General features: G+C 72.8%; 179 protein-coding genes, 5 pseudogenes and 1 riboswitch. Of the genes and pseudogenes, 77 read left to right on the top strand and 107 right to left on the bottom strand.

The features are described 5' to 3' along the window. Positions 1–323 precede the first annotated feature (323 nt). Entirely contained in the window at positions 324–2,852 is a 2,529-nt protein-coding gene (locus PV682_RS18310) for a DEAD/DEAH box helicase (protein WP_319731040.1), read from the top strand. Positions 2,853–2,971: 119 nt separating this feature from the next. Then, the gene (locus PV682_RS18305; RefSeq protein ID WP_319731038.1) at positions 2,972–4,342 is read left to right on the top strand and encodes an AlbA family DNA-binding domain-containing protein; all 1,371 of its coding nucleotides are present in this window, start codon (positions 2,972–2,974) and stop codon (positions 4,340–4,342) included. A gap of 317 nt (positions 4,343–4,659) precedes the next feature. Here PV682_RS18305 and PV682_RS18300 read toward each other — a convergent pair whose 3' ends face one another. Next, positions 4,660–5,241 carry a hypothetical protein gene (locus PV682_RS18300; RefSeq protein WP_319731036.1) on the bottom strand — a complete coding sequence of 194 codons (582 nt, stop codon included), beginning with the start codon at positions 5,239–5,241 and terminating at the stop codon, positions 4,660–4,662. A gap of 389 nt (positions 5,242–5,630) precedes the next feature. Between PV682_RS18300 and tpg (PV682_RS18295) the strand changes: the two genes are divergently transcribed. Then, positions 5,631–6,188: a telomere-protecting terminal protein Tpg gene (gene tpg, locus PV682_RS18295; protein ID WP_319731034.1), complete on the top strand. Its 558-nt coding sequence runs from the start codon at positions 5,631–5,633 to the stop codon at positions 6,186–6,188. 34 nt (positions 6,189–6,222) lie between these two features. Here the strand turns inward: tpg (PV682_RS18295) and PV682_RS18290 are convergent, their stop codons facing one another. The 4 genes from PV682_RS18290 to PV682_RS18275 form a co-directional block, all read right to left on the bottom strand. Continuing rightward, complete coding sequence (locus tag PV682_RS18290) at positions 6,223–7,335, bottom strand: hypothetical protein (RefSeq protein ID WP_319731032.1); 1,113 nt, start codon at positions 7,333–7,335, stop codon at positions 6,223–6,225. A gap of 11 nt (positions 7,336–7,346) precedes the next feature. Beyond that, on the bottom strand, positions 7,347–8,090 hold the full coding sequence (locus PV682_RS18285) for an ATP-binding protein (RefSeq protein ID WP_141583245.1): 744 nt from the start codon (positions 8,088–8,090) through the stop codon (positions 7,347–7,349). Then, positions 8,087–9,700, bottom strand: coding sequence for a Mu transposase C-terminal domain-containing protein (locus PV682_RS18280; protein WP_407705703.1), 1,614 nt, complete (start codon positions 9,698–9,700; stop codon positions 8,087–8,089). Before PV682_RS18280 ends, PV682_RS18285 begins: the two co-directional genes overlap by 4 nt. Before the next feature lie 166 nt (positions 9,701–9,866). Next, positions 9,867–11,093 (bottom strand): AAA family ATPase, encoded by a 1,227-nt coding sequence (locus tag PV682_RS18275; protein WP_319731028.1) that lies wholly within the window; start codon positions 11,091–11,093, stop codon positions 9,867–9,869. Positions 11,094–11,400: 307 nt separating this feature from the next. Between PV682_RS18275 and PV682_RS18270 the strand changes: the two are divergent. Beyond that, positions 11,401–11,652: pseudogene (locus PV682_RS18270) on the top strand (lytic polysaccharide monooxygenase); the annotation flags it as partial. 114 nt (positions 11,653–11,766) lie between these two features. On the opposite strand, the gene tpg (PV682_RS18265) reads toward PV682_RS18270, so the two are convergent. The 6 genes from tpg (PV682_RS18265) to PV682_RS18240 all read right to left on the bottom strand — a co-directional run bounded on the left by tpg (PV682_RS18265) (position 11,767) and on the right by PV682_RS18240 (position 20,371). Then, positions 11,767–12,324 carry a telomere-protecting terminal protein Tpg gene (tpg, locus tag PV682_RS18265; RefSeq protein WP_112475354.1) on the bottom strand — a complete coding sequence of 186 codons (558 nt, stop codon included), beginning with the start codon at positions 12,322–12,324 and terminating at the stop codon, positions 11,767–11,769. A gap of 6 nt (positions 12,325–12,330) precedes the next feature. Beyond that, positions 12,331–14,541, bottom strand: coding sequence for a telomere-associated protein Tap (gene tap / locus PV682_RS18260; protein WP_319731024.1), 2,211 nt, complete (start codon positions 14,539–14,541; stop codon positions 12,331–12,333). A gap of 86 nt (positions 14,542–14,627) precedes the next feature. Then, positions 14,628–15,611 carry a methylmalonyl Co-A mutase-associated GTPase MeaB gene (gene meaB, locus PV682_RS18255; protein WP_319731022.1) on the bottom strand — a complete coding sequence of 328 codons (984 nt, stop codon included), beginning with the start codon at positions 15,609–15,611 and terminating at the stop codon, positions 14,628–14,630. Beyond that, a complete protein-coding gene (scpA, locus tag PV682_RS18250) occupies positions 15,608–17,782 on the bottom strand; it encodes a methylmalonyl-CoA mutase (protein ID WP_319731021.1) in 2,175 nt (724 codons plus the stop codon). The genes meaB and scpA overlap by 4 nt, the downstream gene beginning before the upstream one ends. Next, the gene (locus PV682_RS18245) at positions 17,782–19,566 is read right to left on the bottom strand and encodes a methylmalonyl-CoA mutase subunit beta (protein WP_319731018.1); all 1,785 of its coding nucleotides are present in this window, start codon (positions 19,564–19,566) and stop codon (positions 17,782–17,784) included. Before PV682_RS18245 ends, scpA begins: the two co-directional genes overlap by 1 nt. 112 nt (positions 19,567–19,678) lie before the next feature. Beyond that, entirely contained in the window at positions 19,679–20,371 is a 693-nt protein-coding gene (locus tag PV682_RS18240) for an alpha/beta fold hydrolase (RefSeq protein ID WP_319731016.1), read from the bottom strand. Between the two features lie 99 nt (positions 20,372–20,470). Here PV682_RS18240 and PV682_RS18235 point away from each other — a divergent pair, with 99 nt between their 5' ends. Further along, entirely contained in the window at positions 20,471–21,991 is a 1,521-nt protein-coding gene (locus PV682_RS18235) for a hypothetical protein (RefSeq protein WP_319731014.1), read from the top strand. On the opposite strand, the gene PV682_RS18230 is transcribed toward PV682_RS18235, so the two are convergent. Further along, positions 21,974–22,384, bottom strand: coding sequence for a VOC family protein (locus tag PV682_RS18230; protein WP_319731012.1), 411 nt, complete (start codon positions 22,382–22,384; stop codon positions 21,974–21,976). The genes PV682_RS18235 and PV682_RS18230 overlap by 18 nt on opposite strands. Before the next feature lie 212 nt (positions 22,385–22,596). On the opposite strand from PV682_RS18230, the gene PV682_RS18225 reads away from it, so the two are divergent. Beyond that, positions 22,597–25,122: a glycoside hydrolase family 127 protein gene (locus tag PV682_RS18225; protein ID WP_319731010.1), complete on the top strand. Its 2,526-nt coding sequence runs from the start codon at positions 22,597–22,599 to the stop codon at positions 25,120–25,122. Here PV682_RS18225 and PV682_RS18220 read toward each other — a convergent pair. Beyond that, positions 25,119–26,237, bottom strand: coding sequence for an erythromycin esterase family protein (locus PV682_RS18220; RefSeq protein ID WP_319731007.1), 1,119 nt, complete (start codon positions 26,235–26,237; stop codon positions 25,119–25,121). The genes PV682_RS18225 and PV682_RS18220 overlap by 4 nt on opposite strands. Positions 26,238–26,295: 58 nt before the next feature. On the opposite strand from PV682_RS18220, the gene PV682_RS18215 reads away from it, so the two are divergent. Then, on the top strand, positions 26,296–27,018 hold the full coding sequence (locus PV682_RS18215; protein ID WP_319731005.1) for a TioE family transcriptional regulator: 723 nt from the start codon (positions 26,296–26,298) through the stop codon (positions 27,016–27,018). A 147-nt stretch (positions 27,019–27,165) separates the two neighbouring features. On the opposite strand, the gene PV682_RS18210 is transcribed toward PV682_RS18215, so the two are convergent. Beyond that, positions 27,166–28,044 carry an NADP-dependent oxidoreductase gene (locus tag PV682_RS18210; RefSeq protein ID WP_319731003.1) on the bottom strand — a complete coding sequence of 293 codons (879 nt, stop codon included), beginning with the start codon at positions 28,042–28,044 and terminating at the stop codon, positions 27,166–27,168. Between the two features lie 93 nt (positions 28,045–28,137). Here PV682_RS18210 and PV682_RS18205 point away from each other — a divergent pair, with 93 nt between their 5' ends. Beyond that, a complete protein-coding gene (locus PV682_RS18205; RefSeq protein ID WP_319731001.1) occupies positions 28,138–28,527 on the top strand; it encodes a MerR family transcriptional regulator in 390 nt (129 codons plus the stop codon). Positions 28,528–28,608: 81 nt separating this feature from the next. On the opposite strand, the gene PV682_RS18200 is transcribed toward PV682_RS18205, so the two are convergent. Further along, positions 28,609–29,949 carry a M20/M25/M40 family metallo-hydrolase gene (locus PV682_RS18200; RefSeq protein WP_319730999.1) on the bottom strand — a complete coding sequence of 447 codons (1,341 nt, stop codon included), beginning with the start codon at positions 29,947–29,949 and terminating at the stop codon, positions 28,609–28,611. 208 nt (positions 29,950–30,157) lie between these two features. On the opposite strand from PV682_RS18200, the gene PV682_RS18195 reads away from it, so the two are divergent. Then, positions 30,158–32,383 carry a zinc-dependent metalloprotease gene (locus PV682_RS18195; RefSeq protein WP_319730997.1) on the top strand — a complete coding sequence of 742 codons (2,226 nt, stop codon included), beginning with the start codon at positions 30,158–30,160 and terminating at the stop codon, positions 32,381–32,383. Here the strand turns inward: PV682_RS18195 and PV682_RS18190 are convergent. From PV682_RS18190 to PV682_RS18180, 3 genes are all read right to left on the bottom strand, one after another. Then, positions 32,380–34,068, bottom strand: a complete 1,689-nt coding sequence (locus PV682_RS18190) for a sugar-binding protein (protein WP_319730995.1) — start codon at positions 34,066–34,068, stop codon at positions 32,380–32,382. The two genes, PV682_RS18195 and PV682_RS18190, sit on opposite strands and share 4 nt — an antisense overlap. Positions 34,069–34,183: 115 nt before the next feature. Beyond that, the gene (locus tag PV682_RS18185; protein ID WP_319730993.1) at positions 34,184–34,927 is read right to left on the bottom strand and encodes an ABC transporter permease; all 744 of its coding nucleotides are present in this window, start codon (positions 34,925–34,927) and stop codon (positions 34,184–34,186) included. Next, positions 34,924–35,757, bottom strand: coding sequence for an ABC transporter ATP-binding protein (locus PV682_RS18180; protein ID WP_319730991.1), 834 nt, complete (start codon positions 35,755–35,757; stop codon positions 34,924–34,926). Before PV682_RS18180 ends, PV682_RS18185 begins: the two co-directional genes overlap by 4 nt. A gap of 48 nt (positions 35,758–35,805) precedes the next feature. Between PV682_RS18180 and PV682_RS18175 the strand changes: the two genes are divergently transcribed. Then, positions 35,806–36,429, top strand: a complete 624-nt coding sequence (locus PV682_RS18175; RefSeq protein WP_319730989.1) for a TetR/AcrR family transcriptional regulator — start codon at positions 35,806–35,808, stop codon at positions 36,427–36,429. Between the two features lie 56 nt (positions 36,430–36,485). Here the strand turns inward: PV682_RS18175 and PV682_RS18170 are convergent, their stop codons facing one another. The 4 genes from PV682_RS18170 to PV682_RS18155 form a co-directional block, all read right to left on the bottom strand. Next, positions 36,486–37,199 (bottom strand): alpha/beta fold hydrolase, encoded by a 714-nt coding sequence (locus PV682_RS18170; RefSeq protein ID WP_319730987.1) that lies wholly within the window; start codon positions 37,197–37,199, stop codon positions 36,486–36,488. A 13-nt stretch (positions 37,200–37,212) separates the two neighbouring features. Then, positions 37,213–38,172: an alpha/beta hydrolase gene (locus PV682_RS18165; RefSeq protein WP_319730984.1), complete on the bottom strand. Its 960-nt coding sequence runs from the start codon at positions 38,170–38,172 to the stop codon at positions 37,213–37,215. Between the two features lie 86 nt (positions 38,173–38,258). Further along, positions 38,259–39,218, bottom strand: a complete 960-nt coding sequence (locus tag PV682_RS18160; RefSeq protein ID WP_319730982.1) for an alpha/beta hydrolase — start codon at positions 39,216–39,218, stop codon at positions 38,259–38,261. A gap of 127 nt (positions 39,219–39,345) precedes the next feature. After that, positions 39,346–42,144 carry an AAA family ATPase gene (locus PV682_RS18155; RefSeq protein WP_319730980.1) on the bottom strand — a complete coding sequence of 933 codons (2,799 nt, stop codon included), beginning with the start codon at positions 42,142–42,144 and terminating at the stop codon, positions 39,346–39,348. A 680-nt stretch (positions 42,145–42,824) separates the two neighbouring features. Here PV682_RS18155 and PV682_RS18150 point away from each other — a divergent pair. Continuing rightward, entirely contained in the window at positions 42,825–43,820 is a 996-nt protein-coding gene (locus tag PV682_RS18150; protein ID WP_319731066.1) for an NAD-dependent epimerase/dehydratase family protein, read from the top strand. Positions 43,821–44,337: 517 nt separating this feature from the next. On the opposite strand, the gene PV682_RS18145 is transcribed toward PV682_RS18150, so the two are convergent. Both PV682_RS18145 and PV682_RS18140 read right to left on the bottom strand, forming a co-directional pair. Continuing rightward, positions 44,338–45,087, bottom strand: coding sequence for a thioesterase II family protein (locus PV682_RS18145; protein WP_319730978.1), 750 nt, complete (start codon positions 45,085–45,087; stop codon positions 44,338–44,340). A 234-nt stretch (positions 45,088–45,321) separates the two neighbouring features. Next, complete coding sequence (locus PV682_RS18140) at positions 45,322–47,565, bottom strand: ATP-binding protein (RefSeq protein WP_319731064.1); 2,244 nt, start codon at positions 47,563–47,565, stop codon at positions 45,322–45,324. 171 nt (positions 47,566–47,736) lie between these two features. Between PV682_RS18140 and PV682_RS18135 the strand changes: the two genes are divergently transcribed. The 5 genes from PV682_RS18135 to PV682_RS18115 all read left to right on the top strand — a co-directional run bounded on the left by PV682_RS18135 (position 47,737) and on the right by PV682_RS18115 (position 55,163). Beyond that, positions 47,737–48,108, top strand: coding sequence for an SH3 domain-containing protein (locus PV682_RS18135; RefSeq protein WP_319730976.1), 372 nt, complete (start codon positions 47,737–47,739; stop codon positions 48,106–48,108). 502 nt (positions 48,109–48,610) lie between these two features. Beyond that, positions 48,611–49,324: a PAS and helix-turn-helix domain-containing protein gene (locus tag PV682_RS18130; RefSeq protein WP_319730974.1), complete on the top strand. Its 714-nt coding sequence runs from the start codon at positions 48,611–48,613 to the stop codon at positions 49,322–49,324. Positions 49,325–49,568: 244 nt separating this feature from the next. Further along, positions 49,569–52,775, top strand: a complete 3,207-nt coding sequence (locus PV682_RS18125) for a S8 family peptidase (RefSeq protein ID WP_319730972.1) — start codon at positions 49,569–49,571, stop codon at positions 52,773–52,775. Between the two features lie 312 nt (positions 52,776–53,087). Continuing rightward, positions 53,088–53,999 (top strand): LysR family transcriptional regulator, encoded by a 912-nt coding sequence (locus PV682_RS18120; protein WP_319731062.1) that lies wholly within the window; start codon positions 53,088–53,090, stop codon positions 53,997–53,999. Between the two features lie 108 nt (positions 54,000–54,107). Beyond that, the gene (locus tag PV682_RS18115; protein ID WP_319730970.1) at positions 54,108–55,163 is read left to right on the top strand and encodes a tartrate dehydrogenase; all 1,056 of its coding nucleotides are present in this window, start codon (positions 54,108–54,110) and stop codon (positions 55,161–55,163) included. A 19-nt stretch (positions 55,164–55,182) separates the two neighbouring features. Here PV682_RS18115 and PV682_RS18110 read toward each other — a convergent pair whose 3' ends face one another. Next, positions 55,183–56,046: a GNAT family N-acetyltransferase gene (locus tag PV682_RS18110; RefSeq protein WP_319731060.1), complete on the bottom strand. Its 864-nt coding sequence runs from the start codon at positions 56,044–56,046 to the stop codon at positions 55,183–55,185. Between the two features lie 234 nt (positions 56,047–56,280). Here PV682_RS18110 and PV682_RS18105 point away from each other — a divergent pair, with 234 nt between their 5' ends. After that, positions 56,281–57,618 (top strand): jacalin-like lectin, encoded by a 1,338-nt coding sequence (locus PV682_RS18105; RefSeq protein WP_319730968.1) that lies wholly within the window; start codon positions 56,281–56,283, stop codon positions 57,616–57,618. Here the strand turns inward: PV682_RS18105 and PV682_RS18100 are convergent. Continuing rightward, entirely contained in the window at positions 57,599–58,591 is a 993-nt protein-coding gene (locus PV682_RS18100; protein WP_319730966.1) for an ArsR/SmtB family transcription factor, read from the bottom strand. The two genes, PV682_RS18105 and PV682_RS18100, sit on opposite strands and share 20 nt — an antisense overlap. A gap of 233 nt (positions 58,592–58,824) precedes the next feature. Between PV682_RS18100 and PV682_RS18095 the strand changes: the two genes are divergently transcribed. After that, the gene (locus tag PV682_RS18095; RefSeq protein ID WP_319730964.1) at positions 58,825–59,328 is read left to right on the top strand and encodes a hypothetical protein; all 504 of its coding nucleotides are present in this window, start codon (positions 58,825–58,827) and stop codon (positions 59,326–59,328) included. Positions 59,329–59,340: 12 nt separating this feature from the next. Here the strand turns inward: PV682_RS18095 and rox are convergent, their stop codons facing one another. From rox to PV682_RS18070, 5 genes are all read right to left on the bottom strand, one after another. Then, the gene (rox, locus tag PV682_RS18090) at positions 59,341–60,783 is read right to left on the bottom strand and encodes a rifampin monooxygenase (RefSeq protein WP_319730962.1); all 1,443 of its coding nucleotides are present in this window, start codon (positions 60,781–60,783) and stop codon (positions 59,341–59,343) included. Beyond that, positions 60,780–62,261 (bottom strand): tripartite tricarboxylate transporter permease, encoded by a 1,482-nt coding sequence (locus PV682_RS18085; protein ID WP_319730960.1) that lies wholly within the window; start codon positions 62,259–62,261, stop codon positions 60,780–60,782. Before PV682_RS18085 ends, rox begins: the two co-directional genes overlap by 4 nt. Position 62,262: 1 nt before the next feature. Beyond that, on the bottom strand, positions 62,263–62,763 hold the full coding sequence (locus PV682_RS18080; RefSeq protein WP_319730958.1) for a tripartite tricarboxylate transporter TctB family protein: 501 nt from the start codon (positions 62,761–62,763) through the stop codon (positions 62,263–62,265). Then, positions 62,760–63,743 carry a Bug family tripartite tricarboxylate transporter substrate binding protein gene (locus tag PV682_RS18075; RefSeq protein WP_319731058.1) on the bottom strand — a complete coding sequence of 328 codons (984 nt, stop codon included), beginning with the start codon at positions 63,741–63,743 and terminating at the stop codon, positions 62,760–62,762. The genes PV682_RS18080 and PV682_RS18075 overlap by 4 nt, the downstream gene beginning before the upstream one ends. A 125-nt stretch (positions 63,744–63,868) precedes the next feature. Beyond that, positions 63,869–64,825 (bottom strand): Bug family tripartite tricarboxylate transporter substrate binding protein, encoded by a 957-nt coding sequence (locus PV682_RS18070; protein WP_319730956.1) that lies wholly within the window; start codon positions 64,823–64,825, stop codon positions 63,869–63,871. A 75-nt stretch (positions 64,826–64,900) separates the two neighbouring features. Here PV682_RS18070 and PV682_RS18065 point away from each other — a divergent pair, with 75 nt between their 5' ends. From PV682_RS18065 to PV682_RS44350, 3 genes are all read left to right on the top strand, one after another. After that, entirely contained in the window at positions 64,901–66,493 is a 1,593-nt protein-coding gene (locus PV682_RS18065) for a sensor histidine kinase (protein WP_319730954.1), read from the top strand. After that, a complete protein-coding gene (locus PV682_RS18060; RefSeq protein WP_319730952.1) occupies positions 66,490–67,158 on the top strand; it encodes a response regulator in 669 nt (222 codons plus the stop codon). The genes PV682_RS18065 and PV682_RS18060 overlap by 4 nt, the downstream gene beginning before the upstream one ends. Before the next feature lie 150 nt (positions 67,159–67,308). Beyond that, a complete protein-coding gene (locus PV682_RS44350) occupies positions 67,309–67,536 on the top strand; it encodes an alpha-L-rhamnosidase C-terminal domain-containing protein (RefSeq protein ID WP_407705702.1) in 228 nt (75 codons plus the stop codon). Positions 67,537–67,643: 107 nt separating this feature from the next. Here the strand turns inward: PV682_RS44350 and PV682_RS18055 are convergent, their stop codons facing one another. The 14 genes from PV682_RS18055 to PV682_RS17990 all read right to left on the bottom strand — a co-directional run bounded on the left by PV682_RS18055 (position 67,644) and on the right by PV682_RS17990 (position 82,216). Next, a complete protein-coding gene (locus tag PV682_RS18055) occupies positions 67,644–68,297 on the bottom strand; it encodes a response regulator transcription factor (RefSeq protein WP_319730950.1) in 654 nt (217 codons plus the stop codon). Between the two features lie 97 nt (positions 68,298–68,394). After that, positions 68,395–69,762 (bottom strand): sensor histidine kinase, encoded by a 1,368-nt coding sequence (locus PV682_RS18050; RefSeq protein ID WP_319730948.1) that lies wholly within the window; start codon positions 69,760–69,762, stop codon positions 68,395–68,397. 50 nt (positions 69,763–69,812) lie between these two features. Continuing rightward, positions 69,813–70,922, bottom strand: a complete 1,110-nt coding sequence (locus PV682_RS18045; RefSeq protein ID WP_319730946.1) for a hypothetical protein — start codon at positions 70,920–70,922, stop codon at positions 69,813–69,815. Positions 70,923–71,088: 166 nt separating this feature from the next. Then, the gene (locus PV682_RS18040) at positions 71,089–71,265 is read right to left on the bottom strand and encodes a hypothetical protein (RefSeq protein ID WP_319730944.1); all 177 of its coding nucleotides are present in this window, start codon (positions 71,263–71,265) and stop codon (positions 71,089–71,091) included. A gap of 11 nt (positions 71,266–71,276) precedes the next feature. Further along, positions 71,277–72,626 (bottom strand): aldehyde dehydrogenase family protein, encoded by a 1,350-nt coding sequence (locus PV682_RS18035; RefSeq protein ID WP_319730942.1) that lies wholly within the window; start codon positions 72,624–72,626, stop codon positions 71,277–71,279. A 43-nt stretch (positions 72,627–72,669) separates the two neighbouring features. Next, complete coding sequence (locus tag PV682_RS18030; RefSeq protein ID WP_319730940.1) at positions 72,670–74,367, bottom strand: asparagine synthetase B family protein; 1,698 nt, start codon at positions 74,365–74,367, stop codon at positions 72,670–72,672. A gap of 39 nt (positions 74,368–74,406) precedes the next feature. Then, positions 74,407–74,916: a hypothetical protein gene (locus tag PV682_RS18025; protein WP_319730938.1), complete on the bottom strand. Its 510-nt coding sequence runs from the start codon at positions 74,914–74,916 to the stop codon at positions 74,407–74,409. 28 nt (positions 74,917–74,944) lie between these two features. After that, complete coding sequence (locus PV682_RS18020; RefSeq protein WP_319730936.1) at positions 74,945–75,766, bottom strand: hypothetical protein; 822 nt, start codon at positions 75,764–75,766, stop codon at positions 74,945–74,947. A gap of 33 nt (positions 75,767–75,799) precedes the next feature. Beyond that, on the bottom strand, positions 75,800–76,798 hold the full coding sequence (locus tag PV682_RS18015) for a hypothetical protein (protein ID WP_319730934.1): 999 nt from the start codon (positions 76,796–76,798) through the stop codon (positions 75,800–75,802). After that, a complete protein-coding gene (locus PV682_RS18010) occupies positions 76,795–77,454 on the bottom strand; it encodes a cupin domain-containing protein (protein ID WP_319730932.1) in 660 nt (219 codons plus the stop codon). The genes PV682_RS18015 and PV682_RS18010 overlap by 4 nt, the downstream gene beginning before the upstream one ends. Positions 77,455–77,599: 145 nt before the next feature. Further along, complete coding sequence (locus PV682_RS18005; protein ID WP_319730930.1) at positions 77,600–79,006, bottom strand: carboxylesterase/lipase family protein; 1,407 nt, start codon at positions 79,004–79,006, stop codon at positions 77,600–77,602. A 29-nt stretch (positions 79,007–79,035) separates the two neighbouring features. Next, positions 79,036–80,262 carry an enoyl-[acyl-carrier-protein] reductase FabV gene (gene fabV, locus PV682_RS18000; protein WP_319730928.1) on the bottom strand — a complete coding sequence of 409 codons (1,227 nt, stop codon included), beginning with the start codon at positions 80,260–80,262 and terminating at the stop codon, positions 79,036–79,038. Positions 80,263–80,519: 257 nt separating this feature from the next. Further along, positions 80,520–81,389: an alpha/beta fold hydrolase gene (locus PV682_RS17995; RefSeq protein ID WP_319730925.1), complete on the bottom strand. Its 870-nt coding sequence runs from the start codon at positions 81,387–81,389 to the stop codon at positions 80,520–80,522. Between the two features lie 50 nt (positions 81,390–81,439). Then, positions 81,440–82,216, bottom strand: a complete 777-nt coding sequence (locus PV682_RS17990) for an aminoglycoside phosphotransferase family protein (RefSeq protein WP_407705701.1) — start codon at positions 82,214–82,216, stop codon at positions 81,440–81,442. A 73-nt stretch (positions 82,217–82,289) separates the two neighbouring features. On the opposite strand from PV682_RS17990, the gene PV682_RS17985 reads away from it, so the two are divergent. After that, positions 82,290–82,733, top strand: a complete 444-nt coding sequence (locus PV682_RS17985) for an RrF2 family transcriptional regulator (RefSeq protein WP_319730923.1) — start codon at positions 82,290–82,292, stop codon at positions 82,731–82,733. Positions 82,734–82,811: 78 nt separating this feature from the next. Beyond that, on the top strand, positions 82,812–83,942 hold the full coding sequence (locus tag PV682_RS17980) for a globin domain-containing protein (RefSeq protein ID WP_319731056.1): 1,131 nt from the start codon (positions 82,812–82,814) through the stop codon (positions 83,940–83,942). On the opposite strand, the gene PV682_RS17975 is transcribed toward PV682_RS17980, so the two are convergent. The 9 genes from PV682_RS17975 to bla all read right to left on the bottom strand — a co-directional run bounded on the left by PV682_RS17975 (position 83,900) and on the right by bla (position 92,124). Beyond that, positions 83,900–84,811, bottom strand: a complete 912-nt coding sequence (locus tag PV682_RS17975; protein ID WP_319730921.1) for a phosphotransferase family protein — start codon at positions 84,809–84,811, stop codon at positions 83,900–83,902. The two genes, PV682_RS17980 and PV682_RS17975, sit on opposite strands and share 43 nt — an antisense overlap. An 80-nt stretch (positions 84,812–84,891) precedes the next feature. Continuing rightward, on the bottom strand, positions 84,892–85,461 hold the full coding sequence (locus tag PV682_RS17970) for a maleylpyruvate isomerase N-terminal domain-containing protein (RefSeq protein ID WP_319730919.1): 570 nt from the start codon (positions 85,459–85,461) through the stop codon (positions 84,892–84,894). A gap of 106 nt (positions 85,462–85,567) precedes the next feature. Next, positions 85,568–86,809, bottom strand: coding sequence for an MFS transporter (locus tag PV682_RS17965; RefSeq protein WP_319730917.1), 1,242 nt, complete (start codon positions 86,807–86,809; stop codon positions 85,568–85,570). Positions 86,810–86,839: 30 nt separating this feature from the next. Continuing rightward, positions 86,840–87,124 carry a hypothetical protein gene (locus PV682_RS17960; protein WP_319730915.1) on the bottom strand — a complete coding sequence of 95 codons (285 nt, stop codon included), beginning with the start codon at positions 87,122–87,124 and terminating at the stop codon, positions 86,840–86,842. Between the two features lie 156 nt (positions 87,125–87,280). Then, positions 87,281–88,027 (bottom strand): CbtA family protein, encoded by a 747-nt coding sequence (locus PV682_RS17955; RefSeq protein ID WP_319730913.1) that lies wholly within the window; start codon positions 88,025–88,027, stop codon positions 87,281–87,283. Between the two features lie 21 nt (positions 88,028–88,048). After that, entirely contained in the window at positions 88,049–88,264 is a 216-nt protein-coding gene (locus tag PV682_RS17950) for a CbtB domain-containing protein (RefSeq protein WP_055721275.1), read from the bottom strand. Between the two features lie 36 nt (positions 88,265–88,300). Continuing rightward, a riboswitch (cobalamin riboswitch) is annotated at positions 88,301–88,449 on the bottom strand. Positions 88,450–88,520: 71 nt separating this feature from the next. After that, a complete protein-coding gene (locus PV682_RS17945; protein WP_319730909.1) occupies positions 88,521–89,528 on the bottom strand; it encodes a LacI family DNA-binding transcriptional regulator in 1,008 nt (335 codons plus the stop codon). A gap of 3 nt (positions 89,529–89,531) precedes the next feature. Further along, positions 89,532–91,049: an alpha-N-arabinofuranosidase gene (locus PV682_RS17940; RefSeq protein ID WP_319730906.1), complete on the bottom strand. Its 1,518-nt coding sequence runs from the start codon at positions 91,047–91,049 to the stop codon at positions 89,532–89,534. A gap of 199 nt (positions 91,050–91,248) precedes the next feature. Then, a complete protein-coding gene (gene bla / locus PV682_RS17935; protein WP_319730905.1) occupies positions 91,249–92,124 on the bottom strand; it encodes a class A beta-lactamase in 876 nt (291 codons plus the stop codon). A gap of 104 nt (positions 92,125–92,228) precedes the next feature. Here bla and PV682_RS17930 point away from each other — a divergent pair, with 104 nt between their 5' ends. Further along, positions 92,229–92,870 (top strand): maltokinase N-terminal cap-like domain-containing protein, encoded by a 642-nt coding sequence (locus tag PV682_RS17930; protein ID WP_319730903.1) that lies wholly within the window; start codon positions 92,229–92,231, stop codon positions 92,868–92,870. A gap of 35 nt (positions 92,871–92,905) precedes the next feature. Here PV682_RS17930 and PV682_RS17925 read toward each other — a convergent pair whose 3' ends face one another. From PV682_RS17925 to PV682_RS17915, 3 genes are all read right to left on the bottom strand, one after another. Further along, a complete protein-coding gene (locus tag PV682_RS17925) occupies positions 92,906–93,529 on the bottom strand; it encodes a TetR/AcrR family transcriptional regulator (protein WP_319730901.1) in 624 nt (207 codons plus the stop codon). A gap of 202 nt (positions 93,530–93,731) precedes the next feature. Next, positions 93,732–93,932 (bottom strand): ferredoxin, encoded by a 201-nt coding sequence (locus PV682_RS17920; protein ID WP_407705700.1) that lies wholly within the window; start codon positions 93,930–93,932, stop codon positions 93,732–93,734. Continuing rightward, on the bottom strand, positions 93,926–95,119 hold the full coding sequence (locus tag PV682_RS17915) for a cytochrome P450 (protein ID WP_319730900.1): 1,194 nt from the start codon (positions 95,117–95,119) through the stop codon (positions 93,926–93,928). The genes PV682_RS17920 and PV682_RS17915 overlap by 7 nt, the downstream gene beginning before the upstream one ends. A 122-nt stretch (positions 95,120–95,241) precedes the next feature. Here PV682_RS17915 and PV682_RS17910 point away from each other — a divergent pair, with 122 nt between their 5' ends. The 7 genes from PV682_RS17910 (at position 95,242) to PV682_RS17880 (ending at position 101,551) form a co-directional block, all read left to right on the top strand. Next, positions 95,242–95,997 carry a GntR family transcriptional regulator gene (locus PV682_RS17910; RefSeq protein ID WP_319730898.1) on the top strand — a complete coding sequence of 252 codons (756 nt, stop codon included), beginning with the start codon at positions 95,242–95,244 and terminating at the stop codon, positions 95,995–95,997. A 131-nt stretch (positions 95,998–96,128) separates the two neighbouring features. After that, positions 96,129–97,253 (top strand): TIGR03364 family FAD-dependent oxidoreductase, encoded by a 1,125-nt coding sequence (locus tag PV682_RS17905; protein WP_319730896.1) that lies wholly within the window; start codon positions 96,129–96,131, stop codon positions 97,251–97,253. A gap of 5 nt (positions 97,254–97,258) precedes the next feature. Further along, the gene (locus tag PV682_RS17900; protein ID WP_319730894.1) at positions 97,259–97,912 is read left to right on the top strand and encodes an HAD family hydrolase; all 654 of its coding nucleotides are present in this window, start codon (positions 97,259–97,261) and stop codon (positions 97,910–97,912) included. Further along, positions 97,909–98,931: an ABC transporter ATP-binding protein gene (locus tag PV682_RS17895; RefSeq protein WP_319730892.1), complete on the top strand. Its 1,023-nt coding sequence runs from the start codon at positions 97,909–97,911 to the stop codon at positions 98,929–98,931. Before PV682_RS17900 ends, PV682_RS17895 begins: the two co-directional genes overlap by 4 nt. Further along, positions 98,924–99,706: a 2-aminoethylphosphonate ABC transporter permease subunit gene (locus tag PV682_RS17890; protein WP_319730890.1), complete on the top strand. Its 783-nt coding sequence runs from the start codon at positions 98,924–98,926 to the stop codon at positions 99,704–99,706. Before PV682_RS17895 ends, PV682_RS17890 begins: the two co-directional genes overlap by 8 nt. Further along, positions 99,693–100,490, top strand: coding sequence for an ABC transporter permease (locus tag PV682_RS17885; RefSeq protein WP_319730888.1), 798 nt, complete (start codon positions 99,693–99,695; stop codon positions 100,488–100,490). Before PV682_RS17890 ends, PV682_RS17885 begins: the two co-directional genes overlap by 14 nt. Before the next feature lie 20 nt (positions 100,491–100,510). Continuing rightward, entirely contained in the window at positions 100,511–101,551 is a 1,041-nt protein-coding gene (locus PV682_RS17880) for a 2-aminoethylphosphonate ABC transporter substrate-binding protein (RefSeq protein ID WP_319730886.1), read from the top strand. Here PV682_RS17880 and PV682_RS17875 read toward each other — a convergent pair. Beyond that, the gene (locus tag PV682_RS17875; RefSeq protein WP_319730884.1) at positions 101,548–104,646 is read right to left on the bottom strand and encodes an amidohydrolase family protein; all 3,099 of its coding nucleotides are present in this window, start codon (positions 104,644–104,646) and stop codon (positions 101,548–101,550) included. The genes PV682_RS17880 and PV682_RS17875 overlap by 4 nt on opposite strands. 291 nt (positions 104,647–104,937) lie before the next feature. Between PV682_RS17875 and PV682_RS17870 the strand changes: the two genes are divergently transcribed. Together PV682_RS17870 and PV682_RS17865 are read left to right on the top strand one after the other, a co-directional pair. Further along, positions 104,938–105,690, top strand: coding sequence for a GAF and ANTAR domain-containing protein (locus PV682_RS17870; RefSeq protein WP_407705699.1), 753 nt, complete (start codon positions 104,938–104,940; stop codon positions 105,688–105,690). Beyond that, positions 105,683–106,450, top strand: coding sequence for a GAF and ANTAR domain-containing protein (locus PV682_RS17865; RefSeq protein WP_319730881.1), 768 nt, complete (start codon positions 105,683–105,685; stop codon positions 106,448–106,450). The genes PV682_RS17870 and PV682_RS17865 overlap by 8 nt, the downstream gene beginning before the upstream one ends. A gap of 30 nt (positions 106,451–106,480) precedes the next feature. Here the strand turns inward: PV682_RS17865 and PV682_RS17860 are convergent, their stop codons facing one another. Continuing rightward, positions 106,481–106,915, bottom strand: a complete 435-nt coding sequence (locus PV682_RS17860) for an SseB family protein (RefSeq protein WP_319730879.1) — start codon at positions 106,913–106,915, stop codon at positions 106,481–106,483. A gap of 570 nt (positions 106,916–107,485) precedes the next feature. Between PV682_RS17860 and PV682_RS17855 the strand changes: the two genes are divergently transcribed. Beyond that, positions 107,486–108,412: an SCO2400 family protein gene (locus tag PV682_RS17855; RefSeq protein ID WP_319730877.1), complete on the top strand. Its 927-nt coding sequence runs from the start codon at positions 107,486–107,488 to the stop codon at positions 108,410–108,412. A 195-nt stretch (positions 108,413–108,607) separates the two neighbouring features. Here the strand turns inward: PV682_RS17855 and PV682_RS17850 are convergent, their stop codons facing one another. Together PV682_RS17850 and PV682_RS17845 are read right to left on the bottom strand one after the other, a co-directional pair. Then, the gene (locus tag PV682_RS17850) at positions 108,608–110,380 is read right to left on the bottom strand and encodes an ABC transporter ATP-binding protein (protein ID WP_319730875.1); all 1,773 of its coding nucleotides are present in this window, start codon (positions 110,378–110,380) and stop codon (positions 108,608–108,610) included. Positions 110,381–110,488: 108 nt separating this feature from the next. Further along, a complete protein-coding gene (locus PV682_RS17845; protein ID WP_319730873.1) occupies positions 110,489–112,687 on the bottom strand; it encodes an alpha-L-fucosidase in 2,199 nt (732 codons plus the stop codon). Positions 112,688–112,893: 206 nt separating this feature from the next. On the opposite strand from PV682_RS17845, the gene PV682_RS17840 reads away from it, so the two are divergent. The 9 genes from PV682_RS17840 (at position 112,894) to PV682_RS17800 (ending at position 121,645) form a co-directional block, all read left to right on the top strand. Next, entirely contained in the window at positions 112,894–113,586 is a 693-nt protein-coding gene (locus tag PV682_RS17840) for a FadR/GntR family transcriptional regulator (RefSeq protein ID WP_319730871.1), read from the top strand. Positions 113,587–113,757: 171 nt separating this feature from the next. Further along, positions 113,758–114,873: a GH12 family glycosyl hydrolase domain-containing protein gene (locus PV682_RS17835; protein WP_319730869.1), complete on the top strand. Its 1,116-nt coding sequence runs from the start codon at positions 113,758–113,760 to the stop codon at positions 114,871–114,873. 127 nt (positions 114,874–115,000) lie between these two features. After that, positions 115,001–116,194, top strand: a complete 1,194-nt coding sequence (locus PV682_RS17830) for a serine hydrolase domain-containing protein (protein ID WP_319730867.1) — start codon at positions 115,001–115,003, stop codon at positions 116,192–116,194. Positions 116,195–116,266: 72 nt separating this feature from the next. Beyond that, a complete protein-coding gene (locus tag PV682_RS17825; protein WP_319730865.1) occupies positions 116,267–116,923 on the top strand; it encodes a bifunctional 4-hydroxy-2-oxoglutarate aldolase/2-dehydro-3-deoxy-phosphogluconate aldolase in 657 nt (218 codons plus the stop codon). Then, positions 116,920–117,843, top strand: a complete 924-nt coding sequence (locus tag PV682_RS17820) for a sugar kinase (RefSeq protein WP_319730862.1) — start codon at positions 116,920–116,922, stop codon at positions 117,841–117,843. The genes PV682_RS17825 and PV682_RS17820 overlap by 4 nt, the downstream gene beginning before the upstream one ends. A 14-nt stretch (positions 117,844–117,857) precedes the next feature. Further along, positions 117,858–118,565 (top strand): FadR/GntR family transcriptional regulator, encoded by a 708-nt coding sequence (locus PV682_RS17815; protein ID WP_319730860.1) that lies wholly within the window; start codon positions 117,858–117,860, stop codon positions 118,563–118,565. A 189-nt stretch (positions 118,566–118,754) separates the two neighbouring features. Continuing rightward, the gene (locus tag PV682_RS17810) at positions 118,755–119,570 is read left to right on the top strand and encodes an MBL fold metallo-hydrolase (RefSeq protein WP_319730859.1); all 816 of its coding nucleotides are present in this window, start codon (positions 118,755–118,757) and stop codon (positions 119,568–119,570) included. Positions 119,571–119,716: 146 nt separating this feature from the next. Beyond that, a complete protein-coding gene (locus PV682_RS17805; RefSeq protein ID WP_319730857.1) occupies positions 119,717–120,628 on the top strand; it encodes a TIGR03619 family F420-dependent LLM class oxidoreductase in 912 nt (303 codons plus the stop codon). A gap of 72 nt (positions 120,629–120,700) precedes the next feature. After that, positions 120,701–121,645, top strand: coding sequence for a glycoside hydrolase family 43 protein (locus PV682_RS17800; protein ID WP_319731052.1), 945 nt, complete (start codon positions 120,701–120,703; stop codon positions 121,643–121,645). Between the two features lie 6 nt (positions 121,646–121,651). Here PV682_RS17800 and PV682_RS17795 read toward each other — a convergent pair whose 3' ends face one another. From PV682_RS17795 to PV682_RS17785, 3 genes are all read right to left on the bottom strand, one after another. Then, positions 121,652–121,945 carry a DUF6479 family protein gene (locus PV682_RS17795; RefSeq protein ID WP_112472952.1) on the bottom strand — a complete coding sequence of 98 codons (294 nt, stop codon included), beginning with the start codon at positions 121,943–121,945 and terminating at the stop codon, positions 121,652–121,654. Between the two features lie 42 nt (positions 121,946–121,987). Beyond that, complete coding sequence (locus PV682_RS17790; protein ID WP_319730855.1) at positions 121,988–124,147, bottom strand: MMPL family transporter; 2,160 nt, start codon at positions 124,145–124,147, stop codon at positions 121,988–121,990. A 940-nt stretch (positions 124,148–125,087) separates the two neighbouring features. Further along, entirely contained in the window at positions 125,088–125,645 is a 558-nt protein-coding gene (locus tag PV682_RS17785) for a DinB family protein (protein ID WP_319730854.1), read from the bottom strand. Between the two features lie 118 nt (positions 125,646–125,763). Between PV682_RS17785 and PV682_RS17780 the strand changes: the two genes are divergently transcribed. Next, on the top strand, positions 125,764–126,315 hold the full coding sequence (locus PV682_RS17780; protein WP_319730853.1) for an AMIN-like domain-containing (lipo)protein: 552 nt from the start codon (positions 125,764–125,766) through the stop codon (positions 126,313–126,315). Between the two features lie 43 nt (positions 126,316–126,358). Here PV682_RS17780 and PV682_RS17775 read toward each other — a convergent pair whose 3' ends face one another. Together PV682_RS17775 and PV682_RS17770 are read right to left on the bottom strand one after the other, a co-directional pair. Further along, on the bottom strand, positions 126,359–128,236 hold the full coding sequence (locus PV682_RS17775) for an ABC transporter ATP-binding protein (RefSeq protein ID WP_319730852.1): 1,878 nt from the start codon (positions 128,234–128,236) through the stop codon (positions 126,359–126,361). Beyond that, positions 128,233–129,096, bottom strand: coding sequence for a phosphotransferase enzyme family protein (locus PV682_RS17770; RefSeq protein ID WP_319730851.1), 864 nt, complete (start codon positions 129,094–129,096; stop codon positions 128,233–128,235). Before PV682_RS17770 ends, PV682_RS17775 begins: the two co-directional genes overlap by 4 nt. Positions 129,097–129,590: 494 nt before the next feature. Here PV682_RS17770 and PV682_RS17765 point away from each other — a divergent pair, with 494 nt between their 5' ends. From PV682_RS17765 to PV682_RS17750, 4 genes and pseudogenes are all read left to right on the top strand, one after another. Then, complete coding sequence (locus PV682_RS17765; protein ID WP_319730849.1) at positions 129,591–131,252, top strand: BCCT family transporter; 1,662 nt, start codon at positions 129,591–129,593, stop codon at positions 131,250–131,252. A 90-nt stretch (positions 131,253–131,342) separates the two neighbouring features. Then, entirely contained in the window at positions 131,343–131,819 is a 477-nt protein-coding gene (locus tag PV682_RS17760; protein WP_319730847.1) for a MarR family winged helix-turn-helix transcriptional regulator, read from the top strand. A gap of 105 nt (positions 131,820–131,924) precedes the next feature. Beyond that, positions 131,925–133,481 (top strand): annotated as a pseudogene (locus PV682_RS17755) (MFS transporter); the annotation flags it as partial. Continuing rightward, a complete protein-coding gene (locus tag PV682_RS17750) occupies positions 133,467–134,480 on the top strand; it encodes an MSCRAMM family protein (protein WP_319731051.1) in 1,014 nt (337 codons plus the stop codon). The pseudogene PV682_RS17755 and the gene PV682_RS17750, both read left to right, overlap by 15 nt. Before the next feature lie 58 nt (positions 134,481–134,538). On the opposite strand, the gene PV682_RS17745 is transcribed toward PV682_RS17750, so the two are convergent. Continuing rightward, a complete protein-coding gene (locus PV682_RS17745; RefSeq protein ID WP_319730845.1) occupies positions 134,539–135,045 on the bottom strand; it encodes a GNAT family N-acetyltransferase in 507 nt (168 codons plus the stop codon). A 32-nt stretch (positions 135,046–135,077) separates the two neighbouring features. Next, positions 135,078–135,839 (bottom strand): NADPH-dependent F420 reductase, encoded by a 762-nt coding sequence (locus PV682_RS17740; RefSeq protein WP_319730843.1) that lies wholly within the window; start codon positions 135,837–135,839, stop codon positions 135,078–135,080. Between the two features lie 134 nt (positions 135,840–135,973). Between PV682_RS17740 and PV682_RS17735 the strand changes: the two genes are divergently transcribed. After that, positions 135,974–136,549, top strand: a complete 576-nt coding sequence (locus PV682_RS17735) for a TetR/AcrR family transcriptional regulator (RefSeq protein ID WP_319730841.1) — start codon at positions 135,974–135,976, stop codon at positions 136,547–136,549. Position 136,550: 1 nt separating this feature from the next. Here the strand turns inward: PV682_RS17735 and PV682_RS17730 are convergent, their stop codons facing one another. Then, on the bottom strand, positions 136,551–136,919 hold the full coding sequence (locus tag PV682_RS17730) for a cytidine deaminase family protein (RefSeq protein ID WP_319730839.1): 369 nt from the start codon (positions 136,917–136,919) through the stop codon (positions 136,551–136,553). A 201-nt stretch (positions 136,920–137,120) separates the two neighbouring features. Between PV682_RS17730 and PV682_RS17725 the strand changes: the two genes are divergently transcribed. Further along, the gene (locus tag PV682_RS17725; protein ID WP_319730837.1) at positions 137,121–138,356 is read left to right on the top strand and encodes an MFS transporter; all 1,236 of its coding nucleotides are present in this window, start codon (positions 137,121–137,123) and stop codon (positions 138,354–138,356) included. A 98-nt stretch (positions 138,357–138,454) separates the two neighbouring features. Here the strand turns inward: PV682_RS17725 and PV682_RS17720 are convergent, their stop codons facing one another. The 3 genes from PV682_RS17720 to PV682_RS17710 form a co-directional block, all read right to left on the bottom strand. Further along, the gene (locus PV682_RS17720; protein ID WP_319730835.1) at positions 138,455–138,997 is read right to left on the bottom strand and encodes a YciI family protein; all 543 of its coding nucleotides are present in this window, start codon (positions 138,995–138,997) and stop codon (positions 138,455–138,457) included. Positions 138,998–139,030: 33 nt separating this feature from the next. Continuing rightward, complete coding sequence (locus PV682_RS17715; RefSeq protein WP_319730833.1) at positions 139,031–140,224, bottom strand: PTS fructose transporter subunit IIC; 1,194 nt, start codon at positions 140,222–140,224, stop codon at positions 139,031–139,033. Between the two features lie 82 nt (positions 140,225–140,306). Further along, entirely contained in the window at positions 140,307–141,527 is a 1,221-nt protein-coding gene (locus tag PV682_RS17710; RefSeq protein WP_319730831.1) for a chymotrypsin family serine protease, read from the bottom strand. A gap of 286 nt (positions 141,528–141,813) precedes the next feature. Between PV682_RS17710 and PV682_RS17705 the strand changes: the two genes are divergently transcribed. The 10 genes from PV682_RS17705 to PV682_RS17660 all read left to right on the top strand — a co-directional run bounded on the left by PV682_RS17705 (position 141,814) and on the right by PV682_RS17660 (position 149,317). After that, positions 141,814–143,337 (top strand): pyridoxal phosphate-dependent decarboxylase family protein, encoded by a 1,524-nt coding sequence (locus PV682_RS17705; RefSeq protein WP_319730829.1) that lies wholly within the window; start codon positions 141,814–141,816, stop codon positions 143,335–143,337. Then, positions 143,334–144,893, top strand: coding sequence for a phenylacetate--CoA ligase family protein (locus PV682_RS17700; RefSeq protein ID WP_319730827.1), 1,560 nt, complete (start codon positions 143,334–143,336; stop codon positions 144,891–144,893). The genes PV682_RS17705 and PV682_RS17700 overlap by 4 nt, the downstream gene beginning before the upstream one ends. 56 nt (positions 144,894–144,949) lie before the next feature. Beyond that, positions 144,950–145,378 carry a hypothetical protein gene (locus tag PV682_RS17695; RefSeq protein ID WP_319730824.1) on the top strand — a complete coding sequence of 143 codons (429 nt, stop codon included), beginning with the start codon at positions 144,950–144,952 and terminating at the stop codon, positions 145,376–145,378. A gap of 61 nt (positions 145,379–145,439) precedes the next feature. After that, positions 145,440–146,216 (top strand): hypothetical protein, encoded by a 777-nt coding sequence (locus PV682_RS17690; protein WP_319730823.1) that lies wholly within the window; start codon positions 145,440–145,442, stop codon positions 146,214–146,216. A 10-nt stretch (positions 146,217–146,226) separates the two neighbouring features. After that, entirely contained in the window at positions 146,227–146,661 is a 435-nt protein-coding gene (locus PV682_RS17685) for a hypothetical protein (RefSeq protein ID WP_319730822.1), read from the top strand. Between the two features lie 21 nt (positions 146,662–146,682). Further along, on the top strand, positions 146,683–147,234 hold the full coding sequence (locus tag PV682_RS17680; protein ID WP_319730820.1) for a hypothetical protein: 552 nt from the start codon (positions 146,683–146,685) through the stop codon (positions 147,232–147,234). 95 nt (positions 147,235–147,329) lie between these two features. Next, positions 147,330–147,707: a VOC family protein gene (locus tag PV682_RS17675; RefSeq protein ID WP_319730818.1), complete on the top strand. Its 378-nt coding sequence runs from the start codon at positions 147,330–147,332 to the stop codon at positions 147,705–147,707. A gap of 9 nt (positions 147,708–147,716) precedes the next feature. Next, positions 147,717–148,067 carry a hypothetical protein gene (locus PV682_RS17670; protein WP_319730816.1) on the top strand — a complete coding sequence of 117 codons (351 nt, stop codon included), beginning with the start codon at positions 147,717–147,719 and terminating at the stop codon, positions 148,065–148,067. A gap of 3 nt (positions 148,068–148,070) precedes the next feature. Beyond that, positions 148,071–148,703 carry a hypothetical protein gene (locus tag PV682_RS17665; protein ID WP_319730815.1) on the top strand — a complete coding sequence of 211 codons (633 nt, stop codon included), beginning with the start codon at positions 148,071–148,073 and terminating at the stop codon, positions 148,701–148,703. 98 nt (positions 148,704–148,801) lie between these two features. Further along, entirely contained in the window at positions 148,802–149,317 is a 516-nt protein-coding gene (locus PV682_RS17660; protein ID WP_319730813.1) for a VOC family protein, read from the top strand. Here the strand turns inward: PV682_RS17660 and PV682_RS17655 are convergent. Beyond that, positions 149,307–149,876 carry a helix-turn-helix domain-containing protein gene (locus PV682_RS17655; protein WP_319731049.1) on the bottom strand — a complete coding sequence of 190 codons (570 nt, stop codon included), beginning with the start codon at positions 149,874–149,876 and terminating at the stop codon, positions 149,307–149,309. The two genes, PV682_RS17660 and PV682_RS17655, sit on opposite strands and share 11 nt — an antisense overlap. Positions 149,877–150,021: 145 nt before the next feature. On the opposite strand from PV682_RS17655, the gene PV682_RS17650 reads away from it, so the two are divergent. The 4 genes from PV682_RS17650 (at position 150,022) to PV682_RS17635 (ending at position 155,989) form a co-directional block, all read left to right on the top strand. Beyond that, positions 150,022–150,900 carry an NAD(P)-dependent oxidoreductase gene (locus PV682_RS17650; RefSeq protein WP_319731047.1) on the top strand — a complete coding sequence of 293 codons (879 nt, stop codon included), beginning with the start codon at positions 150,022–150,024 and terminating at the stop codon, positions 150,898–150,900. 212 nt (positions 150,901–151,112) lie between these two features. Next, entirely contained in the window at positions 151,113–152,738 is a 1,626-nt protein-coding gene (locus PV682_RS17645; protein ID WP_319730811.1) for a glycosyltransferase family 87 protein, read from the top strand. Positions 152,739–152,788: 50 nt separating this feature from the next. Beyond that, complete coding sequence (locus PV682_RS17640; protein WP_319730808.1) at positions 152,789–154,558, top strand: ABC-ATPase domain-containing protein; 1,770 nt, start codon at positions 152,789–152,791, stop codon at positions 154,556–154,558. A 141-nt stretch (positions 154,559–154,699) separates the two neighbouring features. Then, positions 154,700–155,989 carry a glycoside hydrolase family 27 protein gene (locus PV682_RS17635; RefSeq protein WP_319730806.1) on the top strand — a complete coding sequence of 430 codons (1,290 nt, stop codon included), beginning with the start codon at positions 154,700–154,702 and terminating at the stop codon, positions 155,987–155,989. A gap of 65 nt (positions 155,990–156,054) precedes the next feature. Here the strand turns inward: PV682_RS17635 and PV682_RS17630 are convergent, their stop codons facing one another. From PV682_RS17630 to PV682_RS17620, 3 genes are all read right to left on the bottom strand, one after another. Next, the gene (locus PV682_RS17630) at positions 156,055–156,675 is read right to left on the bottom strand and encodes a DUF1349 domain-containing protein (RefSeq protein WP_319730804.1); all 621 of its coding nucleotides are present in this window, start codon (positions 156,673–156,675) and stop codon (positions 156,055–156,057) included. 85 nt (positions 156,676–156,760) lie between these two features. Further along, the gene (locus tag PV682_RS17625; protein WP_319730802.1) at positions 156,761–157,477 is read right to left on the bottom strand and encodes a TetR/AcrR family transcriptional regulator; all 717 of its coding nucleotides are present in this window, start codon (positions 157,475–157,477) and stop codon (positions 156,761–156,763) included. 49 nt (positions 157,478–157,526) lie between these two features. Further along, entirely contained in the window at positions 157,527–158,471 is a 945-nt protein-coding gene (locus PV682_RS17620) for a zinc-binding dehydrogenase (RefSeq protein ID WP_319731045.1), read from the bottom strand. A 132-nt stretch (positions 158,472–158,603) separates the two neighbouring features. On the opposite strand from PV682_RS17620, the gene PV682_RS17615 reads away from it, so the two are divergent. Together PV682_RS17615 and PV682_RS17610 are read left to right on the top strand one after the other, a co-directional pair. Then, positions 158,604–159,695: an NAD(P)/FAD-dependent oxidoreductase gene (locus tag PV682_RS17615; RefSeq protein WP_319730800.1), complete on the top strand. Its 1,092-nt coding sequence runs from the start codon at positions 158,604–158,606 to the stop codon at positions 159,693–159,695. A gap of 65 nt (positions 159,696–159,760) precedes the next feature. After that, entirely contained in the window at positions 159,761–160,564 is an 804-nt protein-coding gene (locus tag PV682_RS17610) for an SDR family NAD(P)-dependent oxidoreductase (protein ID WP_319730799.1), read from the top strand. Positions 160,565–160,569: 5 nt separating this feature from the next. Here PV682_RS17610 and PV682_RS17605 read toward each other — a convergent pair. The 3 genes and pseudogenes from PV682_RS17605 to PV682_RS17595 all read right to left on the bottom strand — a co-directional run bounded on the left by PV682_RS17605 (position 160,570) and on the right by PV682_RS17595 (position 163,476). Beyond that, positions 160,570–162,025 (bottom strand): annotated as a pseudogene (locus tag PV682_RS17605) (FAD-dependent monooxygenase). A gap of 122 nt (positions 162,026–162,147) precedes the next feature. Then, positions 162,148–162,867 (bottom strand): response regulator transcription factor, encoded by a 720-nt coding sequence (locus PV682_RS17600; protein WP_319730797.1) that lies wholly within the window; start codon positions 162,865–162,867, stop codon positions 162,148–162,150. 120 nt (positions 162,868–162,987) lie between these two features. Beyond that, positions 162,988–163,476 carry a MarR family winged helix-turn-helix transcriptional regulator gene (locus PV682_RS17595; RefSeq protein WP_109362478.1) on the bottom strand — a complete coding sequence of 163 codons (489 nt, stop codon included), beginning with the start codon at positions 163,474–163,476 and terminating at the stop codon, positions 162,988–162,990. A 136-nt stretch (positions 163,477–163,612) separates the two neighbouring features. Between PV682_RS17595 and PV682_RS17590 the strand changes: the two genes are divergently transcribed. Then, positions 163,613–165,052 (top strand): MFS transporter, encoded by a 1,440-nt coding sequence (locus PV682_RS17590; protein WP_319730794.1) that lies wholly within the window; start codon positions 163,613–163,615, stop codon positions 165,050–165,052. A gap of 409 nt (positions 165,053–165,461) precedes the next feature. Then, on the top strand, positions 165,462–167,081 hold the full coding sequence (locus PV682_RS17585) for an LLM class flavin-dependent oxidoreductase (protein WP_319730792.1): 1,620 nt from the start codon (positions 165,462–165,464) through the stop codon (positions 167,079–167,081). Positions 167,082–167,168: 87 nt separating this feature from the next. Here PV682_RS17585 and PV682_RS17580 read toward each other — a convergent pair whose 3' ends face one another. The 19 genes from PV682_RS17580 to PV682_RS17490 form a co-directional block, all read right to left on the bottom strand. Continuing rightward, positions 167,169–168,215 carry an LLM class flavin-dependent oxidoreductase gene (locus PV682_RS17580; protein WP_319730790.1) on the bottom strand — a complete coding sequence of 349 codons (1,047 nt, stop codon included), beginning with the start codon at positions 168,213–168,215 and terminating at the stop codon, positions 167,169–167,171. Beyond that, on the bottom strand, positions 168,206–169,957 hold the full coding sequence (locus PV682_RS17575; RefSeq protein WP_319730788.1) for an ABC transporter ATP-binding protein: 1,752 nt from the start codon (positions 169,955–169,957) through the stop codon (positions 168,206–168,208). Before PV682_RS17575 ends, PV682_RS17580 begins: the two co-directional genes overlap by 10 nt. Then, positions 169,954–170,823 (bottom strand): ABC transporter permease, encoded by an 870-nt coding sequence (locus PV682_RS17570; RefSeq protein WP_319730786.1) that lies wholly within the window; start codon positions 170,821–170,823, stop codon positions 169,954–169,956. Before PV682_RS17570 ends, PV682_RS17575 begins: the two co-directional genes overlap by 4 nt. Then, on the bottom strand, positions 170,820–171,779 hold the full coding sequence (locus PV682_RS17565) for an ABC transporter permease (protein WP_319730784.1): 960 nt from the start codon (positions 171,777–171,779) through the stop codon (positions 170,820–170,822). Before PV682_RS17565 ends, PV682_RS17570 begins: the two co-directional genes overlap by 4 nt. A 12-nt stretch (positions 171,780–171,791) precedes the next feature. After that, entirely contained in the window at positions 171,792–173,399 is a 1,608-nt protein-coding gene (locus PV682_RS17560; protein ID WP_319730782.1) for an ABC transporter substrate-binding protein, read from the bottom strand. A 586-nt stretch (positions 173,400–173,985) separates the two neighbouring features. Beyond that, positions 173,986–174,903 carry an LLM class flavin-dependent oxidoreductase gene (locus tag PV682_RS17555; RefSeq protein ID WP_319730780.1) on the bottom strand — a complete coding sequence of 306 codons (918 nt, stop codon included), beginning with the start codon at positions 174,901–174,903 and terminating at the stop codon, positions 173,986–173,988. 72 nt (positions 174,904–174,975) lie between these two features. Continuing rightward, on the bottom strand, positions 174,976–175,998 hold the full coding sequence (locus tag PV682_RS17550) for a methyltransferase (RefSeq protein WP_319730778.1): 1,023 nt from the start codon (positions 175,996–175,998) through the stop codon (positions 174,976–174,978). A gap of 157 nt (positions 175,999–176,155) precedes the next feature. Next, a complete protein-coding gene (locus PV682_RS17545; protein ID WP_319730776.1) occupies positions 176,156–176,581 on the bottom strand; it encodes a nuclear transport factor 2 family protein in 426 nt (141 codons plus the stop codon). Next, entirely contained in the window at positions 176,578–178,068 is a 1,491-nt protein-coding gene (locus PV682_RS17540) for an FAD-dependent monooxygenase (RefSeq protein ID WP_319730774.1), read from the bottom strand. Before PV682_RS17540 ends, PV682_RS17545 begins: the two co-directional genes overlap by 4 nt. Beyond that, positions 178,065–178,763, bottom strand: coding sequence for an antibiotic biosynthesis monooxygenase family protein (locus PV682_RS17535; protein ID WP_319730772.1), 699 nt, complete (start codon positions 178,761–178,763; stop codon positions 178,065–178,067). The genes PV682_RS17540 and PV682_RS17535 overlap by 4 nt, the downstream gene beginning before the upstream one ends. Positions 178,764–178,765: 2 nt before the next feature. Next, the gene (locus PV682_RS17530) at positions 178,766–180,082 is read right to left on the bottom strand and encodes an FAD-dependent monooxygenase (RefSeq protein ID WP_319730770.1); all 1,317 of its coding nucleotides are present in this window, start codon (positions 180,080–180,082) and stop codon (positions 178,766–178,768) included. Next, positions 180,079–181,014 carry an aromatase/cyclase gene (locus tag PV682_RS17525; RefSeq protein ID WP_319730768.1) on the bottom strand — a complete coding sequence of 312 codons (936 nt, stop codon included), beginning with the start codon at positions 181,012–181,014 and terminating at the stop codon, positions 180,079–180,081. Before PV682_RS17525 ends, PV682_RS17530 begins: the two co-directional genes overlap by 4 nt. Positions 181,015–181,040: 26 nt before the next feature. Next, entirely contained in the window at positions 181,041–181,817 is a 777-nt protein-coding gene (gene fabG, locus PV682_RS17520) for a 3-oxoacyl-ACP reductase FabG (RefSeq protein ID WP_319730766.1), read from the bottom strand. After that, complete coding sequence (locus tag PV682_RS17515) at positions 181,814–182,089, bottom strand: acyl carrier protein (RefSeq protein ID WP_319730764.1); 276 nt, start codon at positions 182,087–182,089, stop codon at positions 181,814–181,816. Before PV682_RS17515 ends, fabG begins: the two co-directional genes overlap by 4 nt. 56 nt (positions 182,090–182,145) lie before the next feature. Continuing rightward, entirely contained in the window at positions 182,146–183,357 is a 1,212-nt protein-coding gene (locus PV682_RS17510; protein ID WP_319730762.1) for a ketosynthase chain-length factor, read from the bottom strand. Beyond that, the gene (locus PV682_RS17505; RefSeq protein ID WP_319730760.1) at positions 183,354–184,625 is read right to left on the bottom strand and encodes a beta-ketoacyl-[acyl-carrier-protein] synthase family protein; all 1,272 of its coding nucleotides are present in this window, start codon (positions 184,623–184,625) and stop codon (positions 183,354–183,356) included. Before PV682_RS17505 ends, PV682_RS17510 begins: the two co-directional genes overlap by 4 nt. After that, entirely contained in the window at positions 184,622–184,951 is a 330-nt protein-coding gene (locus PV682_RS17500) for a TcmI family type II polyketide cyclase (RefSeq protein ID WP_055720946.1), read from the bottom strand. Before PV682_RS17500 ends, PV682_RS17505 begins: the two co-directional genes overlap by 4 nt. 365 nt (positions 184,952–185,316) lie before the next feature. Next, positions 185,317–185,931 (bottom strand): SRPBCC family protein, encoded by a 615-nt coding sequence (locus PV682_RS17495; protein WP_319730755.1) that lies wholly within the window; start codon positions 185,929–185,931, stop codon positions 185,317–185,319. A 108-nt stretch (positions 185,932–186,039) separates the two neighbouring features. Beyond that, entirely contained in the window at positions 186,040–187,071 is a 1,032-nt protein-coding gene (locus PV682_RS17490; protein ID WP_319730754.1) for a medium chain dehydrogenase/reductase family protein, read from the bottom strand. Positions 187,072–187,167: 96 nt separating this feature from the next. Between PV682_RS17490 and PV682_RS17485 the strand changes: the two genes are divergently transcribed. Continuing rightward, complete coding sequence (locus tag PV682_RS17485; protein ID WP_319730752.1) at positions 187,168–187,857, top strand: TetR/AcrR family transcriptional regulator; 690 nt, start codon at positions 187,168–187,170, stop codon at positions 187,855–187,857. A gap of 103 nt (positions 187,858–187,960) precedes the next feature. Here PV682_RS17485 and PV682_RS17480 read toward each other — a convergent pair whose 3' ends face one another. The 3 genes from PV682_RS17480 to PV682_RS17470 form a co-directional block, all read right to left on the bottom strand. Further along, entirely contained in the window at positions 187,961–188,749 is a 789-nt protein-coding gene (locus PV682_RS17480; protein ID WP_319730750.1) for a serine/threonine protein kinase, read from the bottom strand. A 511-nt stretch (positions 188,750–189,260) separates the two neighbouring features. Beyond that, positions 189,261–190,091: a DUF4344 domain-containing metallopeptidase gene (locus tag PV682_RS17475; protein ID WP_319730748.1), complete on the bottom strand. Its 831-nt coding sequence runs from the start codon at positions 190,089–190,091 to the stop codon at positions 189,261–189,263. A gap of 134 nt (positions 190,092–190,225) precedes the next feature. Further along, positions 190,226–190,984 carry an SDR family oxidoreductase gene (locus PV682_RS17470; protein WP_319730746.1) on the bottom strand — a complete coding sequence of 253 codons (759 nt, stop codon included), beginning with the start codon at positions 190,982–190,984 and terminating at the stop codon, positions 190,226–190,228. Between the two features lie 158 nt (positions 190,985–191,142). On the opposite strand from PV682_RS17470, the gene PV682_RS17465 reads away from it, so the two are divergent. Then, positions 191,143–192,027 (top strand): AraC family transcriptional regulator, encoded by an 885-nt coding sequence (locus tag PV682_RS17465; protein WP_319730744.1) that lies wholly within the window; start codon positions 191,143–191,145, stop codon positions 192,025–192,027. A 133-nt stretch (positions 192,028–192,160) separates the two neighbouring features. After that, a complete protein-coding gene (locus PV682_RS17460; RefSeq protein WP_319730742.1) occupies positions 192,161–192,745 on the top strand; it encodes a hypothetical protein in 585 nt (194 codons plus the stop codon). 51 nt (positions 192,746–192,796) lie between these two features. On the opposite strand, the gene PV682_RS17455 is transcribed toward PV682_RS17460, so the two are convergent. Both PV682_RS17455 and PV682_RS17450 read right to left on the bottom strand, forming a co-directional pair. Next, complete coding sequence (locus PV682_RS17455) at positions 192,797–194,530, bottom strand: hypothetical protein (protein WP_319730740.1); 1,734 nt, start codon at positions 194,528–194,530, stop codon at positions 192,797–192,799. A 21-nt stretch (positions 194,531–194,551) separates the two neighbouring features. Continuing rightward, positions 194,552–197,305, bottom strand: a complete 2,754-nt coding sequence (locus tag PV682_RS17450; protein WP_319730738.1) for a protein kinase family protein — start codon at positions 197,303–197,305, stop codon at positions 194,552–194,554. A 235-nt stretch (positions 197,306–197,540) separates the two neighbouring features. On the opposite strand from PV682_RS17450, the gene PV682_RS17445 reads away from it, so the two are divergent. From PV682_RS17445 to PV682_RS17435, 3 genes are all read left to right on the top strand, one after another. Then, positions 197,541–198,164 carry a TetR/AcrR family transcriptional regulator gene (locus tag PV682_RS17445; RefSeq protein ID WP_319730736.1) on the top strand — a complete coding sequence of 208 codons (624 nt, stop codon included), beginning with the start codon at positions 197,541–197,543 and terminating at the stop codon, positions 198,162–198,164. Between the two features lie 412 nt (positions 198,165–198,576). Beyond that, positions 198,577–198,879 carry an epoxide hydrolase N-terminal domain-containing protein gene (locus tag PV682_RS17440; RefSeq protein WP_319730734.1) on the top strand — a complete coding sequence of 101 codons (303 nt, stop codon included), beginning with the start codon at positions 198,577–198,579 and terminating at the stop codon, positions 198,877–198,879. Continuing rightward, the gene (locus PV682_RS17435) at positions 198,870–199,385 is read left to right on the top strand and encodes an alpha/beta fold hydrolase (RefSeq protein ID WP_319730732.1); all 516 of its coding nucleotides are present in this window, start codon (positions 198,870–198,872) and stop codon (positions 199,383–199,385) included. The genes PV682_RS17440 and PV682_RS17435 overlap by 10 nt, the downstream gene beginning before the upstream one ends. 119 nt (positions 199,386–199,504) lie before the next feature. On the opposite strand, the gene PV682_RS17430 is transcribed toward PV682_RS17435, so the two are convergent. Then, complete coding sequence (locus PV682_RS17430) at positions 199,505–199,942, bottom strand: hypothetical protein (RefSeq protein WP_319730730.1); 438 nt, start codon at positions 199,940–199,942, stop codon at positions 199,505–199,507. A 173-nt stretch (positions 199,943–200,115) separates the two neighbouring features. Between PV682_RS17430 and PV682_RS17425 the strand changes: the two are divergent. Next, positions 200,116–200,352, top strand: a pseudogene (locus tag PV682_RS17425) (cyclophilin-like fold protein); the annotation flags it as partial. A gap of 252 nt (positions 200,353–200,604) precedes the next feature. Here PV682_RS17425 and PV682_RS17420 read toward each other — a convergent pair. Continuing rightward, positions 200,605–201,054, bottom strand: a complete 450-nt coding sequence (locus PV682_RS17420) for a hypothetical protein (protein WP_319731072.1) — start codon at positions 201,052–201,054, stop codon at positions 200,605–200,607. A 285-nt stretch (positions 201,055–201,339) separates the two neighbouring features. On the opposite strand from PV682_RS17420, the gene PV682_RS17415 reads away from it, so the two are divergent. Beyond that, complete coding sequence (locus PV682_RS17415) at positions 201,340–202,257, top strand: helix-turn-helix domain-containing protein (protein WP_319730728.1); 918 nt, start codon at positions 201,340–201,342, stop codon at positions 202,255–202,257. 338 nt (positions 202,258–202,595) lie between these two features. Beyond that, the gene (locus PV682_RS17410) at positions 202,596–203,141 is read left to right on the top strand and encodes a GNAT family N-acetyltransferase (RefSeq protein ID WP_319730726.1); all 546 of its coding nucleotides are present in this window, start codon (positions 202,596–202,598) and stop codon (positions 203,139–203,141) included. A 237-nt stretch (positions 203,142–203,378) separates the two neighbouring features. On the opposite strand, the gene PV682_RS17405 is transcribed toward PV682_RS17410, so the two are convergent. Continuing rightward, a complete protein-coding gene (locus PV682_RS17405; RefSeq protein ID WP_319730724.1) occupies positions 203,379–204,566 on the bottom strand; it encodes a S1 family peptidase in 1,188 nt (395 codons plus the stop codon). Between the two features lie 34 nt (positions 204,567–204,600). Beyond that, a pseudogene (locus PV682_RS17400) lies at positions 204,601–205,429 on the bottom strand (ATP-binding cassette domain-containing protein). Positions 205,430–205,609: the final 180 nt, after the last annotated feature.

Raw genomic sequence — 205,609 nt, 5'->3', positions numbered from 1 at the left:
GGCCGAACCGGTCTCCAGGGGAGCAAGTTGACCAGCCATCAAGTCGCTTTCGGGGGTGGCCATAAGGCAACAGTAACAGAATTCAGCCACGTTCGAGCGAACTTAAGGGTTCTGAGTGCTTCACTTTGAAGCAAAAGCTAGACTCTGGACTCAGATAGCAGCACCACTAAGGGAGCTTGACCGGGTTTTGATCACGCTTCCCCGCTACTGGCCCGAGGCTGTGCCCCGGTTCCGGTTAGGTTCACCGTAACCGGCTATGAGCCTTCTACGTGCAGGTTTCCTGTTTCCTGCCCAGGTAAGAGCCCAGGAGAAGGCAGACGGATATGTCGACCACAAGCCGAACCGATCAGCGTGAGGCGGCCCAACAGGAAGCGGTGGATGCGGTTGTCCGCGCCCTCGAATTGCCTGCAAGATCACTTGCATCCGAGAGGGGTCTCAGGACTCAGGTGATCATGGCGACCGGGTCTGGGAAGACCCGGGTCGCGGCCCGCAGTGCGGAGAAGCTCCGTGCGGGCCGGGTGCTGGTGCTCGTGCCCTCGCTGGACCTGCTCACCCAGACCGAGGCCGCGTGGCGCGAGGGAGGCCGTACGGGCCCGATGATCGGGGTCTCGTCCCTGCGGGGCGAGGACGTGACCTTCCCCAACACTACAGACGTGGAGGAACTGGTCGACTGGGTGCGGCCGTTCGACAAGGTCACCGTGTTCGCCACGTACGCCTCCCTCGGGCTCGGCACGCTGGAGCGCGCCCACAAGGCCGGCCTTCCGGGGTGGGACCTGATCGTGGTCGATGAGGCGCACCGGACGTCGGGTCGGCTGGGCAAGCCCTGGGCGGTCGTCCACGACCACACCCGCATCCCGTCCCTGCGCCGTCTCTACATGACGGCCACGCCCCGGCTGTGGCAGCTCGGGGACGATGACGAGGCCGGCGCGCCCGGCGAGCTGGTAGCGAGCATGGAAGACGACCCCGAGAGCCCCTTCGGCAGCCGCTGCTTCACTCTGACCCTCTCGGAGGCCATCGATAGGGGAATCTGTGCCCCCTACCAGGTCGTGTGCGTGGACGTCACCGACACCGCGCTCCAGGCCGTGCAGCTCCTGGGCGCGGAGAGCCGCTCGGCAGAGGTCCGTGGGGCCCGGCTCGCCGCGCTGCAGACCGCCCTGGTGAAGTCGTCCGCGGAGGAGAACTTCCGGCGCACGCTCGTCTTCCACCACCTCGTGAGGGAGGCCGAAGCGTTCGCGGCCGGCCTCCCTGACGTCGCCGCGCATCTGCACGCATCCGACCCCGAGCTGTACCCGAAGACGATCTGGGCGGACTGGCTGTGCGGGGAGCACAAGCCGCTCCACCGCCGCCGCCTGCTCGGGGAGTTCGCGGCCGGGATCGCCACGGACGGCACCGTGGTGGAGAAGTGCTTCCTGTGCTCGGTGAAGGTGTTGGGCGAGGGCGTAGATACCAAAAAATGTGACTCCGTGTACTGGGCGGACGTACGCGGCTCGATGCCCGACCTCGTCCAAGCCGTCGGGCGGGCGCTGCGGATGCAGCCCGGCGAGGGCAAGACGGCCTCGCTCGTGGTGCCCGTGCTGCTCGGGCCGGGCGAGACAGCGGACAACATGCTCACCTCCCGTGCCTTCGGCGGGCTGGCCAAGCTGCTGGAGGCGCTGCGGGCGCACGACGCGCGGATCGTGGAGAGCCTCGCGGAGCAGCAGGCACCGAGCCGCTACAAGCCCGTCAGCAAGGACGACGGCGGGAAGAGCATGGGCGGCGGCGAGGGCTCCGGAGACGTCAGCGTCCCCGCCAAGGCCCTGCTGAAGTTCAGTACTCCCCGCGACCCGGCCGCGCTCGCCGCGTTCATCAACCTGCGGGTGATCAACCCGGAGCGCGAGCACTGGCGGCGCGGGGTTGAGGCCGCCGTCATCTACACCCGCGAGCACGGCGACCTCAAGGTCCCGTTCACGTACCGAGTGCCCGGCGGCGAGGACCAGGCGGTGGAGGCCGAGGGGTGGCCGGCCTCGCTCGCCGGGTTCCCGCTCGGGCAGTGGATCGCCGACAACCGGCGCTTCTACGCCCGCGGCGACATGGACGAGGACCGCGTCGCCCAGCTGGAGAAGCTCGGCATGGTGTGGAGCCACTACGACGTCGCATGGGAGGAGGGCCTGTCCGCCGCGCGCGGGTGGGCGGCCGAGGCGGGCCACCTCCTGGCCCCGCTGGACGCCACCTTCCAGGGCTACCGGGTGGGCATCTGGCTGAAGAACGCGCGGGCCGCCGCCCGCAAGGCGCAGGAGATCGAGCAGCGGCGTGCCGAGGGACTGCCGGTCCAGTCGTCGGCCGGGACGCTGTCGGACGAGCGGCGCGAGCAGCTGGAGGACATCGACCCGTCGTGGTGCCCGGCCTGGCCGGTGGAGTGGCAGCGCGCCTTCCACCTCGTCCGGCTCCACCTGGAGGCCGGCCGCCCGCTGCCCACCGAGCCCGGCGAAGTCGTGCACCAGGGCGAGGACCTCGGCCGGTGGGTGCGCTCGGTCCGGCTCGGCTGGGACAACCTCACCACGGTGCAGCAGTGGATGTGCGAGCAGGTCCTCGGGATCACACCCGCAGCCGAGGACGAGAAGCCGCAGCCGCGCCGTACCCAGGCCGACAAGTGGGCACTCAACTTTCTCGCCGCCAAGCAGTACTTCGAGCGCGAGGGGCATCTCCGGGTACCCAGGAAGCACGTGGAGACGATCGTGCTCGGCACCGGCGAGGACCAGGAGGAACGAGGGCTCCGACTCGGCGCATGGATCGGGAACCAACGCAGCCGGGCCGCGACGCTGTCCCCGGAGCGGATCGAGCAGCTGTCCGCGATCGGGATGCGGTGGGCATAGCCATACGCGTCGCGGATGAAAGGCATTTGGCCTGGCAACGCCGAAGCTCGACTGGCCTGTTGTCCGCACTCGATATCGACCTGCGTGTTGCGGGTTCTGAGCAACAGTAGGGTCTGGCCATGGTGACGCGACTGGGCAGGATCGAAGGCCTTCTGGGTAAGCGGCTCGACAACGTGACCTACAGCGAGATCGCTAACCTCGTCGGCAACGCCGAGGCGGCTGAGAACGAGGATCTCGACTACAAACAGGCGCACTACGCCACTGACGACCGTGGGAAGGAGGAACTGGCCAAGGACATCGCCGCCTTCGCCAACCATACCGGCGGCCTTCTTGTACTCGGCATGGCGGAAGCCAGGGGGGTGCCGAGCAAAGTCTTCGACGTAGATCTGAACGACGCTCACCTGAGGCACATCCGACAGGTCATCGCCGCCTGCACAGCGCCGCCTGTCCCCTACGACGCCATTCCTATCCCCAAGCCCGGCTCCTCGGGCACCGGATTCCTGCTGCTCGCTGTTCCACGAAGTCCCTATGGTCCGCACGCTGTAACCGCCCGACCAACCAGGTTGACCACGGATGCCCTGCGCTACCCCCGGCGCGGCGGTAGCAAGACCGAGTGGCTTACTGAGACAGATGTGGCCACCGCGTACCGTGCGCGCTTCACGGCAGCTGCCGAGCGCGACCAGCGCATGGCTTACGTCGAAGAGGAGATCGTCGACGCGCTGGTATCGCGTACCACCCCGCACCTGATCACAACACTTGTCCCTGAGCAGGCCGGCGACATGGTCATCGATTCCGATCGTTTCGCTCGCTACGAGCGAGAGCTTTTGGCTACGCAGCTTTTCCCCGGCCAGGGGTCTCACAACTTCGGCCGGGTCAGTGTCGGTCCCCGACGACTCATCGTGAGCGAAGGCAGTGGACGACGTTCCGCCCGTGCCGAACTGCACCGTGACGGCAGTGCCAGCATCGCCATCGCTCTACATGCGCGTGTGCTTCTGGATGAGGACGAAGAAGAACAGATGCTCACCGCAGAACCCGGCGAAGTTGTGTATCCGCTGCTGGCTGCACTGCCCTTCCTGGCAGCCCATGCGCGTGACCGGGCAGCCGCCAGCGGTCCTGCACACGCTCGCGTCGCCCTGGTAGCGGATATGGCTGAGCACCCAACCCAAGCCAGATACTTGGATCTGAATCGGCCTGACCCTGTGCCCTTCCGCGTCGACCGGGTCGATCCGGGATCTGGGCTGCGACTTCCCCTCGCGCCCGAGCCGTGCAACTACGCCACCGCACACGCCGGCGTTCTCCTGGACGACCTCGCAGACCTCGGCCGTGGTCTCCTCCAGGCCACCGCAGCACTCGCGGACGAGCTTCTCCAGGCATATGGCTATCCCGAGACCGGGCTCATCACGCGCTCCGGGGAACTTCGTCCCCACCTGTTCTCACAGCGGAACTCCGGTGCCGTCAGCCAATGGGCGCGCCAGCGCGGCCTGCTCTAGCGTCAAGATCAACCGAATGCAGCCGTGGCTGTGGTCGGACGGCTTGCCTGAGGACCAAGAGGGTTCATCGGCGCGTAGGTGCGCGGGGCGGCGCGGTCCGCCAAGCCGTCGTCGTCCTGGTCCACGTCGTCACCGCGCCGCGCACCATCTGGCGCATCATGCGCGCCCCGGCCACCGAGACCCGGGCGCCGGCACTCGTACGCAGCACGACGGCCACGCGTACGGCCGAGCCCGCGCCACCACCAGCACGAGGCCACCGAGGCAGGGTCCGTCGTGTTGCAGGCTCGCGGGCCGTATAGATCAGTGCCCAGTGCAAGTTACTGTGCGTCGATGCAAGGCCCTTGGGTGCGGAAGCGCGCGCGGGTTTGCGGCCAAGGCGTTGCGCTGTCGTGGCCGAAGCAGCCGACGCCTCCGCAAAGAGGTCGTGAGTCACGCGTCGGCCTGCCGTTGATCAGCGCCACCCGCCCGTACGCCTCATAGCGCTCGCGGCTGTCCTCGCCGTCTACCAGATCGCTGGCGAGCTCCTGCTTGGTGCAGCGTGCGAGATCCGCGGGCGAAACGCGCCGTCTCCTGATGATCATGGCCATGATCTCCGCCTTGGAATGGTCGCGCATCAGCGCGTTCCTCCGCTGGAGGAGCTCCTTGGCGAGCTCGGCTTCGGCCGCGGGAGTCGGCGTGATCGACTTACGGATGTACTCGGGGTCCTCGTCCGCGCCGAAGATCATGATGCAGTGCGCGTGCGGTACGCAGACGGCGATCTTGCCCGGATTCTCAGCCTGCGCCTCGGCGGTGGCCCGTACCCAGTTGAGGGCTTCGTGGTAGCTGAGGTTTGTGCCCTGCTCGCGTGAGGTGCGCTGGAGTTCGCGGGCGCGCTGCTGCTCGGTAGTGCGTTTGGTCATGGACGGGTCCTCTCGGCACCGGGTTCTCGCCCCCACACGGCAACCCCGGCTCGATGGATCGTCAAAGTGTTCGTCGAGCGGTCCGTTGATCCCGGAAGACCTTCCACCGATGTTCCGGACGGTGTGGGTATCCGGGTGCGGTGTGGGCGTCGGCGAAGCCCAGGGCGTCGGCCCTGCGGGCAGGATACCGGCTCGGCCGCCGGCTCTTCCCTTCGTCGGCGACGACGAGGCGGTGGTGTTCTCCGCGTATGGGACGGGCTTGTAGCTTGCCTCAGCCAGCGCTGTCCCGAGAATGCAGAAACTGGCAGGCGGTGGCAGAGGACGTGGGAGAACTGAGGCGACGGACTGCAGGTGTCGGCTCTGCCGGCTGGCCGCTGGGAAAGGCGGACGTGGGACAGATCGAGCAGGCACTGGAGCGCGCGTTGCGCACCCGCCCCGTTCCTTCAAGCACCGAGGCCCGCCTGCGGTTTTTGCTGGCAGCACACCGTGGTTCCACCCGGCGGGTGGCCACCGTGCTGGGGGTGTCGCAGCGCACCGTACAGCGGTGGGTGACGAAGAAACCAGGAGCGCGTCGTCCTCCAGGCCCGACGCAGATCCGGGCGATCGAGGAAGCAGTCCTGGCCCGATGGCAGCCCCGGGTACGGGCACGCCTGCGTACCCAGGCCGAGGCGGAGGGGTTCGTCTTCCATACCCGGGCGCGATTCGGGTTCGCTGCTGCGGCCGGCTCCTCGGACGACCCGCGGGTGCGATGGATCACCCAGGACCTACCGGGAGAGGTAGCGCGGGAGCTGTTCGCCGCCCGGGACGCCGACGCAGGCGAGCAGCAGCAGACGGCGATCCTCGCCCGCGCGCTGGGACACGCCTACTTCCGTGACGGGGGCCGCCGGGCCCACGGTCTGCACATCGCCTTCAGCGACGTCGAGTTCGCCGACTTCTCCATCGGATGAGCCTGCCTCTTCGAGGCGAAACGCGTCAGGGTGTTCAGCATCCCGAGGGCCTGACGCGAGTGGTCGGGAGGGCTTCGTACCTCTCGGCTTCCTGCCGCTCTCGCCAGTCCCACTCCACAAGGCCGGCCGGGCCTTTGCGGCGGGCCGCGGGCGGCTGGGGCGGGCGCAGTCTGGCCGTCTCCGCCACACGCAGCAGGTGCCCACGGTCACCTGGCGCGGCAAGCAGTTCCTGATCCTCGCCGGAGAAGAGCCGGGTGAAACAGGCCGCGGCCCGCAGGAAAATGCCCGCCCAGGGTGGCACGGGGTGGGCGGCGCAGCCGTCGGTGTAGCGGGCGCGGTCGTGCAGGGCGAGCGTGGCAGCAGCGTCGTCGTAGTCGCAAGGGCGAGCGGTGGCGAGTTGCTGGAGGGAGGCGCCGGTGAGCAGTGCGGCGACGACGGCCGCGGCCAGGCGCGGATGTGCGGTCGCCGCGTGCAGCCGGTGGGCGACTCGCTGGGCGGTGTGCGCGGTGAGAGGAGCGGGCGGTGGGCGGTGCCGCCAGGCGATCAGCGGTGGCATGCATGGGTTGGCGCAGGGGCGAGGGCTGTCGTAGGAGACGAGACGGTCCAGTGCGGGCAGGGTGAGCCACCGGCTGGCCGACTCGGCGGGTTCCTCTGCGGGCGGGGGTTCGGTGACAGGCGTGCCGTAGTAGTGGCGGCGGGCAGCCTCGAAGTCGGCGGTGACGGAGTAGTCGACCGTCCGCAGGGCCTGGTGCAGGGCGGCGGGAAGGTGGGGGCGGTGGCAGACCAGGGTCAGGTGGATACCGGTTCGGGCCTGTAGCTGCAGGAGGCGCATCGTACGGCGGGCGGTGAGGCGGTGGGCGCGCAGGACGGTCAGCCGGGTGACGGGCAGGGCGGTCATCCAGGCGGTGGTGGCTTCCCAGGCGGGCTGGCGGCCGCCGGGAAAGCGGCCCGGGAGCAGGGGCGGTTTGCCCAGGGCGACGAGAAGGTCGTGGGCAAGGCCGGTTTCACTGGTGGTGCCCGGGCCGGGGTGCAGGGTGATCCGGCCGGACGGCGGATGATGGGCGGCCAGAGCGGTGTGCGTGTGCAGCACGTCGTCGTGACGGTCGAGAACCACGGTGACGGACGGCAGCGGCGGGGCGGGAGGCATGGACGGTGTGGTCAGGCGAGGCGGCTGAAGGCCCAGCGCAGCAGCTCCTGGTCGACGCGGGGGCGGCCGGTGCGTGCCAGGGCGGTGCGGGTGTGTGCGGTCAGCTGGGCCCAGGCGCGGAAGTTGCCGTGTGCGGCGTGGCTGTCGGCGAAGGTGATGTCGTCGGGGTCGGCGTCGGCCCAGACCGGATGGAAGAGCGGGATCACCTCGAGGACCTCGTCGGGTGTGAGGCGTGTGAACTGCTGCCAGATGAAGACCCGGGAGGACAGCATCGGTTCGCGGCGCAGCACGGTATGGCAGCCCGCGCCGCCGACGAAGATGATGGCGAGCTGGGTGGAGGGTTCGTCCCAGAGGTAGCGGAAGTATTCGAAGGCCTCCCCGTTGAGCCACTGGGCCTCGTCGACGAGGAAGGTGCGGGGGCGTTCGGCCAGGGCCGTCTTCAGCAGGCGGTCGAACTCGCTGGGGTGGCGCGGTGGCTCGCCGGCCAGGTCGAGCGCGGTGAACAGTTCGTAGCGCACCGCGCGGGCCGTGGGCCGGGCCCGGAAGGTGATCTTGCGGACGTCCTCTCTGGGTTCGAGTGCGCGCAGGCAGGTGTTGACGGCGAGGGTCTTGCCGAAGCCAGCGCCGCCGTGGATGCACATCATGGCGCGGGCAGCGACGGTGTCGCTGATGTTCTCCCGGGCAGTGAGCAGGGCGCGGGTGGTGACGACGGAGGCGTCGGGCAGGTCGACGTACTGGTAGGTGGCCGCGGTCACGAGGCGTCTCCGTCTTCATCGGTGGTGGGAGGTGCGGCCCGCCCGCCCGGGCCGTCGGGGGCGGAAGCGCCGTCACGGCCGTACGGGTGCCGGGCGGGCGGGCCTGGCGTGGTCAGCGCGGCCAGGGAAGCCGGGGTGCGCCAGTCGGCCGGGGGCGCGGCGTGCGGGATGAGGTCTGGCATCGCGAGCTGCGCGAGGTCGGAGTCGGCAGTCTGGGCGAGTTCGGCCTCGGCCTGCGCACCGGTCAGCGCGCCGAGCCGTTGAGGTGCCTCGGGCTGGTTCACGGCGGCGTAGCGCTCGCGCTGCGAGGCCTCCAGGTCCTTCTTCAGGCGGCGTGCGCGAGCGGACCGCGCCCTTCGTACGGCGCTGATCTGTTCGTCGGTGGCCTGATCGGCCAGGTCCGCGGGGCCCAGGTAGCGGCCGGTGGCAGCGTGGTAGACCTCGATGCGGTGGTCGTGGTGGGGCATGAAGCGGATGCGGACCTGGATCCCGGCCTGGCCGGTCATCCACGGCCCCACGTAGTCGCGCTTTTTGAAGCGGATGCCGCGGGTGGTCAGCGTGCGGGTGCCGGCGTCCTCCAGGGTGAACGTCCACAGATCCGCGGCCGGCACGTCCCGCAGCGGGGTGGGATCGTCCTGCCACGCCTGAAGCGGAGTCCTGCCCCGCAAGGGCGCGGGGCGGTGCTCGGTGTTCCACCACATGGTCCAATCCAGCAGCCGAGCGGTGAAGTCCTCAAAGCCCAGCAGCACTTCGTCCTTCGGACGAGAAGCCCGTTTGCCGGGGCGCGGCTGGCAGGCGTAGCCGGGCAGCGCGGCCAGGAACATGCTCTCCACCGCCCGGTTCAGGCCCTCCACGGTGCCCTTGAGGTGAGGGGTGTAGGCGGGCAGGTCCTCCACCGTCACGTCCAGGAGATCGAACGCGGCCGTCACCGTCCTCGACAGGAAGTCCTTGCCACGGTCCACCCGCACTTTCTCGGGCACGCCGCCGAACGGGCCGTAGGGTTCCTCACGCAGGACCGCGGAGCGCAGCGCGGCCAGCACCGACTCCCGCGACGGATCCCCCGGCGTGACCGCGACGCCGGTGACCGCGTTCGTCGCGCAGTCGGTGAACCAGGTGATCCACGGCCTGCGGGCCTTGCCCTCGACGTCGACCAGCACCGGGGCCTGCATGTGGTCGGTCTCCCACGCCTGATTGCGCCAGCCCCGCGGCCGGGCCAGGAATACATCGTGCTTGCGCGCCGCCCGCTCCCCTCCCGCAAGTCCGGCCCGCTCCCCCGGCGTCAGATCACGGCGGATCGCCCGGTGCAGCGTCGTCAGCGACGGTGCGTCTGCAGGCGGAGACTGCCTGGCAGCACGCAGGACCAGTTCGCGGTGGACCGCCCGCACGTTCCCCTTCCACAGCGCCAACAGCCCACGGACCTCGGGCGTGACCGTGAACCTTGCATCGACCCGGGAGCGTGCGCCGGGGTTGGCGGCCGCGGTCTCATCGCTCTGAGCGGTGGCCAGCCAGCGCCACACCGTGCGCTCCGACACTCCAAGCGCATCCGCGGCCACCCGTACGTGTCCTGCTGTCAGCCTCTTCCTTGCCCGCAGTGCGAGCAGCCGCCGCACGGCCGGACCGCGCAGCGCCGTCCTCGACGCCGCAGGCAGTCCGCCGTCTGGGCGGATGGCATCGCCGTCCTTCATGTCAGCTCCCCTCACGCGGGTGGGACGTCGTGTGCTTGCCGGTGGCCGGGAGCATGCGATCGCCCTCCCGTCTCTTGCAGGAGCGCTCCGTTCACAGTGGCGGCGCGACCCGCTTAAACAGCCGCCTCAGCAAGGCCCGGTCGATGGATGCATCAGCGGTGGTGAGCAGCGCGTTCTGCAGGTGCGCAGTCAAAGCGGCCCACGTGCGGAACGTGCCGTGCGCGCACGACCGGTCGATCCACGTCAGATCCGGGGCCGGTACGGTACGCCACAGCGGATGGAAGCCGGTCACCACGGTCGCCACTTCCGCTCCGGTCAAGCGTGGAACCTCCTGCCATGCGCCGATACGCGATGCCAGCTGCGGCAGCCGGGACAGCGCCCGCTCGCTGCCCGCCCCGACCAGCACCAGCGTGATCCGCGTGTCGGGGTGGTCCCAGAGGCTCTGCAGGTACTCCAGGCACGGCACGGGCAGGCGCTGTGCCTCATCGACCACCAGCACCCGCGCCTCACCCAAGGCTTCCGTGACCGCGGCGTCGGCCAGCCCAGAGGTGTGCGGGAAGCGGCCCGGCAGCGCCAGCGCGTCGAATACCGCACGCCTTATGCCGGCCACCGACGGGCGCACCGGTACCGGCACCCACGTCACCTTCCAGCCCGGGGGCACTTCGCTGAGCGCCATCCGCACGGCGGCGGTCTTGCCCCGGCCCGGATTGCCGAAGACACACACCGCGCCCTGGGCCGCCATCGCCTGCCCGACCGCCTCGGTCACGGCCCGCACCAACGACGTCCTCACCAGCTGCGCGCCCGCCGGCAACGCCACACCTGCAAGCGCACCGTTCTTCCCCACCGGCAAGCTCCCGGTCGCCTCTGGTACGAGACGCGGCAGCCGGCGCGCAGCCACTTTCGCCGCGCCTGCCTCACTCGGTCCGGCCAGAGCGAGGTCAGCCAGTGCCTGCCGCGTTTGCTGTTCTTCCCGCTCCCGCCGCGCCATCGCGCGGTCCGGCAGGACCCTGCCGGCCTGAAGGTCCCGGCGCACCGCCCGGTGCAACGACGCCAGGGAGGGCACCTCGCCCCCGGCCGCCTTCAGGTGCCGGTACAGCGCCGCAACGTTCCCGCCCGCCTGAGCCAGTGCCTCCCACATCTGGTCGGACAACTCCAGCCGGGGCCGCGGCCTGCGCTCGACGCGGCCCTCCGTCCGCGCCGCATCCAGCCAGCGCCACACCGTGCGCACATTCACCCCGCCGACCTGGGCGCCCGCACGCACATGCGCCGTGGTCAACGCCCCGGCAGCCTCGAGCTCCAGCAGCCGCGCAACCAGCACCGGTCTGGACACCCTCAACCCCGCCGTGACCTCACCCCACGCACCCGGCTCCCCCACCTCGCCCCCTTCCGCCCGCGCAAAACCGACACAGACCACCGTGCCGCCGCGCAGACCTCGGAAAGATCAGAAGTGCCGTTCTCAAGACAGTGGAGCGGAGTGGGGTGTACCGCCCCATGACAGCCGCACCGCTACAGAAACCGCCCCACGACAGTGACCCCGCCCGTCCTCAGCACCCGACCATCGAAAACACCCACCTCTGATGTGCCGTCACTGACACCCACCCACTGACACCAAACCGGCACATCGCAACCAGGCGTCCCACGGCGCCGACTACTTCAAGGTCTACGTCAGCAAGCAGGGCTACAACCCCAAGACCCAGACCCTGGGCTGGGGCAACCTCGACTTCATCACGCAGACCGGCCGCTTCGCCCCGGCGAACGACATCACGTTCCCCGTCCAGACCTCCGGCTACACCGGACACCACATCCTGTTCGTGATCTGGCAGGCCTCACACCTCGACCAGGCCTACATGTGGTGCAGCGATGTGAACTTCGGCTGAGCACCGCACACCGCACCAGCCCCGGCCGGGCACCGGTAACCCGCTGCCCGGCCCACCCATCCCCGTCCGGCTCCTCTACCCCGGAGCAGAAACCGCCACAGTCCAGGCCGGCCCCTAGAGGTCGATGCGGATGTGTGTCACGTCCGTGAACTCCACGCCCAGGCCCGCGGCGCGCGTGTTGTTGTTGCGGAAGTACATCTCCGCCAGAGCGTCCGCCGCGATGGCGCGGAGCTGGTGTTCGTCGGCGCCGGCGTCGCGGGCGGTGAAGAGGCGTTGGGCCCAGTGCGGGGGGAGGGCCTGGGTGATGTCGCGGGTGCGGGCGTCGTCGGTGGTGCCGGGGGCGGCGGTGAAGCCGAAGCGGGCGCGGGTGGAGACGATGACGCCGTCGGTGGAGGTGGCTTTCTTCTTGGCGCGGGCGCGGACCTGGGGCTGCCAGCGCTTTCTGACCTCTTGTTCCATGCGCTCGCGCAGGTCACGGCGGGGGCGTTTGAGTTTGCCCGCCACGTAGCGTTCCACGGTGCGCTGGGAGATGCCGAGCGCCTCGGCTGCTGCCCTGGTGCCCTTGAGCTGTTTCACCAGGTACTTCATCTGTGCCTGGGCGCTTTGGGGGATGCGGCGGGTGAACGCCGACTCCAGTGCGGCGTCCAGGCCGTCCCCGACCGAGTCCGTCATCGTCGGCTACTCCCCTTCGTCCGTGCCGGGGCCCGCTTTGATGAGGTTGGCGAGGTTGAAGACCGTGCCCGCCTCCTCGAACTGCTCCTCCGCCCACAGGACCGTTCTCGTGCCCTGGTGCTTCACCATGCCTGGTGACACGCCCAGGCGGAAACCGCCCGGCAGCGGTTTCCCGTCCGTGGTGTGCGGCAGAACGTCCAGCGGTGACGGGCCCTCAGAGGGGTAGACGATCGCGTCCGTGCCGATCGCCACCGGGTACACGCCGGCCAGGGCGGCGGTCTTCATGAGCTTGCGGTGGATGCCGATGCGCTGGTTGGCGAGGACGGCCGCCCGAATGTCCGGGCGCCAGGTCTCCCGGGCCAGCGCGGGCCACGGTTCGTAGTAGGGCACCTGGCCCCGGTTGCGCTGGCGCAGTTTGCCGATGCCGCCCTTCGCCGTCGCCTTCACCGCACCCGCCAGCAGGCCCAGCACCGGGTCGGCATCCCCGGTGCGGGTCATCGCGTCCAGGAAGTCCTGGCCCGCGAGGTCGGTGGTGACGCCGAGGTCGGCCATCGTCGCCACGTACGCGTCCCGCAGCCGCTTGTACCAGGCGTCCAGGTAACGGCCGCTGTGCGTACGGACGTACGCCTCGATGGGGGCGACCTCGAAACCCAGCTCCACCGCGTACGCGACCGTCGGGGTGGCGTACCAGGCCGGGCCGTCGGGGTGCTCACCGGACGGGGTGAACGGGGACGGGAGGCGCTGGGCGTCGATGCCGTGGCCGTCGATCCGGGCACGGGAGAGGTCGGTGTGGGACAGGTCGACCAGCCACGAACCCGGGAGGGAGGCGTCGAACGGCGGGTTGTCCGTCAGGTGGGTCGGGCCGTTCAGGCCGACCGTGAGGCCGTTCGCCGCCGCCGCGAACGACATGTTCACGTCGATCGCGACCAGGAAGGGGTTCGCGCACTCCTCGTCGGTCAGCGGACGGCACCAGTCGTAGGGCTCCTCCATCAGCATCTCGGCCGGGCCGCGCAGGTGGTGGCGGGCGAATCTGCCCTTCAGGAGGGGGTGTTCGTCGGGGACCTCGCACTCCACCACGTCGTGCACGGCCGTCAGCGCGTCCGGGTTGAACGCCCGCTTCCACTCGCCGGTGGTCTCGTCCCGCTCCGCGCGGGTCGGCGGGCGCAGGGCGACCATGAGTTCGAGGCCGGTGACCGCTGTCGTGCCCCGCGGAGTCGTCACCCGCTGCGCGTACGTACCGAGGTAGCGGGCGAGGTCGGCCGGGTGCATCGTCGGCAGGAGCGGGGCGTCCTTGCGGTCCCATTCGCGGACGTCGAGGGCGTTCCAGGCGGGGATGCACACCTGGACGCAGTGGCGCCGGGAGCCTTCCGCGGGGCGGTAGATCCGTGCCCACGGGCCGAAGCCGCGCTGGGTCAGCTGCCAGCCCGCTTTGAGGAGTTGCTTGACCGTCTTGTGGCTGTCCGGGAGTCGTCCGGTGCGGCGTTCCTCCTCCGTCAGGGTGGTGGGCAGGCCGTAGCGTTCCAGGGCGGCCGGGGTGAGGACGAGGACCGGGTCGGCGTCTCGGCCGTGGCGGTGCAGGCGGGGCTGGCCGAGGCGGGCCTCCGTCAGGGTCCACTCGATGAGCGCGGGCAGGGAGCGGGCGGGGACGTCCAGGACGAGGCCGCCGACGCAGTACGCCGACGTCTGGCCGTCCTCGACGTCGACCACGGCCAGGGGGCCGTTCTCGAACCTCGGGTCGGCCGCGGGCTCCGCCGGGGTCGGCCTCCTCGCCGTTTTCTTCGCCGGCCGCCGCGAAGCCGGTGCAGGCGTGACCGGGGCCGGTGCAGGCGCGGGAGTGGGCGGGGTCCCGGCAGGGGCGGCGGGTGCTGTCTTGTCCTCCGCCGGTGCCGGGGCGCCGGTGGCGGTGGACGGGGCTGCGGGAGCCGTGACGGGGGCTGCCGGGTCCGGCTCGGGGCCGGGGGCCGCGGGAGGTGCGGGGTAGAGCTCCGCGAGTTGGCTGAGCAGCCGGGCGTATCCGTCCCGTTCCGGTGGTCTGGGTTCCGTCCTGCCGGACTCCCAGCCGCTGACCGTCGCCCGGCGTACGTCGAGTGCGGCGGCCACCTCGTCGAGGGTCAGACCGTGCGCGGTACGCAGGCGCTTGCGCTCCGACGGTGGTGGCAGCACGGACCTCGACGCGACCAGTGCGTCGATTCTGCCGAACAATCCGGATTCGGACACAGGGGCACCTCCCGCACCGACCCTAGCGTGAAGCGCACCTATCGCGTACGTATGGCGTACGTGTCGCGCACGGAAGGGGGGTGTGTTCAGGTGTCCGACGCGCCGAAGGCTTTCAGGATGCGGTCCGCCGCCAGTGCCGGGGGCAGGGTGCCGGTGCGGATCTCCGCCTCCACCTCGGGGGTCAGGGCCCGGACTGCGGGGTGTGTGTGCAGGCGCGTCAGGAGGGCGTCGTGGACCATCGACCACGCCCACGCGACCTGCTGCTCCTGGCGGCGGGCCGCGAGGCGGCCCGTGGAGTGCAGGAGGGTGCGGTGCTGCTCCAGGCGCTCCCACAGGGTGTCCAGGCCCGTTCCCTCGCGGGCGCTGCAACTGAGGACCGGCGGCCTCCAGGCCGCGTCGCGCGGGTGCATCAGGCGCAGGGCCGCCGACAGTTCACGGGCCGCGGTGCGGGCGTCGCGTTCGTGGGGGCCGTCCGCCTTGTTCACCGCGATCACGTCCGCGAGTTCCAGGACACCCTTCTTGATGCCCTGGAGCTGGTCGCCCGTGCGGGCCAGGGTGAGGAGGAGGAAGGAGTCCGTCATGTCGGCGACCGCCGTCTCCGACTGGCCGACACCCACCGTCTCCACCAGGACGACGTCGTACCCGGCCGCCTCCATCACCACCATCGACTCGCGGGTCGCGCGCGCCACCCCGCCGAGCGTGCCCGACGTCGGGGACGGGCGCACGAACGCCGCCGGGTCCACCGACAGGCGGTCCATCCGCGTCTTGTCGCCCAGGATGGAGCCGCCGGTACGGGCCGAGGACGGGTCGACGGCGAGGACCGCGACCCGGTGTCCCCTGCCGGTGAGCATCGAGCCGAACGCGTCGATGAACGTCGACTTGCCGACACCGGGGACGCCGCTGATGCCGATGCGGCGGGAGTGGCCGCTGTGCGGGAGCAGGGCCGTCAGGAGTTCCTGGGCGGGGGCGCGGTGGCGGGGGTGCACCGACTCGACCAGGGTGACCGCGCGCGCGATCATCGCGCGCTTGCCCTCCAGGACGCCCTTGACGTAGGCGGCGACGTCCGTCACAGGGCATGCCCGAGGCCGGACGCCAGGCGCTCCACGAGGTCGTGGGCCGCGTCGGGGACCACCGTCCCCGGCGGGAAGACCGCCGCCGCGCCCATCTCCAGGAGGGTCGGGACGTCCTGCGGGGGGATCACTCCGCCGACCACGATCATGATGTCGTCGCGGTCCTCCGCGGCGAGTTCCTCGCGCAGGGCGGGTACGAGGGTGAGGTGGCCGGCGGCGAGGGAGGACACGCCGACGATGTGGACGTCCGCCTCCACCGCCTGGCGGGCCACCTCCGCCGGGGTCTGGAAGAGGGGGCCGACGTCGACGTCGAAACCGAGGTCGGCGAAGGCCGTCGCGATGACCTTCTGGCCCCGGTCGTGCCCGTCCTGGCCCATCTTCGCGACCAGGATGCGGGGGCGCCGGCCCTCCGCCTCCGCGAAGGCGTCCACCAGGGCGCGGGTGCGTTCCACGTTCGCCGACTCGCCTGCCTCGTTGCGGTACACACCCGCGATCGTACGGACCCGGCCGGCGTGGCGGCCGAACACCTTCTCCAGGGCGTCGGAGATCTCCCCCACCGTCGCCTTCGCGCGGGCGGCCCGCACCGCGAGTTCCAGGAGGTTGCCCTCGCCGGACGCCGCGCGGGTCAGATCCTCCAGGGCGTCGCGGCACGCCTGCTCGTCGCGCTCGGCGCGCAGGCGGCGCAGTTTCTCGATCTGGCGGGTACGGACGGCGGAGTTGTCGACGCGCAGGACCTCGATCTCCTCGTCCGAGGCGACCCGGTACTTGTTGACGCCGATCACCGGCTGGCGGCCCGAGTCGATCCGCGCCTGTGTGCGGGCGGCGGCCTCCTCGACGCGGAGTTTCGGGATGCCCTCGTCGATCGCGCGGGCCATGCCGCCCGCCTGCTCGACCTCCTGGATGTGCTGCCACGCGCGGCGCGCGAGGTCGTAGGTCAGGCGCTCCACGTAGGCGCTGCCGCCCCACGGGTCGATCACGCGGGTCGTGCCCGACTCCTGCTGGATGAGCAGCTGCGTGTTGCGGGCGATGCGGGCCGAGAAGTCCGTGGGCAGGGCGAGGGCCTCGTCCAGGGCGTTGGTGTGCAGGGACTGGGTGTGCCCCTGGGTCGCGGCCATGGCCTCGACGCAGGTGCGGGTCACGTTGTTGAAGACGTCCTGCGCCGTCAGGGACCAGCCCGAGGTCTGTGAATGGGTGCGCAGGGACAGGGACTTGGCGTTCTGCGGGTCGAACTGCCGCACCAGTTTCGCCCACAGCAGGCGCGCGGCACGGAGTTTCGCGATCTCCATGAAGAAGTTCATGCCGATGCCCCAGAAGAACGACAGGCGGGGGGCGAACACGTCGACGTCCAGGCCGGCTTCGCGGCCCGCGCGGATGTACTCGACGCCGTCGGCGAGGGTGTAGGCGAGCTCCAGGTCGGCCGTCGCGCCCGCTTCCTGGATGTGGTAGCCGGAGATCGAGATCGAGTTGTAGCGCGGCATCCGCTGGGAGGTGAACGCGAAGATGTCCGAGATGATCCGCATCGACGGGCCCGGCGGATAGATGTACGTGTTGCGGACCATGAACTCCTTGAGGATGTCGTTCTGGATGGTCCCCGCGAGTTTCTCCGCCGGTACGCCCTGTTCCTCCGCCGCCACGATGTAGAGGGCCAGCACGGGCAGGACCGCGCCGTTCATCGTCATCGACACGCTCATGCGGTCCAGCGGGATGCCGTCGAAGAGCTGGCGCATGTCGTAGATCGAGTCGATCGCCACGCCCGCCATGCCGACGTCGCCGGTGACGCGCGGGTGGTCGCTGTCGTAGCCCCGGTGCGTGGGCAGGTCGAACGCCACCGACAGGCCCTTCTGGCCCGCCGCCAGGTTGCGGCGGTAGAACGCGTTCGACTCCTCCGCCGTGGAGAATCCCGCGTACTGGCGGACCGTCCAGGGCTGGTTGACGTACATCGTCGGGTAAGGGCCGCGCAGGAACGGTGCCGCGCCCGGGTACGTGGAGAGGAAGTCCAGGCCCTCCAGGTCGTGCGCCGTGTACAGCGGCTTCACCCCGATGCCCTCGGGGGTCTCCCACAGCGGGACGTCGCCGCCCGCCGCGTGTTTCACCGCCGCGTCCCAGTCGGCCGCGGTCGCCTCCGGCGACGGCACGCCCAGGCCGATCCCGGAGAAGTCGGGGATCCCCATCACGCCACTCCCAAACGGTCCAGGGCGGCGGTCAGCACGGCGACCGCGTCACAGCCCGCGAAAACGTACGTGTCCACACCCGGGTACGCGCCCCGGCCCGCCAGCGACACGTGGGCCGCGCCCTCGGACCTCAGTGTCTCGGCGGTCTCGGTCGCCTTCTCCTCGTACACCGCGTCGCTGGAGCACAGGCACGCCTCGCTCGTGCCGCTCTCCTGGAACGTGCCCTCGGTGACCGGTTCGATGCCGCCCGCCTGGAACAGGGACGCCGCGAAGGACACGCGGGCGGTGTGGACGGCTGCCGGGCCCAGCGCCGCGAGGTAGACGCGGGGGCGGGTGCCCGTCGCGGCGAGGTGCGCGTCCGAACGGGCGCGCAACGTCTCGTACGCGTCGTCCCGGCGTACGCGCGGCAGGCCGCCCGACAGCGGGTCGGGGGCGGGCGGGCGGGGCAGGGGCTTCTCCGTCAGGTGCGGGAACTCGCTCACCCCGGTGACCGGTTCGCGGCGCTTCGCGAGCTTCTTCGAGCGCTCGGCCCACGTCGTCGCGAGGTCGTCGGCCAGGCGGCCCGAGCGCAGGACCGCGGGGATGCCGCCGTCGCGCTCGATGCCCTGGAAGAACTCCCAGGCGGCGTGGGCGAGTTCGTCCGTCAGGCGCTCCACGTACCAGGAACCTCCCGCCGGGTCGATGACGCGGGACAGGTGGGATTCCTCGATCAGGATCGTGGAGGTGTTGCGGGCGATGCGGCGCGCGAACGCGTCCGGGAGGCCGAGGGGCTCGTCGAAGGGGAGGACGGTCACCGCGTCCGCGCCCCCCGTGCCCGCCGCCAGCGCCGCCACCGTCGTCCGCAGCATGTTCACCCACGGGTCACGACGCGCCATCATCACCGGAGACGTGACCGCGTGCTGGAGCTGGGGGGACGGGGCGCCGCAGACGTCCGTCACGCGGGACCACAGGCGGCGGGCCGCCCGCAGCTTCGCGATCGTCAGGAACTGGTCGGCCGTGGCCGCGTACCGGAACTCCAGCTGGGCACATGCCTGAACGACCGTCAGGCCGGAGTTCGTCAGGTCGCGGAGGTAGGCGACCGCCGTGGCCAGGGAGCACGCCAGCTCCTGGGCCGCCGAACCACCCGCCTCATGAAACGGCAGCGCGTCCACCGTCAGCGCTCGCAGGCCCGGGTACTCGTCGGTGCACAGGCGGGCCAGGTCCGCCGACGGGGTGTCAGCCCGCTCGCCCGTACGGGCTTCGAACCCCAGCGGGTCCGCGCCCAGGTTGCCCCGCACCGCTCCCCGCGCGACGCCCGCCGCGTCGCACAGGCGCAGCAACTCCCTTGCCGACTCGGCTGTTTCGGCGCCCGCGTCCAGCACGATCGGGGCCAGGTCCAGGTACACGCCCTCCAGCATCGGGGCGAGGTCCTGTGGCGGGAGGCCGGCCAGCCACAGGGACGTGGCGCCGTTCTCCAGGTCTGTCAGGACGGCCGCGTTGTCCGGCGACGTATGACGCTGACGTACGTCCCAGCCGCCGACGGTACTGCCCTGCGGCTTCGAACCCCTGGTGAACGGGGCGAAGCCGGGCAGGCCGGGGTCGGGGGCTGTGTCGTGCGCGGTGTAGAGGGGGCGGGTGCTCAGCCCGTCCTCCAGCGCGGTGGACAGGGCTTCCTCGGCCGCGGTTCCCTCGACGTCCTTGCCCGATCTGCGCAGGACATCCGCCACCAGGCGCTGCCACTGCTCATGGGGTACGTCAGGGAACTCGGCGGCCAGTTCGAGCCCGTCGTCAGGCAGGACCGTCATGCTCGGATGCTAGGACACGGGCACGAAGGAGCAGCAGAGGGCGTGGCTGTGACCTTTCCCTCGGTGTGGTTGTGATCGTGGTCTCTTCGGGGGCGGGGGGCCGGAGCGGGGGTCAGATCCAGCCGTCCAGGGAGTTCATGAAGGCGTCGTGGTCGTCGCGGTGGATGGTGTGGCCGGTGCCGGTGACGGGTCTGACCTCGAATCCCTGTTCTTTGAGGCGGGTTGCGAGTGCGGGGCTGACGAGGGGGCTGGGGTCGGCCGTCAGGACCAGGGAGGGGACGGCCGGGTGGGTGGGGGTGCGGTCGAGGGCGCCCGGGCCGAAGACCGCGCGGGTGGTGTCCGGGTCCCAGGAGGCGAGGGTGGCCAGTTCGATGTCCAGGTCGGTGGTGGTCCAGCCCGGGTTGAGGGCGGCGAGGGTCTCGCGGGTGGCGTGTTTGAGGTTCGTGTAGACGGCGGGGTCGACGGTTCTTCCGTGGTGCAGGGCCCAGGCGGGGTCGGCGTAGACGGCTCGTGCGGGCGTCAGGCGCTCTACGGCGAGGGCGAGGGCCATGGCGCCGAGGGAGTGGCCCAGCGCCAGGTCCAGGTCGGGCGGGAGGGTTTCGGTGAGGTCGTCGGCCCAGGATTCGGCGCTGTAGGGGCCTCGGGGGCTGGCGCCATGGCCTCGGAGGTCGACGGCGATCACGCGGTAGCCCTGGGCGGCGAGGGCTGGGCCGACGCGGTGCCAGGTGCGGTGGTCGGACATGATGCCGTGGATCAGGGCGGCGGTTCGGGGGCCTGTTCCCCATTCCTGGGTGTGCAGTTTCATCGGGGCCCTTCCCTTGTCCTCGCGTCGGGGTCGTGTGGTGAGCACATCATCCGGGGTGTGGGGAAAATTGCGGGGACTGTGGGGTGGGATTCGGGCACGATGCCTGCTGTGGATGATGTGTTATGCGGGCTCGCGGCGAATCCCGGGTTGCCGGGTGGGTTGGTCGATCGGTTGATCGGGCTCGCTGACGATGACGTCGTCGGGGTGCTTGCCGAGCGAGGGGATCTGAGTCGGGATCAGGTGGTCGCGCTGGCGGGGCGGGGGGAGGATGCCGTTCTGTCGCTGGCGTGGGCGGGGAGGTTGGCGGTCGGTGATGTCGATCCGGTGAGTCAGCCGCGGGCCGCGATCGCGATGCTCGATCAGGGGCTGGGTGATGTGGAGTGGGCTCGGGTCGTCGCCTGTGATCCGGTTGTCGAGCATCGGAGGAAGCTGGCGAGTTGTCCGGGGCTTCCGGACGATGTGGTCGAGCGGCTCGCCGGGGACGTCGATGTGTCGGTGGTCGCCGAGCTTGCGTGGTTCGCGTCGGCCGAGGTGGCGGCGGGGCTGGCCCGGCATCCGCACGCGGATGTGCGGATGGCGGTCGCGGACAATCCGCGGACTCCGCCCGAGGTGCTGGAGATGCTGGTCACGGGGGTGGGGTTGCCTCCGGTGCGGTGGTGTGTGGTCTGTGAGCGGGTGGACGTTCCTTTCGTCCATCCCGCCGACTGTCTGCGGCCCGACTGCGATCTGCCGTCCGGAGCCGCTTGTGACGGGTCGCATCAGTGGTTCGTCCACTGGACCCGTCACGCGGCCTTGGGGAATCCGGGTACGTCTGCCGGGGCTGCGGTCGGGTTCGCCGATCATCCGGACGGGCGGATGCGGTGGCGGGTGGCCGAGCGGGGTGGCATGCCGCAGGAGGTGTACGCGCGACTCGCGGTGGACGCGTGCCCTGGTGTGCGCGGTGCGGTCGCCGGGAATCCGGCGGTCGGGGAGGCGGTGGCGCGTCTGCTGGCCGGAGACGAGGACGTCTCCGTGGTGCGAAAGCTCGCGCGGAATCCTGCCGTACCGCTGGATGTGCTGGTGTCGGTCGCGGGGGTCTCCAAGGTCGGTGCGGAGTTGTTGCCGAGGGTGGCTGCTGCGAGTCGGGGCGAGGTGGAGGAGTTGGCGGCGTCGGGGAGTTCGTCGGTGCGGGCGTTGGTGGCTCATCGGTCGGATCTGCCGGAGGCGGTGCGGGATGCGTTGGCCGTCGATCCGGATGCGAAGGTGGTGAAGGCTGTCGCGCGGCATCCGGGGCTGTCCGAGGGGCGGTTGAGGGGGATGGTCGAGCGGCACGGGGTGCGGGTCGCGGCTCAGGTGGCGGTCAATCCGGATGTGCCGTGGGGGTTGTTGGAGGAGTTGGCGCTCCAGGTGGCGCCCGTGGGGAGGGTGTTGCGGGCGGTGGCGGGGCGGGCGGACGCGAGGGGAGCGGCTCTGGTGGCGTGTCTGGGGGAGGCGCGGGCGCGGCGGGTGGCCGCTGGGCATCCCGCTCTGCCGGTGGAGGTGATCGTGGAGTTGCTCGGGCATGAGGACGGGAAGGTGGCGGAGGCTGCCGCCGCCAATCCCTCGCTGCCGGTCGAGGTGATGCTACGGCTGCTGGCGTGAGGTGAGGATCTCCGTGTAGTGGCGGTTGCGCATGATGCCGAGGACGTTGCCGAAGGGGTCGGTGACCGAGGCGCCGGTGAAGCCGTCGCCGAACTCGCGGAGGGGTTCGTGGAGGGTGGCTCCGAGGGTGAGGAGGCGGGTGAGGGCGGCTTCGGCGTCGTCGACGTGCCAGTAGATCACCGCGCCGGTGGCCGGGGTGTGGGCGTGGGACCCGAGGGTGTGCGTGTACCGGGTGTCCAGGAGGCCGAGTTCGTGTTCGTAGTCGCCGATGCGGTACTCGGCGTAGCCGGGGCGGTCGAAGTAGGGCTCGATGCCGAGGAGTTGGGTGTACCAGCGTTTGGCGGCGTCGAGGTCGGTGGTGTGGAAGCGGACGGTGGTGACGCCGCGCAGCATGGGGTCTCCCTCGGTGGGTTCGTCGGTGGGGTGAGAGTGAAGGTAGAGGGCTTCTAGGACGGTTTCTGTCCTAGAAACGGCGCCCTGCGTTTTTCTGTGCCGGGGCGTGGGTGCCAACCGCCTTGATCCTGGAAGGAATTATCGGAATCATGCACTCCGCACAGTGTATTAAGTTTCAAGCTTATGCGGCTGCTGGCCGCGCGGAGGCAGTTGTGGACAGGTATCCCTTCGGCAGACGGCAGGTCCTGGCGCTGGGCGGCGCCACGGCGCTCGCCCTGGGAGCGGGCCCGACGGCGGCGCGGGCCGCGAGCGGCGAGGCCGGGGCCGGCAAGGTCGGGGGCAGCGGGCCCGTCCGGCCGTTCCCGCTCGATGCGGTCGCTCTGCTGGACAGTCCGTTCCGGGCGAACCAGCGGCGCAACACCGCCTATCTGCGCTTCGTCGACATCGACCGGCTGCTGCACACATTCCGGCTGAACGTCGGGCTGCACAGTGCCGCCGAGCCGTGCGGCGGCTGGGAGGCGCCGGACCGGGAGCTGCGAGGGCATTCGACGGGGCACCTGCTGTCGGGGCTGGCGCTGACCTACGCGAACACCGGGGACGAGGAGCTGCGGGCCAAGGGGCGGGCGCTGGTCGCGGCGCTGGCCGAGTGCCAGGCGGCGTCGCCGAAGGCGGGGTTCGGGAAGGGGTACCTGTCGGCGTTCCCCGAGGAGTTCTTCGACCGGCTGGAGGCGGCCGAGGAATGGGTGTGGGCGCCGTACTACACGCTCCACAAGATCATGGCGGGGCTGGTGGACCAGTACCGGCTGGCCGGGAACGGGCAGGCGCTGGACGTGGTGCTGGGGATGGCCGGGTGGCTGGACCGGCGTACCGGGCGGCTGTCGTACGAGGAGATGCAGCAGGCGCTGTGGGCCGAGTTCGGGGGCATCCAGGAGACGTTGGCGGATCTGCACGCCCTCACCGGTGACGGGCGGTGGCTCACGGTCGCCGAGCGGTTCGCGGACGCCGAGGTGTACGGGCCGCTGGCCAGGAACGAGGACCAGCTCGCGGGGCTGCACGCGAACACGCAGATCCCGAAGGCGACCGGCGCGCTGCGGATGTGGGAGGAGGGGCTCGACGAGCGGTACCGGGCGATAGCGGAGAACTTCTGGCGGATCGTCGTCGGGCACCACACGTACGTCATCGGCGGCAACAGCAGCAGGGAGTCCTTCGGGCCCCCGGACGCGATAGCGGGCCGGATCGGGGAGCTCACCTGCGAGAACTGCAACAGCTACAACATGCTGAAGCTGACCCGGCTGCTGCACTTCCACGCGCCGGAGCGCACGGAGCTGCTCGACCACTACGAGCGGACCCTGTTCAACCAGATGCTGGGTGAGCAGGACCCGGACTCCGCGCACGGTTTCAACATCTACTACACCGACCTCAACCCGATGGCGTTCAAGCAGCAGCCCTGGTTCATGGGCGAGGACGAGAACGCGTACTCGACGGACTACGGCAACTTCTCCTGCGACCACGGCACCGGCATGGAGACGCAGGCCAAGTTCGCCGACACCGTGTACGCGCACGACGAACAGCGGCTGCTGGTCAACCTGTTCATCCCGTCGGAGGTGACCTGGCGGGAGAAGGGGATCACGTGGCGGCAGACGACGCGGTTCCCCGACGAGTCCGCGACGACCCTCACCGTGACCTCGGGGCGTGCCGCGCACCGGCTCCAGATCCGGGTTCCCGCCTGGGCGTCCGGCGCGCGTGCCACCCTCAACGGGCGGCCCCTCCCCCACCGTCCGCGTCCCGGTGGCTGGCTCGTCCTGGACCGGCTGTGGTGCGCCGGCGACCGGGTCGAGCTGTCGCTGCCGATGCGGACGGTCGCCGAGCCCGCGCCCGACGACCCGGACGTCCGCGCCCTCGTGCACGGGCCGATCGTCCTCGCCGGCGCCTACGGCGACACCCTGAACTGGTGGCTGCCGCGTCTCGAACTCGGCTCCGTGCGGCAGGAGTCGGCCGATCCGCTGCGGTTCACCGCGCGGGCCGACGGCAAGGACGTGACGCTGCTGCCGGTCGCGCGGGTGCATCACCAGCGCTACAACGTGTACTGGATCACCGGTGAACTCCCCGCGCCTCCCCCGGCGTTCGCCGTGCACCACCGGTTCGACGAGACGTCGGGGACGGTCGCCGGGGACGCCACGGGGAACGGGAAGGCCGCCCGGCTCGCGGGCGGCGCCTCCTGGTCGCCGTCCGGGGTGGTGCTCGACGGGAAGGACGGGTACGTCCGTCTCGCGGACGACCTCCTCGCCGGGGCGTCCGCCTACACGGTCGCGGTGCGGGTGCGGCTCGATGCCCAACCCGAGCCGGGGGCGCGGGTGTTCGACATCGGGACCGGGGAGACCGCGTACCTGTTCCTCACGCCGCGCACCGACGACGGGAAGCTGCGGTTCGCGGTGAGCACGCTCGGCGCGTCCGGGGAGCAGCAGGTCGACGCCGATGCGCTGGCCGTGGGGCGGTGGGCGCATGTCGCGGTGACGTACGCCGGGCGTGCTCTGGTGCTGTACGTCGACGGGAAGGAGGTCGGGCGGGACGCCAAGGCGTACTCGGAGCCCCGGTACTTCGCGAACCATATCCGCGGCGCGTATCTGGGGCGGTCGCAGTACGGCACCGCCCCTTATCTGAAGGGGACGCTCGGGGACTTCCGGGTGTACGGGCGGGCCTTGAGCGCGCAGGAGGTCGCCGGGCTCGCGAAGTCCTAGACGTCCCTGACGTACACGAGGGCGTCGATGGCCGGCAGGTGGGCCGGGTCGAGGGGGGCGTAGCCGAACCAGGGGGACTCGCGGGGGCGGGCGCCCGGGAGGTGGGCGGGGTCGACGACGTACCGGTCGTGCGGGACCTCGTGCAGGTGGCCTTCCAGGGTGTCCGGGGGCGGGGTGTCGACGCCCCGGTGGTGGAGGGTGCCGAGGGCTGTCGCCGCGAAGGCGTAGTCCTCGCCGAGGCGGGCGTCCACGAGGGCGCCCGCGCTCCACCACTCGGCCCGGCCCTGCCACATCCGCATCGAGCTCTTCTCGCGCTGGAGGTGGGCGTTGTGGGCGTGGACGAAGGTGGGGCCCCGGTCGGCGAGGGCGAGGAGGTTGTGGGCCATCGTCGCGTCGCGCTGGGCGCACAGGCGGCTCATGCGGTCGGGGGTGGGGTCGGCCATCCAGTGGTGGTAGCGCAGGAGGGCGGTGGCGGTGCGGGCGTACAGGTCGGCCCGCGCCGAGTGGGGCCGGTGGTCGAGGAGGGCGGTCAAGTCGTCGGCCATCAGGCGTAGTTGGCGCGCCTCGCGGGAACGGCCCGGGGAGCGGGCGGGGTCGAGCATCGCGGCCTCGTCGGTCCAGCGGGTGTCGGGGCCGAGGAGGCGGTCGAGGTCGCCGGTGTCCAGGGCGAGGTGGGTGTGGAGGGCGGTGAGGGCCTCGCGGGGGCTTTGCGCGTGGGTGATTTCGAAGGGGCCGTCGAAACCGGCGAAGCGGACGTGTTCGGCGGCGGGGCGGGTCTCGTTGTGGGCGCGCATCCAGCGTACGAGGTCGCGGTTGGCGCGGTGGGCTCCCCAGTCGTGGCTGAAGCCGTGGGTCATGACGTCGTCGAGGGTGCCGGTGCCGGTGGTGACGTAGTCGTCGACGAGGAGGGCTTTCAGGCAGTCGCTCTCGATGGCGATGGTGCGGTAGCCCTCGTCTTCGGCGAGCTGGCGGAAGACGTCGTTGCGGAGGTCGAGGAGGGTGTTCTCGCCGTGGGTGGGTTCGCCGAGGGCGAGGAGTCTCGGGCGGGTGGGGAGGAGGCCGAGGATGGCTCGTGCCTCGACGGGACGGGCGGTGTCCTTGATGTCGGTGACCATGCCGTCAACGGTATCTTTGAACCTTCGGTGGAGACTTTTGCTGAATCTCGGCGGGGACATGGTACGTAACCTTCAAACGGGCGGGAAGCTGCGGCCGGTCGATCTGGCGCGGGGGCACGGGATCTCCCCGCAGGCCGTGCGCAATTACGAGGCGGACGGCATCCTTCCCGCCGCCGAGCGGACGGTTCACGGGTACCGGGTCTATACGGCCGTACACGCGAGGGCACTCAGGGCGTTTCTCGCGCTGGTGCCGGGGCACGGGCACGCGACGGCCTCGGCGATCATGCGGGCCGTGAACGCGGGGGACGTCGACGGGGCGCTGCGGATCGTCGACGGCAGTCATGCGCAGTTGCTCGACGACCGGCGCACGCTGGAGGCCGTGGAGGGGGCGCTCGGGGATCTCACGCCGGTGGACGAGGCGGGCGGGGTGTTCATCGGGCCGCTCGCCGCGCGGCTGGGGGTTCGGCCGGCGACGTTGCGCAAGTGGGAGCGCGCCGGGCTGGTGCGGCCCGTGCGGGATGCGGCGACCGGGTATCGGGTGTACGACGCGGGCGCGGTGCGGGATGCGCGGCTGGTGCATCAACTCCGGCGCGGGGGTTACCTGTTGGAGCGGATCGCGCCGGTGATGACGCAGGTGCGGGCGGCGGGCGGGGTGGAGCCGCTCGGGGGGTTGCTGCGGGAGTGGCGGGGGCGGCTGGCCGTGCGGGGGCGGGCGTTGCTGGGCGGGGCCGGTGAACTGGATAGGTATGTGCGGGAGTTGGAGGGGGTGGAGGACCCGTGAGGGAGCCCGACCTCCCGCGAGGGAGCGGGAACTCCCGCAAGGGAGCCGCAACTCCCGTGGCAGGGTGTGCCCTTCCCCCGTCGAGGCGCGGCACACGGCGGCGCGGGAGCCTGCGCGGGCGGCGGGCGGGGTCCTCCTGCGGCTTCCTCAGAACGTGAGGAGGATCTTCCCGAGGACTCCCCCGGCCTCGAACTCCTCGTGCGCGGCGCGGACTTGGTCGACCGGGTGGCGGGCGGCAATCCGCAGGCGCAGGTCACCCTTGTCGACCAGGGACACGAGGCGGGCGAGATGGGCCGCGTTCTCCTGGACGTAGCTCTTGGTCGCGCCGGGGACGTCCGGGAGGGGTTCGTCGGCGATCGAGACGTACCGGCCGCCGGGGGCCAGGAGGTGGCCCGCGTCCAGGCCCGCGGTGTCGAGGATCGCGTCGTACGTCGCCGGGCGCAGGTCGGTGAGGGTGTGGGTGACGTGTACGGCGCCGAGGGCGTGGGCCTCCTCCCGGTGGGCGGGGCGGGAGACCAGGGCGTCGACGTCGGCGCCGGTGTGGCGGGCGAGCTGGACGGCCAGGCCGCCGACGGCTCCGGCGGCGCCGATGACGAGGAGGCGGGCGCCTTCCGTCGGAGCCGCCTTGTCGAGGGCCTGTACGGCGGTGACGCCGGCCAGCGGGAGGGCGGCGGCGTCCGCGAGGGGGACCGTGGTGGGGGCGTGGGTGAGCAAGTGGGCGGGCAGGGCGACCAGTTCGGACCAGGTGCCGCGGGCCGTGGCGATCTGGGCGGACATCGCGACGACCTGGTCTCCGGGCTCGAAGGGGGCGTCGTGCGCGGTGACGACCGTGCCGGAGAGGTCCCAGCCGAGGGTGGCCGGGAGGGCGGGGCCGACGTCCTGCGCGCGGGTCTTCCAGTCGACCGGGTTGAGGCTGCTCGCGGCGGTCCGGACCAGGACCTCGCCGGGGGCCGGGACCGGGTCGGGGACCTCTCGGACGGTGAGGGCCTCGGGGCCGCCGTGGTGGTCGATCTGCACTGCTCGCATGGTGCGTACTCCTCCGGGAGGGCGTCGATCTCGTTCGCCCCCGACGCTAGACTCTGACATCGGTGTGAGAGTCAAGCGGAGGGGGAACCGCCGGTGCGTATCGGGGAGTTGTCTCGCAGGACCGGGGTGCACGAGCGGCTGCTGCGGTACTACGAGGAGCAGGGGTTGCTGTGTCCCGCGCGGCGGCCCAGCGGGTACCGGGAGTACGCGGCCGACGATGTCGACACCGTCCGGCGTATCCGCTCGCTGCTCGCCGCCGGGCTCAGTACCGCGACGATCGGCGCGATCCTGCCGTGCCTGCGCGATACGCCGGAGGGGTTGGTGCCGACGTGCCCGGACCTCGTCGCCGATCTGCACCGGGAGCGGGAGCGGATCGCGGGGTCGATCGCCGAACTCCAGGCGTCGCTGGGGGCGTTGGAGCGGGTCATCGCGGCGGCGCCGGAGGAGGTCACGCGACGGGCGCTGGCCGCGCTCAGCGGCTGAGCGGGGAGGTGCCCCGGGCACGACGCCGGGTCCGGTGCGGCCGTCGTCCGGGATCGAGGGCTGCGGGCCCGCCCATGCCGTTCAGCCCAGGAAGACGCGGACCACCTCGTCGAGTGCGCGGGTCGTGAGGTGGAGGCTCTCGACGTCGACGTGTTCGTCGTCGCCGTGGAAGAGCTTGCGGGTCTTGCCGACGTCCCAGCCGGGCGCATACACGCCGAAGCCGTACGCCACTCCCCCGGCGTCGCGGACGAAGCGGGCGTCGGTGCCGCCCGCGGTGAGGGTGGGGAGGATCTCGGCGCCGGGGAGCTGGTGGCGGATCGCGGTGCCCAGCACGTCGTACAGGCGGCCCGCGGGGGACGCGGAGGCGGTGCGGCGGGACAGGTGCTCGATCTCGACGCGGTCGGCCAGGTCGCCGAGGGCGGTGCGGAGTTCGGCGTCGATCTCGTCGTCGTCCTGGCCCGGCAGGGAGCGTACGTCGACCTCGACGACGGCCGTGGAGGGGATGACGTTGAGTTTGTCGCCGGACTTCAGGACGGTCGGCGCGAAGGTGAGGTGGGTGAGGGCGTGGGCGAAGCGGGCGCTGTCGCCGAGGTGGACGAGGTGGTCGTCCAGGGTGTCGGGGTCCAGGAGCCCGGCGGTGACGTCGGCGGGGAGGTGGGCGGCGTGGACGAAGTCGTGCCAGCGTTCGTCGGTGCGGGCCGGGGTGCGGTGGCGGGCCACTCTGAGGGCGGCCTCGGCGGCGAGGAGGGCGGCGTTGTCGCTGCCCCAGGGCATCGAGCCGTGCCCCGCGCTGCCCCGGACGTGCAGGCGGCGCGGGAAGGCGCCCTTCTCGCCGACGGTGACCGTGACCGCGCGGGGGCCGACGTGGGCGCCCGCGCTCTCGGTGAGGGCGTGGTCCCAGGGCAGCAGGGCGGGGGCGTGCTCGGCGATCCAGCCGACGCCGTAGCGGCTGCCGGCCTCCTCGTCGGCGACGGCCGCGAACACCAGGTCTCCGGCGAGCCGGTGCGGCGTACGGGAGACGGCCTTGGTGACGACGGCCATCGCGGAGGTGAGGTTGAGCATGTCGATCGCGCCTCTCCCCCACACGATGCCGTCGCGGACGTCGCCGCTGAACGGGTCCCGGGTCCAGGTGCGCGGGTCGGCCGGGACGACGTCGGTGTGGCCGAGGAGCGTCAGCGCGGGGGCCTTCGGGTCGTGTCCGGGGACGCGGAAGAGGGTGGTGACGCGGCCGGGGACGGGTTCGACGCGTTCGGTCTCGACGGCCGAGTCGGAGAAGTAGTCGGCGAGGGTGTCAGCGGTGCGTGCCTCGCCGCCGGACTCCGGGGCCGGGGTGCCGTCGTTGACGCAGGCGTTGCGGATCAGCGCCGACAGCAGGTCGACCGTTTCCTGGGGGTCCGGGAGGGATTGCCGGTGAGGGCTCATACACTTCATCGTGGGTGCGTGTGCCTGCGGATACAAGCGGATACCCGGGTGAACTGCGTGAACTCGGCCGGGGCATGCCGGGGCCGGCGGGCCGGCGCGGGACATCCTGGAGATCCACGAGGCGCGGCTCGCGCACCACCATCGCCTGCTCGCCGCGCCGGCCCGTACGCCGCTGTAGAGGCCTCCTCACCTGATGAAAGGTTCCACCATGCCCGGCTTCCTCGACCTCGTCCCGGACCCCGAAGGGCGCCCCCTGCTGGGCATCCGCCGGTTCGACGAGCCGTTCCTCCTGACCGTCTCCCTCTCGCAGGGCCTGGGCTCCAGCGACCTGTGGCTCGACCGGGGGCGGGCGGGCAAGGCGCGGCTGGCGGAGTTCCGGCGGGCCGGGGAGCGGGTGCTGTTCGCCGTGCGCAACAAGCATTTCCTCAGTACGGGGGATGCCGCCGCCGTGCGGGCCGGGGCGGAGTCGTTCGCGCTGTCCGTGGTGTGGAGCGGGCCGGTGCTGCGGGAGGAGGGCGGGCTGGTCGTCGTGGACGCGACGGGGCTCGCGCTGTACGACCACGACCGGGTCGCCGGGCATCTCGCCGAGCAGGGGCAGGGCGAGTACGTCCTCGACGAGCCGACCAGCGTCGCGCTGGCCGCGTCCGCGTCGCCGCGCGGTGTGCGGCTGCCGGCGCTGCTGACGTTCCGGGGGCCCGGCCGGGGTGCGGCCGTGCGCGCGGTCGCCGCCGATCCGCGTGCGCTCAGCGTCGTCCAGCAGCTCAACCTCGTCCCGCTGCCCGAGGCGCCGATGCCCGCGCGGAGCTACCACCCCGCGTCCGGCGGGTACGGCGTCGGGTACGTCGATCACGGGCTCGGTGGGCGGCAGGTGAAGGTCCAGCCCCGGTTCCGGGTCGGGGAGGGGGCCGCGGCGGTCGTGTTCCAGGTCGATCCCGCCGTGCCGGAGCCGCTGCGGTCGGCGGTCGTCGAGGGCGGGAACTGGTGGCGGGAGGGGTTCGCCGCGATCGGGCTGCCCGAGGCGTACCGGGTGGAGGCCGGCGGCGCGGACTTCGACCCGTACGAGCCCGGGGTGAACGGGGTGGTGTGGGTGCACCGGGCCGGGCGCGGGTGGTCGCTCGGGCAGGGGCTCACCGATCCGCGCACCGGGGAGGTGCTGCACGCGCGGGTGCGGCTCGGGTCGCAGCGGGTCGAGCAGGTGCGGGCCCTCGGCGAGGCGCTCCTCGCGCCGTACGGGCGCCCCGACGAGGCCGAACGGCTCGCCGCTGTCGAGGAGTTGGTGCTCGCGCGCATCCGGCAGCTCGCCGCGCACGAGATCGGGCACGCGCTCGGGTTCATGCACAACTACGCCAGCACGACGCACGTGCGTCCATCGGTGATGGACTATCCGCACGCCCGCATCGGCGTGAACGCGGACGGGACCCTGGACCTGGGTGACGCGTACGCGGTCGGTCTCGGGCCCTGGGACCACTTCCTCGTGCGGCACGCGTACGGCGACCTGTCGGACGCGCAGCTCGCCGGGCTGCGGGAGGAGTTCCGGCATCTCGCGTACGTCACCGACGAGGACGGGCACGGGCCCGGGGCCGCGCATGCCGACGGGGTGCCGTGGGTGACCGCCGGGGACGCGCTGCCCGCGCTGGAGCACATCCTGCGGGTGCGGCGGATCGCGCTCGCCGGGTTCTCGCGCGGTGTGCTGCCGCCCGACCGGCAGACCGGGGAGCTGGAGGAGCGGGCCGTGCTGCTGCATCTGCTGCACCGGCACGAGGTGACGGCTGTCGGGCGGCTGGTCGGCGGGGTGCGGTACGGGTACGGGGTCGCCGGGGACGGCGGGGTGGGGACGGTCGTCGTCGAGGCGGAGGTTCAGCGGGCGGCGCTGGGGCGGCTCGTCCGGTTGCTGCGGGCCGAGGAACTCGGCTTGCCCGAGAGCGTGTTGGGCGTGCTGACGCCGCCCGCCATCCGGTACGAGCGCAGCGGTCAGTACTACGACACGTCCGCCGGGCGGGTGTTCGATCCCTTCAGTGCCGTGCGGGTCGCGGTGACCCTGGTGAGCGAGGTCCTGTTGGATCCGGCCCGGTTGAACCGGGTGGCCTGGCAGCATGCGGTCGATGCCTCGGTGCCTGGGGTGGCGGACGTTCTCGACGCGATGCTGTCGGCCACCTGGGGGCGTACGGACGCGGTGTCGGCGGACGTGCCCGCGGGTACGGCCGTGCAGCACACCGCCGACTGGGCCGTCCTCCAGCATGTTCTGCATGTCCTTGCCGGGGACGGGCTGCATGCTCCTGTCCGGGCCGAGGTGCGGTCCGTCCTGCGGCGGTTCGCCGGGGAGTCGGGGGAACGCCGGCGGGATGCCGCCGAGTTGGTGACCTCGTTCCTCGCCGATCCCGCTTCGGTGCGGCTGGAGCCGTTGCCGCGGGTGCCGCCGGGGGCGCCCAACTAGCGTTGCGGGAGCGGGACTCCGGTGCGGCGGGACTGGGACCGGGACGCCGGGGAGTCGGTGCTGCGGGCCGCCTCCGTGGGGATGCGCGGGGGTGTCCGTGGCATCGAGGGCGGGGTGTAGCCGGTCAGGCGGGCCGTCCCCCAGACGTACGGGTCGGCCTGGGGGCTGCCGTACGGGGACCAGGCCAGGCGGGTCTGGCCGGTGCGGTCGTCCGTGTCGGAGTCGTAGACGAGGATGTTGAGGGCGAAGCGGTCGGGGTCGGGGGGTGCGGGGAGGTCCGTGAGGGGGATCTTCGCCTCGATCGTGTAGCCCTGGGGTGTGGTGTGGGCGGCCACGGTCGGCTGTGCCGGGCCCTGGTGGTTGTCGGCGTCGCGTTCGGCTGCCGGGTGTCCGTGGGGGGTGGTGCGGGGGACGATGCCGGTTTTGAAGGTGGTCGAGGTGTCGTCGGCGTCGCCTCGGGGGTCGATGGCGATCTCCACGGAGTCGGTGCGCCAGTGGCGTTTGACGTCGGTCTCGGCCAGGGGTGCGCCGCGCCTGTCGTCCCGGACCCGGACCAGGACGTACAGGTCGTCGGCGTGGCGGGTGAGCCGGGCGGTGGCCGAGCAGTCCTGTGCCGTGGGGGTGTCGCCCTGCCAGTGGGTGAGGGGCAGTTCAGGGCCGGGGTATTCGGCTTCTGTGCCGTTCAGGGTCGGGGGGCGGGTGGCCTCGGGGATCGTGGTCGTCGGGCGGGGCGGGTAGGCGGGTTGGGCGTTGTTCGCGAGCCAGGGGAGGCCGGTGCGGTGGGTCCAGTCGCGGAACTCGGCGTACAGGGGGCGCAGTTCGGGCTGGTCGTGGATCGGGGCCTCGATCGGGTGGGTGTCCTCGGCCAGTACGGTGAACCAGTCCGAGTCCAGGTGTGCCGGGTCGTGGGGGACCTCGGGCGGGAGGGCGGACCAGCCCTGGGTGCGGTAGGCGCGGGACGCGTGGCGTTCGGCCTGGGCCCAGGTCGTGCGGTGTTCACGGGAGGGCGTGCCGGACCAGACGCCGATCACGGGGAGGCCGGTGTCGGGGTCGGTGCGGCGGGTTCTCGGGGCGTCCGGGCCCAGGAGGTGCTGGAAGGCGGCGTTCTGGGCGAGGAGGCGGCGGGGGTGCCAGGGGGCGAGGTCCGGGGTGGGGAACGCCGTCGGGTCGGCGGCCTTCCAGAACGCCTCGATGGCCAGGCGGGCGGAGAGTTGGTGCGCGCCGTGCTGGCCGAAGGGGCGGGGGTCCATCGTGACGACCGTGTGGGGAGTCGTCCGGCGGATCAGGTGGACGATGCCGCGCAGGGTGTCGTGGGCGTTCCAGATCCTTGCGGTGAGGGGTGCCGAGAGGGTGTACCAGAAGTCGGGCTTGTCGAGGTAGTAGACGTTCTCGATGCCCGCGTACGCGGTCGCCGTGCGCTCCTCGGTCTCCCTGAGCAGGCCCAGCGCGGCGCCCTCCTCCGGGCCTGTCGCGTTTCCGCCGCCCTCTCCTCGGGTGACCGTGAGGACGGAGGTCGTCAGGCCGTGCTGTTCTCGCCAATGGCCGAACGTGGAGAGGTTCTGGGCCTCGTCGTCGGGGTGGGCGCCGATGAAGAGGATGTCGGTGCGGGCGGGGTTCGTGCGGGGGCTCGCGGCGAGGGCGCCTGCGGCTACCAGGGCCGTGGCGAGGAGGGTTCGGCGGCGCATGGGGGGTCCTGGGTGGGGGTGGGGGTGGGGGTGGACCCGCACGGTAGCGCTCTTACGGGGTGGAGGGCAGTATTTGACGTTGTTTCACGTGAAACGTGCTGATGTGGGCGTGCCCCTACAGCGCCACCAGGCGTCCGCTGCGGGTGCGGAGTCGGGTCGAGGCGAGGGTGGCGAAGAGGGTTGTCATGGTGAGGAGGACGGCGCAGGTCGTGAGGACGGCGGCGGGGTTGCCGGAGAGGGCGGCTCGCAGGCCGCGGGCTGCCCAGTAGCCGGGGGACGCGGGGGCGATCGTGGCGATCCAGGCGGGGAGGGAGGAGAGGGGGACGAAGGCGCCGCCCACGGTGCTGAGGAGCATGCCGCCGATGTCGTAGGCCGCGGAGAGTTCGCTCATGGTGCGGGCCAGGACGCCGAGGAGGGCTCCGAGGGAGAGGAGGGTGCAGCTCCAGGTGAAGAGGACGGTCAGGAGGAGGGCGGGGTGGGGGATGCGGAGGGCGAAGAACCAGACGCCCGCGGCGAGGATCAGGAGTTGTTGGGTGAGGAGGGCGGCCAGGACCGGGAGAGATTTGCCCGCGAGGAGTTCGGCGGGGCGCAGGGGGGTGGCGCGCAGGCGGTCCCAGGTGCGGGCGAGGCGTTCGGTGAGGATGGCGCTGCCGGAGATGCTGAGGGCGAGGAGGGAGAAGGTGACGAGGGTGCTGACGACGGCTTGTTCGGTGCCCGCGCGCGGGCCTTGCGCGGAGACGTAGAGCGGGCGCAGCAGGGTGAGGAAGACCAGGGGGAGGATCATGCGGCTGAGGAGGGGGCCGGGTTCGCGCAGCATGAGGAGGGTGTTGTGGCGGACGAGGACGGCGAGGCGGGTCATCGGGCGGTCGCTTCCAGGGAGTGGTAGAGGTCGTCGAGGCTCGGGCGGCGGACGTCGACGGTGACGGGGGTGCGGCCGGTGGCGAGGAGGGCGGCGAGGTCGGCGGCGGGGGTCTTGGTGGGGGCGCGGTGTTCGGGGCCGGTGGCGAAGGTGACGCGGAGTTCGCCGGGGAGGTCGCGGGTGAGGGCCTCCTGGGTGCCCCGGGCGATGACGCGGCCGTCGCGGGCGAGCGCCAACGTGGCGTCCAGGTCGACGAGTTCGGGAAGGTAGTGGGTGGTGTAGACGACGGCGGCACCGGCGGCGGCGCGGGCCTTGACGGCGTCGAGGAGTGCCGTACGGGTCTCCGGGTCGGCGCCCGCCGTCGGCTCGTCCAGCAGCAGGAGCGGGGGTGAGCCGACGAGGGCGCCGGCGGCCTGGACGCGGCGGCGCTGGCCGCCGGAGAGGGCGCCGGTGGGGCGGTCGGCGACGTCCGCGAGGTGGAGTTCCTCCAGGACGCGGGCGGTCTCGGCGTCCCGGTGCCGTCCGCGCAGGCCGGCGAGGCCCGCGAGGAGGCGGATGTTCTCGCGGGCGCTGACGGTGCCGTACAGGGCGAGTTCCTGGGGTGCGACGCCGAGGAGGTGGCGTGCGGCGCGCGGGGTGTCGTAGGGGCCGATGCGCAGGCGGCCCGCGTCGGGGTCGGTCAGGCCGGTGACGGTTTCGACGAAGGTCGTCTTGCCGGCGCCGTTGTGGCCGATCAGGCCGACGATCTCGCCGGGGGCGACCGTCAGGTCGAAGCCGTCGAGCGCGCGGCGCGGGCCGTAGGACTTCACCAGTCCTGTCGCGGTGAGCATGTCTGCCTCCCATGATGTGTACGGTGTACACGTCTACACTGTAGACCTATGAGCGGCAGGCGGGAAGAGATCCTGGACGCGGCGCTGGCGATCGCCGACGAGCGCGGGCTGGAAGCGGTGTCGATGCGGGCGCTGGCCGACCGGGTCGGGGTGACGCCGATGGCGTTGTACCGGCATGTCAGGGACAAGGCGGCGCTGCTGGACGGCATGCTCGGCCGGCTCCTGGTCGCGCTGGCGCCGGGCGCCGTCGAGGAGCGGCCCTGGGACGAGCGGCTCGCCGTCCTCGCGCACGCCGTCCGCGAGGTGACCCGGCGTCATCCGTGGGCCGCGCAGCTCCTCTTCTCCCGCCCCGCCGTCACCCCGGACGCCGTGCGCGCGGTGGACCTGATCTACGCGGCCCTCGTCGAGGCCGGGGTCCCGGAGCCTCAGGTACCGCGCCTGGAGCGGCTGATCAGCACGTTCGTCATCGGGTTCGCGGCGTCGGAGGCGTCCGGGCGCTTCTCCCCCGGCACCGTTGATCCGCGTGGACGGCGGGGACGGCTTCCGGAGGGGGATCTTCCCGCGCACAGCAGGCTCGCGTCCTGGCTGGATCTGCCGCTGGATCTGGATGCCGAGTTCGCGGCGGATCTGGCGGACATCAGGAGGCTGGTGGAAGCCGTCGCCGGGCGCTGAGGTTTCCGGGGCCGTACGGCAGGGGGTGGTAGGCGCCCCCTGCCGGTGGGGATCGTTCAGGCTGTGGCCCGCACCGCCTCGCGGATCACGTCCGCGACCTCCTTCGGCCGTGACACCGCGACCGCGTGGGAGGCGCCGGCGAGTTCGGTGACCTTCGCGCCAGCGCGTTCGGCGCCGAAGCGCTGGACGTCGGGGTTGATGGCCTGGTCGGCGGCGGCGACGATCGCCCAGGAGGGCTTCGTGTGCCAGGCGGCGGTGCTCGCCGTCTCCCCGAACACGGCGGCGGCCAGCGGGCGTTGGGACACGGCGAGGATGGACGTCGTCGCGGTGGGGACGTCGGCGGCGAAGATCTCCGGGAACGCCTCGGCCTCGATGGTGACCTCGGTCGCGGTGGTCCCGTCCCCGGTCGGGTACGACCTTTCGCGCAGGTTCCTCACCAGCGGCGACAGCGGGAAGCGGCCCTGGAGTCCGCCGAGGCTCTCGCCCTCCTCGGGGGTGTAGGCGGCGACGTAGACGAGGCCGACGACGTTCTCGGCGGCGCCCGCGACGGTGATGACCGCGCCGCCGTAGGAGTGGCCGACGAGGACGACGTGCCCTTCGGTCTGGGCGGCGACCGACGCGATGTACGCGGCGTCGGAGGCGAGGCCGCGCAGGGGGTTCGGCGGGGCGGTCACCGGGATTCCCCGGGCGGTGAGTTCGGCGACGACGCCGGACCAGCTGGCCGCGTCCGCGAAGGCGCCGTGGACGAGGACGACGGTGGGAGTGGACATACGGGTGTTCTCCTCAGGAGTGGAGGGCGGTGCGCAGGGTGTCCGTCGCCAGGGTGATGGCGGCCTCGGCGGCCTGGGTGCCGCGCAGGGCGTTCAGCATCACGAAGTCGTGGATGATGCCCTGGAACCGCACGGCGGTGACCGCGACCCCGGCCTCGCGCAGCTTCGCGGCGTACGCCTCGCCCTCGTCGCGCAGGACGTCGGCCTCGGCCGTGATGACGAGGGCGGGCGGCAGCCCGGTGAGCTGCTCGGTGGTGGCGCGCAGCGGGGACGCGGTGATCTGCGCGCGGTCGGCCTCGTCGGCGGTGTACTGGTCCCAGAACCACCGCATGCCGTCGCGGCGCAGGAAGTAGCCGGTGGCGAACTGGTGGTAGGAGGGGGTGTCGAAGGCGGCGTCGGTCACCGGGTAGAACAGCACCTGCTGGACGAGCGGGACGTCCCCGCGCTCCTTGGCGAGCAGCGTGAGCGCGGCGGTCATGTTGCCGCCGACGGAGTCCCCGGCGACGGCGATCCGCGCGGCGTCCAGGCCGTGCCCGGCGCCCTGTTCGACGACCCAGCGCGCGACGGCGTAGTTCTGCTCGACGGCGACCGGGTAGCGGGCCTCGGGCGAGAGGTCGTACTCGGGGAAGACGACGGCCGCGCCCGCGCCGACGGCGAGTTCGCGCACGAGCCGGTCGTGGGTGCGGGCGTTGCCGAAGACCCAGCCGGCGCCGTGGATGTACACGACGACCGGCAGGGTGCCCTCAGCGCCCGCGGGCTTGACGATGCGGGCGCGGACACTGCCGGTGGGGCCGCCGGGGACGGTCACCCACTCCTCGTCCACGGCGGGCTTGTCGATCTCGCCGGACTGGACGTCGTCGACGGCCTCGCGGCCCTCGGCCGGCGGCAGTTCGAAGAGGTACGGCGGGTTGGCGGTGGCCTCCGCGAAGGCGCGGGCGGCGGGCTCCAGTACCGGGTCCACGGCATCGGACATGAGGGTCTCCCTGGTGTTCGGGCGGGGTGGGCGGACGGTGGGGTGATCTGCTCCGTCAGCCTGGCAAGCGGCCCCGCCCCGGCGCATCAGTAAGTCGACTGTCCCAGCGCCGACGCGAGGAACCGGGCCCCTTGCCCGATCGCGGCCCGGGTGGGCGGGCTGTCGCGCAGGAAGTTCAGGGAGACGAAGTCGTGCACGGTCCCCAGGTAGCGCACGGCGGTCACGGGGACGCCCGCGCGGCGCAGCAGGCGCGCGTACTGCTCGCCCTCGTCGCGGACGACGTCGGCCTCGGCGGAGACGACGAGGGCGGGCGGGAGTCCGGCGAGGTCGCGCTCGGTGGCGCGCAGGGGGGCGGCGGTGGGTTCGGTGAGGTCGTGGGGGTCGTCGGCGTACTCCTGCCAGTACCAGGCGACCGCGTCGCGGGTGAGGACGTAGCCGGAGGCGAACCGCTGCGCGGACTCGGTGTCGCCGGCGGGGTCGGTCATCGGGCAGTACAGGAGCTGCGCGCGGATGCGGGGGCCGCCGCGCCGCTTGGCGGTCATGGTGAGGGCGGTCGCCAGGGTGGCGCCCGCGCAGTCCCCGGCGACCGCGAGCCGGCGGCCGTCGAGGCCCAGGGTGTCCGCCTGTCCGGCGATCCAGGTGAGGGTGGCGTACGCCTCCTCCAGGGCGACCGGGTAGCGGGCCTCGGGGGTGCGGGTGTACTCGGGGACGACGAGGGCGGCGCCGCTGAGGTCGGCGAGTTCGCCGGTGAGGCGGGCGTGGGTGCGGGCGTCGCCCAGCATCCACCGGCCGCCGTGCAGGTAGACGACGACCGGGTGGGGGCCGGGCGTGCGGCGGGGGCGGAAGAGCCAGAAGCCGACGAGCCCGGAGGGGCCGACGGGGGCGACGCGGAACTCGGCGTCGAGGTCGTCGTCCGGGTGCCCCTGCATCTCCAGCAGGGCCTGGCGGCCGTCGACGGGGCCGATGCGGTGCAGGTAGGGCGGGCCGGCCGAGGCGTCGACGAGCCGTCGGACGAGGGGGTCGAGGACTACACGGTCCGGGTTCACGCGCCTCCTTGCGGCGTGACGGGGCGGGTCTGTGCCGCGTCCCCGGCGGGGCGCCCTCCGCGCCGCCGGAGCGCTCGCGCCACCAGGCGGCGTGCGTGCCGGTCCGGCCGGGGCGCGACACAGGCTCTCACAGCTCCTCGACGAGGTCCCGGAGCTGGTTGCGGCTGCTCACCCCCAGTTTCGGATACACCTGGTACAGGTGGGAACTGACGGTGCGTGGCGAGACCATGAGCCGTTCCGCGATCTCCCGGTTGCGCAGCCCCTTCGCCGCGAGCCGGACGATCTCGCGCTGCTGGGCGGTGAGTGAGGCCAGCGGGTCGCTGCGGACCGGTGCCGTACCGACCCCGCTGGCCCGCAGCTCCACCCGCGCCTCCTCCGCGAGTCCGGCCGCGCCGAGCCGGGTGAACGTCTCCAGGGCCACCGCCAGCAGGGGGCGCGCGTCGAGGGGGCGGCGGCGTCGGCGCAGCCACTGCGCGTAGTGCAGCCTCGCCTGGGCGCGGGCCAGCGGCCACTGGTCGGCGGCCGGGTTGACGGTGGCGAGCCGGAAGTGGTGCTCGGCGTCCCGCGCGGGGCCGGTGAGGGCGGCGGCGTGGTGCAGGAGCAGCGTCGTGCGGGTCGTGGGGCGGGGGCCGAGGGCGATGCGGGCGGCGTCGACGACGGGCGCCGTCTCCTCCTGGCGGCCGGTGCGGTGGGCGGCTGCGGCGAGGTCGGCGATCGAACGCGGCGACAGGAAGTAGTGCAGCGGTGTGCCGTCCTCACCGAAGAGGGCGCGCAAGTGCCGGTACGCGGCCTCGTGGTCGCCTGCGGCCGTCGCGGCGGTGCCCTCCGCGCGCAGGAGGCGGGCGTGGGTGGCGCGGTTCTCGTCCAGGTCGACGGCCGTCCATGCCAGTCCGGTGCCGCCGGGGCCGCCGCGCAGAGCTTGGAGCGTCGCGCGCAGCGCCTCGACGTCGGTCCGCACGAACGTCAGGGCGTGGACGGCCGCGAGGGCGGTGACGCGTTCGAGGTGCTCGTCCGCCTCCGCCCAGCGGCCGGTGTCGATGAGGGCGCCCGCCATCGCGGTGAGCGTGGGGACGGCGGGACCCATCGCGCCGTACGCGCTGAGCCCTTCGTACACCTGGCGGAACGTCTCCACGCACAGGTCGGACTCGTCGGCGTACCAGGCGGCGCCGGCGATGCCGAGGGTCCAGGTCAGGTCGGCGACCCGGTCGGCCGGTTCGGGGCCCGGGGTGCCCCGGCGGATGTCGCGCAGGAGGCCGGGGGCGTGGGTGGGGTCGGCCGCGGCGAGGGTGGTGGCGCGGACGGCGGCCCAGCTGCCGTTGCTGGACAGTTCGGCGTACGGGGTGTCGCCGTGCCGGTCGCCGGCGCCCGCGAGGAGGGCGGTGATGGGGGCGCGGGGTTCGGGCAGGCCCGACTGGTAGGCGACCGCGCCCAGGACGCTGGCCAGCGCGAACACCGTCATGCCCGAGGTGGGCGGGGTGGGGGCCAGGGCCCCGGTGAGGACCTGGGTCGCCTGGCGCTGGTGGCCGTGCAGGGAGAGGGCCATCGCGACGCCGCAGGCCGCCATGGAGAGGACGTCGCGGTCGGTGGTGAGGGCGGTGACCTGGTCGTACAGCTCCCGTACCCAGGACGGGTCGGCGGCGTTGGTGGCGGCGTGCAGGGCCTTGGCGTAGCGGCGGGCCCGGTCGGCGGGGGCGGGGCTGCACTCGGCGGCGCGTTGCAGGGCGCGGGCCGCCGCGTGGAAGCCGCCGCAGCGTTCGGCGAGGCGGGCGGTGTCCTCCAGGGCTGCGGCCACGGTCTCGTCGCGGCCGGGGCAGGCCGCCGCCAGGTGCCAGGCCCGGCGGGAGGGGTCGTCGGTGAGGGCCGCCGCGAGGTCGCGGTGCGCCTGCCGGCGCTGGTGGGCGGGGGCGGCGTGGTAGCAGCCGGCGCGGGCCAGGGGGTGGCGGAAGAGGACGCGGCCGTCGGCGACCGTCACGAGGGCGGCTTCCTCCGCCGGGGCCCACGCCGTGAGGTCGTCTCCGGCGCCCGCCGCCTCCATGACCGTGACCAGGTCCTCGTACTGGGAGGCCGCCGCGTACAGGAGCAGGCGGCGGGTGGTGTCGGGGAGGGCGGGCAGCCGTGCGGCGTACAGGCGTTGGATGCGGTCCGTCCGGGGGAGGGTGCCGGTGGGGAGTAAGCCCTGCCGGGCCGCGCGGGAGAGCTCGATGAGGGCCAGGGGGTTGCCCTGGGCCTGGCCGAGGAGTTCGCTGCGGGCCCGGCCGGTGGGGGCGTGCGGCTGGGCGTCGAGGAGATCGGCCGCGGCCTCGTCGGACAGGGGGCCCAGGAGGATCGTGGGGAGGTCGGCGGGGACGCCGTCGGGGGGTGTCTGGCCTCTGGCGGCGAGGAGGGCGGGGAGGGTGGTGCGGCGCAGGACGAAGGCGAGGACGTCGAGGGAGTCGCGGTCGAAGTGCTGGATGTCGTCGGCGGTGAGGAGGAGGCGGCGGCTGGGGGTCTTGGTACCGGCTTCGGCTTCCGGCCGGGCTTCGGCTCCTGCCTCGGCCTCGGCCTCGGTCCCGGCCTCCGTGAGGAGGGTCAGGACGGCCAGGCGCAGGAGCATCGGGTCGGCCGGGGTGTCGGCGGGGGCTGTGCCGAGGGCGGTGTCCAGGGCGGTGCGCTGGTGGGTGGGGAGGGTGGCCGTGCGGGTGAGGAGGGGCAGCAGGAGCTGGTGCAGCGAGGCGAAGGAGTGGTGGGCCTCCGCTTCGCTGCCCCGCGCGGTCAGGACCAGGTGGCCGTGGTCGCGGGCCCGGTCCGTGACGGTCGTCAGGAGCCGGGTCTTGCCGGTGCCGGGGTCGCCCAGCAGGAGCAGGGTCCTGCCGTGCGCCACGGCGTCCTGGAGGGCGGCCAGCTCGGGGGCACGGCCCGTCGGCTGTCCTTCGGTGTTGTCGGCCACCTCCCCATCATCGCCTGTTCTTCGACGTCGGTTGAACTTCTTGGCGATCACCGCGTTGTGGGGACGGGCGGGGTGTTCATGTCGAACGGATCCGGAGAGAGCCGGCCGTGGCCGGTCGGCCGACCACCTGGACCGGAGCTTGACGATCGGTCAGAATCTGTTGATGTACGGCCTGTACCCGGATCTGTCGCCTACCGAGCGGCGGCGCCGGGCGGACGGTCTGCCGGGGGGAGAGGGGGCTCGCGGACCGGGCGGGGGCAGAGGTCGGTCAGCTGCCCGGCGGCCGGCAGCGGCGGGGGAACACCACTCGCGCGCTGCCGCACGAGCCGTCGGCGCTGTTCGTCGACGAACCGTCCACGGGACTCGACCCGCCGTCGAGGCTGTCCGGGTACGACCAGCTGACGGCGCTGCACGCACGGGGTGTGACGGTATTGATCACCACGCACGACAGGGAGGCGGCGGCACGCCTTCATGGCCACGGGGGGCTGCTCGCCGACGTCGGTGACGCGGGCCCGGAACGGGTTCCGTACGACGGGGTGCCGACCGGGATCACCGCGCCGGCCGTCGACGTCGTCGTCCTCGCCCTGTCCGTCCCGGGGTTCGGGGCGGCGGCCGTACGCGATTCCCGCCCGGCGCGCTCGAGTGACCCTCAGGTTTCCCACCGGACAAAGGAGTTGGCCATGAGCGACGTTGCTCGACCGACGGGCGGCACGCCCGGGACCGGACGGGTCGTGGTGACCGGCGGCGCCGGGTTCCTCGGCTCCCACCTGTGCCGTGTCCTGCTCGGCGCGGGCCGGGAGGTGGTGTGCGTCGACAACCTGTGCACCGGCCGCCCGGCGAACGTCGCCGACCTGGCCGGACACCCCCGGTTCCGGTTCGTCGAGGCGGACGTCACCGAGCCGCTGACGATCGACGGGCCGGTGTCGGCCGTGGCACATCTGGCGTGCGCGGCGTCCCCCGTCGACTACTTCGACCTGCCCGTGGCCACGCTGCGCGCGGGCGGCCACGGCACGTACAACATGCTGGAGCTGGCCCGGGCGAAGGGCGCGCGTTTCCTGCTGGCGTCCACGTCCGAGGTGTACGGCGATCCCCTGGTCCATCCGCAGACCGAGGAGTACTGGGGGAACGTGAACCCGGTCGGGCCGCGTGCCGTGTACGACGAGTCGAAGCGGTTCTCCGAGGCGATGGCGGTCGCGTTCCGCAAGGAGTTCGGGGTCAGCACGGGCATCGCCCGCATCTTCAACTCCTACGGCCCGTTCATGCGCGCCGACGACGGCCGGGTCGTACCGGCCTTCATCACCCAGGCGTTGCGCGGGGAGCCGCTGTCGGTGATGAGCGACGGGCGCCAGACGCGGTCGCTGTGCTACGTGGACGACACGGTCGACGGGCTGGTGGCGCTGCTGGACAGCGCGGAGGCGGGCCCGGTGAACCTGGGCAACCCGAACGAGATCACCGTTCTCGAACTCGCCGGGCTGATCGTGGAGATCACCGGCAGCCGCTCCCCGCTGACGTACATCGCGCCGCATCCGGACGACCCCCGGCGCCGCAGACCGGACATCGCGCGGGCGCGCACGCTGCTCGGCTGGGAGCCGCGCGTCGCCCTGTCCGACGGGCTGAAGCGGACCGTCGAGTGGTTCACCCAGGCCGAGGCGGTCACCAGAGGCACGCCCCGGTGACCGCCGCCTGCGCCAGGGCCGGGTCGTGGCCCGGCCCGCTCCCATGCAGGTCAGGCCGAGGCTGGTCAGGCGGTCCCGGTCGAGGGCGTTGCGGCCGTCGGCGAGGAGGCGGGAGGCGATGACGGAGGAGGGGGCCTCGCGCATGTCGTCGGTGTCGGGCTTGAAGGTGAGGCCGAGCAGGGCGGTACGGCGTCCTTCGAGGCCGCCGAGTTCCTGTCTGATCCGCTGGACGGCGCGGCGGGGCTGGAGGCCGTTGACCTCGATGACGGCCGACAACGGCTGGAAGGGGTAGCCGCTGTTGGAGGCCATGGCGCGCTGGGCGCGGGAGTCCTTGGGGAAGCAGGAACCGCCGTAGTCGACGCAGATGTAGGCGACGTCGGCCCCGTCCAAGGCGTCGGCGGCGTCTCGGGGACGATGTCCCGTACGACGACCCGGTGCCCCAGCGCGGCCAGGCAGGCACCTCTTCCCGGCGTATGGGGTGTCCCCGTCCGTGAGTTGGGGGGCGGGCGTGTGTCCGTCAGGTGCGCAGGGCTCCGGTCATCTCGGTGACGAGGGTCTGGGCGTGGGGGGTGACGAAGAAGTGGCCGCCGTCGAAGATCCGCAGCCGGAACTCGGCCTCGGTCAGGCCGGACCAGGCGCGCAGTTCGTGTTCGTCGGCGCGTGGGTCGTGGGTGGCGCCGAAGACGGTGAGCGGGGTGGTGAGGGCGGCCTCGGGGACATGCCGGTAGGTCTCGTTGACCTCGAAGTCGGCGCGCAGGGTGGGCAGGAAGACGTCCAGCAGGTCGGGGTCGCCCAGGACGGATTCGGGGGTGCCGCCGATCTCCCGCAGGTGCGGGACGAGTTCGGGGGCCGGCAGGGCGTGCAGGTGGGGGCGGGTGTCGGGCAGGTGGGGGGCGGGGCGGCCGGAGACGAAGAGGTGGACGGGGCCGGGGGCGCCCTCGGCGCGCAGGCGGCGGGCGAGTTCGTGGACGACGAGGGCGCCGAGGCTGTGGCCGTACAGGGCGTAGGTGCCCGCGAAGTGGCCGTCCAGGCTCTCCATCAGGTCGTCGAGGAGGGGGTCCAGGTGGGTGTGGGGTCGGTGGCGGTAGCGCTCGGCGCGGCCCGGCGGCTGGAGGGGGCAGATGTCCACGCCGGGCAGGGCGAGGTCGCGCCAGGGGGCGAACGCGGCTGCTCCGGCGCCCGCGTTGGGGTAGCAGAACAGGCGGGGGCGGTCCGGGGCGGCCTCGCCGAAGGGGAGCCAGGCGCGGGTCGCGGCTGCCGTGGTCACAGCACCTCCACCGTGGGGTCGTCGGGCGGGAGCGGGCCCGTCCGTGGTCGGCTTCGAGGACGACATGATCGCCGTCGCGCTCGGCCCCGGTGAAGCCCGTGACGGCGGAGGTGACGTAGCTCATCCGGTTGCGGCCGGTTCTGCCGGACGCGGCGCGCGGGCTGCGTACGGCGTCGGCGCTGCCGACTGTCCGACGGTCTCGGCGTGTCCGCGTTGCCCCGTGCTGTGGGCGGGTCAGTGGCGTCCGGGGCCGGGCAGCGGGTCGGCGGTCTCGCGCAGCCGTGCGCGCAGGCGGCGGGCGTCGGGGTGGCCGAGGCGGTCGAGGAGTTCCAGGGCCTCGCGCCACAGGAGGACGGCGGCTGCGGGGTCGCCGGCGTCGCGGTGGGTGGCGGCGAGGTGGTCGAGGGACTCGGCGATCTCGGCGAGGTCGCCGCGTTCGCGGCGCAGGCGCAGGGCGTGCCGGAAGCCGGTGATCGCCTCCTGGTGGTCGCCGAGGTGGTGGTGGGCGTGGGCGAGGGTGTCCCAGGTGGCGCCCTCGCCGTCGCGGTCGCCGAGGTCCTGGAGGATGCGCAGGGACTCCCGGCCGTGTTCGACGGCGGCCCGGTGGTCGCCGAGGTGGGACAGCCACCAGGCGACCTGGTTGAGGGCGCGGCCCTCTCCCACGCGGTGTCCGGCCGCGCGGAACAGGGCGAGGGCCTGCCGGGCGTCGTCGAGCGCCTCGGGGTACCTGCCGCGGCGTCCCTCGATGCCGCCGAGGTTGCGCAGCGCCTGTGCCTGGCCGGCGAGGTCGCCGGCGTCGCGGCACAGGCTCAGTGAGCGGTGCAGCCGGGCCATGGCCTCCTCGTGGCGGCCCTGCCGGGAGCGGACGCGGCCGAGGTTGCGGCAGGTGCGGGCCTCGCCGACCGTGTCCGCGCTCGCGCGGGCCACCCTCAGCGCCGTCTCGTGGGTGTCGGCCCATTCGGCCCAGTGGCCGGCGAGGTCGAAGTAGCTGACCAGGGTCCAGGCGATCTGCCAGGCGTGGGTCTCGAAGCCGGTGCGGGCGGCGGTGTGCACGGCGGCGGTGAGGTTCGGCAGTTCGGCCGTGCACCAGTCGAGCGCCTGCCGGTGGCCGGCGGGGGTCTCGGGGGTGACGGCCGGGTCGGGGGCGGCGAGGGTGACGGGGTCGCGGTACCAGCTGAGCGCCTCGGAGGCGGCTGCCGCGCTGTGCAGGTGGTGGTCGAGCAGTCTGCGCAGTGCGGCGCGCCGGTCCGGGTCCGGGTCGTGGCGGCGGGTCAGTTCGGCGGCGTACGCGCGCAGCAGGTCGTGGGCGCTGTGGCGGCCGGGTGCGGGCTGGTCGAGGAGGTGGGCGCGGGTCAGTTCGGCGAGCAGGGCGCGGGCGGTGTCCCGGTCGGTGCCGGTGAGGCTCGCGGCGGCGGGGACGGTGAGGTCGGGGCCCGGGTGCAGGCCGAACAGCCGGAAGAGGCGGGCCGCCTGCGGGGTGAGCCCGCGGTACGACCACGAGAACACGGCCCGTACGTCCGTCAGGGGGTCGTCGCCGGCGAACGGGTCGAGGCGGGCGCCGGCGTCCCGCAGTTCGCGGGCGTACGTGGCGAGCGGGAACTGCGGTGTCATCGCGGCGCGGGCGGCCACGACGGAGAGGGCCAGCGGCAGGCGGGCGCACCGGGTGACGATCTCCCCGACGGCGTCCGGCGCGTCCAGCACGCGGGCGGGGCCGAGTCTGCGGGCGAGGAGGTGGCGGGCCTCGTCCTCGGCGAGCAGGTCGAGGACGACGGGCTGGGCGCCCTCCGTCGCGACGAGGCCGGTGAGGTGGTTGCGGCTGGTGACCAGGGCGAGGCAGCCGGGGGTGCCGGGCAGGAGGGGGCGGACCTGTTCGGCGTCGCGGGCGTTGTCCAGCAGGAGGAGGACGCGTTTGCCGGTCAGGAGGCTCCGGTAGAGGCCGACCTGGGCTTCGGGGTCGCGGTCGATGCGTTCGGCGGGGACGTCGAGGGCGGTGAGGAAGCCGCGTACGGCTTCCTCCGGGGTGACGGCGGCTGCGGTGGGGTGGAAGCCGCGCAGGTTCACGTAGAGGCTGCCGTCGGGGAAGCGGTCGGCGACCCGGTGGGCCCAGTGGACGGCGAGGGCGGTCTTGCCGACGCCGGCGGTGCCGATGATGGCCGAAATCGCCCGTTCGCCGTCCAGGGCCGCGTCCAGGCGGGCGAGGTGTTCGGTTCGGCCGGTGAACAGGAGGTGGGCGGGCGGGAGTTGGTTCGGTACGGGGGTGGGGTCGGCGCCGGTCGCGGCTTCCTGGAACGCGGCGCGCGGGGGGCCGGTCAGGTCCAGGGCGTCGGCGAGCTGCCGTACCGTCGTGAGGCGTGGCCTCGCGATGCGGCCCGTCTCCACGTGGCTGATCGTGCGGACGCTGACGCCGGACCGGTCGGCCAGTTCCTCCTGGGAGAGCCCCAGCCGGCGCCGGTGGCCGCGCAGCAACTCGCCGAGCATCGGCACCCCCAGCTCCCCGCGCCCGGGTCAACTGTGACACCGGGGTGCGCCCCGACCGTGAGGGGCTATCGCGTCAGTTGCGGGGAAGTTGCGTGCGGCTTGCCTGGGCGGGGTGGCGGGGGGCTGGGAGCGTTCGGGGTGTTCGGAACGCTCCCGACCAAGGAGGAGACAGTGATCAGGAACTCCGCATCCCGGCTCACAAGCGGTGGGCTCGCGTTCGCGGCACTGGCCGCGCTGGCCATACCGACGGCGGTGCTGGGAACGGCGACGCCCGCGTCCGCCGCATGCGGCACGAGCGGCCCCGACATCGACAACCGGGCCTATGTGAACCAGACGGCGGGTGTGGCCGCCAACATGCGCACCGGTCCCAGCACGGCCTGCGGCATCGTCGGCTGGGCCGACAACCGGGACCTTCTCGACTACCACTGCTACGTATGGACCGGCTCGACTTCCTGGACGTACCTCAGGAACGTCACCGACGGAACGTACGGGTGGGTGCACGACCCGCTGCTGCCCGGGTCCGGCTCCATCGTGCTCTGCTGACATACGTCCCGTGACGCCGCCCGCCGGGCGCGGGGGTCCCGGTGGGCGGTGTCGGAAGCGGTTCCCATGAGTTGTCGCCGATGAATTCAGTCGAAGAATTCAGCCGGGTAATCCGAGCGAACTGGGTCTTCCCGGGGAATCAATGATCCGGGTATCCGACCAGCCTCCGGAACGGTCAGCCGTCCGGCTTTGACGTCGATGGTGGCAAATCGCCTGAATAGGGTTAAATGCCCGCTGGTGAAACGTGTCGACCATTCCACTCAGTGAAAAAGCGCGCAAGAGATTCGTCGTCCGACTTTTTGGGCGCGCGTCGGCCGTGCGACCATACCGGCCGAACCGTTGCCGGACACAGCCGAGAGCCTTGGCGCACACGCGCCGACGGCGGCGTTGCCTTTCGGCCGACCGGCGCCTGTTCCGGCCAGATCTTGCCAGCGATCCGACTTCCCGGCAGCCCTCACCGCACCCCCACGCACCCCCCCACCACCGCGAAAGAGGTACCGCCTTGCCCGCCACTCCCGAAGGCAGGTACACCACCGATCACCCCGGCGGCGACGGGGCGTCGCCCCTCGGCCCCGGCTCCCCGCCGAGCGTCGTCCATGTCGACTCCCGGCTGCGCGTGGTCGCCGCGAACAAGCCGTTCACCGACCTGTTCCTGGCCGACTCCCCCGAGCCGGCGGGGCAGTCGTTCCCCCTGTTCTTCCACGAGGCGGCCCAGCCGCACCTGCGCGAGCACTTCGCCCAGTTGCTCGCCGGCACCCAGCCGCAGTTCAGCGCCCCGCTGCCGATGGTCACCGCGCGGGGCGAGGCCGTCGACTGCCTGGTCTCCTGCGTCGCGATCTCCGCGAGCGTCCATCTGTCCTGCACCGAGTGCGTCGCGCTCGCCTCGATCCGCCTCGACACCCCGGCCGGTCCGCCGATGCCGCTGCTGCCCGCGCCCCCGGCGCTCGCCGAGGTGCCCTCGCACGTCCTCGAAGGGCTCGCTGCCGGGCTCTCCACGCAGCAGCTCGCCTCCCGCCTGGGCCTGAGCAGCCACGGCGTCGAGTACCACGTCAGCTCCATGCTCCGGAAGCTCAAGGCGCCCAACCGGTCGGCGCTCGTCGCCCGTGCCTACGCCCTGGGCATCCTCGTCCCCAACTGCTGGCCGCCCCAGGTCCGCCCCCAGTACACGACCCGCTCGGCGGCCGTCGCCGGCCCCCGCCCGACCCGGGTCTCCTGACCGGCACGCCACCGCCGCCGCGAGCCTCCCCCTGAACGGCTCGCGGCGTGCCGTCCCGGCCTCCCCGAGAGCTCCGCGAAAACACCTCGCGAATTGTCCGCTGACATATCAGTCGGGGTGCCGGGAGGAAAGCTCTCGCCGCACCGCGCGGAGCACGGCCGCCCGTCTTCCTCCTGTCCATCTCTTTGTCAAAAACTGACGTTCTGATGGGGCTGAAGCGGACTTTCCGATCAACGATCGTCGGGTGAGCACGAAAAGAGCACTCGCCGCCGGCGCCGTCGTGGCCGCCGTCCTGTCCTGCCTCACGGCAGCCGGCGAGACACCCCCCACACCCCCCTCAGCCACCCCCACGCAGCGCGTCGTCGTCGTGCTGCGCGACCAGCACCCGAGCCTCCTCCCGCGCGCCAGGGCGACCCAGCGCGCGCACGCACTGGACCACGACCAGCTCCCCCTGGTCCACGCCCTCCGGGGCAGCGGCGCGACGCACCTCCAGCGTCTGACCACGGTCAACGCCGTCGCCGCGACCGTCTCCGCGGCCGAACGCTCCCGGCTCGCGGCCGACCCCGCGGTCGCCGCCGTCGTCCCGGACCGCTGGATACCCGCGCCCCGCCGCACCGCGAACGCCGCCTCCGCCTCCCCCACGGCCACCCCGGCGTCCGGGCTGTGCCCGGCGGATCCCGCCAATCCCCTCGTCGAGCCCGAGGCGCTGCACCTCACCAAGGCCGATACGGCGCAGCGCCGGGCGACCGGCAAGGGCGTGAAGGTCGCGTTCTTCAGCGAGGGCATCGATGTCACCAACCCCGAGTTCGTCCGGCCCGACGGCAGCCATGTCATCTCCGCCGTCCGGGACTTCACCGGCGACGGCACCGCCGACCACAGCGACGGCGGCGAGGCGTTCGGCGACGCCGGGGCCATCGCCGCGCAGGGCGCCCGCACCTACGACCTGGCGAAGGAACTCCCGCACTCCGGGCTCCCGAAGGGGTGCACGTTCCGCATCCGCGGGTTCGCCCCGGACGCCGACCTGGTCGCCCTGAAGGTGTGGGGCGAGCACTCGGGCGGCTGGCTCTCGCAGATGGCCCGCGCCATCGACGACGCCGTGTGGAACGAGAAGGCCGACGTCATCAACGTCTCCACCGACTACGGCGCGCTGCCCGACACCCCGGACGACCCGCTGCGCCTCGCGATCCGCGCGGCCGTCGCCGCCGGGGTGACCGTCGTGCACGGCAGCGGCGACTCCGGGACCTCCGGCACGATCGGCGCCCCCGCCAGCGACCCCGGCACGATCACCGTGGGCGGCACCAACGCCTTCCGGCTGGTCGCCCAGGCGTACGGCTATCCGAAGTACACGAGCGACGACATCGCCGCGCTGTCCTCCGGCGGCACCACCCAGGGCGGCAAGCTCGTCGACCTGGTCGCCCCCGCGCAGGCCGGCATGGCGCCGTGCACGGTCGACCCGCACTACACGGGCTGCACCAGCGACACCCTCGTCTGGGGCGGCACCAGCCAGGCGGCCCCGTTCGTCGCGGGCGCGGCGGCGCTGGTGATCGAGGCGTACGAGCACGCCCACGGCGGCGCGCGACCGGCGCCCGCGCTGGTCAAGGGCATCCTCACGGGCACCGCGACCGACCTGGACTCCCCCGCCGACGAACAGGGCGCCGGGCTCCTCGACACCGAGGCCGCCGTACGGGCCGCGCAGGGCGACGGCGGGCTCCTGCCCTCCGTGAGCCAGGTGAATGTCACCGGCGCGCCCGGCAGCGCCCACGACTCCACGCTCTCCCTCACCAACACCGGCAGCCTGCCCCGCCAGGTCACGATGACCTCGCGCGCGGTCGGCGCCGAGACGTTCCGCACCGACCGCACCACCACGGTCGGCGACCCCCAGGACACCGGCGCTCCCGAGGGCGCCCTGGCCGCGCCGGCGGTCACCTTCGACGTCCCGGCCGGGACCCCGCTGCTCGACGCCGAGATGGTCTGGCCCGGCACCGGCTCCTCCGGCACGCTCGCCCTGTTCCTGGTGGACCCCGAGGGCCGGCTCACGCAGATGTCGTACGACTACGACGGGTACGGCAGCTACACGGACTACCAGCACGTCGGCGTCCACCACCCCGTCGCCGGGACCTGGACGGCGAAGGTCGTCTGGAACAACGGGCGCGCCCATCTCGCCGACCCGCCGATCAAGCCCGGCTCCTACCGGGGGCCCGTGAAGCTCCGGTTCACCGGGCACGGGTTCGCCTCCGCCGGGGTTCCCGCGGTCACCCGGACCATCGCGCCGGGCGCCACCGCCGACTTCGGCGTCCACGTGCCGCTGCCGGCCCAGGCCGGGGACGCTCCCGCGTCCCTCCAGTTCGACGCGGCCGACGGCACCCACCTGTCCGTGCCCCTCGCCCGGCGCACCCTCCTGGGCGACACGTTCACGGCGACGGTCACCGGAGGCGTGGGGCGGGTCTTCGGGCAGGTCCTCGGCTACGACCTGGACGTCCCGGCCGGGCACCGGAACCTGAGCGTCGACCTCGCCGCGCAGGACCCGGACACCACGCTCGCCTACTACCTCGTCGACCCCGAGGGCCAGATCGCCGCCTCCGACACCAATCTGACCGGCGCGGACGGCACCACGCCCACGACCGCCGCGAGCCTCACCGCCGACGCGCCCGCCGCCGGACGCTGGCGGCTGCTCGTCGTCCTGCCGAACCCGGTCAGCGGCAAGGACTTCACCGACCGGGTCACCGGGCACGTCCGCTACGACACCGTCGGCGTCACGGCCACCGGTCTGCCGGGCGACCCGGCGCAGAAGCTTGCGCGCGGCGCGGCGCGGGAGGTGACGGTACGGGTGAAGAACACCGGGCCCGCCGGACGGTACCTGTTCCTCGACCCCCGGCTCGCCACGGACACCGACCTCGCGCTGACTCCGACGAGCGGCTCCGCCACCGCGCAGCTGCCGTTCCCCGACCCGGCGAACTGGCGCGTGCCCCGGCACACCAGCCGGCTCACCGCCGTCGGCACCGCCGACTCCCCCGTCGACCTGGAGACGGCCCACACCACGGTCTCCCCCGACCTCGTGGGCTTCGCGCGCTCCGGCAACACCGTGACCGCGTCGCTGTCCGCCGCCGGAGTCACGCCCGGTGACTGGTACACCGAGCTGACCCCGGCCGGCCCCTTCGGCGCCGCCCCGGCGCCCCAGGGCACCGGTCACGTCACGCTGACGGCCCGCACCAAGTCCTTCGACCCGGCGATCGAGTCGCCCACCGGCGACCTGTGGCTGCCCGGCTCCACGGTCACCCCCGTGTTCGTCGCGGCCGGTGACACCGTGACCGTCAAGGCCACGCTCAAGCCGTCCGCGCCGGCCGGAACGGTGGTCCACGGCACCCTGTACGTCGAGACGTACACCCCGGCCTTCGCCGAACGCACCGGCTCGGTCCTGACCGGCATCCCCTACGCCTACACCGTCGGCTGACATTCCCTCACCCCCCGGCCCGCCTCCGCCGAGGAGGCGGGCCCTTCGCTTCTTCCCCGGCCCGTCCCGCCCCGGACCGCCACGGCGAGGCTCCGGCCGCCCTGCACGTACGTGGCCAGCAGACACCCGGGCAGCGGGACCGGTCTCCGGAGAGCCCGCGTGCCCCGCGCCGAGCGGGAACAGCACCAGCCCCACCGGCAGGTACGGGTTCTCGTCACCGACCCCGACCGGGCGCTCGTCCATCCCCACGGGCTCCCCGTCCGGTGCTTCGATGGGGGTGTTCCGGGCGAGCGCCCGGTCGAAGGGGTGTGTGTGGACATCAGGCAGTTGGAGTACTTCCTCGCGATCGTCGACCACGGAGGCTTCCACCGCGCCGCGACGGCGTCGTACGTGTCGCAGCCGTCGCTGTCGCAGGCTGTGCGGGCGCTGGAGCGGGATCTCGGTGCGGACCTCTTCCAGCGGATCGGGCGCCGGGCCGTCCTCACGGAGGCGGGGCGGGCGCTCATCGGACCGGCCCGCGAGGCCGTACGGAGTCTGCGGACGGCGCGGTCGAGCGTCGAAGCCGTGCGCGAACTGCGTACGGGGCGGCTGGATGTGGCGTGTTCGCCGTCGCAGGCGGTGGAGCCGCTGACCACGCTGATCGCCGGGTTCGGCCGGCGTCACCCGGGGGTGTGCGTCGCGGTCAGGGCCGCCCTGACGCCCCGCGAGGTGATCGACATGGTGCGGACGGGCGCCGTCGAGCTGGGGCTGCTGGCGTCCGTCGGGCCGCCGGCCGGGAGCGAGGTCGCCGTGCACGCGCTGGGCCCGCAGCGGCTCCTGCTGATGGTCCCGCCGGACAGTCCGCTGGCCGGTCGTACGGCTGTGCGCTGCGAGGAGCTGGCCGGGCAGCGGCTGATCGTGGGGCAGCCCGGCACGGGGCTGCGCGCGTACGTCGACGGCCTGCGCGCGCGGGGCGTCGACTTCACCGTGGCCGTCGAGACCGAGCACCGGGTGGCGCTGCTGCCGTTGGTGCTCGCCGGGGTCGGGGCGGCCGTCGTCACCGAGTCGTGGCGGGCCATCGCCCGGCAGACGGGGGTGCACGTCATGGACATCGAGCCGCCGACGGTGCTGGACATCGCGCTGGTGAGCCGGCACGACGCGCTGTCACCTGCGGCTGCGGCGTTCCTGGAGGTCGCCGCCGGCACGGCCGTCGCCGACGCGGGCGCGGGCGGCGCGGATGTCTAGCGCCCGGCACCGGGCCACCCCGCTCACCCGCCTGATAAGCACCCCCTATCAGCCAGATCCGAACTCCGTCTTGGACGCCCCACCAGCCCCTTTGCTGGAATCGACGGCATGACCAACCACCACATCGCCCTCATCCCCGGCGACGGCATCGGCGCCGAAGTCCTGCCCCCGGCCCAGCAGGTGCTCGACCTCCTCGGGCGCCGGCACGGCTTCGGACTGACCTACACGTCGTACGACTGGTCCTGCGAGCGCTACCTGCGCGCGGGCGCGATGATGCCGGACGACGGGCTCGACCGACTCCGGGACAAGGACGCGATCCTGCTGGGGGCCGTGGGGTACCCGGGGGTGCCCGACCACGTCTCGCTGTGGGGGCTGCTGATCCCGATCCGGCGGGGGTTTCGGCAGTACGTCAACCTCCGGCCGATCCGGGTCTTCGAGGGCGTCAAGAGCCCGGTGCGCGGGGCCCGTGCGGGGGAGGTCGACTTCGTGGTGGTCCGGGAGAACAGCGAGGGCGAGTACAGCGAGGTCGGCGGCCGGATGAACGCCGGGTTCCCGGAGGAACTCGCCGTACAGGAAGCCGTGTTCACGCGCGCGGGTGTCACCCGGGTCCTCGACCACGCCTTCGGGCTCGCCGCGCGGCGGGGTGGCCGGCTCACGTCCGCGACGAAGTCGAACGGCATCGTGCACACCATGCCGTTCTGGGACCAGCTCGTCGCCGAGCGGGCCGAGCGCTTCCCCGAAGTGTCCTGGAACCAGGAGCACATCGACGCGCTGGCCGCCAAGTTCGTGCTCCAGCCGCAGCGTTACGACGTCGTCGTCGCCTCCAACCTCTTCGGTGACATCCTCAGCGACCTGGCCGCCGCCGTCGCCGGTTCCATCGGCATCGCGCCGTCCGCGAACCTCAACCCCGAGCGGGAGTACCCCTCGATGTTCGAGCCGGTCCACGGCTCGGCCCCCGACATCGCGGGCCAGGGTGTCGCCAACCCGCTGGGCGCGATCTGGTCGGCGGCGCTGATGCTGGACCACCTCGGCCATCCCGAGGCGGCGCAGGAGGTCACCGCGGCGATGGCGAGGATGCTGGCGGAGACGGACGTACGGACGCGGGACCTGGGCGGCACCGCGACCACCGCCGAGTTCACCGACCGGTTCCTCGCGTTCCTGTAGGCGCATCGCGCCCGGGCGCCTACGGTGTCACCGCGTGCTCCGTGAACCGGCCGCAGGTACGGAACCCCAGGCGCCGATAGACCGTTTCCCCTTCAGGGGATGCCTGGAGGACGGCGATGCGGTGGCCGTGGGCGCGGGCCGTGCGGAGGGCGGCGAGGGTGATGGCGCCGCCGTATCCGCGTCGGCGGTGGGCGGCGAGGGTGGCGATGTTGTAGATGCCGGCGACCCCGGCGTGGAGGAAGACCTCGGCGGTGCAGACGGGGGTGCCGTCGGTGTAGCCGACGAGGTAGTGGGCCGGGGAGTCGGGGGCGAGGGCGTCGGCCTGGGCGTAGAAGCGGCGGACCGTGTCCGAGGGCGGGGTCCAGTTGGCGGCGAGGATCCGGGCGTAGTGGGCGAGTTGGGCGGGGGTGGTGACGCGGCGGATGTCCAGGGCGGCGGCGGACGGGGTGGCGCTTCGCGCCCCGGCGTCGTCCAGGCCGGCCGAGTCGGCTGAGTCGTCCCGGTCGGCCGAGTCGACCGCCCCCGTCCGCCGATCGTCCGCCTCCGGCGCGCCCGCGCCCGGCCCGACCTCATCCAACTCCACCCACATCGCCGCCTCCTGCTCCGACGCCCCCCACCCCGCCGCCGTCAGCCGTGCGCTCAGGTCGTGCGGCGTGCACGTCGGGCCCACCCACCAGGAGAACGGCCGCGCCGGCAGTGACGCGGTCGTCTCGGCGATCCGCCGTGCCGCGTTCGTCTCGGTGAACCGGGCCGAGGTGACGATGTTGAAGGTGTCGTCGTCGAGGCCGCTGTCGGCGACGACGAGATCCCCGGTGTCGATGACCCGGGCACCCGGCATCGTCCGGTGCAGATGGCAGGCGCGTTCCGCGAGGTTGCGGGCCATGCGGTCGAGGAGGTCGGCGTCGGACAGGGCGGAGGGGTCCATGACGAAGGATCACAGCACGCCCCGACGGTAAAGCGCACGTCAATTGACGTGCCGTGCCACTTCCGCACCACCCGTCCATCAGGAAACCTGCGCTTCACAGACCTCGGACCCATTGGACACCCGATCTTGTCGCGCCGTTCTGGCATGACCTCGACACTGTGGTAGTTCGTCACCCCCAGGAGGCCCTTTTCCATGCGCAGACTCCTCGCCTGTCTCGCCACCGCCGCTGCCGCGGTGGGCGCGCTGACCGCGACCACCACCCCGGCGTCGGCGGCGACGTCCGGCAGCTTCAGCGTGCTCACGTACAACGTCGCCGGCCTGCCGGAGTCGCTGTCCAGCGCCTCGACGCCGCGTGACACGAGCACGGCCGAGATCGGCCGGCGTATCGCGCCGTACGACATCGTGAACGTGCAGGAGGACTTCAACTACCACGCGTACCTGTACTCGACCGACACGCACGCCAACCGCACGGCGACCAGCGGCGGCGCGGGGATCGGCAGTGGGCTCAACACCGTCTCGAACTACGCGTGGGACGGCGACGACTTCGAGCGGGTCCGGTGGACGTCCTGCCAGATCGACTCGGGCGACTGCCTGACCCCCAAGGGCTTCAGCTTCATGCGGGAGCGGCTCGCGGAGGGCGTGTACGTCGACTTCTACAACCTGCACACCAACGCGGGCACGAACGACGGTGACGAGGCGTCCCGCGCGAGCAACCTGAGCCAGCTGACCGCGTTCATCAACAGCCACTCGGCGGGCAACGCGGTCGTCGTGATGGGCGACACCAACACCCGGTACACGCGCGCCGCCGACACGATCGGCGAGTTCGCGGCGGCCAACGGCCTCACGGACGCGTGGGTGAAGCTGGTGCGCGGCGGTACCCCGCCCGCGAAGGGCAGCGACGCGCTGGTGTGCGACCAGACCGGCGCGACCGTGCCGAACACGTGCGAGGTCGTCGACAAGGTCCTGTACCGCGGCAGCAAGCTGGTGACGCTGAACGCGACGTCGTACGCCAACGAGCACGCCAAGTTCCTGACCCCGGACGGCAAGATGCTCTCCGACCACGACCCGATCAGCGTCGGCTTCACCTGGTCGCAGAACCCCGATTTCCAGCTCAGCGAGCAGTTCGGCGGCCCGCACGGCGACTACTTCCAGGACCTCCCGAAGGTCGCGGCGGGCGCCCGCGCCACGACGCTCTCCCTGCGCGCCGGCACCCGCGTGGACCAGGTCGGCCTGACCCTCTCGGACGGCACGGCGCTGACCCACGGCGGCACGGGCGGTACGGCCTCCTCCCTCACCCTGGCGTCCGGCGAGTACGTGACGTCGGCGTTCCTGTGCCAGGGCCAGAAGGACGACCACACCCGGGTCTTCTACGCCAAGTTCACCACCAGCCAGGGCCGTACCCTCGCCGGTGGCACCACCACCTCGGACTGCGTGACGCGCACCGCCCCCGCCGGCTGGCAGATCGCCGGCTTCCACGGCCGCGCCTCGGACGAGCTGGACAAGGTCGGCCTCATCTACACGAAGCGCTGACGCTCGGGTCGGGCGGGGCCACCGGCCTCGCCCCTCCCAGCAGGTCGGCGCCCAGGGGCGTCACCCGGTGCACCACCGCGTTCGCCTGGCGCCGGCTGGAGATCAGGCCCGCGCGCCGCAGGACCGCGAGGTGCTGACTGGCGGAGGAGATCAACACGTCGGCTTCGTCGGCGAGTTGGGTGGTGTTGCCGCCGTGCGCCGCGGCCTGGAGGACGGCGGCGCGGCTGCGGCCCAGGAGGTCCGTGAGGGGCTGGTTGTGGCCTGGGGCGGTGGGGTGGGTGCGCAGGGAGACGGGGTGGACGAGAACGGGAGTGGCGTCCTGCCGGACGAGGGTGATGGGGAGGCTGTGGCAGAAGTAGGAGGGAACGAGGAGCAGGCCCCGGCCGTCGAGGCGCAGTTCGCGGTCGGTGGGGTAGGCGACCTCCAGGACGGGGGGCCGCCAGCGCAGGTGCGGGGAGAGGGAGGACAGGAGGGTTTCCGTGCCGCCGTTCGTCATCAGGTCGGCCGCGCGGGCGTGTTCGCGGGCGACGCTGTCGTGCATGGCGGCGCGGAAGGGGTGGACGGCGACGCGGTGGTAACGGTGCACGGCGTGGGCGAGGTGATGGACGTCGCCGGTCGCGAGGGTCCTGACGCCGAACGAGGAACGCGAGCGGGCGGGGAGGAGGGCGAGGTCCTCCCGGATGCGGGTCGGTGGGGTGCGCAGGACGGGTTCGAGAGCGTCGGGCAGGTCGGCCGCGGCGCCGTAGGGGGTGAGGAAGTCCGGAAAGTAGCCGCGGGGCGGGATGAGGTGGCCCAACAGGCCGGTGGCGGACGGGAGCCGGGCCGCGACGGCGCCGAACCAGTGCGCGCCCGCCGGGCCGATCGGGCGCTCGGTCAGCCACTGGACGCTGAGGGCGGTCTCCCACATCAGCGCGGGCGCGCGGGCCAGTCTCACGCGTCCGAGGTCGGCGGCGGTCATGTGGATGCGCAGCATGTCGTTCCCCCTGGAGCGGTCCCCCGGCGCCCTGTTCATCGGACAGGGTCGAGGGGTGCCTTGCCACGCTTCTTTCCCCGCGGCAGGCGATTCATCACCTTTGCCGGTGCTCGGCTCCGTCGCGGTGAGCGAGTTTCAGACGGGGATGAAAGGGGTGCGAGCGACCCCGGCGCTTCGCCAGAGTTCCGGCGAACGGTCCGAACAGTCACGGGAGTTCGAGGAGGACTCGTACGATGCTCATCAAACGACTGCTGGTGTCCGCGATCGGCCTGCCGGCGCTGATCACGGGTGCGCTGCTCGCCACCACCCCCGCCCAGGCCACCACCCCCACCCGGGCCGCGGCCTCCGCGCAGGACACCGCGGGGGTGCGGTGGGTGCGGCTCCCGGCCGCGCCCGCCGCCTCGCCGGCCGGCCTGCGGGCCACGGCGCCGTCGGCCAACCCGGCCACCGGGTACACGGACTACGACCCGGGTTCCGTCGCCCCCTGTTCTCGCGGCGTCCTGTGCACGGCCGTGTGGAACCCGGTCAACAACAAGTGGCGCCAGTTCAACCTGGCCGCGTGCAACCTGTACCGGCTGGCCTACTGGCAGGGCGGTGGCAGCTACTTCGACAACCAGACCGGCGGCGTGACGTCGTACTTCTACGGCCAGACCGGCAACGAGCTGCTCCGTTTCACGCCTGACCGGACGCAGCACGGGTACAACTGGGACGACGTGTACTCGATCCGCAACTGCTGACCGCCAGCGGCGTCAGTCACGGGGGCCGCTCGGGACACCGAACCACCGCTCCAGGTGTCCGAGCAGGTCCCCTTGGTCGTCCCCGGCCCACGCCACGTGCCCGTCGGGCCGCAGCAGCACGGCGGGTACGTCGAGTTCCTCGCTGACGTCGACGACGTGGTCCACCCGGTCGGCCCAGCCCTGCGTCGAGAGCGTGCCGTTCTGGTCCAGCAGGACACCGCGTCCGGTGCGCGTCAGCTCGTACAGCCGCCCGCGTTTGAGCCCGATGTCCCGCAGCCGTTTCCCGGCCAACTCGTGCCCGCCGCCGAGGTCGTAGCGCACCCCGATCGCGGTGACCTTCTCGATGATGTGCCGGTTGACCTCCTCGAACTCCATCAGCTCCGCGATCAGCCGCCGCACGGCGCGCGCTCCGGGCTCGGAGGACAGCAGCTCGCTCTGGGCCCGCGTGTTGTCGAGGACGGCCGCCGCGACGGGGTGGCGTTCGGCGTGGTAGGTGTCCAGCAGCCCTTGCGGAGCCCACCCGCCCACCTCGGCGGCGAGTTTCCAGCCCAGGTTGAACGCGTCCTGGATGCCGAGGTTGAGCCCCTGGCCGCCGGTCGGCGGGTGGACGTGCGCGGCGTCCCCGGCGAGCAGCACCCGTCCCACCCGGTAGCGTTCGGCGAGCCGGATGCCGTCGCCGAAGCGGGAGATCCAGCGGGGTGAGTGGACGCCGAGGTCGGTTCCGGCGAAGTCGCGCAGCCGCTGCCTGAACTCCTCCAGGGTCGGCGGGGTCTTGCTGAACCCTTCGGCGGGGACGATCACCCGGTACACGCCGTCTCCCAGCGGCATCGTCCCGAACCGCTCGCTCTTGAGCCGGACTTCGGCGACGACGGCCGCCAACTCCTCGGACGGCACGCCGACTTCGAACTCGCCGAGCATCGTCTCGGACACGGCGGGTTCGCCGGGGAAGCCGACGCCGAGGAGCTTGCGGACGGTGCTGCGTCCGCCGTCGCAGCCCACCAGGTACCGGCCGCGCACCGAACCGCCGTCGGCGAGTTCGACGGTGACGCCGTCGACGTCCTGGGCGAGACCGGCCAGTTCGGCGCCGCGCCGGATCTCGGCGCCCGCCTCGGTGGCGTGTTCGGCCAGGAGGCGTTCGGTGGTGGTCTGCGGGACGGCGAAGATGTAGGGGTGGGCGGTGTCGAGCCGCTCGGGCCACGGGGTGCGGATGGCGGCGAAGATGCCGCCGACCGCGAACCGCCGGCCGTAGGGCTCGAAGCGGTCCAACAGGCCGCGCTGGTCGAGGACTTCGATACTGCGCACGTGCAGTCCGAGCGCACGGGACTGTCCGCTGGGTTCCTGGTCCTTCTCCAGCACGAGCACGCGTACGCCGTGCAGCCGCAGTTCGGCGGCGAGACGGGGGCCTTGTGGCAAGGCCCCCCAGCAGCTATATCTTGTGAAGGGCGGGAAGATCATCCGCGTTTCGCGAGCCGTTTCAGCGCCGGCCACAGCAGCACGACGAGGACGACCGCGTAGACGGTCACCGAGAACGGCGTGTCGACGAGCCCGGAGACGCTCCCGTCGCTGATCTGCAAGGCCCGGCGCAGCTGTTGCTCGGCGTTGGGCCCGAGGATGACCCCGATGACGGCGGGCAGCACCGGCAGCCCGTAGCGCCGCATCCCGAACCCGATCAGCCCGATGATCAGCAGGATGACGAGGTCGATGACCTCGCCGCCGACCGCGTACGCGCCGACGGCCGCGAAGAAGAGGATGCCCGCGTAGAGGTAGGGGCGGGGGATGCGCAGGAGTTTCGCCCAGACCGGCGCGAGCGGCAGGTTGAGGGCGAGCAGCAGGACCATCCCGACGAACAGGGACGCGATGAGGCCCCAGACGAGGTCGGGTTCGTTCTCGAAGAGGAGGGGCCCGGGCTGGATGCCGTACTGCTGGAACGCGGCCAGCATGACGGCGGCGACGGCGGTGGTCGGCAGGCCCAGGGTCAGCATGGACACGAGGGTTCCGGCGGCCGAGGCGGACGCCGCCGACTCGGGCCCGGCGACGCCCTCGATGGCGCCCTTGCCCCACTCGTCCTGGTGCTTGGAGAGGCGTTTCTCCGTGACGTACGACAGGAAGGTGGGGATCTCTGCGCCGCCCGCCGGGATCGCGCCGAAGGGGAACCCGATGAACGGGCCGCGCAGCCAGGACTTCCAGGTGCGTCTGACGTCGTCGCGGCCGAGCCAGGGCCGTCCGACGGGGATCGCCTTCCCTGTCGTACGGCGCAGGTGCGCGGCGACCCACAGGGCCTCGCCGATCGCGAAGAGGCCGACCGCGACGATCACCACGTCGATGCCGTCGGCGAGTTGGAGGGAGCCGAAGGTGAGGCGCTGCTGGCCGGTCATCTGGTCGAGGCCGACGAGGCCGAGGGTGAGGCCGATCAGCAGGGAGGCGAGGCCGCGCAGGCGGGAGGCGCCGAGGACGGAGGTCACGGCGATGAACGCGAGGACCATGATGGCGAAGTAGTCGGGCGCGCCGATGTCGACGGCGAGGTCGGCGACCGTGGGGGCGAGGACGACGAGGAGGATCGTGCCGATCATGCCGCCCGCGAAGTGGCCGACGGCTGCGGCGGCGAGGGCCTGCGCGCCGCGCCCCGACTTGGCCATGGGGTTGCCCTCCATGGCGGCGACCACGGCGGCGCTCTCGCCGGGGGTGTTGAGGAGGATCGAGGTCGTGGAGCCGCCGAACATGGCGCCGTAGTAGATCCCGGCGAACATGATGAACGCGCCGGTGGGTTCGAGGCCGTACGTCACCGGCAGGAGCAGGGCGACCGCCATCGCGGGGCCGATGCCGGGCAGGACGCCGATCGCGGTGCCGAGCAGGACACCGAGCGCGGCCCAGAGCAGGTTGACGGGTGTGAGGGCCGTACCGAAGCCGTCCACGAGGGAGTTGAGGGAATCCATGTCACAGCACTCCCATGAGGGGGCCGCCGGGCAGCGGCACGCCGAGCAGGTGGTCGAAGAGGATGTAGGTGACGAAGGAGAGGCTGGCTGCGATCAGCGGGTCGCGGTCGAAGCGGCGGCTGCCGAGGACGAACGCGGCGCCCCAGAAGAGCAGCGCGCCGGCGACGGGGAAACCGGCGGGTTCGATGAGGACGGCGGCGGCGAGGAACACCCCGGCCAGCCCCAGCACGGCACGCCAGTCGGCGGGTTCGCCGAGGTCGATGTCCTCGCCGGACTCCGCTTCGCCCCGGCCGCCGCGCAGGACGTCGACGGCGAGGAGGACGGCGATCAGCAGGAGCCCGGTGCCGACAACGACGGGTACGGTGCGGGGGCCGACGGGGCCGCGCTGGCCGATGTCGATGTCCATCGTGAGGGCATCGGTCAGGACGAGGACGCCGAGCGTCAGCAGGAGGGCGCAGACGCCGAGTTCGGAGCGTTCACGCCACCAGGCACGGTTGGTCACAGCCCCAGCTCCTTCAGTACGGACACGACGCGCGCGTCCTGCTCGCCGAGGAACGTCCCGAAGGCGTCGCCGCTGAGGAACGCGTCGTCCCAGCCGTTGCGTTTCAGGGACTCCTGCCACTCGCTCGACCCGTGCAACTCCTCGAAGAAATTGACGAGTTTCTCGCGCTGGGCGTCCGAGATGCCCGGAGGCGCCACGATGCCACGCCAGTTGGTGAACTCGACGTCGTACCCGGCCTCTTGGAGCGTCGGCGCGTCGAGCCCGGCGACGCGTTTCGTGCCGGTGACGGCGAGCAGGCGCAGTTCGCCGGACTTGATCTGGTCGAGGTACTCGCCGACGCCGGAGACCCCGAAGGCGACCTTGCTGCCGAGGATGGAGGCGAGGAGTTCGCCGCCGCCGTCGAAGGGGATGTAGTTGACGTCCTTCGGGGTGATGCCGGCGGCGCGCGCCATCAGCATGGGGGCGAGGTGGTCGGGTCCGCCGGGTGCGGAGCCGCCGCCGACGGGGAGTCTGCCGGGGTTCTTCCGCCAGGCGTCGACGAGGTCGCGGATCGTCCGGTACGGCGAGTCCGCCGCGACCACGACGACGTCCTGTTCCTCGGTGAGGCGCGCGATGGGCGTCGTGTCGGCGAGGGTCTTGGGCGCGTCGTTGGAGCGGGCGGCGCCGACCACGCCGAGGCCCATCGACATCGCGAGCCGTCCGTTGCCGTGTTCGCCGACCAGGCGGGCGAGGCCGACGGTGCCGCCGGCGCCGGGGAGGTTGAACACCTCGATGTTGTGGGTGAGTCCGGCGTCCTCGGCGTTGCGGGCGGCCGTGCGGGCGGTGATGTCGTAGCCGCCGCCGGGCGAGTTGGGGACCATGAAGCGCAGGCCGGGTATCCGGGTGCCGGTCTCGGCGCCGTCGCCGGTGGCCAGCAGCGGGGGTCCGAGCAGCAGCAGGATCGCGGCCGCGAGCAGGGCGAGCGGGGTGCGCAGGCGCACGGGTGCCACCACCTGTCGTCATACGGGAGTTCGGGTGCGGGGTTCCCCTAGGGTGCCCTCGCGGGGGAGGCCCGTCGCGCTTGCGCAAGCAATGGACGTTCTGGTCTTTGTGGTCGGAACGCCGGTCAGCCCAGACCCAGTCGGGTCACCAGCCGCGCCACGAACGCGTCCTGCTGCGCCAGGAACTGGCCGAACGCGTCCCCCGGCAAGAACGCGTCGGTCCACCCCCGCCGCTCCAACTCGGCGCTCCACTGCGGGGTTTCGTGCACCGCGCTCAGCGCCTGGACCCACTGCCGCCGGTCCCCGGCGCTGATCCCGGGCGGCGCGACGATCCCCCGCCAGTTGGTGAACTCCAGGTCGATCCCGGCGGACTTCAGCGTCGGCACCCCGGGAAGCGCGGCGACCGGCGAGGCCCCGGTCACCGCGAGGACCCGCAGCTGTCCGACCTCGATCTGGTACAGGAACTCCCCGAACCCGCTCGTCCCGAAGGCCACTTTCCCGTCGAGCAGCGCGGGCAGCAGCTCGCCGCCGCCCCCGTCGTAGGACACGTACCGCACGTCCCGGGGCGCGATCCCGACCGTCTTGGCGAGCCGCATCGGCAGCAGGTGATCCGGCCCGCCGGGAGACGACCCCCCGCCCACGGTCACCTTCGCGGGGTCGGCGCGCCACGCGTCGACGAGTTCGCCGACCGTCCGGTAGGGCGAGTTCCCGGGGACGACGACGGCGCTGGCCTCCTCGATGAGGCGGGCGAGCGGTGTCGTGTCGGCGACGGTCGCCTCGGGCCGTGCGAGGTGGGAGGCGCCGACGACGCCGAGGCCCATCTGGAGGGCGAGGCGCCCGTTGCCGCGTTCGTTGACGGTGCGGCGCAGGCCGACGGTGCCGCCCGCGCCGGGCAGGTTGAAGACCTGCACGTCGGCGGCGATGCCGGCCTTGTCCATGACGCGGGCCATGACGCGGGCGGTGGTGTCGTAGCCGCCGCCGGGTGTGTTGGGGACCATGATGCGCAGCCCGTCGCGGGTGCCGTCGCCGCACGCGCCGGTCAGCAGGAGCGCGGGCAGGGCCAGGCGCAGGCGATTCCTCATGACACCTCTCTTCCGCAACCCGCCGGGCGGGCGCCATGATTGTGCGCCACGGCAGCCGGTGAGATCGAGTGGACGGTGGGTACCACGTTTCGTCGCCAGACCCTCGCGGGCGAGATGCTGGTGCTCCAGATGGCGATCGTGGTGGTCGTCCTGGTGGCGGTCGCCGCGATCTCGCTGACCCAGTCGGAGGCGACGTTCCACCGGGTGGAGGGCCGCCGGGTCGGTGCGCTCGCCGAGCAGCTCGGCGCGAACCCCCTGGTCCGCAGCCGTCTTTCGCGCCCCGCGCCTCAGGAGGCGCTCGCTCCGCTGGTCCATTCGACGCAGGCGCAGTCGGGGGTGACGTCGGTGACGGTGGCCGACGCGGGCGGCAGGATCGTCGCCGCGACGGACCCGACGCTGGTCGGCAGGCCGCTGCCGAAGGCGCGGCCGGGCCGGGGCTGGTCCGGTTCGCTGGCCCTGGACGGCAGCCGTGAGCTGGTCGCGCAGGTCCCGGTGCTCGCGGAGACGCAGCGCGACGTCGGCGAGCATCTGGGGACGGTGATGGTGGGCGTGGCGTCCCCGACGGCGTGGCAGCGCCTGAGCGGCGCGTCCTCGTACCTGCTGGCCTACCTCGGGGTCGCCGGGGTCCTCGGTCTCGCCGGTTCCTGGCTGCTCGCGCGGCGGGTGAAGCGCCAGACGCTGGGCCTGGAGCCCCGGGAGATTGCCGGGCTGGCCGAGCACCGGGAGGCCATGCTGTACGGCATCGCCGAGGGCGTCGTCGCGCTGGACCCGCAGGGCCGGCTGACCCTCGTCAACGAGGTCGGCCGGCGCCTCCTCGACCTCCCCGAGGACTGCGTGGGCCAGAGCCTCGCCGAACTGGGTGTGGAGGGGCGCCTGCGGGACGTCCTCGCGGAGGGAGCCGACCGGCGGGACGAGGTCGTCGTACGGCGTGGCCGGGTGCTGGTGCTGAACCGGATGGCCGTGTCGAAGGACGGGCGGCTGCTGGGGTCGGTGACAACGCTCAGGGACCGTACGGAACTTGCCCGACTGGAGCGGGAGATCGGGGCGTTCCGCAGTACGTCGGAGCTGTTGCGGGCGCAGGCCCACGAGTTCGCGAACCAGTTGCACACGATCTCCGGGCTGATCCAGATCGGGGAGCAGGAGGAAGTCGTCCACTACATCCGGGCGTTGAACCAGCGCCGCCAGTCGCTGGACGTGACGCTCAGCCGTCGGGTGCGGGACACGGCCGTCGCGGCGCTGCTGACGGCGAAGGCGTCGCTGGCGGCCGAACGGCGGGTCACGCTGCGGGTGTCGGAGCGGACCTCGCTGGAGCGGCTGGCGCCCGAGGACTCCGCCGACGTCGCCACCGTCGTGGGGAACCTCGTCGACAACGCGGTCGACGCTGCGGCCTCGGGGGGCGACGATCCGTGGGTGGAGGTCGAGGTGCGGCAGGACGCGACCGGGGTGGAGATCGTGGTGCGCGACTCGGGGCCCGGGGTGGCGCCGGAGCTGGCGCGGGAGGTGTTCACGCACGGGTTCACCACGAAGGCCGCCGAGGGCGGTGAGCGTGGGATCGGGCTGGCGCTGACGCGGCTCGTGTGCGAGCGGCACGGCGGGGAGATCCAGGTCGACGGGTCGGTGTTCACGGCCCGGATGACGGTCAGAGCGGCGCAGGGAGCGGGCCGGTGATAGACGTCCTCGTGGTCGACGACGACTTCATGGTGGCGAAGGTGCACCGCACGTTCGTCGAACGGGTCGAGCCGTTCCGGGTGGTCGGCACGGTCGGTACCGGCGAGGAGGCGGTGCGCGCCGTCGAGGCGCTGTGCCCCGACCTGGTCCTGCTCGACCTGTACCTGCCGGACGTCTTCGGCCTCGACGTCGTCTCCCGGCTCCGCGCGGCCGGGCACGACTGCGACGTGATGGTCATCAGCGCGGCCCGCGAGGCGGACACGGTGCGCGGGGCGGTGCGGCAGGGGGTGGTCGACTATCTGCTGAAACCGTTCGAGTACGAGGACCTGCGCCCGCGTCTGGAGCGGTACGCGGCGCGGCGGTCCCGCCTCCTGACGACCGTCGTGCGCGGTCAGGCCGACGTCGACCGGGTGCTCGCCGGGTCCTCGGCGCCGGGCGGCACACTGCCCAAGGGGATGAGCGTGGAGACCGCCGAACTGGTCGAACGCGCGCTGCGGGACGCCGACGGAGTGCTGTCGGCGACCGAGTGCGCGGCGCTGACGGGGATCTCGCGGGTGAGCGCGCGGCGGTATCTGGAGTACTTCCACACGGTGGGCCGTGCGGACGTGTCGCTGCGGTACGGGGTGACGGGGCGGCCGGAGCGGCGGTACGGGTGGCGGGTGTGAGCGCTGCTTCCACAGCGGCCGGTCAGGGGTGGCGGGCCCGGTGGGCGCGCCGGCGGCAGGCGCCTCGTGCCCCGGACCGGGACCTCGCTCACCTGAGGTGGTCATGTGGGGTTGGCGCACGCCTGGAGCACGGCTGTTCCGGGTCTGTCGATGCGTGTACTGGGGGTGCGTCCGCTGTCCGACGGGTACCGGACGTGGACGGTCTCGCCAGTGCCGTCCGGTCTTCGGTGGGCTCAGGGGGCGTGCCGGTGCCGTCCGGGAAGATCTCCGTGCGGTGGCGGCACGGCGCCGGGTTCTCCCTCACCGTCCGGGCGCCGCAGGGGACTTGGGGCGGGGTGGCGGTGCCACTGCTGGGCCGGGACCGCACGGTCACTGTGAACGGGCGCGTCGCCTGGCCCTCGGGGGGCGGGGATGCGCGGCGGGTGGGTGACACGGTCGTGTTCACGGGGGTCCGGGGCGTCACCGCCTTCGCCTGGAGGCGAGGTTCAGGTCTCGTCGGCCAGTCCGGCGTCGTGGGCGAGGACGGCGGCCTGGACGCGGTTCGCGCAGTCGGTGCGGGTGAGGATGCGGCTGATGTGGGCCTTGACCGTGCCCGCGCTGAGGTAGAGCGCGTCGGCGATCTCGGCGTTGGAGAGTCCGGCGGCGAGGAGGCGCAGGACGTCGAGTTCGGCGGGGGTGAGGCCGGCCAGGCGGGCCTGGGCCGCCTCGGTGTCGCGGCCCGACCGGACGTGCCGGTCGAGGAGGCTGCGGGTGATGCGGGGCGCGAGGACCGGCTCACCGCGCGCCGCGAGCTGCACGGCGCGGATCAGGTCGGCGGGCCCGGTGTCCTTGAGGAGGAATCCGCTCGCGCCGGCCCGCAGTGCGCGGGTGACACTGGCCTCCTCGCCGAACGCGGTCAGCATCACGACGCATGTGCGCGGCGACAGCCGGGTGATGTCCTCGGCGGCTGCGATGCCGTCCCGGCCCGGCATCTGGATGTCGAGGAGGGCGACGTCGATCTCCTGCACCCGGCATGCCTCGGCGGCCTCCCGCCCGTCCCCCGCCTCGGCGACCACCTTGATGTCGTCGGCGTTCTCCAGGATCAGCCGGATCCCGGCCCGCATCAGCGCTTCGTCGTCGGCGACCAGGACTCGGATCATCGGCTCAGTCTATGAGATGCCGTCCGGTCCTCGGGGTGGCGGCCGGTCCATGGCGTACCGCTGGTGCCGCTCGGCTCGTGCGACCGCTTTCCCCCGCTCACCTGACGAACTCCGCGACCGCCAGGATCAGCAGGAACGCCACCGTCGGCAGCACGATCGTCACCGCGAGGCATCCCGATCCGAGCACGCGGGGCCAGGTCAGGATCTCGTCCGCCGCCGGGGTCCAGGCCGCTCGGCCGCCGGGGTCGGAAGGCGTCCCCGTCCCGTCCCCCGGCAACCGGGCCGCGATGCGGAAGCCGCCGTCGGCCAGGGGTCCCGCCTCGAACCCCCCGCCGAGCAGCGAGACCCGTTCCTCGCAGCCGACCAGGCCGCTGTTGTTCCCGCCCTGCGAGCGGACCCCGGTGCTCGGTGCCGCGTTCGTCACCGACACCTCGACCGCGCCGGCCGCGTCCCTGACGACCACTCTGGTCGGCGCCCCGGCCGCGTGTTTCAGCGCGTTGGTCAGGCCCTCCCGGACCACCCGGTGGATGGCCTGCCGGGTCCGGAATTGCGTCTCCGCCGAGTCCTTCACGGACCAGTCCAGTTCGACGCTGCTCCCCGCCCGCCGTGACTCCTCCACCAGCGCGGCGATGTCCTCGCGGGTGCCGCGTTCCTCTCCCGCGAGGTCCGTGTGGCGCAGGACGCCGAGGATCTCGCGGAGTTCCTGCATGGCCGTACCGGCGGTGGTGCGCAGGAGTTCGGCCTGGCCGGACAGTGCGGGTGCCTGGCGGGCCGCGGCGAGTTCGAGGGCTCCGGCGTGGACGGAGATGAGGCTGAGGCGGTGGCCGAGGAGGTCGTGCATCTCGCCGGCTATCCGGTTGCGCTCCTGCATGCGGGCCGCCTCGTCGGTGAGGACGCGGGCCTGTTCCAGGTAGGCGTTGCGTTCCTTGAGGAGCCTCACCAGGGGGCGGCGTCTGCCGAGCAGCGTGCCCGCGAGAGCGGGGAGCACGAGGAGGACCACCGCCGAGGCCGCGCCGCCGCCGAGGTTCAGCAGCAGGTCGCCGGACCAGATCAGCGACTTGGTGACGGTGAGCGCCAGGACGAGAGCGCAGGAGATCCCGACGGTCCGCCACGGCCGTACGACCCGGCGCGCGGCGGCCAGCACGACGAGGGGCGCGATCGCCATCGTCCACACGTTCTCGCCGACGACCAGCACCGAGGCGCCCAGGACGGCGGCGGTGGGCCTGATCCGCCGGGCGGGGACGAGCAGGACCGCCACCACCGCTTCGAGGACGGCCGACACCAGATGCACCGGGGGTGCGAGCAGCAAGGGAAGCAGGGAGAAGAGGGCGGCGAGCGTGCACAGGAACAGTTCGCGGCGGACCGTGCGCCGGTCGGCGCCGCGTACGGCCGTCCTGATCGCCTCGGCCTCGGCGCGCAGCCTCGGCAACCGTGACATCCGTGCGTCCGCGAGCAGGTGACGCATGTTCTCCCCTCCGTCGCCGTTCTCCCAGGGGGAACGGTAGCTGTCGGGTGTCACGCGCCCAGCAGGGGAGTCAGGTCGGCGCGCAGGGCGGCGACGTCCAGGTCCAGGAGTCCTGCGACGGTCTCGTCGTCGAGGAGGGCGGCCAGCATGTGGACCGTGCCGGTCGTGCGGGCGCCGTGTTCGGCGGCGGTCAGGCGGGCGACGTCGGTGACGCGCTGGGCTGCGGGGGTCATCTCCACGGCGGCGTCCTCGGGGGCGGCCGGCTCCTCGTCCTCGCCCGTGAGGGCGGAGGCGGTCAGGGTGTCCTGCCGTACGCCGTGCCGGCGCAGCAGGTCCGCGCCGGAGTTGACGGGCTTGAGGTCGTCGGGGAGTGCGAGGCCGGTGACGTGCAGGGCGCGGTCCAGGGCGAGGATGCCCAGCAGTTGGTCCGCCGGTCCCGCGACGCCTCGGCCGTGCCGGGCCGCCTGCCGCTGGGCCTCGGCGTTGACCGCGCCCATCACCGGTGAGCCGTTCACACCGCTGCCCGAGACCAGGGAACCCAGCACGCGCGTCACGGGGTTCCGCCGCCTGCCGAACGCCCCGCCCATCCGGAGCACGTGGATGCCGGCCGGCTCCGGGGCCTCGTCCTGCGTGAGGGCGGCGAGCCTCTCCAGCGCGGCGGCCGTGTCGACGCGCTCCAGCGTCATCGCCTCCCGCGCACGGGTGCCGGGCACCTCCAGCAGGGACCGGGCCACATCGCGCTGGCGTACCGCGAGTGCCCCTTCCGTGCGGGCCGACTCCAGGGCGCGCAGCAGGCAGGCACGCAACGCCCCGGTCATGCCGGGCAGTTCGGCGGGTTCGCGCTTCGCGAGGCGGTAGCGCCAGCACACCTCGCGCCAGACGGCGTCCACCTCGCGCTCCTCGACGTCCTCGGCGTCGTCCTCGCTCACCCACCTCCCGCTTCCGGCGAGCGCCCGGATGTGCCCGCCGAGCGAACCGGCCTTCCGCATCCCCGGGACGATCGCCTCTCCGGCGTCCGTCTCCCCCACCAGGGCCTCCAGCACCGTGTCCGTCCCGACCGCCGCCGGCTCGATCCGCACCGCCACCTTCAGCGCCCGCCCCAGCACCTCCACGACGTCCGTACCGAACTCCGTCGCCATGCCGTCGACCCGCCGCACCATCTTGCGTCTCCCGTCCCTCGCGTCCTCATCCACCTCGAACGCTACGGACCCCACCCCGGCCCCCGCATCGGCCGAACGTCCAGGCCCCCGAGCCGATCGGCCCGAACGGGCTAGTCCTTCCAGCCGAGCCGACCGACGCGGCGGGGGCGACGCCAGGGGGCGCGCGTCACTTCGGCTGCTCGCCTTGCCTACGGGAACGCAGCGCCCACAGGTCCCGGCCGCCGTCGACGAGCAGCCCCCCACCCACCATCGGCGCCAGGATCGAGTACGGCTCTTCCGTGATCGCCCCGGACAGGCTGAGGAGCACGACGGCCAGGCCGGAGACGGCCTGTACTCCGGCCACAATCAGCTTCCTCACCCCCGCACCAGCCTCGCCGTCACCGTCTTCGGCCGCTGGTACTCGTGCAGCGCCAGCACGCTCAGGTCCGTCCCGTGCCCCGACGCTCCGCGTCCGCCGTGCGGCAGTTCGGCCGTCTGGGCGAGGTGGCAGTTGAGCCAGGTCTCGCCCGCGTTCAGCAGACCGGCCAGTTCCAGGCCCGATGTCAGGTCCCGGGTCCACACGCTCGCGGCGAGGGCTTGGGGGACCCCGTTCGCGAGGGCGACCGCCGTGTCCAGGTCGGGCGCCTGCTGGACCGTCAGCAGGGGGCCGAACACTTCCTCCACGATCGCGGGGTCGTCGTCGGGGAGGTCGGCGAGGATTCGGACGGGGCGCCAGTAGCCGTTCTCCTCGCCCGCTCCCGGGGCGAGTTCACCCGTGAGGGAGCGCCCGGCCGCCGAGGACTTCACGATGCCGTCGTAACGGGCGGCCTGGTCAGCGTTGTTGAGGGGACCGAAGTCGCGGCCGGCGACGCATTGCCGGGCCGCTTCGGCGAGTTCGGCGACCGTCCGGTCGTAGTTCTCGGGGAGGGTGATGACCCGCGCGGGGGCGGCGCAGCTCTGGCCGGCGTTGTAGGCGCAGGCGGCGACGAGGCGGGTCCAGGTGTCGGAGGGGGCGTCGGGGAGGATCAACGCGGGTGCGTTGCCGCCGAGTTCGAGGCTGACGCGGCGTGCGCCGGCCTGGGCGGCGACGTCGGCGCCGGCGCGGGCGCTGCCGGTGAACGCGACCATGTCGACGTCGGCGGCGACGAGCAGCCGCCCCGTCTCGCGGTCTCCGGGAACCGCCGTCAGGACTCCCGGTCCCAGCGCTTCGGCGGCGTGCCGGGCGAGCAGTTCCAGTGTGTCCGGCGTGGTCTCGGCGGGCTTGGCGACGACGGTGTTCCCGGCGGCGAGGGCGGGTGCGCAGCGCCAAGCGGCCATCATGAGCGGGTAGTTCCAGGGGACGACGACGGCGACGACGCCGAGCGGCTCCCACCGCACCCAGCTCTCATGCCCGTCGATCAACTGCCCGGCGGCAGGCGCGGCTTGGGCGCGCACAGCGGAGGCGTAGAACCGGAACAGATCGGCGGCCTGCGCCACTTCACCGGCGGTCTCGCTCGACGGTTTCCCGGTCCCGGCGTTCTCGCGGGCGACGTACCGCGCCGCGTTCTCCTCCACGAGCGCGGCGAGCGCCTCCAGCCGGCGCGAGCGTTCCTTCGGGGTGAGGCCGCGCCAACCGGCCTGTGCCGTGCGGGCGTTGGCGACGGCTTCGCCGACCTCGGTCGCGCGCCCGATGGGCGAGGTGCCTCGGGCGCGGCCGGTGCGGGGGTCTGTCAGGGTGGTGTTCACGGTGCGCTGTTCTCCGATCGTCCGTTTCCCGGGTGGCGGGCGTTCACAGGTCGTATGCGCGAAGCCACAGCTCCAGCGTGAGGACGAGCCACAACTTGCCGCCCTGCCGGGGCAGTAGGGTGCCTTCGCCGCGCAGCCAGGTCCGTAGGGTGTCGGCGCGGAACAGTCCCCGCTGCCGGGCCGCGTGTCCGAGCAGCAGGTCGCCGCCGAGGTCGCGCAGGGGTCCGCTCAGCCACTGCTGCACGGGTACCCGCATGCCGCTCTTCGGCCGGTCCACGACCGTCTCGGGCAGCAGGTCCCGCACCGCCTCCTTGAGGACCCATTTCTCGGCCGTGCCCCGGAGTTTGAGGGTGGGCGGGACGGCGAAGGCGTGGTCGACGACGCGCCGGTCGAAGAGGGGGGCGCGGCCCTGGAGCCCTTGGGAGGCGGTGAGGCGTTCGACCTTGGTGAGGATGTGGTGGGCGCCCTTGGTGCGCAGGTTGCAGTGCAGGAGCTGGTTGAGGAGATGGGGCATGCGGTCGGGGCCGGTGAGGTAGGGCTCGACGAAGCGTTGCGGGGGCGGGGCGTCGTCGAGGGCGGCCAGCGTGTCGGCGGTGAGCAGGTCGGGGAGGTCGGTCCAGCACTTGCGGTAGGAGCGCAGGTAGGCGGTGGCGCGGTCCTCCGGCCAGGGCGTGCGCGCGTGCATCTCCTGGACCAGCATGGGGAGGTTCTTCGGCCCGCCGAAGACGGGGTCGCCGCCTTCCCCGTTGAGGACGACCGTGTGCCCGTCCCCGGCGACCGCCTCGGCGAGCAGCAGGTTCGGGACGGTGAGCGGGTCGCCGACCGGGCTGTCGAGGAGGGCGGCGGTCTCGGCGAGGCGGGCCGCCACGGCCCTGCCGGAGACCGTCAGCACCCGGTGCCGGGTGTGGCAGTGGGCGGCGACGAGGCCCGAGTAGCCGAGTTCGTTGGGGAGTTCGCCGCCGAAGCTGATCGAGTACGTGTGCACGGGGTGGCTGTGCAGCTTCGCGGCGAGCGCGGTGACGAGGGAGCTGTCGACGCCGCCCGACAGCAGGACGGCGACGGCCTCGGCCTCGGGCAGCCGCCGCGCGGTGGCCTCCTCCAGGAGCCTGCGCAGGGTGAGGACGGGGTCGCCGTCGCCGGCGATACGTTCCGCCGGCTCCCAGTACACCGTCTCCGTCGTCGCCCCGTCGGCCGCGAGCCGCAGCACCCGTCCGGGCAGCACCTCCCGTACGCCCTCCAGGAGCGTCTCGTCGCCCGGCAGGTAGGCGAAGGTGAGGAAGGAGCGTACGGCGGAGAGGTTCACGCGGGTGGAGAGCGCGGGCCAGCGGCGCAGGGCGCGCAGGGAGGTCGCGGCGGCCCAGGTCCCCGCCGCGCGGGCGTAGAAGAGGGTGCGGGCGCCGACGTGGTCGCGGATCAGGACGACGTCGTCGCCGTCGAGGACCGCCAGCGCGAACATGCCCTCGGCGAGCGCGACGCCCCGGGCGCCGAGGCGGGTCCAGCAGCGCAGGAGGAGTTCGCCGTCGCTGATGCCGGGCGGGACGGGGACGTCCAGGGCGGCCCGGAGTTCGGCGCGGTTGTGGAGGGTGACCTCTCCGACGGCGCGCCGGCCGTCGGCCTCGAACGGGCCGTCCGCGTGGCCCGGTTCGCCGGGTACGAGGCCGAGGCCCGGGGCGAGCGGGGTCACGCCCATCGCGGTGAGGTGCGCGGCGCCGGGTGCCGCGCAGACGCAGAAGCGCGCCATCAGGTGGATGTCCTTACGTCGTAGGTGGGTTGGTTCCGTTCACCCGAAGTCGTCGTCGCTCCAGCTCCCGTCGTCGTCCCCCCAGTCCCCGCCGTCCCACCCGGCGTCCCCGCCCCCGCCGTCCCCGCCGCCGGACGACGAACTCTGCGCCTGCTGCCGCAACTCCTCTTCCTCCTCCGGCGTCAGCGACACGGGCGGCAGGTGCGCGGCCGTCACGGCGAGCCCCGCGATGCCGATCCCGGCGAGCACCGCGCCCATCCGGCCGCCGAACGACGTGCGGTTGACGGTGAGCCGCTCGCCGCGTCCCCACAGGGTGCGGCCGTAGCCGATGTCCCGCCCGTAGATGACCGTCCCGTCGGCGCGGACCCGCTTGACGATCCTGTCGCCGAGGAGTTCGTCGGTGCCGCTGCCGCCCCGCTCGTCGCGCCACCGCACGACACCGTCCGGCGCGCGGCGACGCCACTCCTGGCCGCCGTCCTCGTAGGCGCGGTGGACGGTCCCGTCGGCCAGCAGTTCGTCCCGGTAGCCGGTCTCGCGTGGGCGGATCATGCGTGTGGGTCCTCGGTTCGGAGTCGGGTCAGGCATCGGGCCAGGTCATGAACCCGGCGGTCCGCAGGCCGCGCAGCTCGCTCCAGACGGAGGCGCGGGCGGGGCGGGGGCCACGGGTCAGGCGCAGCACCGCGCGTACGAGGCGGGCGGGCTGGACGGCGGCGACCTCCGCGAAGCGGCCCGCTGCCAGCCAGTCGACCTCCGCCGCTGTCAGGCCGGGCGGGAGCGGGCCTGTCGGGGGTACGCGGCCGGGCCTGCGGCCGGAGATCAGGTGCAGGGTCTGGGCGTGACGGGGGACGAGGCCGAGAGAGGCCACCCGCACGCCGGGGACCGGGCCGAGAAGGTCGCGGACCTTCGCGGGGAGGGTGATGCCGGTGGGGCTCGCGTCGTGCAGGACGTGCACGGTCGCCTCGCCCGCTCGGGCCAGGGCTCCCGCGAGGCGGGGGTCAAGGGGGAGGTCGTCGGGTGCGGCGAGGATCGGGCAGGCGGCTTCCAGGTGTACGTGGTTGGCCAGCAGCATGCCGGCGATCTCGCGGTTCTCGCAGATCAGGAGGCGGGGGACGCCGTAGTCGTACAGGTCGGGTTCCCGTGCGGGGGCGCCGGTCGCCGGGGCGGGTTCGGCTGCGGGGAGGAGGCCGGGGAGGTCCAGGGCGTGCAGGGCCTCGGTGAAGTGGGGCAGGCGCAGGGGTGGGGGCGGGCTGTGGGGGACGCGGCGGGGTGGGGCCAGGCGCGGGCGCAGTACCCGGCAGGTCTCGTAGTACAGCTGGCGTTCCGTGAAGCGCAGGTTCCCGGGGGCGGCGGCCCGGCGCGCGGCCACGGTGATCGCGCGGCTCAGCAGTGGCCTCGGCATGTCAGTTCCCGTCCTTTTCGGCGGCGGGGCGGCTCATCCGGGCCCTCCGGGTCCGGTTCGTGGAGTCTCGGGCCAGGTCAGGAAGCCGACGGCGGCGGCCTCCCGCCGCGCCTCGACCTGTTCGCGCGCCCGCACCACGGCGGCCAGCAGCTTCGCCGGCGGCACCCCCACGAGCGGGAACCCCCACCCCCGCGCCAGCCACTTGACCTGCCGGGCGGTCAACTCCCCGGTGGCGGCGAGGGACTTGACGGTGTCGGCGTCCGGCCGCTCCCCCCGGACGGGTACGGCCTTGCGCACCCCGTACACGGCGTCCACCGGCACTCCGACGTCGACGACGATCCGCCCGGGATAGGCGCTGCGGGCCCAGTGGGCGTACAGCACCCCGGCGGCGTCGGCGTCGTGGAGAACCAGGACGGGCACCCGGCCGGGCAGGGCGGACGGTTCGGTGACGACGTCCAGGCCCGCCGCATGCAGGAAGACGGCGATGGACCGGTCGGGGCACAGGACGACGGTCCTGCTCGCCGCCCCTTCGCGCGGCGGCGGGGCGCGGGTGTCATCGAGGATGCCGGGCGGCAGGGAGCCGTGGGCGACCCGCCAAGCAGCGAGCGAGACGGTACGGAACGACGCCCGTTCGAGCCGGGGTCTGCCCCGCCCGACCCCCATGACGTGGGCGACGCCGAACCCGGCCGCCACGAGGAGCGCGAGCAGGCCGACGACCTGGGCGGCGCCCGCACCGGCGCCGACGCCGACGATGCCGACGCCGCCTCCGAGGACGGCCAAGGGGATCGCGCATCCTGTCTCGACCCGGGGCCGGCGCAGGGAGCGGCGGGCGAGGGCGTACCACAACTGGCCGACGGTGCAGGGGAGTTGCCCGCCGCTCGTGAGGGCCGCCGCGATCCTGAGGACCCGGAGGTCGTTGAGTTCGAGGGGGTCGGTCTTGGGGTCGAAGGCGTACCGGCGCCCGCATTTGCCGCACCGGTTGCCGGGGCGTTCCTTGCGCAGGAGGGACTCGCGGCAGTGCGGGCAGATCATGTGCGGCCCTCCAGTCGCTGTGCGATGCGCCGCAGGCGTGCGGCGAGGCGTTCGCGGACGGTGGTGACGCCGGTGCCGTGGACGTCCTGGTGGCGTTCGATGTCCCGCAGGGCGGCGGCGAGCCGGCGGAACTCCGGGGCGCGACGCCGTTCGGCCTCGTCGGCGGTGATCGCGTAGTCCTCGTGGTCGATGCCGTAGCCGGTGTTCGCGGCGAGGATGGTGAGCGGGTCGGTGTTCCGGTTGGCGAAGGAGTGCGGCATCATCTCGGGGATGCGGATCAACTCGCCTGGGGCGAGGGGGACTTCGGTGACGCGGTGGCGTTCGGCGTCGTACAGGCCGCAGGAGGCGTAGCCGAGGCTGAGGACGTGGTGCTCGCCGCCGTGGGCGTGCGGGGTGAAGGCGCTGCGCGGGCCGACGACGCCGAGTTTGACGGTGGCGTTGGAGGGGCGTTCGGGCGAGGTCTTGGCGTCGCCGACGAGGTAGTGGGCGAACTGGCCGTCGTCGATGAACCTCAACAGGTCCTTGTCGGGGCCGAGTTCGCGGGCGCCGTCGCGGTCGGCGAGGACGACGGTGCCGTCCGCGCCGATCCGGTACAGCCGTACACCGGACGGCAGCCGCCCCGCATCCGCGAAACCTTCACGCATACCGCCGGACAAGCGCGCCTCCCCCGTGTGCCGCTCATGTAGGCGCATGGTAGGCAGCTGGTCCGGAACGCGACGAGGTTCGGGAGGGACCAACTTCCGACGCAGGGAAGAATGCTGGGTGAATGCCGAGGGCCTCCCCCGTTCAACGCCGAGGACCTCAGAACCCCTCCCCCACGGCGTACCAGGCCCCCGCCTGCCATTCCCGCCCTTCCCAGGCCGCGCGCCGGTCCGCGTCGGGGTCGTTCTCCAGTCGGCGCCCTTCGGCGGTGAACAGCATCGTGGCCCGCCCGGGCACCGTGTACGGCGTCCACCCCGCCGTCCCGGTCGTCACGAACTCCCCCCAGGCCGCGTGCAGTTCGCCCGCCGCGCCGGCTCCGCCCGCCCAGATCCCGGGGGCGTCGGAGCCGTGGAACGCGGGGAGTCCGCCGTACTCGGCGAGAGGGCCGTCGTAGCGGGAGCGCCAGACGGGGGCGTGGGCGCTCTGCGCGTCGGCGAGGCGGGTGGTGGGGACGACGTACCGCTCGTCGGTCATGACGGCGATCCGGTCGCCCCCGGGATGGGCTGTGAGGATCTCGTCGCGTCCGGCGGGGCCGAAGGCGTCCGTCAGGACCCGGTCGGCGTGGGCGGCGGAGCCGGGTGCGCCGAGTTCGAAGAGGAGGCATTCGCTCAGGCAGTGCTGGGCGAGGAGGGGGATGCCCGCTGCGGCGCCGTCGGCGATGGCGGCGGTGGGCCGGCGCGGAACGGCGAGCCCGTCGACGGCGGGGCGCCACACCCAGGTGGCCTCCAGTCCCTCGGCGATGGCGTTCTGCGCGTCGAGGACGGCCGCGGCGGGCGCCTGCCGGGGGTCGCCGGCGCCGAGTTCCTTGAGGAAGCGGGCGGCGAGGGCGCGGCTCTGCGCGGGGGTCGCCACGTGGTCGCCGCCGCTGCTGGTCGCGGCGCCGTGGATGAGGCCCCGGGTGAGCGGCGAGGCGATGAGGTTGGAGATGGACTTGGCCCCGGCGGACACGCCGTACACCGTCACCCGCCCGGGGTCGCCGCCGAACGCGGCGATGTTGGCGTGGATCCAGCGCAGGGCGGCGATCTGGTCGTGGGTGCCGTGGGCGCCGGTGTGCTCCTCGTCCGGCAGGGAGAGGAACCCGAGCGCGCCGAGCCGGTAGTTGAAGCTCACGACGACGGCGCCGAAGTCCCGGGCGAACGCGGCGCCGTCGCCCGCGATGTCGTGCCCGTTGCCGACGTGGTAGCCGCCGCCGTGCAGCCAGACGAGGACGGGCGCGCGCTCGGCGGCGGCGGGGGCGGTGACGTTGAGGTACAGGCAGTCCTCGGCGGGCGGCGGGACCTCCGGAGGGCCCGCGAGGGCGGGCATCAGGGGCGGCGGCTGGATCGCGGGGCTGCCGGGGAGCGAGCCGTCGCGTACGCCGGTCCAGGGCTCGGCGGGCCGGGGCGGGCGCCAGCGCAGCTCCCCGGTCGGCGGGGCGGCATAGGGGATGCCGCGCCAGGACAGGACGCCGTCGCCGGACTCGACGCCCCGGACCTTCCCGCCGCCGGTTTCGATGATCTTCGTCATGGGAGTCCTCGCCGTCCCTCGGACGGTCGTCAGTCCGACGCCGTCGGCAGCGCCTGGGGCCAGGCGACGTCCGTCTCCACCGGCACCGTGTAGTCGACGCCGGGCACGGCGAACCCGTACAGGCGCTGCACCTCCGCGTGGAACCAGTCGAGGTCGGCGAGAGCGGCGATGGTGTCGGTGGTCGCCGCCGCCCAGCGTTCGGCGACGGCGGCCTGTACGGCGTCGGTGAGTTCCCAGGCGTCGAGGCGCACCCGGCCCTCGTCGTCGAGGTCGAGCGGGGCGACGCCGGTCAACTGGTCCCAGAGGGAGGCGAGTTGGCCGATGGGCGAGACCATGCCGTCGGCGAGGACGCCGCGCAGCAGGCCGGTGTAGAGGGCGATGCCGGGGATGGCCGTCGAGGACTGGGTGACAGCGGCGCCGTTCACGGAGGTGACCGCCTTGCCGCCGACCGTCTTGGCGAGCCGCTCGTCCAGCGTGCGGGCGGTGGCCTCCAGGTGGGCCTTGGCCGCGCCGATCGTGCCCTGCCGGTAGATGGCCTCCGTGAGCGGCGAGCCGATGTACGACAGGGCGGCGGTGGAGAAGCCCTCGGCGAGCAGGTCGCGCGCGCCGAGGTGGTCGATCCAGCGCTCCCAGTCCGCGCCGCCCATCACGGCGATCGTCTGTTCGACGTCGTCGCCCTCGGCGGGCGCGGTCTCGACCTCGCGGACCTCGGGGACGCCCTGGTCGTCGAAGACGAGGGTCTTCGTACGGCTCGCCCGCCCGATGGGCTTGAGGACGGACGCGTACGTGGTCCCCGTGTCGGGGTCCGTGCGGCGGGGCGCGGCGACGGAGTAGATCAGGTGGTCGAGCGTGCCGCCGAAGCGGGTCTCGATCAGGTCGGCGACCTGGTCCTTCATGTCGTCGGAGAACGCGTCGCCGTTCAGGAAGACCAGGTCGCGTCCGGCGGTGCGCGCGAGGCGGGCGGTGGCGGCGGTGCGGTACCAGCCGGCGGTGGCGGTACGGCGTGGCGTGGGGGCCTTCTCGAAGCAGACGGCGATGCCCCTGATGCCGGCGCGCTTGAGTCCTGCGAGGGTCGCCGCGAGGCCGTATCCGGCGGAGGAGCCGATGACCAGGGCGACCGGGCCGGTTGCCTCCGGGGCGGTGGCGGGGTCGGGGCATGCCTGCCACATGTCGGCGACGAGGCGCTCACAGCCCGCCGGGTGGGAGTCGAGGAAGAGGAAGCCCCGGTTGCGGGGGATGAGTACGCGCTCGCTCACGGATGCGGTCCTTGGGTCGACGGGTAGGTGGTTCGTCACGCCCTGTCAGTCTGCTGCGGGGCGCACGTGCGCGGATCTCGTGCCGGGCACAAGGATCTTGAGCAGGTGTTGGAGTTTCTCCACTACGCCGGGCGGGCCGGGGGGCGCATGCGGAGGCTGGGGGCGGTGCGTCCGGGTCGGTGTCGGATCTGCTCGGAGAGGCCGCCGGGCAGAGCGCGTTGGCGGGTGGCGGGCTGCGGGCTGCGGGCTGCGGAGTTCTATGTGCTCGTCGCGCCTCGGACGAATCTGCGAAGGTGCGCCCGCACGGTGTCGGGCTGTTCCAGCCAGGGTTCGTGCCCGGCGTCCTCGATCCGCGTGAGCGGGAGGTCGAGGCGGGACGCGAGTGACGCGAGGGCCGCCAGCGGGCGGGGATCGTCGAGGCCGCCGAGGAGCTCCGTTCGCGCGGGCAGGTGTGCGCGCAGGTCGGTGATGTGGTCGTCCAGCGGGTCCGCGCGTCCGGCCTCGCCGAGTTCCCTGTTCATGGCCCAGTTGACGGGGCGCCGCCGGCGGGCACCCTGCGCGGCCCAGTGCCACCCGCGTTCGGGGTCGGCGTGGTCGGTGAACCAGGCAAGGGTGAGCAGTTCGACCTCCTGCTCCTCGGTGCGGTGCGCCATCGCCTCCAGTTCGCGCAGCCGCTCCCGCTGCGCCGTGGACATGCGGCGTTCGCGTTCCGCCCGGTCCCCGCTGCGCCAGTCTCCGACGAACGGTCCGCACATCAGCAGCAGCGCGGCGACCCGGTCGGCGTGCGCCAGACAGAACCGGCTCGCCAGGTCGGTGCCGTAGGAGTGCCCGATCAGTACGGCCCGGGGCGCCTCCCACGCGTCGAGCAGTCCGGCGAGGTCGTCGACATGCCGGGCGAGGGAATGGCGGCCCTCCCAGGGGGACCGGCCGGTGCCACGCTGGTCGTACCGGTACACGGGGGCGAGGTCGGCGATCATGGGGGCGACGTCGCCGAGGTAGTCCGGCAGGCCCGGGCCGCCGTGGAGCATGACCACGGGCGGCTGCCGGGTCGTGTCGCCCAGCGCCGTCCACCGCACCTGCGCCCCGTCGCTCATCGACGCGACGCCCTGGGTCTCGGTCAAGGTCACGGCGGAGAACCTACCGCGCCGACGGGGCACGGGGAGCGGGCCGCCGCCCTTCACGGCGTACCCCGGTACCCCTTCAACCCGTCCGCGAGTTCCCCTTCGTCCCCGTCGCGCCACGCGTGAAGCGCCTGCTGGAGGGCGAACGTCCCCCGGATCACCGCGATGCGCCGTACGACGTCCGGGCCGCCCCACCCTCCGAGCGCGAGCACCCGCCCCAGCAGTTCCTCCCCGTGGCTCGCGCCGATCGCCGCCAGGTCCTCCGCCGGGTCCCCGAGGCACGCCTCGTCCCAGTCCACGACACCGCTGAGGCGGGGTGCGCGGTCGACCGTCTCCCACAGGACGTTCTCGCGGCCGAGGTCGCCGTGGACGAGGGCGGAGGTGATCCGGGGCAGGGTCTCCAGCGCGGCGAGTTCCCTCGCGGCGCGCTCGCGTCCGGCGGCGGACATCAGCGGCAGCAGGTCCTGCCGTACGCCGGTCACGAACCCGTCCCACTCCCCCACCGGCACCACGCCGCGCGCCCGCCGCCCGGCTCGCGCGAGCGCGTTCAGCAGGTTCACGTACTGCCGGGCCACCTCGTCTCCGCCGCCGCCTTCGAGCGGTGCTCCGGGGATGCGGCTCAGCACCAGGTGGCCGTCGCCCTCGGCCAGCGGGATCGGCGTACGGATGCCGAGGCCGAGCCCGGCGATCGTGCGCAGGACGGCCGCCCGCGCGGGGAGCCGGCGGGCGGCGGCGTCCGTGCGGGCGTGGCAGACGACCTGGTCGGGGCCGATGACGACTCGGTGGAACTGGCCTTCGTGGACGGGGAATCGGTCTGCGCCGGAGAGGTTCATGTGCTCTGTCTATGACGTATCCCACCCCACCCGCAAATAGGTATCCGTGATGCGTATTTGCTACGGTCGGCTCATGCGGTTGACCAAGTTCACCGACCTGTCCCTGCGTGCCGTCATGCGGCTCGCGGTCGTCGAAGAGGGTGCCTCGCTGACCTCGCGGGAGGTCGCGGAGGCGATGGACGTGCCGTACAGCCACATGGCGAAGGCCATCAGCCGGCTCCAGCATCTCGGTGTGGTGGAGGCCAGGCGGGGGCGCAGCGGGGGGCTGGTGCTGACCGGGTTGGGGCGGCGGGCTTCTGTGGGGTGGCTCGTGCGGGAGTTGGAGGGGGAGGCGGAGGTGGTCGACTGCGAGGGCGATCCGCCGTGTCCGCTGCGTGCGGCGTGCCGGTTGCGCGGGGCGTTGCGGGACGCGCGGGAGGCGTTCTTCGCGGCGCTCGATCCCGTGGTGGTCGCCGATCTCGTGGCCTCGCCGACCGGCCCCGTGCTCGTCGGGCTGGCGGTGCGCCGCCCGGAGTGACACGGCCGTACGTACGGCCGGTCGTTGCCGCTTCCCGTCCGTTAATTGGAATCCATGACGCCAATTCAGGAGGTCCCGGTGCTCTCCCAGCGCTCCGTTCCCGTCGTCCGCCGGACGCTGCCCGTCGTGGGCGCCCACATCGAGAAGATCGCGGGCCGGTTCTACGAGGGCCTCTTCGCGGCCCACCCCGGCCTCCTGCGCGACCTGTTCAACCGGGGCAACCAGGCCAACGGCCAACAGCGCGCCGCCCTCGCGGGCTCGATCGTGGCCTACGCCGGCATGCTCCTCGACGGCACCCGTACGGACGCCATGCTGGCCCGCATCGCGCACAAACACGCGTCCCTCGGCATCGAGCCCTCGCAGTACAAGGTCGTCCACACGCACCTGTTCGCCGCAATAGCCGACGTCCTCGGCGACGCGGTCACGCCCGAGGTCGCCGCCGCCTGGGACGAGGTGTACTGGCTGATGGCCGACACGCTGATCGCCGCCGAGGCGGAACTCCGTGAGGAGAAGGGGGGTTGGCAGGAGCTGACGATCACCGAACGCCACGAGGAGACGCCGGACGCTGTGTCGTTCGTCCTGCGCGACCCTCACGGCACCTTCCTGCCGGGCCAGTTCGTCAGCGTCCAAGTGCACCTCCCGGACGGGGCACGCCAGATACGCCAGTACAGCCTCTCCCGCGGGCCCGCCCACCCCGACTGGCGCATCACCGTCAAGCGTGTCCACGACCCCCTCCGCCCCGACGGCGAGGTCTCCACCTGGCTGCACACGCACGCCCGTCCGGGCGACACGCTCACCGTCTCCGCCCCCTACGGCACGCTCACGCTCCCCGACGGCGACGGCCCGCTCCTCCTCGCCTCCGCCGGGATCGGTACGACGCCGATGCTGTCGATGCTGGACCACCTCTCATCGACGGACTCCGCCCGCCCGGTCACGGTCGTCCACGCGGACCGCTCCCCCGCCACCCACGCCCACCGCGCCGAACTCCTGCGTCTCGTCGAGGAGTTGCCGGACGCGACCCTCCACCTGTTCTACGGCCGCCACGCGACCCTGGACGCCCTCGACGTCCCCCCGGCAGCCACCGCGCTCCTCTGCGGCCCTCTGCCCTTCCTGCGCTCGGTCCGCACCGGCCTGCTGGACAAGGGGGTCGCTCCGGACGCCGTCCACTACGAACTCTTCAGCCCCGACCACTGGTCGGCCCGCTCCTGACCGCCCATCAGCCGCCCGACGTACGCGTCCAGCCGCTCCTCCACGACCCGCGCCGTCAGCTCCGCCCTCCCCGCCTCCCGCCACGCCCGCGCCACCGCCCGCACCTCCTCCGACAACGCCAACGCGTCCCGGACCAGCCAATACAAGCGCCGGCCCAGCCGGCCCCCCGCCTCCTCGTACGCCTCGACGAACCTCCGCCCCCACTCCGGGCCGTGCAGCAACGCCAGGTTGGTCGCACAGCGCGCGACATCGAGGCCCGCCGGTCCCCACGACGCGGTCGCCCAGTCGACGACGCCGGTGATCCTCAGCGGTACGCCGAACAGGACGTTGCCGGGGTGGAAGTCCCGGTGCAGGAACCGTCCTTCGTACGGTGGCGCGGGCTCGCGGATGACGTCGATCGCGGCGGCCCACGTCGCCGTGTCGGCGCCGGGCGGGATCACGACGCTCTCGGCGGTCGTCCGCGTCGTGTACGCCGGCGGTCGCTCGTCGGGTTCCAGTGCGTGGATCCCGACGAGCTGACGGGCCAGCAGGGGCACCCGCTCGGCGACCCCCTCGTCGTCGAGGCACGTCCGGCCCGGCAGGTACGTCATGAGCAGTGCTCCGGCGCCCGCGTCGGCCGCGACCAGCACGGGGGCCGGCACGCCGGTCCCCGCGAGCAGGGCCAGCGTCCCGGCCTCCCTGCGCACCTCGTCCTCATGCCGCACCCCGGTCCGCAGGACCAGCTCACGGGTCCCGCCGCCCCTCGTACGGATGGCCAGCCGCCGCGTCTGCGCGCTGATGCCCCCGTACAACACCTCGACACCGACGATCTCTTCGCCGGGTTCCAGGCACTGCTTCACCCAGGCCAGGCTCGACGAGCGGACACTCACCAGGTCACCAGCACCCTTCCGGTCACTCCTGCTCGAAGGAACACCGCCTCGCCGCCGGATCACGCCGTCGCTCGGGCCGGTCAGTCCGGGCGTGCCGCTTGCCACGTCCAGGAGGTCTGGCGGGGGAGGCCGGCGAGTTCTGCTCGGCCGGTGCACCAGAGGAGGACCCGGGTGGGGTCTCCGGGCGGGGCCGCGGGGAAGAGCCGGGTGAGGACCGCCGCGCTCAGCGGTGCCGGTGGCAGCCAGTCCACGGACAGGCCCTGTGTGATGTCGTGGGTGTGCAGCAGGATCTCGGCGACACCCATCGCGGCGAACCCCCCGGGGTCGCACGGGCCCCAGTGCCAGGCCCGCAGGGCCGGGTCGGCTGTGGCCAGCGCGCTGCCGAGCAGTCCGCCACAGGCGGTGACGGCCTGGAGCACTTCGGCCGGTGAGGCGGTGGGGCGGACGTTCAGGTCGATGGGGAGGTAAGCGTCGGCGGGCTGCGCCGCCACCTGCGCCGCGTAGGCCAGCAGGTCGTGTGCGATGTGGGCCGCTGTCTCCCGGCAGGTCCATTCGAGCGGCCCGGCCGCCACCGTCCAGTCCTCGGCGGTACGGGGGCCGAGCACCTCCAGCATCTCCGCCACGGCGGCGTCGACATCCTTGTGGTCCATGCGGAACTCCTCGTGACGGGGCCGGGGTGGTTGTCGTCGTCCGTGCGTCGTTCAGGCAGGGCTGGAGCATGGATGTGACCATGCCGAAGTCCCGGGCGACGGAGCTTCATGCGCCGCGTTGTGAGTATGCCGTGGCCGCGATCACCGGGAGGAGGGTCAGGGCGAGGGCGCTCGATGTGAGGGCGAGGGTCGGGTAGCTCGTCGATGTGACGATCAGGCCCGAGGAGATGCCGCCGGTGGCGCCCGCGAGGGAGATCGAGACGTCCACCAGGCCCTGGGTCCTGGCGCGGTTGGTGAGGGGGACGGAGTCGGTGAGGAGGGCGGTGCCGGAGACGACGCCGAGGTTCCAGCCCAGGCCGAGGAGGGCGAGGGCCAGGCTCAGGAGGGGGACGGAGTCTTCCGGGGCGGTGGCGGCGACCAGGCCGGCAGTCAGGAGGGTGAGCGCGGCGGACGTTGCCGTGCGGAGCGGTCCGTGGCGGTCGGTGAGGCGGCCGGTCAGCGGGGAGGGGAGGTACATCGCGGCGATGTGGACGGCGATGACCAGCCCGGACGCGCCGGTCCCGTGCCCGTGGTCGTGCATGTGGACCGGCGTCATCGTCATGACGGCGACCATGACGAGTTGGGTGACGACCATGACGAGCGCGCCCAGCGTGACGCCGCCGCCCTCGCGGGGGCTCAGCAGGCCGCTGACCGGCGTCCGCGCGGCCAGCGTCCGCGCCAGGACCAGCGGGTCGGGGCGCAGGCTCACCGTCAGCACCAGCGCGGCCAGCGCGTACGCGCCGCCGGACAGCAGGAAGGGCCCCGCCAGCTCGGGAATCCCCAGCGCCGCCCCCACCTCCCCCATCGGCGCCGTGAGGTTCGGCCCGGCCACACCGCCCAGCGTCGTCGCGACCAGCACCGTCGACACGGCCCGCGCCCGATGCCCCGGCGCCGCGAGGTCGGCTCCGGCGTACCGCGCCTGAAGGTTCGTCGCCGACCCGGCCCCGTACACGAACATCGCGGCGAAGAGCAGCACCGGACTGTCCACGACGGCGGCGACGATCACCCCCACCGCCCCGAGCACCCCCGCGAGATACCCGAGCACGAGCCCGGGGCGGCGCCCACGGCGGTGGGAGACGCGTCCGACGGCTACGGCGGTGAGCGCGGAACCCCCGGTCAGCAGGGCGCTGGGCAGCCCCGAGAGCCGCGTGGACCCCAGCATGTCCTGTGCCAGGAGGGCGCCGACGGTGACCCCGGCGGCCAGCCCCATGCCGCTGAGGACCTGGGAGGCGACCAGCACCCGCAGGACGCGCCGCTGGGCCCGCACGGGATCGGTCGAGGCAGTCGTCGCGGGGACGGTCACATCCATGCTTCCCACCTCATGTCCAGGCCCTCGGTCTCATGACCTCCGCCCCCGATACCTCCGCAGCGCCCCGGCGACCGCACACCGCACACAGTCGTCGACCGGCACCCGATGACACCGCACCGGCCCTCCGGCCAACGCCTCCAGTTCCGCCACCAGCCTCTCCGTACGCCTGGCCTGCTCCGCGAGCACCCGTACCCGCGCGCTCTGCCCGCCGACCTGCCGCCTGCTGGCGATCAACCGCTCGTACTCCGGGACAGTCAGCGCCACCACCTCACGCCCGCCGAGGGTGATCCGGCGCGGCCGGGGTGTGTTGGGCACGTGCTTCCTCCGCTCCTCGCCGAAGCCGGGGCTGAAATCTGGGCCGGGGCCGGGATCTCGGCCGGGGCTGGGGCCTGGCCTGCGCCTGCGCCTGCGCCTGCGCCTGCGCCTGCGCCAGCGAACACGTGAGGGCCCCGCAGTCGAGGCCCTCAGGTGTCAGACGGTGACGGTCTCCCGCCGGGTCACGGGATCGGGCCTCAGCAGCCGATGCGCCAACTCCCCGAAGGCGAGCCCGAATCCGGTCCACAACGTCGCCTGGATGGCGAGCGCGGAGAGCCGGAACCGCCACAGGACGGTCGCGGGGAAGTCGGCGGGCACCTCGTTCACGGACGGCAGGAACGCGTACGCCAGCCCGGTCGCGGCGACGAACGCGGCCACCGCGACGACCGTCGCCCACCAGTTGCCGAGGCCAGGCGCGAGCCGCTTGCCGAGGAGGGTCGCGGCGACGGCGAGCAGGACGCTGAGGACCAGCATCAGGAAGTACAGGGTGGTGCGCTTCCCGATGGTGTCGCCGTCGCCGACGGCGGGCGGGTTGGCCGGGTACTTGAGGAACGGGACGACGTAGACGGCGACCAGCGCGCAGCTGGCCAGGAGCAGCGCGGTGGCCCGGGGGCTGAAGCGTCCGACGCGGCCGAGGGCGAAGCAGTACGCGAGGGCCGCGATGCCGCCGAAGGCGACGCCGTAGACGAGGACGCCGGTCGCGAGTCCGGCGGTGGACTGGAGGGAGCGGGAGACGAGTTCGGCCTCGTGGCCGTGCTCGTGGGAGTGGGCCTCCTCGAAGCCGATCGCCTTGTCGACGGAGGGTTCACCGAGGACGTAGGCGACGATCAGGGCGAGCACGCCGGCCGCGAGACCGGCGAGCATGCCCCGCACGAGCAGGTTCCGTACGGTTGCGGAGTTCATGGGGTGTCGGCGTCCCTCGGGTCAGTGGCAGGGGAAGCCGAGCAGGTGGCGGGCGTCGTGCACCCACTCGTGGACCTCTTCGCCGGAGAGGAGTGCGGTGGCGCCCTGCTCGGCGCCGACGAAGTACAGCAGGATCAGCATGAGGACGCCGAAGAAGACGGCCCAGGGGGCGATGGCCTTCAACGGCAGTTTGAGCGGGGTGGTGGCGGTGGTCGGCTGGGCGACGTGCTGCGCCATGGCAGGGCCTCCTTCGGGAGTTCGCGTCCCGTCTCGGTGGTGCTCCGTACGACGGCTACGGGTCTGACTCACCCCTGCCTCGAAGAGGCCGCAGGGCACACAGTGGCGCGACCGTGCCGGGATCTCACCGGCTTCCGTCCTGCCGTCGTTGTCGGGGCGACGATACCGCGTGACGTGTACCCGACCAACCCCGCGTCACCAGGCACTTTCCTCCCGACGCCGCCGCTCAGGGCCCTTCGCCGCCCCGGGTCGCGCCTCACGGGCCGCCGCTCGACTCGCGGATCGCGAGCGTGAAGCCGCTGACGAACTCCTCGTACCGGGGCGGGGGTTCGTGCTGTTCGATGCGGGTGACGAGGAGGGTGACGGCGTGTTCGGCCATGCCGTCGTGGTCGGGGTCGACGCTGGACAGGGACGGGACGAGGTACGCGCTCTCGGCGATGTCGTCGAACCCGATGACCTTGACCTGGCCGGGGACGCGGACGCCGCTGTCGGCGAGTCCGCGCAGGACGCCCATCGCGAGGGTGTCGGTCACGCAGAACACGCCGTCGAAGTCCAGGCCCCCGGCGACCATGTCCCGCGCGCACCGGGCGCCCTCGGCGAGCCCGAACCGGCCGACCTCGCGGACCAGTCCGGGGTCGTACGGCACCCCCGCGTCGGTGAGGGCCTGCCGGTAGCCGGCGTGGCGGAGGCTGGAGGTGTCGATCTCGTCGATGTCTCCGCAGACCAGCGCTATCCGCCGGCACCCCCGCTCGACGAGGTGGGCGACGGCCGCCCGGGACGCCTCCAAGTTGGGCATGCCGACGTGGTCCACGGGTCCGCCGACGATGCGGTCGCCGAGCACGACCACGGGGTGCTCGACGGTGAGGCGTTCGGCGTCGGTCTGCGCCAGGCCGACGGCGCTGAGCAGGAGGCCGTCGTAGAGGCGGTTGCGGGAGAGGGAGAGGGCGTCGAGTTCGCTCTCCCGCGTGGCGCCGGTCTGTTCGATGCCGACGCGCAGGCCGTGGCGTCCGGCGGCGGCGATGACGCCGGCGGCGAGGCGGCTGTAGTACGGGCTGTCGACCTCGGGCACGGCGAGGCCGATCGTGCCGGTGCGGCCCTTGCGGAGGTTGCGGGCGGCGACGTTGACCCGGTAGTCGAGCCGGGCCATCGCCGCGAGGACCTTGTCGCGGGTCTCCCGCCGTACGTGGGGGTGGCCGTTGATGACGTTGGAGACGGTCATCGCGGACACCCCGGCCGCCTTCGCCACGTCCTGGATGGTCGCCACGGGTCAGGTCAGCGGGGCCTGGAGGGTGAGGAAGGAGTGCGGGGGCAGGGTGAGGGTCAGGCCGCCGTCCGTCGCCTTGACCCCGTCGAAGGGGCGTGGCGCGACCGTGTCCCGCTGCTCGGGCGTGTTGTGGTCCTGGACGCGGCCGGCCGTCAGGAGCCGGGCGACCGGGGCGCCGAGGGTGCCTCCCCGCAGGTCGAGGGTGACCTCCGCCGGTTCTTCGGCGTCGAGGTTGGAGAGGGAGACGAGGACCTTGCCGTTCTTGACGCTGGCGGAGACGGAGACGGTCGTGAGTTCCGCCCCGGCGACGGTGCGTCGGGCCTCGTCGGCCTTGAGGTGGACTGCGAGTGAGGTGGCGTCCTGGTGGTCCTTGTTCATCTCGAACACGTGGTACGTCGGAGTGAGGACCAGGCGGTCGCCGTCGGTGAGGATCATCGCCTGGAGGACGTTGACCGTCTGGGCGATGTTCGCCATGTGGAGGCGGGCCGCGTGCTTGTGGAAGATGTCAAAGTGCGTGCTGGCTACGAGCGCGTCGCGCATGGTGTTCTGCTGGAAGAGGAAGCCCGGGTTGGTGCCCGGCTCGACGTCCCACCAGGTGCCCCATTCGTCGAGGACCAGGCCGACCGTGCGGCCACGGTCGTAGATGTCCATCACGTTGGAGTGTCCGGTGAGGATGTCGTCGATGCGGCGGGCCGCGAGCATCGTGCGGTAGTAGTCGTCGGTGTCGAATGCGGTCGCGCTGCCTTTCGCCTCCCACGGTCCGGCCAGTGTGTAGTAGTGAACGGACACGCCCTGGAAGAAGTTCCTGGGCGTCGCGTCGCATCCGAAACAGCTGATCTGCTGCATCAGCGTCTCGGTCCACTTGTAGTCGGCGTCCGACGCGCCGGAGGCGATCCGGTACAGCTTGTTGTCGCCGTGGTCGCGGCAGTACGTGGCGTACTGGCGGGCCAGGTCGGCGGAGTACTCGGCGCGCATGTTGCCGCCGCAGCCCCAGGTCTCGTTCCCGATCCCCCAGTACTTCACCTTCCACGGCTCGTCGCGGCCGTTGTCCTTGCGCAGCCGCACCATCGGGCTGTCGCCGTCGCGGGTCAGGTACTCGACCCACTCGCTCATCTCCCGCACGGTCCCGGAGCCGACGTTCCCGCTGATGTACGGCTCGGCGCCGAGGAGTTCGCACAGGGCCATGAACTCATGGGTGCCGAAGTGGTTGTTCTCCTCGACGTTCCCCCAGTGCGTGTTGACCATCCGAGGCCGTTCCTCGCGCGGCCCAATCCCGTCCCGCCAGTGGTACTCGTCCGCGAAACACCCGCCGGGCCAGCGCAGGTTCGGGATGTTCAGCGCGCGCAGCGCCTCGACGACGTCGAGCCTGATCCCGCCCTCGTTGGGGGTCTCGGAGTCCTCCCCGACCCAGAACCCCCCGTAGATGCAGCGCCCGAGGTGCTCGGCGAAGTGACCGTAGAGGTGCCGGCTGATCGTCGGCCCTTCGATGTCCAGGTTGACGACCGCGGTGGCGTTGGGCACAGCTACTCCCGGGAGACATACGGTGACGTGTACGACGTCGAGGTGATCGTTTGTAGCGATAAACACCTCACACGCCCTCGTCGGGGCCGTCAAGGTCACCCGGCCCCACGGGAGTCACGGAAACTTTCGCTCCCCGACGGGCACCCGCGCCCGCGCGCAGGAAAGGGGTGGCCGGGCGCCCGGCCACCCCTCACCCGCCTCAGGTCAGCGTCGCCGCCACCCGCGCCGCCGCCTTGGCCACCAGCTCGTTCTTCGAGGGCCCCTCGGCCGCGTACGTCGTCGTCAGCACCGCGATCACCAGCGGCGCCCTGCCGGGCGGCCACACCACGCCGACGTCGTTGGCGACGCCGTAGGAGCTCGCGCCGCCCGTCTTGTCGGCGAGGATCCAGTCCGCGGGGAGTCCGGCGCGGAAGCGGGTGACGTTGGTGGAGTTGGCGACCATCCAGGAGGTGAGGCGGGTGCGGTCGGCGGGCCGCAGGACGTCGCCCAGGAGGAACTTCGCGTAGGTGCGGGCGATCGCGTGGGGCGTCGTCGTGTCCGTCGTGCGCCAGGGTTCGGCGGAGTTGAGGTCGGGCTCCCAGCGGTCGAGGCGGGTCACGGGGTCGCCGAGAAAGCGGGCGAAGCGGGTGATGGCGGTGGGGCCGCCGAGTTCGCGCAGGAGGAAGTTGGCGGCGGCGTTGTCGCTGTGGGAGACGGCGGCGGCGCAGAGTTCCTCGACGGTCATGCCGGTGTCGAGGTGCTTCTCGGTGACCGGCGCGTATCCGGAGTCCGTCAGCTCCTGCCGCGTGTAGTGGATGCGCTTGGCCGGGTCCAGGCCGTCGCGCAGGACGGCCGCCGCGGCCGGCGCCTTGAACACCGAGCACATCGGGAACCGTTCGTCCGCGCGGTGCGTCAGCGTCCTCCCGGTCGCGGTGTCGTGGGCGAAGACGCCCAGCCGGGCGGCGTACTCCTCCTCCAGGCCGGCGAAGACGTCCCTGCCGGCGGCGTGGGCCGGGGGCGCCACGGCCGCGGTCAGGGCCGCTCCGGCGCCCAGGGCGAGGAGTGTGCGGCGTCGCGGGGTGTTCGTTCGTGCCATGGTCGTCCGTCCTCACGGTCGTTGATCTTGGCTCAGTCGTTCAGGACGCGACCCTGGATGACACAGTTTCGATCATCGCGGACCCTGATGGAGAATCCCTGAACATGTCGATCATTCATCGCACCTGGCTCAAGCCGACCAAGCTCGAATTCCTCACCCCGTGGCTCCCCACGCGCGCGTGGTACCAGGGCGGTACGGCCGCTCCGCAGCTCGCCAAGGCCGGGGGCTTCCGGCTCGACGACCCGGAGGGTGAGGTCGGCATCGAGTTCTTCGTCGCCACCGACGCCGAGGGCCCGCACGCCTACCTGATCCCCCTGACCTACCGTTCCGCCCCGCTCCCCGGCGCGGACCACGCGCTCATCACCACGCTGGAGCACGGCGTCCTCGGAGAGCGCTGGGCCTACGACGGCGTCCACGACCCGGTGCTGACCGGCGCCCTGGCCGCGTTCCTCGAGGGTCGGCTCCCGGCGCAGGCCCAGAGCACGAGCGACGCCCTGGACGAGGAGGTCACCCACGCGTACGCGGGCGGGGCCCCGCTGCTGGCCGGCGAGGTGACGGTGACCGAGACGGCCGACGGCACGACGCTGACGACGCCGGACGGTCCCGCCGTCCGCTTCAACCGCCTCCTGACCGCCGTGCCCGACGTCCCTCCGGCGGACGCGCTCGGCCATGTGACCGGCGCGTGGAGCGACCTGGAGGGCAACCGGGTGCGCGGAGTGTTCGCGGTGGTCGAGGCGCGGGCCTGACACGCACCGCCGCCCGAAGTCCCGCCGGCCGGCCCTCACCCCCCGGCCGGCATCCCCTCCGCCATCGCGTACACCGTCCGCGCGTGCAGCTCGAACATCCCGACGAGATCGATGCCCCCGTCGATCTCCTGCTGGACGAACAGCCCGTCGGTACCGGCGATGGCGTAGGTGACGAGGACGTCCACGGCCTTCTCGTCCACGTCCGGGAACAGTGCCCGGACGACCTCGGTGATCCGCTGCCGCGCCGCCTTCCTGACGTCCAGGTAGACGCCCCGCCCCCGGGGTTCGACCGGCCGCCGCTCCAGCGCGAGCATCAGCCCGAGCCGCACGAAGTCGGGCGCGTCGAGCAGGGACCGGGCGACGTTCGCGGCCATGGTCGTGACCCGTTCCAGTGGGGTCCCCGCGTCCTCGCCGGGCAGTTCGACGGCCGTCAGCCAGGTCTCGAAGCTGCGCTCGATGACGGCGGCGATCAGGTCGTCCTTGTCCTTGAAGTGCCAGTAGATCGAGCTGGGGGGCAGTCCGCACTTGGCGCTGACGGCCGCGATCGACGTGCCCTCGTACCCCCGCTCCCCCGCGATCTCGACCGCCGCGTCGAGGATGCGCCGCCGCGACTCCACGCCGTTGGCCCGCTGCTTGCGCTCGGGTCTCCCCCGGGTCATTCCGTGATTCTCCGTCTCTCAGAGGCGTACACCTCGCTCTTCGGGGTACGCGTCGACGATCTCCGCACTCTAGTCCGCCCGTGCGCCGGCTGACGATTTCCGGCCGCGTACCCCCGATGGGCGAACTCCCCGGCGCCGACGGTGGCTTTCTCGGCGCTGGCCTTGCGGGAGGGGCCCCTCGCGGCCTCACCCTGAGGTCGGCTCACCCCTCACGCAACGTGATCGCGGAGGCGGGGCACATCGCCGCGGCCTCCCGCGCCCGGGTCTCGTCCGGCACAGCGGGCGTCTCCGTGAGCAGCACCACGACCCCGTCGTCCTCGTCCTGGTCGAACACCCCGGGTGCGACGAGGACGCAGTTCCCCGCGCCGCAGCACAGCGACCGGTCGACGGCGATCCTCACCACGTCACCGGCACTTCGCTCAGCCCGCCCACCAACAGGCCCTCCACGCGCCGCAGTTCACCGACCGGCACGGCGAGCCGCAGGGTGGGCAGCCGCCGCAGCAGCACCTCCAGGGCGACCTGGAGTTCGGTCCTGGCGAGGCTCTGCCCCAGGCAGGAGTGCGGGCCCGCGCCGAACGCGAGGTGCGGATTGGGGCTGCGGGAGAGCAGCATGCGGTCGGGGTCCTCGAAGGCCGCCGCGTCCCGGTTGGCGGCGGGCAGGGCGCAGACGACGGTGGCGCCGCGCGGCAGCACCGAGCCGCCGACCTCGACGTCCTCGGTGAGGTAACGCCGCAGTCCGAAGCCGAGGTTGACGTCCAGGCGCAGCGCCTCGTCGACGGTCGTGCGCACCAGCTCCGGTTCGGTCAGCAGTTGTTCCCAGCGTGCCCGGTCGGCCAGCAGCATCGCGGCGGTCTTGCCGATGGCGTTGGCGGTCGTCTCGTGCCCGGCGACGAGCAGTCCCATGCCGGTGCGCAGCAGCCAGGCGTCGGTGACGTCGGGCTGGTCGGCGATGAACATGCTGATCATGTCGTCGCCGGGGTGCTCGCGGACGTGCGCGATGTGCCGGGCCATGTACGCGTCGAACTCCGTGTACGCCGCCGCGCTCTCCTGTTTCGTCCAGCGGCTGACGTTGAGGAAGGCGTCGGACCAGTGCGAGAAGCGGTCGCTGTCCTCGGCGGGGACCCCGAGGATCGTACAGATCACGTACACGGGCAGCGGGAACCCGAACGCGCCCTTCAGGTCGGCGGGTCGGCCCCGCTCGGCCATCGCGTCCACGAGCGCCTCGGCGCGTTCGGTGATCGCGGGGCGCAGGGCGGTCATGCGTTTGGCGGTGAAGTACTTGCCGACCTGCCGGCGCCACCGCTGGTGGCCCTCGCCCCGGTCGGGTACGACGTCCTGGAGCTCGCCGTCGACGACGGGGCCGCCCGCGCCCTCGGGGGCGAGCCGGGCGGCGCCGTCCTCGGCGGTGGGGCGGGCGAAGCGGGGGTCGGAGAGCAGGGTGCGTACGTCGTCGTAGCGGGTCAGGAGCGTCGCCTCGTCGCCGCTGGGGAGGCGGACGGACGCGACCGGGCACGCGCGGCGCAGTTCCGCCCAGGCGGGCGGCGGCTCCAGCGGGCCGTCGGCGGGCAAGGGGAGTCGGAGCTCGGCCATCGCGCACCTCCGTGGGACCGGTACCGACGCTACGCAGCAGTGCATGATGCGGCAAGAAGCGGTTCGGCCGTCGCACGAAGACGCCCGACGGGGTCGCGGCGGGGTCCGTGTACGGTCCCCCCGTGGACTACCCGAACGATCAGCACCCCGGCGCCCCCGTCCGCGCCGGTGTCCCCGAGCACGGCCGCGTGCCCAAGTACTACGCGGTCAAGGCCCGGTTGGACGACCTCGTGAGCGAACTCGGCGAGGGCGCTGTCATCCCCACCGAGCGTGACCTCTCCGAGCGGTACGACGTGGCCCGCGAGACGGTGCGGCAGGCGCTGCGGGAGCTGCTGCTGGAGGGCAAGCTGCGCCGGCGGGGCCGGGGGACCGTCGTCGCGGGGCCGAAGCTGGAGCAGCCGCTCGCGCTGGCCAGCTACACGGAGGGTGTGCGCCGGCAGGGCCGGACGCCGGGCCGCAGTCTGGTCGCCCTCGACCGGTTCCCGTGCCCGGCGCCGCTGGCCGAGGAGACGGGGCTGACGCGCGGCGAGCCGGTGTGGCACCTGGAGCGGGTGCTGCTGGCCGACGACGAGCGGGTGGGCCTGGAGAGCACGTACGTGTCCGTGGCCCGGCTCCCGCGTCTGGACGCCGAGTTCGACCCGGACTCCTCGTTCTACGCCTACATGGGCGGCGAGGGCATCCGGCTCGGGCAGGCCGACGAGCGCATCGAGACGGTGCTCGCGACGCCGCGCGAGGCGCTGCTGATCGGGACGCCCCCGGCGCTGCCGATGCTGTTGATCCACCGGGTGTCGCGGGACGCGCAGGGGCGTCCGCTGGAGCGGGTGCGGAGCCTGTACCGGGGTGACCGGTTCTCGTTCTCGGCGCACCTCAGAAACTGACAGAAAGCGATGATGCGACCGCCTGAAAATCACGAACAGATAACGGGTCTAGCCCAAACGTGATGGCCGGTTCATGCTCCCGTCGTCAGCCGGACCCTTCCGGTTCCCGCACGGCGAGGAGCGTGGCGGTCGTGAGAGTGATAGTCGTCGGAGCCGGCGTGGTGGGCACCCTGCACGCCTGGCAAGCACTGGAACGCGGCCACGAGGTCGTACAGATCGAGCGCGAGGCGGAGGCCCGGGGCGCGTCGCTGCGCAACTTCGGGCTCGTCTGGGTCAGCGGGCGCGCGGACGGCGAGGAGCTGTCGGCCGCGCTGCGCGCGAGGGAGCTGTGGGAGGGGATCGGCGAGCGCGTCCCGGCGCTCGGCTTCCGCGCGAACGGGTCCCTCACCGTGGTACGCGGCGCCCTCGAACGCGCCGTCGCCGAGTACGCGGCGGCGCGGGGCGACGCGGACGTACGCGGGTACGAGCTGCTGACGCCCGGCGAGGCGCGGGCGCTGAACCCGGCGCTGCGCGGGGAGTTCGACGCGGCCCTGTACTGCGCGCGGGACGCGGCCGTCGAGCCGCGCACCGCCCAACGCGCCCTGCGCGCCGAGCTGTTGACGAACCCGCGTTACACGTTCCTCCCGGGCCGCGAGGTCCGTGAGGTGATCGGGGAGCGCGCGGTCCGCGACGACCACGGCGACCTGCACACGGGCGACGCCGTCGTCCTGTGCACCGGCGCCTGGCTGGGCGGCCTGGTGCGCGAGCTGGCCGGGCCCCACCTGCCCGTGCGCCGCGTCCGGTTGCAGATGATGCAGACCGCGCCGCTGGGCGAGCCGCTGACGACGTCGGTCGCGGACGCGGACAGCTTCCGCTACTACCCGGCGTACGCCTCCCCCGCCCTGGACGCCCTCAACTCCGGCCGGCCGCAGCCGGATACGGCGGCCGAGCACCGGATGCAGCTGCTCATGGTCCAGCGCGCGGACGGCGGCCTGACCGTCGGCGACACCCACGAGTACGAGCACCCCTTCTCCTTCGACACCGTCGAGGACCCCTACGAGCACCTGGCCGGCGTCGTCGAGTCCCTCCTCGGCCGCCCGCTCCCCGCGATCCGGCGCCGCTGGGCGGGCGTGTACGCGCAGTGCCTCGACACGAGCCGTGTCGTGCACCGCCAGCAGGTCCGCGACGGCGTCTGGCTGGTCACGGGCCCTGGCGGACGCGGCATGACCTGCGCGCCCGCGATCGCCGAGACCACCGCAGACCAGTTGGGCTGGTGAGCCAGATGCCGCACGACATCCGCCTAGTCGTCCTCGACATGGCCGGCACGACCGTCACCGACGGCGGCCTGGTCGAACGCGCCTTCACGACGGCCCTCGGTTCGGACCCCGATCAACTCGCCTACGTGCGGGCCACGATGGGCGAGTCCAAGATCTCTGTCTTCCGCCACCTCTTCAAGGACGAGGCCACCGCCCAGCGCGCCAACACCGCCTTCGAGCAGGCGTACGGCGACCTCGTCACCGACGGCCTGATCACCCCGATCCCCGGCGCCCGCGAGGCGATCGAGCAGCTCACCGCCGAGGGCCGGACCGTCGTCCTGACCACCGGCTTCGCCCGCGTCACCCAGGACGCGATCCTCGACGCGCTCGGCTGGCGCGGCCTCGCGGCGCTCACCCTGTGCCCGGCGGACGCGGGCGGCCGGGGACGGCCGTACCCCGACATGGTCCTGGAGGCGTTCGTGCGGACGAAGGCCGCCGACGACGTCCGGCAGGTCGCGGTCGTCGGGGACACCTCGTACGACGTGCTCAGCGGGGTGCGCGCCGGGGCCGGGCTCGTCGCGGGGGTGCTCACCGGGGCGCACGACGCGCAGGCGCTGCGGGCTGCCGGGGCCGGTCAAGTGCTCGGCTCCGTCGCTGAGTTGCCCGGGGTGCTGACGTGATCCGCTTCGACTCCGTGAGTGTCGCCTACGACGGGAACACCGTCCTCGACGCGCTCGACCTGACGGTCGCGCCGGGTGAGGTGATGGCGCTGCTGGGGCCGTCCGGGTCCGGGAAGACGACCGCGCTGCGGGCCGTCGCCGGGTTCGTGCGGCCGTCGGCGGGGCGGGTGTTCCTCGGTGAACGGGACGTGACCGACGTGCCGCCGTACCGGCGGGGCATCGGGATGGTCGTCCAGCAGTACGCGCTGTTCCCGCACCTGCGGGTCGAGGACAACGTGGCGTTCGGGCTGAAGGCGCGCCGCGTCGACCGGGGCGAGATCCGGCGACGGGTCGGTGAGGCGCTGGAGCTGACCGGGATGGGGGCGTACGCGCGGCGCCGTCCCCGGGAGTTGTCCGGCGGCCAGCAGCAACGCGTCGCCATCGCGCGGGCGTTGGCGATCCGCCCCGAGGTGCTCCTCCTCGACGAGCCGCTGTCGGCGCTCGACGCCCGGCTGCGGTCCGAGATGCTCACCGAACTCGCGCGGCTGCACCGGGAGTTGCCGGACGTGACGATCCTGTACGTCACGCACGACCAGGTCGAGGCGCTGACGCTGGCCGACCGGATCGCGGTCCTCGACCGGGCGCGCCTGACGGCGTGCGGGACGCCCCGGGAGCTGTACCGGGCGCCGGGGAACGCGTTCACGGCGTCGTTCGTGGGCGGGGCGAACCTGCTGCCGGTGCGTGTGGCCGGCGGGGTCGCGCAGTTCGCGGGGACGCCGCTGGCGGTCGACGCGCGGGGCGTGACCGGTCCGGCGACGCTGTGTGTCCGGCCGCATCTCGTCGGGCTGGGCGAGGGGCCGAACCGGCTCACCGGTGCCGTACGGGAGATCCAGTGGCGCGGCGCCACGCACCGGCTGTACGTCGAGGTCGCCGGGCACACCGTGATGGCCGACGTACGCGAGCTGCGAGACCCTCCGGTCCACGGCGCGCGCGTCGACCTGCACTTCTTCCCCGAGGACGCGGTGCTGCTCCATGACTAGACGCCTGTTGTGGACGCTGCCTCCCGTCGCCCTGCTCTCGGTCTTCTTCCTCTACCCGCTGGCCCTGGTCGTCCAGCAGTCCTTCCAGCCCGACTCGGGCGGCACGTCCCTTGAGCCGTACGCGGACGTCTTCGCCTCCGAGGCGTTCCGGCAGGCGCTGTGGACGACCGTGTGGCTGGCGCTCGCCTCGACCGCCGGGTGTCTGGTGCTGGGGTTCTTCCTGGCGCTGGTCATCGCGTTCGTCCCGTTCCCCGGGGCGCGGGCGGTCGCCCGGTTCGTGGACGTGTTCCTGTCCTTCCCGTCGTTCCTGATCACGCTCGCCCTGCTGTTCGTCTACGGCACGACCGGCATCGTCGGCTCGTTCCCGTTCCTGACGACGCCCTGGGGTGTGCTGCTCGCCGAGGTCACGTACTTCACGCCGTTCGTGATGCGGCCCCTGCTCGCGGCGTTCTCGCAGCTCGACACCGCGCAGATCGAGGCGGCGTCGAGTCTCGGGGCGCGGGCACCGAGGATCGTGCGGCGGGTGATCCTGCCGGAGGCGCTGCCCGCGCTCGCGGCCGGCGGGAGCCTCGTGCTGGTGCTGTGCCTCAACGAGTTCGGGATCGTGCTGTTCACCGGGGCGAAGGGCGTGACGACCCTGCCGCTGCTGATCTACAGCAAGGCGATCCTGGAGTCGGACTACGCGGGCGCCTGTGTGGTGGCGGTCGTCAACGTCGCGCTGTCCGTGGGGCTTTACGCGGTGTACCGGGTGGTGAGCCGTCGTGCTGGTGCATAGCCGTGGGGCCAAGCGGGCGGTGTGGGCGGTCTTCTTCGTGCTGTTCCTGCCGTTGTTCGCGCTGCCTCTGCTCGTCATCTTCGGCGCGTCGTTCGCGACGCACTGGTCCGGCGTCCTGCCCTCGGGTCCGACGAGCGCCAACTACCGTTCCGCGACCAGCGGCGACGCCCTCAAGGCGCTCACCACGAGCCTGTTCACGGCGACCGCCGCGAGCCTGCTGGCGCTGGCCGTCGGCACGTGGGCCGCGCTCGCCGGGTCCGCGCTCCGGAAGCGTGAACGGCGGGTCCTGGACGCCCTGTTCGTGCTCCCCGTCGCCGTGCCGTCGGTCGTGGTGGGGCTGTCGGTGCTGGTCGCCTTCTCGAAGCCGCCGCTGCTGCTGAACGGCACGCGGTGGATCGTGGTCCTCGCGCACACCGTGCTGGTGACGGCGTTCGCGTACCAGTCGGTGTCGGCGGCGCTGGCCCGGCTCGACCCGGCGTACGAGCAGGCGGCGGCCTCGCTGGGCGCGCGGCCATCGTACGTGCTGTGGCGGGTGCGGCTGCCGTTGCTGCTGCCGTCGCTCACCGCCGCCGTGGGCCTCTGTTTCGCCCTGTCCATGGGCGAGTTGAGCGCCACGGTGATGCTGTATCCGCCGGACTGGACCCCGCTGCCGGTCCTGATCCACTCCGCCACCGACCGGGGTGCCCTGTTCGCGGGGTCCGCGCTCGCGGTGGTGCTGATGGCAGCCACTCTGCTCGTCCTGTCCGCCGTGTCCCGGGTCCGCACCAGAGCGTCGTACCGCTGAACATCTGGAGTCCAACCGCCATGCCCCGTAACCCCGTCAAGCTCAGCATCGCCGTGTCCCTCCTCGTCCTCGCCTCCGCGTGCGGGACCTCCGCCGCCTCCTCCGACGCCGAGGTCGTCACCGTCTACAGCGCCGACGGCCTCAAGGGCGAGAACGGGGACGGCTGGTACGACAAGGTCTTCGCCGACTTCACGAAGCGGACCGGTATCAAGGTCGCGTACGTGGAGGGGGGTTCGGGCGAGATGGTGCAGCGTGTCGTCCGCGAGCGGAGCAACCCGCAGGCCGATGTCCTCGTCACGCTGCCGCCGTTCATCCAGCAGGCCGACGGCAAGGGCCTGTTGCAGAAGTACGCCCCTCAGGGGTCGGACACCGCGACCAGGGCGGCCGACGGGACCTGGACCTCTGTCGTCGACAACTACTTCGGGTTCGTCTACGACAAGAAGGAGTTGAGGCAGCCGCCCACGACGTGGCAGGAGCTTCTCGACGGCAAATACAAGAACAAGCTCCAGTACTCCACCCCTGGTGTCGCCGGTGACGGAACCGCCGTGCTGATCAAGGCGATGCACGACTTCGGCGGCGAGAAGCCCGCCCTGGACTACCTCGGCAGGCTCCAGGCCAACAACGTCGGCCCCTCCGCCTCCACCGGCAAGCTCGCGCCCAAGGTCGACAAGGGCGAACTCCTCGTCGCGAACGGGGATGTGCAGATGAACTACGCGCAGGCGAAGACGATGCCGAACCTGGGGATCTGGTTCCCGGCGCCGCGGGGCGCGAAGCCGACCACCTTCGCCCTCCCCTACGCGGCCGGCCTCGTCACCAAGGCCCCGCACTCCGCCAACGGCAGGAAGCTCCTCGACTTCCTGCTGAGCCGCGAGGCCCAGCAGGAGGTCAGCTCGGCCGGCGGCGGATTCAGCGCCCGCAAGGACGTGAAAGCCACGGACGCCGACGCCGCCGCGCTGGCGAAGCTGATGACCGGGGTCGAGGTCTTCACCCCGGACTGGGACGACGTCGCCGCGAACCTGTCGGCGTACGTGGAGAACTGGAAGTCGGCGACAGGCAGCTAACCGGCGCAGCACCCGTCCCGGTGCAGGATCTCCCCCACGGCGAGCCAGTCCGTCCCCGCGTGCGGGGTCGCCCGGTCCGTCTCGTCGAGCAGGTCCGCCGGGCGGTGGACGGTGCCGTCGCGCATCGTCCACGCCGTGCGGACCAGGTCGTCGAAGTCGGTGAACGGGTCGCCATCGACGGCCGTGAGGTCGGCGAGCTTGCCCGGCTCGACGGTCCCGAGGTCGTCGGCGACCCCGAACACGCGGGCCGGCACGGACGTCGCGCTGGTCAGCGCCTGGACCGGCGTGAAGCCGCCGTACCGGTGCAGGGCGCGCAGCGACAGGTGGACGTGCAGGCCGACCGGGTTGAGCGGGGCGTCCGTGCCGAGCGCGAGGGTGCCGCCCTCCTCCACGACCTCGCGGTAGATCCCCGTCTCGATGGCCAGGCCCCGGAGTTGGTCCGGCGTGGGCACGGTGCCGGCCGCGTTGCGGACGGTGGCGACGTCCCAGGGCGGCATCAGGTTCGTGACCCTCGGGTCCTGGGCGAGTCCGGGATCGACCCCCAGCATGTACAGCGCGGCGAACGGGGTGACGACCAGCGCGAACTCGCCGCTCCGGTACATCTCGTGGACGTCCTGGTAGGAGTGGCCGGTCGGGGACAGCGCCCGGCTGAACTCCTGGCGCTGGGTGGCGAGGAGGTGGGTCGTGAGGGTCTGGCCCACCTGGCGGCCGGGGGTGAGCAGGTGGCTGCCCGCCGGGACGCCCAGCTCCCGTGCCGTGCGGGCGGCTTCGGCCATCGTGGCGGCGGGGGCGCGGACGTACGTCTTCACGAAGTCGTAGTCGAGGGCCCCGGCGCGTTCGAGGCTGCGGCGCACCCCGTCCCGCGTGCCGTGGGCGCGGCCCATGCTGTACGCGACGCGGCTGCCGTCGATCAGCTCGCCGGTCGTCAGCAGGCGCGGGCCGGCCAGCGCGCCGGCGTCGACCGCCTCCTTCAACCGGGCCTGTTCGTAGGCGAATCCGCCGAGGGAGGCGGTGCTGGTGATGCCGTAGGCGAGGTTCAGGCGGGTCTGACGGCCGCCGTAGATGTTCTGGTAGGTGTGCGTGTGGGCGTCCCACAGGCCCGGCAGGACCGTCTGCCGGGACGCGTCGACGGGCCGTTCCCCGGGGCGGGCCGCGCGGTGGGGTTCGACGGAGGTGACACGGTTGCCCTCGATGACGATGTCGACGTCCTCGCGGACGCGTTCCCCGGTGCCGTCCCAGAGGCGTCCGGCGTGGACGCGGACGACGTCCGTGCGGGGCGGGAGGCGGCGGGCGGTGCGCAGCGGGACGGGGACGGTCCGGGTTCCGGTGCCGTCCACGGCGGTCAGCTTCAGTGCGGCGCCCGAGAGGTGGAGCAGCCGCCGGGAGTCGCCGGACCAGGAGGGGTGGTCGGCCGGGTCGTCGGTGAGGCGGCGCGGTTCGCCGTCGGGGGTGCCGTCCGGCCGTACCGGCAGCACCCACAGCGCGGACTCCGCGATGTACGCGAGGTGTGTGCCGTCGGGCGACCAGACGGGGCCGCTGTCGTAGCGGTCGGCGAGGGAGGCGTGCGGGCGCGGCAGGTAGGTGCGGGAGGTGCCGTCGCGGGTGTCGACGATCCGGATGACGTTGTAGCCCTCGCGGAAGCGCTGGTTGAGCCGGTTGCGGTCGCACAGCGCGAGATAGCGGCCGTCGGGCGACCAGCTCGGCCTGCCGGGCAGGCCGTTCGCGCCCAGCGGCGCGGCGAGCAGCTTCTCGGTGCCGTCGGCGAGGTCCACGACGATCAGGTTGCCGGTGATGTCGTGGCAGGCGAGCCGTGAACGGTCCGGGGCGAGCGCGGGGTTGACCCGGCCGCCCGAGGCGAGGACCGTGTCCGTGCCGTCGGCGAGGTCGAAGCGGTGGACGGCGGCGAGGCCGTCGCGGTCGTGGACGTAGACGAGGCTGCGGCCGTCGCGGCTCCACGACGGCATCTGGAGGTAGTGCGCGGGGTCGGACTCGACCAGTCTGCGCGGCTGTCCGCCGATCGGCAGGTGCCACAGGGCGCCCAGCGCGCAGAACGCGACCGAGCGGCCGTCGGGCGCGAGCACCGGGAAGTGCACGCCGCGTACGGCGCGGCGGCGGGTGGAGTCGAAGTCGCGCGGCTTGTGGGGGCGGGGTGTGCGGGTCACCCGGGTGCGCGCGGTGAACGGCACGACGGTCCTCGTGGCGCCCGTGCGGCGGACGAGCTTGCCGTCCGCGAAGTGGAGGAGCTGCCCGTCGGCCGTCCAGCTCGGCGGCTGCGGTGACACGTCCTCGTCCCCGGAGACGACCGTGCCGTCCACGACGAGCTGGGCGCTCGCCGAGTAGGCGGCGACGGTCGGCGCGCTCAGCCACACGTACGCGAGCCGTCCGTCCCGTGCGACGGCGGGCCCGAGGAGGCTGCCGCTGTCGACGGTCCGCACGACAGCGGCGGCGCCGCCCGTGGCCGGGACCGAGGCGATCGTGCGGGCGACGCCCTTCTCCGCGCGGACGAACAGGATGCGGTCGCCGTCGGGGTGCCACACCGGGTCGTAGTCCTCGGCGTCCGGTGTGGACGTCAGCCGGGTGAGGCGGCCGGTGGCGACCTCGGCCGTCCAGATGTCGTACGAGCCGCCGGTGACGTCGCTGCTGCCGCGCTCGGAGGAGAAGGCGAGGTGTCTGCCGTCCGGGGACCAGCCGGCACCCCGGTCGTCCCACGGTCCCGAGGTGAGCTGTCTGAGCCCGGAGCCGTCGGGGGCCATGGTCCACAGGTGGAAGCCGCCGCCCCGGTAGGCGCAGAAGGCGACCGTCGTGCCGTCCGGTGACCAGGCCGGGCGGGTGGGCTCCAGGGTCACGTCGGTCAGCGCCGTGGCCGTGCCGCCGGTGCCCGGGAGGGACCACAGGACGCCCTGGACCTCGATGATCAGGCGTGCGCCGTCGGGGGAGGCGGCCACGCCCGCGTTGGTGCCGGACGTGAACGACAGCGTTCTGGCGGAGGCGTCCGCCTCCGCGTCGGCGGGAGCGGCCAGGAGCAGCGCGGCCCCTGCTCCGGCGCCCGCTCCGAGGAAACCTCTGCGGCTGATGTCGTACGCGCGTCCGTCCATGCGGGTGTCCCCTTTGTGACCGTACCGGCGTCAAAGCCATGGGCATGTCAGCATTAGGCAGACAGTCATGAGATCAGACGGACAGCGCAAAGCGCACCCACGCGTGCGCCGTATGGCCGGAAAGCACCCCCCGAACAGCTCCCGGTCGAGGGCGACGTCCGCGCGGTTTCCCTCGCCTCCGAGGGGACACCCGGACCAGGTGGCGGGCCGGGCTGCGCCGGGCCGGTCCACAGGGGCTCCTGTGCCAAGATCGAGTGAGCGCGTCCGCCGCTGGACCGGGAGGTGATGGGGGTGGCCGAGGACGACGGGTACGCCGAGGAGGAACTCGACGTCGAGCGGGCCCGGGTCACGAGCGAACTCATCGCCGGGGTGCGGGGGTTGCCCGCGTCGGAGGTGCCGGAGGCGCTGTGCCGGGCGTGCGTGTCGCTGCTGCCGGTGGCCTCGGGGCTGTCGGTGTCGGTGCTCGGCGACAGCACGGACATGGGGGTCGTGCTGTGCGCGAGCGACTCGGTCGCGGCGCGGCTCGCGGAGATCCAGTACACGCTCGGCGAGGGCCCCGGCATGGAGGCGGTGCGGCTGCGGGCGCCCGTGTTCGCGACCGACCTGACGCGGCCCCCGGCCACCCGGCGCTGGCCGCTGTTCTCCGTGCAGGCCGCGAAGGCGGGCGCGGAGGCCGCGTTCTCGCTGCCGCTGGCCGGCGGGGCGGGCGCGCTCGGCACCCTCGACCTGTACCGGGAGACGTCCGGTTCGCTCAGCGACGACCACATCCGTACGGCCCTGCTGGTCGCCGACGCGGTCGCGCTCGCCGTCATCGCCCTGGACCACGCTTCTGCGCGCCGGGAAGGAGTCGTAACGTGGCTGGCGGCAGCGGAGGCGGACCGTGAGGAGGTGCACCAGGCGACCGGGATGATGATGGTACGGCTGGGCGTGAACGCCGAGGAGGCTCTCCTGCGCCTGCGGGCCCGGGCGTTCGCCGAGGGCCGCACCACCACCGAGATCGCCAGGGGCGTCATCGACGGCACGCTGGATCTCCGCGATGACTGAGACCGACCGCCCAGGAGGCGCGATGAACCGCGAGCGGCAGCTGGCGCAGGCTTTCGTGTCTCTCTCGGACACCTATGCCGCCGAGTTCGACCCCCTGCACCTCTTCCACCAGTTGGTGGACGTCTGCCGCGACCTGCTGGACGTGGACGCGGCGGCCGTCATGATCGCCGACGCGCGCGGCGGGCTGCGGACGATGGCGACGACGGACGACGCCGTCGCCTTCACCGACCTGCTGCATTTACAGAACGGCCACGGCCCGTGCGTGGAGTGCTACCGCACCGGTCGGCCGGTCGCCGTCCCGGACATCGCCGCCCTGCGGGAGCGCTGGCCGAGGGTCGCCGGGGCCATGGCCGACGCCGGGTACGCCTCCTTCCACGCGGTGCCGATGCGGCTGCACGAGCGGTCGCTGGGCGCCCTCACCCTCGTACGCGCCGCCCCGGGGCGCCTCCGCGAGGACGACGCGCTGGTCGCCCAGGCCCTCGCCGATCTCGCGACGCTGGCGCTCATGCACTGGTACGCCGAGCCGGGGCGCCCCGACGACGTCGTGACCCGGGTCCAGAGCGTCATCGCCGCGAAGGCCACGCTGGAGATCGCCAAGGGGATGGTCGCGGAGTACGCGGGCACGACGATCCGCGAGGCGGCCCGGCTCCTGGCCGCCTACGCCGACCGGCACCGGGTGCGCCTGACGGAGACGGCGCAGGCGCTGGTCGAGCGGAGCATGGAGCTGTCGACGGTGCTGGAGGGGCAGCCTCTGGGGTGAGGCGGCGGTGCCGGGGGCCGCCCGGCGGGGTCAGAGCGTCCCGCCGCCGTACCCGCTGTCGCCATACCCGTCGGGTCCGTCGTCCAGGAGGTCCCGGACTCCTCGGGGCGTCAGGGTCACCTCTTCCGGGGTGCCCGCGTCGATGACCAGCATGGGGCCCTCGGCGGGCCACTCGTGGGCGAGGGCGCCGAGGAGGATGCGGCGGTGCTGGGTGGCCTGGGGGAAGGCGTGGGTCAGGCGGTCCTGGGAGGTGAAGACCGGGACGAGTTCGGTGCCGTCGGGCTGTTCGTAGACGGGGACGGCGACCGTGACGGGCGGCTGTTCGCCGGGCGGGTCGCCGACGGGGACGAGGATCTCGCTCGCGGCGAGCGTGCGCAGTTCGGCCCGGTCCGCGTCGCCCGTGACGACCGCCCTCAGGGCGAGGCGGACGGCGGAGTCGGCGCCGTTGGGAAAGTGGTCGGTCACGGGGATCCACTCCGATTCGTGTCTGGGGGGTGCGTCGTCCCCGGGTGCCCTGGCCGGTGTCTCCCATGCCCGTGGCCGCCGCCGGGTTTGAAGGGCGCGCGGCGGGAGACCCGGCACGCGTACGCGCACCCTCCGGAGCAAGGACCATGACCATTCCCCGGCCGCCCGGCCAGCCCGACCCGACCCGCCCGGACCCGCTGCCGCCCCGCCCCGTCCCGGGGCCGGTCCCCTCTCCCCCGCCGCAGCCTCCGATGCCGGGCCCCGAGCCGCTCCCACGCCCCGGGCCGACACCGGAACCCGAGCCGGAACCCGCCCCTGCGGGGGGCTCGGCGGCTCAACTCCCTTACGGGGCAAGGGAGTACGGGTATCGCCCCATGTGAGAATCCGGTAAGTCCCTTCCTATGCCTGTGTTCCGACAATACCGACGGCATCTCCGCAACTGCTTCACACAGGCTGCGCACGGCCTGTCCAAAGGCTCGCTAGCGTTCTCGCCGTTCGGCCCCCCGTGCGAACGGAAACCTTGCCACGGCGCAACGAGCCGATGGCGCAGTCGAGTCAGGAAGGCCACGGATGGACTACTGCTCCACGTGCCGCCGTCATCTCAACGGTGCCCTGGTGTGCCCCGGGTGCGGTGCCTACGCCCCGGACATCGCCCCGCTCCCCGGCGGAGCGCCCGCACCGATCGCGTCGAGCACGGCGGCACAGGTCCAGCACGCCTTCCCCGCCGAGCCCCCGCACGACACCTCGTACGACGCCGGCCCCGCCGAGTCCGCCCACGACGCCGACACCCCGTACGACGCCGCCACCACCCCCGACGGGCGTGCCGCGCGCCGCCGTCAGCGGGAGCGGTGGCGCAAGACCCAGCGCAGGGCCCTGGTCGCCACGGCGGTCGCCCTGGTCGGCGGCGGTCTCACGGTCGCCTCGATGAACCGGCAGACCCCGGCCCGCACGCAGGCCGCGTCCGCGCCGGACCGGGAGACGATGGGGATCGCCGAGGAGGAGATCACCCCGTACACGCCGGGTACGACGGCGTCCGACGCGCAGCGGGCCACGCCCGGTACGGCGCCCGGCCGCTCCTCGGCGGCGCGCGGTACGGCCGAGGGCTCGGGGGCCACGGGCTCCGGGCACTCCGCGCCGGACGTACACACGCCGGACACGGTGCGCGGGCAGTCCGCCGCGCAGCCGCAGGGCGCCCCGGCGAACCGGCAGCAGGCCGCGCCCTCGTCGCCGGCGCCTTCCACCGGCTCGCAGGGCACCGCCACGACGCCGGGCACCTCGGGCGCGGCGACCGCGCCGACGCCCGCGCCGTCGCCGTCCGGGGGCGGCACGTCCGGGTCGGGCGCCTCGGGGTCGGGGGCTTCGACGGGTTCCGGGTCGTCGGGCTCGGGGACCTCCGGATCGGGGACCTCCGGCTCGGGAACGGCCGGATCGGGGACCTCCTCGGACGCCACCGACCCCGCCGGGCTCTGCCTGCTCGGGCTGGTCTGCATCAAGTGACCGCGGCCTGACGGTCACCAGGCCGACGATCACCCGTCGGCGGGCCCCGCACTCAGCAGGGCCCGCCGACATGTGCGCCTCCCGCATGACTCGTCGGCCGCCCTACGCGGCGCCCCCCCGTCCTCCCGGCCGGAGCCCGCCGAGCCGTGCGCGCGAGGCCGTCACTCCGTGCGGGCCCCACCGGCCCCGCACCCGTCAACTCGCCGGTGCCAGAAGCTGCGTGGCCGCCAGCCGCGCGTACAGCCGGTCCCCGGCGAGCAGTTCCTCGTGCGTCCCCACCGCCCGCACCCGCCCCGCCTCCATCACGACGATCCGGTCCGCGCGGATCACCGTCGACAGCCGATGGGCGACCACCAGGACCGTCGTCTCGCGAGCCGTCTCCTCCACCAGGTCGCGCAGGGCGAGTTCGTTGACGGCGTCGAGCTGGGACGTCGCCTCGTCCATGAGGAGCAGCCGGGGCCGGCGCAGCAGCGCCCGCGCGATGGCGACGCGTTGGCGCTCGCCGCCGGAGAGGGTCGAACCCCGGTGTCCCACGGGCGTGTCGAGGCCGTCCGGCAGCCGGTCGACGAGCCCGGTGAGCCGCGTGCGGACCAGGACGTCGCGCAGGTCGTCGTCGGTCGCGTCGGGCGCGGCGAACAGGAGGTTCTCCCGCAGGGTGCCGGCGAGGACGGGCGCGTCCTGTTCGACGTACCCGATGCTGGAGCGCAGGTGGGGCAGGGACCAGTCCCGTACGTCGGTGCCGTCGACGAGGACGCGGCCAGTGTCCGCCTCGTAGAACCGTTCCAGCAGCGCGAACACCGTCGACTTGCCGGCGCCGGAGGGTCCGACGAAGGCGGTGAGGCCGGTGGCCGGGACGTCGAAGGCGACCTTGTCGTGGACCGGCGGCAGGCCGGGCCCGTACCGGAAGGAGACGTCCTCGAAGCGGACCGGCGCGGCCGGCGTGACGGCGGGCGGGGTGTTCGCCGGGGGCTCACCGGGTTCGACGGCGAGGCGTTCGGCCTGCGTGATCCGGGAGATCGCGGCGGCCCCCTCCTGGTACTGGGTGACGGCGTCGACCAGCCGGGACACCGGGTCGATCAGGTAGAAGAGGTACAGCAGGAACGCCATCAGCGTCGACACGGGGATCGCCCCGGACGCGACCCGCAGCCCGCCGACGCCGAGCACCGCGAGGAACGACAGCTGCACGGCGAGCCCGACCGAGGCGTCGGCCGCGGACGACCACTTCGCGGTGCGGACGCCGTGCTGCCAGGCCCGCCGTACGGCCGTCTCCGCGCGGGCGGTCTCGCGCTCCTCGGCGCCGGACGCCTTGATGGTGCGGTAGGCGCCGAAGGCCCGCTCCAGGACGGTGGAGATCTCCCCCACCGACTCCTGGGCGCGTTCGGTGGCCCGCGCGATCCTCGGCATGACGAGGGCGACGGCGCCGCCGATCACCGCGAGCACGCCGAGGGTCACGCCCAGCAGGACGGCGTCGAGGGCCGCCATCAGGGCGAGCGCGGCGACGAACGCGACGGAGCCGGTGGCCGCCGAGACGACCGCGTGGGTGGTGACGGCCCGCAGCAGTGTCGTGTCGGAGGTGACCCGGGACATGAGGTCGCCCGGCGGGACGCGTTCCACCTCCACGAGCCGCAGCCGCAGCAGCCGTCCGACGAGGGAGCGGCGTGCCGCGAGGACGACCGACTCGGCCGTCCGCTCCAGGACGTACCCGCCGAGCGCCTCGGCCGCCGTGCCGAGCAGGACGAGCGCGGTCAGCGCGGCCAGGATCGCGGCGACGCTCTCGCCCGCCGACAGCCGGTCCAGGAGCGCCTTGGTGGCGAGGGGCTGCGCGAGCCCGCCCGCCGCGCCGAGCAGCGCGAGGAGCAGGCCGAGCGCGACGGCCCACCGGTGCGGGCGTACGTACGCGCGCAGCGCCTTGAAGGTCTCCCGTGCGGGCGGTCTCTCCGCCATGGCCTCGGGTCCGACGCCGCTCATCCGCCTGCTCCTCGCTCTTTCGGTCCGACCCTCCCATCTCAGCGTGTCGCGGGCCGTCGATCATCCCCCGGCCAGGGGGAACACCCCCGCCGACCGGTGGGGAGGCGGTCAAAGCGCGGTGAACGTCCAGAGCAGGTTGGTGCTGGTGCCGTACGTCCACTGCTTGGTGGCCGAGCCGGAGGGGACCGCGCCGCCGCCGTCGAGGACGAGGCCGGTGGCGCGGTTGGCGATGGAGTGACGGCCGTCGCCCCGGTGGACGATCTTCCACTGCTGGGTTGCGGAGCCGTTCCAGGCCGACTGCCGGGCGGCCGAGCCGTCGGCGGTGGCGCCCCCGCCGTCGACGACCATGCCGTTGGCGCGGTTGACCAGCTTGTACCAGCCGTCCTCGGCCTCGACGGCCTGCCACTGGAGGTTCGGGCTGCCGTCCCACGTCCACTGCTTGAGCCCGGAGCCGGGGGCGACGTCGCCGCCGCTGTCGAGGGCGAGTCCGCTGGTGACGTTGGTGATCCTGAGGTGGGCCGACGGGACGAACCGGACCTTCAGGGAGCCGGCGCGCAGGCCGGAGGTGTCGGTGGTGACGGTCTGCGCGGCTCCCGTGAAGTCGTCCCCGGCGTAGCCGGTCAGCTGGAAGCCGGGGGCCAGGCGTACGGAGGTGAGGTCGCGGGGGCGCAGCCCGGCCGCCGTCAGGGCCTGCGCCGGGTAGTCGCCGACGGGCAGGGCTGCGGCGGCCCGGCCCTGGTGGGCGACGGCGCCGGAGAGCGGGCGCAGGGCGGGGATCGGGCCGGAGAAGGTGAGCTTGAGGACGTAGGCGCCCGCGCTGTAGGGGGCGGTGGCGGGCAGGGTGACGCGCAGTCCGGTGGGGTCCTGCGTCGGGGCGGGCAGGTCGAGGTAGGTGCCGGCGTCGGTGCCGAGGAGCTGGGTGGAGGCCAGCGTCGAGAGGTCGATGCGGTCGGCGCCGAGTGTGGTGATCGTGAGGGAGTCGCCGGGCCAGCCGAGGACGGTCGCGTACAGGACGCGGCTCGCCTTGTCGCGGGTGAAGCGGATGTCCTGCGGGGTTCCGGCGTGCGGCCGGGTGAAGGAGCCGCCGCCCATCTTGGTGGGGCCCTCGCCGTACGCGGTCCACGCGCGGGTCGCGTACACGGACTCGCCGAAGCGGCGCAGGTGGTCGCCGATGCCGAGCAGGATGTCCCGCTGGGCCTGCGGGATCGTGCCGTCGGACAGGGGCGCGATGTTCAGCAGGACGTTGCCGTTCTTGCTGACCCGGTCGAGGAAGGAGTGGAGCATCTCCTGGACGGTGTAGTAGCCGATGCCTTCGGTGTAGCACCAGCTGCTGCTGGAGATGCTGTCGTCGGTGAGCCAGTAGGGGGCGGTGAGGTCGGCGGGGCCGCCGCGTTCGAAGTCGAAGACCTCGCCCTTGCCGTTCATGCCGTCCTTGTAGGTGGCGACGACCTCCTGGCCCCGCGCCTCGGCCTGGTTGTAGTAGTAGGCGAGGAAGTTGAGGCGCTGGGTCTCGTCGACGGCCGTCAGGTTGAAGTCCTGCCAGAGGATGTCCGGGTGGGCCCGGTCGACGACTTCCTTGAGCTTGTCGAACCAGAGCTGGTTCTCGGCGGCCGGTCCGAGCTGGCCGTAGAACTTGCGCAGACTCGCGTCGCTCTGCGGGGGGACGTTCTCGTAGTAGCCGGTGAAGTTGTAGGCGTGGTGCATCGCGACCAGGAGTTTGAGGCCCTGGGCGCGTACGGCGTCCGAGAAGATCCGCAGGAGGTCGAGGCCGGGGCCTTGGTCCACCGAGTTCCATTCGTTGACCTGGCTGTCCCACATGGAGAACCCGTCGTGGTGCTCGGCGACCGGCCCGGCGAAGCGGGCACCCGCTTCGGCGAAGAGCCGCGCCCACTCCGCGGGGTCGAACGTCCCGCCCGCCGAGGTGAGTCTCGGCGCGAACTGCACGGGCCGGCCCGCCGCGTCGTGGTCGCCGGTGACGAAGTGGTGGTAGGGCCAGGCCGCGGGTTCGCCGTAGGTGGCGACGTGGTGGCGGTTGGCGCGGCTGCCGGTCTCGTACATGTTGCGCGGGTACCACTCGTTGTCGTACGCGGGGACGCTGAAGGCGCCCCAGTGGAAGTAGATCCCGAACTTCGCGTCCCGGAACCACTCCGGGGCCGCCGGGTGGCGGTCGACCGAGTCCCAGTCGGGGGTGTACCGCCTCGGCGCGGCCTGCGCGGTGCCGGGAGCGAACACTCCGCCCGCCACCGCGGCGGCGGCCACGCAGGTGGAACCGGCCAGGAAGCGGCGCCTGTTGAACGAGTTCGACATGTGTACATCCCTGTTCCTGGGGTCTGTTACGCACGAAGGTCGGTCCTGGGGCGGGGGCGTGTCAACGGGTGTGAAGGGATGAATCAGCGTCGCCAGACGGCGAGTTGGGGGCTTTTCTCAGGTTTTCGGCCATCATGGAACGTGGCAGACATCGCATGTTTGACGGCACTATCATCGGGCGAGCGGATCAACGGGAGGGAAGCGGCATGTCGCTGACGGACAGGGCCATCGCGCAGATCCGCGAGCTGATCCGGACGGGCGCGCTGCCCCCCGGTTCGAAGCTCCCGCCGGAACCCGACCTCGCCGCCCAGCTCGGCCTCTCCCGCAACCTCGCCCGCGAGGCCGTCAAGGCGCTGGCCGTGGCCCGGGTCCTGGAGGTCCGCCGGGGCGACGGCACGTACGTCACCAGCCTCCAGCCGAGCCTCCTCCTGGAGGGTCTCGGCGGCGCGGTCGAGCTGCTCCAGGGCGACTCGGCGGCGCTGAAGGACTTCATGGAGGTGCGCCGCCTCCTGGAGCCGGCGGCGACCGCGCTCGCGGCGACCCGCATCTCGGACCCGCAGCTCGCCGAGGTGAAGCGGCACCTGGAGGCGATGCGGGAGGCCCGCGACGACGTCGAGCGCCTCAACGCGCACGACGCGGCCTTCCACCGCGCGGTCGTCACCGCCACCGGCAACGACACGCTCCTCACCCTCCTGGAGGGCATCTCCGGCCGCACCCTGCGGGCGCGCATCTGGCGCGGCCTGGTCGACGACCGGGCCTCGGGCCGCACCCTCGCCGAGCACGAGGCGATCTACGCCGCGCTGGCCACCCGCGACGCCGGGCTCAGCCAGGCCGCCGCGCTGCTGCACGTGAGCAACACCGAGCAGTGGCTGAGGGAGCATCTGCGCGCGCACGCCTGAGGCCCCGCGGGGCGAATTCCGTTCGACTTCCGTTCGACGGGGTGACAGGGGCGGCGGGGGCCCCTATAGTCCCGATCCATACGCCATGGGAGCGCTCCCACCAGGTGCGGAGGCGGGGGTTCCCAGGACCGGCGTCCTCGATTCCGGCCGTACCTCCGAAAGAGGCCCCGCATGCGACCGTCCCCGCACTTCCCCCGCTCCCTGCTCGGCGCGCTGGTGACCGCGCTGGCCACCGTCGCCGCGCTCTTCACCGTGACCCCTCCGGCGCAGGCCGACACCGTGCTGTGCGACCAGTTCGCGAGCACCACGATCCAGGGGCGCTACGTCGTCCAGAACAACCGGTGGGGCACGTCCCAGACGCAGTGCGTCACCTCCACCGACTCCGGGTTCCGGGTGACCCGGGCCGACGGCTCGGTGCCGACGAACGGGGCGCCGAAGTCGTACCCGTCCGTCTTCAACGGCTGCCACTACACGAACTGTTCGCCCGGGACCAACCTGCCCGCGCAGCTGTCCGGGATCTCCAGCGCGCCGAGCAGCATCTCGTACGGGTTCGTCTCCGACGCCGTCTACAACGCGTCGTACGACATCTGGCTCGACCCGACGCCGCGCAAGGACGGGGTGAACCGGACGGAGATCATGATCTGGTTCAACCGGGTCGGGCCGGTCCAGCCGATCGGGTCGCCGGTCGGCAACGTGACGGTGGGCGGCCGGAGCTGGCAGATGTGGCAGGGCGGCAACGGCACGAACGACGTGCTGTCGTTCGTCGCGCCGTCGGCCATCGGCAGCTGGAGCTTCGACGTCATGGACTTCGTACGGCAGACCGTCGCGCGCGGGCTGGCCCAGAACAACTGGTACCTGACGAGTGTCCAGGCCGGGTTCGAGCCGTGGCAGAACGGGACGGGTCTCGCCGTCAACTCCTTCTCCTCCAGCGTGAACACGGGCACCGGGCCGGGCAGTCCCGGTGGCGGGACGGCCTGTTCGGTGACGTACGCGACCAACGTGTGGGCGGGCGGGTTCACGGCCAACGTGACGGTGGGCAACACGGGTTCGGCGCCGGTCAGCGACTGGCGGCTGGCGTTCGCGCTGCCGTCGGGGCAGCAGATCACCAGCGCGTGGAACGCGTCCGTGTCGCCGTCCTCGGGGCAGGTGACGGCGGCGCCGGTCGCGCACAACGCGAGCATCGCGCCGGGCGGCACGCAGTCGTTCGGGTTCCAGGGCACCTACAGCGGGGCGTTCGCCGCGCCGTCGGGGTTCAGCCTGAACGGGACCGCCTGCGCGTCCGCGTGACCTGACGGGTGGCGTCGGGGTGATGTTGTGAGAAATCTGTGCGTCGCCGGAACCGAACGGTGGATCTTGTGCCTCTTGTGGGGTGTCTCCCCACCGCCGATCATCACCGACGAGACAAGGAACCACGTTGTCGCACGCACGACGGCTCATCACCGGCGCCACCCTGATCGCCGCTCTCACCACCGGGGTCCTGCCCGCCACCAGCGCGTACGCCGCGCCGGCCCCGACCGTTCCCACCGCCGACATGGAGGGCGTGGAGACCGCCCTCAAGGCGGCCATGGCCCAGGGCGCGCCCGGCGCGATGGCCCGCTACGTCGGCCCGTACGGCGCGCAGGTGCGCACCGTCGGCGTCCGTGACCGGGAGACCGGCGCGCCCATGGACATCCACGCGCGCTTCCGCATCGGCAGTGTCAGCAAGACGTTCTCCAGCGTGGTCCTGCTCCAGCTCGTCGAGGAGGGCAGGCTGACGCTGGACGCGCCGGTCGACCAGTACCTTCCCGGCCTGCTGCCGGACGACCGGATCACCGTGCGCCACCTGCTGACGCACCGCAGCGGTCTCGCGGACTACACGGACGACATGTTCGAGCACACCGTCCCGGGCTTCGAGTCGGTCCGCAACCGGGTGTTCAGCTACCAGGAGCTGCTGAACCTGTCGCTGGCCCTGCCCCGCACCACGGAGCCGGGGGTGGCCTACCGGTACTCCAACACCAACTTCGTGGTCGTCGGGATGCTCATCGAGAAGCTGACGGGGACGCCGGTCGCCGAGCAGTACGAGCGGCGGATCTTCAAGCCGCTGGGGCTGCGCGACACGCTGTACATCCACCCCGCGACGAAGATCCCCGGCTTCCACGTGCGCGGGTACCTGCACCCGGACGAGGCGGGCGCGCCGCTGGTCGACTCGACGGAGCAGACGGTGTCGTGGGCGCAGTCGGCCGGGGCGGTCATCTCCAGCCCGGCCGACCTGAACACGTTCACGACGGCGCTGATGCGGGGCCGGCTGCTGTCGCCCGCGATGCTGGAGGCGATGCGGACGGTCACGCCGACCGACACGACCAACACGCGCTTCTACGGGCTGGGGCTGCGGCGGTACGACCTGACCTGCGGGGTCCAGGTGTTCGGGCACACCGGGACCGTGCAGGGGTTCTACACGTACACGTTCGCGACGAAGGACGGGAAGCGGGCGCTGTCGGCGATGGCGAACACGTCGAACAAGGGGTCCGCGAACACGGCGCTGGGCGGGACGCTGGAGGCGGCGTTCTGCGGGAAGAAGACGCCGGCGAAGTTCAAGGCGGCTGATGTGGACATCGCAGAGCAGCGCTGAGTCCCGGCGGGGCCCCGCTTCCGGTCTTCGGGCCGGGGCGGGGCCTTCGCCGTTCCCGGGCGCCCCTTGGCCATGACCGTTAATTATTATTTAATACCGCGCGTGCCTCCCACCGACTTCACCGCCCGCCTGGCCCGCGACCGCCTCGCCGCGATCGTGCGCGGCCGTTCGGCGGACGCCGCGCTGCGTACCGTCCTCACCCTCGTCGAGGAGGGCATCGGCCTCGTCGAGGTCTCCCTCAACACCGCGGACGCGTACGAGGTGATCGCGCGGGCCGTCCGGACGGCGGGCGGCGACGCCCTGATCGGCGCGGGCACCGTCGTCACCCGGGAGCAGCTGCTGCGCGCCCGGGACGCGGGCGCCTCCTGGATCGTCACGCCGGTCCTGAGCGAGGGCGTGCACGCCGCCGTGGCGGAGGAACTCCCCGTCCTCGCGGGCGCGTCGACGCCGACGGAGGCGTACGCCGCGATGGCGGCCGGGGCCAGCGCGGTGAAGCTGTTCCCCGCCTCGCTGGGCGGCCCGGCCCAGCTGCGGGCCCTCAAGGACCCGTTCCCCGACATGCCGGTCGTCCCGGTCGGCGGCGTCGACGCCGATTCCGTACCGGAGTGGTTCGCGGCCGGGGCCCTCGCGGTCGGGGTCGGCTCGCCTCTCGTCGGGGACGCGGCGCACGGCGGCGACCTGGACCGACTCCGGGCGCGTGTACGGCGGTTCCGCGAGGTGACGTCATGAGCGCCGACGTCCTGACCTTCGGCGAGACGATGGTGTCGCTCCAGGCCGAGGGCGCGCTGACCGTGGGCGCCGCCGCCCGGACGTCGGTCGCCGGGGCCGAGTCGAACGTCGCCGTGGGGCTCGCCCGGCTCGGTCACCGCGTCTCCTGGGCGGGCCGGCTGGGCGCGGACGAACCGGCCCGGGTGATCCTGCGGGCGCTGCGCGGTGAGGGCGTCGACGTCCGGCACGCCACGACCGACCCCGAGGCGCCGACGGGGGCCATGCTGCGTGAGCGTCTCGTGGGCGACGTGAGCCGCGTGCACTACTGGCGCACCGGGTCCGCCGCCTCCCGGCAGCGGCCGGCGCACCTCGCCCCCGCCCTGGCGGACGGGGCGCGGCTGCTGCACGTCACCGGCATCACCTGCGCGATCGGGGCGGGCGACGCGGTGACGGCGGCCGTCGAGCACGCCCGCGCGTACGGCTGGACGGTCGTCCTGGACGTCAACCACCGTGCGCGGCTGTGGAGCCGGGACGCGGCGGCCCAGTGCCTGCGCCGGCTGCGCGGGCAGGTGGACGTCCTGGTCGCCTCGGACGACGAACTGCCCCTGGTCGCGGACGGCATCGGCGAGCTGCTGGCCGGCGGGGTGCGGGAGGTGGTCGTCAAGCGGGGCGGCGACGGGGCCGACCTGTACCCGGCCGCCGGTGGCCGCCTGCACCAGCCCGCGCTCGCCGTACCGGTGGCGGACACCGTCGGGGCCGGGGACGCGTTCTGCGCGGGGTATCTCTCCGGGCTGCTGGACGGGCTGGCTCCGGGTGCGCGGCTGCGTCGGGCGGCCGTCGTCGGGGCGTTCGCGGTGGCCTCGCGCGGGGACTGGGAAGGGCTGCCGCACCGGGACGAACTCGCCCTGCTGGACGCGCCGTCCGGCAGCGCGATCCGCTGAAGGGACGTGGGGAGATGGCGGCCTACTCGGGCCGGGGTGTGCACGGTCAGGTCGTCCACGCGCTGGGGGCGCGCATCGTGGGCGGCGGGATCGGGGTGGGCGAGACGCTCGACGTCGGCGCGCTCGGCGCCGAACTGGACGTGAGCCAGACCGTGATGCGGGAGGCGTTGAGGGTGCTCGCAGGGAAGGGGCTGACCGACGCCCGGCAGAAGCGGGGCACGTTCGTCCGGGAGCGGGCGCACTGGAACCTCCTCGACGCCGACGTGATCCGCTGGCGCATGGAAACCGGCGACGGCGACCGGCTGCTGCGCGACCTCACCGACGTCCGCGCGATCGTCGAGCCCGCCGCCGCACGCCGGGCGGCCCTGCACCGTACGGACGCCGACCTGGCCGCCCTCGACGCGGCGCTCGACGCGATGGGGCGTGCGCGGGGCGAGGCGTCCGCCGCGGCCGAGGCGGACGTGGCGTTCCACCGCGCGCTCCTGACCGCCACCGGCAACGAGCTGCTCGCCCGGATGGACCTCCTCCTCGAACCCGGCCTGCGGGAACGGGACCTCATAGTCCACGCCCACGCCGACGCCGACGACCCCGTCCCCAGCCACCGCGCGGTCCTCGACGCGATCCGCGAACAGTCCCCCACCCGCGCCGAGTCCGCGATGCTGGCCCTCCTCACGAAGGCCGCCGAGGACGCCAGGGCCGCCGCGGTCACGCCCGCTTCGTGAGGGACCGCCCCGCATACGATCCCGGCATGACGGTCACGTACGCCTGGCGGGGCGGCTTCGAGGAACCCCTCCGCGCGTTCTACGACGCCTGCGGCTTCCGTGGGACGGTCGCCGGGCTGCTCGCCCTCTGATGCCGGTGCCGGACTGACGTCGTACCTTTCGAGTCGTCACCTTGTGGAGGTCACCCCCATGACGAACCCCCCGACCGACCGGCTCCGGCGCCCCTCGGGCATCCGCTCCCTCACTCTCGGCGACACGAGGCTCAGTTACGTGCCGGACGGCCGGGCCCGGCTCGAAGCCACGTACTGGCTGGACACGACGGACGAGGACTGGGCGCCCTATGCCGGGCATCTCGACGACGGGCACCTCGTGGGCGGGGTCGGCGGGCTGCTCGTCGAGCGGGGCGGGCGGGCTCTCCTCATCGACGCCGGAGCCGGACCCCTGACGCTGGACACCGGGCACGGCGTCCTCACCGGCGGCGCTCTGCTGGAGAGTCTCGCCGTGCTCGGCCGCGGGCCGCAGGAGATCGAGGCGGTCGCCGTCACGCATCTGCACGTCGACCACATCGGCTGGGCCGCTCACCTCGCCTTCGCGCGGGCGCGCGTGCTGGTCGCCGCACCCGAGTGGACCCACCGTCAGGAGCCGCTGGAAGCCCTGGAGCCGCGCGTCCGTACCGTCGTCGACGGCGAGGAGGTCTTCCCCGGCGTCCGGGTGCTGTCCGCCCCCGGCCACACGGCGGGCCACACCGCGTATGTCGTCGACGCGGGCGGGCAGCGGGTGATCGCCTTCGGTGACGCCTTCCACTTCCCGGTCCAGATCAGCCGTCCGGAGTGGGAGGTGACGGCCGATCACGACCGGAAGCAGGCCGTCGCTCTGCGCCGCCGGCTCCTCGCCGAACTCGCCGGGCCCGGCACGACCGGGTTCGGCGTCCACTTCTCCGACGTGGTCTTCAGCCGCGTCACCGCCGACGGCGGCACGTATCTCTGGCATCCCGTGGACGCCTGATCGGATCCGGACGCCCAGCGACGGGAACAGGCCGTTTCGCGGCCCCCGTGCGGGCGGCCAACTGCTCGCGTGCGCACCGGAGTTACGCTGGACAGCGCTCAACAGGATGACACGTCACCTTTCGGTGCCGATCGCAGGAGGAGCACGTGCGCACAGGATTCTCACTCCCCCAGTTCGCCACGATGGACCGGCAGTTCGACCAGGTGGCCCGGTTCGCCCGGGAGGCCGAGGCGCTCGGCGCCGGGAGTCTGTGGGTCGGTGACCGGGTGCTCGCGGCGGTCGACCCGGTCGTCGGCTACGGCGGCACCGGCGACACGATCCCGCCGGAGATGAACTCCGCGCTGGACCCGTTCGTCGCCCTGTCCGTGGCCGCCGCGGTCACCGGGAGCGCGCTGCTCGGCACCTCCACCCTGATCGCCCCCTGGTACCCGCCCCTCCTGCTGGCCCGTTCGCTGAGCGGCATCGACGTGGTGAGCCGGGGCCGCCTGATCGCCGGGATCGGCACGGGCTGGTCCCCGGACGAGTACGAGGGCGTCGGCGTCCCCTGGAAGGAGCGGGGCGCGCGCCTGGACGAGTGCCTCGACGTCCTGGAGTCGGTGTGGACGACCGCCCCCGTCGCCCGGCACGACGGCCCGCACCACTCCATCCCGGCCGCCCACATCGGCCCGAAGCCGGTGCAGAGCCCCCGCCCGCCGGTCTACCTCTCCGCGTTCTCCCCCGCCTCGCAGCGCCGCGCCGCCCGCCGGGCGGACGGTGTCCTGCCGGTCGCGATGGTGGTGCCCGGCGGCGGCTACGACCCGCAGGCGACCGTCACCGCGCAACTGCGGCAGGTCCGCGCGCTGGCCGAGAAGCAGGGCCGCGACCCGGCGGAGGTGGACGCGATCCTGCGGATCAACGCGGCGGCCGGGACGACACCGCGGGACATCGCGGACGTCGTCCGCCGCACCGCCGACGAGACGGACGTCGAGCACGTCTTCGTGGACCTCGGCTACCTGGTCGACCAGAGCGTGGACCACGCCCTCGACCTGGCCGGACAGGTCCTCGAACTGTCCCGCTGACCCGCGTGGTCCGCGCGGCGGCGGCGAACGTATCCTCCGCCCGTGACCACCGAACCCCTGCGGCTGCCCGGCATGCCGCTGCACGATCCGTACGTCGTCGCCGACGCCACGTCCCGCACCTACCACCTGTACACGTCCAACGAGCCGTCCGTGTCGGGCGTGGAGGGCGCCGGGACGATGGTCTACCGCAGCACGGACCTGCGGGACTGGGCGCCGCCGGTCGTCGTCTACCGCGCCGCCGGGCAGGAGGGCGGCTGGGCGACCGACGGCGCGTGGGCGCCCGAGGTGCACGAACGGGCGGGCCGGTACTACCTGTTCACGACGCTGCACAACGAGGAGCGGCGGCTCGCGGAGGGGACGTACATGCGCGGCACGGTCGTCGCCGTGTCCGACTCCCTGCTGGGCCCGTTCACCGCCCTGGACCCGTCGCGGCCCACGACCCCCGAGCACCTGATGGCGCTCGACGGGACGCTGTACGTCGACCCGGCGGGGCAGCCGTGGCTGGTGTACGCGCACGAGTGGCTCCAGACCGTCGACGGCACGATGGAGGCGATCCGCCTCACCCCGGACCTCTCCGGCACGGTCGGCGACCCGGTCCACCTCTTCCGGGGCTCGGACGCGTTCTGGCTGAACGAGCAGATCCCCGCGGGCCTGCCGTACCGCCTGCCGCCGTACATCACCGACGGCCCCCAGCTGGTCCGCGCCCCCGACGGCGCCCTGCTCATGCTGTGGTCGACGTACGAGAAGAACGTCCCCGGCGAGGACGGCTCCCTCACCGGGGACTATGTCCAGACGTACGCCGTCTCGGAGTCCGGCGACCTCACGGGGCCGTGGACGCAGCAGCGCCCCTTGGTCCGCGAGGACAGCGGTCACGGGATGCTCTTCCGTACCTTCGAGGGCGAGCTGATGATGATCCTGCACCGGCCGTTCGAGAACGCGCGCGGCAAGCTGTACGAGATGCGGCTCGACGGCCACGAGCTGAGCGTCGTCCGCCAGCGCACGGACCTCGACGGCTGAGGCGTCTCACCAGCGGGAGCGGCCCCGGTGCCGGCCGGGCCGGTCGGGGGTGTTGCCGAGGTCGTGCGGGGTGGGGCGGGGTTCGTCGTCGGGGATGCGGGGCATCTCGTTCGGCTCCCGCGTCTGACGGTGCTCGGACTCGTCGACCGGCCGCCGGACCGGTTCCTGGGGCGGGAGCCGGCCCGGTGACTGTTCGCGTCTGCGCACCCGGGTGCCGAGCCGTACGGCCCACACCAGGGCGGCGGTCAGGAGCAGGCCGCACAGGACGACGGCCGCCGTGCCCAGGCTTGTCGTGTTCATCGGCCCCGGGTACCCAGCGACCCGGGGCCGAAGCATCCCGTTCTACTCGCGCCGCCCCGCCGTGTCGCGGACGGGGGTGCCGCCCGTGCGGCCGGGGTCCGGCGGCGGGGTGACCGCGCGGTCGGCGTGGCCCGGCCACCAGGCCGCGTGGCCGATGAGGGCGGTGAGGCTGGGCGTGAAGAACATCGCCATGACGAACGCGGCGATCGCGATGCCGAAGGAGACCGCGAAACCCATCTCCGTGAGGAGGGAGTTGCCCGCGAGCATCATCGTCGCGAAGGTCGCGGCGAGGATGAACCCGGCAGCGGCGACGGTCGGTCCGGCGTGGCGCAGGGCCATCCCGGCGGCCTCGCGGGGGCTGCGGCCCTCGCGGGCCTCCTCGCGGAGCCGGGCGATCATGAGGATGTTGTAGTCGGTGCCGATGGCGACGACGAACAGATACATGATCACCGGGAGCATGAACATCAGCCCCGAGTGCCCCTGCATGTCCTGGAAGATCCAGACCGTGGCGCCGAGGGTCGCGCCGAACCCGAGTCCCACCGAGGCGATCAGGTACCAGGGCGCGACGACGCTGCGCAGCAGGAACCCCAGGATGACCATGATCAGGATGGCGGCGACAGGGAACACCGTGCGGTAGTCGTGGTTGACGGCCGCCTGGATGTCCTTGTAGATGGACGACATGCCGCCCACCAGGGCCTTCGTGCCCTCGGGCGCCTCGTCGTGGGCGACCGAGCGCACCTTGCCGACCGCCTCCAGCGCCTTGTCCGTCGACGCCTCGTACTTGAGGGTGACGGTGAAGTCGGCGGTCGTGCCCTCCTTGTTCGTCTGCGTCATCTTGGCGCTGGCAACCCCGTCGACCGCGCCGAGCTTCTCGGCGTACGACGCGAACGCGGACCGGTCGAGCGGGCGGCCGTCGGTGCTGGAGAGGTAGACGTCGGTCGGCGCGGCGGCGCCCGCCGAGTACGCCTTGCCCATCTCGTCCTGGACGACCATCGACTCCTTGGTCTTCGGCATGGAACCCGAGGCGAGGTCGAAGGTCGCCTTGTAGCCGAGGGTGCCCAGCGACAGCACGAGCAGGACGATCCCGGAGACGGCCGCGGTCAGCGCGGGCCGGCGCTGCACGCCCCGGCCGAGGGCGGCGAAGCGGGCGTCGGAGGGTTCGTGACGCCAGGACTTGGAGGGCCAGAAGATCCGCGGCCCGATGAGGGAGACGACCGCCGGGATCAGGGTGAGGCCCGCGATGAGGGTGACGGTGACCGCGATGGCCAGCGCGGGGCCCATCTGCTTGAGGAAGCCCAGCGTGGACAGGGCCAGCGCGAGGAACGCGATGATGACGGCGCCGGCCGCCGACGCGATGGCCTCACCGACCCGGGCGACCGCGTTGACCATGGCCTGCTTGGGTTCGTCACCGGCGCGCAGGCGTTCCCGGTAGCGGAACATCAGGAACAGGAAGTAGTCGGTGCCCACGCCGAACAGCACGACGATGAGGATCGACGAGATCGAGCTGTTGGCCTGGAGGTCGAAGAGTTTCGTGGCGTACGCGATGAGCGCGTTGGCGATCGCGGCGACGATGCCGATCAGGATCAGCGGGAGGACCGCCAGGATCGGCGCCCGGAAGATGATCAGCAGCGTGACCAGGATGATCACGAACGTGCCGATCCCGATGAGCGCCTCGCCACGCTTGGAGGAGTCCTGCTGGTCGAGGGCCTGCGCGGCCGAGCCGCCCAGCTTGACCTGGAGGTCCGTGCCCCGGGCGAGCGCCTTGACGTCGTCGCGCAGGATCTTCGCCGCGTCCGCCTGTTTCGGCTGGCCGGCGTTCTTGCTGTCCATCTGGACCAGGGTCATCGTGTAGCGGCCGTCCTCGGAGGGCCGGCCCTCGACGACCTTCTGCACCTGGTCGATCTTCTTCGCGCCCAGTTCCCGGGTGATCCGGGTGACGTCCCGCTTGTCGGCGGCGGTCAGCTTCCCGCCGTCGTCGCGCTGGAACAGGGCGATCGCGGACGGGGTGAAGGCGCTGGGGAACGCCTTCTCCTGGAGGTCCGCGGCCTTGATGGACTCGTAACTCTTGGGCAAAAAGCTGGACTCGTCACTGCTGGACGGCAGACTCGGGGCCGTCGCGGCGATCGCCACCGCCGCGATCAGCCAGGCCACGATCGTCCAGACCGGATGCCGGACGACGGTGTCGCCCATACGTCGGAACATGCGGGACCCCTCCTGATCAGGAAGATCACCACACCTGGGGAGCGGTCCCTGGCATCGGCGACCCGGCCGGCTCCCCGTCGAACCGGCCGAACGGATGTCTCAGCTCTTCATCGTAGGGACGCGGGCCGTTCGGCGCCCCTGATATCACGACGGCACCGAAACTTTCGGTACCACTTCCGGAAGTCGGCCGGAAATGCCTGGCGCGACGCATTGCCGCCGCCCCGGCCTGTTCCCAGGGCGGGAGCGCTCCCACCCCTCGTCCCCGGAACCCCTTCAGGAGGTGTCCTGCGCTCCTTCCGCCTACGCCGCCACAGCCCCGCGCCGCTGGTGGCAACCGCTCTCGCCGGGGTCGCCGCCCTGGCCGGCGCGACGGTCCGGCAGGCCCATCCCGCGCGTGCCGTGCTCGCGGCCGGGGTGGAGGACGACGGGCTCGACCGCCCGGTGGGGCCGATCCCGACGGCGTCCCGGCCGCTGCTCCCCGACCCGTTCACCAGGCTCGACGGCACCCGGGCCGCCACCGCCTCCGGCTGGCGGTGCCGGCGCGCGGAGATCAGGGAACCGGCCGAGCGGACCGTGCACGGCCAGAGGCCGCCGAAACCCTCCTCCGTCACCGGGTCCGTCACGTCCGGCCGGATCTACTGTCGGCATCTCCGACCAGGCGAAGACCGCGAGCTTCTCGGCGGGCGTCGCCTTCGGCCCGTACGTCGGCAACCCCGACGGCCTGCCCGTCGACACCCACGAGATCGTCGGGATGGTCGCGCCCGGGGGGGCTGTTCGTCATGGACATCCCGCACATCGACGGGGACGGGGAGTCCGAGCGGCGTGTTCCGCGTCGCCGCGGACAGCAGTGGCGGGGCAGCTCCGGCGAGGCGGGGTCCGCCGGGGTGCTGCGGTCAGGAGGCCCCCGGTCGGACGCCTTCCGGCGACCCGCCCACCGCCCTCACTGCCCGACGCGCCCGTCGATCCGTTCCCGCAGCAGATCCGCGTGTCCGCAGTGCCGGGCGTACTCCTCGATCCGGTGGACCATCAGCTCCCGGATCGCGATCCCCCGCTCCCCCGCCCGCTGCCCGAGGTCCGTGAAGGCGGCCAACTCGGCGTCGAGGGCGGCCTGTTCGCGTTCGAGGTCGGCGTACGCGGCGTCCACGACGGCCTGGTCGGCGACGGCGCCGTCGAAGTCGGCGTCACGTGCGCCGTACAGCTTGGGCAGGGGTTCTCCGATCCAGCCGCGCCAGTCGCGCTCCACCTCGGCGAGATGGCGGACCAGGCCGAGCAGGGACATCGTCGACGGGGGGACCGAACGGTCCGCGAGCTGCTGCGGGGTCAGGCCCTCGCACTTCATGCGCAGGGTGTGGCGGTATCCCGAGAGGAAGTCCAGCAGGGTCGCCAGTTCGCCGTCCGGGCTGTCGCCCTCGCGGGGGTCGTCGTCCGGATCGACCCACATGTCGGGGTAGACGGTGGCCCGGGTCCATCGTTCGGGAGTGTCGCTCATGCGCGTCATGGTGGCGGGCGGCGAGCGGTCGCGCCAACGATTTTCACCGGCGCCCGCAGCACAACCTTCGGGCCGCTCCGGCTGTCTCACCCCGCACAGCAGGACACCTGAACACGTGGGGGAAAAAGTGTTACGACGCACTGCCATCACGATCACCGCGCTGACGACCGCAGCGCTCGGCGCCGCCGCCGTGCCCGCCGTCTCGGCGGAGCCGCCGGGGCGGGCGGCCGTCGCCTGTCCGACCGGTTGGGGCAGCCTCGCCAAGAACAACTGGTCCAGCACGTCGGGCGAGTTCATCACCGACGTCCGTATCGGGACCCACGACTGCTACGACCGTTTCGTGGTCGACGTCCCCGGCGCCACGGCGAGCCAGCTCGGTTACAGCGTCCGCTACGTCGACGCGCTCATCCAGGACCCCTCCGGCGAACCGGTCCCGGTGACCGGCGGGGCGATCCTCGAAGTCGTCGTGCGCGCACCGGCGTACGACCCGTGGACGGGGACGCCGACCTATCCGGGTCCGGCGCCGAAGCCGGTCGGGTATCCGACCTTCCGCGACGCCGTGTACGCGGGATCCTTCGAGGGACAGAGCCAGTTCGGGATCGGGACCCGCGCCCGGCTGCCCTTCCGGGTCCTCCAGCTGGACGGGCGGCTCGTGGTGGACGTGGCGCACTCCTGGTGAGCGCGGTGAGGCGTGCCCCGCGCTGCGGGGCACGCCTCGTCGGTCAGCGGTCCTGGGACAGTGCGTACAGCTCGGCCAGCAGGCTCCCTTCCATGGTCACGAGGTCGTCGAAGGTGCCCTGTTCGCGGATGCGCCCCTGGTCGAGGACGAGGATCCGGTCGGCCATGCGGACGTTGTCGAGGCGGTGGGTGACGACGACGGTGATGCGGCCGGGGGCGAGGGCGCGCAGCTCCCGGAACACGGTGTGTTCACCGCGCGCGTCCATCTCGCTGGTCGGCTCGTCGAGGACGAGGACGGCGGGTTCGCGGTAGAGGGCGCGGGCACAGGCCAGGCGCTGCCACTGGCCGCCGGAGAGTTCGTGCCCGCCCCAGACCGAGCGGGCGAGCAGCGTGCCGAGCTTCTCCGGCAAGGCGGTCAGCGCCTCGGCCATGCCGACGCGGCGGGCGGCGTCCCAGATCCGGTCGTCGCCGTGTTCGCGGGGCTGGCCGAGGGTGATGTTCTCGCGGGCGGCGAGCGGCCAGTGCCCGTTCTTCTGCGGGACGAGCCCGACGTGCCGCCACACGGACTCGGCGTCCGTGACGGCCACGTCGGTGTCGTCCCAGAGGACTTGGCCCTCGGTGGGGACGGTCAGGCCGGTCAGCATCCGGATCAGCGTCGACTTCCCGGCGCCGTTCTCCCCGACCAGCGCGACGACTTCACCCCGGTTGAGGGTGAGGGTGACCGGTCCGACGGCGGGCGTGTCCTTGCCGGGGTAGGTGTAGGCGGCGCCCTCCAGGCGGATGCTGCGGGGTGCGGGGGCCTGCGCCGTACCGCGTGCGGTCGTGGTGGCGCGGACCTCGTCGACGAAGTCGTGGTAGTCGGAGAGGTAGAGGCCGTGGTGGAACATCACGGTGCTGTACCGGATGATCGAGTTGAGGGCGCGCCCGGCGGTCTGCGAGGCGACAACGGCGGTCCCGGCCAAGGCCGTTGACATCGCCCCGGCGAGCACGAGGCCCGCCAGCGACACCCACATCCCGAGCGTGAACAGCCCGCCCAGCGCCGCGGCCAGCGCCGTCACCAGCAAGTACGGGCGTGCGCCCGCGAGTTCGCGGCCCTCGACGCGGTCGCACATCGCCCGGTACCAGGAGTGCAGGTACGGCCGCATGGTGTTGGCCCGCAGTTCGTCGGCGAGTTCGGCCGTGGTGAGCCACCAGCGCATCATGCCGCGTACGTTGCGCGCGGAGATCGTGCGGTCGTGGACGCGGTAGTCGATGCGCGCGGCGATCACGCCGCCGAGCCCGCGCGGTACGACGGACAGCAGCAGCACGCCGAGCAGCAGGGGATGCAGGGACGTCAGCACCGTGGCGGCGGACAGGAGTTGGACGAGGCCGTTGGTGAGGGTCTTGGCGTCGTCGGCGAGGTCGACGGCGCGCAGGGCGCCGATCTCGGCGGCCTGGCTGCGGTCCTGGAAGCCCTCGGTGTCGTAGGCGGCGAGTTCGGCGCGCATGTGGAGGTCGACGAGGGTGAGGTCGGCGGCGGAGGCGACCTGGGGGTTGAGGCGGCGGGTGGCCCAGTCGGCGAGGATCGCCAGGGCCGCGCCGGCCGCCATCGCCGCGACGGCGAGCGCGAGGGCGGGCCAGGCCCGGGTGAGGCTCTCGCGGGGGTCGCCGGTCATGAGGCGGGGCAGGGCCTCGGCGACCGCGCCGAGCATCACGGCCGTACCGATGCCGGACAGGAGCTGGCAGGCGGCGATCGTGGTGACCATGCGGCGGTCGACGCGCCAGGCGAGGCGGGCGGTCTGGAGGAGTGCCGTGGGGATGCGGCGGGCCATGTCCCGCAGGGTCGCGTCGTCCATGGCGTGCCGGTGCCTGCGGCCGTTGTAGTCGAGTTCGGGCGGCGCGGAGGGCTGCGGGACTTCCGTGCGGGCGGCGGGGAGCGTCATGCGAACACCCCCGCCATGAGCCGGTCCAGGGTGCGGCGGCCCCGTGCGGTGAGCGTGGGGTCGTCGTGGGCCAGGCAGCCCACCGCGTCGATGGCGGCGAGGCAGGTCAGGGCCTGTTTCTCCGTGGGGGTGAGGTCGCGGCCGTAGCCCTGGAGGAACGCGGCGCGCAGGTCGGGGCGGTCGGTCCAGGTCGTGCAGGCCAGGTGGACGAAGTCCTGTACGGCGGTGGCGAACCGGGAGCGCTCGAAGTCGATCCAGCCGGCCTGGGCGTGGCCTGGGGACCACAGGAGGTTGTGGTCGCGGGCGTCGCCGTGGGTGAAGGCGAGCGGGAGGGGCGGGAGGGTGCGCAGGCGGGCGGCGAGGGCGCGGACGAGTCCGTGTTCGGGTGGCGTGAGCCCGGCGCGGGGCAGGTGGTTGCCGGCTCCGTCGGCGGCGGCGCGCAGGGCCTGGGCGGCTTCCTTGCGGCGGGGTCCTGACAGGTCGCCGGCCCGGTGGAGGCGGGCGAGGAGGACTCCGCCGTGCCGGTGGGCGCGGGCCTCTTCGGCGGGGGTGAGTGCCTGCTGCTCGACGGGGCGGCCGGGGACCGCCGTCAGGAGCAGGGCGAGGTGGTGGGCGTCGGAGGCGCGCAGCATCGGCGCGTGGCCGGCGCCGAGGGCGGGGGCGGCGTGGCGCAGGGCGAGGGTCTCGCGCTCGTACGCCAGGGGGCGCGGGGAGATCTTGAGGTAGTAGCGGGCTCCGTCGGGGAGGGTCAGTTTCCAGACGCGGGAGTCGTGGTGGGGGCGGGAGGCGTCGGTGACGGCCGGGCGGGCGCCGAGGGTGGCGGCGGCCCAGGCGAGGACGGCGGGTGCGGGCGCGGTCATGCTCCCCACCTCGATGACGGTCGTGACGCGGACGAGAACAGGGCGCGGCGGACGTCGACGGGGCGGCGGAAGCCGGTGGCGCGGACGGCCCGGGCGGGGGGATTTTCGAACGCGGGCCGATGGGCGGTGAGCAGGCGGACGGGATGCATGGCTTCTCCTCGGTAGCGGGATCGGACGGATCACCCGCACAACTCCCCTGCTCACAGCGGCGATACGGGTGGGACCGGGCGATGCGTCGAGCGCAAGTTCGACCGCGCCCGGTTCGGCCAGGCGCCGCCAAAGCGGCGGGCCGTTCGATTCACCCGTGGAGGGGACGGGTCCGCGGAGGTCGCCCGAACGGGGGATTGCACGACGGCACCGGCCTCGGCGGGATGGTCTGCGCGAAGGGTTGACGGGGTGTCGAAGCGGCGGGAGTCTGTTCCGCATCGTGGTGTCTGTTTCGCGATGTGATGGCTTCGGATGGCCGGTGGCGTCCGGCCGGGAGAGGACGGCGCATGCCGGGAACGACGGCGGAGGAGCGTGCTCTGCGAAAACAGGACGGGGAGGCGAGCGGCACCGACCCGGTCGTGTTCGGGGTCGCGGCGGTCGTCACCCTCGCCTTCGTCCTGGTGGGGGCCGTGTCCACCGGGACGATGGAGCGGGTGTCGGGCGACCTGCTGACCGGGCTGATCGACAAAGCGGGCTGGGCGTTCGTCCTCACCGCCTCGGGGTTCGTGGTGTTCGCGCTGTGGCTGGCGGCGAGCCGGTACGGCCGGATCACGCTGGGCGCGGAGAACGAGACGCCGGAGTTCCGTACCGTCTCCTGGATCGCGATGATGTTCAGCGCCGGCATGGGCATCGGCCTGATGTTCTACGGCGTCAGCGAGCCCCTGTCCCACTTCGCGTCCCCGCCGCCGGGCACCTCCCCCACCAGCGACGCGCAGGCCGTCGAGACCGCGATGGCCACGACCCTGTTCCACTGGACGCTGCACCCCTGGGCGATCTACGCGGTCGTCGGGCTCGCCATCGCCTACAGCACGTTCCGGCGCGGGCGCCGGCAGCTCATCAGCGCCGTCTTCACCCCGCTGATCGGCAGGCGGCGCGCCGAGGGCTGGATCGGGAAGGTCATCGACGTCCTCGCCATCTTCGCGACGCTCTTCGGCTCGGCGGCCTCGCTGGGCCTGGGCGCGCTCCAGATCCGCAGCGGGATCACGGAGCTGGGCTGGATGGACGGCGTCGGCACCGGGGTCCTCGTCGGGGTGATCGCCGTGCTGACCGTGGCGTTCGTCGCGTCGGCGGTGTCGGGCATCGCGCGGGGCATCCAGTGGCTGTCGAACATCAACATGGTGCTGGCGCTGACCCTCGCGGTGTTCGTGTTCGTCGCCGGTCCGACCGTCTTCGTCCTGGACCTGCTGCCGACCTCGATCGGCTCCTACCTCGGGGATCTCCCGCAGATGGCGGGCCGTACGCAGGCGTCCAGCGGCGAGGGCGTCTCCGACTGGCTGTCCGGGTGGACGATCTTCTACTGGGCGTGGTGGATCTCGTGGGCGCCCTTCGTGGGCATGTTCATCGCCCGGATCAGCCGGGGCCGGACGATCCGTCAGTTCGTGGGCGGCGTCATCCTCGTCCCCAGCACGGTCAGCCTCCTGTGGTTCGCGGTCTTCGGCGGGTCGGCGATGCGGCTGCGCGAGCAGGGGCAGCTGGCCGACGCGACGACCCCGGAGAGCCGCCTGTTCGGCATGCTCCAGGAGTACCCGGCGGCGACCCTGTCCTGCGTCGTCGTCCTGGTCCTGGTCGGCATCTTCTTCGTCTCCGGCGCCGACGCCGCGTCCATCGTCATGGGCACGCTCTCCCAGCGCGGTTCGCTGGAGCCGACCCGCGCGGTGGTCGTCTTCTGGGGCGTGCTGACCGGCGCGGTCGCCGCCGTGATGCTGCTGGTCGGCGGGGGCGGCGGCGACGCGCTGACCGGCCTCCAGAACCTGACGATCCTCGCGGCGGCCCCCTTCACCCTCGTCATGGTCGGCCTGTGCGTCGCCCTCACCCGCGACCTGCGCCACGACCCGCTCATCGTCCGGGGCCGCCGGGGCGAGGAGGCCATCGACACCGCCGTCATCGCCGGCCACGAGAAGTACGACGGCGAGTTCGAGCTGCGCATCGGCCCGACGTCGCCGTCCTGAGGCCACGAGGGGGTGGGCGCGAGGCTTCCCGCCCACCCCCGCCCAATACCTATGTTGACATAGGTGTCTCGTCATACATAACCTGCCCGGGTGTCCGGAATCAGTGGGGCTCAGCCGAGCCCCAGCAGCGCCGACCGGGTGGCCGAGGGCCTCGCGGCGTGTCTGCCTGCGCTGAACCGGGCGGTGAAACGGCATCTCGACGGGTCGTTGCCGTATCCCAAGCCGCCGGAGCGGCAGTTGGCGCTGCTGCACTATGTCGCCGAGAACGATGGGGCGACCGTGCAGAGCGCGGCGGACGCGCTGCGGATGATGCCGAACAACGTCAGCGCCCTGGTCACCCGGCTCACCGCAGCGGGACTGCTGGAGCGGCGGCAGGACGACGGTGACAAGCGGGTGGCACGCCTGCGCGTGACCGCCGAGGCCCGGCGCCGCATCACCGAGGTCGACCATCTGGTCACCCGGCGGATCTCGGCCGCGCTGCGGACCCTCACCGAGGGCGATCTGGACGCGCTCGGTTCGGCGCTCAGCGCTCTGGTGACACTCACCGACGCCCTGCGCGACGACTGATCCCCCGCTTCTCCCTTTCTTCCGCACGCCCCGGCCGGCGTGCTTCTCCCGCATGTTCACGCGCGCCCCTCCAGCGCGCCGGTACGTCATGAGGACTTCTCACCCATGCCTGTCACCGCTGTCTCCACAGCGCCCGCACCCCCGTCCACCGCACCTGCCCGCGACCTGCGCGCCAACCCGTGGCTGACCCTGGTCGCCGTCGCGTTCGGCCTGTTCATGGTCGGCCTCGACGGGTCGGTCGTGTCGATCGCCAACGCGGAGATCGCCCGCGATCTGAAGGCGACGACCGCCGAGTTGCAGTGGGTCACCAACTCCTACCTCCTCGCCCTCGCCGCGACCCTCATCCTCGGCGGGAAGCTCGGTGACCGTCTCGGGCGCCGCACGCTCTACCTCGTCGGAGTCGCCGGGTTCACGGCGGCGTCCGTGGCGATCGGGCTCGCCGGGTCCATCGAGGGCGTCATCGCCTTCCGTGCCGTGCAGGGGCTGTTCGGGGCGATGCTGATGCCGAACACGCTCGCGTTGCTGCGGGCCGTGTTCCCGCCGCGGAAGTTCGGGATGGCCGTCGGGATCTGGGCGATGATCTCGTCCGTGTCGACCGCGCTCGGGCCGATCGTCGGCGGGCTGCTCGTCGAGCACGTGAACTGGGAGTCCGTGTTCTACATCAACGCGCCGATCGGTGTCGTCGCGCTCGTCTTCGGCCTGCTCGTGCTGCCGCAGTCCCGCAACGAGGCGGCGGCCGGTGAGACGTTCGACGTCCCCGGGGTCGCCCTGCTCGCGGGCGGGCTCCTCGCCGTGGTCTTCGGTGTCGTCAAGGGCGAGACGTGGGGCTGGACCTCGGGCGGGACGCTCGGCGCGATCGGCGGCGGGATCGCCGTACTCGTCCTGTTCGGCTGGTACGAGACGCGGGTCGCCCATCCCCTGCTGCCGATGCGGCTGTTCCGCAGCCCGGCGCTGACCGTCGGGGCGGTCGTCACCGCGCTCAACTTCTTCATCCTGCTCGGGGTGATCTTCTTCGTGATGCTGTATCTCCAGAACGTGCGCGGGTTCACGCCCGTCGAGTCGGGGGTGCGGACGCTGCCGCTGAGCCTCGCGTCGATGCTGGCGTCGCCGCTGGGCGCGAAGCTCACGGAGCGGTTCGGGGCGCGGGTCACGATGCCGCTCGGGATGGTCCTCCAGGGCGGGGCCGCGTTCACGATGCTCGCGTGGAGCGCGGACTCCTCGTACGCCACGATGTGGCCGCCGTTCGTCGCCCTCGGGCTCGGCGTCGGCATGGTGATGTCCGCGTCGTCGGACGCGATCGTGGGCAACGCGCCCGTGCGGGACGGCGGTGTCGCGGGCGGGTTGCAGGCGACGTCCTTGCAGGTCGGCGGGGCGCTCGGGACGTCCGTCCTGGTGTCGGTCATCAGCAGCAGGGTCGGTTCCACGCTGACGGGCGAGCTGACCGGCGCGGGCGTCCCGCGCCCTGTCGCCGAGGGGCTCGGGGAGGCGAAGGACGCGGTCTCGATGGGCGTGGCGCCGGTGTCGGAGTCGATGCCGGGGTCGCTGCGGAGCGCTGTCGTCGAGGGGAGTCATGGGGCGTTCATGGCGGGGGTCCATACGGCGGCCGTGGTGACCGGGGTGCTGGCGCTGGCCGGGGCGGCGCTGGCCGTGGCGGGGCTGCGGGGGCGGACGGCTGCGCGGGAGCCGGTGCTGGTCGCGTCGTCGGGCGCGGGGGACGCGGTGGCTGGAGGGGCCGACCCGGGTGCGGGCGGCTCGGACACGGCCGCCTTCGGCACCGCCGGCTCGGGCGTACGCGGCTCGGACACGGCCGCCTTCGGCACCGCCGGCTCGGGTGCGGGCGGCTCCGGCACGCCCGCTCCCGGCGCGGCGGCCTCCGGCGCGGCAACTCCCCCCACCGGCACCGGACTTGCCGTCTCCGGCCACGTCCACGGCACCGAGTCCGCTCCCGTCCCCCACGCCGCCGTCACCCTGATCTCGCTCGGCGGACGCCAGCTCGGCCGGGCCGTCTCCCGTGCCGACGGGTCGTACGCGGTGGACGCGCCCGGCGCCGGGAGCTACATCCTCGTCGTCTCCGCCGAGGGGTACCGGCCCCGGGCGGTGACCGTCACCGTCGGCGGGGAGCCGGTGGCCTGCGACGTACCGCTGGCCGGGGCGAGCGGGCTGGCCGGGACGGTTCGCGCGGTGGGTGGACGAGAGCCGGTGGCGGGCGCGCTGGTCGTGACCGCCGATGTGCGCGGGGAGGTGATCGCGACCGGCGTGACCGGCGCCGACGGCGGGTTCGGGTTCGGCGGTCTCGGGCCGGGGCCGGTGACCGTCGCGGTGAGCGCGGACGGGTTCCGGCCGGTCGCGCTGCCCGTCGAGGTCGCGGTGAGCGGGATGACGCGGGCCGAGGTCGAGCTGGCGCCCGGGGCGCGGGTGCGGGGCGCGGTGACCGCGTCGGGGCGGCCGGTGAACGCCGCTTCGGTGACCCTCGTCGACGCGGCCGGCAACGTCGTCGCGTCCGTCGTCACCGGGGCGGACGGCGGATACGCGTTCACGGACCTCGACGGCGGCGCCTACACGGTGACCGCGACCGGCTACCCGCCGCGGGCCGGCCAGGTCACCGTGGGCGGGGCCGGGGTCGACGGGTACGACATCGAGCTGTCGTATCCCGGGGAGTGAGGCGCACGCCGTGAACGCGGGGTGGGCGACGGTGTTCCGGCCGCCGCCCGCCCCGGTGTCACGTCGTCGGCGGTGCCGCGTAACAGTGCACGGTCACCGTCTGCTCCGCGCTCCACCGCTGCTCGACCGTCGCCAGCAGCTTCCAGCCCAGCCGTTCGTACAGCGCCGCCGCGGCCGTGTCGGTCGCCACGACGTCGAGCACCGGGTGCAGTCCGCGCCCCCGCGCCTCCGCGACCGCCCGTTCCATGAGCCGCGCGCCGATGCCGTGGCCGCGCGCCGAGGGGGCGACGAACAGGCGGCTGACGACGGCCGTCGTACCGGGGTCGCCCCACAGACCGGGAGCCACGTCCCCCTCGCCGCCGGGGTTGAGCGCGATGTGACCGACGGTGCGCCCGCCGAGCACGGCGACCCACGCGCCGAGCCCCGACGCCTGGCTCAGCCAATCCCCGGGGCGCTCGGGCCAGTTGACGGGATAGCCGTCCTGCCGGTGGACGTCGGCGAGGGCTTCGACGCAGGCGGCGACGTCGTCGTCCGTACGGGGCCTGACCGTGTTCTTCGTGTTCACCGCCGTATCGAAGCACAGGGCTCCGGGGCGTTCTACCGCCTTTCCGGGAAGGTGCCCTTGGGGACGACGCCGCCCGCCGGGCCACGTACGGCGGACTCGACGAGTTCGCGGACGCGGTCGGCGGGGACGGTGACGCCGGGGTTCTGCTGGGCCCAGCCGAACCACTCCAGCGGGGACAGTCCCTCCGGGGCCTCACCCGCGTACACCTTGACGTAGACCGGCGACTCCGGCTCGACGCGCCAGCTCTCCGCGAGGGAGCCGACGTCGACGGCGTCCCAGCCGAGCGCGTCGAGGAGGTCGGCGGTCTCCTTCTTGGCGCCCGGGTCGTCCCCGGCGATGGGCAGGGCGCTGCGGTCGGGGGCGCCGGCCGGGCGGGCGAGGGTGACGAGCTGGTGGGCGCCGATGTTGTTGAAGACCTTGACCACGCGGGAGCCCGGGAGCTGCCGTTGGACGAGGGCGCTGCTGGTGAGGTCGTTCGCGTCGAGCTCGGGCAGCTGCCCGTCGCGTGCCGGGTAGTAGTTGAGGGTGTCCAGGACGGTCTTGCCGTCGAGGGCGTCGACGGGGAGCTTGTCGTAGGCGTACAGGGGGACGGTGGCCACGACCAGGTCACCGGCGCGGGCGGCCTGCGCCGGGGTGGCGGCGCGGGCCTTCTCGCCGAGGTCGGCGACCAGGCCGGCGAGGGTCTCGGGGCCTCGGGAATTGCTGAGGACGACGTTCCAGCCGGCGGCGACCGCCAGACGGGCGACGGCCGTTCCGATGTTTCCGCTGCCGATGAGTCCGAGGGTGCGGGGCATGGCGTACTCCGTTCGACGAGGGCCCGGACAGATATCCGGAGGCACCTTCCACTTTCTATCACGCCAAACGGAGACAGCGTCCGTTTGGCGTGGTGGTTGACTGGTTCGAGCCGCTCGACAGGAACAGGAACACCATGGACACCACCCCGACGACGTGCCGCAAACCGCGCGCCGACGCCGCGCGCAACCGGGCCCGGATCCTCGACACGGCGCTGCGCCACTTCGCGCGGTACGGAGCCGGGACCTCGCTGGAGGCCATCGCGAGGGACGCCGGGGTCGGCCCGGCCACGCTCTACCGCCACTTCCCGACGAGGGAGGCGCTGCTCGCGGCGGCCCTGGAGGCCCCGGCGGCCGAACTCCTCGCCGGGCGTGAGGAGTTGCGGGCCGTGGACGATGCCGACGAGGCGCTGCGGCGGTGGCTGCTGACGCTGGAGAAGTACTTCAGCACCTTCACGGGGCTGCCCGCGCCGGTCCTCGCGGCCCTGGCCCACGGCGACTCGCCGCTGTCCGTCTCCTGCCAGGAACTCCTCGCCGTCACCGACGAGTTCCTCGCCGCCGCCCGGGAACGCGGCACGGCCCGCCCGGCCGTCCAGGGCCGCGACCTCTTCCTCGCCGCGCTGTTCCTCGCCTGGGCCGAGGGCGCGCCCGTCGACGGCGACGCGCTGCCGACCCTGCGGCAGCTCATCGAGACCGGTTACAGCACGCGGTGAGTCACTGGTGGTCGGCCCACACGTAGCTCTCGGGCAGCAGGTCTCCGATGGGCAGCGCCCGGTCCCCGACGATGACCTCGATGCCGGGGAAGTAGTCGAGGAGGACCTGGCGGCAGCGCCCGCACGGCGGGACGACGCCCCGGTCCCGGTCCCCGACGGCGACGATCGTCCTCAGGTCGTGGACGCCCTGGGCCGCGGCCGTCCCGATGAGGACGAGTTCGGCGCAGGGGCCGCCGGTGAAGTGGTAGGCGTTCAGGGCGGTGACGATCCGGCCGTCGGCCGCGCGGCCGGCCGCCGCCATCGTGTGGTTGTCGCCGTGGCAGCGGGTGCGGGCGAGGTGGGCGGCGGCTTCGACGAGTTCATGGTCCACGCGGGCCACGATCAGCGCCGGGGGTGGGCGGGCGCAAGCGGTTTGCGTCCACCGGCTGAGCCCGGCAGGCCCTCGACGCGGGGTCCCTGATGCCGACGGTGCGCGAACCGGGCGGCTGCGCGCCAGGGGCCGGGCGCCGCGAGCGGGTTCCGGGCGGTCCCTTAGTTTTGGCCGGTGACTCTCCTCTCGCCTCGTCGGCTCGTGCCCCGGACCTATCAACCCCTGTTCGCCCACGGCGGGTTCAGGCGGTTGCTGCCCGCGCTGGCCGTCTCCGATCTCGGGGACGGCATGAGTGTCGTCGCGGTGGCGTGGCTGGGGGTGCTGATCGCGCCCGAGGGGCAGGCCGGGTTCGTGGTGGGGGCGGCCGTCGCGGCGTACGCGCTGCCGGGGGCCGTGGGGGCGCTGGTGTTCGGGCGGTGGCTGCGGCATCTCGCGCCCAAGAGGCTGGTCGTGGTGGACAGTTGGCTGCGCGCCGTCATGCTCGGGTGCGTGCCGGCGGCCTGGGCGGCGGGGGTGCTGCATCCCGTGCTGTACGTCGCGCTGCTCGCGGGGTCGTCCGTGCTGCACGCGTGGGGCGGGGCCGGGAAGTACTCGCTCGTCCCTCAGCTGCTCCCGCCCGAACAGCGGCTCGCCGCCAACGCGTTGCTCAGCTCCAGCGCCTCCGCCTCCATCATCCTCGGGCCCGCGCTCGCCGGGCTCCTGGTGACGTGGGTGGGGCCCGCGTGGCTGATCGGGGTCGACGCGCTGTCGTTCGCCGTGCTCGCCGTCCAGGTGGGGCGGCTGCGTGAGGGGGGCGGGGTGACCGACGCTCCCGTCGACGCGGGGCGCACGGCGGACGGGCTGCGGCTGCTGCGGCGACAGCCCGAGCTGCTCGGCGTGCTGGCGCTGACCTGGCTGTTCAACTTCCTGTACGGGCCCGTCGAGGTCGCCCTCCCCCTCCATGTCACCGACGATCTCGGCGCCGGGGCCGGGCTGCTCGGCCTCTACTGGATGCTCTTCGGGGTGGGCGCCGTGCTGGGGGCGCTCGGAGCGGGGGCCCTGCGGCGGCTTCCGCTGTGGCCGGTGACCGTCGGGATCGTCGTGGGGTGGGGCGTGATGCTCGTCCCGTTCGGACTCGGGGCACCCGCCGTGGTGACGCTGGTCTGCTTCGGGGTGGGCGGTGTCGTCTACGGGCCGTTCACCGCGCTGTCGTTCACCCTGTTCCAGGAGCGGACGCCACCGGCTTGGCTGACGACCGTCCTGGCGGCGCGCATGGCGGTGCTGCTCACGGCGGCTCCGGTGGGGGCGGCGCTGGGCGGGCCGATGACGGCGGCGCTGGGGGCGCGGGGGGTGCTGGGGGTTTCCGGGGTGGTGACGGTGGGGCTCGGGGTGGCCGCGGCGGGGTTGTGGTGGTGGGGCGGGCGGTTGAAGGGGCGGGGGGTGACGGAGGCCGGGTGAGGGCGGGGTGTCCGGGTTGCGCGGACTTCCGGGAGGGCGCGTCCCCTGTTCGCCGCCCAGCCCTGCCCCGCGTAGCGCCCCTCGCCCTCCCCCTCGCCTCAGCGTCGGCCGCCGAACTCCCAGTCGTGCACCTCCGTCTGCGCGTGTCCCCCGAGCACCCCGCGTGCCGTCCGCGCGTCGGGGGCGCGCAGCAGGGCCGCCGTACCCAGCCAGGTCGTGCCGTCGTCCGACAGGAGGGGGCCGAAGGCGATCAGGTCGGCGGTGTCCTGCGGAACGGTGAGTTCCGTGCCCGGGTCGGGGGCGAGGCCGAGGGCGAGGTAGCGGTTGCCGCCGGTCCGGCCGCCGGGGAAGTCCCACATCGTCCGGCCGAGTAGGTTGCGCCAGCGCCGCAGGAGGACGTCCCGGTAGGCCCCGGCCTGGTAGTTGGGCTCGTCGAAGGCGAACGCCCGGGCCGCCGCCGGGTCGGGGAGGTCGACGATGTGGACGCTGCCGGTGGGGGTCTCACCGTCCTCGGCGAAGGTGGGGCCACGGGCGATGAGTTCGGCGGTGTAGCCGTCCATGTAGGACCAGTGGGCTTCGGTGAGCCGGCGGCGCAGCGGGAGGGAGCCGGAGCGGTCGCGGTGGTAGCAGAAGAACTCCATGAGCGGTGATCATCGCCGGGCGGGGGCGGTGGCTCAAACGGCTTTCGGGCCTCGGGCGGCGCCGGCCGTCTTGCGGCGGATCGTGGGCGCGGAGGTCACGGGGAGCGGGGCGGGGCGTGCGGCGAGGCCCTTGAGGACGACGGCGGTCGCGGCGGTGACGAGGGTTCCGGCAGTGACGGCGAACAGGAACAGCGGCAGCCTGCCGATGTCCGCGGCGGCGAGGACACCGCCGTAGGGGACGGTGATCGTGGCGTCGAAGGTCATGGTCAGGGCCCCGGCGACGGCCCCGCCGGCCATGCCCGCCGGAAGCACCCGCAGCGGGTCGGCGAGGGCGAAGGGGACGGCGCCCTCGGGGACGCAGGCCGCGCCGAAGAGCCAGGCGGCCTTGCCGTAGGCGCGTTCGGCCGGGGTGAAGAGCTTGCCGCGGACGAGGGTGGCGAGGCTCATGCCGAGCGCGGGCACCATGCCGGCCGCGACGACGGCGGCCATCATCGTCATGTCGGTCGGGTTGAACTTGGCGGGGTCGACGCCGCTCACGCCCGCGATGCCGAAGGCGACGGCCGCCTTGCCGATCGCGCCGCCGAGGTCGCAGCAGACCATCAGCCCCAGGAGCGCGCCGGTCAGCACGAGGTGGTTGAACTCCAGCCACACGAGCTTGCTGTGCAGCCATCCGGTGAGCGCGGTCAGTTGCTCCCCGACGAGCGCGATGACCAGCGCGGCGGTCACCAGGCTCGCCGCCAGCGGGACCAGTACGGCCGGGGCGGGGTCCCGCAGCGCCGGTGGCAGGGGGATCCGGGCGAGCGCCAGGGTGGCCCCGCCCGCGACCAGGCCCGCCAGCAGCCCGGTGAGGACGCCGCCCTGGACGCCCATGGCGGCCATGCCGCCCAGCAGGCCGGGCACCAGCGCGGGCCGCCCGGCGATGCCGTACGCGAGGTAGGCCGCCAGGCCCACCGGCAGGAAGCCCAGGCCACTGGCGCCCAGTCTGAGCAGGAGCGCGGCCCAGGTGTGGGGCCGGGTCCAGTCGGCTTCGGCGAGGATGCGGTCGGCGGTGTCGGTGAGGCCGGGGCCCGCCATGACGAGGGCGAGGACGCTCATGGTCGCCGCGATCCCGGTGAAGGGGGCGAACCAGGGGACGCCCGCGGCCCGCCAGCGGCCGGTTCTCAGGCCGACGGGCGGCGTCGGGGCGGCGTCCCGCTGGGGGCGGGCGGGCTTGCGGGGGCGGGACATGGTGGCTCCAGTAGGGGAAGTGAGGGGGGTGTCGCCGGCCGACGTGGGGGAAGCGGCCGGCGACGCTGGTGCTCCGGGGACGTCACCTGGTGACGACGTCGACCCCGAAGTCCTGGGTGATGGCCGCGATGTTCACGCCGACCATGTGTTCGCGCGAGCAGTGGCAGGGGCTCGACGCCTGCCAGACCACGCCCGAGTGGCCGCCGACGATCCACGCGCCGGACTCGGTGTCGTCCGTCGTGTAGATGGGGGCGCCGGAGTCGCCCGGCTGCGTCAGCTGCCCGTTGTCGTAGGCCGGCCAGTTCGTGCCGCCCTGGTCGTAGACGAAGCCCTTGCCGTCCCGGATGCAGTTGACGCCGCCCGAGTAGCAGATGCTGAACCTGCTGTTGGAGATCGGGTGGCCGCAGTGGTTGAACGACACGGAGCCGCTCACACACACCTTGGTGCCGTTGTCGGGCAGTTCCGTCCCGTGGACGAACATCGAGGCGCCGCTGCCGGCGAGGCCCCCGGTGAACATGAAGCTGTCGTAGGGCTTGGCCGTGTTGCCGGACAGCAGCTCGGTGTCGATGTTCTGGTTGCGGCGGGTGACCTGGCCGACCCAGTTGCCGAAGCCGTTGTTCTGGCCGCGGCTGTAGACGTGCGTCAGGTTGCCGTAGCAGTGCCCGGCGGTCGTCATGTAGAGGTGGCCGGTGGTGTGCTGCTTGACGGCGAAGCCGGCCGTGCACTTGTAGGCCTGGGTGCCCTCGGTCCCGATCAGGGCGGCTCCGGCCCAGAAGGGCTGGGCGTCGGCGAAGCGGCTCTGCTGGGGTTCGAGGCGGGCGTGCTGGATGTCGACGGCTCCCGGATAGGCGCTGGTCAGCGACTTCGTGACGGAGTCCGGGGCGTCCGTGTAGACCGTCACCCTGTCGGTGGCGGCGTCGTACGAGCTGGCCACGCCGTACTTGTCGGCGTCGGCGTTCCAGGTGCGGTCGGTGACCGTCGTCTGGATCTTGTCCAGGGTGTCCTTGCTGAACCGGCTGGCTTGGACGGTCGTCCGCGCGTTCGCCGGGAGCAGGTTCTCGACCTTGGCCCTGACCGCGTCCGGTGTGCCCGCGGCGAGCCTGAGCACCGTGCCGGAGTCCGCGACGCCGAGCACGGCGGGGGTGGCGGCGAGGTGGTCGAGCTGCTTCCACTGGCTCTCGCTGGGAGCGGCTGGTACGGCCGCCGGGGCGGTGGCCGACGCGAGGGCGACGGTCGGCGCGCCCACGGCGAGCACGCCCGCGGCAACCGCCGTCAGGACCAGCCGGATCGGACGGTGTCTCACTTGCACGGCTCCTCGATTCACTTGTCGGAGGGGGGATACGTGCGCAAAGGAACCGGAGGTTCGTGACGACGGCCCGACGGTCTGATCACAGCCGGCGATCAGTGGGCGCGCCCGTGGACACAGGTACGGGTCCATCGTTCGGGTGATACGGCTGGACGGGTGAATCCGCGAGGCGGAATGATTCTCCCGTTCCCGTGCTTCACCGGGGGCGCATCGACCACATGTTCGCACTTTTGAAGCGGATGCCTTGACGGACTCTCAGCATTCAGTCGCTCCTCTGCTTTCCGTGGACACCCCGGCCGTATTTCCCGTATCGCGGCGGCGCGCCGGTGATTTCACCGCCGCTTTCGACGCGGGCGTCTTCCGCGAGAGCTCCGAAACCGCCCTCGCCGTCCTGGAGGGGAATCTCACCGACCGCTCGGTGCGGGGGCTGGACCTCACCGACCCGGAGGTGCTGTCGCGGGCCGCCCGCGCCCTGATGACGAGCGAGTCGCGGCAGGTCCCGGCGTACGACGCGCGGCGGCTGAAGGCGATCCTCGACCTGTACGTGCGGACCGGGATCCCCGTGTACTCTCCGGGCTACATGGGGCGCCAGTTCTCCGGGGTCGTGCCCCTCGCCGCGGTCGTCGACTTCGTCAGCTCCGCCGTCAGCCAGCCGTCCTCCTTCTACGAGGCCGGTCAACTCCCCAACGTGGCCGAGCGGATCATGGCCGAGGAGCTCAACCGTTTCATCGGCTGGGAGCCCGGCACGTTCGCCATGGTGACCACGTCGGGCGGGTCGCTGGCCAATCTGACGGCCCTGCTCGCGGCGCGCAACCGGCACTTCCCGACGTACTGGGCCGAGGGCGGCGCCGCGCAGGGCGGGGCCGGGCGGCCCGCGATCGCGGTCGGCGCGGACGTGCACTACAGCGTGGAGCGCGCGGCCGGTGTGATGGGCATCGGCGCGGGGCAGATCGTCCGGCTCCCGCTCGACGGCCGGCAGCGGATCTGCGTGCAGGGGGCGCGCGCCGCCCTGGAGGGGGCCGGGGAGCGCGGCCTGAAGGTGTTCTGCCTGGTGGCCTCGGCGGGGACCACGGCGGTCGGCGCCTTCGACCCGCTGGCCGACCTCGCCGCGCTCGCCCGGGAACGGGACATGTGGCTGCACGTGGACGGGGCGCACGGGGCGAGCCTGCTGGTCTCCGAGCGGCTGCGGGACAGGCTGCGCGGGATCGAGGAGGCCGACTCCCTGACCTGGGACGCGCACAAGATGATGTACGTGCCCGCGCCGTGCACCCTGCTCTTCTACCGGGACGGTCCGCAGAGCCTGGGCGCGTTCCGCCAGCGGGCGAGCTACGTCTTCGACGAGCACCCCGAAGCGCACGGCGAACTCGACAGCGGGGACAAGAACTTCGAGTGCACCAAGCGCCCCATGATCATGACGCTGTGGACGCTGTGGGCCCTGTTCGGCCCGGCGCTCTTCGCACGGAAGACGGAGCGCTTGTGCCGGCTGGCCGGGGAGGCCCATCGCATCGTCGAGGGCGAGCCGGATTTCCGCACCCTGCACCTGCCGGAATCCAACATTCTCTGCTTCCGCCACCATCCGGACGGCCTCGAAGAAAAGGACGTCCACGGTTTTCAGGTGGCGATCCGGGACCGCGTGCGGCGGCGCGGGAAATTCTTCATCTCGAAGGTCGACATCGGCGGTGTCGCCGCGCTGCGCATCGTCGTGATGAACCACGACATCACGCCCGTACATTTCCGCATGCTGCTCGACGAGATCCGCCGGACCGGACGGGAACTGCTGCGGCGACGAACAGGGGACGCACCATGACCACCACCGCCTTCCCGCATCCGGCCCTGCCCGTGGAGGACCCCGCCGGGCTCGCGGCCCGGCTCATCCCCGACGACGAGTGGCGGCCCGCCTCCGTCGACGCCGTCGAGCAACTCCCGTCGTTCAGGAGCAAGATGCGCGCGTGCGCGCACGCCCTGGGGACGCCGTACAGCGAGGTCCCGTACGCGGTGCAGGACGCGCTGGTGCTGCGCCGGCTCCAGCAGATGGTGCACACCGTCCTGCTGAACCCCCTGTGGCGCGGCACGCTGCGCGGCGCCGGGATCACCGGGGCGCCGCGCGGTCTCGACGAGTGGCAGGCGGTGCCGCTCGCGGACAAGGAGGTCCAGCGGGACTTCTTCATGGACGGCCGCGAGGGCATGGTCGTGCCGCTGGAGCGCGGCGGGTTCGAGATCGTGGCGAGCGGCGGCACCTCCAGCGGGCGTCCGCTGGAGACGGTGTACTCGCTGCGGGAGCTGTGGGACACGTACCGGGTCGCGGGCGGTTTCCTGGGCGCCCACCAGCTCGCCCCGCGCCTGACCGGGGCCGGCCCGAAGTGGCTGTACACCACGCTGGCCGACTACCAGATGTGGAGCAGCGGCACGATGGTCGGCGGGGTCCTCCAGAACGTGCCGGGCGTCAACTACGTGGGCGCGGGCCCGGTCACCGCCCCGGTCCTGGAGCACATGTTCTCCTACCCGGGGCCGAAGGCCCTGATGGGGATCACCGCCGGGATCGCGATCCTCAGCGACCTCGGCGCGGGCATGAACCGGGCGGCGCGGGAGAGTTTCCGGCTCGCCCTGTACGGCAGCGGGGTGCTGCCGCAGCGCAAGCGGGCCGAGCTGCGCGCCGTCTACCCGAACGTGGAGATCCTCAGCTACTTCGCGGCGACGCAGGCGGAGACCATCGGCCTCCAGCTGGACCCCGCCGTGCCCGAGCTGTCGGCCGTACCGGGTCTGCATCTGGTCGAGATCGTCGACGAGCAGGGCCGCTGGGTCCCCGAGGGCGCCGAGGGCGAGCTGGTGGTCACGCGGCTGCACGCGCACGAGGCGCCGCTGCTGCGGCTCAAGCTGGGCGACCGGATGATCCGCAGGCCCCGGCCGCGGGGGCCCGGCGTGCAGGCTGAGCGGTTCGAGTTCGCGGGGCGTACCGGTGACGTCCTGCACCTCAACGACAGCCAGTACTCGGCGACGGCCGCGCTGGCCGGGCTCGGCGAGGAGCTGCGGGCGGCCGGCGCGGTGGATCTGGACGCGGTGGCCCACGAGGTGCAGTTCGTCAACCGGCGCGAGGCGAAGCTGCTCACGCTCCTCGTGTCGGTGGACAACGCGCGGGAGGCGGCGTACCGCACGGACGCGGTGCTCGGTCCGCAGGGGGTGCGGCGGGTCTTCCTGGACGTGCTGCCGCGGGCCCTGTCGCTGTTCAACCACGGCGAGGCGAATCCGGCGGCGATCGACCGGACCGGGTACGGCTTCCGCGTCCAGTTCGTGGTCAAGGGGTCGCCCGAGATCGAGCGGACCGACGTCGGCAAGGTGCCGCTGGTCCGGGACCGCGGACTGTAGCGGACCGTAAGCGCCCTCCCCTTCTCCCGGACGCTCACCTCCAGGCTGGAGCCAGTATGAAACCGCAGGTCAACGTCGTCGCCCTGGTCGACTGCATCGGGGCGCTCTCCGACCGCACCCTCCTCAACGGGAACCTGTCGCTCGTGGACGACGGCCCCTTCCACAGCACGGGGCAGGGGACGCCGGATCTGTGCACCGTCGTACGGCCGGGCCAGGTCGTCCGGTGGCAGGCCCTCGCCGTCGACCTCCAGACCCCCGTGGAGATCAGGAGCATCACGTTCCTCGGCGCGCCCGGCGCGGACGACGCCTACCGGCCGTCGCACTGGGACGAGGAGGGCGAGAAGCTCGACCTCGACATCTGGGCCGGGATCGTGCCCCCGTTCATGGGCGTCGGGGTGGCGCACAGGTACCGGCTGGAGCTCCAGATGTACGAGGGCAGGAACAGCGTCATGTACGTCGACTCGCCTGCGCTGATGTGCGTGTGACCGGGCCGGTCGCGAAGCCTTCGCCCCTCGGCCCTAGACCCTCGACGAGAAAGGCAGGTCCATGCCTCAACAGTTGGGCATCATCGTGCTCGTGGACACCGCCAACGCGCTGGCGGACAGGACGCTGAGCGGCAACACCTACTGGTTCGACAACCAGAAACTGCACGGCTCCGAGAACCAGGGCACCGAGAACCTGGTCTCCGCGATCAACGGGTCGCACTGGATGGACGGCTCCCAGGCGACCGAGCAGGTCCTCAACTGGCTGCCGTACAGCCTCGGTTCGCTCCCGCCGAGCGTTCCGCGCGGCTACCGGGCGGAGCGTTCCCGGTTCAGCGACGAGGAGGCGCTGGCCGATCTGGAGGCCGTCCTGAACAGCCCCGGCGTGCCCGACGCCGCCCGCCTGGAGCGTCTGCGCCAGACACTGGGCAAGCGGACCAGGGGCCGCGGGGACGGCCGCCCGGGCGAGAAGGTCCTCGACGTCACCGGGAATCTCGTCACCGACGTCGCCGGGCAGGCGCACACGTATCCGCCGCCGGTCATCACCGACATCTACGGCCAGGCCGTGGACGAGAAGATCATGTACCCGGCCGAGTACGGCTCCCCCGACCTGGTCACCGACGGCTGGTACTGGGCGGCCTCCGTCGACACCTCGCGGCCCGGCGTCTACCCGTACACGCTGCGCGTCCAGCTGCACGACCTGGTGGCGCGCGACGGGGACGTCGGCTGGGAGCCGGTGAACTTCACCTGCCGGTCCACTCTCAAGATCACCACCGAGGCGAAGCGCAACGGCTTCACCAGGGCGGGCCTGGGCTACCTCCCCGTCCCGCCCCAGAGCTGAGGAGCAGCAGATGGCCAAGGAGACCGAGCCGAAGCGCCCGGCGCCCGCCGCCCGGCCGATCACCATCACCGCGGTCGTCGACGCCGTCGGAGTCCTCGCGAGCGACAGCACCGAGGGCGAGGTCTACTTCTACGACACCAACAAGGCGGCGGGCTCGACGGGGTTCGGCACCGGCGAGCTGCGGACCAAGGTCAAGCAGGGCGACCAGTTGCTGTGGAGCACGATCGCCCTGGAGTGCGAGGCCCATGTCGCGATCGCCGCCATCGACATCGACAGCGACGTCTGCGAGCCGCGGCGCGAGGTGTACCCGGGCACCGACGTCTCGTTCTGGACGGCCGAGGTGAAGACGGACCTCGACGGCGCCGTCCCCTACCGGATCAGCTTCCAGGTGGGCACGAGGACCGAACCGATCACCGCCGTCCAGTCGCCGTCCCTGGTGGGGTAGGCGCACCCGAAGGAGGAGTCGATGAGCGCCACGCTCGAACCGGCCCGCAAGAAGCAGAACCCCGGCCAGCTGAACTCGGTCCAGCTCAACATCGTCACGCTCGTCGACATGGAGAAGGCGGTCGCGACCCGGACCCTGAGCGGTGCGATGTACATGATGGACAACAGCATCGGCGGCGTCGGCCAGGGCACGCACCGGCTGGAGACCCTCTGCAAGCAGGGCCAGGTCATCAACTGGATCATCCGGCCGATCGACATGGAACGGCGCGTGGACGGCACCTGGCCGCCCATGCCCAGGATCACCGCCATCGTCGTCCTGGACGTCGAGGAGGGCGACGAGGAGGACGTCGCCGAGACCAAGCTGCTCACCGAGCTGAAGATCTACGGCGGCCCGGACCGCATGCGCTCCCCGATGACCCCGGTCTACTCCTACTGGGCCGGCACCGTCCTGAGCACCGCGAAGCCGGGGCTGTACCGCTACCGCCTCGTGGTGGAGCTGGAGCAGGACGGCAAGAAGGAGCGGGTGTACCTCAACACCGAGGAGCATCCGGCGCTGCGGGTGGTGGCGGTGTGACATGCGTGAGGCTTGGGGTTGCCGTGTGCCGTACGCCGGCCGGGGTGTGAGGCGTCGTGCGCGGGCGGCCTGACCCCGATCCCGGTGTACCGCGTATGGCCCGGCACGACTGGTGGGGTGTCGTTCTCGAAGCGCCCGATCCTCACGAACTCGCCCGCTTCTACGCGGAATTGCTCGGCTGGCCCATCGTGAAGGAGGACGCCGACGGGGCCGCGGTCGCACCCCCGGAGGGCGTCGCGTATCTCGGTTTCCAGCGTGCCGACGGGTACGTCCCTCCGGTCTGGCCCCCGCACGAGGGCTCCCCGCGGATGAGCGCGCACCTCGACTTCGAGGTCATCGATCTCCGTGTCGCCGTCGGGCATGCGCTTCAACTCGGGGCGAGGGAAGCCGAGTCGCAGCCGCAGAGCAACGTCCGTGTCCTGCTCGACCCCGCCGGGCATCCCTTCTGCCTCTACACCGACGGCCACGGTTAGGGTGGCTCGATGCCGCTCGTGGAGATCACTTACGCCCCGCACGTCGCTCCGGACACCTTGCGTGAGCTCGGTGCCGTCCTCCCCCATCTCGTGTCTGTCGCCGTGGAGTGTCCCGAGGAGCCCTACGACGGGGAACTCCAGCCGGGGGACGTGGAGTTGCGGTTCCGCTCGCTCGGGCCGTACGACCGCTGCGGGCTCGATGTCGTGATCGAGGTGCGGTCGAAGTGGTTCGAGAGCCGGGCAAGGAACCGTCAGGAGCGGGTGGACGCACTGCACGCGGGGATCGCGTCGGCGACGGGTCTTGAGGACTTCGGCGTGTACCTGTCGCTGCCGGTGGCCGCGTGGTCCCAGGGGGACTGACCGGTGGACCTCGCCGCGCGGCTGCGTCACGTGTACTGGATCGGCGGGAGCCCCGGCGCCGGCAAGTCGACGATCGCCCGCGGGCTCGCCGTACGCCAGGGCCTGCGTCTGTACGTCACGGACGACACGATGCCGGACCACGCCGAGCGCACCACGCCCCGGCAGGCGCCGTTCCTGCACGAGTTCATGGCGATGTCCATGGACGAGCGGTGGGTGGACCGGTCGCCGCGCACCATGTTCGAGACGTTCCACTGGTACCGGGGCGAGGGCTTCGGCCTGATCGTCGAGGACCTGCTGCGCCTGCCCCGGGACCGGCCCGTGATCGTCGAGGGCTTCCGCCTCCTCCCCCACCTCGTCCACCCCCTGCTCCCCGCCGCGCACCACGCCGTCTGGCTCCTCCCGACGCCCGCCTTCCGAGAAGCGGCCGTCTCGGGCCGGTCGGCTCCCGGCGAGGGGTTCGTCTGGCGGACCAGCGACCCGGAGAAGGCCGCACGCAATCTCGCGGAGCGGGACGCGATGTTCGTCGAACGGCTTGAGGAGGAGACCGGCCGCCTGCACCTGCCGGTCGTGCGGGTCGACGTCACGATGACGGAGCGGCAACTCACGGACCGCGTCTGGGGGATGTTCGGGTTCTGACGCCGCAGGCGGAGCGAGCGGCCCGCCTCGACTAGGACACCTTCTGGCCTAGTCGCGCCCTACCGTCGCCGGTGACGCACTTCGGCGAGAGGAATCCCATGTCTGCGCAGCCCAGCGGTTACACCACCGTCGCTCCTTGGGTCGTCACCGAGGACACCGGTGCGTTCCTGGATTTCGTGGTGGACGTGTTCGGGGGTGAGGAGTTGGGGCGGGTGGTGACCGAGGACGGGGCCGTCGGGCATGGGGAGGTGCGGGTCGGGGACACCGTGGTGCTGGCGTTCGACCGGCGGGAGGACTGGCCGGTGATGCCGAGTCTGCTGCGGGTGTTCGTCGAGGACGCGGACGGCGTCGTCGCGCGGGCCGTGGCGCGTGGGGGACGGGTGGTCACGCCCGTCATGGACAGTGCTTTCGGGCAGCGGGGCGGGCGGGTGCGGGATCCGTTCGGAAATGTGTGGTGGGTGGTCCAGCATGTCGAGGACGTGGCCGAGGAGGAGATCTGGGAGCGGATGTCGTGGCCCGAGCATGTCGAGGGGATGCGGGTCGCGCAGGAGACGCTGGACGTCGAGCTGAGCGGGCGGCGGCAGGGGCGCGGCAGCGCGCCGGTCAGGGGGTGAGGCCGAGGTCGACCGCGGCGTCCAGGAGGGGGCCGAGTTCCCGGGTCGCGGTGTCCAGGGCCCGGGTGCTCTGTTCGGCGCGGGCGATGAGGAGGGCGCCTTCGATGGTGCTGATCATGAGGGTGGCGAGCGGGGTGGCCCGGTGTTTCGGTACGCCCATCCCGGTGAGGGCGGCGGCCACCGCGCCGGTCCAGCCGGCGAAGGCGTCGGACGCGGCGTCCCGGGTCGAGGGTGTGGTCTTGGCGCAGTCGACGGTGGCGGCTGCGACGGGGCAGCCGCCCGCGTAGCCGGTGGTCTCGTACTCGTCGGTCCACTGCCGGACCATCTCGGCGAAGAGTCCGCTGGGTGTCGGTGAGGGGAGGGCGGCCAGGAAGCGGGGTACGCGGTTTCCGGCGTAGCGGCCGGCCCATTGGACGGCCTCGTTGACCAGTTGTTCCTTGCCGCCGGGGAAGTAGTGCTGGAGCGAGCCGCGTGGCGCCTGCGCGTGGGCGGCGACCTCGCGCATCCCGGTCGCGCCGACTCCGTCGCGCCGGATGAGCTGGGCCGCGCTGAAGACCATCCGCTCGCGTGGTCCGCGTTCCGTCACTCCTGGCCTCCTCTTCCGTGTCCTCCGTGCCTCCGTGTCCTCGGAACAGTCTATGACCGCCGTCATAACGCGGGCTACCATGACAGTGGTCATAGTCCGGGGAGAGTGGTGGTGCGGCATGTCGTACGTGGGCTTCGTCGGTCTCGGTGTCATGGGACAGCCCATGGCCCTCAACCTGGCGCGCGCGGGAACCCCGCTCGTGGTGTGGAACCGTTCACCGGGTCGGTGCGAGCCGCTGCGTGCCGCCGGTGCCGAGGTCGCGGCCAGTGCGGGCGAGGTGTTCGAGCGGTCCGGCACGGTCGTGCTGATGCTGGCCGACGAGGAGGCCGTGGACGCCGTGCTGGGGCGGGGGACGCCCGGGTTCGCGGCGCGGGTCGCGGGGCGCGTCGTCGTGCACATGGGCACCACGGCGGCCGAGTACTCCGCCGGGCTCCAGGAGGAGGTCCGGGCGGTGGGCGGGCGGTATGTGGAGGCGCCGGTCTCGGGGTCGCGGGTCCCGGCGGAGCAGGGGCAGTTGGTGGGGATGCTGGCCGGGGACGAGGATGCCGTGGCGGCCGTGCGGGAGCTGCTGGCGCCGGTGTGCCGGGAGACGTTCGTCTGCGGGGCCGTGCCGGGGGCGCTGCTGATGAAGTTCTCGGTGAACCTGTTCCTGATCACGCTGGTCACGGGGCTCAGCGAGGCGTTCCACTTCGCCGGGCGGCAGGGGGTGGATCCGGCGCTGCTGCGGGAGGTTCTCGACGCCGGGCCGATGGCGAGCGCGGTGTCGCGCATGAAGACGCCGAAGCTGGTGGAGCGGGACTTCGGTGTGCAGGCCGGGGCGGCCGACGTGCTCAAGAACAACCGGCTGATCGCGGAGGCGGCTCGGAAAGTGGGCGTGGCTTCTCCTCTCCTGGATGTGTGTCACGCGTTGTTCGGGGAGGCGGTGGAGCAGGGGCACGGCGGGGAGGACATGGTGGCGGTGGTTCAGGCGATCGAGAAGCGGAGTGCGGCGGTGTGAGCTTCCAGCCGACCACGGGCCGAGGAGGCGGCGCCTCGGCCGAATGGCCGGTTGTGGGAGGGGTTTCGGGCGGGAGACCTGGCCGTTCGGCCGATGTGAGGTGGGGGTGGGACGGCCGAGACTGGAGGCGGCGGGACTCGCCCCGCCGGCCGTGTCGCGGTCGGGGAGCCGTCTCGTCGCCGACACCCGCTCCGTGAACGGAGGTGCCCCTCGTGGCCGTTGCCCTCGCCGCCCCTGCCCGACCCGCCTCCTCGGGGTGGTCGCGTCCCCGCCGGGTGCCGTTGCTCGCGGCGCTCTCGATGCTCCCCTTGTATGTGGTGTGGGCGCTGTTCCGGGCCAACGGCGGCGGTGACCTGGCCGCGCAGGAGGCGTGGGCCCGGTTCGCGGCCGACCACGGGGACTCGGCGTACGGCCTGTTCTGGTTCGGCGGCCTGCACACGGCGAACTACAGCCTCATCTCTCCCTATCTGATGGGGTATTTCGGCGTCCGGACAGTCGCCGTGGTCTCGGGGATGGCGGCGAGCTGGCTGGCGGCCGAGCTGTTCGTGCGCTCGGGGATGCGCCGGCCGCTGGCTCCCGCGCTGGTGGCGGCGTTCGGGCTGTGGGTGAACGTGGCGGCGGGGCGGGTGACGTTCGCGCTCGGGGTCGCCTTCGCGCTGGCGGCGTGCGTGGTGCTGGTGGGAGGGCGGCGGCCGGTGCCGGCCGCCGGGTTCGCGGTGCTGGCGACGGCGGGCAGTCCGGTGGCCGGGCTGTTCCTGGTGGTCGCGGGTGCGGCGTACGGGCTGGTGCGGGAGTGGTGGCGGGCCGTCGCGCTGGCGGTCCCGCCGTTCCTGGTCGTGGGGGTGACGACGCTGCTGTTCCCCTTCGACGGGGAGGAGCCGATGGCGTCCGGGCGGGTGTGGTGGCCGATGGGGCTCGGGCTCGCCGTGGCGGTGTGGGCGCCGCGCGGGTGGCGGGTCGTGCGGTTCGGGGGTGCGGTGTACGCGGCGGGGGTCGGGCTCTCCTATCTGCTGGCGACGCCGATCGGCAGCAATGTGGAGCGGCTGGCGCTGCTCTTCGCCCCGGCGGTGCTGCTGGCGGCCCTGGTCTCGACGGCGCCGGGAGCCCGGCTGCGGCGCGGTGGGCTCGCGCTGGCGCTGGCGGGGTCGCTGTTCTGGATGGGGTCGGGGACGCCCGTGTCGTTCGTGGAGGGGTCGAGTCGGGTCCCCGCGTGGGCGGCCGACACCAAGGGTCTGCTCCAGGCCCTCGACCGGTTCGACGCGGGGCGGGGGCGGGTGGAGGTCGTTCCGGCACAGGACCACCGCGAGGCCGCCGTCCTGGCACCGCACGTCAACCTGGCGCGGGGCTGGAACACCCAGCTGGATGTGGAGCGGGGCCGGATCTTCTACGACGGGACGCTGACGCCGGCCGCGTACCGGACGTGGCTGGACCGGTGGGCGGTGGGTTTCGTCGCCGTCCCGGACGCCGTGCCCGATCACTCGGGGGCCGCCGAGGCTCAGCTGATACGGCGGCGGCCGGACTGGCTGGAGCCGGTGTGGGGCGACGCGCACTGGACGCTGTACCGGGTGCGGGACGCCGTGCCGCTGGTCTCCGCGCCCGGGGAAGTGGTGCGGGCGCCGGAGGAGGACGCGTACCTCGTGGTGTACCTGCCGAAGGCGGGTTCGGTGACCGTGCGCCTCGCCTACTCGCCCTGGCTGCGGGCCGACAACGGGGCCTGCCTGCGCGGGGACGGCGAGTTCACGCGGCTCACGGCGCGGGCGCCGGGGATCTTCCAGATCTCCTCCCAGTACGATCCGACGGTCTCCCTCCCGCAGGCCGGGCACCGGCAGGGGTGCTGATGGGGGACGGACGTGAATCCGCGGCTTCGCAGCGAGGAAGTGAGCACCGTATGCGCCGTCATGGGCGACCCACCCGGCCCGCCGGACCGTCGGACCGGGCAGGCCGTACCCGTCAGGGTCCTGAGGGGACGGACCGGGTCCGGCAGGGCCTGGACCGGGAGCTGGAGCAGCTCGACGGCGCGTCCTACAGCCGCTACCGGGGGCTGACGGGGCAGTGGGAGCTGCCCGGGGGTGTGGTGCTGGAGATCGTGCGCGGGCAGGCCGACCCGTACGCGCCGCCCGCGCGGGTCGCCGTCCGGGTGCCGGGCGAGCGGGCGGGCTTCCCCCGGGAGTTGTGGGACTCGGCGGTGCGGCGGCGGGCGCTGGCCGGGTATCTCGTGCGGCGGGCGGCGCGGGAGGTGGACGGGGAGCGGGATCTGCACCTGGACGCGGGCGGGCAGGAGGTGCTGGACCGCAACTCGTGCACGGTGGACGCGGGGGACGGGTCGGTGACGTTGCGGCTCGGGGTGGCGTTGCCGGGGCCGCACCGGCGGATCGACGGGCGGGCGGCGTGGCGGCTGTTGTGCCAGGTGCTGCCGCGGGTCGCCGAGCGGGCGCTGTGTCTGGCGGCGCTGGACGGCGGGCGGGTGCGGGAGTTCGTGGCGGCGGTGGAGGACTCGGCCGCGCTGCGGGCCGCGCTGCCCGGGCTCGGTCTGGTGGGGTTCGTCGCGGACGGGTCGCTGCTGGCCCGGCGGACGGGGGCGGACGACCGTCCCGCGCGGGGCGAGGGCGTGGTGGAGTTCCGGTCGCCTCAGGAGCTGCGGGTGACGGTGGAGTTGCCGCACGCGGGGGCGGTGAGCGGGATGGGGGTGCCCGAGGGGGTGACGTTGATCGTGGGGGGCGGGTTCCACGGGAAGTCGACGCTGTTGCGGGCGCTGGAGACGGGGGTGTGGGACCACGTTCCGGGGGACGGGCGGGAGCTGGCGGTCTCGGTGGCGGACACGGTGAAGATCCGGGCGGAGGACGGGCGTCCGGTGGAGCGGGTGGACGTGCACGCGTTCGTCAGCCATCTGCCGGGCGGGGCGGACACGGCGGACTTCTCGACGCCGAACGCGTCGGGGTCGACGTCGCAGGCCGCGTCCCTGTGCGAGGCGGTGGAGAGCGGGGCGCGGGTGCTGCTCATCGACGAGGACACCGCCGCGACCAACCTGATGATCCGGGACGCCCGCATGCAGGCGCTGGTCGCGAAGGAGCGGGAGCCGCTCACGCCGCTGGTGGACTCGGTCCGTTCCCTGCACCGGGATCACGGGGTGTCGACGGTGCTGGTGATGGGCGGGAGCGGTGACTATCTCGAAGTCGCCGACCGGGTGGTGATGATGGACGCGTACCGGCCGTACGACGTGAGCGGGCGGGCGCGGGAGATCGCCGCCGTGCCGACGGGGCGGCGGGCCGAGGCGGACTCCTTCCCCGGGGTCGTCGCCCGGCGGGTCGACCCGGCGTCGGTGGACTCCACGGCGAAGGGGCGCAGCCGGGTGCGCTCCCGGGGCACCGACTACCTGGTCTTCGGCGAGCACGACATCGACCTGCGGGCCGTCGAACCCCTCGCCGACGCCTCCCACGTCACCGGCATCGGCCTCGCCCTCGAACTCCTCGTCCGCCACGGCCACCTGACCCGTGACCGCACGCTCGCCGAGGCCCTCGACCTCCTCGACGCGGACTTCGCGGGCGCGGACCCGGTCGCCGCGCTGCGCACGGTCCACGACGACGACTTCGCGGTACCGCGCCGCCACGAGATCGCCGCCGCGCTCAACCGGCTGCGGGGGGTGAGGGTGCTGCGCTGAGGGTGTGCGGGGCGGCGGCCCGGCCATGCCCCCGTGCGACCACTGCGGCGAAACTTTCCCCTCTGGTCGTACCCGGTCCCCGTGAGGCAACCTGTACAAGATCACACCGTGCGTATCCGCCCTCCCAGGAAGCGAACCGCCATGACTCGCTCCGTACGCCCGCTCCCCGAACGACGCCTGCGCCCGCCGATGGGCTGGAACAGCTGGGACTGCTACGGCCCCACCGTCACCGAGGAGGAGGTGCTCGCCAACGCGGCCTTCCTGCACGAGCACTTGCTGCCGTACGGCTGGGACACGGTCGTGGTGGACATCCAGTGGTACGAACCGACGGCCCGTGCGCACGGTTACAACGACGACCCGCCGGTGGTCCTCGACGCGTACGGCCGGCAGATGCCGGCGCCCAACCGGTTCCCGTCGGCGGCCGACGGCGCCGGGTTCAAGCCGCTCGCCGACCGCGTCCACGCGCTGGGGCTGCGCTTCGGCCTGCACATCATGCGCGGCATACCGCGTCGCGCGGTCGCCGGCCGGCTGCCCGTCGCCGGGACCGACTTCACGGCGGACGAGATCGCCGACACCACCTCGGTCTGCCCCTGGAACCCCGACAACTACGGCCTGAACCACGACCATCCCGGCGCGCAGGCGTACTACGACGCGCAGGTCGCCCAGTTCGCGGCGTGGGAAGTCGACTTCATCAAGGCCGACGACATGCTCGTCCCGTACCACGACCGGGAGATCGCGGCGTACGCGCGCGCCATCGAGCGCAGCGGCAGGCCGATCGAGCTGAGCCTCTCCCCCGGTACGGACATGTCCCTCGCGCACCTGGGCCACCTGCGGGAGAACGCCACGATGTGGCGTGTGTGCGACGACCTGTGGGACCGGTGGGAGGACGTCGAGGCGCAGTTCGGGCGCATGGCGCGGTGGGCCCCCACGCAGGGCCCGGACGGCTGGGCCGACGCCGACATGCTGCCCCTCGGCCGCATCGGCATCCGCGCCGAGCGCGGCGAGGACCGCATGTCGCGGCTGACGCGGGACGAGCAGATCAGCCTGCTCACGCTGTGGTTCGTCTCCCGCTCCCCGCTGATGATGGGCGGCGACCTCCCCACCAGCCCGCCGGAGACGATCGACCTGCTCACCAACGGCGAAGCCCTCGACGTCCTCCTGCACAGCCGCAACAACCGCGAGGTGCTGCGCGAGCGGAACCTCGTCCTGTGGACGGCCGACGACGCCGACGGCCGGACCCGCTACGCGGCGGTGTTCTCCCTCGCGGACACCCCCGAGAGCGTCACCGTCCCGCTCGGCTCGATCGGCGCGCTCCCCGACGACCGGTTCCGGGACCTGTGGACCCGTACCGACACCCCGCACGACGGCCGCGCCCTGACCCTCGACCTCCCCGCGCACGGCTGCGCCCTCCTGCGGCTCACCCCGGCCTGACCTCCCCGTTCACCGCGCGGACGACGGGCACCGGCGCTCACCGAGGTGGGCGCCGGTGCCGTATGTCAGGAACCGTCCCGCAACTCCGCCAGCCGCTCGCGGGTGAAGCGGACGTCGTCGAAGGTGACCCGGCAGCCGTCGCCGGTCGGTGACTGCGCCTCGAAGCCGACCGTGGCCCGCGCGCCGGGGTCGTCGAGGGCGAAGAAGCGGATCATGCGCCAGGTCACGCCGTCGAGGGAGGCGTGGTAGGCGTACGCCCCGTCGATCCGCGAGACGCGCAGCCACGCCGTGCGGCCGTCGACGACGAAGGCGTTCGCGTCGTCCGCGACGCCCCGGGCGACCACGGAGACGATCATGGGCTCGCCGTCGGGCGAGTACTCGAAGCAGAGCTTGCCCCAGTGCCGTTCGTCGACCCACAGGAGCAGCACCCCGGCGTCGAAGGTGGCCCCGAACTCGACGGTGACCCGCGCGCTGAACTGGAAATCGCCCTCCGGCGGAGTCCCGAGCAGGGTCGCGGCGTTGAGCATCGACTCGGCGTTGAGCTGGGAGGCGGTGCCGGGGTCGATGAAGATGTCGCTGCGCGGGGCGGCGGTGACCGTGACGGTGGCCCCGTCGACGGTCCACGCCTTGTCGGACGACGGGGTGAGGGGGAAGGGGAGTCCCGGAACGGTCCAGGGAGCGGTCATGTGCACGTCCTCTCACATCAGCATGTCCGCGTACGCCTCGAACGTACGCGGTCCCCGCACCGGCACCTCCCGCACCCCCGTGCTGTCAACGCCCCCCGTAGCCGTGGAGGAAGGCGTCGACCGCCCTGGTGACGCAGGCGTGGATCTGGGCCGGTGTCTGGGGGTCGCCGTGGGGGCTGATCTCGGAGTTGACGAGGGCGACGAAGTGGGCGGTCGCGCGGGAGGCGTCGTCGGAGTCGAGGAGGCCCGCGCGGGCGAGGTCGTCGAGGCGGCGGGTGACCTCCTGCTGGACGCGCAGGGGGCCCGCCTGGCGCCAGGTGTCGATCACCGAGGGCGGGAAGTGCTGCTCCTCGGCCCTGATCTGGCGGATCATCGCGAAGTGCTCGGGGAACTGGGTGCGCTGGCCGACGAGGGCGTTGCCGAGGACGAGGAGGTCGGCGCGGGCGTCGGTGCCGGCGAGGTGTTCGCTCACGGTCGCCACGAACGCGTCGGCGACCTGGCTCGCGCTGTCGTGCAGGACGTCGGAGAAGAGGTGGTCCTTGCCCTGGAAGTGGTTGTAGATGGTGCGGGTGGACACCCCGGCCTCGGCGGCGATGGCCTCGATGCTGGTGCGGCTGTAGCCTTCGCGGCCGAAGACGGTGCGCGCGCCTTCCGTGATGGCCCGGCGTTTCGCGGCCCTGCCGCCGGGGCGGCCGGCACCGGCGGGGCGCGGCGGCGCGTACGGTTCGGCGGGGACCGTGGGTGTGGTGTTCAGGGCGTCCTCCGGTGGATCGGGCGGCTCGTCTGCCGATCTGCTGTACACGTTGTACTTTACTTTCCTGGTTCTGTCCGGTTCGGGGAAGGCGGAACGGTCACTTCCGGGCCCGGCTCCAGGAGGGTTCAAGGGGAACTCCAGGCATCTCCAGGACGGTCTTCCCCCGCCCGTGCCCGCTCTCCACCGCCCGGACCGCCATCGCGGCCCGCGCGAACGGGACGACGCGCGTCACCTTCGGATCGAGGGCCCCGGCGCGCACGAGGTCCACCACCGCCGCCAGGATCGCGGTGTCCCGCACGGGCCCCAGCGCCGAACCGCCGAGCGCGGCGACGGCCGCCCGGTCGGCGCCGCTCACCAGCCGGCCGCGGTCCGCGACCAGCCCCGCGCTCTCGCGCAGCACCTCTCCCCCGACCAGGTCGAGTACGGCGTCCACGCCACCCGGCACCGCGGCGACGAGCCCCGTGCCGGAGACCACGAACCGCACCCCGAGCCCCTCGACGAACGCCTTCTTCTCCACCCCCGCCACCCCCACCACGTCCACCCCGAGCCCCACCGCGACCTGGGCGGCGACCACGCCGACGCCTCCCCCGACCCCGGTGATCAGCAGAGTCTCCCCGGCAGCCGGCCCCAGCCGCTGCACAGCGGCGTACCCGGTGGCCCCGGCGATCGGCAGACACGCCGCGTCGGTCCAGGACACCTCCGCCGGTTTCCGCACCGCCGCCCGCGCGGGAAGCAGCGCGTACTGCGCGAACCCCCCGGTCGTCGGCCCACCGAGCACCGCGTCCCCGACGCCGAACCCGGCGACGCCCGCCCCGACCTCGACCACCACCCCCGCGGCCTCACCCCCCATCACAGCGGGCAGCCGCACCGCGGGCGCCCCCGCCGGAAGCCGCCCCGAACGCCGCTTGTGGTCGACGGGGTTGACCCCCGCCGCCCGCACGGCGACGAGCAGCTCACCCTCCCCCGGCACCGGCCGCGCCACCTCCGCGAACCGCTCGACCTCCGGCCCCCCGAAACGCTCGTACCCGTAGACCAACGGCATGCCCCACCCCCACGTCGCGCCATTAATTGCCATACAGATTGCATTTTACTTAAGCGGACGGCTACGCTCACGGACACCGGCGGAGCCCTGCCTCCACCGGTGTGGGAACAAGACGCACAAGGAGCGCAACGTATGGGCAGCACGGTCGCGATCGTCGGCGGCGGATACGGCGGGGCGGCGCTCGCGCGCGACCTCGACCCGGACTTCGACGTCGTCCTGATCGACCCGAAGGACGCCTTCGTCCACGCGGTGGCGGCGCTGCGCGGCCTGGTCGACGCGGACTGGGCGGAGCGGATCTACTTCGGCTACGACGGCCTGTTCACCCGGGGCCGGCACGTGCGCGACCGCGCCGTGGAGGTGGACGCGTCCGGGGTCACCACGGCCGACGGCACGCGGATCGACGCGGACTACGTCGTGCTGGCGACCGGCTCCTCGTACCCGTACCCGGCGAAGCCCGACACCGAGGACAGCGGCGACTCGGTGCTGCGGCACGCGGGCACGCGGGCCGAACTCGCCGCCGCCTCCCGGGTGTTGCTGCTCGGCGCGGGTCCCGTGGGGCTCGAACTGGCCGGGGAGATCACCGAGCGGTGGCCCGGCATCGGGGTCGTGGTGGTGGACCCCGCCGACGACGTGCTCGGCGGGCGCTACCTGCCCGAGCTGCGCGGCGCGCTGCGGGAGCAGCTCGCCGAGCGGGGCGTGCGGCTGGAGCTGGGCAGCGCGCTGACGGCCGTGCCGCCGGTGGCGCCGGGGGTGCGCGAGGCGTTCTCGGTGACGACCGAGGCGGGGACGCGGATCGACGCGGACCTGTGGTTCAGGTGTTACGGCATGGCGCCGCTGAGCGGCATGCTGCGCGGCGGCCTCGCCGCCGCCCGGCGCGCCGACGGGCACGTGGAGGTGGACGAGCACCTGCGGGTCGCGGGCGCGTCGAACGTCTTCGCCGTCGGCGACGTCACCGCCGTACCGGAGCCGAAGCGCTCCAAGGCCGCCTCCGAGCACGCCGTCGTGGTGGCGGCGAACATCCGGGCGCTCGCCGCGGGCACGGCGCCGGAGCGGACGTACCGGCCGGGGGCGGAGGCGGTTCTGGTGCCGCTGGGTTCGACGGGGGGCGCCTCGCAGGTGCCGGGTCCCGAGGGCCCGGTGGTCCTGGGGGCCGCCGAGACGTCCGGCTACAAGGGTGCCGACCTGCTGCTCGGGCGGTTCGCCGAGCTGTTCGGCGCCGTCTGACCTCGTCCACACGACCGTTCAGCGCCTCCTTCCCGTACATCCGTCCGAACGAGAGGTGTCGACCGATGACGCACGCAGCACATTCCCTGACCGGCAAGGTGGCCGTGGTCACCGGCGGCGCGGGAGGGATCGGCGTCGCGACGGTGGAGGCGCTGGCGGCCCTGGGGGCGCACGTCGTCCTCGCGGACATCGCCGACGCCCCGGCGAAGACCGCCGCCGACAAACTGGCCGCGCAGGGGCTCTCGGTGGTCGGCCACGAGGTCGACATCGCCGACGAGGCGAGCGTGGAGCGCCTGGTGGACTTCACCGTCGACACGTTCGGCGGCATCGACGTCCTGGACAACAACGCGGCGCTGACCTCCGCGATCCGCCAGGACCGGGACGTCGTGTCCATGTCGGCACAGCTGTGGGACCAGGTCCTCGCGGTCAACCTGCGCGGTCCGATGCTGCTGTGCAAGCACACCGTGCCGGTGATGATCGAGCGCGGCGGCGGCTCGATCATCAACATCACCAGCGGCCAGGGCCTGTCCGGGGACCGGGTGATGGTCGCGTACGGCGCGTCCAAGGGCGGGCTGATCGCGCTGACCCGTTCCGTGGCCGCCGCGTACGGCGCGGACGGCGTCCGCTGCAACGCCGTCGCGCCCGGCCTGGTCAGCACCCCGGCGCTGGAGGCGGACATGCCGGAGCCGGTGCGGCGGATGTTCCAGAGCGCGAACCTGATCCCCCGGCTCGGCACGCCGGACGACGTGGCCGCGCTGGTGGCGTTCCTCGCGTCGCCGGCCGCCTCGTTCATCACCGGGCAGGTGCTCAGCGTCGACGGCGGGTTCCTCTCCCACCTGCCGACGCTGTCGCCGCTGCCGCCGCGTTGACGGTGTCAGCGCGGCCAGGGCGCGAGCCCCGCCTCGATCGCCCGCGCGGTCGGGGCTCCGGCCCAGGCGTAGTAGCCGTCGGGCCGCACCAGGAGCGCTTCGTCCCCGCCGTCGGCGCGGTGGGTGACGGTCAGTCCGTCCCGGCCGAACTCCCCGCCCGGCGGCAGGACCAGCACGAAACGCCCCTCGCGCAGCACCTCGTACAGCCGCCCCCCCGGCCAGCTCCAGGTCCGGCGCGCGCTTCCCGGCCAGGGGGTGCGCGCCGCGCGGCGCCGGGTAGGCGAAGCCGGTTCCGGTGATCTCCCCGACCGCCTGCCGGGCCACCGGCCTGACGTGCGTGACGACCAGCTTGCGTACGGCGCGCAGCGCGATCTCCAGCGGGTTGTGCGCCATGGCGAGGCGCAGGTTGAGGCCGCTGCTGCGCAGGACCGCGCGGCCGATGGGGTGGCGTTCGGCGTGGTAGGTGTCGAGGAGGGTGTCGGGGGCGCGGCCCTGGAGGACGGCGGCGAGTTTCCAGCCGAGGTTGACGGCGTCCTGGAGGCCGGTGTTCATGCCCTGGCCGCCGGCCGGGGAGTGCTGGTGGGCGGCGTCGCCGGCGAGCAGGACGCGGCCGACGCGGTAGGCGGGCACCTGGCGTTCGTCGCTGTGGAAGCGGGAGAGCCAGCGCGGGTCGTGCATCCCGAAGTCGGAGCCGAAGGCCCGCTCGGTGAGCGCGCGCAGCTCCTCGAACTCGACCGGCGCGTCGTCGGGTTCGCCCCGGTGGGCCCGGTCCCAGCCGCCGACCCGCCAGTAGCCGTCACCGAAGGGCGCGATGAACCCGAAAGCACCGCCCGCGCCGTGCACCCGCACCACGAGGGGCGGCTCCTCGGTGAACTTCACGTCGGCGAGCACGACCGACCGGATCACCACCTTGCCGGGGAAGGGCAACCCGAGCGCTTCGCGTACGGCGCTGCGCGTCCCGTCGGCGCCGACCAGCCACTCGGTGCGTACGGTCGTGTCGCCCGCGTCGGTGCGCAGCGCGACGGTGACGCCGTCGGTGTCCTGGGCGAGGCCGGTGACCTCGGCGGCGTAGCGGATCTCCGCGCCGTGCTTCAGGGCCCGGCGCAGCAGCAGGCGCTCCACCTCGTACTGCGGGGTGACCAGCAGGAAGGGGTAGCGGGAGGGCAGTGCGCCGAGGTCGAACGGGATCGCGCCGAACAGGCGCAGTTCGCGGACGATCTGGCCGGTGGCCACGAGTTCGTCGGCGAGGTCGCGGGCGTCGAGGAGTTCGAGGGTGCGGGCGTGCACGCCGAAGGCGCGCGACAGGTTGCTGATGCCGGCCGGGCGCTTCTCGACGACGGTCACCCGGACACCGGCCGCCGCGAGGTCACCGGCGAGGAGCAGTCCGGTGGGACCGGCGCCCGCGATGACGGCGGAGGGAATCTGCTCGGGTTTTCCGGGGGATTCGTGCAGGCGGGTCATCCGCAACTCGCTTCCATCGGTCGGCGTCGGAAAACACGGAGGTGCATTTCCCGGTAGATCTCCGGGCCGAGTTCCCCGCCGTCGAATGCGACGGGGAACTCGATAATGCCGGAAAAGGGAATTCAGGCGTGCCCGAGGCGGAAACCCACACCGCGTACGGTGACGACCCAGCCGTTGCCGCCGAGTTTTCTGCGCAGGCTGCTGACGTGGGTGTCGACGGTCCGCCGGGACCACGAGTCGCCCCACACCTGCTGGAGGAGGCGCTTGCGCGAGATGACGGTGTCGGGGTGGGAGGCGAGCAGGCACAGGAGGTCGAACTCCTTGCGCGTCAGGTCCACGCCGTGGCCGTCCAGGCAGACCTCGCGGGAGCCCACGTCGATGTGCAGCGGGCCGTGGTCGATCGCCCGGCTCGGGCTCCTGCGGGAGCGCACGCGCCGCATGACCGCGTCGATACGGGCCATCAACTCCCGGAAGCCGTACGGCTTGACCAGGTAGTCGTCGGCGCCGGCCTGGAGGCCGAGGACCCGGTCCAGCTCCGAGCCGCGCGCGGTGACGACGATCAGCGGGACGCAGCTGACCGCGCGGATCGCCTTGCACACCTCCAGGCCGTCCAGGTCCGGCAGCTCCAGTTCCAGCAGGACGAGGTCCACGTTCTCGTAGGCGGCCAGTGCCTGGGCGCCCCGGTCCACGGCGGCCACCTCGTGGCCGTGCCGGCGCAGGCCCTCCTCCAGGGCACAGGCTTCTCCCGCGTCTCCTTCGACGATCAGGATGCGCCACCCGCCCGCTCCGGGACGGGTGGATACGAGCGGTTCCCGCAGGAACTCTGACGATATTTGCGTCATACTCTCCCCCGGTAAGTCCAGTTCGTCACACGAAGCGAAACTCATGCGCCATACTATTAAACCGGGGCGGGTAATTCAAAGTCGTTCCAGTGGATTCTCTGTTTCAATCACATTAAGCGCTCACGGAATTCGATCGAGCGTTTCCCCGGCGCGCGCCCGGTCGCCGGCGTCGAGCAGGCGCAGCAGCAGGGCGGTCAGCGTCGCGCGCTCGGCCGGGGTGAAGCCGGCGAGGAAGGAGTCCTGGGACTCCTCGGCGACCTGCCACAGGGTGCGCTGGACGCGGGTCCCCTCCTCGGTGAGCCCGACCAGTTGGCGGCGCCGGTCGGCGGGGTCGCGGGTGCGGTGCACCAGGCCGCGCTCCTCGATCAGGTCGAGGTATCCGCCCAGGTGGCTGCGTTGGAAGCCGAGGCGGTCGGCCAGCACGTGCTGGGGCAGCGGGCCGAAGTCCGCGAGCGCGGTGAGCGTCGCGAAGTGCGGGAGCCGCAGCCCGTGCCGGCCCACCGCTTCCACCAGCGCGTCGTGGCCGATCCGGGCCACGTGTCCGGCGAGGTACGAGGGCAGCGCCAGCAGGCTCGGCGGGCGGGGGGCGGAGTCAGGGGTCTCGCTCATACGTCCCACGATACGGGAATGTGGTGACTGGACGTAAGGATGACATCGTGGAATCATTACGTCTCGACACTAGTTCGGCGCCGGCTCCGTGCTCCCGAACGGCGGATCACCGCGCCCGTCCCCCGAGGACCCCTCCATGACCGACACGCCAGCGCGCACCGGCGCGCCCTTCGCCGCTCTCCTCCTCGCCGTCCTGTCCTTCTCCCTGATGCAGACGATGGTCGTGCCCGCGCTGCCCGACCTCCAGCGGGAGTTCGACGCCTCGACGACCGCCGTCTCCTGGGTGCTCAGCTCCTTCCTGCTCACCGCCTCCGTGGCCACCGCGCTGCTCGGGCGGGTCGGTGACATGTTCGGCAAGCGGCGGGTGCTGATCGCCAGCCTCACCGTGTTCGCCGCCGGCACGCTGCTGGCCGCGCTGTCCGACTCGCTTCCCCTGCTCATCGCCGCCCGCGCGGTCCAGGGCGTCGGGTCGGCCGCCTTCCCGCTCGCGTTCGGCATCGTCCGCGACCAGTTCCCGCGTGAACGCGTCCCCGTCGCGATCGGCCTGATCTCCTCCACGTTCGGCATCGGCTTCGGCGTCGGGCTCGTCATCCCCGGGCCGATCGTCGACGCCCTCGACTGGCACTGGATCTTCTGGCTCGGGCTGATCGTGATCCTCCTCGGGATCGCCGCCGTCACCGTGTTCATCCAGGAGTCCGCGCACACCAGCCCCGGCCGCATCGACTGGGCCGGCGTCGTCCTGCTCAGCGCGGGCGTCGTCGCCCTGCTGCTGGCCATCAGCGAGGGCAAGTCGTGGGGCTGGTCCTCCCCCGGCATCATCGGCCTCTTCCTCGCCGCCGCCGTCCTGCTCGTCGTCTTCGGATACGTCGAGGGCAAGGTCGGCGAACCCCTCATCGACCTCGAACTCCTGCGCCGGCCCGCCGTCCTGACCAGCCACATCACCGCGCTCGTCATCGGGTTCGGCATGTACGGGGCGTTCACGCTCGTGCCGCTGCTCGCGCAGACGCCGTCCAGCGCCGGGTACGGCTTCGGCGCGTCCGTCACCGAGGCCGGGCTGTTCATGGTCCCGATGGCCGTGACCATGCTGATCGCGAGCCCCCTCGCCGGGCGCCTCGGCGCGGCCGTCGGCTGGAAGCTGCCCCTCGTCCTCGCCTGCCTCATCGGCGTCGTCGGCTTCGCGGTCTACGCCGGCGCCCACGACACCGAGTGGACCATGTACGCCGGCTCCGCGATCCTCGGCATCGGCGTCGGCTTCGCGTTCGCCGCGCTCGCCAACCTCGTCGTCAGCGCCGTCGACCGCAGCCAGACCGGGGAGGCGACCGGCATCAACACGATCATGCGGACCATCGGGGGCTCCCTCGGGGCGCAGATCGCCGCGTCGATCGTGGTGTCGCGGACCGTGCCGGGGACTCGGGTGCCCGCGGAGTCGGGGTATACGACCGCGTTCGTGATGTCGGCCATCGCGCTGGGCGTCGCCGCGGTGGTGGCGCTGGCGGGGCCCGGGAAGTTCTGGGGGAAGACGGCGGCGCCCACGCCCGCGCAGGCGGAGGGGGAACGGTCGCGGTCTGCGGCTTAGGAGGGCCGGGGGCGGGGGGCTCACGTGGCTGGCCGGGTCGGGGACTCGAAGGTCGGGCGGGATCAGATGGCCGGTCGGGCCAGGGGTCCGGTGGGATCGGTGAGGCCGTGGGAGCCATGGAGTCGGGGGACCGGTGGCAGCGCCGTGGACGGTGACGCCCCGGCTCAGGGCGCAACTTCGGTGATCGGAGGGCCGGTTGCGGCACCGGCGTCCGCAGCCCCGCCCTGCCCACGTCCGGCTTCCCCCGCTCCCCCGCTCTCACCTCCTACGGCTCCCCCTGTCCCCGGGTCCCCGCCCGCCCCGCCTCCTCCTTCGTCGATCCCTCCGCACAGCCCACCCGTGCCGCCGCGCCCGCCCTGCCCCGCCGGAAAACGCCCCGCCCTACCGACCCCCAGGAGTTCCCGCCCCCATGCCTGACTACGGACACGACCTGCTCTTCGGCACCGTCCTCGTGCCGAGCTCGGAGTACCCCGACGAAGCGGTGGCGCTCGCCCGGATCGCCGACGAGGCCGGGCTGGATCTGGTGAGTGTGCCGGATCATCCCTACCGGCCGGACCTGCTCGACGCGTGGACGGTGCTCACGGTCATCGCCGCGGCCACGACCCGTGTGAAGGTCTTCCCCAACGTCGCGAACCTTCCCCTGCGACCGCCCGTCATGCTCGCGCGCGCCGCGGCCGGCCTGGACCTGATCAGCGGTGGACGGGTCGAGCTGGGACTGGGTGCCGGGGCCTACTGGGACGCCATCGCCGCCGACGGCGGACCGCGCCGGGACCCCGGTACGGCACGGCGGGCGACCCGCGAGGCCATCGACGTCATCCGGGCACTGTGGGGCGATGCGGCCCGCCCGGTCCGCGTGCCCGGTGAGCACTACGCGCTCGACGGCGCCGTACCCGGCCCAGCTCCCGCCCACTCCATCGGCATCTGGCTCGGCGCCGTCGGACCCCGCATGCTCGCGCTGGCCGGGGAGAAGGCCGACGGCTGGCTGCCCAGCGTGCCGCATGTCCCACCGGGGCGGCTCGCGGCGGGACACCGTGCCGTCGACGAGGCGGCGGCGTCGGCGGGTCGCGAGCCGCGCGAGGTACGCCGCCTGTACAACCTCTCGCCGGGACCGGGTGGCTTTCCGCAGGGCCCGCCGAGCGCCTGGCCGGAGCAACTGGCCGCGCTCACCCTGGAACACGGCACGAGTGCGTTCCTGCTCCCCACGCAACAACCGTCCCTGATCCAGGCGTTCGCGAACGAGGTCGCGCCGGCGACGCGGGAACTGGTGACGGCGGAACGCAAACGCGCGGCGGACCGTCCGAGACCCGCGCGGCGTCCGGACTCCGCGGGCCGCGCGAACCCGGTGGAAGGCTCACACACCACACCCCCGGCACGTGCCGCCACCGCCACCCTCGCACCGGACCGGCCCCGCTCCTCCACCCCCGGCGACCGTCTCTCCGTACAGCCCACGCCACCCCCCAGCACGCGGCAGTCCGCCGAGCGGCTCTGGGACGAATCCTCCCGGCCCACCGCACCCCCCGCCGACCCGCAGCGCGGCTACTCGCGCCGCGAGCAGGAACCCGCCCGCAACCTCGTCGCCGCCCACGACCAGCTGCGCGCCGATCTCGACCGGCTCGGGGAGGTCGTGCGGCAGGTGCTGGACGATGCCCTCGATCCGGGGGAGGCGCGCTCCGAGATCCAGCGGCTGAGTCTGCGGCAGAACGCGTGGACGCTCGGGGCGTACTGCGCCTCGTACTGCCGGGTGACCACCGTGCACCACACCCGGGAGGACGAGGACCTCTTCCCGCACCTGCGGCGTTCCGATCCCCGGCTCGGGGCGGTCCTGGACCGGCTCACCGAGGAGCACCACGCGATCCAGGGGGTCATCGAGCGTCTCGACCGTGCGCTGGTCGCCTTCGTGCGCGAGGAGCGGGGCGGCGAGGCGCTGCGCGCGGCGACGGATCTGCTCACGGACACGTTGCTGTCGCATCTCGCGTACGAGGAACGGGAGTTGATCGAGCCGATGGCGAGGTACGGGACGGGTTGGTGACCGGCCTCCGCCCCGGCGTGTACGGGAGCGGCGGCCACGCCCTGGCCGCCGCTGCGCGATCCGCCGTTCCACGATCCGCCGCTCGCGTCAGGCGTCCGCCGTCACCGTCCCGGTCTTCGTCACCTGCGGCAGGACCTCAGCGGCCGTCAGTTCCGTCGCCGTCTGGACGTCCGCGTACGGGATCCCGCCCACGTCGATCGCGAGGAGGTGCAGGTCGTGGCCCCACCGTTCGTGCAGGCGGCCGAGTTTGTCGACGACCTCGGCCGGGCTGCCGCAGATCGCGGGACCGTTCTCGCCGATGTAGGTGTCGAAGTCCGGCGGGGTGGTGGTGTGCGGGGTGCCGGGCTTGCGGACGGTCAGGTAGTTGTTCATGTAGGAGGCCCACAGGGTGCGGGCCCGCTGGGAGGACTTCGCCACGAAGACGTGGCTGGCGGCGCCGAGCCGGCCGGGCGGGTCCGTACGGCCGCTCTCCCGCCACAGCGTGCGGTAGGCGTCGAAGACCGGTACGAACGTGCCCGGTTCGCGCGCGGTCGTGCCGACGACCAGCGGCAGCCCGTGGTCCACGGCGAGCTGGACGGACTCCGAGCCGACGCCGCCGCTGATCCACAGGGGCGGCCTGGGCTGCACGGGCCGCGGCTGGACGGTGACGTCGTTCAGCGGCGGCCTGAACTCGCCCTGCCAGGTCACGTGTTCCTCGGTCCACAGCCGGATCAGCAGCTCGGTGTTCTCGCGTTTGCGGGCCGCCTTCGACGCGGGGGCCTGACCGAACACGGCGTAGGGGTCGGGGAAGAAGGAGGCGCCCGCGATGAGTTCGAGCCGGCCGCCGGACAGCAGGTCGACCAGGGCGTAGTCCTCGGCGACGAGGACGGGGTCGCGGTTGGCGACGAGCGTCGTCCCGGTGGCGAGGCGGATCGTCGAGGTGTGCTCGGCGATCGCGGCGAGGACGAGCGCGGGCGAGGGGATGACGTCCCGTTCGCCGAAGTGGTGTTCGCCGACGGTGTACCAGGCGAACCCGGCGCGTTCCGCCTCGGCCGCGGCCCGCACCACGTCCCGCAGCCGCTGCCGCTGGGTGAGGACCTGTCCGGTGAGGGGGTCTGGCAGGAGGCTGCCGAAGGTGATGAGACCTAGCTCCATGGGGTGTCCTTCGTGGTGCCGCTGCCGGGCACGGCGGCCAGCAGCTCCCGGGTGTAGGGGTGTCGCGGTGACCGCAGCAGTTCGTCCGCGGGGCCGCTCTCCACGATCCGGCCGTCGCGCATCACCGCGATCCGGTCACTGACCTGTGCGACGACGGCCAGATCGTGGGAGATGAACAGGTAGCTCAGACCGTGCCGTTCCTGGAGGCCGGCCAGCAGGTCCAGGATGCGGGCCTGGACGGTGACGTCGAGCGCGGAGACGGGTTCGTCGCAGACGAGGAGTTCGGGGCCGAGGGCGAGCGCGCGGGCGATGGCGACGCGCTGGCGCTGCCCGCCGGAGAGTTCGGCGGCCCTGCGCCGCTCGGTCCCGGCCGGCAGCGCGACGTCGTCGAGCAGCCGCCGCACCGTGCCGGCCCACTGCGCCCGGTTCCCGATCCGGTGGTTGCGCAACGGCTCGGTGACCAACTCCCCCACCGTGAAACGGGGGTTCAGCGAGGCGTACGGATTCTGGTACACGAGCTGGATCCGCCGGTGCAGGGCCCTGCGGGCGGCACCCCGTACGGCGGTGACGTCGACACCGTCCAGCAGCACCGCCCCGCTGTCGGCCCGCTCAAGACCGAGGACCATCCGCGCGGTCGTCGACTTGCCCGAGCCGGACTCGCCGACGAGCCCGAGCGTCTCACCCCGCGCCAACTCGAAGCCGACGCCGTCGACGGCGGTACGGGTACGGCGCCGGCCCAGGAGGGCACCTCGGACGGGGAAGGCTCGGGTGAGGCCGGTGACGCGCAGGAGGGGTGGCTGCGGGGCGGTGTCGAGGGCGGTCGGGTCCCGGCGCGCATCGGCGCACGCGGGGCCGGCCGTGCGGGTGCGGCGGGCAGGCCGCGCGGCGAGCGTCGGCGCGTCCGACAACAGGCCGCGTGTGTACGGGTGTCGGGGCTGCGTGAGTACCCGCTCCACCGGGCCCGTCTCCACCACGCGGCCCTCGGACATCACCACGACGTGCTGCGCGCGGTCGGCCACCACCGCCAGGTCGTGCGTGATCAGCAGCATCGCCGTGTCGGTCGTGGTGACGAGTTTCTGGAGGTGGTCGAGGAGCCTGCGCTGGACCGTCACGTCCAGTGCGGAGGTGGGTTCGTCGGCGATCAGGAGGCGGGGGCGGGCCGCGGTGGCGATTGCGATCAGGACGCGCTGGCGCATGCCGCCGGAGAGTTCGTGGGGGTACTGGCGGGCGCGCCCGGCCGGGTCGGGGAGGCCCGCCTCGGCCAGCGACTCGACGGCCCGGCGCGGCGCGTCCCGGCGTGTGGCCAGGCCGTGCACGCGCAGTACCTCGGCGACCTGCGCGCCGACCGGCTTGACGGGGTCGAGGCTGACGCCGGGGTCCTGCGGGATCAGGCCGATCCGGCGTCCGCGCACCTCGCGCCAGGCCCGCTCGCCGAGCCCGGTCAGCTCCTCGTCCTGGAGCCGTACGGAGCCGCCCAGCACTGTTCCGCCGGCGGGCAGCAGTCCGATCAGCGCGTGCGCGGTGCTGCTCTTGCCCGACCCGGACTCCCCCACCAGGGCGGTGATCTGCCCGGCCCGCGCGGTCAGACCGAGCCCGTCGACGGCGAGGTGCGTCCCGCTCACGGTGCGGTACCCGATCCGCAGCCCTTCGACGACCAGCAACGGAGCGGCGACGGATGCCGGGTCCCGTACCGGACCCACCACACGTGCGCCGATGTCCTCCACGGGCTCCGTCGGCTTCATCGGTGTCCCCCTTCTGTCTCCAGCACCCGGGACAACCGGTTCGCCGCCAGCACGACCCCCGTCACCGTGAGACTCGGCAACGTGGTCAGCCACCACGCCGTGGCCAGGTAGTTGCGCCCGTCGGCGACGAGCGCTCCCCATTCGGGCGCGGGCGGCGGCTCCCCGTACCCCAGGAACCCCAGGCTGGACACCGCGAGGACGACCAGCCCGAAGTCGAGGGCGGCGAGGGCCAGGACGGGCCCGACGGCCGCCGGCAGGATGTAGCGGGGCAGGACCCGCCACCACCGCCCCCCGCACAGGATCGCCGCCTCGACGTACGGCGCGGCCCGCGCCCGCAGCACCTCGGCCCGCATCACACGGGTGAACGCGGCGACACTGGTGACCCCGATCGCGACGGCGATCCGCCCGGTGCCGACGCCGAGCGCGGTGACGAGGGTGAGGGAGAGCAGCAGGGGCGGCACGGACATCATCACCTCGACGACGCGCATGACGACCGCGTCCGTGCGCCGCCCGAAGAACCCGGCGGCGAGCCCGAGCACCACCCCGCCGCCGAGGGCGATGAGGACGGCGGCGACGGTGGCGCGCAGCGAGAGGGCGGCGCCGTGCACGACACGGGCGTAGATGTCGCGGCCCAACTGGTCGGTGCCGAAGAGGTGGTGAGCGCTGGGTGCCTGGAACCGCTCCGCCGGCACCCCGGTGAGGGGGCTGCGGGAGGTGAACCAGTCGGGTACGAGGGCCCAGCCGACGACGACCGCGAGCACGAGGACGGAGAGGGTGACGCCGGGAGAGCGCCGCGGCGTGGCGAGTGCGCGGCGTACGCGGCGCCACGGGAGCGCGCCCTCCTGCTTCCGGTACGGCGTCGTCATGCCGTCACCAGCCGTCCCGTGGCCCGGATCCGTGGATCGAGCACCGGATACAGCAGGTCCACCCCCAGGTTCACTACCGCGAAGGCGAGCGCCGCGACCACCACGACCCCCTGCACCACCGGCAGGTCCTGCGCGGAGACGGCGGACTGTGTGATCCGCCCCATGCCGGGCCGCGAGAACACCGTCTCGACGACGACCGCGCCCCCGATGAGCGAACCGACGAGCATCCCGGCGACGGTCGCGGCGGGCACGGCCGCGTTGCGCAGCCCGTGGCCGAACAGGAGCCGCGCCCTGCCCGCCCCGGTGGCGCGGACGGTGTCGGCGTACGGCTCCTGGAGGGTCGTGTGGAGGCTCTTGCCGAGCACTTGGGCGACCAGCGCGGCGCCGGGGATGGCCAGGGTGAAGGCGGGCAGGACGACGCTGCCGGGGCCGCTGTCGCCGAGGGCGGGGAAGAGGTGCCAGCGGAAGGACAGGAGCTGGATGAGGACGAGGCCGACCCAGAAGGAGGGCAGGGAGACGGCGAACGAGGGGACGGAGCGCAGGAGTTGGCGCAGGAGGGGGCTGGCGGTGAGGTTGGCGGCGACGGCGAGGAGCGTGCCGGCGGTGAGGGCGAGGACCAGCGCGAGGGTGCCGACCTGGAGGGTCGGGGGGATCGCGTCGGCGATCATCCGGGCGACCGGCTGCCCGGTCTGGAGGGAGGAGCCGAGGTCGCCGTGGAGGGCGTCGGTGAGCGCGGACGCGTACTGCGCGAGGAGCGGGCGGTCGAAGCCGAGGTCGGCCCGCGCCCGGGCGATCTGTTCGGAGGTGAGTTCGGCGAAGCCGCCGCGTCCGCTGAGCATGAGGGCGACGGGGTCGCCGGGCAGCAGGCGCAGGGCGAAGAAGGTGAGGGTGAAGGCGGCCCAGACGACGAACACCGCGCGCAGTGTCCGGGTGGCCGCGTACCGGGCCGTGTGCACAGTCGCCGCCTCTCAGCCGAGCCAGGTGTCGTACAGGTCGAAGCGGTTGGAGGCGTCGAGGGTGAACCCCTTCACCTTGTCGGAGACGCCGTGGACCTGGGCGCCTTCGTAGAGCGGGACGGTGTCGGCGTGGTCGAGGATCCAGCGCACGGCGTTCGTGACGGCGGTCTGCCGGGCGGCCGGGTCGGTGGCGGCGGCCTCCTGCTCCAGGTACGTGTCCAGCTCGCTCGGCGGGAGGTGCCAGAGGTTGGCGCTCTTGCTGTAGAAGATGGTGCGCAGGACGTCGGGGTCGGCGCGGCTGACCCCGACGGCGGTCAGGTCGAAGGCGCCCTTCTGCTGCTGTTCGACGTAGACGGCGGGGGCGACGGGCTTCAGTCTCACGTCGACGCCGATCTTCCGGAGCTGCTGCTGAACTGCCTCATTGGCGGGCGGCATGGGCGCGGGGATGAGCCAGGTGAGGGTGAGGGGCTTGCCGTCCTTCTCCCGGATGCCGTCCTCGCCCTTCACCCAACCGGCGCTGTCCAGCAGGGCTTCGGCGCCCTGGGGGTCGTGGCGGAGCTGGTCGGAGAAGTCGGCGTAGTAGGGGGTGGTCGAGGACAGCACGCTGGTCGCGGGCCGGTACGACGCGCTGAGGACGGAGTCGACGAGTCCTTGCCGGTCGATGCCCTTGAGGAGGGCGGCGCGGACCTTTCGGTCGGCAAGGATGCCCCGGTGGTTGAGGGAGAGGGGCGGTACGAGGCCGGGGGCGGGCGCGGACAGGACGCGGAAGCCGTTGCCCTTGAACTGAGCCTCGTCGGTGGGCTGGAGGGCCTTGGCGATGTCGACCTGCCCGGAGGAGAGGGCGCCGGTGCGGGCACCGCTCTCGGGGACGAAGGTGAACGTCACCGCGTCGAGGCGGGCGGCGCCCTGATGCGTCGCGGTGGACGGGGGCCAGGCGTAGTCGGCCCGCTTCTTCAGGACGGCTTCCTGGTTGCTGGTGTAGTGGTCCAGGACGTACGGGCCCGAGCCGGTGAACTCGCCCCGGCAGCGGTCGGCGGTGGACACGGTGAACGTCGAGGGGGCCAGGATGCCGAGGCCGACGGTCGAACTCGCCTGGAGGAACTGGGCGTTGGCCGTCCTGAACTTCACGGTGAGGGTGTGCGCGTCGGTGACGGTCGTGCCCTGGTAGCCGATCAGGTAGGCGGGCGCGCCGTTCGCGGGGAGTTTCACGAGGTGGTCGAACGTGGTCTTCACCGCCGTCGCGTCGACGGGCGTGCCGTCGCTGAAGGTGGCGCCGTCGCGCAGGACGAAGGTGAAGGCGCTGCCGTCCGGGCTCGCGGTGAAGGACTTCGCCAGCCAGGGGACGATCTTGCCGGTCTTCGGGTCCTGTGCGGTGAGGCTGTCGACGACGGAGCGGGTGATGTCGATGGCACCGACCTGCGCGGTCTGCTGCGGATCGAGGCACCCCGGGTCGGCCTCGCTGCCCACGATCAGAGTCCCGCCGTCACGCGGCGCGCCCCCGGCGCCCGTGCCGCCCGAGTCGCCTCCGCCACCCGAACACGCGGCGACGGGCAGGACGACCGCGAGCAGCGCGCCCGCGAGACGGAGCCGGCGACGCGGTCGGGGGGTTCTGGTGGGCATCTCGGGAACCTCTCTCGGTGGGAAGCGGGATGAACACGGTCATTCCTCGCCGACCGCTCCACGGACGGCCGTTCCTCGACGAGCGGCAGGCGACTCGACGGGCCTCGGGCGGGTCGGGCGGGTCGGGCGGCCAGCCTGCGGCGGGCGGTCGGCCTCCGGCGGGCGGTCGGCCTCCGGCGGGCGGTCGGCCTCCGGCGGGCGGTCGGCCTCCGGCGAGCGACTCTCCGGACGGCCGACTCCCGGAAGGCGCCTGCCGGAAGACCGGCCATCGGCCGCCGCCTCGACCACCAGCCGACCCGGCGCAGGCGACTCGCCGGGCGGTCGGCCTCCGGCGACCGACTCCCGGAGGCCGACTCCCGGAGGCCGACTCCCGGCAGGCGCCTGCCAGACGGCCGGCCATCGGCCACAGCCGTCCCCCAGCAGGCGACTCGCCGAGCGGCCGGCCTCCGACGACCGACTCCCGGAGGCCGACTCCCGGAGGCCGACTCCCGGCAGGCGCCTGCCAGACGGCCGGCCATCGGCCACAGCCGTCCCCCAGTGGACGACTCGCCGGGCGGCCGGCCTCCGGCGGTCGGCTCATGGGCGATCACCCTTTGGCGACCGCCTCGCGGACCGCCGGCACGATCTCCTCGGCCCAGCGGGCGAGGCCGGTCTGTCCCGAGGGGTCGCCGGAGGCGTAGTAGACGAACCCGGAGGCGCCGTGTTCGAGGACGGCTTCGGTCAGCTCGGTGATCCACTGGTCGACGGAGCCCCCGAGCCACCGGCCGGACGCGTCGCGCGGCGTGGTGACGGGGGTGTCGGTGATCCGGGCCGGCAGGTTGAAGACGGTCACGACGTCGGCGGGATCGCGCCCGGCGGCCCGGGCGGCCTCGTCGACGATCGGCCGCGACGTCCGGTACCGCTCGCTGTGCCAGTCCGCCGCGTTCCCGGGAATCCACCCGTCGGCCGAACGCCCGGTCACGGCAAGGGACTTGGGCCCCACGGACCCCGTCCAGACCAGCGGCGCGGGAACCGGCGCGGGATCGAGCCCGACGACCCGGCTGAACTCGCCGTCCAGGCTGACGGGTCGCACCCCACCGCCGGACAACTCCCGCACCAGCCGGACCGCTTCCTCCAGCGCGCGCACCGCGGCGGCCGGCTCAAGACGTACCGCCCCGAAGCGCTCGATGTCGTCCCAGTAGCCCCCCGCGCCGATCCCGAGCACGACCCGCCCCCCGGAGAGCGCGGACAGCGTCGACAGGGTGCGGGCCAGCAACGGCACGGGCCGTGTCGGCAGGTTGGTGACGGTCGTGACGCCGGTGATGTTCCGGGTCCGCCCGAGCAGCAGCCCGAGCGCCCCGTACGCCTCCAGCCGGTCCCCGTAGTACGGGTGGTCGGAGAGCGCGAAGAAGTCGAGCCCCGCCCGGTCGGCGTACTCGACCCGCTGGACGACACCCGCCGCGTCGGCGACGGCGACCCCGGGTCCGACCCCGAACCACAGCTTGCGTGCGAGCCGTTCTGTCATGAGCTTCTTTCCTCGGTACGGAACATCGGGACGGCGTACGGGAGTTGGAGACCCGGCGCCCGCTGGAAAAGATCAGGCCCGGACGGCCTCGACGACGCTGCAATGGCCGCCCGGCACGATCCGCGTCAGCTTCAGCCCCGCGCCGGCGAGCAGTGCCGCGAACTCGGCGGCGGTGCGCTGCTGTCCCCCGGCGACGACGAGCATGTCGAGGTCCATCAGCGAGACGGTCGGCGAGGGGCGCGGCCGGTCCGGCAGCACCGCCTCGACGAGCAGCACATGGCCGCCCTCGGCCAGGGCCTCCCGCGCGTTGACCAGGATCCGCCGGGACTGCTCGTCGTCCCAGTCGTGCAGGATGTTGGAGAAGATCACGGCATCGGCGCCACCCGGTACGGACTCGAAGAAGTCCCCGGCGACCAGCTCGGCCCGCTCCGCGACCCCGGCGTCCCGCAGCGGCTGCCCGGCGGAGGCGATGACCTCGGGACGGTCGTAGAGAATCCCCCGGGCGCCCGGCGCCGAGGCGAGGACGGCGGCGAGCAGCGCGCCCCGCCCGCCCCCCGCGTCCACGACCGTCCCGAACCGCCCGAAGTCGTACGCGGCGACGACGGGCGCGATGATCTGCCGGGACGCCTCGGTCATGGCCCGGTCGAAGACGCCGAGCACGTCGGGGTGGTCGTGCAGGTGGTCCCAGACGGATTTCCCGAGCACCTCGGGGAACGCGGTGTGCCCGGTGCGGACGGCGTCCGCGAGCCCGGCCCAGGCGTACCGCTCGGCGGGCAGGCCGGTCCAGATCGCGAAGTTGCGCAGGCTGGCCGGGCTGTCGGCGCGCAGGGTGTCGCCCAGCGGCGTCAGCTCGAAGACCTTGTCGTCGTGTTCGGTGAACAGGCCGATGTCGGCGCCGGCCCGCAGCAGCCGGTAGAGGCTGGGCGCGTGGGTGTCGGTCGCGGCGGCGATCTCGGCGACCGTGCGGGGTCCGCCGGCGAGCGTGTCGGCGACGCCGAGTTCGGCGGTCGCGCTGACCGCCTGGGCGAGCCAGCCGGCCGTGATGATCTGCAACACCTGTACGGGCAGGGGGAGTTCGCTAGTGCCAGGGGGCATGACGGGGTTCCTCACTGGGCGGCGGGAGTGGCCGGTGGGGTCCGACCGGGACACACCGACAGGCCCGGATCAAGTCTGTTGGGGCCGGTCGGGCCGTACAAGACGCGCCGATGTCAGGTCTTTGCGCGGTACGTCAGATCTCTGTCAACTCGCGAGGTCAGTGGCCCGGCGCCCGGCCCGCGTGCCACACGAGGTCGAACACGAACCGCTGGATCCGCCAGCCGTCGGCGGTCCGGACGGCACCGGCCTCGTAGTGGCCGCCGATGGTGAAGTGCTCGGCGGGGGCGGCGGCCTCGCGGACGTGGACGGCGGTGAGGTGCGCGTGGATCGTGGCGCGGTCGCCGTCGAGGTCGATGGTGTAGTTGGTGGCGGTGTGGTGGGTGCGTTCGAAGGTGGTGCGGGCGAGTTCCTGGAACTCGGTGAGGCCGGCGGTCCCCTTGTACTCGCCCATGGGGAAGGTGAGGTGGACGTCGTCGGTGAAGACCTCGCCGAACCAGTCGTCGCGGTGGCGGTCGCGGTCGAGGTGGGTGACGTAGCGGTCGGCGAGGGCGGTGAGTTCGGCGCGGTCGGAGGTGCTGCTCATGCCGGTGCTGCCTTTCGGTCGGAGGGCGCCCCGAACCAGCGGTGCAGGGCGGCGCCGAGCCCTTCGGTGTCCGGCGCGTCCGAGGCCCAGGCGGCGTGCCCGTCGGGGCGGATCAGCAGGGCGTGCAGGCCGCGCAGGTCGTCGTCGGGGCCGTCGGCGGGCTTCGGGGTGGCGGTGGTGACGGTGACCCGGTCGTGCCAGGGTGCGGCTGCCGCCCGCAGTTCGGGGTCGTCGGCGAGGTCGAGGAGGACGCCGCGCGCCGGGTGCAGGAGTTCGGCGACCGTGGTCTCCCCGGCCGGTCCGGTCAGGACGCGGGGTGCGACGCGGCGGCCCGCGAGGGGGTGGCCGTCACCGAGGTCGTAGTGCACGTCGAGCCCGCTGACGGCCCCGGCCAGGTGCCGTTTCACGTCGTCGTGCTCGATGAGTTCGGCGAACAGCGCGCGCAGCGGGTCGGACTCCCTCCCGCCGAGGAACACCGTGCCCTGCGCACGGGTGTTGAGCAGCAGCCGGGCCCCGGCCGGGTGGCGTTCGGCGTGGTAGGTGTCGAGGAGATGCGCGCGGCCGGTTACCTCGGCAGCGAGCTTCCAGCCCAGGTTGAAGGCGTCGAGGATGCCGGTGCTCATGCCCTGGCCGCCGGCCGGGAGGTGGATGTGCGCGGCGTCCCCGGCGACCAGGACCCGGCCCTCGCGGTAGGTGGCCGCCTGCCGGGTGGCGTCGGTGAAGGAGCTGACCCACTCGGTGTCGGCGTCGGAGATGTCCTCGCCGGTGAGCCGCAGCCAGGCGTCCGCGACCTCGGTGAACGTCACGGGCGCCGCGTCCTCGCGGGGTGGTGCCCCGTCGGGGCACACGATGATCCGGTCCACGGTGTCGGTGAGGGGTGCCGCCATCACCATGCCGTGGTCGAGCCGTTCCCCGAGCGGCCGGGGCCGCAGCGAACGGCCCACCACGTCCGCCAGGTACATCACGCGGGACGCCGGCGTGCCGGGGAACCCGATCCCGGCGGCCTCCCGCACCGCGCTGTGCCCGCCGTCGGCGCCGACGAGGTAGGCGGCGCGCACCTGGCGCGGCCCTGAGGGAGTCCGTACCGCGACCGACACGGACGATTCGTCGGCCGAGAATCCCGTGAACTCCCACCCCCGATGGATGACAGCCCCGAGTTCCCCCGCCCACGCCTCCAGCACCGCCTCGGTGCGCGACTGCGGTATCCCCCGCGCCCCGAAGTGCGCGCCCGGCAGCACGGTGTAGTCGAACCGCACCCCGCCGAAGTGCCCCACCGGACTGACTTCCAGCGGCCCGAACCTCGGCAGCAGCCCCCGCTGGTCGAACGCCTCCATGGCGCGCGCGGTGAACCCCAGCCCCCGCGACTGCCCGGTGGGTCGGGCCAGCCGCTCGACGACCGTCACCCGCGCCCCGCCCAGCCGCAGTTCCCCGGCGAGCATCAGCCCGGTCGGCCCCGCGCCGACGACGATGACGTCCGTGTCGCTCATGCCGACGCGTCCTTCACGGACCGAGCGGACCGCGAGTGCGTCACCCGGTACGTGTTGGCCTGCCGCCCGGTGACGAGGGAACGCGCCCGCTCCCGCCCCGTACGGATGTCGGCGGGCCGCTGCTCCTCGGGCAGCGTGTGGAACGCGTCGTAGGCCTCTTTCCCGTCCCACTGGGCGTAGTTGACGATGAACGTGCCGTCCACGCCGCGGAAGTAGGTGTGCGAGCGGTAGCCGGGGACCGTCGTGATCCACTCGTCGGGCTTGGCGAGGGTGGCCAGGAGGTCTTTCTGGTCCTCGGGCCGGGTGTCGAGGACGATGACCACGGTGTAGTCGTCGCGTTCCGGAGAGATCTCGATGCCGTCGTCGAGCGCGGGGTGGTGCTGGGTGAAGGCGAGTTCCGTCTTCAACAGGCGTACGGTGCGGGCGAGTTTATGGAAGAGCGGCACTGTCTTCTGCTGGAACTTCTGGCCTTCGTAGCGGGCCTGGAGGTCGGCGGCGCTGCGCCACTGGATGTAGTTGACGGTTCCCGGTTCGTCCACGCCGGAGTGGAGCGTGGAGGAGATCCAGCCGGGGTAGTCGGCGTGGTCGATGATGTCGCGCATCGCGTCGAGGACGTCGTCCTGGAGGGGTCGGGTGTCCGTCTCGAAGAGGTTGAAGACGGTCAGATAGCCGTCGTCGGGTCGGATCAGGGGCATGGTCAGGGTTCCTTTCGGGCGGGTCCGAACCAGCGGTCGTACACCTCGGGCGGCGGCGCCTGGTCCGGGTCCTGCCACACGACGTGGCCGTCGGGCCGCAGCAGGGTCCAGGTCTCGGCGTGCGCGTGGGGGAGGTCGCGGTCCGGAGGGGCGCCGGGTCCGAGGAGCAGTCCCCGGCCGGGGTGCGTCAGATGCGGGAGGTGTACGCCGGTGTCCAGGCCGCCGACCGTCGCGGCGAGCCGGGCGCGGACCGGTTCGTGGGCGAGCAGTTCGGTGAGCAGCGCGCGGACCGGGTCGACCTCGGGCCCGCCGAACAGCAGCGTCGCCTGCGCCTCGATCGTGGCCAGGGTGCGCGCGCCGGCCGGGTGGCGTTCGGCGTGGTAGGTGTCGAGGACGTGGGCGCGGCCGGTGACCTCGGCGGCGAGTTTCCAGCCCAGGTCGAAGGCGTCGGCGAGGCCGAGGTTGAGTGCCTGGCCGCCGATGGGCGGCTGCCGGTGCGCGGCGTCCCCGGCGAACAGGACGCGGCCGTGCCGGTAGTGGGTGAGCTGGCGGGTGGTGTCGTCGAAGGCGTTCACCCACAAGGGGGTTCCGCCGCTGATGTCCTCGCCGGTGACCCGCTTCCAGGCGCGCACGATCTCGTCGTAGGCGGGAGCGCCGGTCCGTACGGGGACGGGTGCGCCGTGCTCGTGGACCATCACCCGGGTCACCCCGTCCGCGCGGCGCGCGGCGACGGCCAGCCCGTCCGGGAGGCGTTCGAAGCGCCGGTCGGGTACGTCGATGCCGTCGACGTCGGCCCGCAGCAGTTCGCGGCGCGCGTCGTGGCCGGGGAAGTCGGCGCCGATCAGGCCGCGTACGGTGCTGTCCTGGCCGTCGCAGGCGACGAGGTAGGCGGCGCGCAGGACGCCGTTGACGGCCTCGGCCTCGACGTACTCCCCCGTGTCGGTGACCGCACGCACCTCGTGGCCGCGCCGGACGTCGGCGCCCAGCCCCTGCGCCCACCGGCCCAGGAGGCGTTCGGTGTCGTACAGCGGGATCTTCCACAGGCCGGGCCTTGTGCCGGGGAGCGTCAGGTCGAGGGGGATGCCGGCGAAGTGGCCGCGCGGGTCGCTCGCCGGGGTGTCGGCGCCGTCCCACAGGCCCCGGCTGTCGAAGATCTCCATGGTGCGGGCGTGCAGGGTGGAGGCGCGGGACTCGGTGGTGGGGGCCGCCAGGCGTTCCAGGACGACGACTCGTGCTCCGCCGAGGCGCAGTTCCCCGGCGAGCAGCAGGCCGACGGGGCCCGCGCCGACGACGATGACGTCCGTGTCGGGTGCGGTCATGACCGTTTCTCGGCGTACGCCTTGGCGTGGCCGAGGGTGGCGAGGCTGTTGGTGGACAGGGCGGTGTGGACGTAGGCGCGCGCGTCGTCGACGCTTGCCTCGGCGCCGAGGACGGCGGCGATGTTCGTGGTGTCGAGGGTGACGGTGTGCTGGGAGGAGGCGACGGTGCCGTCCGACGTCTCCTCGAAGGTCCACACCCCGGTGTGCAGGGTGAGCAGTGCGGGCAGGGTGACCTGCTTGTAGGCGATGCGGTGGTGGGGGAAGGTCACGCGGTACGACTTGGTGGTGTGCGTGGAGCCGTCCTTGGCGCGGGTGTCCATCTCCAGGGTCTGGAGGCCGGGGGTGTCCTCGGTGAGGCGTACGGACGCGACGTGCGGGAGGCGCTGCGCCCACAGTCCGGCCTCGTCGATGAACGCGTAGAGGTCCTTGGCGCGGCCGGTGGCGGTGACGCTGTCGGTGAAGGAGAAGGTGAGGTCGGCGGCGGCGTGCGCGGCCTCGACGTTGGTGCGCAGGGCGGCGAGTTCGGAGCGGCTGTTGCGGTCGACGGCCTCGTCGATCCAGGCGAGCCCGGCCGGGTCGTCGTCGAGGGCGCGGTAGTCGTGGGTGAGGCGGACCCGTGCGTGCTCGGCGTCGAGGGGTTCGATGATCCAGGCGCCGCCCATCGCGGCGACCGGCGGTGCGCTGACCTCCTGGCGGAACGTGATCCGCAGTGCGTGCGGATCCAGGGTGCGGCGGGAGGTCCAGTTCTTCGCCTCGCCGTTCGCCGTGGCCCAGATCCGGATACGTTCCTCGCCGCCGCCGTGCTCGACCTGGTCGACGTGGATCGTGGGCGGGAAGATCCGGGGCCAGTTCTCCACCTCGGCGATGAGCCGGTAGACGGCCTCGGCGGGCGCTGCGACGGTGATCTCGTGCTCGACCTCACGGGTCGTCATGGTCGTGACTCCTCGGGGTGGGTGGGTCAGAAGTTGCCGAGTCCGCCGCAGACGTTGAGGGCCTGGGCCGTGATCGAGGCGGCCGTGTCGGAGGCGAGGTAGCCGACCAGACCCGCGACCTCCTCGGGGGTGGAGTAGCGGCCGAGGGGGATCTTCGCCTGGAACTTCTCCAGGATCGCGTCCTCGGTGGTGTCGTAGGCGGCGGCGTACCCCTGGCGGACCCGCTGGGCCATCGGCGTCTCGACGTAGCCGGGGCACACGGCGTTGACGGTGATCCCGGTCGGCGCCAGTTCGTTGCCGAGGGCCTTGGTGAAGCCGACGACACCGTGCTTGGACGCCGAGTACGGCGCTCCCAGGACCACGCCCTGCTTGCCCGCCGTGGAGGCGATGTTGATGATGCGGCCCCGGTCCTTGTGGCGCAGCCCGCCGGCCGTGAGGACCTCGCGGGTCAGCCGGAAGACGCTGGTCAGGTTGGTCTCGATGACGTCCTCCCACAGTTCGTCGGGGAGGTCGGCGGTGACGCCGCCACCGGAGCGGCCCGCGTTGTTGACGAGGACGTCGATCGTGCCGAACCGCTCGACGGCGGCGCGCACGAAGTGCCGTACGGCTTCGGGGTCGCGGACGTCGACGGTCGTGCCGTCCACGTCGAGGCCCTCGGCGAGGAGTTCCTTGACGGTGGTCTCGACGTGGCCGGCGTCGCGGGCGCCGATGAACACGCGGTGTCCCTGTCCGGCGAGGAGCCGGGCCACGGCGAGGCCGATGCCGCTGGTGGCGCCGGTGACGAGGGCTACGCGGCCGGTCATCGGGTCCTCCCGGGCGAGACGGTCAGCAGGTCGTTGACGACGCCGATGAGGGCACGCGGGGTCAGCGTGTCGGTGAGGACGTCGTCGTCGAGGGTGATGCCGTACGCGCGCTCGATCCGGCCGCCGGTCTCCAGGAGGGCCAGCGACTCGTAGCCCAGCGCGGTGAAGTCGGTGTCGAGGACGTCGCCGTCGAGGTCCACGCCTTCTTCGGCGCCGGCGGCTTCGAGGAGGATGCGTTTGAGGTCGGTGAGGGTGAACTTGTCGGCGGACAAGGGGAGTTCCTTTCGGGTGGGGGGACTTTCGGTGGGGCTTTCTCCGGGGGTGGTGTTCAGGGCTTGCGCAGGACGACGGCCGAGTTGAAGCCGCCGTGCCCACGGGCCAGGACCAGCGCCGTCCGCAGCTCGGCGCTGCGCGGCCCGTCGGTCACGAGGTCGATCGCGTAGTCGGGTGCGGGCCGGACGTTGACGGCGGCCGGGATCACCCCGTCGCGCAGGGCGAGCAGCGCGGTGGCGAGGTCGAGGGGCGCGGCGCCGGAGTAGAGGCGGCCGGTCATCGTCTTGGGGGCGCTGACCGGGACGCCGTACGGGCCGAAGACGGCGGTGAGCGCGTCGGCCTCGGCGCGGTCGAGGTCGGGGGTGCCGGCCGCGTCGGCGAACACGACGTCGACGTCGGACGCCTGCAACTGCGCGTCGGCGAGGGCGAGTTCAACGGCCCGGCGCAGTCCGGGCGGGCGTCCGCCGCCGGGGCGGGGGTCGAAGGTGGCGCCGTAGCCGGCGATCTCGCCGTAGGAGTGCGCGCCGCGGTCGCGGGCCGCCTCGGCGTCCTCCAGGATCAGGATCGCGCCGCCCTCTCCGGGGACGTGGCCCCGGGCGTCGGGGTCGAAGGGGAGGTACGCGCGGCCGGGGTCCTCGCTGGTGCTGAGCCGGCCGCCGGCGAGCTGCGCGACCCACCCCCACGGGCACAGGGAGGCGTCGACTCCGCCGGAGACGACGAGCCGGGTCCCCTTGCGGATCTGCCGGCGGGCCTGGGCGACGGCGTCGAGGCCGCCGGCCTGGTCGCTGACGACGACCCCGCTGGGGCCCTTCATGCCGTTGCGGATGGAGATCTGGCCGCTGTTGACGGCGTAGAACCAGGCGAACGACTGGTACGCGGACACGTACTGGCTGCCCTGGCCCCACAGCTTGCGCAGCTCGTTCTGCCCGAACTCGAAGCCGCCGGACGCGCTCGCGGTGACCACGCCCATGTCGAAGGAGTCCAGGTCCCCGGGGTGGATGCCCGCGTCGGCCAGCGCCCAGTCGGCGGCGGCGAGGGCGAGGCGGGTCATCCGGTCGGTCTGCGGGACGAGGCGTCCCGGGAGGTGGTCCTCGGCGGTGAACCCGCTGATCTCCCCGGCGAGCCGGGCCGGATAGCCGGTCGGGTCGAAGCGGGTGAGGCGGCCGATGCCACTGCGCCCGGCGCGGGTGGCGTCCCAGTGCTCACGCGCCCCGAGGCCCGTCGGGGAGGCGACGCCCAGGCCGGTCACCACGACGGTGCCGCTCACGCCGCCTTCCTCTCCGGGTCCGCGAGGACCATCGCGCTCTGGAACCCGCCGAACCCGCTGCCGACGGTGAGGACGACGTCGGTGAGCTGGTCGCGGGCGTCGATCGGCACGTAGTCGAGGTCGCACTCGGGGTCGGGGGTGTGGAGGTTGGCGGTCGGCGGGACGGTGTCGTACTCCATCGCGAGGACGGACGCGGCGATCTCGATCGAGCCGATCGCGCCCAGGGAGTGGCCCACCATCGACTTGATGGAGCTGACCGGGGTGCGGTAGGCGTGGGCGCCGAGGCTGCGTTTGAACGCGGCGGTCTCGTGGCGGTCGTTCTGCTTGGTGCCGGAGCCGTGCGCGTTGATGTAGTCGATGGCCTCGCCGGGCAGGCGCGCCTCGTCGAGGGCGACCCGGATGGCCTCGGCCATCTCCAGGCCGTCCGGGCGCAGGCCCGTCATGTGGTAGGCGTTCGAGCGGGTCGCGTATCCGGCGATCTCCGCGTAGATGTGGGCGCCGCGCCTGCGGGCACTGCCGAGTTCCTCCAGGACGAAGACGGCGGCGCCCTCGCCGAGGACGAACCCGTTGCGGGTGCCGTCGAAGGGGCGCGAGGCGTGCGCCGGGTCGTCGTGGCGGGGGGTGGTGGCCTTGATGGCGTCGAAGCAGGCCATGGTGATCGGGGAGATCGGCGCGTCCGAGGAGCCGGCGACCATGACGTCGACGCTGCCCTCGCGGATCAGTTCGGCGGCGTACCCGACGGAGTCGATGCCGGAGGTGCAGCCGGTGGAGACGACGGTCGCGGGCCCTTCGGCGCCGACCGCCCACGCGACCTCGGCGGCGAAGGAGCTGGGCACCAGCTGGTCGTACAGGTGGGGTGCCGCGTAGGCGTGGTCGACGAGGTCGAGCCGGCCGCCGTCGCTGACGACGCGGTACTCCTCGTCCAGGCTCATCGTGGCGCCCACCGCGCTGCCCACGGTGACGCCGGTGCGGTACGGGTCGAGGCGGCCGAGGTCGATGCCGCTGTCGGCGACCGCGCCGCGCGCCGCGACCACGGCGAACTGGGCCGCCCGGTCCATCCGCCTGATCTCCTGCGGGGTCAGGCCGTGCTCGTACGGGTCGAAGTCGATCTCGGCGGCCACGCGGGAGCGGAAGGGGCTCGGGTCGAAGAACGTGATCCGCCGGGTCGCGGTGCGGCCCTCGCTGAGCAGGTTCCAGAAGTTCTTGGCTCCGACGCCACCGGGGGCGAGGACCTCAAGTCCGGTGACGACGACTCGGCGCGTACTCACGCGGACGCCTCCCACGCGTAGAACCGGGTCGCCTGCGCGTCCGCCGGGGAGCGCCAGGTGGCCGGGTCGTACGCCCCGATGTACGGCTTCAGGTCGTTGCTGATCCCGATGAACCGGGGGTCGGTGCGCGCCGCTTCGATCCGCTCTCCCCCGTTGTCCTCGTCGAAGTCCTGGAGGTGGAAGTACAGGCCCCGGTAATGGAACAACTGCCGGCGCCTGGTGCCCATCCGGTGAGGCATGTCCGTCGCGTCGAATCCGGCGAACAGGTCCGCCACGTTCGTACTCGCGCCGGGTTCCAGCCTGGCGACGATCAAGGTGCTGTGCATGTACCCACTCCCCGCGTCTCGTGATGCGCCTGCCTTCGGCCGCGGTGCGCGGAGCTCCTCAACTGCCCACGCCGCCGCGCGACTTCAAGCCTCCGGGGGGCGGCGTACGGGGTTCAAGACACGCCGGTTCAGGGCTTTGTCAGGGTTCTCCGGGGCGGTACGGGGGGAGGTCAGGCCGGCGCGGGAATGTGCGGGGCGTGTCAGAAGGGGGTGAGAGCCCCTACCGGGAGAGGCCGCCCGGCGGGAGGTTCTGCACCGTCCCGCGCGGCCCCACCCCCCGAGCCTCCGCCGACCGGCTGGAGGCTCGCTCGAACGCCCCTCGGGCCACGCCCCGGCACGGGTACCGGAAGGTGGTACGCGCCGCTTCATTTCTCCGCCGCGGCCTTCAGGTCACGCAGCCACGTTTCGAGCCCCGCGCCGAGCGCCGCCGTCGCGGTGGGCACGTCCGTCTCGACCTGGCTCCCGGTCCAGGTCTCCTCCGTGTGGACGCGTACGCCGTCCCCGGTCTCGGTGAAGGTCCACAGGTGCAGGCCCTCGTCGATGCGCAGGCCCTCGCCGATCGCCGGTCCGCTCCACAGGAGGCAGTGGTGGCGGTGGAGTTCGCGGACGGTGGAGGTGATCGTGAGGGTCGTGGCGGGGGTCGTCGGGGTGGCCGGTGCGGGTGTGGTCCAGCGGAAGCGGGAGCCGGCTCCGAGGGGGCCGGGGTCGAGGCGTGCGGCGGTGAGGACGGGCGGCTGCCAGGTGGGCCAGCGTCGGACGTCGGTCTGGAGCTTCCAGACCGTGGCGAGCGGCGCCTTGATCACGGTGTCGGAGCTGTAGCGGATGCGGGCGGCGGGGTCGACCCCCTGGCCGCCGCACCGGCTCGGGGTGGCGGCGTGGGCGGTCGGGGCGGCGGTGCCGGCGAGAACGGCGGCGACGGCGAGCGGGACCGCGACTGCGCGCAGTCGGCGTCGCGGGGTGGACACGCTGGTGCTGGACATGAGGTACCTCGTCGTTTCGTCGTGGTGGTGGGATCGGCCGGGCTGTTCAGGTGCCCGGTGCGGGACCGGCGAAGGGACGCCCGGGACGGCTCCGCCTGGAGACGCCCGCTACGGGTTCAGTACGACCTTCCCCGCGACGGTCCCCGACTCGGCCAGCCGCAGCGCCTCGGCGGCGCGCGTGAGCGGCAGCCGCGCCGCGACCCGAGCCGTGACCTCACCCCGCCCGTGCGCCGCGAAGACCTCCGCGAGGTCGGCCCGCAGACGCGCCCGAAACCGGCCCTTCGACAGGGCACGCCCCGCCCAGACGTTGTAGAAGTGCGCCCGCCGCCCGTTCGGCAGCGCGTTCCACACCCACACCCGCCCCAGCAGCCTGAGCACAGGCCACTGCTTGCCCCCGGTGTCGTCCCGCGTCGAGGCGCTGCCGTACGAGACGAGCGTCCCGCCGGGCGCGAGCAGCCTCCAGGAGTCGACGATCCCCGCGCCCCCGACGTGATCGAAGACGGCGTCCACCCCCTGCGGGGCGAGTTCACGGATCCGTACGGCCATGTCGGCGCCGTGGTGGTCGACGGGAACGACCCCGCGCTCGCGCAGGAAGTCGTGGTGCCGTGCGGACGCCGTACCGATCACGCGCGCCCCCGCGGCCAGGGCGAGCTGGACGAGGACCGACCCGACGCCCCCGTTCGCGCCGTACACGACGACGGTGCCGCCCCGGCGGACGCGGGCCTTGCGGTGGAGCATCTGCCAGGCGGTGATGCCGTTGACGACGAGGGTCTCGGCCTGCGCAGGGTCGATGCCGTCGGGTACGGGGACGGTGTCCGCCGCGTCGACGAGGACGTGGCTGGCCCAGCCGCCGACCTTGACGAGCGCGGCGACGCGGGTGCCGGTGAGGCCGCGGTCGACGCCCTCGCCGGTCGCCGCGACCGTCCCCACGAGGTCGTAGCCGGGGACGAAGGGGAAGGGCGGCTGGTCGTAGTACCGGCCGCGCCGCATCTGCTGCTCGGCGAAGGAGACGCCGGTCGCCTCCATCCGGATGACGACCTGTCCCGGGCCGGGGACGGGAACGGCGCCGCGCCGGATCAGGAGTCCTTCGGGTTCGACCTCGCCCGGCAGGACGACCTCGACGAGTTCTTCGGTACGCATGACCACGACCTCCACAGTTACCGGCTCTTGCTGTCGTTAGAAGTTATAACTCCCAGCATCGGAGAGTGTCAATAACTTTGGTGATAGCCTCTAACCATGGATGCGAAGACCCCCCGCGAGCGCTACCGCGCCCAGGTCCGTACGGAGATCAAGCAGCGCGCGTGGGAACAGATCGCCACGGCGGGCGCCTCCGCGCTGTCCCTCAACGCGATCGCCAAGCAGATGGGCATGAGCGGGCCCGCGCTGTACCGCTACTTCGACGGCCGCGACGAGCTGATCACCGAGCTGGTGCGCGACGCGTACCGCAGCCTCGCCGACACCTTCCGCACCGCCGCCGAGTCCGGCGCCGACCTGCCCGCGCTCGCGCACACCCTGCGCGCATGGGCCCTGCGCGACCCGCAGCGGTACTTCCTCATCTACGGCACCCCCGTCCCCGGCTACGAGGCCCCCGACGACACCACCGCGATCTCCTCCGAGATCATGGCGACCCTGCTGGACGCCGCCTCCGCCCTGCCCGCCGACGGCCCGGCGACCCCGTTCGACGCCCACCTCGCAGCGCACCGCGACTGGGCGGGCGACCACGACGCGCCGCCCGAGACCCTCCACCGGGCGCTGATGTTCTGGACCCGGCTGCACGGCGCCCTGTCCCTGGAGCTGTCCGGCCACTTCACGGGCATGGGCATCGACCCCGCGCAGCTCTACGCCGCCGAGGTGGACGCGATGGCGGGGCCCGGGGATGCTCCCGCCGCGCACGCCCCGGCCGACGGCCGAGGAGACGGCGCGTGAGGACCGTGACCACCGGCGGCTGCGGCTTCCTGGCGCGCGAGATCACCAGAACCCGGCGAGGCGGCCGTCGAAGAGGGGGCGGGAGCAGCCGGCGCCTGCCGGGTCACCCCCTGCCCAGCACCGGTACGCCTCTCTTGCGGGAGGGCAGCAGGGCGAGGTGTTCCTCGCGTACGAGGCCGAAGCGCAGGGCGACGGAGACCAGGCCGGCGCGTTTGGTTCCGGTGCGGGCCGAGGTGTCCGGGGCGTCGGTGAGGTCCAGGCGGAGTTTGTGGCAGGCCAGGTAGTCGATGTGGTAGTTCACCGCGGATCTGGTCAGGTCCTCGCAGTCCGGCAGGCCGCGCAGGCGCTCCGCGATGTCCCCGGCGCCGGGCAGCGCGCCGTCCGACGGGTCCCGCAGGCGGGGTTCGCACAGGGCGACGAGGACGAGGAAGTACTTGGCGGCCGTGTCGAGGGCGTACGGGTGCAGGGTCCGCTCCCCCGCCCGGGGAGCCGCGGGCTTCTCGCGGTACGCGGGGCGCGGGGCGAACACCTTGAAACCGGCGGTGCCCCGCACCCCCGGCAGCACGACGCGGGAGAACTCGAACGGCACCGGCGCGGAGAGCCGGCCCGGGCCGACGGAGATGTACTCCCCGGCGCCCTCCAGGTTCTCGACCAGGTACGCCGTACCCGTACTGAAGTTGGACAGCCGCCAGTAGTCCTCGGCCGCCTCCAGCAGCCCGGCCCGCCGGGAGATGCCCGGGTCGGGCAGGACGATGGCCACGCCCTCGCCGTCGGGCGTGCCCCGCCCGAACTCGGCGACGTCCCCCGGCGCGAGCTTCAGCAGCCCCGCCACTCCCACCCCGCCCGCACCGGCCCGCGCCCGTCCGAGCGGCTGCACGATGATCGTCTCCACGTCCTTCTCCCCCGAACACACCGCCTGCCTCACCAGTGAGGACGCACACCACGACCATCGGTTCCCGCAGCGGCACTATGAGCGTTTTGTACCGCACCGCCGACGCCTCGCGGCTCGGCGAACGCGGTGGGTACGGCGACCGGCCCCCGGCGGCCTCAGATCCTCAGAGCGTTCGCCGTGCGGAACTGGTACGAGGAGTTCCAGCAGACGCTCGCCGGGCAGCCGCGCGCGGATCACCCGCAGACGCGCGCGGTCGTGGAGAGGCTGGCCGCGTCGGGAACTCGGGGTCGACGCGATGGGCCTCGTGGTCGGTGGCGACGTCGCTCGCGTAGGTGACGGTGCCGCCCCCGCGCCTGAAGTCAAGGTGGGCCAGGGCGGAGACCGGCGCGTCCGCCCCCGCCGCCGCTGTACTCCCCGTCCTCCACGGCACCGCAGCAGCCCCGGGGACACTACAGGCCGGCCCCGAAAGGCCGCGTACGCCGCATCCCGGCGGACCCCGTACGACGGAAACTCACCGCGCGCGCAGAGCCGGTCCCAGCGCCGTCAGCCATGCGTCGCGAACGGCGGCCCACTCCCGGCCGCACCCTTCCGCTCGGCCGGCGGGAAGAGCGTCCGGGCCGACGAGGTCGCGGTGGCGTTCAGGAGCGCTCCCATAGACCCAGCAGAGTTCGTCGACGAACCGCTCGCGGTCCGAGGAGTGCTCGTCCTCGCCGCTGTCGTCGGCGTCCTCGGCCGTCTCCGCCCCCAACCGCCACGCCTCGGCCGCCACGAGCAACTGCCGCTCGCCGGAAACCCCTTCATCCAGCAACATCAGCGCCGCGAACCGGTCCGCGAAGTCCTCCTCCCGGCCGGTGACCCGCAGATCCAGGGCATCGACCAGCGCGTGGGCGGTCTCATGGAACACCGTCTCCAGGAGCACCGCCTCGACCTCGTCGTCTCCGTCCGGACGCCGGGCCCGGTGGAACAGCTCACGCGTCTCGGAGACTTCTTCGTAACACAGCTCCACCGTCCCGGTCTCCGGATCGTAGGAGGCCCCTTCCCCGCCACAGGACCGGACGACGACGTCCACCGGCCGTTCCACCTCCACCAGACCGGCGACCGCCGCAGCCGCACCCTCGACCACCCCCCGCCGCCGCAGAAACGCGGCATCCTCCCGATCAGCGCCCACCGGCTCCTCGTACCGAACCACGATCACCGCCCCCTCCCCACCGGGCCGCCCGCGCACCCCGGTGTCCTGGCACCCGGCGCCCGCGACGGCCGCCACCAGCACCCCGGCCGTCACCGCTCCCGCACGCCACCACCGCCCCACCCGCACCCCCATCCCGCAGAGCCACCCCCTCACACCTCGACCGTACCCAACTCCGCGGCCTCACCGCCGTCGAAGACCCCGGCCCGGCCGACTCACGTTTCCGGCCTCCGGACTGTATGTCCGCGCGTCGGCCTCACCGAAGAGTCCGAGCCGGGCCTGTGGCCCGGTCAGCGGGTGGTGAAGCCTCCGTTCGCGAAGATGGTCTGGCCGTTGATCCAGCCGCCGTCCGTGGCGAGGAACACGACGAGGGGCACGATGTCCTCGATCTCGGTGAGGCGTCCGCCCAGGCCCTGGGACTGGAGGTAGGCGACGCGTTCGGGGGTTTCCTGGGCGTAGAAGAAGGGGGTGTCCATGGGGCCGGGGGCGACGTTGTTGACGGTGATGCCGCGGGCGGCGAACTCCTTCGCGGCGGCGCGGGTGAAGTGTTCGACGGGGGCCTTGGCGCCGGCGTACGTGGAGTAGCCGTCGGTGAACGCCGCCAGCAGCGAGGTCAGGACCGTGATGATCCTGCCGCCGTCGTTCAGGTGGCGTCCGGCCTCGCGGAGGAAGAAGTACGCGGCCTTGGAGTTGACCGCGAACATCCGGTCGTACTCCTCCTCCGTGGTGTCCACGATGGGCTTGCGCAGGACCATGCCTGCGGTGTTGACCGCGACGTCGATCCCGCCGAAGTGGTCCTTGGCCGTCATGAACAGGCGCTCGGTCTCGGCGGGCCGCGACAGGTCTCCCTGGACGAGCAGCCCCTTGCCGCCGGCCTCCTCGATCGCCTTCAGGGTCCGGCGGGCGTCGGGCCCGGTCGCGTCGGAGTGGTAGTGGACGACGACGTTCGCGCCCTGGGCCGCGGCGGTGGTGCTGATGAGTCCGCCGAGGTTCTTGGCGCCCGCGCCGACCAGGACGGTCCGGCCGGACAGGGAGTGGTTCACGCTCATGGGGATCCCGCCTTCGTGAGGGTGTCGGTACGCCGTGCACGACCACCCTCGCCCGGCGGCCACCGTCGCCTCTTGCACGATCCTGCGGTCTTTGGACAAACGCGTCACGCTACGGACGGGGTGTGCGATCAAGCCGCCCCTGCGGCCAGAATGGGGGCGTGTCGCGTTCCTTGATCAAGCCCCATCTCGTGCACCTCTCCGGCAGCGGCACGGGCCTCGCGCACGCGGTCGTGGAGCGGGACGTGGAACTCGCGGCCGGGAAACACCCTGCCGCCCAGCCGCCCGCAGGGCCGGACAGCCACGTCCTCGTCGTGCACGCGGGCACCTCGACGCGCCTCGACTGGTCCGCCGACGGCTTCGCGCGCCGTGAGCGCTTCCACCGGGGCCAGTCCCTGGTCAACCCGGCGGGCTGGGCCGCGCGCCCCCGCTGGCAGGAGGACGCCGAGCTGATGCTCGTCTCCCTCGACCCCGGCTGGCTGGAGAAGCTCGCCGACGAAGGCGGGCTGCGCGGCACCCTGGAGATCACGCCCGCGTACCACCTCAGCGACACGTTCCTCGCGATGATGGTGGAGCGCCTGGTCCTGGAGTACGAGCGCAGCGGCCCGGCCGACGGGCTGTACGCGCAGTCCCTGGTCCAGGCGATCGCCGCGCACGTCATCAAGGTCGCCTCCTCCCGGGGCAACGCGGCCAGGCCCGCCGGGTCGGGGCTCGCGCCGCGCCGGCTCGCCCAGGTCACCGACCACATCCACGCCAACCTCGCCGAGCCCCTGAGCCTGGACACCCTCGCGCGGATCGCGGGCGTCAGCTCCTCCCACTTCTCCCGTACCTTCCGCGCCTCCACGGGGCGCTCCCCGCACCAGTACGTCCTGGGGCAACGCCTGGAACGGGCCCGCACAGCGCTCCTCACCACCGCCTCCCCCATCGCCGAGATCGCCCTCGCCTGCGGCTTCACCGACCAGAGCCACCTGACGCGCACGATGCGCCGCCAACTCGGCGTCACGCCCCGCGCGTTGCGCGCGGAACGGATCACGCGGAGGGGGTAGTACAGGGCGCACCCGGCCCGCCAACCGCGTCCCCGCACCCCCGTTGACCACACAAAGTGATGAGCCGAATACTGGTCGCACCGAATGCCCACTCGGGCTCCACCAGAAGGCCCTTTGACGAAGGGGTGCACCCATGGGCTTACCGGCAAGACGCGACGACGCACCGCAGCAGCGTTCCCATCCGGCCCGCCGGACCGTGCTCGGCCGGGCACTCGGCCTCGCGGCGGTCGGCATCGGCGCCGCCGCGGCAACCGCGGCGACCGCCCCCTCCGCCCACGCGGCGGTCCGCGCGACCCAGGCCGACTGGCGGTTCTGCACGAAGTGCTACGGCCTGTTCTTCCGCGGCTACCCCACCGACGGCGCCTGCCCGGCCGGTGGCGGCCACGACTCCGCCGGCTACAACTTCACCATCCCGCACAGCATCCCGGAGACCCCCACCGCCCAGCACAACTGGCGCTTCTGCACGAAGTGTTACGGCATGTTCTTCTGGGGCTACCCGGACAACGGCCGCTGCCCCGCCGGCGCGGCCCACGCGGCGGCCGGGTACGACTTCGTCCTCCCGCACGACATCCCCGAGACCCCGACCTCGCAGCGCAACTGGCGCTTCTGCCCCAAGTGCTACGGGCTCTACTACTACGGCTACCCCACCAACGGCCGCTGCCCGGCGGGCGCCGCCCACAGCGTCGCCGGGTACGACTTCGTGCTCCCGCACCTGTAGGCGCCGACCGTGCCGCCGGCCTGCCCCGCGCGAGGCCGGCGGCATCCGTGGTCAGTGTCCGAACACGCGCAGCGCCTCCTGGATGAACCCCCTGTACGTTCCCGTCCCCGGGTCCAGGTGCTGGCCTCCCGCGAGGATGAGGTTGTGCAGGTAGTAGGCGCCCCGTCTGTCCGGCAGGTACTCCATCGAGAACACCCGGCGCACGATGGCCTCGCCGCTGAGGCCCGCCTTCCGGTACGCGGCGATCGACGCCTCGACCGCCGCCTCGCTCTGCGCCGTGGGCGCGTCGACCTGGGCGGGGTCGTCCGATCCGAGAATCAGGTCCAGGGCCTTGTCGTGCTTGCCGTCCACGAGGCGCGAGTAGCGGAGCGCGACGACGGGGTGCGCCGAGGCCAGTCGGCCGTCGGCGGGCAGCGGATAGTCGAGCAGGTGGTAGTTCGCGGCGTCGGGGAGGACGGTGATGCCCCGCAGGAGCTTGCCGTCGGGCAGGTAGGAGCGCGGGCGCTCGCGCCAGCGGCCGATGACGACGACCTTGACGTTCTCCTTGAGGAGCTTGGGGATGACGTCCTTGCCCAGCAGGAGTCGGCTGTTGGGGGCGTCGCGCGGGGGTTCGTTGGTGTAGACGGCCTCGAACAGGACGAGGCCGCCGGTCTCCTTGAGGTTGTTACCGGCGCTGGTGAAGGCGTTGCCGCCGGACTGGCTGTAGGCCATCAGCACCGGCTTGTCGACGGCGAGGGTGTCGGCGTCCAGTGCCGTGCCGTGGGTGTAGACGGTCCGGACGGCGCCGGCGGTCAGGTCGGCGAGCCCGCGCTGGAGGAGGACGCCGCCGTCGCCGCCGTTCATCAGCGGCACCAGCAGGACGTACCGCTCGTCGTGGATGGCGCGCTCGAAGCCGAGCGGGACGTCCCAGTACTGGGGTACCGGATCCTTGCCGGGGAGGTAGGACAGCACGCCCCGGAAGTGGTGCAGGGGGCCGGGCAGCGCGGCCGGGTCGCCGCGGAACGACTTGCGCACGTCGATGTAGGGGGCGAGGAGTTTCTCGTACCGGTCGTCCGTGAGCGGCTCGGTCAGCAGCCTGGCCAGGATCTCCAGGCCCGACTGGAGATTGTTGTCCGGGGTGACGACGGAGACGCCGTGCAGCGGGGACCGCAGCCCGGCGAGGCTGTTGTCGTAGGAGATCGCGCCGTAGTCGGCGGGCATGATCATGACGGCCGGTTTGATCCGGGGCAGGCGGTAGGTGCTGGCGGGCAGGACCGCGTACCAGACCAGCGGGTGGCCGCCCAGGCTCGCCAGGGCCCGGATCGTGCGGTCGGTGCCGCGCAGGAGGTTCATGACCTGCGCCCAGGCCGAGCGGCCGTGCAGGGCGTTGTAGAGGTCGGTGATGTCGACGAACCGCACGTCCAGCCCGACGGTGGTGCCGGTGACCCTCAGCAGCGGATGGAGCGCGGGAATCCCCTTCGGGCGGCCGAGCGGGTCGTACGCCGGGCCCTTGCGCCAGCCGAGCGGCATCAGCCCGCCGTCGGGCGTGACCGTGAACTCCTGCTGGATGCGCAGCATCGGGTAGGTCGTGCGGTCCACGTCGACGCTCGCGTCGATCACCAGGCGCAGCCAGGCGGTGCCGGGCGCGAGGTCGGCCGTGAACCCCGAGGGCCCCACGGGCACCGGCACGGGCCGCCCCGCGCCGGCGCCCTGGGCGCGGGTCTCGACGGTGGCCGTCCACTTCTTCAGCAGGAAGTGCGTCCACAGCGGGACGGCGGGATGGGCGTTGACGACGGTCAGCCGCACGGCGTCACCGGGCCCCGGCCGTCACAGCTGGCGCCCCGTCCGGGGGTCGTAGGTGACCTCGACGGCCACTACCTGGTCGGTGGGCAGGACCTCGGTCCACTGGTCGAAGATCTGGTAGGGGTCGGCGGGCCGGAAGCCGCCGTCCAGGGGGTCGAAGCCGGTCTCGAAGACCCTCTCGGCGGCGAGGGTGCGGGTGATGTCGGTGTTGCGGGCCTGGAGTTCGGCGGCGAGCGCCTGGAGGACCCAGCCGATCGACTTGCCCTGCCAGTCGGCGGGGTCGCCGGTCTGCCAGGCGTACTCCTTGTCGAGGGCCGCGTCGCCTTCGACGTGGGCGCTGGACAGCCAGCCCAGGGCGTCGAGTTCGTGGCCGGGGCGGACCGGCAGGACGGCTTTGACCCAGGAGGCGTTGAGGAACTCGTTGCGCCGTTCGTCGCCGTCGGCCTGGATCAGCCAGCCCAGGGAGCTGCCGGTGGGGGCGGGCGGGGTGTTCTCGGTGATGAGGTAGTCGACCCGGTGCTCCAGCTGGTCCGCGGGCGTCGAGGTGGTGGCGCGCGGCGGGTTGACCGCGCCGGTGTGGCTGAAGCGGCTGGTGACCGTGGCGCCGGCGACGGGATCGCCGGAGGTGGCCTCCCAGTCGTGCGGCGGCACCGGGTAGCGGCCCACCGCGTCGGACCCCGGCCATCCGGCGTCGGGCGTTCCGGTGGTGGGTGTCGGGCGCCAGTAGTCCGGCTCGACGAAGTACAGCATCTGGTCGACGTCGAACATCCCGCGGATCAGTTCGGCCGACAGGTGCCGCTTCTCGTCCTGCCCCTGGAACAGGTCGAGTTGGCCGATCAGGTCGGCGAAGACGCTGTGCCGTTCCTCCTTGCGGAGGTCCTCGGAGTCCCGTGGGCGGACCTTGGCGATCAGGTCGAGCCGGTCGTGCACCGCCTGCGCGTACGCCGCGCGCTGCACCTTGGCCACCTCGTGCTCGTACACGGCGAGTTCGGCGAGGTACTGCCGCTGGGCGGGGTCCTGCTCCGGGGGCGGCGGCTCCCAGACGAGGGCGAGGGTGAAGGCGATGTAGGGGCCGCCCCCGAAGTGCACGTTGGTGCAGTTGGCGCGGAACCGGCCGGACGTGGCGTCCAGGACCTCGTAGGTGGCGAGGAACTTGGCGACCTGGCCGCTGCTGGTCGTCGCGGAGACCTTGCGGATCTCGTTGCCGGGCGCGGTGCTGAGTTTCCAGCCCGGTCCCGGCGGCGGCGCGGAGTACTCGAAGTGGGCGACGATGTACTCGTCCTCCTCGCCCCGCCAGAGCCGGTCCCAGCCATCCTGCTTGACCCAGTCGGCGTCCTGGTGCGGGGCGTTGTCGCTGTCCGCGGTCTTCTGGATCGGGTAGTTGTCCGAGTACGTGACGTGCGCCTGGGCCAGGGGCGGGGGTTTGACCGGCTGCTTGAGCGCGGTCAGGTCCGGGGCGGGCACCACGTGGACGAGTTCGCCCAGGCCCAGGGCGCGGCCCGGGTCGGCGACGAACACCTGCCAGCTCAGCTGGGTGCCGATGTGCTGGAGCTGGACCCCGACCTTGCGCATCTTGCGGCGCAGTTCGTAGTTGACGAGCTTGTCGGTGGTGTTCTGCACCACGTACCGGCGGCTCGACGTGTCGGTGGTCTCGGTGACCGTCTTGAAGGTGGTCTTGAAGTTCCGGGTGATCTCGCTGCTGGCCTTGGAGCTCTGGGTGCGGGAGTGCTTGTGGCTGACCTCGGAGGACGTGTTCGTGGTGTTCTTCGTGCTGTAGCTGGCGCTGACGTCGGCGTGCACGATGCCGACGTAGTTGGCGCTCGCGTTCGAGGTCACCCCGAGCGAGGTCTCGTTGGCGTTGGACTCCTTGACCGCGTCGGCGAGGTCGGTCTGCTCGGTCAGCGCCTCCTCGGTCTTGCGGGTGGACGTCTCGGACTGCTCGGCGGTCCGCTCGACCAGGGTGCGCCGGGTGGAGGTCTCCACCACCTCGACGGTGCCGCCCGGGCTCAGCCACAGGTGGCCGACCGGCGGGCCGAGGAAGGTGTCGAACTCGAAGAAGTACTCCCGGAAGAGGTTGACCAGGCCGACCGGCGAGAGGATGCCGTCCGTCGGCGGCCGGTTGCCCCACACCGCGAGGGGGGCCAGCGGGGCCAGGGCGCCCTCGCCGAGGGTGTGCCGCCCCGGGCCGTCCGGCGCTTCCTGCGGCAGCCGTACGCCGAGTGCGGCGGCGGCCCGCGCGGTGGAGGCGTGGCCGAGCCAGCCCGGCAGGGGCTGGTAGACGCCGAACAGCTCACTCGCGTACGGGACCGTGCCCGCGAAGTCGCCGACCGGGCGGCCCGGTCCGGGGCCCGGCGCCGGGGCGGGGGCCGGGAGCACGCCGACGTTGTCGCTCGGCCCCGAAGGGCTCGTCGCGAAGGGCTTCACCGACCAGGGGCGGCCCGGCTGGGACTGCGTCACGAGCAGCAGTTCGCGGCTGCGCTGGGCCTGCGGGGCGACGAACGAGATCGTCTGGGCGCCGGTCCCGCTCACCGCACGCCCCACGTACTGGCGGCCCGCCCCGTCACCGGTCTCCAGGAACATGCCGGTCAACGCCGGAACCCCGGGGAACAGCGCCGGGTCACGCACATCCGCGTCCGCGGGCAACGCCAGCGCGACCCGCTGCCCCGGCAACAGCTCCGCCGGACCCGCCTGGACCGTGTACGACCACACCTGGAGCCAGGACCCCGCGCCCGGCGCGGTGAGCGGAACTCGGCCCGTGAAACTGACGACGAGTGCCATGACGGTTTCTCCCCCCGAAGCCCGGATCCATCACGAGAATCGATACCACCGTCCCCTGCCGAACCGGGAAAATCCCTTCAGCCTTCACCCCTCCTTGACCCTCTGTTCCATCCGGAACGGAGAAATCGCTCGGCACCGGTCACCCGTTCGAGTGCAGGCCTGAGCTTTTCAGCCAGCACCGGAAGCGACTTGATCGCTCGACTCGCTCATGGGACTGAGTCGCTACAATGTTCGTATGGCTCATGTGACCGCGGCGGAGCGCCGCCCTCAGTTGATCAAGGCCGCCATCGACCTGATGACCAGGGAGGGCGTCGCCGCCGGAAGCACGCGGGCGATCGCCGCCGAGCTGGGCGTCGCGCAGGCGACGGTGCATTACACCTTCGGTACGAAGGAGGAGCTGTACCGCGCGGTCATGGAGCAGCTGACGTCCGACCTGATCACGCAGGTCGAGCGAGCGGTGCCCGAGGGGAGCGGCTTCGAGGAGACGCTGGCCACGCTCGCGGGCGCCCTGTGGCGGACCCTGCGCGAACAGCCGGCCAGTCATCAGCTGCTCACCGAGCTGACCATGGTCGCGCTGCGCACACCGCACCTGCACGAGGCCGTCGACAGCCACTACCGCGGAACGATCGCGGCGACGGCGAAGCTGGTGACCGAGGCGGCGGAGCGCACCGGACAGGAACTGGCCCAGCCGGCGGAGACGATCGCGCGGTTCTTCCTCACCGGTTTCGACGGGCTGATCCTCCAGCGCCTGGTCCTACCGGACGACACCGCCGAGGACACCGTGCTGCGGGCCCTCGTCTCCGCGACGATCGGCCTGGCCGGGGGGAGCCTGCCGCTCGTGGACATGACGACGGGCTGAGCCCCGGGGCGGCCGAACGGGTCGGGACCCTGTCGGTCAGAAGGCGCTGTCCACGGCTTGCGGCTGCCGCTGTTCCCCGGCCGTCTCCGTGCTCGCGACGGTCATCCGCAGCGGGAGGGAGGCGGCGAAGGTACCGGCCGCGAGGAGGACGCCCAGGACTCCGGCGCCCGCCCCGTCGAGGACAGCGCCGACGGCGAGAGGACCGATACCGGTGCCCAGGGCTCCCGCGCCGCTGCGGGGCCTCGCGTGCTCATCGAAGGCTCCTCGGTGCGGGGCCGGTCGCCGGGCGTGGCATCACCGGCTGCCCCGACGACCCGCTCCCCCGAGTCGCGGCTGCTGAGCCGCACCATCACGGACTGCCCGCTCACTCATGCAGGCAGCCGCCCCGTCCCGCCGACGCCGGTCTTCCACTGTGAGGTGGACGCCCTCGTACGACGGGCGGGCGCACGAGCGTCGGCTCACCTCCTTCGCGCGGTACACGACGGAGATCGACGGGCAGAACGTGCACTTCCCGCATGTGCGGCCGGCGAAGCCGGACGCGCTGCCGCTGATCGTGACGCCCGGCCGGCCGGGCTCGGTGGTGGAGTTCGGGAAGGTCGTCGAGCCGCTGGCGGGTCGCGGGGGCGTGGGCCGAGCTGACGCGGCGCCTGGGGTACGACCGTCTCGCCCGCCCTCGGGCGGGCGGCCCCCGGGAACGTGGGCGGGATGCACGTGAACTGGCTGCCGGCGTTCCCTCCGGAGGATCCGGCCGAACTCGCGGGGCTCACCGACGCGGAGAAGGCCCGCCCGGACGGCTACCAGCGGTTCTCGGACGAGCGGTCGGGCTGCACGAAGCTCCAGTCCACCCGGTCGCAGCCCCTCTCCTTCTCCCTGCGCGACTCCCCGGTCGGGCGGCTCGCCTGGATCGTGGCACCCTTCCGCCAGTGGACCGACTCCCGTGGCCTGCCCGAGGACGCCGTCGACCGCGACCCGATGCCCAGTACTGGCTCCTCCTCGGCCCGCTTCTACAAGGAGAACGCCGCGAACTGGGGAAGCTTCCTGCACCCCCTGCGGGTCGCGGTCTTCGCCCACGAGATCTCCCGGCCGGTCCGCAAGTACGCCGAGCGGACCTTCGGCATCGCCCGGTGGACGGAGTTCGACCACGGCGGCCACTTCGCCGCGATGGAGGCGCCGGAGGATCTCGTCGCCGGGATCCGCGCGTTCTTCTCCGGGGCCCGGTGACGCGAGGTCGGCCCAAGAGCAGGCCCCGAGCCGGGTCGCCGCCACCGGGATCACGGGGTTCTCGCCGGCCCCGCAGGCAGGTGGCATCGACGACGGAGCCGGCGAGAGTACGGGATGAGCTAGACGCCGTCGACGAGTCCGCGGGCGATCCGGTCGAACTCGTCCAGAACGTCGAGGAGTCCGGCCCTGCCCCACAGGGCGAGCCCGAGGGCGGTGACGCCGACGGCCGTCATATGCAGGGCGCCCAGCAGGTCCTGGCCCGACAGCGCGCGCATCGCCGGGCCGTCGCCCCGGGCCCACGCCCGGGTCGCCTCGGTGATGGCGAACTCGTAGTGGGCCGGGGCGGCGGTGGCGGCCTCGTCGGAGTACCTGACCAGTTCGTCGACGCTCCAGCGCCTGCCGGTCAGCTCCATGATGCTGATCGTGGAGCCCAGCAGGCCGTTCAGGACGGCGTACGCCTCGGCCCGGCCGTCCGCGTCCAGACCGGCCAGCGCCGCCTGGACCGCGTCGGTGTCGTGATCGACGTAGGCCCGGACGACTTCCACCGCGTTGCTCATGAGCGTCACCGTACGGTCGCCCGGGCACACCGGGATCGGTCTCCCGGCGCAGCGGGCCTCGGAAGAAAGCACTAGGACCTTCGAGCCCCGGCAAGCACACCTTCATCACGGCGACAGCGCGGGGCGAGGCTAACGGAGGGAGGAAAGTCTCCCTCCCGCGCGCCCGAGTCACGGTGCCAGACTGCCCGCGTGACCAGCCGCCGCTTCCCCGGCGCGCGGCTCTCCAGGTCCCTTCGACGCGGATCCGGCCTCCCCGGTTCGTGCTGCCGCGCCGCCCGTCCACCTCGGGCGCCCCGAGCGGCGCCGAACCGAAGGCGGGCGACCTGGCCTACTACGCGCCCTGGGGAAACCCCGCCGTCTTCTACCGCGACTTCCCCTACTCCGACGGCCTCGTCGTCCTCGGCCGCGTGTCCGAGAGCGACACCGGCCGGCTCGCCGGCGCGGAGAAGCTCACCCATCGAGACCGGTTCCCCGGAGCCCGTTTCATCGCCGACGGCCGAGCCCAAGTCGTCCGGTCCGGCGGTCTCGGCGTACGTGCCTTCCTGGGGCGGCGGGCGTCTTGTGCCGGTCTCACAAGGTGGTGCCCGCCGCCGGTCAGCGTCTGCGGTTCACCGCTCGACACGGTCCGAGATCATGGCGGGGCGGTGCGGAAACCCGGGCGTTCAGCAGTTGCCGAACCTGTGCTGCGTCGAGTCGGCCCAGACCGTCAGGTCCCGGCAGTCGGAACCGAAACGGTCCCGGTCCTCGTCCGCGTGGATGTTGTACCGGACGGGCCCGCCCACCTTGTGCTGGCAGGCCGCGTCGCTGTAGCGGTGGACCCATATTCCGGCAGCGCTGCCGGAATCGGCGAAGTAGGTCCCCACCCTCGTGCTGCTCCGGCCCCCCTGCTGGAGATTCGTGCGCGCACAGCCCCGGAACTGACCGTCTCCCGCCTCCTGGATCTGGATGCTCCCGGTCGCCCCGGGGGCGTTGACCCAGAGCGTCCACTGGGACGCGGCCTGTGCCTGACCGATACCGCTGAAGGCGGCGGCGAGAAGCGTGAACCCTGCGACACCGGCACCGACCGCTGTGCGGTGCGACCGGATGCCGGAGAGACGACGAGCGAACGACATTACGTCGGCCTTTCTTTCAGTCTTTTCACGGCGGAGCTTTCTTCCGCCGACCACGAGTTTCCTCCGACGGAATTTCCGATCGCTAGAGTCAAACAACTCTATTTCGGCACGTCCCGCACTGCGCACCCGGGCGCGTACCAGGACTGCGCTGGAGCAGAAGGCGTCCGACGTCAGAGCCAGAGAGACTGCATTTCCCATGGAAACCACGTATCAAGATGAATCACCGGAGCGGTGAAGTACTCTGCTCCTCATCAGCCAGGTACGTCTGACAACTGGAGAACACGGATGGCCTCACAAGCGGCGACCGGTGACGGAGTCACGTCCGGACTCGACCGGCGCGCTGAGCTGCGGGAGTTCCTGCGGTCGCGTCGGGCCCGGCTCCGCCCCGAGGACGTAGGCGTGCTCTCCCACGGCCGGCGACGCGTTCCCGGCCTGCGGCGTGAAGAGCTGGCGCAGTTGGCGGGCGTGTCGTACGCCTACTACGCGCGATTGGAGCAGGGCCACGGCGAGACCATGTCGGACGAGGTGCTGGACTCCGTGGCCCGCGCCCTGCGTCTGAACCCTGAGGAGCGCGAGCATCTGATCCGGATGGCCCAGCCCGGACGGCACGCCTCGACGAAGGCCGCGCCGTCCTCCCAGCCGCTGCGCCCCAGCATCCAGAACCTGCTCGACACGATCGGCGTGCCCGCCTACGTCATCAGCCGGCGGCTGGACATCCTGGGGTGGAACCGGCTCACCCTCGCCGTCTTCGGAGACTGGGACCGGCTACGGCCCGAGGATCTCAACGTCGCCCGGCTGATGTTCCTCTCGCCCGAGGCGCGTGAAAGGTTCGCCGACCCGCACCGAATCGCCCTGGAAATCGCCGGTGTTCTCCGCATGAACGCCGGAAAAAGCCCCGACGACTCCCACCTCTCCTCCCTCATCCAGGAGCTGACACGGAAAAGCCCGGAATTCCGGCAACTATGGGCACGGCACGAGGTGATATGCCGGGGCGGCGGCGACGTGGTCCGTATGCGGCACCCGCTGGTGGGCGAGTTCGACCTCGTCCACGAACCCCTGGCACTGCCCGGAGGCGCCCCCATGCGCATGGTCACCCACCACGCCGAGCCGGGCTCCCCGTCAGCGGATGCCCTGCGGATACTGGCCGGCTGGGAGACGGAGCCACAGGGCGGCCCCCGAAGCCCATCCGGTCATCGCGCCTGACAAGACGATCCCCTCGGTGGCGGGGGGGGCTGCCGATGCGCACCGCGATAGCGCGAGGTCAACCACCGATACGACGGCCGGAAGCACAACGCGGCCAGCGGAGGCGTGGAACGAGCGCCGGGGTGCCGAGGGACGGGCGTGTCGCGTCCCTCAGTTGCACGGCCTCCGACGGCGAGGGGGTAGCGGTCCGGCGCAGGCGGTGCGCCCGGTCGTCCCACCGGTCCGCCGACGCGGTACGGGTACGCCGTCCCGGGCCGCCGCGAAAACCGTTGGCGCCGCGCCCCGCAGGCCGTGAGGATCGGGAACCGGTGTCCGGCGGTCGGTGGAGAGGAACGCTCGTGGTCGGTCAGGTGGCGGTGCGGCAGATGGACGAGGAAGCCCTCGAAGAGCTCCTCGCGGTGGCCGTCGCGGACGCGGTGCCCGACGAGGTCATGCCTCCCGTGGCCGGTCCGCCCGGATGGACGGCGCAACGCCGGGAAGCCTTCCGGGACTGGCACCGGTCCCGGTTCCCCGGGCTCGACGGCCCGCTCCGTGAGTCCACTTTCACGATCGTCCACGACGGCGAGGTCGTGGGGTCGGCCCGACTGGCTCTACGCGACAGCCACGACAGCCACCACGACGTCCTCGAAACCGGCATGTGGCTCGGCCGTTCCCAGCGCGGACGCGGCATCGGCACCGCCGCTCTGCGGCTCCTCCTCGACGAAGCGGCGAAGGCCGGCGCGCGGACGGTGGTCGCCGACACGCTGGCGCACAACTCGGCGGCGCTCGGCGCCCTGCGCCGCAACGGCGCGACGCTGACCACGAGCCGGGACAGCGTCGACGTACTCGCCGAACTGACGCCGAGACAGACTCCCCGGGAGCCCTCCGCACCCTCGGCCGAATAGACCGAATAGACCGAATAGACCAAATAGGCCGAATCCCCTGAATCCCCTGGTTCCCCCGAAGAATCCAGCCGCGCATACGACACGGGCGCTCGGTCGAATTCGGCCCCGCGATTCCTCGCCGCGTCCCGCGAGAAATCGCCCGGCGCCTGGAAGGAGCGTGTCGCCGTTCCCGGCGTACGCAACGGGGCCGGCCACATGTCGGCCGGCCCCGTGCTCACTTCCGCACCGCTCCGAGGATCACGCGGTGTTGAGGGTCAGCCCGTAGAACGACAGCGCGTCGTCGAGGGGCTGGAAGTACGACGACCCGGGCGAGTTGACCGAACCGTTGCACCGCTGGCTCACCGGGCCGCCCGAGGTCATCCCCTGGGCCTGGTTGCCGGAGATGTAGGCGCCGCCGCTGTCGCCGCCCTGGGTGCAGACCGACGAGCTGCCCAGGCCGGTGACGACGGTGTCGGGCCCGCCGTTGGGGTCGGAGTAGGTGACGGACACGTTGTAGGAGTTCACCCGTCCGCAGGTCCAGCCGGTGGTCCGGCCCGCCTTGCACAGCGTGGCGCCGGAGGCCGCGCGGCGGCTGCCGAGCACCGAGGGCTCGGTGGCCCGGCCGTACGTGTTGACCACGGTGGCTATGGAGTTGCCCGAGTCGAGGCGGGCGATGCCCATGTCGACGCTGCGGCTGCCCTGCGCGAAGCGGGAGTTGGTGCCCTGCGCGAAGCGGCTCCCCTGGTAGCTGAGTACAGGGAGGTCCTCGATGCAGTGCCCGGCGGTGACCAGGTACTGGCGGCCCGAGGAGTCGCGGGCGCCGAAGCCGACGGAGCAGACGAAGCCGTTGAAGGCCATCTCGGAGCCCGGCTTGATGACGGCCTGCGGGGCGAGTTCCTGCCGGTCGGAGAGGACGCGGACGGCGTCGCCGTGGGCGCGTGCCTGGTTCAGGAAGGAGCGGGCGGCGGGGGTGCTGCCGTCGGCGACCTTGACCGTCACGGTGTCGGAGGCGAGGTCGACCTCCCAGGAACTGACGCCGGCGGGCGTCGTGTTGAGCGCCGCCGTGTCCAGCTGGGCCTTGATCTTGTTCAGTTCGCTCTCGCCGTGGCGGGTCGTGCGGGCGTGCAGTCCGGCGTCCGCGAGGCGCTGAGCCGCCTGGGTGCTCTCGGCGTTGACGACCAGTTGGCCCTTCGCGTCGAAGAACGCGCCGTCCGTCGCGACTCCCTTGCGCTCCAGCGCGGTGAGGGTGTGCTGCTGCGACGTCTCGTGGTCGAGGCGCTCGGCGGCGGCTCTCTGGCTCACGCCGAGGGAGGACGCCAGGGCGCTGAGCATGGCCGGGTCGTACTGGCCCGTCGAGGCGACCGCCGCCTGTGCGCCGGAGACGGTAACGGAGGAGAGCAGAACGGCGGCGCCGAGCACCGCGAGGGATTTCCGGGAAATACGCAAGGGGAGTTCCTTCCGGATTCCGGACGAACGACCGCTAACAGTGGGGGGTGGAAAAGGGCATGGGGGGTCTCCTTTTCCGGTGGCCGTCGTCCGGCGGTCCGCCGTTTCCGGCGACCGCCCCTGAATCTTGAACGACCTTCACTGAACATGACAAGAGAGAAGATCGAACTGTCCGTATTTTCCGGATCACCGATGCCACCGCCGTCGACCGGTCGAATAAGAATCCCCTTTTACCGGAAATATCACCTACCGTCAGAAATCCGGCCCTCCCCCCTGCGTCCGGGTTGCAGAGCTTCTTGTCGCCGGGGTGCAGGACCGCGTCGAGTTCGCCGTTCTCGGCGGCGAGCTTCTCCGGTGGGCCGGAGAGGGCGGTGCGTCCGGCGGCCAGGACGGTGACCTCGGTGCACAGCACGTCGAGGCGGGGCAGGACGCGGGGCACGTGCCGTTTCCCGGCGGGGGCGAGGCCGTTGCGGGTTCGTCGAGGACGAGCAGCCGGGGTTCGGTGAGCAACGCGGCGGCCAGGCCCAGGCGTTGGCACACGCCGAGGGAGAAGCCGCCGACCTCGCTCAAACCGACCTCGTGCAGCGCCTCGTCGACGGCCGCCCTCTCGCCCTCCCTCTCAACTCGGCTGACTCGAGCAGATTCTGACGTACCGTCAGCGACAGATACAGGCCGGGCCCGTCGACGAACCCGGTCACTCCCTCAGGCCCGGCGAGCAGCGTCGTCTTCCCCGCACCGTTCGGCCCCGCCAGCCCGTGGATCCGGCCTTGCCGCACCTCCAGATCGACACCGTCGAGCGCGACCACCTCGCCGAGGCCCTTGGTGAGCCCGCGCGCCCCGACCGCGAGACGTGGTGTGTCCATGAGTTCCCTCCTCCACGACGCTGAAGGAACCTGGGCACGGCATCCGACGCGGACCCGGCAGGCGGGCTGAACGGCCCTGGAACGGTTCGTCAAGGTATCGACAAGCGGACCTGCGGGAGCCGCCCCGGCAACGTCCACGGCGTTGCCCCTGCCTGCCAGGGCCGGGTCTGCCCGACAGGG

Source organism: Streptomyces niveiscabiei, assembly GCF_033794345.1.
Classification (GTDB): domain Bacteria; phylum Actinomycetota; class Actinomycetes; order Streptomycetales; family Streptomycetaceae; genus Streptomyces; species Streptomyces niveiscabiei.
The sequence above is the reverse complement of the archived record's forward strand: the minus strand, read 5'-3'. Positions and strand labels throughout refer to the sequence as shown.

Bases quoted from the DNA above. Each gene is read 5' to 3' on its own strand.
- PV682_RS18310 (WP_319731040.1), top strand. From the start codon at position 324: ATGTCGACCACAAGCCGAACCGATCAGCGTGAGGCGGCCCAACAGGAA.
- PV682_RS18305 (WP_319731038.1), top strand. From the start codon at position 2,972: ATGGTGACGCGACTGGGCAGGATCGAAGGCCTTCTGGGTAAGCGGCTC.
- PV682_RS18300 (WP_319731036.1), bottom strand. From the start codon at position 5,241: ATGACCAAACGCACTACCGAGCAGCAGCGCGCCCGCGAACTCCAGCGC.
- PV682_RS18290 (WP_319731032.1), bottom strand. From the start codon at position 7,335: ATGCCTCCCGCCCCGCCGCTGCCGTCCGTCACCGTGGTTCTCGACCGT.
- tpg (WP_112475354.1), bottom strand. From the start codon at position 12,324: ATGACGGACTCGGTCGGGGACGGCCTGGACGCCGCACTGGAGTCGGCG.
- scpA (WP_319731021.1), bottom strand. From the start codon at position 17,782: ATGGGGATCCCCGACTTCTCCGGGATCGGCCTGGGCGTGCCGTCGCCG.
- PV682_RS18245 (WP_319731018.1), bottom strand. From the start codon at position 19,566: ATGACGGTCCTGCCTGACGACGGGCTCGAACTGGCCGCCGAGTTCCCT.
- PV682_RS18240 (WP_319731016.1), bottom strand. From the start codon at position 20,371: ATGAAACTGCACACCCAGGAATGGGGAACAGGCCCCCGAACCGCCGCC.
- PV682_RS18235 (WP_319731014.1), top strand. From the start codon at position 20,471: ATGCCTGCTGTGGATGATGTGTTATGCGGGCTCGCGGCGAATCCCGGG.
- PV682_RS18230 (WP_319731012.1), bottom strand. From the start codon at position 22,384: ATGCTGCGCGGCGTCACCACCGTCCGCTTCCACACCACCGACCTCGAC.
- PV682_RS18220 (WP_319731007.1), bottom strand. From the start codon at position 26,237: ATGGTCACCGACATCAAGGACACCGCCCGTCCCGTCGAGGCACGAGCC.
- PV682_RS18215 (WP_319731005.1), top strand. From the start codon at position 26,296: ATGGTACGTAACCTTCAAACGGGCGGGAAGCTGCGGCCGGTCGATCTG.
- PV682_RS18210 (WP_319731003.1), bottom strand. From the start codon at position 28,044: ATGCGAGCAGTGCAGATCGACCACCACGGCGGCCCCGAGGCCCTCACC.
- PV682_RS18200 (WP_319730999.1), bottom strand. From the start codon at position 29,949: ATGAGCCCTCACCGGCAATCCCTCCCGGACCCCCAGGAAACGGTCGAC.
- PV682_RS18195 (WP_319730997.1), top strand. From the start codon at position 30,158: ATGCCCGGCTTCCTCGACCTCGTCCCGGACCCCGAAGGGCGCCCCCTG.
- PV682_RS18190 (WP_319730995.1), bottom strand. From the start codon at position 34,068: ATGCGCCGCCGAACCCTCCTCGCCACGGCCCTGGTAGCCGCAGGCGCC.
- PV682_RS18185 (WP_319730993.1), bottom strand. From the start codon at position 34,927: ATGACCCGCCTCGCCGTCCTCGTCCGCCACAACACCCTCCTCATGCTG.
- PV682_RS18180 (WP_319730991.1), bottom strand. From the start codon at position 35,757: ATGCTCACCGCGACAGGACTGGTGAAGTCCTACGGCCCGCGCCGCGCG.
- PV682_RS18175 (WP_319730989.1), top strand. From the start codon at position 35,806: ATGAGCGGCAGGCGGGAAGAGATCCTGGACGCGGCGCTGGCGATCGCC.
- PV682_RS18170 (WP_319730987.1), bottom strand. From the start codon at position 37,199: ATGTCCACTCCCACCGTCGTCCTCGTCCACGGCGCCTTCGCGGACGCG.
- PV682_RS18165 (WP_319730984.1), bottom strand. From the start codon at position 38,172: ATGTCCGATGCCGTGGACCCGGTACTGGAGCCCGCCGCCCGCGCCTTC.
- PV682_RS18150 (WP_319731066.1), top strand. From the start codon at position 42,825: ATGAGCGACGTTGCTCGACCGACGGGCGGCACGCCCGGGACCGGACGG.
- PV682_RS18140 (WP_319731064.1), bottom strand. From the start codon at position 47,565: ATGCTCGGCGAGTTGCTGCGCGGCCACCGGCGCCGGCTGGGGCTCTCC.
- PV682_RS18115 (WP_319730970.1), top strand. From the start codon at position 54,108: ATGACCAACCACCACATCGCCCTCATCCCCGGCGACGGCATCGGCGCC.
- PV682_RS18110 (WP_319731060.1), bottom strand. From the start codon at position 56,046: ATGGCCCGCAACCTCGCGGAACGCGCCTGCCATCTGCACCGGACGATG.
- PV682_RS18105 (WP_319730968.1), top strand. From the start codon at position 56,281: ATGCGCAGACTCCTCGCCTGTCTCGCCACCGCCGCTGCCGCGGTGGGC.
- PV682_RS18100 (WP_319730966.1), bottom strand. From the start codon at position 58,591: ATGCTGCGCATCCACATGACCGCCGCCGACCTCGGACGCGTGAGACTG.
- PV682_RS18095 (WP_319730964.1), top strand. From the start codon at position 58,825: ATGCTCATCAAACGACTGCTGGTGTCCGCGATCGGCCTGCCGGCGCTG.
- rox (WP_319730962.1), bottom strand. From the start codon at position 60,783: ATGATCTTCCCGCCCTTCACAAGATATAGCTGCTGGGGGGCCTTGCCA.
- PV682_RS18085 (WP_319730960.1), bottom strand. From the start codon at position 62,261: ATGGATTCCCTCAACTCCCTCGTGGACGGCTTCGGTACGGCCCTCACA.
- PV682_RS18070 (WP_319730956.1), bottom strand. From the start codon at position 64,825: ATGAGGAATCGCCTGCGCCTGGCCCTGCCCGCGCTCCTGCTGACCGGC.
- PV682_RS44350 (WP_407705702.1), top strand. From the start codon at position 67,309: ATGCGTGTACTGGGGGTGCGTCCGCTGTCCGACGGGTACCGGACGTGG.
- PV682_RS18055 (WP_319730950.1), bottom strand. From the start codon at position 68,297: ATGATCCGAGTCCTGGTCGCCGACGACGAAGCGCTGATGCGGGCCGGG.
- PV682_RS18050 (WP_319730948.1), bottom strand. From the start codon at position 69,762: ATGCGTCACCTGCTCGCGGACGCACGGATGTCACGGTTGCCGAGGCTG.
- PV682_RS18045 (WP_319730946.1), bottom strand. From the start codon at position 70,922: ATGGTGCGGCGGGTCGACGGCATGGCGACGGAGTTCGGTACGGACGTC.
- PV682_RS18030 (WP_319730940.1), bottom strand. From the start codon at position 74,367: ATGGCGCGCTTCTGCGTCTGCGCGGCACCCGGCGCCGCGCACCTCACC.
- PV682_RS18025 (WP_319730938.1), bottom strand. From the start codon at position 74,916: ATGATCCGCCCACGCGAGACCGGCTACCGGGACGAACTGCTGGCCGAC.
- PV682_RS18020 (WP_319730936.1), bottom strand. From the start codon at position 75,766: ATGCCGAGGCCACTGCTGAGCCGCGCGATCACCGTGGCCGCGCGCCGG.
- PV682_RS18015 (WP_319730934.1), bottom strand. From the start codon at position 76,798: ATGATCTGCCCGCACTGCCGCGAGTCCCTCCTGCGCAAGGAACGCCCC.
- PV682_RS18005 (WP_319730930.1), bottom strand. From the start codon at position 79,006: ATGACGAAGATCATCGAAACCGGCGGCGGGAAGGTCCGGGGCGTCGAG.
- PV682_RS17990 (WP_407705701.1), bottom strand. From the start codon at position 82,216: ATGAACCTCTCCGGCGCAGACCGATTCCCCGTCCACGAAGGCCAGTTC.
- PV682_RS17985 (WP_319730923.1), top strand. From the start codon at position 82,290: ATGCGGTTGACCAAGTTCACCGACCTGTCCCTGCGTGCCGTCATGCGG.
- PV682_RS17970 (WP_319730919.1), bottom strand. From the start codon at position 85,461: ATGGACCACAAGGATGTCGACGCCGCCGTGGCGGAGATGCTGGAGGTG.
- PV682_RS17965 (WP_319730917.1), bottom strand. From the start codon at position 86,809: ATGGATGTGACCGTCCCCGCGACGACTGCCTCGACCGATCCCGTGCGG.
- PV682_RS17955 (WP_319730913.1), bottom strand. From the start codon at position 88,027: ATGAACTCCGCAACCGTACGGAACCTGCTCGTGCGGGGCATGCTCGCC.
- PV682_RS17950 (WP_055721275.1), bottom strand. From the start codon at position 88,264: ATGGCGCAGCACGTCGCCCAGCCGACCACCGCCACCACCCCGCTCAAA.
- bla (WP_319730905.1), bottom strand. From the start codon at position 92,124: ATGGCACGAACGAACACCCCGCGACGCCGCACACTCCTCGCCCTGGGC.
- PV682_RS17930 (WP_319730903.1), top strand. From the start codon at position 92,229: ATGTCGATCATTCATCGCACCTGGCTCAAGCCGACCAAGCTCGAATTC.
- PV682_RS17925 (WP_319730901.1), bottom strand. From the start codon at position 93,529: ATGACCCGGGGGAGACCCGAGCGCAAGCAGCGGGCCAACGGCGTGGAG.
- PV682_RS17915 (WP_319730900.1), bottom strand. From the start codon at position 95,119: ATGGCCGAGCTCCGACTCCCCTTGCCCGCCGACGGCCCGCTGGAGCCG.
- PV682_RS17900 (WP_319730894.1), top strand. From the start codon at position 97,259: ATGCCGCACGACATCCGCCTAGTCGTCCTCGACATGGCCGGCACGACC.
- PV682_RS17890 (WP_319730890.1), top strand. From the start codon at position 98,924: ATGACTAGACGCCTGTTGTGGACGCTGCCTCCCGTCGCCCTGCTCTCG.
- PV682_RS17880 (WP_319730886.1), top strand. From the start codon at position 100,511: ATGCCCCGTAACCCCGTCAAGCTCAGCATCGCCGTGTCCCTCCTCGTC.
- PV682_RS17875 (WP_319730884.1), bottom strand. From the start codon at position 104,646: ATGGACGGACGCGCGTACGACATCAGCCGCAGAGGTTTCCTCGGAGCG.
- PV682_RS17865 (WP_319730881.1), top strand. From the start codon at position 105,683: ATGACTGAGACCGACCGCCCAGGAGGCGCGATGAACCGCGAGCGGCAG.
- PV682_RS17855 (WP_319730877.1), top strand. From the start codon at position 107,486: ATGGACTACTGCTCCACGTGCCGCCGTCATCTCAACGGTGCCCTGGTG.
- PV682_RS17850 (WP_319730875.1), bottom strand. From the start codon at position 110,380: ATGAGCGGCGTCGGACCCGAGGCCATGGCGGAGAGACCGCCCGCACGG.
- PV682_RS17845 (WP_319730873.1), bottom strand. From the start codon at position 112,687: ATGTCGAACTCGTTCAACAGGCGCCGCTTCCTGGCCGGTTCCACCTGC.
- PV682_RS17840 (WP_319730871.1), top strand. From the start codon at position 112,894: ATGTCGCTGACGGACAGGGCCATCGCGCAGATCCGCGAGCTGATCCGG.
- PV682_RS17835 (WP_319730869.1), top strand. From the start codon at position 113,758: ATGCGACCGTCCCCGCACTTCCCCCGCTCCCTGCTCGGCGCGCTGGTG.
- PV682_RS17825 (WP_319730865.1), top strand. From the start codon at position 116,267: ATGACCGTTAATTATTATTTAATACCGCGCGTGCCTCCCACCGACTTC.
- PV682_RS17820 (WP_319730862.1), top strand. From the start codon at position 116,920: ATGAGCGCCGACGTCCTGACCTTCGGCGAGACGATGGTGTCGCTCCAG.
- PV682_RS17815 (WP_319730860.1), top strand. From the start codon at position 117,858: ATGGCGGCCTACTCGGGCCGGGGTGTGCACGGTCAGGTCGTCCACGCG.
- PV682_RS17810 (WP_319730859.1), top strand. From the start codon at position 118,755: ATGACGAACCCCCCGACCGACCGGCTCCGGCGCCCCTCGGGCATCCGC.
- PV682_RS17800 (WP_319731052.1), top strand. From the start codon at position 120,701: ATGCCGCTGCACGATCCGTACGTCGTCGCCGACGCCACGTCCCGCACC.
- PV682_RS17795 (WP_112472952.1), bottom strand. From the start codon at position 121,945: ATGAACACGACAAGCCTGGGCACGGCGGCCGTCGTCCTGTGCGGCCTG.
- PV682_RS17790 (WP_319730855.1), bottom strand. From the start codon at position 124,147: ATGTTCCGACGTATGGGCGACACCGTCGTCCGGCATCCGGTCTGGACG.
- PV682_RS17785 (WP_319730854.1), bottom strand. From the start codon at position 125,645: ATGACGCGCATGAGCGACACTCCCGAACGATGGACCCGGGCCACCGTC.
- PV682_RS17775 (WP_319730852.1), bottom strand. From the start codon at position 128,236: ATGACGCTCCCCGCCGCCCGCACGGAAGTCCCGCAGCCCTCCGCGCCG.
- PV682_RS17770 (WP_319730851.1), bottom strand. From the start codon at position 129,096: ATGACCGCGCCCGCACCCGCCGTCCTCGCCTGGGCCGCCGCCACCCTC.
- PV682_RS17765 (WP_319730849.1), top strand. From the start codon at position 129,591: ATGCCGGGAACGACGGCGGAGGAGCGTGCTCTGCGAAAACAGGACGGG.
- PV682_RS17740 (WP_319730843.1), bottom strand. From the start codon at position 135,839: ATGCCCCGCACCCTCGGACTCATCGGCAGCGGAAACATCGGAACGGCC.
- PV682_RS17735 (WP_319730841.1), top strand. From the start codon at position 135,974: ATGGACACCACCCCGACGACGTGCCGCAAACCGCGCGCCGACGCCGCG.
- PV682_RS17720 (WP_319730835.1), bottom strand. From the start codon at position 138,997: ATGGAGTTCTTCTGCTACCACCGCGACCGCTCCGGCTCCCTCCCGCTG.
- PV682_RS17715 (WP_319730833.1), bottom strand. From the start codon at position 140,224: ATGTCCCGCCCCCGCAAGCCCGCCCGCCCCCAGCGGGACGCCGCCCCG.
- PV682_RS17700 (WP_319730827.1), top strand. From the start codon at position 143,334: ATGACCACCACCGCCTTCCCGCATCCGGCCCTGCCCGTGGAGGACCCC.
- PV682_RS17695 (WP_319730824.1), top strand. From the start codon at position 144,950: ATGAAACCGCAGGTCAACGTCGTCGCCCTGGTCGACTGCATCGGGGCG.
- PV682_RS17690 (WP_319730823.1), top strand. From the start codon at position 145,440: ATGCCTCAACAGTTGGGCATCATCGTGCTCGTGGACACCGCCAACGCG.
- PV682_RS17685 (WP_319730822.1), top strand. From the start codon at position 146,227: ATGGCCAAGGAGACCGAGCCGAAGCGCCCGGCGCCCGCCGCCCGGCCG.
- PV682_RS17680 (WP_319730820.1), top strand. From the start codon at position 146,683: ATGAGCGCCACGCTCGAACCGGCCCGCAAGAAGCAGAACCCCGGCCAG.
- PV682_RS17675 (WP_319730818.1), top strand. From the start codon at position 147,330: ATGGCCCGGCACGACTGGTGGGGTGTCGTTCTCGAAGCGCCCGATCCT.
- PV682_RS17670 (WP_319730816.1), top strand. From the start codon at position 147,717: ATGCCGCTCGTGGAGATCACTTACGCCCCGCACGTCGCTCCGGACACC.
- PV682_RS17660 (WP_319730813.1), top strand. From the start codon at position 148,802: ATGTCTGCGCAGCCCAGCGGTTACACCACCGTCGCTCCTTGGGTCGTC.
- PV682_RS17655 (WP_319731049.1), bottom strand. From the start codon at position 149,876: ATGGTCTTCAGCGCGGCCCAGCTCATCCGGCGCGACGGAGTCGGCGCG.
- PV682_RS17650 (WP_319731047.1), top strand. From the start codon at position 150,022: ATGTCGTACGTGGGCTTCGTCGGTCTCGGTGTCATGGGACAGCCCATG.
- PV682_RS17640 (WP_319730808.1), top strand. From the start codon at position 152,789: ATGCGCCGTCATGGGCGACCCACCCGGCCCGCCGGACCGTCGGACCGG.
- PV682_RS17635 (WP_319730806.1), top strand. From the start codon at position 154,700: ATGACTCGCTCCGTACGCCCGCTCCCCGAACGACGCCTGCGCCCGCCG.
- PV682_RS17630 (WP_319730804.1), bottom strand. From the start codon at position 156,675: ATGACCGCTCCCTGGACCGTTCCGGGACTCCCCTTCCCCCTCACCCCG.
- PV682_RS17620 (WP_319731045.1), bottom strand. From the start codon at position 158,471: ATGCCGTTGGTCTACGGGTACGAGCGTTTCGGGGGGCCGGAGGTCGAG.
- PV682_RS17615 (WP_319730800.1), top strand. From the start codon at position 158,604: ATGGGCAGCACGGTCGCGATCGTCGGCGGCGGATACGGCGGGGCGGCG.
- PV682_RS17610 (WP_319730799.1), top strand. From the start codon at position 159,761: ATGACGCACGCAGCACATTCCCTGACCGGCAAGGTGGCCGTGGTCACC.
- PV682_RS17600 (WP_319730797.1), bottom strand. From the start codon at position 162,867: ATGACGCAAATATCGTCAGAGTTCCTGCGGGAACCGCTCGTATCCACC.
- PV682_RS17595 (WP_109362478.1), bottom strand. From the start codon at position 163,476: ATGAGCGAGACCCCTGACTCCGCCCCCCGCCCGCCGAGCCTGCTGGCG.
- PV682_RS17590 (WP_319730794.1), top strand. From the start codon at position 163,613: ATGACCGACACGCCAGCGCGCACCGGCGCGCCCTTCGCCGCTCTCCTC.
- PV682_RS17585 (WP_319730792.1), top strand. From the start codon at position 165,462: ATGCCTGACTACGGACACGACCTGCTCTTCGGCACCGTCCTCGTGCCG.
- PV682_RS17580 (WP_319730790.1), bottom strand. From the start codon at position 168,215: ATGGAGCTAGGTCTCATCACCTTCGGCAGCCTCCTGCCAGACCCCCTC.
- PV682_RS17575 (WP_319730788.1), bottom strand. From the start codon at position 169,957: ATGAAGCCGACGGAGCCCGTGGAGGACATCGGCGCACGTGTGGTGGGT.
- PV682_RS17570 (WP_319730786.1), bottom strand. From the start codon at position 170,823: ATGACGACGCCGTACCGGAAGCAGGAGGGCGCGCTCCCGTGGCGCCGC.
- PV682_RS17560 (WP_319730782.1), bottom strand. From the start codon at position 173,399: ATGCCCACCAGAACCCCCCGACCGCGTCGCCGGCTCCGTCTCGCGGGC.
- PV682_RS17555 (WP_319730780.1), bottom strand. From the start codon at position 174,903: ATGACAGAACGGCTCGCACGCAAGCTGTGGTTCGGGGTCGGACCCGGG.
- PV682_RS17550 (WP_319730778.1), bottom strand. From the start codon at position 175,998: ATGCCCCCTGGCACTAGCGAACTCCCCCTGCCCGTACAGGTGTTGCAG.
- PV682_RS17545 (WP_319730776.1), bottom strand. From the start codon at position 176,581: ATGAGCAGCACCTCCGACCGCGCCGAACTCACCGCCCTCGCCGACCGC.
- PV682_RS17540 (WP_319730774.1), bottom strand. From the start codon at position 178,068: ATGAGCGACACGGACGTCATCGTCGTCGGCGCGGGGCCGACCGGGCTG.
- PV682_RS17535 (WP_319730772.1), bottom strand. From the start codon at position 178,763: ATGCCCCTGATCCGACCCGACGACGGCTATCTGACCGTCTTCAACCTC.
- PV682_RS17530 (WP_319730770.1), bottom strand. From the start codon at position 180,082: ATGACCGCACCCGACACGGACGTCATCGTCGTCGGCGCGGGCCCCGTC.
- PV682_RS17525 (WP_319730768.1), bottom strand. From the start codon at position 181,014: ATGACGACCCGTGAGGTCGAGCACGAGATCACCGTCGCAGCGCCCGCC.
- fabG (WP_319730766.1), bottom strand. From the start codon at position 181,817: ATGACCGGCCGCGTAGCCCTCGTCACCGGCGCCACCAGCGGCATCGGC.
- PV682_RS17500 (WP_055720946.1), bottom strand. From the start codon at position 184,951: ATGCACAGCACCTTGATCGTCGCCAGGCTGGAACCCGGCGCGAGTACG.
- PV682_RS17495 (WP_319730755.1), bottom strand. From the start codon at position 185,931: ATGTCCAGCACCAGCGTGTCCACCCCGCGACGCCGACTGCGCGCAGTC.
- PV682_RS17490 (WP_319730754.1), bottom strand. From the start codon at position 187,071: ATGCGTACCGAAGAACTCGTCGAGGTCGTCCTGCCGGGCGAGGTCGAA.
- PV682_RS17485 (WP_319730752.1), top strand. From the start codon at position 187,168: ATGGATGCGAAGACCCCCCGCGAGCGCTACCGCGCCCAGGTCCGTACG.
- PV682_RS17470 (WP_319730746.1), bottom strand. From the start codon at position 190,984: ATGAGCGTGAACCACTCCCTGTCCGGCCGGACCGTCCTGGTCGGCGCG.
- PV682_RS17460 (WP_319730742.1), top strand. From the start codon at position 192,161: ATGGGCTTACCGGCAAGACGCGACGACGCACCGCAGCAGCGTTCCCAT.
- PV682_RS17450 (WP_319730738.1), bottom strand. From the start codon at position 197,305: ATGGCACTCGTCGTCAGTTTCACGGGCCGAGTTCCGCTCACCGCGCCG.
- PV682_RS17445 (WP_319730736.1), top strand. From the start codon at position 197,541: ATGGCTCATGTGACCGCGGCGGAGCGCCGCCCTCAGTTGATCAAGGCC.
- PV682_RS17435 (WP_319730732.1), top strand. From the start codon at position 198,870: ATGCACGTGAACTGGCTGCCGGCGTTCCCTCCGGAGGATCCGGCCGAA.
- PV682_RS17430 (WP_319730730.1), bottom strand. From the start codon at position 199,942: ATGAGCAACGCGGTGGAAGTCGTCCGGGCCTACGTCGATCACGACACC.
- PV682_RS17420 (WP_319731072.1), bottom strand. From the start codon at position 201,054: ATGTCGTTCGCTCGTCGTCTCTCCGGCATCCGGTCGCACCGCACAGCG.
- PV682_RS17415 (WP_319730728.1), top strand. From the start codon at position 201,340: ATGGCCTCACAAGCGGCGACCGGTGACGGAGTCACGTCCGGACTCGAC.